Here is a 230,686-nt window from a genome sequence, read left to right as displayed (position 1 = left end):
GTCGTCGGAGCGGATTTTCTTGTCGGCGGTGTAGCGGTTGATCATCGAGTCCATGTTGCCGGCCGCGACGCCGAAGAACAGGTTCGGCTCGCCGAGCTTCATGAAGTCGTCTTTGGACTGCCAGTTCGGCTGCGCAATGATCCCGACACGGAAGCCCTGGGACTCCAGCAGCCGGCCGATGATCGCCATGCCGAACGACGGATGGTCGACGTAGGCATCACCGGTGACGATGATGATGTCGCAGGAATCCCAGCCAAGCTGATCCATCTCCTCCCTGCTCATTGGCAGGAATGGCGCAGGACCGAAACATTCGGCCCAGTACTTGGGATAGTCAAATAACGGCTTGGCTGTTTGCATGACGGTGACCGGTGTTGAGATGAAAAATCGCGGGCGCGGAATATAGCACAAAATTTGACCAATTCCGACCTTTGCAGTCGGAATTGGAGGCGCTCATTTACTCGTCTTCGAAGTTGTAACTGCCTGGCGCAAGGTTTTCGAACCGAGTGTATTTACCAATAAACGCCAGGCGCGTGGTGCCGATCGGGCCGTTACGCTGCTTGCCGATGATGATTTCGGCGATGCCCTTGTGCTCGGTTTCCGGGTGATACACCTCGTCGCGGTACACGAACATGATCACGTCAGCATCCTGCTCGATCGCTCCGGATTCCCGCAAGTCGGAGTTGATCGGGCGCTTGTTGGGCCGTTGTTCCAGGGAGCGGTTGAGCTGCGAAAGCGCCACCACTGGGCAGTTGAACTCCTTGGCCAGGGCTTTCAACGAGCGAGAAATCTCGGAAATCTCGTTGGTTCGGCTGTCACCGCTGGAGCCGGGGATCTGCATCAACTGCAGGTAGTCGATCATGATCAGGGCGATGTCGCCGTGCTCACGCACCAGGCGTCGGGTGCGCGCGCGCATTTCCGACGGGCTGATACCGGCAGTGTCATCGATGAACAGCTTGCGGTCGTTGAGCAGATTGACCGCAGAGGTCAGGCGCGGCCAGTCATCGTCTTCCAGGCGACCGGCACGCACTTTGGTCTGGTCGATACGGCCCAGGGATGAAAGCATCCGCATGATCAGCGATTCACCTGGCATCTCCAGGGAGTAAACCAGCACCGCTTTGTCACTGCGTAGAACGGCGTTTTCCACCAGGTTCATCGCGAACGTGGTCTTACCCATCGACGGACGGCCTGCAACGATGATCAAGTCAGACGGCTGCAGGCCGCTGGTCATGCCATCGAGGTCGGTGTAGCCGGTGGACAGGCCGGTGATCGCGTTGTCGGTGTTGAACAGGGTATCGATACGGTCGATGGCTTTGGTCAACAGGTCGTTGACGCTGACCGGGCCGCCGGTTTTCGGTCGTGCTTCGGCGATCTGGAAGATCTGCCGTTCGGCTTCGTCGAGGATTTCCTCGGCTGTACGCCCTTCCGGGTTGAAGGCACTGTCGGCAATTTCCGTGGCAATGCCGATCAATTGACGCAACGTTGCCCGCGCGCGGACGATCTGCGCATAGGCCTTGATGTTGGCGACCGACGGGGTGTTTTTTGCGAGCTCACCCAGGTAGCCGAGACCGCCCACTTGCGAGGTCTGGCCTTCCTTGTCCAATTGTTCGGCAAGGGTCACGACGTCGATGGGGGAGTTCTGATCGGCCAGCTTAGCGATGGCGCGGAAGATCAGGCGGTGGTCATGGCGATAGAAGTCACCGTCCGAGACTTGATCCAGCACGCGCTCCCAGGCGTTGTTGTCCAGCATCAAACCACCGAGCACGGCTTGTTCGGCCTCGATGGAGTGCGGCGGCACCTTCAGGGCAGCGGTTTGCAGATCGTATTGCTCGGGAGCTGAAATATCGTTCATGGCCACTTGGAATTAGGGGTGTGTAAAAAAACAAAAGGCACGACCTGTAAACAGGATCGTGCCCGATGTTAACCGGCTGTCACGCAAGGTGCCAGCCAGTTGGGTCTTGCTTAAGCTGCTACCACGACAACGCGTACGGTGGCTTCAACTTCGGCGTGCAGGTGCACGGCTACGTCGAATTCGCCTACGTTGCGGATGGTGCCGTTCGGCAGACGAACTTCGCTCTTCTGCACTTCAACGCCGGAGGCGGTCAGTGCATCAGCGATGTCGTGGGTGCCGATCGAACCGAACAGCTTGCCTTCGTCACCGGCGGTGGCAGTGATAGTCACTTCCAGCTCAGCCAGTTGGGCAGCGCGAGTTTCGGCCGAAGCTTTTTTGTCTGCTGCTGCTTTTTCCAGCTCAGCACGACGCTCTTCAAACGCAGCCAGGTTGGCAGCGGTTGCAGCGGTGGCTTTGCCGTATGGCAGCAGGTAGTTACGACCGTAGCCGGCCTTAACGTTCACTTTGTCGCCCAGGTTGCCCAGGTTGGCGACTTTTTCCAGAAGGATCAGTTGCATGTGAAAATCCTCTAACTTTTAACCTTCACCGTTCGCGTTATCGGCGTCTTTCGGCGCCAGACGACCGCGAAAATCAATCAGGCCGTCGACAATGGCCAGAACCACGAGTAACGGATAGATCAGCTGCATGAACAGCAACATCGTTACGTACAACCCCACCAGCCAAAACTTGGCCAGACGCTTCTGCGCGACCAGCCCGTGAATCAGGGCCAGTCCGGCGAACATCAGCGGTACGCTGCAAAACAGCACCATCAAGGCCATCTGCGAACCAAGGTTCGGTCCGATAACCATGAGTGCAAGCAGCAACATCGCCGGGCCCACGGGAATTCTGATACTGCGAAACTCGCGACCAAAACCACCCGGGTTGTACAACAACGCCTGCCAATATCGCCCAAGCATCAGGCTCAACAAGCTGACGATCTGCATCATTACCGCCATCAGGCCGATCAGGGCCGGTGCAATCAGTGTTGCCAGTCGCGCTCGCTCATCTACCGACAGCTGCTGGTAGAGTTCCCCGAGGGCCATCGGCAGGATCTTGACGATCTCTTGCGACAGCGCCTCGATTTGCGGGCGGAAAGCCGCGTCAATCAACACCGAAAACACCAATCCCAATGCCACGCTGACCAGCAGCGTGCGGACCCAGGACTCACTTGCGCGCAAAACCAACGCAAGGCTCGACGACCCCAGCAGTACCAGAAGTACCTTGGGTTCGCCCAGTTGCAGCCACCAGATCAAGGCGGCCAACACTCCCAGGGCCAGGACGCCAACGGCGCCCTGCAAACCGCGCCGCAGGAGCACAAGGCATCCAGCGGCAGCACCCAACCAATACAACAACGGCAATGCTGCACATCCAGCCACTACCAGAGTGGCCTGCACACGACCGCGCATGATGAACTCAGCTAAGGCGCGCATGCATTCAATCCCTTACTACTTGTCGACTGCCCGGTCTCAGCGGCCGTGGCTGTCGGTGTAGGCCAGCAGGGCCAGGAAGCGGGCGCGCTTGATAGCGGTGGCCAGCTGACGCTGATAACGTGCTTTGGTACCGGTGATACGGCTTGGAACGATTTTGCCGGTCTCGGATACGTAGGCTTTCAGAGTGTTGAGATCTTTGTAATCGATCTCTTTCACGTCTTCAGCGGTGAAGCGGCAGAATTTACGACGACGGAAGAAACGTGCCATTTGATAGGCTCCTTAAAAGGTCCGTGGATTACTCGTCAGCGTTATCGCTGTTGTCGCTGTCATCACTATCAGCGCTATCAGCGCCTTCGTGCTCAGGACGGTCGCGACGCTCACGGCGCTCACTGCGGTTTTCTTCAGCCTTGAGCATCTCGGATTGGCCGGTAACGGCTTCTTCGCGACGGATGACCAGGTTACGGATCACTGCATCGTTGTAGCGGAAGTTGTCTTCCAGCTCGGCCAGGGCCTTGCCAGTGCACTCAACGTTCAGCATCACGTAGTGAGCCTTGTGAACATTGTTGATTGCGTAGGCCAGTTGACGACGGCCCCAATCTTCCAGACGGTGGATTTTGCCGCCGTCTTCTTCGATCAGCTTGGTGTAACGCTCTACCATGCCGCCGACTTGCTCGCTTTGATCCGGGTGGACCAAAAAGATGATTTCGTAATGACGCATGAATGCTCCTTACGGGTTGTAGCCTGCCGCTCAAAAACGGTCAGACAAGGAGTGAATGACACTTATGGATCTTGCCAAAGGGAGGCACATCGGTGCCCGCCAGGAAGGCAAGGGGCGCAATTGTAGAGAAGGGGGAGGAAGGGCGCAAGGTGATTGGTGATTATTTGAACAATCCTCCAACCACCACACAGCAAATGGGGGAGCGGGCTTGTGTGGGAGTCGGGCTTGCCCGCGATGCAGGCACCTCGGTGTATCAGTGATACCGAAGTGATGCTATCGCAGGCAAGCCAGCTCCCACATTTTGAACTGCGCCAAGCCGGATTACTTCTTGGGCTTGGTCTTAGCCTTGGCGCCACGCTGGCGCTGGGCTTCAAACAGGCACACGCCGGTCGCGACCGAAACGTTCAGACTGCTGACACTGCCAGCCATCGGCAAATGCACCAGGTAATCGCAGTGCTCGCGGGTCAGGCGACGCATGCCCTTACCTTCGGCGCCCATGATCAAAATGGTCGGGCCGGTGAGGTCTTGGTCATAAATGCTGACCTCAGCCTCGCCTGCCGTACCCACGATCCACAGGCCACGCTGCTGGAGTTTCTCCAGGGTGCGCGCCAGGTTGGTCACAGCCACCAGCGGAATCACTTCCGCCGCGCCGCAGGCCACTTTACGCACGACTGGCGTCAGGGTGGCCGACTTGTCTTTAGGCACAATCACTGCCAGCGCGCCGGCAGCATCCGCCGAACGCAGGCAAGCGCCGAGGTTATGCGGGTCGGTCACGCCGTCCAGCACCAGCAACAGCGGGGCACCGTCGGTACGGTCAAGCAGCTCGTCGAGCATGGCTTCGCCCCAGACCTGGCTCGGACTGACGTCTGCAACCACGCCTTGGTGAACACCCTCAACCCACACGTCCATTTCACGACGCTCAGCCTGACCGATAGCCACCTTGTTTTGGGTGGCCAGCTCGACCAGCGCTTGCACGCGTGGCTCGCTGCGACCTTCTGCCAGCCACACTTGCTTGACGCGCTTAGGATGGTGACGCAGCAGTGCTTCTACGGCGTGCACGCCGTAGATTTTTTCCAGACTCATGACTTGGCCTTAGGTTTGCGCGATCCACCGCTTTTCGCGGGGGCCGAACCCGCTTTGGGCGGGCCTTTACGGTGTTTACTTGGCTTGCTCGACGGGTTTTCGTCCCCGCGAGACTTTCCCCCAGACGCCGCTTTACCACCGCTTTTGGCTTCGTTGAGCAACTGCTGCTTCAACTCGCGACTCTTGCGCAATTCGGCGTTTTTCGCCGCTGCGTCGCTTGGGCGGTAGGCCTCAGGAGCCTTTTCCTTGCTAGACGAGCGACGACCCGCCTTGGCTGACGCAGGCTCGGCGGCTACCGCTTTCGCGGAAGTGCCTCTGCCCTTGCTGGCTGGCGCAGCAGGCTCGCTGCCACGTTTTTTACGGCTGCCCGGCGCCTCGGCAGGCTTTTCGGGCATACCGAAGTCGATCTTGCGCTCGTCGAGGTCGACGCGCATGACCTGCACTTCAACCGTATCACCCAAGCGGAAGCTACGACCGGTGCGCTCGCCCGCCAGGCGGTGATGCACAGGGTCAAAGTGGTAGTAGTCACCCGGCAAGGCGGTGACATGCACCAGACCCTCGACGTAGATATCGGTCAGCTCAACGAACAGACCAAAGCCAGTCACCGCAGTGATCACACCCGGGAACGACTCGCCCACGCGATCCTTCATGAACTCGCACTTGAGCCAGTTCACTACGTCACGGGTGGCTTCGTCGGCACGGCGCTCGCTCATGGAGCATTGCTCGCCCAACTGTTCCAACGCAGCTTCGTCGTACGGATAGATCCGCGCCTTCGGAATGGTCATCGCACCGGCACGCTTGACGTGCGGGGTGTTTTGCTTGGAATGGATCACGCTACGGATCGCACGGTGCGTGAGCAGGTCCGGGTAACGGCGAATGGGTGAAGTGAAGTGGGTATAGGCTTCGTAATTCAGACCGAAGTGGCCTTGGTTATCAGCGCTGTACACCGCTTGGCTCAGGGAACGCAGCATCACGGTCTGGATCACGTGGTAATCCGGACGGTCCTTGATGCTCGCGAGCAGCGCCTGGTAATCCTTCGGCGATGGGCCATCTTTGCCTTTGTGCAGGGACAGGCCCAGCTCACCGAGGAACGCACGCAACTTCTCCAGACGCTCCGGCGGCGGACCGTCGTGCACGCGGTAGAGCGCAGGGATTTCGTGCTTTTTCAGGAATTCAGCAGTGGCCACGTTGGCCGCCAGCATGCATTCCTCGATCAGCTTGTGAGCATCGTTACGCGTGGTCGGGGTGATCGCGGCGATCTTGCGCTCGGAACCGAAGACAATTCGGGTTTCCTGGGTTTCAAAATCGATCGCGCCACGTACGTGACGGGCACCCAGCAGCACCTTGTACAGTGCATAGAGCTGCTTGAGGTGCGGAACCACACCGGCGTATTCGGTACGCAGGGCCTTGGCTTCGCTGGTTTTCGGCGTTTCCAGGATGGTGCTGACCTTGTTGTAGGTCAGGCGCGCCTGGGAGTGGATCACCGCCTCATAGAATTGGTAGTCGGTCATTTCGCCGGTTTTCGAGATGGTCATCTCGCACACCATGGCCAAACGGTCGACTTTCGGGTTCAGGGAGCACAGGCCGTTGGACAGCTGCTCAGGCAGCATCGGGATCACGCGCTCAGGGAAGTACACCGAGTTGCCGCGCACCTGGGCTTCGTTGTCCAGGGCCGAACCGATCTTCACGTAGCTGGACACATCGGCAATGGCGACAAACAGCTTCCAGCCGCCGGAGAACAGGCGCAGCTTGCCAGGCTTGGCTTCGCAGTAAACCGCATCGTCGAAGTCGCGGGCATCTTCGCCGTCGATGGTGACGAACGGCAGATGACGCAGGTCGATGCGTTTTTCTTTGTCTTTTTCTTCAACTACCGGCTTGAGCTTGGCGGCTTCTTTCAGCACCGCGTCAGGCCAAACGTGAGGAATATCGTAGGTGCGCAGCGCAACGTCGATTTCCATGCCCGGCGCCATGTAGTTGCCGACCACTTCAACGATATCGCCCTGTGGCTGGAAGCGCGGGGTTGGCCAGTGGGTGATTTTCACCTCGACGAACTGACCGACCTTGGCGGCGCCATTGCGGCCCGGGGTAATCAGCACTTCCTGCTGGACCTTCGGGTTATCCGGCACAACAAAGCCGATACCGCCTTCTTCGAAGTAACGGCCGACAATGGACTCGTGGGCGCGGGACACCACTTCAACGATCACACCTTCGCGGCGACCACGACGGTCCAGGCCGGAAACGCGGGCCAGGGCACGGTCGCCATCGAACACCAGGCGCATTTGCGCCGGGCTCATGAACAGGTCGTCGCTGCCGTCGTCCGGAATCAGGAAGCCGAAACCGTCACGATGGCCGGCAATGCGGCCCAGTATCAGGTCGAGCTTATCCACAGGCGCGTAGGTGCCACGGCGGGTGTAGATCAGTTGAGCGTCGCGCTCCATGGCACGCAAACGGCGGCGCAGGGCTTCGAGCTGGTCTTCGGTGGTCAGACCGAACTCTTCAACCAGTTGCTCACGGCTAGCAGGCGAACCCCGATCGGCGAGATGCGCCAGGATCAGTTCGCGGCTAGGAATAGGGTTTTCATATTTTTCCGCTTCACGAGCGGCCTCGGGATCGAGGGACTGCCAATCGGCCATTAGAGAGTTTTCACCTTGTCTATATACGGGTTAGTTTGGCATACGCGTATTGAAACGGGAAATTTCAGGCACGAACAAGCCGTTAAAAGCACTTTACAGCTTCCGAAATACAGCTTGCACGCCCGTCGGTGCTATTTTCCAGTTTTTTTTGATAGCGGGGGTTTACAGTGCAAATCCCACTCCGTATAGTGCGCGCCATCGACGACGGCAACGTTGTTGATGCTGCCCAGGTGGTGAAATTGGTAGACACGCCAGCTTCAGGTGCTGGTGATCGCAAGGTCGTGGAAGTTCGAGTCTTCTCCTGGGCACCAAATTCAGATCAAACCCGCGAAAGCGGGTTTTTTCGTTTCAGGTCTTTGATTTTTAAAGCAAAACTCGATTTATTTTTTCGAATCAGGGGTTTACAGATCAAAAACCCCGCCGTATAGTTCGCCCCATCGACAGCGGCAGCGTTGCTTGATAATGCCCAGGTGGTGAAATTGGTAGACACGCCAGCTTCAGGTGCTGGTGATCGCAAGGTCGTGGAAGTTCGAGTCTTCTCCTGGGCACCAAATTCAGATCAAACCCGCGAAAGCGGGTTTTTTCGTTTCCGGGGTTTGAAAACAATCGCGTGGAAACTTCCCCAGCGATTTCCCCCTCGTCCGCACTTGAGAAGTTTTATCGTTTATCCTTGTAAGTATTTGTTGCATACAAGTGAGGAACAACCCGGATGATGATCCGCGATACCCATCTCAAGACATCCCTTCTGCGTGGCCTGACCATCACTCTGCTAGGCCTGACCCTGCTCTCCCCCACCGCCTATTCCGCCGACAAGGTCTCCCTGACCCTGTACAACGGCCAGCACAAAGAAGTCGGCGATGAACTCGCCAAGGCCTTCGAAGCCAAGACCGGCATTCACGTCAACGTGCGCAAAGGCAGCAGCAACCAGCTGGCCAGCCAGGTCGTCGAAGAGGGGGACCGCTCCCCTGCCGACGTGATCTACACCGAAGAATCGCCACCACTGAACAAACTCGGCGAACAAGGCCTGCTGGCCAAGATCGACGCCAGCACCCTCGACGTATTGCCCAAGGATTATGTTGGCGCCAATGGCGACTGGATGGGCGTGACTGCACGCACCCGCGTCGTGGCCTTTAACCCGAAACTGATTGCTGAAAAAGACCTGCCGAAATCGGTATTGGATTTCGCCGGCCCCGAGTGGCAAGGCAAGGTTGGCTTCGTGCCTACCAGTGGCGCATTCCAGGAACAGGCCGTGGCGATCATCAAGCTGCACGGTCGTGAAGCCGCCGAAGAATGGCTGACCGGCCTGCGCGCCTTCGGCAAGGTGTACAGCAATAACATGGTCGCCCTCAAAGCCGTGGAGAACGGCGAAGTGGCCACGGTGCTGGTGAACAACTACTACTGGTTCGCGCTGAAGAAAGAAAAAACCAACCTGGACTCCCAGTTGCACTACTTCACCAATGGTGATGCCGGCGGCCTGATCACCGTGTCTTCGGCTGCAGCGCTGAAATCCAGCAAGCACCCCAAGGAAGCGCAGCAACTGTTGGCATTCATGGCCAGTGAAGAAGGCCAACGCGTGATCACCAACACCTCGGCTGAGTACCCGCTGCGCAAAGGCATGGAATCCAATCGTGGCCTCAAGCCTTTCAATGAGCTGCAACCGCCGAAAGTCACCCCTGCCGACTTGGGCAACGCCGAAGAAGCCCTGGACCTGGAACGTGACGTTGGCTTGAACTGATGAACCCATCGCTATCCGCCCCTGCCACGCGCAGGGGTTTCAGCCCAAGGCGCAAGCGCCCGTCAATCTGGCTGTTGCTGCCCGTGCTGTTGCTGGTTGGCCTGAGCCTGCTGCCGTTGGCGTATGTCGGGCTCAAGGCCTGGCAGGCCGGCTGGGCGGAAGCGGTGCACCTGCTGTGGCGCCCGTACGTGTTCGGGCTGCTGCGCAACACCCTGGCGCTGATGGTCGGCGTGACGCTGGCATGCGGCGTGATCGGCCTGTCCCTGGCCTGGCTGCTGGAGCGCAGCAACCTGCCGGGGCGACGCATCTGGGGCGTGATTTTGTGCCTGCCGTTTGCGGTACCGGCATTTGTCAGCAGCTTTACCTGGGTCTCGCTGAGCGCCAACTTCGAAGGGCTCGGCGGCGCGATCCTGGTGATGAGCTTGTCGAAATACCCGCTGGTGTTTTTGCCAGTGGCGGCGACGCTGCGCAACCTTGATCCCTCGCTGGAAGAGTCGGCCCGCACCCTGGGGCTGAATCGCTGGGGCGTGTTCTTTCGCGTCACATTGCCTTTGCTGTGGCCATCGCTGCTGGCCGGAGCACTGTTGATCGCGCTGCACATGCTGGTGGAGTTCGGCGCGCTGTCGATTATCGGGCTGCAGACTTTTACCACCGCGATCTACCAACAATTCGAACTGGAATTCAGCAATGCCAACGCCGCGATGCTCTCGGCAGTGCTCCTGGTGATGTGCCTGACGCTGTTGTGGTTGGAGTTGCGCGTGCGCGGCAAGGGCCGACATGTGCGCATAGGCCAAGGCGCGGCGCGGCATGCCGAACAGGTTCGATTAGGTAAGTGGGCGCATCTGGGCCAGGCGTATTGCCTGGTACTGGCGATCATCGGCAGCGGCATACCGCTGGGGATGCTCGGTTACTGGTTGGCAGTGGGCTCTTCCGCCGCATTCCCGGTGGCCGAGATCAGTGAAGCGCTGCTGTCTTCGTTGGCACTTTCTCTCGGCGGTGCGGCGCTGTGCTTAGTATTGGCGGTGCCAGTGGGCCTGCTAGTGGTGCGCTACAAAGGCCAACTGGCAACCTGGGCCGAGCGTCTGCCGTATCTGCTGCACGCCCTGCCCGGCCTGGTGATTGCGCTGACGCTGGTGTATTTCGCCCTGCATTACGTGCCGGTGCTGTACCAGACATCGGCACTGTTGTTGATCGCTTATGCGCTGTTGTTTTTGCCGCTGGCCCAGGCGCCGATTCGTACAGCGCTGAACAAGGCTGCACCGCAGCTGGAAGAGGCTGCGCGTACGCTGGGGGCGTCGTCGTTCAGTGCGTTTTGCCGGGTGACGTTGCCGATTATTTTCCCGGCATTGGGTGCGGCGTTTGCCTTGGTGTTTCTGGATGCGATGAAGGAATTGACGGCGACGTTGCTGTTGAGTCCGACGGGGCTGAATACGTTGGCCACAGCAGTATGGGCACATACCTCGAATGTGGAGTTTGCGGCGGCGGCGCCCTATGCGGCGTTGTTGATTCTGGTGTCGGGGTTGCCGGTGTACCTGTTAACGACTCGGATGTATCTGAGCCGCTGAGACCGCTATCGCGGGCAAGCCCGACTCCCACATTTGAATGGGTTCGCAATTCAAAGTGTGGGAGCTGGCTTGCCTGCGATGAGGCCGGACCAGACAACCTCAGGCCCGAAACTGCCCCAGACTCGCCTTCAACTGCGCCGCCAACCCATCCAGCACCTTGCCACTCGCGGTCGTTTCCACCACCGCCTGCGCCGCACGCTCAGCCTGGGCATGGATCACTTCAACGCGACCACGCACCGCATGCGCACCCTGCGCCTGATGCTCGGCCGCGCGGGTGGCTAGACCAATCGCCGCATGCACCTGCTCCACCGAGGCCTGCACCGTCTGCTGCAAGCGCACGCTATCGCGCAGCACCAGCAAACCTTCATTGGCCTGGCGCCCGGCCTTGCCGATAGTTTCCACCGCCTCACGAGCGCCCTGCTGCAACGCCACGATATGCGCCTGGATATCACCGGTGGAGCTTTGGGTTTTACTCGCCAGCGCGCGCACTTCGTCTGCCACCACGGCAAAGCCGCGACCGGTCTCACCCGCGCGGGCCGCTTCGATCGCCGCATTGAGCGCCAGCAGGTTGGTTTGCTCGGCGATGCCGTGAATCACGGTCAGCACCACCTCGATCTGCTCGCTTTGCTGGGCCAGACGCTCAATCACTTGGGAGCCTGCCTGCACCTGGCCCGCCAGCGCCTCAATCAAACTGCCGACCTCCGCCGAAGTCCGCGAGTTCTCATCCGTGGCCTGGCGAATATCCACCACCTGCTGCAACGCCGCCTGCATCGCATGGCTTTCGGCTTGTGCTTCGTCTGCCATCTGCGACAGCGCGCGCAAGCTCTCGGCCACTTCATCACGCTGCAAGCCCGCCGCTGCATCAGCACCGGCATTGCGCAAGGTCATGGCGCCGATTTCCACCCCGGTACGCTGGGCCACATCCCCCGCCTCGCGGACGATGGGCTGCAACTTATCCACAAAGCGATTGACCGCCGAGGCCATGTCGCCGATTTCGTCCTTGCTGCTGATCTGCACACGCTTGGTGAGGTCGCCCTCGCCCGCCGCCAGGTCATCCATGGCTGCGATCAGCAGCTTCAAACGGTTGACGACACGGCGACCCAGCACGATAGCGATCAGCAACAATACGCCAAGACCGACCAGTGCGAGGCCCATGCCGATGCGCCAGCGCAAGGTGCCAGCAGCGTCCTGAACGGCGCTGGTGGTATTGGCGGTCATCTGGGTGGCCGTGGCTTGCGCGGATTGCAAACGGGCGCCCATGGCGGCCGCGCTGTCAGCCGCCGCGCCTTTGAGGCTGTCGCCGACCAGTTGATCGCCGCTGGCAATCAGCGCGGCGAAACGCTTGTCCAATGCCTGCAGGTCGGCTTCAACCGACGCGGTCGAAACGCCCATGCGGACTTTGCCAATTTCTACCCCATTGGGGCTGATAGACGCCTCGACGTAGTACACGGAAGGGTCGGACTTGGCCGCGTCGAGCACCTTATCCAACGCGCGATCACCCGCCCCCTTAGCCAGCAGTGCCTGATTGATCGGATTCTCGCGATTCAGGTAGCGGGTCAAATGCTCACCCGCGGCGTCGTCATAAACTACAAATAGCACGTTGGGATTGCGCTGCGCACGGCGCGCAAACTCCGACAGCGTCGGTACGTCGCTGTCCCACATGGCGCGAGGCGCCACCGAGGCCAGCAGTTGCGCCATATCATTGGCGGAGTCTTGCAGGTCTTTTTCCAGGGTCGCACGCAGTTGCTTCTGCTCTTCCTGCAGGCGGGTCGAAAGCCCTGCTGTCAGACGCTGACGGGTGCTGGTAGACAAGCTATCCAGACTGGACGTGACTTCTTTACCCGCCTGCGCCAATTCGCCAGACAGTTTCTGGCTGTCGATACCCAGGCGATTGCCCAGATCAGCCTCCAGCGCCGTAACCGTGCTGCGTGTGAGAGCAACCGCTACCAGCACTTGCACCAAAAGGGCGATACCTAGGGTAACGAACACCGGCCGCAACAGACGGCTTTGTAACAATGAGAGAACGGCAGACATCGGGAATCCCTCGACCACGGGTGCCATTAATTTGATAGCACCGCGAAAGAGAGAACCGAAGCAAGGGTCGTGCCGCTAAAGCGACAGAAACGACAAAGGGCTCCATGAGGAGCCCTTTGCTTTTTACATCAACGGCTTATTAAGCGAACGGGTGACGCAGAACGATGGTTTCGTTGCGGTCCGGACCTGTCGAAATAATGTCGATCGGTGCGCCGATCAGCTCTTCAACACGCTTGATGTAGGCACGGGCGTTAGCTGGCAGCTCTTCCAGGGTTTTGGCACCCACGGTCGATTCGGTCCAGCCCGGCACTTCTTCGTACACAGGCTGCAGGCCCACGTAGCTGTCAGCGTCAGTCGGGGCAACGTCCTTGCCCTCTGCATCTTTATAGCCGATGCAGATATTGATGGTTTCCAAGCCGTCGAGTACGTCCAGCTTGGTCAGGCAGATGCCCGAGATGCTGTTCACATCGATAGCGCGACGCAGGATAACGGCGTCGAACCAGCCACAACGACGAGCACGGCCGGTGGTTGCGCCGAACTCGTGACCTTGTTTGGCCAAGTGCGCACCGACTTCGTCGAACAGCTCAGTCGGGAATGGACCCGAACCTACACGGGTGGTGTAAGCCTTGGTGATGCCCAGGATGTAGTCCAGGAACATAGGACCAACGCCCGAGCCGGTCGCAACGCCGCCCGCGGTGGTGTTGGAGCTCGTCACGTACGGGTAGGTGCCATGGTCGATGTCAAGCAGGGAGCCTTGGGCGCCTTCGAACATGATGTCCTTGCCAGCGCGACGCAGGTCGTGCAACTCAGCCGTCACGTCCAGCATCAGCGGCTTGAGCAGCTCAGCGTATTCCTTACACTCGGCCAGGGTCTTTTCAAACTCGATGGCCGGCTCTTTGTAGTAACCCACCAGCATGAAGTTGTGGTAATCCACCAGTTCACGCAGCTTGTCTTCGAAGCGCGGCATGTTCAGCAGGTCGCCAACACGCAGGCCACGACGAGCAACCTTGTCTTCATACGCTGGGCCGATACCGCGACCGGTAGTACCGATCTTCAGCTCGCCACGGGCCTTTTCGCGGGCCTGGTCCAGCGCCACGTGGAAGGACAGGATCAGCGGGCAGGACGGGCTGATACGCAGGCGCTCGCGCACCGGTACGCCTTTCTCTTCCAGCTTGGTGATCTCGCGCAACAGTGCGTCAGGTGCAACCACCACGCCGTTGCCGATCAGGCACTGCACGCCTTCGCGCAGTACACCCGAGGGGATCAGGTGCAAGACGGTTTTTTCGCCATCGATGACCAGGGTGTGGCCAGCGTTGTGGCCACCTTGGTAGCGCACTACGGCGGCAGCATGTTCGGTCAGCAGATCAACGATCTTGCCTTTGCCCTCATCACCCCATTGGGTGCCCAGGACTACGACATTCTTACCCATAACACTTGTCCTCATTCGCGCAAACTTGGTGCCGGCGATGGCCGGCAGGAAAACTCAAGAAGCCAGTGGCGATACTTGCCAAAGCCCGTTCTGCAGAATCAATTGCCGGTCGCAGTCCGCTTCACGGGCGGCGGCCAATGGCTGACCAGGCAAGGCCTGGACAACACGCTGACCCTCACTGCGCAACTGGCAAACCTGCTGCCAGAGTGCTGCGTCCGTACTGTCGGGCATCCAGATGCCACCAGACGGCAGCTCGACCTCAGCACGCCCCAGGGTCACCAGGGTTTTCAAATCGGTGGAAAAACCGGTGGCCGGACGCGCACGACCGAAATCGGCGCCGATATCGTCATAACGACCGCCTTGGGCGATGGCTTGGCCAACACCCGGTACAAATACCGCGAACACCACACCGGTGTGGTAGTGGTAGCCGCGCAACTCACCCAGGTCAAAATACAGCGGCAACTGCGGGAAGCGCGCCGACAGTTGCTCGGCAATGGCCAGCACGTCATCCAGTGCAGCCAGTACCGGCGCCGGCGCATTGGCCAGGCGGTCACGCGCAGCTACCAGCACTTCACGGCCACCACACAGGTTCACCAGCGCACGCAGCATGTCGGCCAGATCGGCAGGCACGCCAGCGGTCAGGGCAATCACTTCATCGATGGCCTTGCGTTGCAGGGCATCGAACAACTGTTGTTCCACTTCACCGGACAAACCGGCCGCACGGGCCAGGCCACGGTAGATACCCACGTGGCCCAGGTCCATGTGGACATCCGGTACGTCAGCCAGTTGCAGCATGGCCAGCATCAAGCTGATCACCTCAACGTCGCTGCTCGGGCTGGCATCACCGTACAACTCGGCACCCAATTGGATCGGGCTGCGCGAAGACGACAGTGCACGCGGTTGCGCATGCAGCACGCTGCCGGCGTAGCACAGGCGGCTCGGGCCTTCGCGGCGCAGGGTGTGCGCATCGATGCGCGCCACTTGCGGCGTGATGTCGGCACGAAAGCCCATTTGCCGGCCCGATTGCGGGTCGATGACTTTGAAGGTGCGCAGATCCAGGTCCTGGCCCGCGCCGGTCAGCAGGGATTCCAGGTACTCGATATGGGGGGTCACGACAAACTCGTAACCCCAGCTCTGGAACAGATCCAACACCTGGCGGCGCGCTACTTCAATGCGCGCAGCCTCCGGTGGCAGTACTTCTTCGATGCCATCTGGCAGCAGCCAGCGGTCTACCGTTGCCATTACGCCATTCCCCTATGATCCGGGCGGCCAGCCGTCAGCCGAGCCTTGAGTAGAGCAGAAAATACCCGCCCCCTTGCATAAACCACGCGCAAGAACGACGTGACGAACGACCTATCACCGGCCTCGTCGGGCACTTTCCTCGAAAAACCTGTCACGCCTGCCGAATCAAACATGCAGACGCAAAAAAGCCGGGAATTTCCCGGCTGCCGCATCATACACCCGTTTTCTGAAAGGATCACCCCGCCAGGCGTTTTAGCCGCCCGACGGGAGTGACACCTACAGAATCACAGGCTGGTTACTTGGACTTTTCCAGGTAGCGGAAGAAGTCGCTGCTTGGGTCCAGCACCATGACGTCGGTTTTGTTCGCGAAGCTTTCACGGTAGGCACGCAGGCTACGGTAGAACGCGTAGAACTCCTGATCCTGGCCGTAAGCCTTGGCGTAGATCGCCGCCGCTTGAGCATCGCCATCACCGCGGGCCTCTTCAGACTCACGGTAAGCTTCAGCCAACAGTACGCGGCGCTGACGATCAGCATCCGCACGGATACCTTCCGCCAGCTCGTTACCCTTGGCGCGGTGCTCACGCGCTTCACGCTCACGCTCGGTGCTCATACGCTCGAACACGCTGCGGTTCACTTCTTTTGGCAGATCAATGGCCTTGACCCGAACATCAACCACTTCGATGCCGAGCTCTTTTTCCGCCATCGTGTTCAACGAACGCGTGATGTCAGCCATCAGCGCGTCACGCTCACCGGATACCACCTCGTGCAGCGTGCGCTTACCAAACTGGTCACGCAGGCCCGACTCCAGACGGCGCGACAAACGCTCGTCCGCAATCTGCTTGAGGCCGGAGGTCGCGGTGTAGAAGCGTTCGGCATCCTTGACGCGCCACTTGGCGTAGGCGTCAACCATCACGGCTTTCTTTTCAAGGGTCAGGAAGCGCTGTGTCGGTGCATCCAGCGTCATCAGGCGGGCGTCGAACTTACGCACCTGGTTGACGTAGGGGACTTTCACATGCAAGCCCGGCTGGACATCCGCCTGGACCACGCGACCGAATTGCAGCAGCACCGCACGCTCGGTCTGAGCCACGATGTAGAAGCAGTTCCAGGCAGCGATGACCACGACGACGCCCACAATCAGGGCGGTCAGCGATTTATTGCTCATCAACGACTCTCCCTGGTACGTGTTTGCTGTTGCAGCAAGTCAGCGGCCGCACGGGCGCTCGCTTCATTGGCAGCAGCATTGGAACCGGTGGACGGTGTGCTGGTGCTGCTACGACCACCTTCGATCATCTTGTCCAGCGGCAGGTACAGCAGGTTGTTCTGCCCACCTTTGCTGCCGGTCACGAGAACCTTGCTGGTGTTGCTGAAGACTTCCTGCATGGTGTCCAGGTACAGACGCTCACGGGTAACTTCCGGCGCCTTGCGGTACTCGGCGACCAACTTGGTAAAGCGATCCGCCTCACCCTTGGCACGGGAGACCACTTCGTCGCGGTAACCATTGGCATCCTCAAGGATACGCTGGGCCTGACCACGGGCTTCCGGCACGACGCCGTTGGCGTAGGTTTCAGCCTGGTTGCGCGAACGCTGCTCATCTTCACGAGCGCGGATCACGTCATCGAAGGCTTCCTGCACTTCACGCGGTGCAGCTGCGCTCTGTACGTTCACCTGGGTGACAGTGATGCCGGTGCGATAGGTATCGAGGAACCGTTGCAGGCGCTCCTTGATTTCGCTGGCCATCAATTCACGACCTTCGGTCAGCACCTGGTCCATCGCGGTAGAACCGACGACGTGGCGCAGGGCACTTTCAGTGGCGTGTTGCAGGCTGATTTCCGGCTGGTCGACGTTCAGCACGAAGTCCTGCAGGTTGCTGATCTTGTACTGCACGGTCAGCGGCACTTCGACGATGTTCTCGTCTTCGGTCAGCATCTGGCCCTGCTTGGTGTAGGCACGCTCACGCGTGACGTTCTCCATGTACTTTTTATCGATCGGCGGGAAGTAGATGTTCAGGCCCGGGCCGACGGTTTCGTAGTACTTGCCGAAGCGCAGCACCACGGCTTGCTCCTGCTCGTCCACCACGTAAACGGCGCTGTACAGCCATACGGCCGCCAGCACGACAAGACCCAGGCCCAGCAGGCCATAGCCACCGCCCTTGCTTGTGCGACCGCCGTCGTCACCACCACGTTTTTTCCCACCACCGAACAACCCATTCAGGCTTTCCTGCAGCTTTCGGAAGGCCTCGTCGAGATCTGGTGGCCCCTTGCGGTCGCCATTATTGCGGCGTTTACCACCCCAAGGATCCTGATTATTCGAGTTGCCACCCGGCTCATTCCAAGCCATAGCGCTCTCCATCTGATAAAGCAAAGACGCACCCACGGCGCGCCGACCAATGCTACAGAATGCCTGCCACTGCGGCACAACCGCTTTGGGAGGCTTTTATTGCAAAGTGTGTTGTTCGAGGAACTCTGCCGGTACAACACCTTCACGGCTGACCAGCCGATTCAGCTCCGAGCGCGGCAATCGAACGGCCAGCAAGCTGACACCCTCTTCGTCGTGTTCTTCTTTCTGTACCGCGCCCAATTCGAAAAACTGTGCACGCAGTCGAGCAAAACGCTGCGGCAAGCGCAAGGTGCCAACGAACAAATCGCCGCCGAGCAATTCGGCAATGGCTTGTTCAAGCAACTCAAGACCACTGCCATCACGCGCCGACAGCCAGACCCGCTGGGGCTTGCCGTCCTCGTCGCGCTGGATTTGTGGCTCAACGCCTTCAAGCAAATCGAGTTTGTTATAGACCTCAAGGATCGGCAAGTCCTGGGCACCAATCTCGCCCAGCACCAGCATCACCTGTTCAATCTGCAACATGCGATCCGGTTCAGCCGCATCGATCACGTGCAACAGCAGGTCGGAATTGCTCGACTCTTCGAGCGTAGACCGAAATGCTTCAACCAGCTTGTGCGGCAGGTGACGAATGAAACCCACGGTATCGGCCAGGACAATCGGCCCCAGGTCGTCCAGATCCAGACGGCGCAAGGTGGGGTCGAGGGTCGCGAACAGTTGGTCGGCCGCGTATACGTCCGATTTCGTCACGTTGTTGAAGAGTGTGGATTTGCCTGCGTTGGTATACCCCACCAGCGACACGGTGGGGATATCCGCACGGGAACGGCCACGTCGCGATTGCTCGCGCTGGCTGCGCACCTTCTCGAGGCGACCCTTGATCTGACGCAGGCGAACCCGCAGCAGACGTCGGTCGGTTTCGAGTTGGGTCTCACCCGGGCCACGCATGCCGATACCGCCACCCTGACGCTCAAGGTGAGTCCAGCCGCGAACCAGCCGGGTGCTCATGTGGTCAAGCTGGGCCAGTTCAACCTGGAGCTTGCCTTCATGGGTACGGGCGCGCTGGGCGAAAATATCCAGAATCAGACCGGTACGGTCGATCACGCGACACTCGAAAACACGTTCGAGGTTACGTTCCTGACTGGGCGTGAGGACGTGATTGAAGATCACCAGATCGGCTTCTTCAGCGTGGACCAGGTCGCGAAGTTCCTCGACCTTGCCGCTGCCGATCAAGTATTTGGCGGTTGGCCGATGACGCGGCACGTTAAAAAACGCAACGGTCTCGGCGCCGGCCGAATTTGCCAACTCCTGAAACTCCTGCGGATCTTCGCGCGCCTCAGGGTCCTGTCCATCCAAGTGAACGAGGATTACCCGCTCACCACCACCGTGGCGCTCAAAGAACAAAGGAGACTCCTATCAGGCGTTACCTGGCTCAGCGTCAACTGCATCTTCACCTGCTGCGCTAGGCAGACGGATTGGACGAACAGGGACGACTGTCGAGATAGCGTGCTTGTAGACCATCTGGCTGACGGTGTTTTTCAGCAGGATCACGAACTGGTCGAACGACTCGATCGTGCCTTGCAGCTTGATACCGTTGACCAGATAGATAGAAACCCCCACTTTCTCTTTACGTAAAGTATTCAAGTAAGGGTCTTGTAGCGAATGCCCTTTTGACATGTGCCGCACTCCTTTAAGGATCAATAATAAAAAATCGGAAAATAGATAGCTTATGGCCGTCACACCCCCAAGGATAGACGGCTATTGCAAGGACTCAGCTCAATATGGAGACCGTTCCCAAGTATTTCAAGGCGCGTGACAGATTGTCGCTGTCCAGGCTGTCCAGCCAGTGCAAGTCGCTCCAGCTGCGCAACCAGGTGAACTGGCGTTTCGCCAATTGGCGCGTGGCAATGATGCCGCGCTCCTGCATTTCGGCTGACGTCAGCTTGCCATCCAGATGATCCCAGACTTGGCGATAGCCTACAGCACGTATCGAAGGCAACCCTGGATGCAGGTCACCTCTGGAACGCAGTGCTACGACCTCGTCGACAAACCCCTGTTCCAACATAATTGTGAATCTTTGTGCAATTCGATCATGCAGCACCTGGCGATTTGCCGGAGCGATGGCCAGATTCGCCACAGTATAGGGTAATTGTGGCTGTCCAGATGCGCCTGCGTCAGCACTTTGCGCACTTTGTTTCAGCCGATGTTCAGTCATGGTCTGGCCGCTGACACGCCAGACTTCCAGAGCCCGCGTGAGGCGCTGTGGGTCATTGGGGTGGATGCGTGCAGCAGATACCGGGTCCACAGCCGCCAACTGGTCGTGCAGGGCTTGCCAGCCAAGGCGTACAGCCTCTTCCTCAAGTTCGGCGCGCACCAGGGCGTCCGCCGGCGGCATGTCCGCCAGACCTTCCTGCAAAGCCTTGTAATAGAGCATTGTGCCGCCCACCAGCAGCGGAATATTGCCGCGCGCGGTGATTTCGGCCATGGCCGCCAGGGCGTCGGCACGGAAATCCGCCGCCGAGTAGCTTTCGGAGGGATCAATAATGTCGATCAAACGATGCGGGTACTCAGCCAACAGCGCTTTGGATGGCTTCGCGGTGCCAATGTCCATGTCCCGGTAAACCAGGGCAGAATCGACACTGATCAGCTCGCACGGCAGCACCTTGGTCAGCTCGATGGCCAGGTCGGTCTTGCCGGCGGCCGTTGGGCCCATCAGGAAGATCGCGGGGGGCAAGGCGCTCATCAACGGCCGCGCAAGAATAGTTTGTCCAGATCGTCCAGGCCCATTTGGGTCCAGGTCGGTCGGCCATGGTTGCATTGGCCGCTACGCTCGGTGTTTTCCATGTCGCGCAGCAGGCCGTTCATTTCCGGAAGGGCCAGGCGGCGGTTGGCGCGGATGGCACCGTGGCAGGCCATGGTGCCGAGCAGTTCGTTGATATGCGCCTGGATGCGGTCGCTGGTGCCGTATTCCATCAGGTCCGCCAGTACGTCGGCGACCAAACGGTTGGCCTCAGCCTGCTTGAGCAACGCGGGAATCTGGCGGATGGCCAGGGTTTCCGGCCCCAGGCGTTGCAATTCAAAGCCCAGCTTCTGGAATACAGCATGGTGCTCTTCGGCACAATCAGCCTCACGCTGGCTGACCGCCAGGGATTCCGGCACCAGCAGCGGCTGGCCGCTGAGGCCTTCGCTGGCCATGGCAATCTTGAGGCGCTCGTACATGATCCGCTCATGGGCGGCGTGCATGTCCACCAGCACGAGGCCGTGGGCGTTTTCCGCAAGAATGTAGATGCCCTTGAGCTGCGCCAACGCATAACCCAACGGCGGAATATCACCGCCGCCCTCCGGCAAGGCCACAGCAGCGCCAGGCTCGGCACCGGGCAGCGGCGCGAAAAACTCGCGATATGCCGCCTGGGCTTCGGCCACCGGCACTGCCGACTGCGGGCGTGGCGTGTATTGGTACTGGTAACCCGCACCCGAGCCAGAACCCGGCGTGGTGTACGACGGCTGCGGCTGTGGCGATTGCAGCAGGTTTGCCGCCAGGCTCATTTCGCCCTGAGGGCCGAACTCACCCGCTTCCGGGCCGCTTGGGCGGACCATCGCCGTCACAATCGGTGCCGACAGTTGATCATCCGGGCGCACGTCACCCAAGGTGCGGTGCAAGGTGCCGTAGAGGAAGTCATGCACCATACGCCCATCACGGAAGCGCACTTCGTGTTTGGTCGGGTGCACGTTGACGTCCACCACCGATGGGTCGACCTCGAAGAACAGCACAAACGTCGGGTGCCGCCCGTTGAACAGCACATCGCGATACGCCTGGCGCACGGCGTGGGCCACCAGTTTGTCGCGTACGGCGCGGCCGTTCACAAAGAAGTACTGCAAGTCCGCCTGGCTGCGGGAGAAGGTCGGCAAACCGACCCAGCCCCACAGCCGCAGGCCATTACGCTCGATTTCAATCGGCAGCGCCTGCTCCAGGAAGCCCGCGCCACAAATCGCCGACACCCGGCGCGCGCGTGCGGCGTCATCATGAGCTTCATGCAGGCTGAGGATGGTCTTGCCGTTGTGGCGCAGGTGGAAAGCCACATCAAAACGGGCCAGGGCCAGGCGCTTGATGACTTCTTGCAGGTGATCGAATTCGGTTTTTTCGGCCTTGAGGAATTTGCGCCGCGCTGGGGTATTGAAGAACAGGTCGCGCACCTCTACCGATGTACCGACCGGATGGGCTGCTGGCTGAACCCGAGGCGCCATGTCGCGGCCTTCGGTTTCCACTTGCCAGGCTTGGTCAGCATCACGGGTGCGCGAAGTCAGGGTCAGGCGCGCTACGGAGCTGATAGAGGCCAGGGCCTCGCCGCGAAAACCCAGGCTCATCACGCGCTCAAGGTCTTCCAGGTCGCGAATCTTACTGGTGGCGTGACGGGCCAGGGCCAGCGGCAGGTCATCAGAGGAGATGCCGCTGCCATCGTCACGCACGCGCAACAGCTTGACGCCGCCCTGCTCTACATCGACATCAATGCGCTTGGCACCGGAGTCGATGCTGTTTTCCAGCAGCTCCTTGATCACCGACGCCGGACGCTCAACAACCTCGCCGGCAGCGATCTGGTTAGCAAGGCGTGGGCTCAGTAGCTCAATGCGCGAGCCGCTGTTCAGGGTGGACTCACTCATTACTGTGCCGCCAATTCAGTGCCAGGGATGGTCAACACCTGGCCGACTTTCAACTCATCCGTCTTCAGATTGTTGGCGCTGCGCAAGGTAGCGGCCGACACCTGAAAACGTACTGCCAGCATGGCCAGGGTATCGCCCGGCTGCACGCGATGGTCACGCGGGCCCTGGGCGATTTTCCCCGAATCACGCAGCCAGGCAATGTAAGTGCCCGGCGGTGGATTTTGCTGGAAGAACTGGCGAATACCGGCGCTGATGGAACGCGCCAAGGCCTGCTGGTGGCTGGCACTGGCCAGCTTCGAGGCTTCGTTGGCGTTGGAGATAAACCCGGTTTCTACCAGGATCGACGGGATGTCCGGCGACTTCAACACCATGAACCCTGCTTGCTCGACACGCTGCTTGTGCAGCGAAGTGACTCGACCGATGTTGCTCAGGACCTTCTGGCCGACGTTCAGGCTGGAGGTCAGCGAGGCCGTCATCGACAGGTCGAGCAGCACCCCCGCGAGCATTTTGTCCTTGTCATCGAGGGACACGTTGCCGGCGCCGCCGATCAAGTCCGAACGGTTTTCACTGTCGGCCAACCAACGCGCGGTTTCGGACGTAGCGCCGCGATCCGACAGGGCAAACACCGAAGCACCGAATGCAGCGGTCGAGGGCGCGGCGTCGGCGTGAATAGACACAAACAGGTCGGCGCCTTTCTTACGGGCGATTTCAGTTCGGCCGCGCAACGGAATGAAGTAGTCGCCGGTACGGGTCAGCTCGGCGCGGTAGCCTTTCATGCCATTGACCTGGCGCTGCAGCTCACGAGCGATGGCCAATACCACGTCTTTCTCGTGCTGGCCGCGCGAACCGGAAGCACCTGGGTCCTCACCGCCGTGGCCGGCGTCGATCACTACGATAATGTCGCGCTTGCCAGCCGGAGCCGGTGGCGGCGGTGGCAGCTTGACTTGTGGTTGCGACGGGCTCACCGGGACTGCCGGCACCGTTGCCACGCTTGGCGTTGGAGCAGGCGGCGGCGCGGCATCGGCGGCGTTGTCGAACAGGTCGACCACCAGCCGGTTGCCATATTGGGCGTTTGGCGCCAGCGAGAAGCTTTTCGGCGTTACAACCTTTTTCAGGTCGATCACCACGCGCAGGTCAGTCGGCGTACGCTGGGCCGAGCGCATAGAGGTAATCGGGGTGTTGGCAGTGGAGACCTTCAACGGCGCGGCCAGGGTCGCGCCGTTGATGTCGATCACCAGGCGATCGGGCGACGTCAGGGTAAAGACGCTGTGCTGGACCGGGCCAGACAGGTCGAACACCAGTCGCGTGTTATCCGGCGCTCGCCACAGGCGAACGCTTTTCACCTGTGAAGCAGCCAGAGCATTGACAGTCATTGCCGCAAGCAACACCCCCACGACAGCAACCAACGCGCGAAAGCGCATACCTAACCCCACCAATTATTTGAATTCCAATGCCAAAGCCGCACACCAAGACTGGCCGCGCGCGCTCTGGGGCAACAACTTCAACTGACGTCCGTGCTCATGCGGCGTAATGGTAATGGTCAGGTCCGGCTTTGGCAAAAAGCCTGTGCCTTTATCTGGCCACTCGATCAGGCACAACGCATCTTCATCGAAGTAATCACGGATGCCCATGTACTCCAGCTCTTCGGGGTCAACCAGGCGATAGAGGTCGAAGTGGAAGGCGCGTACCGTACCGATCTCATAGGGTTCGACCAGGGTGAACGTCGGGCTCTTCACCGCCCCCGCATGGCCCAAACCGCGAATGATCCCCCGCGACAACGTGGTCTTGCCCGCCCCCAAATCACCTTCGAGGAAGATCAGCCCGGCCCCGGCCGTGACCTGGGCGATGCGCTGACCGAAGGCAACCATGGCGTCTTCATCGGCCAGGAAAAGAATTACTTCAGGCACGGCGACTGTTCCTCCAACAATTGACGAATGGCGGGTATTAGATCGCTCGCAGCCAACCCTCGTCCAAAAGTACCCTGACGATCCCCCGCCGTGGCGTGCAACCACACGGCCAGGCAGCTTGCTTCATAGGCGTGCATGCCCTGGGCCAGCAGCGCGCCCACCAGGCCGGCCAATACATCACCAAGCCCTGCCGTTGCCATCGCCGGGTGGCCCTGGTCACATCGCGAAACACGTCCGTCCGGGCTGGCGATCAAACTGCCAGCACCCTTGAGGATAGTCACCGCGTTGAATGTCTGGCTCAACGCGCGCGCCACCTTAAGGCGATCGGCCTGAACCTCGGCTGTCGAAATGCCCAACAAGCGCGCGGCCTCCCCTGGATGCGGGGTGATCACGCAGTTGGCCGGCAGGGCCACGCTGCCGTTCGCGAGTTGATTCAAGGCGTCGGCGTCCCAGACCTGCGGCTGTTTAGCGTTGGCGGCAACAGAAAGCAGGCTTTTGCCCCAGGAGGCGTCACCGAGCCCTGGCCCGATCACGATGACCGAGATCTTTTCCAGCAGGCCCATCAATTGATTCGCCGAGCTGACCCCCACGGTCATGACTTCCGGCAAACGCGCCAACGCAGCAGGCACGTGCTCCAGGCGCGTTGCCAGGGACACCATGCCGGCGCCACTGCGCAAGGCACTTTCGGCGCTCAACAGCGCAGCACCGCCAAAGCCGCGGTCACCGCCAATGACCAGCAGGTGGCCGAACTGGCCTTTATGGGCATCCGGGGAACGCGCAGCCAGTTGCGGCAAATGGCCGGGCAACAGGGTCTGTACGTCGGTTATTGTGTGTTTTGTCTGCGGCATGCGTCTTCAAGCTCCGATGTCTGGCAGAATTATACCTATCTAACCTGTGGTTTCCCGTGTCTCATGCCTGCCATTACCTCCGATCTGCCCGCCCTCGCCCAATCGATCAAAGACTGGGGCCGCGAGCTGGGCTTTCAACAAGTCGGCATCAGCGGCCTGGACCTGGCCGAGCATGAGCAGCACCTGCAACGCTGGCTCGACGCGGGCTACCACGGCGAGATGGAATACATGGGCGCCCACGGCAGCAAACGCTCCCACCCCGACGAGTTGGTGCCGGGCACATTGCGCGTCGTCTCGCTGCGCATGGATTACCTGCCAGGCGACACGCAGATGGCTCAACTGCTGGCCCAGCCGGAAAAAGCCTACATCTCGCGCTACGCCCTGGGCCGCGACTACCACAAACTGATCCGCAAGCGCGTGCAGCAATTGGCTGACCGCATCCAGGCGCAGATCGGCCCCTTCGGTTTCCGTGCCTTTGTCGACAGCGCGCCGGTGCTGGAAAAAGCCATCGCCGAGCAAGCTGGGCTGGGCTGGATCGGCAAAAACACCCTCGTGCTCAATCGCAAGGCCGGCAGCTACTTCTTCCTGAGTGAGCTGTTTGTCGACCTGCCGCTACCGGTTGACGCCCCTCACAGCACCGAACACTGCGGGCGCTGCACCGCGTGCCTGGACATCTGCCCCACCAACGCCTTTGTCGGCCCCTACGTGCTGGATGCGCGGCGTTGTATTTCCTACCTGACCATCGAGCTCAAAAGCGCCATTCCTGAAGACTTGCGCCCATTGATAGGCAACCGAGTGTTCGGCTGCGATGACTGTCAGATCGTTTGCCCATGGAATCGTTTCGCCCGCGCCACCGCAGAAAGCGATTTCAAGCCACGCCACAACCTGGATAACGCAGAACTGGCCGAGCTGTTTATGTGGGACGAGGATAAATTCCTCAGCAGCACCGAAGGCTCGCCGCTACGTCGCGCCGGGTATGAGCGCTGGCTGCGCAACCTCGCCGTGGGCCTGGGCAACGCGCCGTCGAGCATTCCGGTACTGGAAGCCCTGAAGGCGCGGCGGGACTACCCGTCGGAGCTGGTGCGCGAACATGTGGAATGGGCGCTGAACCAGCACGCCACCCGCTAGTGCACGTCGTCGTTGTAGACGAACTTGGGCATTTCCCAATGGAAACGGATCGCCAGCAGGCGCAATAGAAAGCCGCTGAACAGGGTCAGGAGTATTGCCTGTTCACTGGGCAGTTCCAGATAAAGGCACAGCAGGTAAAACCAGGCGGCGAGGAACGACACGCTGGCATACAGCTCGCGGCGGAAAATCAACGGAATGTCGTTGCAGAAGATGTCCCGCAGGATGCCGCCGAACACGCCGGTGATCACGCCGCTGACCGAGGCGACCAGCATGCCGTGGCCCATTTCCAGGGCGGTCATACAGCCGATCAGCGTGAAAGCCACCAGGCCCACGGCGTCCAGCGCCAGGAACAGCGAGCGCAGGCGGCGCATCAGCGGCGCAATAAAGATCGTCACCAGTGCTGCGATGGAGGTCAGCACCAAGTATTCCGGGTGCTTGACCCAGGTCAGCGGGTAATGCCCGAGCAGCACGTCACGCACCGAACCGCCACCCAACGCCGTCACACAAGCGATCAGCACCACGCCGAACCAATCCATGCCACGCCGTCCGGCCGACAGCGCCCCGGTCATGGCTTCGGCGGTGATGGCGATGAGGTAGAGCATCAGCAGCATGATGGCGATCCTTGCGATTTTGTAGTGAGCGGGCTTGCCCCGCGCTGGGGTGCGTAGCAGCCCCCAAAAGCCGGCGATGATATCCGTTTGTAGATGCGTGTTGGCTAAATTAGGGCTGCTTCGCAGCCCAGCGCGGGACAAGCCCGCTCACTACAGGGCCAGGTCAGGCTTTGATGAAATGCTTACGGTAATGCTGCAACTCTGCAATCGACTCGCGAATATCATCCAGCGCCAAGTGGGTGCTGCCTTTATGGAAGCTGTCTTTGACTTCCGGCGCCCAGCGCGCAGCCAGCTCTTTAAGCGTCGACACATCCAGGTTGCGGTAGTGGAAGTAACTCTCCAGCCCCTTCATGTGCGTATAGAGGAAGCGACGATCCTGGCAAATGCTGTTACCGCAGATCGGCGACTTGCCCTTGGGCACCCATTTTTCCAGGAAGGCGATGGTTTCGGCTTCGGCTTCGGCCATGCTGATGCGGCTGTCGCGCACGCGCTGGGTCAGGCCGGAGTTACCGTGGGTGCGGGTGTTCCACTCGTCCATGGTGGCCAATACGGCATCGCTGTGGTGGATGGCGATCACCGGACCTTCAGCCAAGGTGTTGAGGTTGCTGTCGGTGACAATCGTGGCCATCTCGATGATGACGTCGGTGTCGGGGTTCAGACCGGTCATTTCCAGATCGATCCAAATCAGGTTCTGTGGGTTTTGCATGGCTTGATTCTCTTGGCACCTTGGCGTAGCTGCGCAGTTTAGCAGGCAGCGCCGTGCTAGACTCGCGACCGTTTCACCTAAACCTTTGCATTATCGACACGGAACACCAATGGCCAAACGCCAGCTCAATCGTCGCCAAAACTGGCGCATCGAAAAGATTCAAGGTGAACGCGCCGCGCGCGCCGCCAAACGTGAATCCTCCGCCGTAGAAGCGCTCGAGGGCGGCGACCTGGGGCCCGAACAGACGGGCCTGGTGATCGCGCACTTCGGTGTGCAGGTCGAAGTCGAGGCGCTGGAAGGCGAACTCGCCGGCTCGGTCTCCCGTTGCCACCTGCGCGCCAACCTGCCGGCGCTGGTCACCGGCGACAAAGTGGTCTGGCGTGCCGGCAACCAGGGCATCGGCGTAATCGTCGCCCAGTTGCCGCGCAACACCGAACTGCGCCGCCCCGACAGCCGTGGTCAACTCAAGCCGGTAGCGGCCAACGTCGACATGATCGTGATCGTATTCGCGCCGTTGCCTGAGCCGCATGCCAACCTGATCGACCGCTATCTGGTAGCAGCCGAACATGCCGGCATTCGCCCATTGTTGCTGCTGAACAAATTCGACCTGATCGACGAGCAGAATGCCCCGGCGCTGAATGCGCTGCTGGCGGTCTACCGCACGCTGGGTTACCCGGTACTGGAAGTCTCGGCGCATCACGGTAACGGCATGGAACAGCTGCAGCAGCAGTTGGACGGGCACATCAGCGTGTTTGTCGGGCAGTCGGGCGTGGGTAAATCCTCGCTGGTCAACAGCCTGCTGCCGGAAGTCGACACCCGCGTGGGCCCGCTGTCGGAACTGTCCGGCCAGGGCACCCACACCACCACCACCGCGCGGTTGTTCCACTTCCCCGGCGGCGGTGAGCTGATCGACTCCCCAGGCATCCGTGAATTCGGCCTCGGCCACGTCAGCCGCAGCGATGTGGAAGCGGGCTTCATCGAATTCAACGACCTAATCGGCACCTGCCGCTTCCGCGACTGCAAACACGACCGCGAGCCTGGCTGTGCATTGCTCAAGGCGCTGGAAGATGGCCGCGTGCAGCAGCAGCGGATGAACAGCTATCGGTCTATTATTGCGAGTTTGCCGGAGAGCAGTTACTAAGTTGCCCTTTTTTGATACAGATAAATGGCACTACGAAGCGCCCTAGTCCATTGATTTAACGGGCGCCGGCATCAAGAATTCGGCTCAACTGGGTAGCTCATCGACGCAAGCCAGCTTGAATCCGAAAATCCTGATGCTCATAATTGCTCCGTCACCAGCGCAAGCTGGCAGGAGTCTGGATCCTTTTCGGGGTTGATCCAGCGGCGCAGAAGGGGCGAAGCAAGCTCCACTGCGCGTCGAATGAAGCCGCCTTCGGGCGGCTTTGCTTTTTGTGGGGCATTAACGATTGGCTCTCTACTATCACCCCAAACAAGGCGATGTGCTCCTCTGCGACTTCACGCGAGGCTTTGTCGCTCCCGAAATGCTCAAAATCCGCAAAGTCGTAGTGATATCCCCTACAGCTACGCACAATCGCAAACTCTGTACCGTGGTGCCGACCTCCTCTACCGCTCCCGAGATACAGCACGACTGGCACCATTTGCTACGCACCAATCCGCTTCAATCCGACGGCTACAAGGAGCTGTGGGTGAAGTGCGACATGATTTACACCGTCAGCTTCGAGCGCCTCGACAAGCTCCATAGAAAAACTCGGTCCAAAGGGCGAGAGTAATTCGTACCACGCTTGTGCACTGACGATATGCGAGGAGTGATCAGCGGCGTCAAAGCCTATCTCCCGCTCTAACCAGAAATGAAAACGCCCCGATGAGTCGGGGCGTTTTCATTGGAGATGTGCCGCTAATTTCCTATGACCCCGCACGAGGCACCGTAGGATCTTTCACCCCACCATCATCAAACAAATTCAGCTTCTGACGCAGCTCATGCGCCGGCAACGGCTCCTGCCCTGGCGGAATGGCGTTCGGGTCGGCCGGTACTTCACCTGGCGCACCTGCGCCTGGGGTGGGTTGCGGCGCCGGCGGCTGATCACCTTCAATCGCACGCTGGGCCTTTTTGGTCAGCACCACGATATCGATACGGCGGTTGGACGGGTTGAACGGGTCTTGATGATCAAACAGCTGCGAGGAGGCAAAACCCACCACGCGCGCCACTTGCGGGTCCGGGTAGCTGCCGGCCACCAGCGCGCGGCGTGCCGCGTTGGCGCGATTGGCCGAGAGTTCCCAGTTGCCGAAGTCGCCCTGGCCCGCGTACGGTTTGGCGTCGGTGTGGCCGCTGATGCTGATTTTGTTCGGCACTGCCTTGATGGTGTCAGCCATGGCCAGCAGGATGTCTTCAAAGTACGGCTTCAAGCGCGCACTGCCGGAGTCGAACATCGGCCGGTTGGCCGCGTCGGTGATCTGGATGCGCAGACCTTCAGGCGTGATTTCGAACGAAATCTGATCCTTGAATTTCAGCAGCTGCGGGTTTTCCTCAACCTTGGTCTGCAACTCTTGCAGCAACAGCTCAAGGCGTTCTTGCTCGACCTGCTCAGCCATGGATTCGACAGTGTCGCGCTCGATCGGGATTTTTTCCTGCGGCGCTTCGGTCTTGACCTCTGGGTTAATAGTGCGCTCAGGCGCCAACTGCGGCGAACCGCCCAGGTCGATCACGAAGGGCGTGCCACTTTCCGAGAAACCAATGGGGTCTTTGAAGTAGCCGGCGATGGCAATCTTCTGTTCCGGCGTGGCGGTAGACATCAGCCACAGCACCAGGAAGAACGCCATCATCGCCGTCGCAAAGTCGGCGAAGGCGATTTTCCAGGCGCCACCATGGTGCCCCGCAGCGAAGCGCTTGACGCGCTTGATGATTATCGGCTGGTTGTTTTCCATGGCTTAGCGACCGCGAACCGCTTGTTCCAGCTCGGCGAAGCTTGGGCGATGTTTCGGGTACAGCACCTTGCGACCGAACTCCACCGCCAGCGAGGGCGGCATGCCGGAAGCGGAGGCTACCAGGCTGGCTTTGATCGATTCGTACAGGTTGATTTCTTCCTTGGCGTCATGGGCCAGCGAGGTGGCCAGCGGACCGAAGAAACCGTAGGCCGCGAGGATACCGAAGAAGGTACCTACCAGCGCCGCACCCACGTGCATACCGATGGCTGCCTGGTCGCCTTCGCCCAGGGAGGCCATGGTCACAACAATACCGAGTACCGCCGCGACGATACCAAAACCCGGCATGCCGTCGGCGATGCCGGTCACGGCGTGGGACGGGTGCTCCAGCTCTTCTTTCAGGCTGAACAATTCCATGTCGAACAGGCCTTCCAACTCATGGGGGGCCATGTTGCCGGAGGACATGATGCGCAGGTAGTCACAGATGTAGGCGGTCATGCGCTCATCTTTGAGCACGGCCGGGTACTTGGCGAAAATCGGACTGGCCGAGGCGTCTTCGATGTCGGCCTCGATGGCCATCATGCCTTCGCGGCGGCTCTTGTTGAGGATCTCGTAGACCAGCCCCAGTACCTCCAGGTAGAAGGTGTGGGTGAAGCGCGAACCAAACATGCCCAGGGATTTCTTGACCACGTGCATGGTCATGTAGCCAGGGTTCGCCTGCAAGAATGCGCCGAACGCCGCACCACCGATGATCAGCACTTCGAAGGGCTGGACCAGCGCAGCAATTTTACCGTGGGACAGGACGTAGCCACCGAGCACACTTGCGATGACGACGATGATGCCGATAATTTTAGCCATAGGAGATGAGTACTTGCGCCGTCGGGTTCATGGACATATTGGGGGGAACTGAAAACTCTTGTTCCTCTTATCGGCAAAACTGCGCCAGACTATAGCCCGTTAAGGCGAAAAGCCAGTTCGGCCCGCTCCGGGCGTGTTGACCGCAAGTGATGATCGCGCCCCAATCATGGCTAATGAAACGACAGTCCCAACTGCAAAACCTACTTCTCTCGCCGCTTGGATCAAGCGCCTGGACGATGTGCTGCTGCCTGTTCCCCAGGCCAGCCACGACCGCGTGTGCAAAGGCATCCGCGACAGCCGCAGCTCATTACGAGATATTGCCGAGCTGATGCAAGACAGCCCGGCCCTCGTGCTCAGCGTGATGCGCGAAGCCAACAGCCACACCCATGGCAGCCTGGCGGAACCGGCGGAAAACCTCGAAGTAGCGCTCAACCGCCTGGGCCTCAAGCGCGCCGAGGAACTGTTGGCGCGCCTGCCTTCGGTGCCCGCCAGCGAGATTCCCGTGGCGCTGCGCCAACTGTTGTTGATAAGTCAGCACGCTTCGCAGCAAGCCAATGGCCTGTTCGGCAGCCGGCTGGCACGACTGTGGCAGGACATTCACTGGGGCAGCCTGCTGTTTCTGTCGCCGCTGTGGCCGATGGCGGTCGCCTACCCCAAGCTTCTGGAAGAATGGGAGCTGCGGGTTATCCATAAAGGCCAATCAGCCCGCCAGGTCGAGCAGGAATTGTTCGGCATACGCCTGCTCGACCTGTGCGTCGGCCTGACCGAAGCCTGGCACCTGCCGATTTGGGTCTCCCAGGGCTACAAGCTGCTGTTGAGCGAACGGCGCTTGCTGGTCAAGGCGCTGCATATCGCCCGCGAAGATGACCCGCTGCGCCATCAGCAATTGCTCGACGCCGAACCCAACCTGCGCCGCTGGCTGAACCAGCCGGCCAATACCGTGTTGCTGGCCAACGGCCTGGCGATGTCGGCGCAAGAGTCCTGGACCTGCCCGCACACCGAACGCTGGCAGCTCCTCACTGCGCTTTACCTGCAGCAGCCCCTGAGCGAGATACAGCAACACGTCCACCAACAAGCCGTGACCAGCGCCCGCACCACGCTGATGCCCGACCTCTGGCACCCGGCGCTGTCACTGATCTGGCCCTGGCACGTGCAGAAGATTCATCGCGGCCTGCTGCCGGCACCGCCGCCTACCGCCGAGTCGCTGGCCGTGTGGCGTAAACGGTGCACAGAACTGCTGGTAGAACCGAGCCGCTTTGCCAACGCGATGCACCTGACCACCTGCGCCAAGGAGGCCCTGGTGGCCAGCGGCATGCAACGGGTCATGCTGCTGATGACCGACCGCGCCCAAAGCACTTTGCGCGTGCATCAGGTTGACGGCCTACCAAAGGACGCCACCAACCTGAGCCTGGACGTGGTTAACAGCACGCTGCTGCAGCGCCTGCTGGAAAAATCCGCCCAGGTGCGTCTCAACCCTGAAAACCACGCCCAGTTCTCGGCCTTGCTGCCACCGATCCTGCGCCGCCTGTTTACCGGTGAACACCTGCTGCTGCGCTCCTTGAGCTGCAATGGCAAGGTGGTGATGCTGATGGTGGCCGACCAGGGCGGCGGACCGTTCTCGGAAACCACCGTGCAGGCCTTCGGCAAAACCGCCCAATGCATCGAGAAAGCCCTGCACTGCTTTACCAACCGCAGCGCCTGATGCTTGCGCTACAATCGCCCTCTTTTATCGCCAACATTTGTGACCAGGAGACCTCACATGCCTGACTTCTCTGGCTTGCCGCTGGTGATCGAACCCAGCGACCTGCTCGGTCAACTGGATGCCGAACACCTGATTCTGGTGGACCTCACCAGTGCCACCCGCTACGCCGAAGGGCATATCCCCGGCGCGCATTTCGTTGACCCCAAGCGCACCCAATTGGGCCAGGCGCCGGCACCCGGCCTGCTGCCCAACAAGGCGGACCTGGAGAAGTTGTTCGGCGAACTGGGCCACACCCCGGACGCGACCTACGTGGTCTACGACGACGAAGGCGGCGGCTGGGCCGGGCGGTTCATCTGGATGCTCGACGTGATCGGCCATCAGAAATACCACTACCTGGATGGTGGCCTGCTGGCCTGGCTGGAAGAGGAACGCCCGGTCTCCACCGACGTACCCGCCCCCGTCGGCGGTCCGGTCAGCCTGACGCTGCACGAAGGCCCCACCGCCACCCGTGAATACCTGCAAAGCCGCCTGGGTGCTGCCGACCTGGGCATCTGGGACGCACGCGGCCCGCTGGAATATTCCGGTGAAAAAGTCCTCGCCGCCAAAGGCGGGCACATTCCCGGTGCCGTGAACTTTGAATGGACCGCTGGCATGGACCCGGCACGCAACCTGCGTATCCGCCGCGACATGCCGCAGATCCTCGAAGGCCTCGGACTGACCAAAGATAAAGAAATCATCACCCACTGCCAGACTCACCACCGCTCTGGCTTCACCTACCTGGTGGCCAAGGCGCTCGGTTATCCGCGAGTCAAAGGTTATGCCGGTTCCTGGGGCGAATGGGGCAACCACCCCGACACCCCCGTCGAGATTTAAGGTTTAAGGACAGTTATGAAAAAGCAGTTGTTTATCCTCAGCCAGTACTTGCTGCCACACCACTTGCTGTCGCGCCTGGCCGGCTGCATCGCCGAGTGCCGCGTGCGCTGGTTCAAGAATGCCTTCACCACCTGGTTCGCCAAGCGCTATCAAGTGGACATGTCCCAGGCGCTGGTTGAAGACGTGACCGCCTACGAGCACTTCAACGCCTTCTTCACCCGCGCGCTGAAAGACGGCGCCCGCCCACTGGATCAAACCCCAGGCGCGGTGTTGAGCCCAGCCGATGGCGCAGTCAGCCAGCTCGGCCCGATCGAACATGGCCGCGTGTTCCAGGCCAAGGGCCACAGCTTCAGCGTGCTGGAATTGCTGGGCGGCGATGCCGCTGTAGCGGCGCCGTTCATGGGCGGCGATTTCGCCACCATCTACCTGTCGCCAAAGGACTACCACCGGGTGCATATGCCACTGGCCGGCACCCTGCGCGAGATGGTCTACGTGCCAGGCCGCATCTTCTCGGTCAACCAGACCACCGCCGAAAACGTGCCGGAACTGTTTGCGCGTAACGAGCGTGTTGTATGCCTGTTCGACACCGAACGCGGCCCGATGGCCGTGGTATTGGTGGGCGCGATGATCGTGGCGTCGATCGAAACCGTATGGGCCGGCTTGGTGACGCCGCCGAAGCGTGAACTGAAAACCGTCCGTTATGACGAAGCGGCGCGCGCGCCGATCTATCTGGAAAAAGGCGCTGAATTGGGTCGCTTCAAGTTGGGTTCTACGGCGATCGTGCTGTTTGGGCCGGATCAGGTGACGTGGGCGCAAGAGCTGGTGGCAGGTACGCCTGTGCAGATGGGCCAAGGCATCGCTTTACCTAAAGCCTGACACAAATCCAAATGTGGGAGCGGGCTTGCTCGCGAAAGCGGTGGTTCAGTCAATGATGTGTCGACTGATACCCCGCATTCGCGAGCAAGCCCGCTCCCACATTTTTTACCGCATTTATTCAGTTACAGCTGACCGTCGCGATCGCGGAAGCCCAGCAGATACAACACCCCATCCAACCCCAAGGTCGAAATCGCCTGCTTCGCCGACTGCTTCACCAACGGCTTGGCGCGAAACGCCACACCCAACCCGGCAATCGCCAGCATCGGCAAGTCATTCGCCCCGTCGCCGACCGCAATGGTCTGCTCCAGACGCAAACCTTCCTTGTGAGCCAGCTCCTTCAGCAGATCTGCCTTGCGCTGTGCATCGACAATCGGCTCCACGGCCACGCCAGTCACCTTGCCATCCACCACTTCAAGCTCGTTGGCGAACACATAGTCGATGCCCAGTTTGGCCTGCAATTGCTTGGCGAAGTAAGTGAAGCCACCCGACAGGATTGCGGTCTTGTAGCCCAGGCGCTTGAGTTCAGCGAACAGGGTTTCTGCGCCTTCGGTCAGGCGCAGGGACGCACCGATGGAGTCCAGCACGCTGACGTCCAGGCCTTTGAGCAGCGCCAAGCGCTCCTTGAAGCTGGCGCGGAAGTCGAGTTCACCGGCCATGGCGCGTTCGGTAATTTCCGACACCTGCTCGCCGACGCCAGCAGCCTTGGCCAACTCGTCGATAACTTCGGCTTCGATCAGCGTGGAATCCATGTCGAACACCGCCAGGCGACGGTTGCGGCGGAACAATGAGTCTTCCTGGAAAGCGATATCCACGTTCAGTTCCTGCGCCACGCTGAGGAACTCGGCGCGCAGAGCTTGAGGGTCGGCTGGCTCACCGCGCACGGAGAACTCGATGCAGCCCTTGCCCTTGTCAGCGGGAGTGTCCAGCGGCATGCGACCCGACAAACGGTCGATATGGTCGATATTCAAACCATACTGCGCGGTGATCGAGCTGACACGCTGCAATTGCTCAGCGGTGACCTTGCGGGTCAACAGGGTCACGATGTGGCGTTTTTTGCCCTGGCCGGCCACCCATTGCTGGTAATCAGCTTCGGACACGGGGGTGAAACGCACCTGTTGATCCAGCTTGTACGCCGTAAACAGGATGTCCTTGAGTACCGATGACGCCTGTTCAGTGCTCGGGATCTCAACCAGAATGCCGAACGACAAGGTGTCGTGGATCACCGCTTGGCCGATGTCGAGAATGTTCACACCACCCTGGGCCAGCACACCGGTAATGGCTGCGGTCAGACCTGGGCGGTCTTCCCCCATGATGTTAATCAGGACAATTTCGCGCAAGGCGCACCCCCAGGCTGGAAAAAAACCGCATTCTACCCACTTTCAGTGACCATCGGGCACAGCCAGCGCTTTGCCGGTCCTAGGGCTGTCGCTATACTGCGCGTCAACTTCACGGACCAAGAGCCGAGCGCAAGTGAACCGGCCCACGCCAGTAAAAACCGATAACTTCTTCCTGCTGATCTTCCGGGCACTGCGCCACCGCCGTGTACCGATCGCATTACGCATCGCCAGCCATAACGTGATCCTGGTCGCCCTGGCCCTGGTGATCTACGCCTGCGTGATGGGTTTGCAGTTCAAACAGGCCATGCACGAGCAAGCCGACGCCCTGGGCGAGAGCCTGACCACCCAGACCGCCACCTCGGCGACTGAGCTGCTGGTGTCCAACGACATCCTCAGCCTCAACGTGCTGCTCAACAACCTGACCAAAAACCCGCTGGTGGCCCATGCGGCCATCTATAGCGTGGACAACCGGATCATGGCCGAAGCCGGGCAGCGCCCGAAAAACGGCCTGCTGGGTGAAGCCGAAGGGCTCTACCAGAGCAATATCACGTTTCAGGATGTAAAGGCCGGCCAACTGCGCATCAGCCTGGACATGCAGCAATTCCAGCAGCCGATGACCATCAGCCTGCAAAGCATGGGCATCCTCAGCGCGATCCTGCTGGCCTTGGCCCTAGCGTTGAGCTTGCGCCTGGGCCGGCACATCTCTACACCGCTGATGCAACTGCGCATCTGGCTGCGGGACATCGATGAAAACACCCCGGCCACTGACCGCCAGGATGAAATCGGCGACCTGGCCCGCCAACTGCACGCCAGCTTTGCCCCGGAACCGGTAGTGCGTGAGGTTGAACCTGAGCCTGAGTTCGACGATACGGACTACGACGACGAGCCCGAATTTGAAGTGCAAGATGCTCCGGTAGCGGGCTTGAAGCCTGCCACACGCCGCGCGTTCAAAGCCGAAGAAGACGAGCTGGACGACGAAGACCCGTTTGCCGACCTGCGCGACACCTCGGCAAGCGCCCCGGCCATCGCGCCAAAACCGGCACCGGTCAAGAGCACCGAACCCCAGTACAGCGCCGTACTGGCTGTGCAACTGGGTGCGCAGGACCAATTGCGTCGCCTGCCCCGTGCGCGCCTGACCGAATTGCTGGAACGCTACCGTGACTGCCTCGACCAGGCCGCTTCGCTGTACCAGAGCGAACTGCACACCCTGAACGATGGCAGCACGCTGATGTTGTTCCACAGCGAAGACAGCGGCGAGGACTACCTGACCAACGCTATCTGCTGCGGTGAACTGTTGCGTGCCCTGGGCCACGCCCTGCAAATCGAAGTGGCTGACAGCGGCATTACCCTGCAATTGCAACTGGGCCTGACCGTAGGCGACGACCTGTTCGGCATGAGCCAGATCGACCTGTTGCTGACGGAGATCGCCCAGGACGCCTTGGCCTTGTCGCAACACAGCCGCAATTTGCTGCTGGTGGAGCGCAAGATCAGCGAAGACACGCTGATCCGCCAACGCGCACGTATCCGCCCGATTGCCAGCCCAGAGGGCGCCAGCTGCGTGGAACGTTTGATGGAGCCGTATCCGTCGATGCTGGAGCGGCAGTTGGCGCGGATGCACGAGACCCGCAAGCCATAAGCAACACGACACAATCCCTGTGGGAGCGGCTTGTGTGGGAGCGGGCTTGCTCGCGAAGGCGGTATTCCAGCTGAAGCATTCGCTGACTGACACACTGCATTCGAGAGCAACCCCGCTCCCACATTTTGAGTCGCGCACAAACAAAAAGGCCCGCTGAGTCAGCGGGCCTTTTTGTTTGTGCGTGATTCAAATCAGAACCTGAACACTTCCATATCTGTACGAATCGGCACCGCCATCGGCATCTTCGGCTTCTGCGGCTCTGCCGGCTTGGCCTGTGTCGGGGCGTTCTGCTTGCGGGGTGCCTCGGCGATCGGCGGCTGATTGGCCAACGGCTTGAGCGCCACCGACAATTGCTGCGCCAGATGCTGCAACAGCACGCCCTGGGCCTGGACCTGGGACGCAGTGGTGCCGGTGTGTTCTTCCTGCAGATGCACGATGCGGTTATCGCGCACCTGGCCACGACGGTCGATCAAGCGCCATTGCGCATCGAGGATCGCCGGTTGCGATGTACCAGAGTCAAGCCGGGTAATGGTCAGCAACACTTGCACATCCGGGCTAAAACCAGTGGGCGCAGGCGCGAGTACAACACGCTGGCTATCCAGATGCCCGGCCACTTGGCGCAGCATCAATTGGTTGATGTCGGAGGACAAACTGCCCGCCCAGCGACCATCGGTAGAACCTTGCAGGCTGCCGTCGTTTTGACGTTGCAGCAGGGTTTCGCGTTGCAGGTAGTCGGCTACGACCACCGGGCCCAACAAAACGGCCAGGCCAGCGCTTTGTGCTGGCTGAGCCGGACTTCCGCTGTCCAGCTGGTACAGCGACACAGGCTGATGTGTGCTGCAACCCGCCAACCCCAAAAGGCCAGCGAGCACGAAAATAAAAGGAAGGCGTGGAGCAGTCATCATCCCATCCAGGTGGCTGCCACAAGGCGAACCACAATGTAATACTAAAAATAACCTAAACACGCTCGGCCACGCCGGCGCTGGAAAGGCCATATCATCCGTGAATATGCGCCATGACTCCAGCGCCAAAGCGTCGATCTACGCTTTAAATCGTAGATCGAGGGCTCTAAACCGCCTTAAACAGGCGTTTCCACCAATAAAGCATCCACTCGCTGGAAGCCACGTGGCAATTTGTTACCACGACGACCGCGCTCGCCCTTGTAATGTTCAAGGTCGTCAGGGCGCAGCGACAGGGTGCGTTTACCGGCTTGCAGCACCAGCGTGGAGCCTTCTGGTATGACAGCAATGTCGGTCACGTACTCTTCGCGGCTGGCAACCCGCTCGCCGGGGATACCAATAATCTTGTTGCCCTTGCCTTTACCCAGCTGCGGCAGGTCGCTGATCTTGAACACCAGCAGACGCCCTTCGGTGGTCACCGACGCCAGCCAGTTGCTCTCGCGGTCGTCCACCGGCCGCGGCAGGATCACCTTGGCGTTGTTCGGCAGGCTCAGCAGCGCCTTGCCTGCCTTGTTCTTGGCCTGCAGGTCTTCACCCTTGACCACAAAACCGTAACCCGCGTCTGACGCAATCACGTACAGCGCATCGTCGTCCGGCAGCAGCACGCACTCGAAATTCGCTCCGGGCGGCGGTGTAAGGCGCCCGGTCAACGGCTCGCCCTGCCCCCGAGCGGATGGCAAGGTGTGGGCCGGCACCGAATAACTGCGCCCGGTAGAATCGATAAACACCGCAAACTGGTTGGAACGCCCGGCGGCAGCGGTCTTGAACCCGTCGCCCGCCTTGTACGACAGGCCAGTGGCATCAATATCATGCCCTTTGGCAGAGCGAACCCAACCCTTTTCCGACAGAACGACGGTAATTTTCTCGTTCGGCAGCAGCTCGGTCTCTGTCAGAGCCTTCGCTTCGGCGCGTTGCACGATAGGCGATCGACGGTCGTCGCCATAGGTTTCGGCGTCTTTGATCAGCTCGCTGCGCACCAGCTTCTTCAGCTTGGCTTCACTGCCCAGCAGCGCTTGCAGCTTGGCTTGTTCCTTGAGCAGCGCGTCTTGTTCGTCGCGCAGCTTCATTTCTTCCAGTCGCGCCAACTGGCGCAAGCGGGTGTCGAGGATGTAGTCAGCCTGGATCTCGCTCAGCTCGAAACGCGCGATCAACTCGGCTTTCGGGTGCTCGGCGGTGCGGATGATGTGGATCACTTCATCCAGGTTGAGGTAGGCGATCAGCAAGCCGTCCAACAGGTGCAAGCGGCGCTCGACCTTATCCAGGCGGAATTGCAAGCGGCGGCGCACAGTGTTGACGCGGAATTCCAGCCACTCCACCAGCAGATTGCGCAGGTTTTTCAGCTGCGGCTTGCCATCCAGGCCAATGATGTTGACGTTGACCCGATAGCTCGACTCCAGGTCCGTGCTGGCGAACAGGTGCTGCATCAGCACTTCGTGGTCGACCCGGCTGTTGGTCGGGATGATCACGATGCGGCATGGGTTTTCGTGGTCAGACTCGTCACGCAGGTCGGCAACCTGCGGCAGTTTCGACGGTTTCGCCTGCATCAACGCGGCGATCTGCTCCAGCACCTTGGCGCCCGACACCTGGTGCGGCAGCGCGGTGACAATAATGTCGCCGTCTTCAATGTGGTACACAGCGCGCATGCGTACCGAGCCTTTGCCGGTTTCGTACATCTTCAGCAGGTCGGCACGCGGCGTGATGATTTCCGCTTCGGTCGGGTAGTCCGGGCCCTGGATATGCTCGCAGAGCTGCTCGACCGTGGCTTTCGGCTCGTCGAGCAAACGCACGCAGGCCGTGGCGACTTCGCGCAGGTTGTGCGGCGGCACGTCGGTCGCCATGCCGACCGCAATACCGGTGGTGCCATTGAGCAGGATATTCGGCAAACGTGCCGGCAACACCAGGGGTTCGTCGAGGGTACCGTCAAAGTTCGGCCCCCAGTCCGCAGTGCCCTGGCCCAGCTCACTGAGCAACACTTCCGAATATCGCGACAGGCGCGCTTCGGTATATCGCATGGCGGCGAAGGACTTGGGATCATCCGGCGCACCCCAGTTACCCTGGCCGTCCACCAGCGTGTAGCGGTAGCTGAACGGCTGGGCCATCAGCACCATGGCTTCGTAGCACGCCGAATCGCCGTGGGGGTGGAACTTACCGAGCACGTCACCGACGGTACGCGCCGACTTCTTGTGCTTGGAATCGGCATCCAGGCCCAACTCACTCATGGCGTAGATGATGCGCCGTTGGACGGGCTTCAGGCCGTCGCCGATATGCGGCAAGGCACGGTCCATGATCACGTACATGGAGTAGTTGAGGTAGGCATTTTCGGTGAAGTCAGCCAGCGACCGGCGTTCTACGCCGTCTAAGCTGTCTGCGAGGATGTCACTCATGCGGGCCTCATCATTGTCGGGTAAGGCGCAGCGGAATTGCCGCTGCGCCGGGTCAATTCAAAAAAACAGCGGTTCATGGCTGGGCGCTCCAACCACCGGCAGGGGCGGCGAAACGATAGACCACGGGGCGCTTTTCACCATCGGCACGCGGGCCGAAATTGTTGTCGATGCCCAGCCAGGCACCTTCCGCGTCCACCACCAGGGCTTCAGCCAGGCCGTAAGGCTGGGGATAACGCCGCTCGGGCGTCAGGGTCTCGTCGGCAAACGACCAGCACAGCTCGACCTTGGCCGTGACCGCATCGCGCCGGCAAATCTGGAACGCATTGCGCTCCAGTGTGAACAGCTTGCCGTTGAACAGCGCCAGGTCGGCGAAATCCTTGGACACCGCCTTGGCGTTAGGGAACTGCGCCGGTTGTACCTCCTGGCCGGCCTCGCTCAACAATACGCAGGGGCCGTCACAGTCCCATAAGCTTTGAGGACGCTTGATCGAAATCAGGCCGCGTCTTTCACGCTCGGCTGCCAGCCAAATCTGATTGCCCTCGGGATTGATCGCCAGCCCCTCGAATAACGCATTAAAGTGCAACAACATGCCGCTGGCCCGCGCTTCACGCACCATGCCCGGCGCGATCTTCAACCACTCAGGCGCGCCCGTCACTGGCACTTGCAGCACCGCCGCATGGGCCTCACTGACAATGTAACGATTACCCACGGCATCGCAGGCAATGCCTTCAAAATCCAGGTCGCCGCCACGAATGAACGAGGCGGCCTTGGTGCGCGAACGCAACCCCCACGGCAGCCCGGATTCCGGCACCGGCGGCACGTCGATCTTCACAACCTCGGCTTGCCAGGTCGGTGCGCTGATATCCAGGCGATAGATCTGGTCGTCATCGCGGTCGGAAACCGTCCACAGCTCGTGACCGCATACGGCCAGGCCCGACAGGTTACCGCCACGCATGCCGTCCACGGGGTGTTCGGAGAGAAGCTTGAGCTCTGCAACGGGCGCGGCGACCACCTCGGTGGCCGCCAACCCGCTCAACATCAGGATCGCCAGGGCGAAACCTGTGCGCATCAGCCCAGCACCTCGGCCAGGTTGCCTTTGGATTCTAGCCAGGACTTGCGGTCCGGCGCGCGCTTCTTCGCCAGCAGCATGTCCATCATTTCCGACGTGGCGGCGTAGTCTTCCAGGGTCAACTGCACCAGGCGCCGAGTGTTCGGGTCCATGGTGGTTTCGCGCAGTTGCGGTGGGTTCATTTCACCCAGGCCTTTGAATCGCGTGACCTGCGGCTTGCCGCGCTTCTTCTCGGCCACTAGGCGGTCGAGGATGCCATCGCGCTCGGCTTCGTCCAGGGCGTAGTAAATTTCCTTGCCCAAGTCGATACGGTACAGCGGCGGCATGGCGACGTAGACGTGGCCGGCATCCACCAATGGGCGGAAGTGCTGGACGAACAGTGCACACAGCAACGTGGCGATGTGCAAGCCGTCGGAGTCGGCGTCGGCGAGGATGCAGATCTTGCCGTAGCGCAGCTGGCTGATATCGGCCGCGCCCGGGTCGACACCGATGGCCACGGCGATGTTATGCACTTCCTGGCTGGCCAGGACTTCGCTGCCATCGACTTCCCAGGTGTTGAGGATCTTGCCGCGCAACGGCAGGATCGCCTGGAACTCCTTGTCCCGCGCTTGCTTGGCGGAACCACCGGCGGAGTCACCTTCCACCAGGAACAGCTCGGAGCGCATCGGGTCCTGCCCCGCGCAATCGGCCAGCTTGCCCGGCAGTGCCGGGCCCGCCGTGATGCGCTTGCGCTCGACCTTTTTACTGGCCTTGAGACGACGGCCGGCGTTGTTGATCGCCAGTTCCGCCAGCGCCAGGCCCAGCTCAGGGTGCTCGTTGAGCCACAGGCTGAACGCATCCTTGACCACACCGGAGACAAACGCTGCCGCTTCACGGGACGACAGGCGCTCTTTGGTCTGGCCGGAGAATTGCGGCTCCTGCATCTTCATCGACAGTACGAACGCAATGCGCTCCCACACGTCTTCCGGCGCCAGCTTCACGCCGCGTGGCAGCAGGCTGCGGTACTCGCAGAATTCACGCATGGCATCCAGCAGGCCCTGGCGCAAACCGTTGACGTGGGTACCGCCCTGGGCCGTCGGGATCAGGTTGACGTAGCTTTCCTGCACGCTGTCGCCACCTTCCGGCAGCCACAGCAGCGCCCAGTCGACGGCTTCTTTATTACCGGCCAGGCTGCCGCAGAACGGCTCGTTAGGCAGGCGCTCAAAATCGCTGACGGAATCTTCCAGGTAGGAGCGCAGGCCGTCTTCGTAGTGCCACTCGACCTTCTCGCCGGTGCCCTTGTCTTCAAAGGTCACCAGCAGGCCTGGGCAAAGAACAGCCTTGGCTTTAAGTACGTGCTTGAGGCGGCTGATGGAAAATTTCGGCGAATCAAAGTATTTCGGGTCCGGCGCGAAGTACACGCTGGTGCCAGTGTTGCGCTTGCCAACGGTGCCGATCACCTGCAGGTCGGTGGCTTTGTAGCCATCGGCGAAGGTCATCTCGTACTCGTTGCCGTCGCGCTTGACCTTGACCCGGACGTGGTTCGACAGGGCGTTGACCACCGAAATACCCACACCGTGCAGGCCACCGGAGAACTGGTAGTTCTTGTTGGAGAACTTGCCGCCAGCGTGCAGCTTGGTGAGGATCAGCTCGACGCCCGACACGCCTTCTTCAGGGTGAATGTCCACTGGCATGCCACGACCATCGTCGGACACTTCCAGGGAGTGGTCAGCGTGGAGAATGACGTGCACCGACTTGGCGTGCCCGGCCAAGGCTTCGTCGACGCTGTTGTCGATGACTTCCTGGGCAAGGTGGTTCGGCCGACTGGTGTCGGTGTACATGCCGGGGCGTTTGCGCACCGGGTCGAGGCCCGAGAGGACTTCGATGGCGTCGGCGTTATAAGAGCTAGCGCTGGGAGTGGCCATGGGGTCTCGTCGTGAGTCGTTCGATTAAAAAATGACCTGCGACTTTACAGTGCTGCAAAGTCGAAGGATTGATACTGATCTGCGCCAATCCCGGCAAAGCTCAGCAGCGCCGGTAATTGCTGGGCGAACCCTTGGTAACCATGGTCGCCACCGGCCTGGATGCGCAAGGCACAGGCCCGGTAATACTGTTGGGCGAGGCGATAGTCCAGGGTTTCGTCCCCGGTCTGCAACCACACCTGATAACGCGCGGCGTCCTGGGGCGCCGGGACTTCCAGCTCGGCCAGTGCCGTCACGTGGTCGTGGGTCAGTTCCCAGGTCTCGTCGGTGTAGAGGTTCTTTTGGGTGCCCAAATAACCGTCGAACATCCGATGGGGGCTGACCGCTGGGTTCACCAGCAGCGCCTTGAGGCCATGGCGTTCGGCAAGATGGGTTGCATAGTAGCCGCCGAGTGAGCTGCCGACCAGCAGTGGCCGCCCCAGTTCAGCGATAGCGGCTTCCAACTGAGGAATCGCCTGACGAGGATGGTGATGCAGCGCCGGCACGCGCAGTTGGTCAGCCAGGCCGAGGGTATCCATCACGGTGATCAACTGGCTGGCCTTGTTGGACGCCGGCGCGCTGTTGAAGCCGTGGATATACAGGATCGAAGCGGACATGCCGGGCTCTCCGTGACGTGGCCAAAGAGGCGCAGTTTACAGGGATCGGGGTGGTGTGTGAGTCCCCTATCGTCCAGCCGCTGCAGAACCAATGTGGGAGCCGACTTGCCCGCGATGGCGGTGGATCAGTCCTGCATGTATTGGCTGGCAAGCAGCTATCGCAGGCAAGCCCGCCCCCACACTTTTGATCAGCGTTTACAGCTTTTAATAGCCGTTGCTGCCGTAGTCCACGGTAAATGCGAAATCCTTGACCCGCTCCACGCCGGTCTCCAACCGTCCGTCGGCATGCAAGCGTAGCCAGCGATACCCCGGCGCCTGCTCGCTGACCTTGAAATCCTCGCTGCCCGGCGCGAACTGAATGCAAGTGGACGGCGACGCCAACAGCCGCACGCCGTTGCGCTCGCGGTCGATCTCCTGGTGCACGTGGCCCCAGAGCACCGCCCGTACCTGTGGAAAACGGTCGAGCACGGCAAATAAAGCATCGGGATTGCGCAGGCCAATGGGCTCCATCCAGGCGCAACCGATGGGCACCGGATGATGGTGAAAGCACACCAGATGATTCCGGCTCGGTGCTTCGCTCAGGGCCTGGGCGAGCAATTGCAGTTGCTGGTCTTGCAGGTAGCCCGGTACTGAACCGGGTACAGCCGAGTCCAGCAAGGTGACGCGCCAGTTGCCGACATCGACCACCGGCTCCAGCAAGTCGCTGTGCATGGCGGCGTCGGCCATGATCTGCGGCTCATCGTGATTACCGGGGATCCAGCGGGCCGGGGCACCGATGGGCGCGGTCATGTCACGAAATTGCTGGTACGACGCCAATGTGCCGTCCTGGGACAAATCCCCCGTGGCCAACACCAAATCAATCCGCGGCTGCTGCGTGTGCACCAGCTCGATCACCCGTTGCAGGCTTTCACGGGTGTTCATGCCCAGCAGCGTGCCATCGGTCTCGGCAAACAAATGGCTGTCGGACAGTTGCACCAGCAAGGCTGGCGCATCAGGACTCACAGTGGATACGCTCGGCAAGGCGCTCTCCCAAGGCAATCACAGGAATGGACGTTTGGCGTGATTATGCTGGGGCAGGACACAAAGAGGAAACCCATGAAGCGGACGCAGTTCACATCTACCGCACAGCTTCGAACTCATGGCCCAGGGCCAGGCAGTGACTCAACCATTCACCGAGGAACACATTGAGCTGTGCTTTCTCATCGGGCTGGTGCATGAACACGTTGGGGTAAGGATAGATGCTGCGAAAGCGTCGCGCATGTTCGGCGCTGATCACTTCGGCCATGCGCGCATCGTGGTACACCTGCACTTCCAGTTGCGGCACCGGCAGCCATGGCAGGCTGTGCTCCTGGCGCACGCGCAGGGTGGTGGTGTACGGGCAGTTGACGATGACTTCCAAGGCCAGCACGCCGAGCATCTGGTCGCCATGGGTCACGCCGATGCGCCGCGCCTCGGGGGCGTGGCGCATGTCGGGGAGCAGGCGCATCAGCCGCGCATAGTTGGCCTCGCAGGCGGCTTGCAGCCCGATCAGGTCGACTCGATAACGTTCCCGTGCCTTTACTGCCATAACCCCCTCACTTCCGCGCGATTAAGCGCAAGCCATTGCAGGGCGATGATGCTGGCTGCGTTGGAAATTTTGCCGTCACGCACCGCTTGCAGGGCATCTTCGAAAGCCCATACGGTGACGCGGATATCTTCAGCTTCTTCTTCCAATCCATGGACGCCACCTACACCGGTGCTGTCGCAACGGCCCAGGTACAAGTGCACATATTCAGTACTGCCGCCGGGCGAAGGGAAATATTTGGTGATCGGCCACAACGCAGAGAACGTCAGCCCAGCTTCCTCTTCGGCTTCGCGGTGTGCAACCTCCTCCGGTTGCTCGTCCTTATCAATCAGGCCGGCGACCATTTCGATCAGCCAGGGGTTGTCGGTACGGCCCATGGCGCCGACGCGAAACTGTTCGTTCAACACCACTTCATCGCGTTGCGGGTCGTAGGGCAATACGCACACGGCATCATGACGCACAAAGACCTCGCGATTGATCACCCGGCTCATGCCGCCATCGAATTTCTCGTGACGCAGCTGCAGGCGGTCGAGCTGGTAGAAGCCCTTGAAAGCATTGTCGCGCTGAACAATTTCAATCTTGCTCGGCGTCGATTTCGCAATGTCCGTCATATCCTTCCTCGTTAGCCTGTGCAATTCGCGCCATCCTAACGCGCTCACGCCGGTTGGTGCAGCCCCTTTCCAGTTGCCGGGATAGACGGCGAGCGTCAAACTCACTCTAATCAGCTTAGTGGCGAACTGACTGCCTTGCCGGTAGTCGAAGCTGCACAATTTCGCTCTTATCGACGGACGAAGACCCTACATGTCGCTTTTAAAAATCGCCTCCGTGGCCTGCATCGCATTGACCCTGGGTGCCTGCCAAAGCCTGTTCCAACCGAGCTATCGCGCGCCGCTGGAAGCCACCCGCGACGCCACCGAGCAAAGCAAGCCGGGCTGCGCCAGCACCGATTGCCCGCTGGTGAATATCGACACCGTGCATTTTGCCAAAGAACCCAAGCTGGATGCCTTGATCGAACAGCGCCTGCTGGAAATGACACAAGCCGACCCACTGCCGACGAGCCTTGCGTCGTATAGCGAGCAGTTCCTGCGCACCGCTGCACCGCGCAATAGCATGTATTTGCAGGCCAAGGTACGGGAGCAGCATGACGGTCTGGTGATCATCGAGCTGTCCAGCTACCTGGACCAAGGTGCTACCCACGGCGAACCAGGCCGTGCGTTCATCAACTATTCGCGCCAGCAGCAAAAGGCGCTGACCCTGACCGACATGCTGCTGCCCGGCAAGGAAGACGCGTTCTGGAAAGCCGCCCAGGTGGCCCACAACAGCTGGCTGATCAGCACCCGCCTGAGCCTGGAGCCGGAGTTTGTGAAAACCTACCCCTTCCAGAAAACCCCGAACGTGGCGCTGACCTATGGTGGTGTGATCCTCAAGTACCCGACCACCACGATCGCCCCCTATGCCTTGGGCCATGTCGAGCTGCAGATCCCCTACTCGCGCCTGGACGGCATCCTCAGGCCTGAGCTGGTGCCCGCGCGCCGCTGAAGATCCGACCCAGGATCCACTGCAACAGCCCTGCCAGCACCAGTGCCGGCAGGGTCGCGCCGATGTCCGGATACAGATTGGCCAGCAGGTGGTAAGTCGCGATGCCACCCAGCCAGGCCAATAACGCCGGCCAGCGCAGGTTGGCGATTGCGCCTTGGCCGCGGCGGCGCAGGATAAAGTGATCCACCAGCACCACGCCAAACAGCGGCGCAAACACCGAGCCGATCAATAGCAGGAAATTCTGGTACTGAGCCAACGGTGCAAAGCAGGCGATCAGGGTGCAGATAACGCCAATGGCCAACGCCAGGTGCTCGATCTTCAAGCGCAACAATATCCCGCTGGAGACTGCCGCCGAGTGAATATCGGCAAAGGCGTTTTCCGATTCATCCAACAGAATCAATAAAAGCGGAATGCCCAGGCCAGCCCCGGCCAACGCCAGCAATAGCGCATTCACTTCACCGCTCGGCGCAAATGCCAGGGTGTACGCCACGCCCAGGCTCATCAGCCAGAAATTACCGATAAAGAACCCAAGTGCAGTGCCGCCGAACACACTTTTTGCGCGTTTGCCGAAGCGTGAGTAATCGGCGATCAGCGGCAGCCACGACAGCGGCATGGCGATAGCAATATCGAATCCCACTGCAAACGGCATAGAGCCGTCTCCAGCCTGGGCCCAGAGTGCGGCGAGGTCGGCTTTGGCGAACAGGTTCCAGGTGAGCCACAGGCAGGCGGCAAGCAACAGCCAGATGCCCCATTTGCGCAGGATTTGCCTTACGAAGGTCAGTGGGCCGCTGACGGCCAGCAGAGTCGCCAAACCGCCGAAAAACAGGGTCCATAACAAAGGACTGGCCAGCAGGCTGCCGTCGCTGAACGCCCGCATGCCCAACAGGCTGGCGGCGTCGCGCATCACGATGATTTCGAACGAGCCCCAGCCGATCAGTTGCAGCAGGTTGAGCAGCGCCGGCAGGCTCGCGCCTTTGGTGCCGAGGCTGAGCTTGAGGGCGGCCATGGCGGACAGGCCGGTGTCACTGCCGATCACGCCAACGGCGGCCAACAACAGCACACCGACCAGGGTGCCGAGGAAGATTGCCAGCAAAGAGCCGGACAAGCCCAGGCCCGGCGCGAGCAGTGCGCCGGTTTGCAGGACCATCAGGCCGATGCCGAGGGAGAACCAGAGGGAGAACAGGTCGCGGGCGCCGAAGACGCGTTTGTCAGCGGGGACCGCGATGTCCGGGGAGTAGGTGCTGGGTTGAATGCTCAAGGGTGTTATCTCTGAAGAACATTTGTTGTTTGGGAGATCGCTATCGCGGGCAAGCCCGACTCCCACAGGGGACCTGCTGTGAACACAAGATATGTGCACCACTCGGTTAATGTGGGAGCCGGGCTTGCCCGCGATGGCGGCGACACAGTCACCGCCGCCTCTGGATCAGACCTTCTTGTACAGCTGACTCCCTTCCTGCTTGAACCGCTCCGCCTGTTCCGCCAAGCCCTTGGCTACATCGACATCCACCGCTTCAATGCGCTGGTTGGCCGCGTACTCACGCACTTCCTGAGTGATTTTCATCGAGCAGAACTTCGGCCCGCACATCGAGCAGAAATGCGCGACCTTGGCCGAATCCTTCGGCAGGGTTTCATCGTGATACGAACGCGCAGTGTCCGGGTCCAGGCCAAGGTTGAACTGGTCTTCCCAGCGGAACTCGAAGCGCGCCTTGCTCAAGGCGTTATCGCGGATTTGCGCGCCTGGATGGCCTTTTGCAAGGTCAGCCGCGTGCGCAGCGATCTTGTAGGTGATGATCCCGGTCTTCACGTCATCCTTGTTTGGCAAACCCAGGTGTTCCTTGGGCGTGACGTAGCAGAGCATCGCGCAACCGAACCAACCGATCATCGCCGCACCGATGCCGGAGGTGATGTGGTCATAACCCGGCGCAATGTCCGTGGTCAGCGGGCCGAGTGTGTAGAACGGTGCTTCGTCGCAGCACTCGAGCTGCTTGTCCATGTTTTCCTTGATCAACTGCATCGGCACGTGGCCGGGGCCTTCGATCATGGTCTGCACGTCGTGCTTCCAGGCGGTCTTGGTCAGTTCGCCGAGGGTTTCCAGCTCGCCGAACTGCGCGGCGTCGTTGGCGTCAGCAATCGAACCGGGCCGCAGGCCATCGCCAAGGGAGAAGCTGACGTCATAGGCCTTCATGATTTCGCAGATTTCGTCGAAATGCGTGTAGGTGAAGTTCTCTTTGTGGTGCGCCAGGCACCACTTGGCCATGATCGAGCCGCCACGGGACACAATGCCGGTGACGCGCTTGGCGGTCAGCGGCACGTAGCGCAGCAACACGCCGGCGTGAATGGTGAAGTAATCGACGCCCTGCTCGGCCTGCTCGATCAGCGTGTCGCGGAACAGCTCCCAGGTCAGGTCTTCGGCGGCGCCGCCGACTTTTTCCAGGGCCTGGTAAATCGGCACGGTACCGATCGGCACCGGCGAGTTGCGGATGATCCACTCGCGGGTTTCGTGGATGTGCTTGCCGGTGGACAAGTCCATCACGGTGTCCGAGCCCCAGCGAATGCCCCAAGTCAGTTTCGCCACTTCTTCTTCGATGGACGAACCCAGGGCGCTGTTGCCGATGTTGCCGTTGATCTTCACCAGGAAGTTACGGCCGATGATCATCGGTTCCAGTTCGGTGTGGTTGATGTTGGCCGGGATGATTGCACGGCCACGGGCGATTTCTTCGCGCACGAATTCCGGGGTGATGATCTTCGGTACGCTGGCGCCAAAGCTGTGGCCGGCGTGTTGCTGGTCCAGCAGGCCACTGGCGCGGGCTTCTTCAAGCTTCATGTTTTCGCGGATGGCAACGTATTCCATCTCGGCAGTGATGATGCCTTTGCGCGCGTAGTGCATCTGCGTGACGTTGGCGCCGGCCTTGGCGCGGCGCGGGTTCTTAACGTGGGCGAAGCGCAGCGCGGTCAACTCGGCATCACTCAAACGCTGTTGGCCGAAGTGCGAGCTCAGGCCGGGCAGGCGCTCGGTATCGCCACGCACTTCGATCCACGGCGAACGTACATCGCCCAGGCCTTTGCGCACATCAATGATCACATTGGGGTCGGTGTAGGGGCCGGAGGTGTCGTAGACGACGACGGGGGCGTTGATTTCACCGCCGAAATCGGTGGGGGTCACGTCCAGGCTGATTTCGCGCATCGGCACGCGGATGTCCGGGCGAGTGCCCTGCACGTAGATTTTTTGCGAGCGGGTAAACGGCTGCACGGAGCCGGAGTCGACCTTGGCCGATTCACTCAGGTGCACGGTGTTTTTCAGTTTTGTACTTTTTATTTCTGTGCTCATCACGGGCTCTCCAACTTATCCAGGCGGTGGATTTTTGTCGGAGCGAACCTGTGACGGATGGACGCACTGAAACCAGTGCTGTGCTTGGCGCACGAGCGCTGTTCGATTGTCGAACAACATCCCGGACGAAGCACAAGAGGACTCGCCGGGTGACGAGAAATCTTGTTCCCTACGCAGGTGCTAACCTGATCAGGTTCAACGGGATCCGGTATTTACCGATCTCAGCCTTCCAACAAGGCACCCCGACAAGAACGCGGCCAGTCTAGACCATGCCGTGGGCAAATTGCCAACACCCGAGCATTCAGCGTGATGAATGGCGCAATTACAGGATTGTTGTGCAATGGCAGCGCCACTACACTCGGCAACTGCCTCAAGGCTTGACGCTATGGATTACTCGTCTTAGCCTTGAGCACCAAATTATAATCGTAATATTCAATCTAGGGATTGCCCATGCTGCGCAAACTTTCACTGGCGCTCGCCGTGTCTTGTGCAACCAACGGAATGGTCTGGGCAGCTGAAGCGCCCCTGTCGACCAAAACCGACTTGGTCAGCGTCTACCAGGAAGCTGTAGACAACAACGCCGACTTGGCCGCCGCCCGCGCTCAATATGGCGCACAGAAGGAAGTGGTGCCCCAGGCCCGCGCCGGGCTGCTGCCTAACCTGTCGGCTGGCGCCGATTCCAATAGTGTGCGCAATGAATTTGATCAGCCCGCCGCCAAGATTGACCGTGACGCTCATTCCTGGCGCGCGACCTTGAGCCAACCGATATTCCGTGCCGACCGCTGGTTTCAATTGCAAGCCGCTGAAGCCGTCAACGAACAGGCAGCGCTGCAACTCTCGGCCACCGAACAGAACCTGATCCTGCAAAGCGCCGAAAGCTACTTCAGCGTGCTGCGAGCCCAGGACAATCTGGCGACGACCAAGGCAGAAGAAGCAGCGTTCAAGCGCCAACTGGATCAATCCAACGAACGTTTCGACGTCGGTTTGTCGGACAAAACTGACGTACTGCAATCCCAGGCCAGCTATGACACGGCGCGCGCCAATCGCATTGTCGCCCAGCGCCAGGTGGATGATGCTTTCGAAGCATTGATTACCCTGACAAACCGTCAGTACAACTCGATCCAGGGCATTGTCCACACGTTGCCAGTGCTGCCGCCGGCACCGAACGACGCCAAAAGCTGGGTCGAAACGGCAGGTCGCCAGAACCTTAACCTCCTCGCCAGCAACTACGCCGTCACCGCCGCCGAAGAGACCCTCAAGCAACGCAAGGCCGGGCATGCTCCAACCCTTGATGCGGTGGCGCAGTACCAAAAGGGTGACAACGATGCCCTCGGCGCCAGCAATCCCAACGCTTTCGGCCCGGACTATCACGGCGACGCCTCGCGCCGGACCATCGGCTTGCAGTTGACCATCCCGATCTACAGCGGCGGCCTGACCAGCTCGCAGGTGCGTGAATCCTACTCGCGCCTGGGCCAGACCGAGCAGCAACGCGAAGGCCTGCGCCGCCAGGTGGTGGAAAACACGCGCAACCTGCACCGTGCGGTAAACACTGATGTGGAACAGGTACAGGCGCGCCGCCAGTCGATCATCTCTAACCAGAGCGCGGTGGAAGCCACGGAAATCGGCTATCAGGTGGGGACGCGCAATATCGTTGACGTACTGGATTCACAGCGCCAGCTCTACGCATCGGTGCGTAACTACAACAACAGCCGCTACGACTACATCCTCGACAACCTGCGTTTGAAGCAGGCAGCGGGCACCTTGAACCCAGGGGATCTGCAGGACCTGGCGCGCTACCTCAAGGTTGACTACAACCCGGATAAAGACTTCCTGCCGCCGGATTTGGCCAAGGCCGCGGCCGAACAGTTGAAGGCTCGCCCCGGCTATTAAACACACCGTATAACTAATTGTGGGAGCGGGCTTGCTCGCGAATGCGGTGTGTCAGCCAGTACATCTGGTACTGATACACCGCATTCGCGAGCAAGCCCGCTCCCACATTTGATTGGTGTTGTCAGCGGGTAAGCAATTTGTCCAAACCATCCAACAAACGCTTGAGCGCGCCCTGATTGGCCTGCATCACCTCAAGGCCAGCCTGGGCCATCTTGCGTGCATCCTGTGGCAGTTCGAACAACTGTCGCACGGCTTCGACCAGTCCTTGGGCATCGTCCACCTCTCGCAACGCACCGGCTTCACGCATCATTGCGGTGATTTCGAGGAAGTTGAACACGTGCGGCCCCATGATCACGGGTTTGGCCAACGCTGCCGGCTCCAAAGGATTGTGCCCGCCGGTCGCCACCAGGCTGCCGCCAACAAACGCGCTGTCGGCCAACGCATAGAGAAACAGCAGCTCACCCATGGTATCGCCGAGCAACACTGACGTTTGCGCGGTAACCGGTTCGCCGCGGGAACGGCGCACGGTAGCAAAGCCTTGCTGCTCGCACAGTTCAAACATCGGACCGAAGCGTTCCTGATGGCGCGGCACCAGAATCAGCAGCGCGTTGGGATAGCTGTCGAGCAATTGGCGATGGGCAGCCAGCACCACGTCATCTTCACCTTCGTGGGTGCTGGCGGCGATCCACACCGGACGCTCGCTGGCGCCCCATTGTTCGCGCAATGCGGCCGCACGCACCGGTAACTGGGGGTCGATAGTCAGGTCGAACTTGATCGAGCCGGTGACTTCGACGGTTTCCGCACGAGCTCCCAGGTTCAGGAAGCGCTGGGCTTCGGTGTGCGTCTGTACGGCGAACAGGCTCAGCTCAGACAGCATCGGCGCCGTCAGCTTGGCGAAACGTGCATACCCCTTGGCCGAGCGCGCCGACAGCCGCGCATTCGCCAACGCCACCGGAATCCCGCGCTGGGCGCAGGCGTGGATATGGTTGGGCCACAGCTCGGTTTCCATGATCACCGCGAGTTTCGGCTGCACACGATCAAGAAAACGCTTGGCCGCGCACGGCAAGTCATACGGCAAGTAGCAGTGCTGAATGCGCGGCTCGTTGGCGAACAGCGCCTGGATGCGCTCGGAACCGGTGGGCGTCATGCAGGTGACGGTGATGGGCAGCTCTGGATAACGCGCAAGCAACCCCCGAACCATCGGCGCAGCAGCGATGCTTTCGCCCACCGACACCGCATGCACCCAGATCCCGCCCGGTCGCATCACCGGCAAGCCATAGGAAAAGCGCTCGCCGACGCGGTTGGCATAGGCCGGCGCCTTGCGCGCACGTAACCACAGACGTAAAGCCACCAACGGCAGCGCCAGGTAAAACAGACAGCTGTAGAGAGTTCTATTCATGGCGCCGGAGTTTATCGGCTTTTTCAGTCGATCGCCTGCAAGCACTCAGCAAAACGTTTGGCCAGGAAGCGCGCGGCGGGCCCCAAGTGCTCGTCGCGGCGCCACACCAATTCCACCACCAGGGCTGGCGGCGTCCATTCGCTGTCCAATTCGACCATTTGTTGCTGATAAGTCGGGTACTGCACGATATGCCGGGGCAGCCAGGCCCAGCCCAGGCCACTCATCAGCCATTCGGCCAGCACGTAGAAACTGTCGGCGCGCCACACCAGCGGGCTGGCGGCTTCACTGCCGGGGTAAACGCTGGTCTGGGTCGACATCAGCAGTTGGCGAAATTGCGCCAGGCGCTGGCAATCCACGTACTTTTCCTTGGCCAGCGGGTGATTGACACCGCATACCGTGACCATCTCCACACTGCCGACTACTCGCCGCTCGAGTGCTTCGGGGATCTGGTCGTGATAGAACAACAGGCCCAGGTCCGCCTTGCGCTCCACCAACTTGCGCGCGACATCACCCTGGGCGGCGCTGGACAGTTGCACTTCCAGCAGCGGGTACTGCCCCGCCAGCGCCTCAAGGCTATCAAGGACAGGCTGGAACAACATGGCTTCATCCTGAGCCAGGCGCAGGCAAGCCTCCTCGCCGCGCGTCAATGACAGCGCCCGGCCATTGAGCCGCTCGCATTGGCGCAGCACTTCGCGTGCTTCTTCCAGCAACACGCTGCCGGCTTCAGTCAGCCGCGGTTGGCGGCCACTGCTGCGCTCGAACAGGCTGACGCCCAGGTCCGCCTCCAGCATGGCAATCGCATTGCTGACGGCCGATTGGGCCTTGCGCTGCTCACGCGCCACCGCCGAAAACGAACGCAGCTCGGCGACGCTGACAAATAGGCGCATCTGCTCCAGATCCCACTGCACGCTCATGGCTCAACCCATCTCTAATTCGGATAGGTAATGACTTTACCCCATCTGATAAAACTCTAAAATGCCAGCCTTATCTGATTGCTTTACCCCGAGGATTGACCCATGAACGCCGCCTACTACTACTTGGCCATTGCCATCTGCTCGGAAGTGATCGCCACCGTTTCGATGAAGGCCATCAAGGGCTGGAGCACGCCAATTCCCCTGCTGCTGGTGATCGTCGGTTACGGCGTGGCGTTCTGGATGCTGACGTTGGTGGTGCGCACGGTACCGGTCGGCGTGGCCTACGCGGTGTGGGCCGGGATGGGCATTGTGATGGTGAGCATCGCGGCGCTGTTTATTTATGGGCAAAAGCTGGATATCCCGGCGATGCTGGGAATGGGCCTGATTGTACTGGGCGTGGTGGTCATTCAATTGTTCTCGAAAACCGCCGGGCACTGATTGTTCACTTAAAACTTAACTGAATCCAGAATTCGCAGCCTCACTGAAGCTCGACAGCGCCTACGGTGCGCATGCCTTGAGAATGTATACTTGGCGCCTTGTTTTGAAGAGAGGTCGCCCATGCCATCCGTTATTTCCACCGACGTTCTGATTGTCGGCGCCGGGGTTGCCGGCCTCTGGCTGAATGCGCGCCTGCGCCGCCAGGGCTTTTCCACGGTGGTCGTGGAAAGCGCCACCCTGGGTGGCGGGCAAAGCGTGAAGTCCCAGGGGATCATTCACGGCGGTGCGAAATACGCCCTGCACGGTGCCCTTACCGGCGCTTCCGAAGCGATTGCCGATATGCCGCGCCGCTGGCGTGAAGCGCTGGCAGGTAACGGTGAACTGGATTTGTCCGGCGTACGCTTGCTGTCCGAGGCCCATTACCTGTGGTCCCCCGGCACGCTCGCTGGCAACCTCACCAGTTTCTTCGCCAGCAAGGCCGTGCGCGGCCGCGTCGACCAGGTCAAGGGCAATGACCTGCCACCCGCCCTGCAAGACCGCCGTTTCAAAGGCAAGGTCTATCGCTTGGCCGAACTGGTGGTGGATGTACCGAGCCTGATCGAACGCCTGGCACAATTGGCCGGCGACGGGTTGCTCGCCGGGCAACAGATTGAACCGTTGCTGGAAGGCGACGCGCTGGTGGGTTTGAAGGTCGACGGTCGCGCGATTCGCGCCCAGCGCATCGTGTTGAGCGCCGGCGCCGGCACGGCAGATTTGCTGACCGCGCTGGGCCTCAGCCAGCCAGCCATGCAAAAGCGTCCATTGCACATGATCATCGCCAAAGGGCCCGGCCTGAAGCCGTTGTACGCCCACTGCCTGGGCGGCGGGACCAAGCCGCGCATCACCGTCACCACTCACCCGGCGGCCGATGGCAATTGGGTATGGTACATGGGCGGCGACATTGCCGAAGCCGATGGCGTGGCGCGCACCCCGCAAGAACAGATCGCCACCGCGCAGAAAGAGCTTGCCCAGCTGTTGCCTTGGATCGACATGAGCCAGACCCAATGGGCCACCCTGCGCGTCGACCGTGCCGAACCATTGCAATCAGGCTTATCCCGCCCCGACAACGCCTTCATCGCCGAGCAAGGCCGCCTGTTAGTGGGCTGGCCGACCAAGCTGGCGTTGGCGCCTGACTTCGCTGATCGGGTGATCGACAGCCTGGAGCGTGATGGCATCCGCCCAAGCGCCAGCGAGCCACTGCCCGTCCTGCCCAAACCCGCCATCGGTGTACCTGCCTGGGAGCAACTGTTGCCATGAGCCTGCCAACCCTGCATGACCTGCATCGCCCCTTGGGCAGCACCGGCCTGCTGGTCTCGCCGCTGGGCCTGGGCACCGTCAAGCTGGGTCGCGATCAAGGGGTGAAATACCCCAGCGGTTTCCAGATTCCCGGTGACGACGAGGCCCGTATGCTGTTGCGTCAGGCCCGTGAACTGGGCATCAACCTGATCGATACCGCACCGGCTTATGGCATGAGTGAAGAACGCCTGGGGCCGCTGCTGCGGGATCAGCGCAAGGACTGGGTGATTGTCAGCAAGGTCGGTGAAGAGTTCGAGAATGGCGCGTCCAGCCACGACTTCAGCGCGGCTCATACCCGGATGTCGATCGAACGCAGCCTGAAACGCCTTGAAACTGATTTTATCGACCTGGTGCTGGTGCATTCCGACGGCAACGACCTGCATATCCTCAACGACTGCGAGGTCTACCAAACCCTGGCCGAGCTGAAAAAGGAAGGCAAGATTCGCGGTTTCGGGTTTTCCGGCAAAACCGTCGAAGGCGGTGTGAAGGCTCTGGAACAGGGCGATTGCGCGATGGTCACCTACAATTTGAACGAACAGGCCGAGAAAGCCGTCATTGAGTATGCGGCGGCACACGGCAAGGGCATCCTGGTGAAAAAAGCCCTGGCCAGTGGTCACGTTTGCCTTGCGTCTGGAGTGGATCCAATTCGCGCCAGTTTCACGTTGTTGTTTGCGCAAACCGGCGTCGCCAGTGCTATTGTCGGGACCATTAATCCGCTGCACCTGGCCCATAACGTGGCGACCGCTGCCCAAGTCATTCGTCAACTCTGATGCCGCCGACGCGGCCGACCCCGTCGCAAGAAGGAGCCGACATGCCGCGTACGCTCATAAGAAAAAACCCCAGCAACTTCAAAACACTGCCGCTGCACGTCGAAGCCACCCCCGAAGGCCTGAGCTACCAGAGCGTCGGCATGCCGCTCAACTTTGCCCAGACCCTGCAACGGCGCAAGCCGGTGGAGGTGGCCGACCCCGAGCGCTTCGCCCTGGAACTGGCCAACCTGGGGGTTTCGGTACGCCTGACCCTGCATTGGCAGAATCGCGATTACTGGGTGCTGGTGCGCCAACGCCGGCAGGACCGTGGCGATGTGGTGCTCAAGCTGATCTCCGGCTACGTGCCCGCCCATGAACTGAACCTGCCGCTGCACACCGCCATCCAGGAAATTGCCGAAGAATGCCTGCTGGAGACCCCGGAAGGCTGGCTCAGCGGGCGCTTCAATGACACCTGGCTGCCGGCGCCCTACTCCGCCGCGCTGCATTACCGCGAAGCCCTGCCCTTTCGCTTGAGCCCCTTGTCCGGTGCAGCCCGCCCGGTACGGTGCGCCACCACCCAGTTGATCGAGCGCCCGCGCGCCTACGTGCACTTGCCCACCGCATCGCTGCAATTGATTTACGACCTGCGCCTGGAAGTGCCCAAGGAAGCCAAATCCCTGAGCCTGTTCCATGTGGACGAGCGCCTGGAAGGTGATCAACTGGTCGCGCGCCTGGACCGCCAGCGGCCAGACCTGTACCTGATGCCCCTCAAAGACGGCCAACCCCTGGCCGAGCTGTACACCGTCAAGAAGGACCAGCTGTATCCAGCGAGCACGCGGGGTTTGTACCTCGCAGAAAGCTTCGCCCAGCAGGAAGGCTGGGTGGTGCGTGAGGAGCGGATTCGCTGGAAGGATTGGCTGCGCCAGCAAGGGCTCGCGGTGCCGGAGAAAGAATCGAAATTGAAGCGCCTGGCAAAGCGGGTGCTGCGCAAAATCGTGCCGAAGAAAAAAGCCAAGGCTTAACGCGAACCCAATGTGGGAGCTGGCAGACCTGTGATGAGTATTGATAGCTACACATCTTGAGCCTGCGTAGCAGCTGTCGAGCCCTGGCGAGGCTGCGTCAGCGGTGTGTCAGACAGGCCGCAAACGCAGCCTCGCCAAGGCTCGACAGCTGCTACGCACTTTCACTTTGAAAATTGCATGGATATCCAATCCAGCTCCCACAATTTATTGCGTTCAGCCTTTGAGCAAGCGCTCCAGGCCAGCCTTCAACGGGGTAGGCTCCGGCAGTGTGAAGCTCGCTAACAACCGCTGGTTGTTCGCCCGCGAATGCCGGATATCCCCGGAACGCGCCGGCCCGTAAGTCACTGTTGGCAACTTGCCGACTATTTCTTCCAGGGCTTGCAGCACTTGCCTGAGGGTGGTGGTGCGGTTCCAGCCCACGTTGATTGCGCCCAAAGGTGCGGCGGGCGCTTCTACGGCCTGGACCAATACGTCCACCAGGTCTTCCACGTACATGAAGTCACGGGTTTGCTCGCCATCGCCAAACACGGCAATCGGCACGCCCTGCTGGACGCGTTCGCTGAAGATACTGATCACGCCCGAATACGGCGATGACGGATCCTGGCGCGGCCCGAAGATATTGAAGAAGCGGAAAATCACCGGCTCCAGGCCATGCTGGCGGCGGTAGAAGTCGAAGTAATACTCACCGGCCAATTTGTCGGACGCATAAGGCGTCAACGGCGCCTTGGTGGTTTCTTCATCAATCGAAGCACCCTCGCCATTGTTGCCATAGACGGCAGCGCTGGAGGCATACACCACACGCTTGACGCCAGCCTTGCGCATGGCTTCGCAGACATTCAAGGTGCCGACGAAGTTGCTCTGGTGCGTGCTGACCGGATCATCCACCGATGCCTGCACCGAGGCCACCGCCGCCAGGTGCACCACCGCTGCCGCGCCGACAGCGGCACGCGCCACCAGCTCGGCATCGGCCACATTACCTTCCAGCAGTTCGACGCGCGGATCGTCCAACGGCAGGTTGCTGCGCTTGCCGGTGGAGAGGTTATCCAGCACCCGCACGCTGTAGCCTTTAGCGAGCAGCCCATCGACCAGGTGCGAGCCGATAAAGCCTGCACCACCGGTGATCAGTACCCGTTTACTCATTGTTGCGGATCTTCTCGACGATAGCCGTAGTCGAGCTGTTCTCAACCAGGCCCAGCACTTTGACCGTGCCGCCGTAGGCGCTGACGATATCCGCCCCCACGACCTGGTCGACGGAGTAGTCGCCACCCTTGACCAGCACGTCCGGCTTGACCTGGGCCAGCAGGTTTTCCGGAGTCGCTTCAGGGAAGCTGATCACCCAGTCCACCGCGCCCAAGCCTGCCAGCACCGCCATGCGACGGTCGACACTGTTGATTGGGCGGCCAGGGCCTTTGAGGCGGCTGACCGACGCATCGTCGTTGACCGCGACGATCAGGCGATCGCCTTGGGCGCTCGCCTGCTCAAGGTACGTCACATGACCGGCGTGCAGGATGTCGAAGCAGCCGTTGGTGAACACAATGCTTTCGCCGTGGGCACGGGCATCGTCGATCGCCAGCAGCAATTGCTCAATCGTCAGCACACCGCGTTCCGAGCCTTCGGAGCGCTGGATCGCGCGACGCAATTCCGGTGCACTGATGGCTGCCGTACCCAACTTGCCGACTACGATACCCGCTGCCAGGTTGGCCAGGGCCACCGCATGGGGCAGTTCTTCACCGGCGGCAATCGAGGCGGCCAGGGTGGAAATAACCGTATCGCCGGCGCCGGTGACGTCGAACACTTCACGCGCTCGCGCCGGCAGGTGCATCGCCGGGTGGCCCGGACGCAGCAAGGTCATGCCGTGCTCGCCACGGGTCACCAGCAAGGCGCCCAGATCGAGATCGGCCATCAGCGTTGCACCCTTGGTCACCAAGTCGTGCTCATCGGCGCAACCGCCGACAATGGCTTCAAACTCGCTGAGGTTCGGCGTGATCAGGCTGGCGCCGCGATAAATCGAGAAGTCCTTGCCCTTGGGATCGGCCAGCACCGGGATGCCTTTGGCCTTGGCGGCCTGGATCAATACCTGGTGGTTCTTCAAGGCGCCTTTGCCGTAGTCCGACAACACCAGCACCTTGATGCCTTCGAGCAGCTCGTCAACCTGGCCACTGAGGGCCAGGGCGTCGGTGGCGAAGGGTTCTTCAAAATCAATACGCAGCAATTGCTGGTGACGGCTCATGACCCGCAGCTTGACGATGGTCGGCTGATGGGCGATGCGCTGGAACAGCGCGCGCACGCCAGCACCGCGCAGGCTGTTGGCCAGGCTGTCGGCGGCTTCGTCGTCACCGGTCACGCCCACCAGGGAGGCCGGGGCGCCGAGGGCGGCAATATTAAGGGCAACGTTGGCAGCGCCGCCTGGGCGGTCTTCGATTTGCTCGACCTTGACTACCGGTACCGGCGCCTCAGGGGAAATCCGTGAGGTACCGCCATGCCAGTAACGGTCGAGCATGACATCGCCGACCACCAAGACAGGGGCTTGATCGAATCGCGGCATGGACAACTTCATGGAGCAACCCACATACAAAATGAACAGGGGCGCGATATTAGCACAGGGTGAGCGCCGCCTAGTTCGAGAGCTTTATCCGGGAGGCATCACAGGCGACATCTGCTCATTTTTTAAACAAAGCGGCCAGGATATGGTCCACCGCGTCGGCCAATTCGACCTCATCGGTGTTGACTTCGCAGTCGGCTGCAAGCGGCGCTTCGTAAGGGCTGTCCAGCCCGGTGAAGGCCTTGATGCGCCCATCCAGCGCCGCACGGTATAACCCCTTGGGATCGCGCCGCGCGCACACGTCAAACGGCGTGCTGATGTAGACCTCGAAAAACTGCCCCGGGCCGAACAGTGCCTTGGCAGTCGCACGATCGGCGCTGAACGGAGAAATCGCCGAGACGATTACGATCAATCCCGCGTCAACCATCAGTCGCGCCACTTCGCCAATGCGCCGGATGTTTTCCTTGCGCGCCGCATCGCTCATGCCCAAGTCGTTGCACAACCCCGTGCGCAAGTTGTCGCCATCGAGCACAAAGGTATGCCGGCCTTGCTCATTGAGCTGCACTTCCAGGGCATTGGCCAGGGTCGACTTGCCGGCCCCGGACAACCCTGTCAGCCACAGGCAGCAAGGCTGCTGGTGCTTGAGCGCGGCGCGCGCGGCGGCCGACAACGACAAGGCAAAGGGGCGAATGGAGGCAGAGCCACGGGAGAGCGACGGACTATTCATAACCCAGGACCTCGTAGTCACGTTGATAGGCACGCCGGACCAGGCGCCGCGTACGCAGGGTGCAGAAGTCCCTGACCGGCTCGCTGCGCCGCCCGAGTGAAACATTGAGATGGGGCAGCGAAGACGTTACGCCGAGGCGCTCGCACAGCTGCTGGAAGTCTTGCTCCAGGGACTCTTGGCGACCCAGGAAATCCATGGCCATTTGCCCGATGTGATCGACCAGGAAGTCGGTCTGGGGAGCAAAGTGCAGCTGGCGGCGCAGGTTTTCCGGGCACAGCCAGTGGGCGACAAATTGGTCAAAGTCGCGGTAGCTGGACACCAGTGCCTGTGCCTGCAGGTCGCGGGGGCCCATGTGGTTGCTGCGCAAGTAGGTGTAGGCCGAGTAGGCGCGCTCCAGCGGATCACGCACAAAGGCAAATTTGAAACTGCGTTGGCAATGTTCGGGGAATTGTTGCTGATACCAGTAATAAGGCAAATGCCCTGGCCAGCGCCCATCGAGCAACGCCGAACAGACGCTGCTGCCGGCGCATTTGGGCACATGGATAAACACGCAGTTGTGTCGTTCGAAAGCAGGCGGAAGTGCCGTCACCCCAGACAACGATTTGTTCACCGCCTGGCGATCCACCACTGACAAACGTCCCAGCAAAAACACCCTTTGGGGTTTGGGAAGCAGTTTCCAGAACAGACGTTGCAACATTCCATTACCCACGCAAGAAGGTTAGCCCTCTCGTTCGTCATTCGAATCGAGAAGGCCAACATAACAAACGACAGGCTGCGAATTATTTGGCTTTGGTCAAGCCGTGTAAGGGCCTTGATACAAACCCCGGGGCGCATTGCGCGCCCCGGCACATCAGGTGATGTTAGCCGTGATGGGCTCATCCAGGCCCATGGCGTGCAGGCGCGAGTAATAGCCGCCCAGGGCCAGCAGTTCCACATGTGTACCCCGCTCGACAATTTCACCGTGGTCCATCACCAGAATCATGTCGGCTTTCTCGATGGTGGACAGTCGGTGCGCGATAACCAGGGTGGTGCGGCCCTTCATGACTTTGTCCAGCGCAGCCTGAATGTGGCGTTCGGACTCGGTGTCGAGCGCCGAAGTCGCTTCGTCCAGGATCAGCAACGGGGCATTTTTCAGCAGGGCGCGGGCGATGGCCAAGCGCTGACGCTGGCCGCCGGAGAGCAGCACGCCGTTTTCACCGACTTCGGTGTCCAGGCCTTTGGGCAGTTCGGCGATGAAGTCCATGGCATAGGCATCGGCGGCGGCTTTTTCGATGTCGGCACGCGGTGCATCCGCCAGGTCGCCGTAGGCGATGTTATTGGCCACGGTATCGTTGAACAGGGTGACGTGCTGGGTCACTTGGGCCACATGCCGGCGCAGGTTGCGCAGGCGGTAGTCTTCGATCTCCACCTCATCCAGCAGGATTTCGCCGGTTTCGTGGTGGTAAAACCGCGGAATCAGGCTGGCCAGCGTGGACTTGCCACTGCCTGAGCGCCCTACCAGCGCAATCATCTGCCCAGGTTCCGCCGTGAAGCTGATGTTCTTCAGCACTTCGCGCTCAGCACCCGGATAGGTGAAGCTCAGGTTGCGCACGTCCAGGCGACCGCTGACGCGATCACGCTCCACGGTGCCGCTGTCGACTTCCGGCTCTTCATCGAGCTGTTCGAAGATGCTTTCGGCACCGGCGACGCCTTTCTGGATCGTCGAGCTGACTTCCGACAACTGACGGATCGGCTTGGGCAGCAGGCCCGCAGCGGTGATGTAGGCCACCAGGTCACCCGCCGTGGCGTCGCCGCGCAGCAACAGCACCAGGAACATCAAGGTGGCCATGGCCGTGTAGATCACTAGTTGCAGCATCGGCGTGTAGACCGCGCCGGTCTTGTTCATGCGCAGCTGTTTGTCGGTGTTGCTTTGGCTGGCGGCGGCAAAACGGCGTTCCTCGTAGCTTTCGCCACCGAAACTGCGCACCACGCGGTAACCCTGGATGGTCTCCGAGGCCACGTGGGTGACATCGCCCATTGCCACTTGGATCTTCTTGCTCTGCTTGCGGAATTTCTTGCTGGTGCTGCCGACCATAATGGCGATCAGCGGCAGGATCGCCAGCATCACCAGGGTCAGCTTCCAGTTCATCCACAGCAGGTAACCGAACAGGAACACCACCGTCAGACCTTCACGGATCACGACCTTGATCGCATCCGTGGCGGCGCCGGTGACCATGGTCACGTTGAAGGTGATGCGGGAAATCAGGTGCCCGGAGTTATGCGTATCAAAATAGCGATTCGGCAGTACCAACAGTTTGTTGAACAGCTGGACGCGCAGGTCATGCACCAGGCCAAGGGAGACCTTGGCCAGGTAGTAGTTGCCGAGGAAAGAGCCAAGGCCTTGCCACGCGGCGATCAGGATGATCAGCAGCGGCACGGCCATCAGCAGCTTGAGGTCCTTGAACAGCGGGATCTTGGGCAGGAACACCACGTCGGGATTGCTCAAGCCATCCACAAAGTACTTGAGGATCCCGGCGAGCATCGGCTGGGTGGAAGCAAAGATCACGAAGCCCAAGATACTCAGCATGAACATGCCGATGTACGGTTTCACATAGCCCAGCAGCCTGAAGTAAATTTTCAGGCTGGATTCCTGGTCCGCTTTGGGCGGTGCGTCACTCATGTGTCGAGCTCACTGATTGGGTAGGACGCGAACTTTATCACATGCATCGGGGTTGGCCCGAGCCCAGACCAAGACACTGGCCAGCGCAATCGGCAGCCACGAGATAAACCACTCGGCCCGCGGGGTGCCCGTTAGGCTGGCCGCATCGAACTGCATCGCCAGGAACGAAAACATCCACATACCGATGATGCCCTTGCCGTAAAGCGTGTCGCGAGCCTTCCAGGCTTGCCAGAGCACGCCGAACCACAGCCCGCACCACAGCAGCAGGCCGGGCAGGCCCAACTCGATGCTCACGTGAGTGAACAGATTGTGGGAATGATCAAAATAGAGGTTATCGGCGAATACCTTGTAATCACCACCCAGGCCCAAACCGGTCCACGGATGCTCGGAGATCATCTGGACGGCCGCCATAAAGATCTGCGGCCGGTAGGAAACGCCACGGGCCAACATCAGCGATTGCATGGCGAAGAACACCGCCAGTGCCGCCACGACTGCCGCGATAGCGATCACGGTGGTGCGTCGGTCTCGGCACCAAGCCGGCATTGCCACCACCGTCAGCAGCAGGGCCAGCGCGGCGCCGCGGCTTTGGCTCAGCACCACAAAAAGCCCGAGGAACCCGACAGAAAGCACCCACGCCACTTGCATCCAGCGGCCACGCGGCACCCAATGCAACAACCAGACGGCAGCCAGACCTATCACATAGGCCCCCAGAATCGGGTGGGATAATTGGCCCAGCCCTTCGAGCCGTGCATACCAGACATTATGCTCAACGCCATAAAACTTGACGATCGCGACCAGCGAAGAAAGGGCCAACCCGAAGCCACCCCACTGCATCACGCGGATGACTCGCTCGGTCTGCCCACAGGCAAACACCGGGAAAAACAGCAGGAACACGCCAATGTACAGCAAGCGCTTGGCCTCCCGCGAAGGGTCTTCGGCATTGGTCCACGACAAACTGACTGCGCCCCAGGCGGCGAGCGCCGCAATCATCAGGCACATCCAGCGCTGTTCACGCCAGACTTCCTTGAGGCGCTCACGCGCCGACCAGGCAAACACCATGGCCGGCAACCAGAGAAACAGCGTCAAGCCTTGTTGATAAATCTTGTTGGTCGGCGCGAAGGCAATCGCCAGCAAAAACCAAAGTAACCCGAAAATCATCCATACCTGCGCCCAACGACCTACCTGCATCACCCGCTCCTGAATACGTACAACCCGCCAACCCGGCATGGTTAAAACCCAAAACTTTCGGCATTATTACCGATCACTGTGCCCGCGACTCCCACAAGGCTTTCCGACGATGCAATGTTCAAGGCTTCCCCAAGCCGATTTAAACGCGATGATTGAAGGTGCCCGAATCCTCGAACAGGACAGCTACGGCCCCAAAGTCTACCTGTTGGCCGACGGGAATATCCTCAAACTGTTTCGCCGCAAGCGTCTGTTTTCGTCAGCGCTGTTGCGCCCCTACTCCAAGCGGTTCATCGACAACGTGGCGCAATTGCAACAGCGTGGCATCCCCACCCTGACCGTACTCGCGTTCTTTCAACTGGCCGCGCCAGGCATGACCGCCGTGCTGTATCGGCCGCTGCCGGGTGAAACGCTGCGTCAGATTTCCAACAAGGAAGGCTTTGACTGGCAATCGAACCTCGATCCGCTGGTGGCGCTCATCCGCCGCTTGCACGGTGCGGGAATTTACTTCCGCTCCCTGCACCTGGGCAATATCGTTGTCACACCTGATAACGAAATGGGGCTGATTGATGTGGCGGATATGCGCTTTTTGCGCGCGCCGCTGAACCCGGAACTCGCACGGCGCAACTTGCAGCACTTTGCACGTTATATTGCACGCGAGAAGCTGAACGAACGCTTTCCAATGCAGGCACTGGAGCAGGCGTTGCTAGCGGCATGAAAACAGGCGCTGGGAGGTTTCACTGAAATCTTTCCAGGCTTGGTCCGGGGCCAGCGCTTGCGCCTGAGCCTCCAGCACATCCTGGGTAGATGTGGCGAACGCACGCTCCATCAGACTGCCCCAGGCCTGCACATCGTCTGACGGCGCGTACCAGCCCGCATCCGCCAGTTGCTCGCGAAACACGGCCAATTCACTGGTCAGAACGGGCACGCCCGCCATCACCGACTCTTGCAGGATCAACCCCAAGCCTTCTTGCGTCGACGGAATGGCGACCCAATCGAAGGCCCGGTAAAGCGTCGCGGCGTCCGGCAGATGGCCCGGCAACGAAACCTTGCCCTGCAAGCCGAGCTGTTCGATACGCGCTTCCAGGGTCTGCCTCGCAGCGCCCTCGCCGATAATCACCAGCCGCGCATCCGGCTGCTGGGCCGACACGCCAGCAAACGCGTCCAGCAAACAGCCAAAACCCTTGCCGTCTACCAGCCGGCCTACCGCCCCCAACACGGGCGAGTCGTCCAAAGTCAGGCCCAGGCGAGACCGCGCCTGCGCCCGAGAAAGCGCAGCCGCACGGAACGCCACCGGATCAAAAGCGCTGCGCAGCACTGTCACGGGTCGCTGCAGGTAACGCTCAAGCGAGTGAGCCAGGGTTTGCGAAACAGCCGCCAGGGTCAGTTGCGTAGCCGGAAACTGTTCGAAGAGCTTCTGGTCTGCCCGGCGCATGCGCGTGACGCCATGGAACACGACGACGGCGCGCACATGTGGCAAGTGCTTGAGCACCGGCAACATCACCCGCGCCACCCCAACCCCGTCCAGCAGCACAACTTCCAGATCGTCAGGCAGCGCCTTCTGAAAACGCGCGCGCATCCAGGGTGCCAGCAACTTCCACAGGTGCCGACCCTTGAGCTGGGCGGAGGAGAAGTTCCATTCCACTGCCGGCTCGCTCTCGTCCGAACCGCCTTGCAGCAACCAGGTAGTGATCGGTGCCCGGCAAACGGCGTGGGAAAGTATCTGTTGGTGAACCTTCTGCACCGAAGCGAATGCAGAACCACCGGCCCACATGATGTTGAGGATACTCATCTGAAAAATGACCTTTTGCGGCGTTGTGGTGGCTTTCTGCGTGTACTTAATGGATCAACCAGCCGATACCGACACCCAGTACCAGCATGACTGCCAGCTTGATCCGCTCTCGCCGCTTGCGCCGCGCCTTGGTCAAGCGCTCTTCTGCCGTCGCCACATGCAAACCGAAACCCGTGTGCAAAACCGCATCGCCTTCCAGTGTCACGGCCGCCAGGTTCAGCTGCGCGTAACGCTTCGATAGCCCCTTCTCACCCTCGAACCCGGCGTAGGGCGCGCACAAGCGATATTCCTTGATACGCCGCAACCCTGGATTCAGCGAAAAACCCTGCCACTCAGGCTTGTCGGACAGCAGGGGATAACACGGCACCCCGCCAATCACCTCACGTGGCCCCAGATGGATATAAGGGCTGTGCACCTGCAAGTCGTAAACGTAGTTGCGCAACCACACCTGCAAAATATCGGGTCGCTGCTCCAGTACCGCCTTGGAGTCTTCGACAAAGCCTGGTCGATAAAACGCCCAATCATCCTCGCAATGGAATATGTAGGGGGTCTTGACCGATTCGTAGGCCAAATCGACGGATGCCAACTGCCCAAGCTTCGGGCGGTTGATCAGGAAAGTGCAATGGCTGTGCCAGTGCGGCGGCACCGCAAGGCGCACGGCTTCATCGCCGGAGTCTTCGGTAATGAAAACTTCGCGGATATCCGCCGTATTGAACAGATCGAAGCTCTCGAGCGTCCGCTTCAATAAATCGAAGCGACCACAACTGGTCACCACGAGCGTTATGTCGCTTTGATCGGAGAACTGCATTCAAGCCTCGATAATATCACATAGCCACTATTCGCAGCCATATCTGACCGGTATTAAACGCCCAGCTTCAGACGTAACCTTTCCAGCAAATTCAACGGCGCACGAGGCCGCAAGGGCGGCTCGAGGGCTTCGACAATACGCTGGCCGATACGGGCGAAACCGAACTGGCCGACGGCCAAGTCCTGCCCACTGCGCGCAATGTCCGCGGCCAGTTGCGGATTGGACCGCAGCACGGCCAGTTTTTCCTGCAACTGCGGGATGTCCTGGTAGAACACCACATTGACCATGTCCTCAAACCCGAGGGCCGCGTTCTCCTCGGCTCCCTGATCGAACGCCAGCAACACGCAACCACAGGCCATGGCTTCGAAGTTCTTGATCATGTACTCGCCCATGCCCACATCGGCACTGACGAAAAAACGAATCCGGTTGAGGGTCGCGCAGTATTCCTCACCCGATTTGGTGCGCGTCACCACCAAAGGTTCAACCCGCGCCAGTTCATCGAGCAGAGCCTTGCGACCACTATAGGCCACGCTGTTGGTGCTGCCGACAAACGCCAGTTCGATATCTCGTTCACGATCCTGGGGCTGCAGCAGTGCCTGGTCATAGCCCTTGGGCACGAACACCGCATCGAAACCTTCGGTGCGCAGGCGCTCGGTCACCATGTAGCCTGAACTGATCACGCGAACCCACGGCAAGCGACGGTAATGGGCACTGAACTTGCCGGTGTACTTGCAGGGAATGTAGTTCTGGTAAGCGTCGTGCTCGAGGATCACCAGGTTTGGGATCGTGCGGATAAACCCGGCCTGGCGGATCTCCTGCTTGAAGCGCAGGAAGAACACAATGCGGTCGTAACGGGTCACGTCGACTTCGCGCCGAAAGTAACCGCGCAGGTTGCGCTGCTCATCGCTGCTCAACCAGCGGATATCACATTCGCAGTGCTCGGCCACACCTTCGTACAAGCGGTCGAGGATGGCGCGCTGCTCTTTCTGCACCAGAAACAAGACTTTCATTACTTATCCTTTCCCAAACGCCAGAACAACTCATGCCGTCGTACGGCCTTACGGAAAAATTCGTTCTCACCGTAAGGCGATTTCGCGCGACCTGCCAACACCCGCTGCAACCAGCGTCGCACACGGCGCTTGAACGGCGGTGCCGGCTGCAAGTCATGCATCATGCCCAGCGCCATAGCCTTATCACGCTGCTGCGCTAACGTCAGTGGCAGGCTGCACGGCAGCAACTCCACGGTCGCGTCGAACAACGGTGGCAACGCAATACCGGCTCCGGCGTTGCCCATGGGCCAGCGGTCGTTGTCATGCAGATGGTTGGCGTAGCCCAGTACTGTCGTTGGCTGCCACTCAAGACCTTGCAAGGCTTCCAAAACGGCTTGCTGTGCACAGACATGGTCTGGATGCGGGTCCAATACCGGATGCGGCAACACGATCACGTCCGGGCGAGCCATCATCAGCACCTCGCGCAGGTCGGCCAACAGGTTGTTCCAGGTGGGCAAGCCGTCGCTGTCCGCGGGCAATGGAAACGGGTTGAATTGCCGGAATGGACGAACGTCCGTCAGCTCTGCTTCACGGGAAGCAAACGGCAGGTCCGGCGCGGCCTGCATCGCCTGCAACTGCAGGCAGAAGTAGCCCAGTTGCACGCAGTGCGCCTGCGGCACACCCGCCCACAGCGGCACAGCGATGCTGTCCCAGGCGCGCAGGCGGCCTTTGATGCGTGCGGCTTCGACCGCGTCCAGGCCCATCTGCTGATAATGCTCAGCTTCAATCTCCCCCGCCGTCAGGGTGACGATCCACGGCTGCTCGGCCTGGCTGTAAAGCCCGAACGCGGCCAGCTCGGCGTCGTCGGCGTGGGGCGCGATCACCAACACGCGCTGTGCCCGATAATCCGGATGGGTCCAGGCCCACAGACGGGGCGTGCCGAGCAATCGGCAATGGCGACCGCGCAACGTTAAGTCGCTCAGCGCCAAACCGCTGAGGTTCAGGTAACGAACACCATTGACCCCACGCTCGAAGGTTTGCCGGTCGTCCGCCAGCTCGACGCTCGGATCAAAAAAACGTCCCAGCCAAGTGCTCTTGACCTTGATCGCCAGCACCACCGTCGCGTCCGCGTCTACCGGCTGATCCAGCAGCAAGCGCCCATGTTCCAAGCGCACGCCCGCCAACTCGGCATCCGCCGCAAAGCGGTATTGGTAATCTTCATTGGGCGCGTAAAAAAGGTGGTCGGCGAACCAGGCTTCATGGGCGACCCAGGCCAGCAGGGCCAACAACAACGGCAACCACCAGGCTACCAGGATGCCAACCAGCACCAGCAGCGACACACCCATGATCAGCGCCGTGCGCTTGTTACGCCGGTGACGCTTGAGCAACTGCTGCTTGCGGGTCATACGCTGAATACCTGCACAGGGTTGCACCAACGGTCCTTGTATTCGCGGTCGGCACGACCAAAGGAAAAGCGCAGTGGCTTGCCGACTTCGCGTGCCTGCTCCCAGGCGCTCTGGGTATTGAGAAAGCTCAGCACGCTGCCGGGGCTGAAGGCGCGGGTTTCAGGATCGACCCCACCGTTGACGTACTCCACACTGATCCACTCCGGCGACTCGACCCGATACACCAACTGGATTGCGATGGGCGCGTCATTCAGAAAAATCACCGAGCCTATCAACCACTCGCGCATCAGTTCGATCACTTCCGCCAAGCGCTCGGCGCCCGTGGCGGTAAAGCCCCAACGGCGCAGGAACAGGTCACAGTAGATGGACGCCAGCTCCGCACTGGAAAACTCACTGACCGACCGCACCACGCCGCCCGCCTCTTCCAGCAAACGCAGTTCGCGGCGCTGGTTGTAGCGAAACTTCTTCGACAGTTCTTCGGGCGTGCGCGCCATGGCCAACTGTTCGGCCTGAAGCTTGAGGCCGCTGAAACGCCCTTCGTTCAGCGCAGAGAGGTAGCGCGCACGCTGCCTCAGCGGCGCCTGCGCGTCGGCGGCGGCCGGCAGGATCAGCTCGGCATTGCCCAGATCGAACAGGCCTTTCTTGCCGCTGCGCTTAAGCACGTCCTTGGACAGCGCCAGGTCGCGCCCCCAGGTGGCAATGCACGCCTTGAGCTCACCCGCCTGCTCCCAGGCCAGGTAACGCACCGGAATCTGCGCCAACCCGGCCAGGCGCTCGACCACTTGCGGATGCGTCGCGACGCTGCCGCCAAAACGCTGCCAGGCCTCGCTGTATACAGGCGCATCGACGACGGACCAGCCGCGCTCGCGCCAGCCTTGGAATCGATTGAGCATCAAGCCCTCGCGGTCAGTTCAATGACATGCGGCAGTTGCCAGAAAGTAGTGCGCACCGCCTGATCCGAGAATCGTGCGTGCAAGCGCTCCAGCATCAAATCAGCGCACTGGCGTTGCTGGTGCTGATCCATCGCGGCCAAGTGTTCCAACCCTTGGGCTAGGTGCTCGGCGTCGCCGAAGGGAAACAGGATACCAACGCCCTCAACCACTTCCCGCGCGCCGCCGCAGGCAGTGGCGAGCAAGGGAACACCGGCCGCCATGGCTTCCAGCAACACCATGCCAAAGGGTTCGTGGTCGGAGCTCAACGCAAACACATCAAACGCACGGAAATAGCGACGCGCCTCCGGCACCTGGCCGAGAAACACAACCTTGTCGGCAATCCCCAGCTCGCGGGCCAGCGCTTTCAGGTCCTGCTCCAGGCGCCCGGTGCCGAGGATCGCCAGACGGCTTTCAGCCGGTAACGTTGGCAATGCCAGGGCAAAACCTTTGAGCAGCGTGGCCTGATCCTTGTCCGGGTGCAGACGGCCGACATTGCCGACCACCCATTCATCCGGCGACAAGCCAAGGGCGTCGCGCGCCTCATCCTTCGAAACCTGCTGGGCCTGCAGGTTTTCGACATCAATGCGGTTGTACAAGGTCTGGATACGCGCCGCCGGCCATTTCGGCAGGCAGCGACGAATGTCATCGCGCACGGCATCGGAAACGCCCAACAAGCTCAGGCGCTTGCGGAAAATATTTGCAAACAGCCGACGCCCCCGGCGCTGATAGTCGCCAAAAGCGTGATGCACGCCAATCACCTGCAAGCGCGTGGCGAGCAGCGCGATGTAGATCGGCTTGGCGCGGTGCGCGATGCAGAAACTGAAGTTGCGCGACGCGGCAATCTTGCGCATCTCGGCGATGGCGCCCAGCTTGAGGCCACGGATGGCCTTCGAGCTGTACTCCATGAACAACACTTCATCACTGGCGCAACCGGCCGCCACCTCAGGGTCGGCGACCCCGGTGAGAAACACCGTGGTCACCTTGTAGCCGGAGCCTGCAAACACACTGGCGTACTGCCGCGCACAGTCTAGGAACGGCCCGTCATAGCCGTGGCAGAACTGCAGGACGTGGCGGTCAGCCGAGCGCGTCATAAGGGTCCACGCCGTCCTTGACGACCAGGATGTCTTCCATGATCAGGTACTGCAGGTCGGAGCCGAAGAACATGTTCAGCGCGTCGGTCGGCGAGCAGATCATCGCTTCGCCACGACGGTTGAGCGAGGTGTTCAGGGACACGCCGTTGCCGGTGAGCACTTCCAGCTCTTTCATCATGTCGTAGTAGCGCGGGTTGTATTCGCGCTTGAGCACCTGGGCGCGGGAGGTACCATCTTCATGGACCACTTCCGGCACGCGAGTCTTCCACTCTTCGGACACTTCAAAGGTGAAGGTCATGAACGGCGCCGGATGATCGACCTTGATCATCTGCGGGGCCACGGTGTCGAGCATCGACGGGCAGAAAGGCCTCCAGCGCTCGCGGAACTTGATCTGGTGGTTGATGCGATCGGCCACACCGGTGGCGCTCGGGCAACCGATGATCGAACGACCGCCCAGGGCGCGCGGACCAAACTCCATGCGGCCCTGGAACCAGGCCACCGGGTTGCCGTCGACCATGATCTTGGCGATACGCTGGGGCATGTTCTCGATCTTGCGCCAGTTCGGCTTGCTCTCGTGCTTGGCGCACGCGGCAATCACGTCTTCGTTGCTGTAGGACGGGCCGAGGTAGACGTGTTCCATCTTCTCGACCGGCACACCACGGGCGTGGGACACATACGCCGCCGCACCGACCGCAGTGCCGGCATCGCCCGACGCCGGCTGCACGAACAGCTCTTTGACGTCGTCACGGGCGATGATCTTCTGGTTCAGCTTGACGTTCAGCGCGCAACCGCCGGCGAAGGCCAGTTTGCCGGTGTCCTTGAGGATGTCGCCCAGGTAGTGGTCGATCATCTGCAGGGCCAGTTTCTCGAACAGCGCTTGCATGCTGGCGGCGTAGTGGATGTACGGCTCGTCGGCGATATCGCCTTCGCGCTTTGGACCCAGCCACTCGATCAGTTTTGGCGAGAAGTAGAAGCCCTTGCCCTTCTCTTTGTAGCGGCGCAGGCCGATGACGTTGGCGTAGTCGGTGTTGATCACCAACTCGCCGTTCTCAAAGGAGGCCAGGCGCGAGAAATCGTATTTGCTGGCATCGCCGTACGGCGCCATGCCCATGACCTTGAACTCACCGTCGAGCATCTCGAAACCGAGGAACTCAGTGATCGCGCCATACAGGCCGCCGAGGGAGTCTGGATCGTAGAATTCCTTGATCTTGTGGATCTTGCCGTTTTCGCCGTAGCCGAAGAACGTGGTGGCGTACTCACCTTTACCGTCGATCCCGAGGATCGCGGTTTTCTCCTGGAAACCAGAGCAGTGGTAGGCGCTGGAAGCGTGGGCCAGGTGGTGTTCAACCGGTTCGATCTTGATTTTCTTAGGATCGAAGCCCAGTTGCTCCAGGCACCAGACGATCTTGTTGCGGTAGCGCTTGTAGCGACGGTTGCCCATCAGGATCGCGTCGAGTGCGCGGTCCGGGGCGTACCAGTAACGCTTGGCGTAGTGCCAGCGCGCCTCGCCGAACAGGCTGATGGGGGCGAACGGGATCGCGACCACGTCAACGTCGGAAGGCTTGATACCGGCCTGTTCCAGGCAGAACTTCGCCGATTCGTAGGGCATGCGGTTCTTTGCATGTTTGTCGCGTACGAAGCGCTCTTCTTCGGCGGCCGCAATCAGCTTGCCGTCGATATACAAGGCTGCGGAAGGATCATGGCTAAGGGCGCCGGACAGGCCAAGAATCGTCAATGCCACAGGGGTCTAGCCTCTTTTAGTCTGCATGCAGGCGGGTTACGCCTGAAAAAAGTGTGCCCCCTGCCTGGGCAGGAAACAGCTAAAGGGCGGGATTATAGCTTAAAAGCAGTGCGCAGCTGTTAGCGGCACGTGGCAAGAGGGATCAGCGGAAGATCTCGATGCTGCCGTCCCTATTCTGGCGGTAAATGGTGTAGGGCAGCACGAGGGTATCCAGCACGCCGGAGGCGACGAACTCCAAGGCGACGATAGGCAACACGCTGCCCCCATGGTCTATCAGGCTCTTGTCCTTAAGGCTCTTGTCAGGCGCTGGCTCGCCATTGAGCGTGCAAAAGCCGTAGATCACCCCGCTGTAGATGCGTGGCACGTTTTCGCAGTGACTGCGCGAGTCCTTGAGGTTCTGGCTGGCTACGGCGTCTGGACGAAAGACGGTATTGATGGTTCCGCAACCGGCCAACGAACACGACACCACAAGCCATGACACTTTCGACCTAATACTCATGACCCCCTCCCTCTGCCCCAACAGACATTGTTATTGCCAAGGCGGGCCACGCTAACATCGCATAGCCTGACGACCCAGGGCGGGAGCACGATTTGCAGCGTAAGACGATTCCTAAATGATAAAAATCGCCTGATTCACTAAACTCGCGCCCCTTTGCGCGTTTACCTCCTACGCGCGCCACGGATTTCGCCTGACTGATGAACACCCTCGCTCGCTTCACCCTGTTGCTGCCAGGCCTGCTCACGCTGAGCAATACGGCACTGGCCGAGGACACGCCTTTGGTTCTCGACCCCAGTGTGGTCAGCGGCTCACGCAGCGCCAGCCCGACCTTCGACCTGCCCTACTCGGTGGACGGCATCAGCCGTGGACAGATCAGTGACGGTCAACTCGGCATCAATGCCTCCGAAGCCCTCTCCCGCGTGCCCGGCCTGGTGGTGCAGAACCGCCAGAACTATGCTCAGGACCTGCAGATTTCCTCCCGAGGCTTTGGTGCCCGCTCGGCATTCGGCGTGCGCGGCATCAAGCTGATCGCCGACGGCATCCCGGCCAGCACGCCGGATGGCCAGGGCCAGGCCGCCACTTTCAACCTCGACACCGCAGAGCGCATCGAAGTACTGCGTGGGCCGGCGGCCACCCTGTATGGCAGCAATGCCGGCGGGGTGATCCAGATGTTCTCCCGCGACGGCGAAGGCCCGCCGCGCATCGGCGCCGAAACCCTGGTGGGCAGCGACGGCCTGAACAAAAACCACCTGACCGCCGAGGGCGCCACCAACGGCGCTGGCTTCGTGCTCGACGCCTCGCGCATGGACACCAACGGCTACCGCGACCACAGCAGCGCGCGACGTGACCAGACCTTCGCCAAGCTCAATTTCCAGCCGGATGACGACAGCAAGCTGGCGCTGATCTACAGCAGCCTGGAGCAGAACGGCACACAGGACCCGCTCGGGCAGACGTGGTCGGCGTACAAGGCCGATCCACGCTCGGTGAGTGCGAATGCGCTGACGTACAACACGCGCAAAAGTATCGATCATCAGCAATTGGGGCTGAATTACGAGCGCTATATCGGCGATGCGACGTTGCAGGTGAATGCGTATACGGGACGGCGGAGTGTGATTCAGTATTTGTCGATTCCCAAAGGCACACCCGCTAATGAACGCGGCGGTGGCGTTGTGCAATTCGACCGCAAGTTCTACGGCGGCAGCGTGCGCTGGATGCAGCCCATCGAACGTGCGCCGGGCGAACTGATGATCATCACCGGCCTGGACTTCGATCAGAGCGAAGACAGTCGCCACGGCTACCAGAACTTCAGCGGCAACACCCTTGGCGTAAAAGGCCAGCTACGCCGAGATGAAATTGACACCGCCCGCAGCCTCGATCCCTATATCCAGGCCAACTGGGCGCTAGACCGCTGGACCCTGCAAGCCGGTGTTCGGCATAGCACCATGGAACTGGACGTTGATGATCAATTCCTGAGCAACGGCGATGCCAGCGGCAACAAGCGTTATCAGAAAAATACGCCATCGATGAGCGTGATGTACGCATTCACGCCCGAGCTGCATGGCTACGTCAGTGCGGGCAAAGGCTTCGAAACGCCGACACAGGCTGAGCTGGCCTATGCACCGGGAAATGTGGAAGGGTTCAACTTCGGATTGAAGCCGTCAGAAAGTACCCAGTACGAAGTGGGATTAAAGGCCCAGGTGAACAACACCCGGATCAATGCCGCCATATTCCAGATCACCACAGAAGATGAGTTAGTGGTGGCTCAATCCAAAGACGGCCGTACCAGCTACCAAAACGCCGGCCGCACCCTGCGCCGCGGTTTCGAACTGGGCCTCGAAAGCCAGCTCAGCGAGCAGTGGAGCAGCAGCCTCGCCTACACCCGCCTGCAGGCCACTGACGACAGCGACTTCGTCAGCGGCGGCAACAACGCCGTCGACAAGGGCAACTACCTGCCCGGCGTGCCGCAAACCACGCTGTTCACCGAACTGAACTGGAAGCCCCGCGGCTGGGTCAGCACCGCCATCGAAGGCATTTACCGCAGCAAGGTCTACGTCGAGGACACCAACAGCCAACACGCCGCACCGGCCTACAGCGTGTTTAACTGGCGTGCGCGCTTCGAGCAGAAGGTCGAACACTGGACCTTCCATCAGACCCTGCGCCTGGATAACTTGCTCGACCGCCAGTACGTCGGTTCGGTGATCGTCGGCGATGGCAACAACCGCTATTACGAAGCGGCGCCAGGGCGCTCCTGGTATGCGGGTGCAGGCGCGGAGTACGAGTTCTGATCAGCCCGCCCCGCACAAAACGCGATGCGGACGGTCGAAAGGCCCTGATCCCCCTTTAGCCTGCAAGGAACGCTCATGAAACACATCGCGGTTATCGTCGCCCTAGGCGTACTCAGTGGTTGCGGCACGCAAGGCATCAAGAGCGGCGACAAGGCCGACGCCCCGTATAAAGACATGCTCAAGAAACCGCTACTGGCCGACTCGATCATGCGCGATGGCGACGACCTCAGTTACCAGGTTCAAGTCACGCTGACCAACAATCTCGCCGTACCCGATATCGCGCAGCTTCAGGCGTCCTGCACCACGCCGAGCGGGAACCTGCTGTATCTGGAAGCGCCCGGAACCCCGAAGCCCGACGGCCAGCCCACGCGCATTACCGTCATGCGCAACCTGACGCCGGCCGTGGTTGGCGAACTGCAACAGAACACCAGCTTTACCGACGCTTGCGCGCGCACGCCACGCCCGGATTGGCGCCTCGTCAGCAGTACAGCCACTCAACGCCAATTGCTGATCGACCGTGCCAGCCTCAAGACCGTGGGTGAGAAAGTAGAGCTCTGGGGCGCCTACGATGAACCGCTCATCCTGACCAACAAACTGAAAAAGATGCCCTACGCCCAGACCCGCATGCACTGGGAGGTCAGTTGCAGCCGCCAGACCTATCGCACTCTGGCCACTTTCAGCCTCACCCCGAAAAACGTCGTGACCTTCGGCAGCGTGGTAGCAGTCCCCATCGACCAGCCTTTCAGCAGCGCCGAGACGGACACCCAGACCCTGCTCAAGGCCGCGTGCTCGCCAACAGTGGCGCAACTCCCGGTAGCCGTTGCGCGTACCAAGCTCGAGCAAACCCTGACACCCGCACCTGTCCCGACAGCGGTGACAGAGGCAATCTCCGCACTGGGAATGCCCCCCGCAGCCAAACCTCTGCGCCACCTTATGGAGAAGCGCGACTTGGGTTCTTCCAGCTTGCGCACTGACGTGTTCATTGAGCCCGGAACCGGAAACGGTCAGCTTAAAATCCGCCGAGCCACCCAATTCTCAAGCACCCACATCACCACATTCCGAGGGTTGTTCAGCCTGACCTTCCAAAGCGATTTCGAACTGCACGGGATGAAAGTCTCGGCCGCCAGCAATGTTGAGCAACTCAGCTTCACCGGCGACTGGAAGCAGATGCCGATCGGTGCAACGCTGGGTTTCAAACTCAAAGAGCTGAATCGCAACACCGCTGAAGAGGATCGCGTGCTGTCCCGCAATACCACCTGTGTAGTGGCGCGCGAACTGCCAGCCAGCAGCATCAACTCGACGCTGAGTGGCAATGCAAAGGAGCTCAATTGCACTGCCGCAGGTGATAACTACCAGGCCACCAGCACCGTCATGTACCTGAAGGACTACGGGTATTTCTTTGCTACCGAGGACGTGATCCAGGGCAAATACAAAACCCATACGACGCTGATCAACGCACAATAACGTCGACTGGCAACGCTGAAGCTCCACCCCCCAAACACTATTGCCCACGCAACACCTGTAGTGAGCGGGCTTGCCCCGCGCTGGGCTGCGAAGCGGCCCTAGCGTTTTTTCAAGTAAAAAGCGGTGTCAGGGATCAGGCGGTCTGCTTGGGGAGGCGCTGATCAATCAGCTGATACAACGCACTGCTCTCAGGCCAATTACGCATGAACCGCGCGCGGTCCCTGGCAAACGCTGGAGCGAAGCTGGCTGGGGTGCTGTGTTGGCGCATGGCATCCAGGTCGATCAACGACCAGCGATCCTTGTCCCAGAACAGGTTATGCCCCTTGAAGTCGCCATGGCTGATGCGCTCGCGGATCAGCTCGGCGAACAGGTGATCCAGGGCGAGCAGTTCGTTTTCCGGCGCGTCACCGTTCTCAACGTAAGGCGCAAAGCGCTCGATGATGTCCGGCCCCGGCAGGAATTCGGTAATCAGGTAAGCGCGACCGCGCAAGCCGAAAAAGCGCTTTTCCAGCACGGCCAGCGGCTTGGGCGTAGCGATACCGAGGAACGCCAGGCGATTGCCTTCACGCCAGGAATGCCAGGCACGACTTGGGCGCCAGAAGCGCTTGAACCAGTGGGCGAAACTCTTGATGTTGTAACGCTTGATCACCAATGGGCGACCCGCCACTTCGGCCTTGGCCACCGTGGCGGTTCCACCGGTCTTGTACAAGTGGCCCTGCTCGAGCAAGGCATCGGCCTGTTCCAGCACCGCCAGCATCGCGACTTCTTCCTCGCGACGGATTGCACGCAGGGCAAACGGCCCGCGCAGCACACTGAACAGCGTGCATTCGCGACCGACCTTGTTGAGAAAGTCCTTCAGCCGCCAGGCGCTGACCTTGCGCACCTGTTTTTCCAGGGCCTCCAAGGGCAAAGCGTGCTCGCCGTTGCCCAGCAGGTAGTACACCAGCAGCTCTTCGGTAAATGGCTCGAGATTCTTCGGCAACTGGGCGAAAAACACCCCAAGGTTCTCCAGTACGCGGTTGCGCGACAGGGGCTTGCCCGCCTCTTCGACGCGAATCCCGGCACCATCGATCAAATACAGCTTGCCGTCCCGACGCAGCAAGTTGTCCAGGTGCAGGTCTTCCTGCCACAGGCCTTTGGTGTGCATCAGGGCAATCGCACCCAATGCCTCGGCAAGCACCGCAGTTTGCTCGTCAGCCAAGGGCGGCAGGCTTTCGACCGCGTGCCAGGCATCCGCCAGGCTCTCGGCGCCTTCGATAAATTCGAACAACAGCCAACCGCCCTCGCCTTCCTGCAAGCCATCGGCCAGCAACAACGGTGTGGTCAGGCCTTGCTCGGCGAGCAGGCGCACGCCATTGAGTTCACGCTGAAAGTGCCGCGCCGCCTTGCTGCCCACCAGCAACTTGGCCAGTACTGGACGCCCGCGCCACACCGCTGCGCCTACGTAGCGCTCGCCCGGCAGCACGCGCAACAGGCTCAGCAGTTGCAACTGGCCTGGGCCCGCCGCATCGGCCAGTTCAATCGTCAGCGGCAGGGTGGGAGTACGGCCGGCGGTTTTCAGCTCGGACAAACGCATCAACGGTTTTCCTTGTGACTACGACGGGCGCCAAGGCGCTGGAACCAAGTGGCGACCAACTCGCTGCTCTCAGGCTGCTCCAGATACGCCGCCAACAGTTGGCGGACCTGCGCATCGGACCATTGTGGTGCGCGACGCAACAACGGCTCCAGATCCTTGACCCGATCACGCCAGCCGAACAGCAGCGGGCGGGTTTTCTCCAGGTCGATCAACTGCGCGGCATAACCGTCACCGGTGGCCCGCAGGAAAATATGCTTGGGGTAGAAACAGCCATGCACCTGGCCGACGCTGTGCAGTCGGCGTGCGAGTTGGCCACAGGCCAGCAGGATCGCGCGGTGCTGGGCATCGCTCAGTGAAGGCCACTGCTCCAGCAACGAATCCAGGTCATTCCAGCCGTCCAGGGCGCGGGTCAGCAGCATCGCGCGGTGTTCGCCAGCGACTTTTCGCTCCCCGTAGAACGCCGCTTGCAAAGCTGGAATACCGAGCTTGCGATAACGGCTGATATTGCGAAATTCGCGGGAGAAACTCGGCTCGCCAAAGGGGCGGTGCAGGCTACGCGTCAGGTAATTGCTCTGGCGCTTGAGGTAGTAACCGTGGCCGTCGAGCTCCAGGCGAAACACGCTGCTCCAGCCGCCGCGACTGGTATTCGGCTCGTCCACCGCATCCAGTTGTTTGGCCCACAGGGCATCGAACGTCGCCAGGCCGTTGCGCTCCAGCAGCGCACGGTCTTCAGCCGCCAGGAAATCACTCATTCGCGTCCCTCGAAAAACTTCACCACGTGGCGAATACGCTGCTTGTCCGACGCACTCAGGTGCCGGCGCTGACGGTACTGCATGTAGAAGCGCAGGCGCTGGGTGGCGGACAGGTGATACTTGGCCACCTTGTCCAGGCAGGCCAGGTCTTTGGTAATACGGTACTTGAGCCAGAAGCCACGCCAGAAATCGCCGTTGGGGCAATCGATCAGGTACAGCGTTGTCTGGTCGTCGATCAGCAGGTTGCGCCACTTCAAATCGTTATGGGTAAACCGATGATCGTGCATGGTGCGCGTGTATTCAGCGAGCTGGCGGCTCACCGCGTCGACCCACTTCGGATCGCGCAGGCGAGCATCCTTACGCTCGGCCAGCACCGACAGGTCTTCCGTCCTCGGCAACTCGCGGGTGATCATCGCACCACGGTCGTAGGCCAGGCCTTTGCGTTCCAGGCCCCAGGCAACCACGTCGGCAGTGGGAATGCCCCACTTGGCGAAGCGCTTGAGGTTCTGCCATTCGGACTTGACCCGGGGCTTGCCCAGGTAACGCCGCAAGCCCTTGCCGGCGCCGACGTAACGCTTGACGTAGTAATTGACCCCGCCGCGCTCCACCCGGATCACCTCCGACAGCGGGTCGCGGGTCAGCCGCTCACCTTGCAGGGCAAAAACCGCTTCGAGGCTTCCAAAATCATCCGCCAGGTGGGCGTAGGCAGGCTCCAGAATCCAACCCGCCATCAGATTGCATCCCCGTAACGTTGCTTGCGCGCATAGAGCTTGTCGGCCTTGCGCTGCATCAGGCTCAACGACGCCGATTGCTCGGCCAGGATCTGGCGCAGCGGTTGGCGGAAGTAGCCCTTGAGAAAGCGCAGCTTGTCGCGGCGGGTCAGGCCGATTTCCAGCGCTGAGTAGTACAGCGCCGACAGGTCCTTGTCGCGCCAGCGCAGCGGCAGATGGGCCCGCAATTGGGCGCGGTGCAGGTCGATCACCGACAGCTTGATAGTGCTGGCATCAATGGGCTTCGAGGTGTCCAGCAGGAAGTGGCACAGGTAGCAGTCGCGGTGATTGACGCCACCTCGGTGCATATCACCGACCATCCGCGCCAGCTCAGCCGTAAGGGCGTGGCGCAATGCAGGTGCAGGCGGATCGGCCACCCAATTGATCGTCAGGTCTTCCAGGCTGATCGTTGGCGCCAGCTCTTCGGTGATGATGAACGAATGCTGGTCCGCCGGGTTGCTGCCCTTTTCTCCGAACGCCACGCCGGTCATGGTCGGCACGCCCAGTGCCTGCAAGCGGTGGATGGCGTCCCACTCCAGGCCGGCGCCGAGCACCGGCAACTTGGCGGTGATCAGGTTCTTGAAGATTTCCGCCCAACCAATGCCGCGATGGATTTTCACGAAATACGGGCGGCCATCGACCTCGGTGCGCAAGGTGCGACGCGCCGCCAGCTCACGGAATACCTGGCCTTGCAGTTTCTCGACTTCGGCAAAGGCATCAAGCCCGGCCCACAACGTCTTGAACGGTTCGGCAAGAATCAACTTCATCGTTTTGGCTCCGCCAGAATCACATCTGCCGCGTGCTGCGGCATGCTGTAGAGGTCGGCCGTCTCGGCGAAGGCCAACCCATTGCGGCTCCAGGCCGCGCGCTGTGCAGTGTCGGTGAGCATCTGGGCCAAATACTGGTTCAGCTGCGTTTGCTCAAACGGCTCATCCAGCACCAGGCCGCTGTCGGCCTCATTGATGTAATGCGCATAACCACACACGGCCGAGACCAGCACCGGCAACCCGGCCACCAGGGCTTCAAGCAATACGGTGCCAGTGTTTTCGTTGTACGCCGGGTGGATCAGCAGGTCGGCGCCCAGCAGGAAACGTGGGATATCACTGCGGCCTTTGAGGAACTGCACGTTATCGCCCAGCCCCAACGTGGCGCTCTGCAACTGGAATACCTTGGGGTCGTCCTGGCCGATTACAAACAGGCGCGTGCGCTTTCTAAGCGCCGATGGCAAAGCGGCCACGGCCTTCAGGCTGCGGTCGACGCCCTTGGTCTTGAAGCCGGAGCCGATCTGCACCAGCAACAGATCGTCTGCGCCCAGGTTGAACTCCTTGCGGAAACCTTCGCGAATCTCGGCGGCATTCGGCGGCGCGCGGCGGTCCTGGGCAATGCCCGGCGGCAGCAAGTGGAAGCGTTCCAGCGGGGTGTCGTAATACTTGATGAACAGCGGCTGCTGCACTTCGGAAATCATCAAGACTTCGGTCTTGGCGTCCTTGGCAAACACCGCGCGCTCGTACTCGGCAAAGTGGCGATACCGGCCAAAGCTTTTGTACAGCGAATGGCGCAGGTTTTGCGCCTTGTCTTCAAAGCAGCCGTCGGCGGCGTAGTACACGTCCAGGCCAGGCATTTTGTTGAAACCAATCAGGCGGTCCACCGGGCGCTGGGCCAGGTCGGCCTCCATCCAGGCGCTGAGTTTCTCGTTGCGCCGATGGTTGAAGAACGCCTTGACCGGCGCCACCAGCACTTCGAAACCGGGCGGGATATCGCCTTCCCAGATCAGCGTGTAGACACGAATCTGGTGGCCGCGCTGCTGGCATTCCAGGGCGATGCGCATGAAGTCACGCTGCAGGCCGCCAAAGGGGAAATATTTGTACAGAACAAAAGCCAGTTGCATCAGTGCAGCTCCTCAGCCAGTAACAACGTGCTCAGTCGGCTTGCCACACGCTCAGGGTTCAGGCGCGTGAAGCACAGGGGCGACTCGCGCGTGATGTCGAACCGACGCAGGTCGTCGGCCGTCGGTTGATAGGTACAGTGTTTTTGCAGGCAGGGCGCGCAGGGGAAGTCGCTCGCCAGGTGAATCTGGCCCTTGCCATAGGCGCCAGTGAGCCCTGGGTTGGTCGGACCGAACAGGGAAATGGTCGGCACGTCCAGCGCAGCAGCCAGGTGACCGAGACCGGTGTCAACCGCCACGCAGGCGCGTGCGCCGGCCAATACGCGGGCGACACCGGCCAGGTTCAGCTTGGGCAGCACTTCGGCATTTGGCAGGCCCTGCGCCAGGCGTTCGGCGCGGGCTTTTTCGGCGGCGTTGCCCCAGGGCAATTTCACGTCCACACCCAGGCGGCCCATGCGTTCGGCCAACTCACGCCAGTAGGTTTCTGGCCAGTGCTTGGTGTCCCAGGTGGTGCCGTGCAGCAGCAGGACGAAGGGTTTTTTCGGCGGCAGGCCGAGCAGCTTATCGACGCCCAGGCCATAGTCGCCCAGGCCTTTGGGTAAGTCATAACCCAGCGCCACGGCGAACAGTTGGCGCAAACGCTCCACCGCATGTTGCCCGCGGGCCACGGCCAGGCGCCGGGAGTAAAAGCGTGCTGCGAACGGTTCACGGGCCGAGTGCTTGTCGAAACCGGCTACCGGGGCACGTACATAGCGGGTCAGCCAGGCGCTTTTAAGCAGGCCTTGGGCGTCGATCACCAAGTCGTACTTGGTCGACTGGACCTGCTGCTTGAAGCGCCGCCATTCGCCACTTTTGAGGGTCTGCCAGATGTTTTTGCGCCAGCGGCGAATCGCCACCGGGATGACCTTGTCGACCGCCGGATGCCAGGTGGGAATTTCGGCAAAGCCCTCTTCCACGACCCAGTCGAATTGAATGCCGGGGATCGCTCGCGCCGCGTCGGTCAGTGCCGGCAACGCGTGGATCACATCGCCCAGGGATGAGGTCTTGATTACCAGTACGCGCAAACTATCGGACCTCGACCACAGAGCCCTGCAACCGCTGCAAGGCTTCGTTCACCGGCTGCGGCAGCAATTGGCGCATGCAGTTGTAGTGACCGAAACGGCAGGTGCGCTCAAAGCACGGACTGCACTCCAGGCCCAGGCGCACGACTTCGACCTTATCGGCCAAAGGCGGGGTGAAACCAGGGGAAGTGGAGCCGTACACCGCCACCAATGGGCGGTTCAGCGCGGCGGCGACGTGCATCAGGCCGGAGTCGTTGGACACCACCGAATCAGCGCAGGACAGCAGGTCGATGGCCTCGGCCAGGGACGTGTCGCCACTGAGGTTGACCGACTCTTCGCGAAGACCGGGAATCAGGCGCTGGCGAATATCTTCACCCACCGGATGATCCTTCTTCGAACCAAACAACCACACCTGCCAACCTTCGCGGATCTTGGCCTCGGCGACCTTGGCGTAGTGTTCCGATGGCCAGCGCTTGGACTCGCCAAACTCGGCCCCTGGGCACAGCGCCAGGACCGGACGGTCGAGTTGCAGGCCGAACTTGGCCAGGGCGGCGTCGCGGCTGACCGGGTCGATCTGCAGGCTCGGGCGCGGATACGGCTTGGGCAACTCGGCACCCGGCTCGTACGCCAGGGCCATGAAACGCTCGATCATCAGCGGGTAGCGGGCTTTGTCCAACCTGCGCACATCATTGAGCAGCACGTAGCGAAACTCGCCGCGCCAGCCGGTGCGTTTGGGGATGCCGGCAAAATACGGCACCAGCGCCGACTTGAGCGAGTTGGGCAACAGGATCGCCTGGTCGTATTCGCCCGCCAAGGATTTACCGATGCGGCGGCGGGTCGCCAACTCCAGGGCACCGTGACCGAGCGGGAAGCTCAAGGCCTTGCGCACCTCGGGCATGCGCTCAAGGATCGGCCGGCTCCACTCAGGGGCGAGCACGTCGATCTGGCAGTCTGGGTAGCGCATGCGCAGGCACTGGAACAGTGTCTGCGCCATCACCATGTCACCGACCCAACTGGGCCCAACGATCAGAATATTCATGTAGTTTCCACAAACGATACGGGGAGGCTTATGCCTCCCCGCCTCGATAATGACTATAAGACCGGGTTTGTGTGAACACCGGTTTGTGTGGGAGCGGGCTTGCTCGCGAAGGCATCACCGCGGTCCGATAGACAGACCGCAGCGCCTGCTTCGCGAGCAAGCCCGCTCCCACATAAAGCCGGTTTCCACATCAGATCGGCGTCGCTCAATTCATCAAGTTTCAGCTTAACCCCCAGTTCTTTCCAGATTCGCATCACCTGGCGCCGTTCGTCGGCGAACTGATCCCCGGCCACCGTACCGGCCTCGTTTTGCAAGGCCTGGCGGTGCGCGGCGGAACGGTAGGCCTTATACACCTCACGCAGCAGATGGGCATCGGTGGCGGGCATCAAGCCCACCTGCTCCAGGCCTTCCAGAATGCGGATATTGTCGGTATAGCGCAGCAACGATGGATGTTGCGCAGACCACGCCAAAGCCGCGTATTGCACCATAAATTCAATATCGACGATACCTCCGGCGTCCTGCTTGAGGTCGAACGCCGCCGTGGCTTCGAAGGCATTGGCGCCGGTGCCGGCCGCCGTGGTCTTGGTACCCAGGTTGTCACGCATCTTCGCGCGCATCTCGCTGACCTCCTGACTCAGCTTCGCCAGGTCCCGCTCCCGGCCCAACACTTTAGCCCGGACGTGTTCAAACGCATGCCCCACATCCTGGCTACCGACCAGCACCCGCGCACGGATCAATGCCTGGTGCTCCCAGGTCCAGGCTTCATTTTGTTGATAGCGATCGAACGCTCCCAGTGAACTGACCAACAGCCCGGAGGCCCCGGAAGGCCGCAGGCGCATGTCCACTTCATACAGCTGGCCGGAGTTGGTCTGGGTGGTCAGCAAGTGAATGATGCGCTGGCCCAGGCGCGTGAAGAACTGCGCGCCATCGATCGGCTTGGCGCCATCGGTTTCAGCCTGCGGGTCGCCGTCGTGGATAAACACCAGGTCCAGGTCCGAACCATGCCCCAGTTCGATCCCGCCGACTTTCCCGTAACCGACAATAATGAACCCAGGATCGCACAACGTACCGTCCAACCGCTGTGGCGAGCCGTGACGCGCGACGGTCTGGCGCCAGGCCAGGGCCAGCACCTGCTCAAGAATGGCCTCGGCAAGCCAGGTCAGGTAGTCGCTGACTTTCATCAGCGGCAGGCTGCCGGCGATTTCCGACGCGGCCACGCGCAGGCGGTGAGCCAACTTGAAGTGCCGCAAGGCTTCCATCTGCTGCTCAAGGTCGTCCTCGGGGATTCGCGTCAGGCGCTCGCGCAGTTCAGCCGCAAGCTCCGGCGCCAATGGCGGCTTGAACAAACGGCCTTCGTTAAGCAATTCATCCAGCAGCAGCGGGAAGCGGGTGATCTGTTCGGCGATCCACGGGCTGGCGGCGCACAGGGTCAACAGGCGACGCAGGGCATCGGGGTTTTCCGTGAGCAGCACCAGGTAGGCAGAACGCCGGGCGACCGCTTCCACCAGCGGCAACACGCGCTCCAGCACCAGGTCCGGGTTGGCGTGTTCGACAGCCTGGGCGAGCAGACGCGGAATAAATGCATCCAGGCGTTCGCGCCCCAGGCGCTGCATGGCACGCAGTTGCGGGCTGTTGCGCAGGCCGGCCAACGCTTTGAGCGCCTTGGTCGCGTCAGTGAACCCGCCTTCGGCCAATTGGCGGCAGGCCGCTTCGTCGTCTTGGGATTCTTCCCACAACGGCAACCACTCACCGCCCACGACCAGCTCGCTTTCTTCACCCTCTTCTTCGTCTGGATCGGCAATCACTTGACGGAAATGCCAGTCCACGCGCCCGCGCCAGTACATCAGGCGCTCGTGGAACGCGGCCCAGTCGGCGAAGCCCAGCATAAAGGCAATGCGCGCCTGATCTTGCGGGTCGTCCGGGAGCATTTGCGTCTGGCGGTCGGCAATCGCCTGGATCGCATGTTCGGTATAACGCAGGAATTCGTAGCCATTGCGCAATTCGGCGATCACCGCCGGCGGCAGGTAGCCCTGGCCTTCCAGGGTGCCGAGCACCTTGAGCAGCGGCCGCTGTTGCAAGCTGAGGTCGCGGCCGCCATGGATCAGTTGGAAGGCCTGGGCGATAAATTCCACTTCGCGGATACCGCCCGAGCCCAGCTTGATATTGTCGGCCATGCCTTTGCGCCGCACTTCCTGCTGGATCAACTGCTTCATGGTGCGCAGCGCTTCGATGGCGGAGAAGTCCAGATAGCGCCGATAAACGAACGGTCGCAGCATATCGAGCAGTTGCGCACCCGCCACCTGGTCGCCCGCCACCACCCGCGCCTTGATCATGGCGTAGCGCTCCCAGTCACGCCCCTGGTCCTGGTAGTACTGCTCCAGCGCATTGAAGCTGAGCACCAACGCGCCCGCTGAACCGTAGGGGCGCAGGCGCATATCGACGCGGAACACAAAGCCGTCAACCGTCATCGGGTCGAGGGCCTTGATCAGTTTTTGACCAAGGCGGATGAAAAATTCCTGGTTGTCCAGCGAGCGTTTAACACCGACGGTTTCGCCGCCTTCGGGATACGCGAAAATCAGGTCGATATCCGACGACAGGTTCAGCTCCACCGCGCCGAGCTTGCCCATGCCGAGGATGACCATGTGCTGCGGCTCGCCGCTGCGCCGGCCGGTAGGCGTGCCGAACTGCGCGCAGTGGCGCTGGTACAGCCACTGGTAGGCCTGGTCGATGCTCGCATCGGCCATATCGGAAAGGTCGCGGCAGGTTTGCACCAGATCCGCCTGGCGGGTCAAATCGCGCCAGATGATGCGTACTTGCTGGCGGGTACGCTGGCGACGCAACACACGGCCCAGCTCGTCTTCTGTTTCGGCTTGTTGCACTGCGCCAGCAATTTGCCCGCACAGCTCGCCAGGGGCGAACCCCCGGTCCAGCTCGCCCCAGGCCACCAATTCGAGCAACATCAAAGGGTCACGAACACTCTGTTCAATCACGAAATCACTGGCGGCGCACACGCGGACGAAGTCGGCCCACCGTTGCGGCGTCCACGCAGAAAGTCCATGATCGTCGTCCAGCGCGGCCACGGCGTCACGAAATGACTGCTCGGCCCGCTGGGCTTTTGGCAAGAGAATGGCCGGCAGTTCGGCCAGCGTTGGAAGGCTCATGGTCTATCCTTGATCAGCGCGTAAATGGCGGGTTGCGGTGGACGTGATACCGGCGCTACATGAAGGACTGTCGAACAAAGGTTATAAATAGCTGAAAATTCATAGTTGTTGGCAGGGAACATTAAACTTCTACCTTTTCTTGTTCGCAAAAGATCAACAATAACGATTATGCTCACCAGCCAGACCGAGCCATACGCTCAGTCTTGTGTAGTTTTACTACTCGTATATACATTCGAAAGGCTGAAATGGCCGACGATTTGTAGTAAAACTACAGGACGCCGAAGCAACCTTCGGCCATCCAAGAATTTATGTCGTCTGCCCACAAGGCCAGTCGCAAACTTCAGGCAACCGATTCTGGTAGCCTTTCCGCCCTGGAGCAAGCCATGCAAGACCTCGATCCCGTCGAAACCCAGGAATGGCTGGACGCCCTGGAATCGGTTCTCGACAAAGAAGGCGAAGACCGTGCTCACTACCTGATGACCCGTATGGGCGAACTCGCGACCCGCAGCGGCTCGCAACTGCCTTACGCCATCACTACGCCATACCGCAACACCATCCCCGTTACCCACGAAGCACGCATGCCTGGCGACCTGTTCATGGAACGCCGCATTCGCTCGCTGGTACGTTGGAACGCCATGGCGATGGTAATGCGCACGAACTTGAAAGATTCTGACCTGGGCGGTCACATCTCCAGCTTCGCCTCCAGCGCAACCCTGTATGACATCGGCTTCAACTATTTCTTCCAGGCGCCGACCGACGAACACGGCGGCGACCTCATCTACTTCCAGGGCCACACCTCGCCAGGCGTCTACGCCCGTGCGTTCATGGAAGGCCGCATCACCGAAGAGCAGATGAACAACTTCCGCCAGGAAGTCGACGGCCAGGGCCTGTCGTCCTACCCGCACCCTTGGCTGATGCCTGATTTCTGGCAGTTCCCGACCGTTTCCATGGGTCTGGGTCCAATTCAAGCGATCTACCAGGCACGCTTCATGAAGTACCTGGAAGCCCGTGGCTTCATCCCTGAAGGCAAGCAGAAAGTCTGGTGCTTCCTGGGCGACGGCGAGTGTGACGAGCCGGAATCCCTGGGCGCCATCTCCCTGGCCGGCCGCGAGAAGCTCGACAACCTGATCTTCGTCATCAACTGCAACCTGCAGCGCCTCGACGGCCCGGTTCGCGGCAACGGCAAGATCATCCAGGAACTCGAAGGCGTATTCCGCGGCGCTCACTGGAACGTGACCAAAGTCATCTGGGGCCGTTTCTGGGACCCACTGCTGGCCAAGGACGTCGACGGCATCCTGCAACGTCGCATGGACGAAGTCATCGACGGCGAGTACCAGAACTACAAAGCCAAAGACGGCGCATTCGTGCGTGAACATTTCTTCAACACGCCAGAACTCAAGGCGATGGTTGCAGACCTGTCCGACGACGAGATCTGGAAACTCAACCGTGGCGGCCACGACCCGTACAAGGTCTACGCGGCGTACCACGAAGCGGTCAACCACAAAGAACAACCCACCGTCATCCTGGCCAAGACCATCAAGGGTTATGGCACCGGTGCTGGCGAAGCGAAAAACACTGCGCACAACACCAAGAAAGTCGATGTCGACAGCCTGAAGTTGTTCCGCGACCGCTTCGACATTCCGGTCAAGGACGAAGAGCTGGAAAACCTGCCGTTCTTCAAGCCTGAGCCAAACAGCGCCGAAGCCCGCTACCTGAGCGAGCGTCGCACTGCACTGGGCGGTTTCGTGCCGCAGCGCCGCGCCAAGAGCGTAAGCATTCCGACCCCGCCACTCGATACCCTGAAGGCTATCCTGGACGGCTCGGGCGACCGTGAAATCTCCACCACCATGGCCTTCGTGCGGATCCTCGCGCAGCTGGTCAAGGACAAGGAAATCGGTTCGCGCATCGTCCCGATCATCCCGGACGAAGCCCGTACCTTCGGTATGGAAGGCATGTTCCGTCAGTTGGGCATCTACTCCTCCGTCGGCCAGCTCTACGAGCCAGTCGATAAAGACCAGGTGATGTTCTACAAGGAAGACAAGAAGGGCCAGATCCTCGAAGAAGGCATCAACGAAGCGGGCGCCATGAGCTCCTTCATCGCTGCCGGTACTTCGTACTCCAGCCACAACCAGCCGATGCTGCCGTTCTACATCTTCTACTCGATGTTCGGCTTCCAGCGTATTGGCGACCTGGCGTGGGCAGCCGGCGACAGCCGTACCCGTGGCTTCCTGATCGGCGGTACCGCCGGCCGGACTACGCTGAACGGCGAAGGCCTGCAACACGAAGACGGTCACAGCCACATCCTGGCTGCCACCATCCCGAACTGCCGCACCTTTGATCCAACCTACGGCTATGAGCTGGCGGTGATCATCCAGGACGGCATGAAGAAGATGACCGAAGAGCAGCAGGACGTTTTCTACTACATCACCGTGATGAACGAGTCCTACCAGCAACCTGCCATGCCGGCCGGTGTTGAGGAAGGCATCATCAAGGGCATGTACCTGCTCGAAGAAGACACCAAGGAAGCAGCGCACCACGTGCAGTTGATGGGCTCCGGCACCATCCTGCGTGAAGTGCGTGAAGCGGCTAAGATCCTGCGTGACGAATTCAACGTCGGCGCTGACGTGTGGAGCGTTACCAGCTTCAACGAACTGCGTCGCGACGGCCTGGCCGTTGAGCGCAACAACCGTCTGCACCCTGGCCAGAAGCCACAACTGAGCTACGTCGAAGAATGCCTGAACGGCCGTAAAGGTCCGGTCATCGCGTCCACCGACTACATGAAGCTGTTTGCTGAACAAATTCGCCAGTGGGTCCCGTCCAAGGAATTCAAAGTCCTGGGCACCGACGGTTTCGGCCGCAGTGACAGCCGCAAGAAGCTGCGTCACTTCTTCGAAGTCGACCGTCACTTCGTGGTGTTGGCAGCCCTGGAAGCCTTGGCTGACCGTGGTGAGATCGAACCCAAGGTGGTGGCTGACGCTATCGTCAAGTTCGGGATCAACCCGGAAAAACGCAACCCACTGGACTGCTGAGGAGATTTTTGTGAGCGAACTCATTCGCGTACCTGACATCGGCAGCGGTGAAGGTGAAGTAATCGAGCTGTTTGTGAAGGTCGGCGACACCGTCGAAGCCGACCAGAGCATCCTGACCCTGGAGTCGGACAAGGCGAGCATGGAAATCCCTGCTCCCAAGGCCGGCGTGGTCAAGAGCCTGAAAGTGAAGCTGGGCGACCGCCTGAAAGAAGGCGACGAACTGCTGGAACTGGAAATCGAAGGGGCTGCTGATGCAGCGCCTGCGGCGGCGCCTGCTGCCGCTGCCGCACCCGCGCCTGCTGCTGAAAAGCCTGCTGCTGCCGAGGCCCCTGCTGCCCCTGCGGCTGCAGAACCTGCCGCCGCCAGCGTTCAGGACATCCACGTCCCGGACATCGGCTCGTCGGGCAAGGCCAAGATCATCGAGCTGCTGGTCAAGGTCGGCGACACCGTCGAAGCCGACCAGTCGCTGATCACCCTGGAGTCCGACAAGGCCTCCATGGAAATCCCTTCGCCGGCTGCCGGCGTGGTGGAAAGCATCGCGGTCAAGCTGGAAGACGAAGTCGGCACCGGTGACTTCATCCTCAAGCTGAAAGTACAAGGCGCTGCGCCTGCAGCCGCTCCAGCACCTGCCGCCGCTCCGGCTGCCAAGGCTGAAGCTGCTCCGGCTGCTGCCGCCCCTGCGCCTGCTGCAAAAGCTGAGGCCGCTCCGGCCCCTGCTGCTGCCGCACCTGCGCCAAGTGGTGCCAAGGTTCACGCCGGTCCTGCCGTGCGTCAATTGGCCCGTGAATTCGGCGTTGAGCTGAATGCTGTGTCGGCAACCGGCCCTCACGGCCGCGTGCTGAAGGAAGACGTTCAGGTCTACGTCAAATCCATGATGCAGAAAGCCAAGGAAGCGCCGGCTGCCGGTGGCGCTACCGGTGGTTCGGGCATTCCGCCAATCCGCACCGTGGACTTCAGCCGCTTCGGCGAAACCGAAGAAGTGCCGATGACCCGTCTGATGCAAATCGGCGCGTCGAGCCTGCACGCGAGCTGGCTGAACATCCCGCACGTAACTCAGTTCGACCAGGCCGACATCACCGACCTGGAAGCTTTCCGCGTTGCGCAGAAAGCCGTGGCCGAGAAGGCCGGCGTGAAACTGACCGTGCTGCCACTGCTGCTCAAGGCGTGTGCGCACCTGCTCAAGGAACTGCCGGACTTCAACAGTTCGCTGGCGCCAAGCGGCAAGGCGATCATTCGCAAGAAATACGTGCACATTGGCTTTGCCGTCGACACCCCGGAAGGCCTGCTGGTACCGGTCATCAAGAACGTCGACCAGAAGAGCCTGCTGCAACTCGCTGCCGAAGCCGCTGCACTGGCTGCCAAGGCCCGCGACAAGAAGCTCACCGCAGACGACATGCAAGGCGCGTGCTTCACCATCTCCAGCCTCGGTCACATTGGCGGCACTGGCTTCACGCCAATCGTCAACGCGCCGGAAGTGGCGATCCTGGGTGTGTCCAAGGCCACTATCCAGCCTGTGTGGGACGGTAAAGCGTTCCAGCCTAAGCTGATGCTGCCGCTGTCGCTGTCCTACGATCACCGCGTGATCAACGGCGCCGCTGCTGCTCGCTTCACGCAGCGCTTGAGCCAACTGCTGAACGACATCCGCACCATCCTGCTGTAAGTCTCAACGGGCCTCCTCCTCACCGAGGAGGCCTGGCTGCACCGATTTCCGAGCGCCACGCTCGTACCTCAACCCCGCCACTTGGCGGGGCTTTTTTTGCCTGTTTTCCAGCAGGAAGCTGGATAAAGAAGACAGGTTTGTACACCTTCCATCATTCCGATTGAAGAAACCCCTCCCGCGGCCGATAACCCCCTTATAGCACTTAGCCTTCATCCTCTCTTGTCAGCCTGCGCCGCATGATGCAACCTTGCCGCAGGCAACAGAAAAGAGGGCGTAAGCCCGGCGCCGTGCGCGTTATTTCAAGTGAGTCTGCCCCATGAAAAGCCAACCCGATGTCGCCCGAATGGCGGCCGAGGTAGTGACGCAGTTACCGGTGCCTTCGCGCCTCGGTATGCTGCGTTTCGAGCGGCTTAATGAGGCAAGCTGGGCCCTCCTTTACCTCGACCCCAATTGCGAGCGCCAATTCGGTCTGTCGGCCGTAGAGTTGTGTGCCCTGCTCGGCACGCCCTACGCCAGCCTGATGGAACCCCAGGCGCGTTATGAACTGCACGACACCATCCAGCAGCAACTGGCCCTGAGCCCTCACTACTTGGTGCGCTATACCCTGCACACCAATGATGGCCCGCTGAGCCTGCTGGAAATGGGCGAAGCCTATAAACAACACAATCGCCACTTGCTGCGCGGCTACCTGATGGTGGTCGACGGCCTGTTCAGTGAACTCCCCGCTGCCGTGCCCACGGCAGACCTGGAAAACCAGAACAGCCGCCTGCAGATCGCGCTGGAGCTCAACCAGCGCGCCCAGCAGGAACAGTTGCAACACTTGGAGCGGGTGCGTGCCCAACAGGAGTTGATCCTGCTGCTGGCCCGGCAGCGCTACACCACCAACAACTCGTTGCAAGAAGCCGCTGAGCTGATCACCCGCAGTGCCTGTGATATCTACCAGATCGACTGCGCCAGCATCTGGAACCTCGAAGGCCAGCGCCTGGTGCCCATCTCGGCCTACCACCGCGACGACCAGCAGCACCACCTGCCCGACCCCATTGACGCAAGCTGCTTCCCGGATTACCTCGAAGCCCTGCACACCAGCCGCGCCATTGACGCCACCAACGCCTTGCGCGACCCGCGTACCCGGGAAATGGCCGAGAACAAAGACATTCACGCCATGCTCGACGCGAGCATCCGCGTCGATGGCCAGGTCGTCGGCGTGTTGTGCCTGGAACAAAGCAGCTGCACGCGCGCCTGGCAGGCCGACGAAATTGCCTTTGCCGGCGAACTGGCCGATCAGTTCGCGCAAGTCATCAACAACCACAACCGCCGCACCGCCACCAGTGCCTTGCATTTGTTCCAGCGTGCCGTGGAACAAAGCGCCAACGCGTTTTTGCTGGTCAACTGCGACGGCGTGGTGGAGTACGTCAACCCAAGCTTTACCGCGATCACCCAGTACAGCGCCGAAGAAGTCCACGGCCACCGCCTGGCCCAATTGCCGGCGCTGGAAAACCTCAGCGAATTACTGTTCGACGCACCGTCGAGCCTGGCCAAGAGCAACAGCTGGCAGGGCGAATTCAAAAGCCGGCGTAAAAACCTCGAACCCTACTGGGGCCAACTGTCGATTTCCAAGGTCTATGGCGATAACCGTGAGCTGACGCACTACATCGGCATCTACGAAGACATCACCCAGACCAAGCTGGCCCAGCAGCGCATCGAGCGCCTGGCCTACACCGACAACTTGACCAACCTGGGCAACCGCCCCTCGTTTATCCGCAACCTGGATGAACGTTTTGCACGTGACAGCGACAGCCCGATCAGCCTGTTGCTGGTGGACATCGATAACTTCAAGCGAATCAACGACAGCCTTGGCCACCAGACCGGTGACAAACTGTTGATCAGCCTGGCGCGCCGCCTGCGCAACAGCCTGAGCGCCAGCGGCAGCCTGGCCCGCTTTGCCAGCAACGAGTTTGCGGTACTGCTCGACGACACCGATCTGGAGACCGGCCAGCAGGTCGCCAGCCAACTGCTCGCGACCCTCGACAAACCGATGTTCGTCGATAATCAGTTGATCAGCGTCACCGGCTCCGTGGGCCTCGCCTGCGCGCCGCTGCATGGCCGCGATCCGCAAACCCTGATGCGCAACGCCGGCCTGGCCCTGCACAAGGCCAAGGCCAACGGTAAACACCAGGTGCAAGTGTTTACCGAAGCCCTGAATGCCGAAGCCAGCTACAAACTGTTCGTGGAAAACAACCTGCGCCGCGCCCTCACCCAGAACGAGTTGGACGTGTTCTACCAGCCCAAGCTGTGCCTGCGCAGCGGCCGCTTGCTGGGCATGGAGGCGCTGCTGCGCTGGAACCACCCGGAAAAGGGCATGATCCGCCCGGACCAGTTCATCAGCGTGGCTGAAGAGACCGGGCTGATCATCCCCATCGGCAAATGGATTGCGCGCCAGGCCTGCCGCATGAGCAAGCAACTGAGTGCCGCCGGCATGGGCAATCTGCAGGTGGCGATCAACCTGTCGCCCAAGCAGTTCTCTGACCCGGACCTGGTCGCGTCGATTGCCACGATCCTCAAGGAAGAACAACTGCCGGCCAATCTGCTGGAACTGGAGTTGACCGAAGGATTGCTGCTCGAAGCCACCGAAGACACGCGCTTGCAACTCGATCAGCTGAAAAGCTTTGGCCTGACATTGGCCATGGATGACTTCGGCACCGGTTACTCGTCGTTGAGCTACTTGAAAAAATTCCCCATCGACATCATCAAGATTGATCGCAGCTTCATTCACGAAATCCCGGACAACCAGGACGACATGGAAATCACCTCAGCGGTGATCGCCATGGCCCACAACCTTAAGCTCAAGGTCGTGGCCGAGGGCATCGAGACGGTCGAGCAACTGGCGTTCCTGCGCCGGCACCGTTGCGATGTCGGCCAGGGTTACCTGTTTGACCGCCCAATCCCCGGCGCAGAGCTGCTTGATAAGCTCAAACGCTATCCGCGCGGGCCAATCGCCTGACAGCGTTGTAACACTCGGGCACACTGGCGGTCTGAATTCGCATCTAACTCAACCTGACTGAGAGGACTGATCATGGTCTTGCGCTCGGAAATTCTGGTGAACAAAAACGTGCTGCCAACTCAAGAACAAGCGTTGCCTGGTCGTGAAACCCCAATGACGCTGCCAGAGACTCATTTCGTCAACGGCAACCCGCTGCTGGGGCCGTTCCTCGATGACGTCGGCTTTGCGATCTTCGGCCTGGGTTGTTTCTGGGGCGCCGAGCGCAAGTTCTGGGAGCGCGATGGCGTGGTCAGTACCGTGGTGGGTTACGCCGGCGGTTACACGCCGAACCCGACCTATGAAGAAGTCTGCTCGGGCCTGACCGGCCACAGTGAAGTGGTGCTGGTGGTGTATGACCAAGCCAAAGTGAAATACGAAGACCTGCTGAAGATGTTCTGGGAACTGCACAACCCAACCCAGGGCATGCGCCAGGGGAATGACATTGGCAGCCAGTACCGCTCGGTGATCTATGCGACCACGCCGGAGCAGTTGGCGGCGGCGCAGGCCAGTGCTGATGCCTATCAGGCTGAATTGACCAAGGCCGGCCTGGGTGAGATCACGACGGAAATCGAAGAAGCGCCGACGGTGTACTTCGCCGAGACGTATCACCAGCAGTATCTGGCGAAAAATCCGCAGGGCTATTGCGGGATCGGCGGTACGGGCGTGAGCTGCCCGATCTGACGCTATATCTAGGGTTATTGTAGTGAGCGGGCTTGCCCCGCGCTGGGCTGCGTAGCAGCCCCACAACCTCACACTGAGGTTTACCTGAAACATCTCAGTGGATTTATTGGGGCCGCTACGCAACCCAGCGCGGGGCAAGCCCGCTCACTGCACCAACGCCCTTCACTGCAGTTATTCAGCGATCAGCCAATCCATCTGCCACCCACCCTGGGTCTGCCCAAGTTTTTTGGACAACCACGGCAGCAGCTCACGCAACTCCTCCTCCAGGCCCCACGGCGGGTTGGCGATTGCCAGGCCCGAGCCGGTCAGGGTGTTGGGCGTGTCCAGCGGATGCACCAGCAACTCCACACGCAGCAACTTCGGCGCACCGGTGCCGGCCAGGTCTTGGTAGAAACGGCGCAACAGGCGCTGGTCCTTCACCGGGTACCAGATGGCCGCGACGGTCTGGCGCATGCGGCTCACGGCTTCTTTGAGGGACGCCGCGCAACGTTGCATCTCGTCGAGTTTCTCGAACGGCGGGTCAATCAGCATCAGCGCACGCTTTTCCGGCACCGGCAGCAAGGCACGTGGCACATGCCAGCCTTCGCCCAAGTGTACCTTGACCCGGCGATCACCTTTCATGTTGTCCTTGAGCAGTAGACCGTCTTCCGGATGCTTTTCATTGAGCAGTACGCGGTCCTGTGGACGCGTGAGGCGCCGCGCCAGCTCCGGCGAGCCCGGGTAGTAGCGCAACTCGCCATCCGGGTTCATTTCGTGCAATACACGCATGTAATCGGCGGTCAGCGGCGGCAGGTCGCTTTCGCCCCACAGGCGCGCGATGCCTTCCAGGTATTCACCGGTGCGGTTGGCCTGGTCGCCTTGCAGGTCGTACAGACCGATGCCGGCGTGGGTGTCGAGGTAGGCGAACGGCTGCTCCTTGCGCGACATCAGGGCGATGAGGCGGGTCAAGGTCAGGTGTTTGAAGACATCGGCGTGGTTGCCGGCGTGAAAGGCGTGACGATAATTCATGGTTGCTCCTGCGCAGGGGGCGAAGTTTACCTTTTACGCAGGCTCAGGTGCAGGGTGGCGTGCCGGGCGGTGCTTATATCGTAAAGACAGGAAGCTGGTTGAAAAAAATCTAAATGTCAGCACTGGAGCAGATTTATTGTGGCCATCCACTATCCAGGGAGGTCAATAACAATCATGAAAGACGCCACCATCGCGCTGCATCACGGCTTCAAGTCCGATCCGACTACCAAGGCCGTCGCCGTGCCGATCTATCAGAATGTCGCTTTCGAATTCGATAACGCCCAGCACGGCGCCGACCTGTTCAACCTGGACGTACCCGGCAATATCTACACACGGATCATGAACCCCACCAACGATGTGCTGGAGCAGCGCATTGCCGCCCTTGAAGGGGGTATTGCCGCCCTGGCGGTGTCGGCCGGCAGCGCGGCGATCCATTATGCGATCCAGACCCTCACCCGTGCCGGCGACAATATCGTCACCACCCCGCAACTCTACGGCGGCACCTACACCTTGTTCGCGCACTTGCTGCCGAGCTTCGGCGTCGATGTACGTTTCGCCCGGGATGACTCTGCAGAAGCCATCGCCGCGCTGATCGACGACAACACCAAGCTGGTGTACTGCGAAAGCATCGGCAACCCAGCCGGCAATATCGTCGACCTGGAAGCCTTGGCCAAGGTGGCCCGCGCCCGTGGCGTGCCGCTGATGGTGGATAACACCGTCGCCACGCCGATCCTGTGCAAGCCGATCCAGTTCGGCGCCGATATCGTGGTGCACTCGGTGACCAAGTATATCGGTGGCCACGGCAATTCCCTGGGCGGTGTGATCGTCGACAGTGGCACCTTCCCCTGGACCGACTACCCAGAAAAATTCCCCGGCCTCAACACCCCCGAGCCGGCCTATCACGGCGTGGTATACACGGAAAAATTCGGCCCCGCCGCCTTTATCGCCCGCGCTCGCACCGTGCCGCTGCGCAACACCGGCGCGGCGCTGGCACCGATGAATGCTTTCCTGCTGTTACAGGGCCTGGAAACCCTGGCCCTGCGCATGGAGCGCCATACCGAAAACGCCCTGAAAGTTGCGCAATTCCTGCAAGACCACGCGGATGTCGAGTGGGTCAGCTACGCCGGCCTGCCAGACCATCCACATCACGTATTGGCGCAGAAATACATGCAGGGTAAACCGTCGGCGATCCTGTCGTTTGGCCTAAAGGGTGGTTACGAGGCCGGTGTGCGCTTCTACGACGCGCTGCAGATCTTCAAGCGATTGGTAAACATCGGCGATGCCAAATCCCTGGCCTGTCACCCCGCCTCTACCACCCATCGGCAGATGAACGAGCAGGAACAAGCCAAGGCCGGCGTGAAGCCGGAGATGATTCGCCTGTCAGTCGGTATCGAGGCGATTGAAGACCTGATCGAAGATCTGCAGCAGGCACTGGGGTCAACTCAGCTCTGAGGCAAGATAGTCGGCCAGCGCCTGATGGCTGACATCCGGACCGCGCGAGAAGTAGGCGACCTTGTGCTGCAAGGTCGTCGGCGGGAAAGCGGTGTAGAGGTCGGGGCGCTGCTCTTCCAGCCACTGCAGCAAGTTGCCGATAAGGGTTTGCGGCGATTGCCCGGCCAGGTGCTCCAATAACGGTGCAGGCACCCGCCACCACGGGCTGGCTTTAGCCGCCGTGACCGGGCCAGTCGCAACGGTCAGCGACTGGCCATTGATCAGGTAACGCTGGAATACCGGCAACACCTCCCCCCCTACTTGCTGGAGGATCGGTAGCATCTGATCGCCATCCCATAAACGCAAAAACACCTCCTGGCCATCGGGCAGGTACACCTTGGTCAAGCCTTGCAGATGTGCCACCACCCTTTCCAACGGGCTCGACGATATGGCCAGCCACCCCCAATCCGTTGCGTCAGTGGAGGCGGCCCAATCGAGGAAAGGGCTGCCCGGTTCGACGATACCCAAGTAGGGCATTACCTCTTCCCATGTCGCATAGGCGGTGCCGGCCCAAACGGGTTGCAGTGGGGCGCCGACGGCAAGCGCCCGCCAAGCCTCCAAAGGCTTGGCGTCGCTGGCAGCGCCCAATACCGCGAAGAGTTGTTCACCAGCAAGCAAGGGTTGATGCATCGACGTAAAGTCCTTTTAAGGTGGAGGTCAGGTGAGATCACACTGGCCGTTTTTACAACGCTCACACTCTTCGCAAAACGGCGCGCTGCGCTTCAGACTCGCGATCTGTACGCGGCTCAGCGGTGCAGGAATCACGGCCAGCAACTTCTCTTTCACGCCAGGAATCAACGGCGCGGACGTCGGAACAGCCGAGCCGCCGAGCTGAATCGGTACGCTGCTGAAAATGCCGCCCGCAGACAGCGTGATCGACTGCCCTCCGGCCTGAATCGTGACGGTCGCGCCTGCATCGATGACAACGCTTTGCCCTGCACCGATCTGGATGGTCTGCCCGGCGCGCACCTGCTGCGAGCCGCCAACCACCAGATGGTCGTCTTGCTTGAGGTCGGTCAAGCGGTTGCCATGGGTTATGCACTGCTCTTCGCCCTGCAGTTCATGGTGCGACTCACCGCCCACCTTCACCCGATGGTCATGCAGCACATGCTGCGTCCAATCACGCTGGGCACGCAGGTAGATTTCCTCGGCCCCCTTGCGATCTTCAATGCGTAGCTCGTTGTAGCCACCCCCGCCTGGGCTGCTTTGGCTGCGGAAAATGCTGCGGGTCTTGTCCGCCGGCAAGTCGAGGGGCACCTGGGTTGCCGCGTTAGCCAAGCAGCCCACCACCAGCGGCATATCCATATCACCATTGACGAAGCCCACCAGCACTTCCATCCCGACTCGCGGGATCACGACCGAGCCATAACGATCATGCGCCCAGGCGCTGGCAACCCGCAGCCAGCAACTGGAATGGTCGTTATGCTCGGCGGCACGATCCCACGCCAACTGCACCTTGACCCGGCCGTATTCATCACAATGAATTTCACTGTCGACGGGGCCGGTCACCGTTGCGTTTTGATAGCCAGCAATGCTCGGGCGAGGCTGCTCTGGCATTGGCGGCCGGAAAATCACATCCCACGGGGCGGCGGCGAATTCGTTGCGATAGCCCTGGCGAAAATCCCCGCCCGACACCTTGGTTACAAGCTCTTCCAGTACCTGGGGTTGCTTGCCCTCATGGGTTACTTTCGTCACCAGCCACAAGGCGTTCCAGTCTTCGCGCGGGTGACCGGCCAGCCTGAGGAACCGCCCGCTGACCAGCGCAGGTTCATCACCACTGCCACAGGCGACACGATAGTCGCTGCGATGACGCTCCAGGCCACGCTGTGCGAGGTATTTGCCATGGGCTCGGTCGCTGAAGTGGCCGGGATAATCCTGCGCTTCTAGCTTGGGTAACTGCTCGCCAGACACCGCGCTTTCCAGCGCCAGGCTGGGTTTGCGAAAGTCATAGTCGCGCAGGTTGATTGCCGTGGCGCGGGTCTGCACCTGCACCGTAAACCGCTTGATCGCCGGGGTGTCCGCGACCATCCCTGAACCGGGAGTGTAAGGAGTAGGCTGATCCGCTTGGGCAAACACCGTCTGGTCATCGCCGAATACCAGCAAATGCCCCTCGGCGGAATGCTGGAAGTGATAGTGAATGCCCAACTCGGCACAAAGCCGCTGAATGAAGGCCAGATCAGTTTCGCCAAACTGCACGCAATACTCGCGCTCGGGGTAGGTGCCGCTGAGCCGGAACTCGAAGCGGTCGCTCTGGATCCCCTGCCCCTCCAGCACCTGCGCAACAATCTGCGGTACGGTCTTGTGCTGGAAAATACGCTGGTGACTGCTGTGCGCCAGATAGGCCAGCTGCGGTACAAGCGTCATTTGATAACGCGTCAGTCGGCGTCCTGAATCACCTTGCGCCACTCGGTGAACCAGACCATGAACACCATGGCCCCGATCATCAAAACCGAGATACACCGGGTGATGCAGCAGGCTTTCCAGGTCGAGATCGGGTTGCTCGGCGACCAGTTCGAGTTCAAAACAGTAGGGTTGGCTGATGGACTCAACACCCCTGAACTCGAACACCTTGAGTTCACTGGGCTCCCCATCGAGGGTCAGGGTGAAGGCACTTTGATTGGCAGGAGCGAACATCCGGTGTTTCTCTGCAAGGGATAGGTGGCAGATTCTGCACCACCGTTTCACCTTGCTGAGCACACCCCAAACAAATCAGTAAAACCCTACACGCACGCGCCAGAACTTTCTTCAGTCCCACGTAAACCACACACAAAAAAAGGCCCGCCATCGGTAGGACGCGGGCCTTTTTTCAGTTCGTAGGGTGCTTCACACCCGGCGAATTACTTATTGAGGTTGTAGTCTTTTTCCGCCGCGTCAAAGCGCTCGACCATACCAGCAGTCGGTGCGCCCATCTTGCTCACGAAATAGATCGCGAGGCTGGCGAAGATGAAGCCTGGGATGATTTCGTACAGGCCCAGCAACTCAAAGTGTTTCCACACGATCACGGTGATCGCGCCGACCAGGATGCCAGCCAGTGCGCCGTCGCGGGTCATGCCTTTCCAGATGACCGAAATCAGCACCACAGGACCGAACGCGGCGCCGAAACCGGCCCATGCATAGCTCACCAGGCCCAGTACGCGGTTTTCCGGGTTGGCGGCCATGGCGATGGCAATCAGGGCAACCAGCAGCACCATCAGGCGACCTACCCACACCAGCTCGAGCTGGGAGGCGTTTTTGCGTAGGAAGGTTTTGTAGAAGTCTTCGGTCAGGGCGCTGGAGCACACCAGCAACTGGCAGCTCAGCGTGCTCATGACGGCAGCGAGAATGGCCGACAGCAAAACACCGGCAACCCATGGGTTGAACAGGATTTTTGCCAGCTCGATAAACACGCGCTCAGGGTTTTCAGTCACTGCGCCGGCCACTTCCGGATGCGCCGAGAAGTAGGCGATACCAAAGAAGCCCACAGCCACAGTGCCACCCAGGCACAGGATCATCCAGGCCATGGAGATGCGACGCGCCTTGGCAATCGACTTCACCGAGTCCGCCGCCATGAAACGCGCGAGGATATGCGGCTGGCCGAAGTAACCCAGGCCCCAACCCATCAGCGAGATGACGCCGATAAAGGTGGTGTTTTTCAGCATATCGAAGTTGGTCGGGTCCTTGGCTTCGATGGCTAGGAAGGTGGTGTCAACACCACCGGTAGCCAGCAGCACGATAATCGGCGTCAGGATCAGCGCGAAGATCATCAGCGTGGCTTGTACGGTATCGGTCCAGCTCACTGCCAGGAAACCACCGACGAAGGTGTAGGCAATGGTCGCTGCAGCACCGGCCCACAGCGCGGTCTCGTAGGACATGCCGAAGGTGCTTTCGAACAGGCGAGCACCGGCTACGATGCCGGAGGCGCAGTAAATGGTGAAGAACACCAGGATCACCACGGCGGAGATGATCCGCAGCAGGCCGCTTTTATCTTCGAAACGGCTGGAGAAGTAATCCGGCAGGGTCAGGGCGTCACCGTTGTGCTCGGTCTGGACCCGCAGGCGACCGGCGACGAACAGCCAGTTGAGGTAGGCACCGACGATCAGGCCGATAGCGATCCAGCTTTCCGACAGGCCGGACATGTAGATCGCGCCCGGCAGGCCCATCAACAACCAGCCGCTCATATCTGAGGCGCCGGCCGACAAGGCAGTCACTACGCTACCAAGGCTACGGCCGCCCAGGATGTAATCGGAAAGGTTATTGGTGGATCGATAGGCCATGAAGCCGATCAGCACCATTGCTGCGATATAGATCACGAACGTGATCAGGGTTGGATTACTAACGCTCATAGGAGTGACGCCCTGGCTTTGTTTTTATGTAGCGACGGTCTGTCAGACGGCCACCCACTGCAAGTAGGTTAGACGTAGCTGCGTGCCGCGCATTTATGACTGACGTTTCCCCAGGAAAGCCGTCAGCCGATGAACCGACTCGCGGGAGTGGTTGCACCTTGGCCGCGAATGCTATTCAACAAAGCAAATAAGGTGCAACCAGTTTCGTGAGAATAAGTTGCACCTTGATGTGAAAAGTGCAAAACACCCCGTTTTTGCTACTTTTCGGAGCAAGAACAGCCGAACTCAGAAGCAAACGCACCAAGGCAGAGCCGATTCCGTTGAGGTCCATTTTATTTCAGGTACCCGTGCGAAAATTTCATGCATAAAAAGGGTTGCACCCGGTTGCACCTATGCATGCGCAAAGCTAATCTTGCCGCCAGCTGATGCCACTCGGTAGTGGCACCCATGAGGATAAGAAAATGGCTACGACCACCCTTGGGGTCAAACTTGACGACCCAACCCGCGAGCGCCTCAAGGCTGCCGCGACCTCCATTGATCGCACGCCGCACTGGCTGATCAAGCAGGCGATTTTCAATTACCTGGAGAAACTGGAGGGTGGTGCAACCCTGACTGAACTCAATGGCTTGAGCAGCAAGGAGGCAGACGACGCAGGCGAGGTCCAGAACGACCACGCCCACCAGTGCTTCCTTGAGTTCGCCGAGAGCATCCTGCCGCAGTCCGTACTGCGCGCCTCGATCACCGCCGCTTACCGCCGCCCTGAGCCGGAAGTGGTGCCGATGCTGATCGAGCAGGCTCGCCTGCCGGCCTCGATGGCCGAAGCCACCAACAAGCTCGCCGCCTCGATCGCCGAAAAACTGCGTAACCAGAAAAGTGCCGGCGGCCGTGCCGGGATTGTTCAGGGCCTGCTGCAGGAATTCTCCCTGTCTTCCCAAGAAGGCGTGGCGCTGATGTGCCTGGCCGAAGCGCTGCTGCGTATCCCGGACAAAGGCACCCGTGACGCATTGATCCGCGACAAGATCAGCACCGGCAACTGGCACCCGCACTTGGGCAACAGCCCATCGCTGTTCGTCAACGCCGCCACCTGGGGCCTGTTGCTGACCGGCAAACTGGTCGCCACGCATAACGAAGCAGGGTTGACCTCGTCCTTGAGCCGCATCATCGGCAAAAGCGGCGAGCCGATGATCCGTAAGGGCGTCGACATGGCCATGCGCCTGATGGGCGAGCAGTTCGTCACCGGCGAAACCATCGCCGAAGCCCTGGCTAACGCGAGCAAGTTCGAAGCCAAGGGTTTCCGCTATTCCTACGACATGCTCGGTGAGGCCGCGCTGACTGAACACGATGCGCAGAAGTACCTGGCCTCGTACGAACAAGCCATTCACTCAATCGGCAAAGCCTCCCACGGCCGTGGGATTTATGAAGGCCCGGGCATCTCCATCAAGCTGTCGGCACTGCACCCGCGTTACAGCCGTGCGCAGTACGAACGCGTGATGGATGAGCTGTACCCGCGCCTGCTGTCCCTGACGCTGCTGGCCAAGCAATACGACATCGGTTTGAACATCGACGCCGAAGAGGCCGACCGCCTGGAGCTGTCGCTGGATCTGCTGGAGCGCCTGTGCTTCGAGCCGCAACTGACCGGCTGGAACGGCATCGGTTTCGTGATCCAGGCCTACCAGAAGCGTTGCCCGTATGTGATCGACTACGTCATCGACCTGGCACGCCGCAGCCGCCATCGCCTGATGATCCGACTGGTAAAAGGCGCGTACTGGGACAGCGAGATCAAGCGCGCCCAGGTTGAAGGCCTGGAAGGCTACCCGGTGTACACCCGCAAGGTTTACACCGACGTTTCCTACATTGCCTGCGCACGCAAGCTGCTGTCGGTGCCGGAAGTCATCTACCCGCAGTTCGCCACGCACAACGCCCACACGCTGTCGGCCATCTACCATATCGCCGGTCAGAACTATTACCCCGGCCAGTACGAGTTCCAATGCCTGCACGGCATGGGCGAACCGCTGTACGAGCAGGTTGTAGGCAAAGTATCCGAAGGCAAGCTGAACCGTCCGTGCCGCGTGTACGCACCAGTCGGCACCCACGAAACATTGCTGGCTTACCTGGTACGTCGCCTGCTGGAAAACGGCGCGAACACCTCGTTCGTCAACCGTATCGCCGACCAGTCCATCTCGATTCAGGAGCTGGTGGCCGATCCAGTGGCCAGCATCGAGCAAATGGCTACGCTGGAAGGCGGCTTCGGCCTGCCGCACCCGCGCATCCCTTTGCCGCGTGACCTGTATGGCAGCGACCGCGCCAACTCGGCCGGTATCGACCTGGCCAACGAACATCGCCTGGCCTCCTTGTCCTGCGCCCTGCTGGCCACCGCTCACAACAACTGGAAAGCGGTGCCGATGCTCGGTTGCGCTTCCAGCAATGAAGCAGCGGCACCGGTACTGAACCCTTCCGACCTGCGTGATGTGGTCGGCCATGTGCAGGAAGCCACTGTCGAAGACGTCGACAACGCTATCCAGTGCGCCATCAACGCGGGTCCGATCTGGCAGGCCACCCCGCCCGCCGAACGCGCCGCGATCCTGGAACGCGCCGCCGACCTGATGGAAGGCGAGATCCAACCGCTGATGGGCCTGCTGGCTCGCGAAGCCGGCAAGACCTTCGCCAACGCCATCGCCGAAGTACGCGAGGCCGTGGACTTCCTGCGTTACTACGCCGTGCAGGCGCGCAACGATTTCACCAATGACGCCCACCGCCCACTGGGCCCGGTGGTGTGCATCAGCCCGTGGAACTTCCCGCTGGCGATTTTCAGCGGCCAAGTCGCCGCGGCCTTGGCCGCCGGTAACCCGGTACTGGCCAAGCCTGCCGAGCAAACGCCGCTGGTGGCCGCCCAAGCCGTGCGCATCCTGCTCGAAGCCGGTATTCCGGAAGGCGTGCTGCAATTGCTGCCGGGTCAGGGGGAGAGCGTGGGTGCGCGCCTGGTCGGTGATGATCGCGTCAAAGGCGTGATGTTCACTGGCTCCACTGAAGTGGCGCGCCTGCTGCAACGCAATGTCGCCGGTCGCCTGGATGCCCAGGGCCGTCCGATCCCGCTGATCGCCGAAACTGGCGGCCAGAACGCGATGATCGTCGACTCCTCGGCGCTGACCGAACAAGTGGTCATCGACGTGGTGTCTTCGGCCTTCGACAGCGCCGGCCAACGTTGCTCGGCCCTGCGCGTGCTGTGCCTGCAGGAAGATTCGGCAGACCGTGTGATCGAAATGCTCAAGGGCGCCATGGCGGAATGCCGCTTGGGTAACCCGGAACGTCTGTCCGTCGACATCGGCCCGGTGATCGACGCCGAAGCCAAGGCCGGCATCGAGAAACACATCCAGGCCATGCGCGACAAAGGCCGCAACGTTTACCAAGTGGCGATTGCCGACGGCGAAGAAATCAAGCGCGGCACCTTCGTGATGCCAACCCTGATCGAGCTGGAAAGCTTCGACGAGCTGCAACGCGAGATCTTCGGCCCGGTACTGCACGTGGTGCGTTACAAGCGCAAAGAGATCGACCAGCTCATCGGCCAGATCAACGCTTCCGGCTATGGCCTGACCCTGGGCGTGCACACGCGTATCGACGAGACCATCGCCAAGGTGATCGACAACGTCAATGCCGGTAACGTCTATGTGAACCGCAACATCGTTGGCGCTGTGGTCGGCGTGCAACCCTTCGGCGGCGAAGGCCTGTCGGGCACTGGCCCGAAAGCCGGCGGCCCACTGTACCTGTACCGCCTGCTGTCAATGCGTCCTACGGATGCCATCGAGCAATCCTTCGTACGTGGCGACGCATTGGCTGCACCGGACGTGCGCCTGCGCGACGCCATGAGCCAGCCGCTGACCGCCCTGAAAACCTGGGCCGACAGCAATAAGTTCAGCGAACTGAGTGCCTTGTGCAGCCAGTTCGCCGCGCAATCGCAAAGCGGTATCACCCGCCAACTGGCCGGGCCGACCGGCGAGCGCAACAGCTACGCCATCCTGCCCCGCGAGCACGTACTGTGCCTGGCGGACGTGGAAGGCGATTTGTTGACTCAACTGGCGGCGGTATTGGCGGTGGGCGGTTCGGCGGTATGGCCGGAAACCGAGCTGACCAAGGCGTTGTTCTCACGCCTGCCTAAAGAAATTCAGGCGAAGATCAAGCGCGTGGCCGACTGGACCAAGGATGAAGTGGTGTTTGACGCGGTTCTGCATCACGGTGATTCCGACCAGCTGCGTGCGGTGTGCCAGCAAGTGGCCCAGCGTGGTGGCGCGATTGTTGGGGTGCATGGTTTGTCGCAAGGCGAAACGGCGATTGCGCTGGAGCGTTTGGTGATTGAGCGTGCGCTGAGTGTCAACACTGCTGCAGCGGGCGGTAACGCCAGTTTGATGACCATCGGCTAAACCCTTCCCCCTGTGGGAGCTGGCTTGCCTGCGATGCAAGCGACGCGGTGCTACTGACAGACCGTAGCGATGCCATCGCAGGCAAGCCAGCTCCCACATGGACTGTGCACGCCTTGCGCTGTTGTTTTGCCCCTCCATCACCCAGATCAATCTTGCTATCCAGCCTCCATTCGCGCACTTAGACTCAGGCCAATTCCTCCAAAGGTAAGCCGCCATGTCCGAGACGCTGCTCAGTTCCCGCAATCTGGCTTTCGAGCTGTACGAAGTCCTCGATGCCGAGGGCCTGACCCAGCGCGAGCGGTTTGCCGAGCACAACCGCGAAACCTTCGATGCGGCCATCAGTACCGCGCGCAACATCGCCGAAAAGTATTTCGCCCCTCACAACCGCAAGAACGACGAGAACGAACCGCGCTACGAGAACGGTGCAGCCATCCTGATTCCGGAAGTCAAACCGGCGGTGGATGCCTTCCTTGAAGCCGGGTTTCTCAACGCAGCCCGAAGCTTCGAAGCGGGCGGCATGCAACTGCCCACCCTGCTCTCTCAAGCGTGTTTTGCGCATTTCCAGTCAGCGAACGCGGCGTCCACTTCCTATCCGTTCCTGACCATGGGCGCCGCCAACCTGATCGAAAGTTTCGGCACCGATGATCAGAAACAACGCTTCCTGCAACCGATGATCGACGGCCGCTTCTTCGGCACCATGGCCCTGACCGAACCCCATGCGGGCTCTTCGCTGTCGGATATTCGTACGCGCGCAGAACCTGCGGCGGACGGCACTTACCGGCTCAAGGGCAACAAGATTTTCATCTCCGGTGGCGATCACCCGCTGTCGGAAAACATCGTGCACATGGTGCTGGCCAAGCTGCCGAATGCGCCCGCCGGGGTGAAGGGCATTTCGCTGTTTATCGTGCCCAAGTTCCTGGTCAACGACGATGGCAGCCTGGGCGAGCGCAACGACGTGCTGCTGGCGGGGCTGTTCCACAAGATGGGCTGGCGCGGGACGACGTCCACCGCGCTCAACTTCGGCGATAACGGTAGTTGCGTCGGCTATCTGGTAGGTAAACCGCACCAGGGCCTGAGCTGCATGTTCCAGATGATGAACGAGGCACGCATCGGCGTCGGCATGGGTGCGGTGATGCTCGGTTATGCCGGCTACCTCTACTCGCTGGAATACGCCCGCGAACGCCCACAAGGTCGCCTGCCCGACAGCAAAGACCCCACAACGGCGCCGGTCTCGATCATTCAGCACGCGGATATAAAGCGCATGCTGCTGACCCAAAAATCCTACGTGGAAGGCGCCTTCGACCTTGGCCTCTACGCTGCACGACTGTTCGACGACACCACCACCCTGGAAACCGAAGCCGAGCGCAAGCACGCCCACGAACTGCTGGACCTGCTCACGCCCATCGTCAAATCCTGGCCTTCGGAGTTCTGCCTCAAGGCCAACGAACTGGCAATCCAGATTCTCGGCGGCCATGGCTACACCCGCGAGTACCCGGTGGAACAGTACTACCGCGACAACCGCCTGAACCCGATCCACGAAGGCACCCACGGCATCCAGTCCCTGGATTTGCTGGGGCGCAAGCTCGCGCAGAACGGCGGCGCGGGGTTGAAGCAACTCATACGACTGATTGCCGAAACCGGTGCACGGGCGCAGGAATACCCAAGCCTGACCGCACTAAGGGAACCGCTGGAACAGTTGGTCAACCGCCTGCAAAGCGTCACCATCGGCCTGCTGACGGATCTCGCCCAAGGCAAGGTCAACAGCAGCCTGGCAAATTCGGCGCTGTACTTGAAGGTGTTCGGGCATACGGTGATTGGCTGGCGCTGGCTGGAGCAGGCGATTCGCGCCGAAGAAGGATTGGCCAGGGGCAATGCGGCGGATGTGGCCTTTTATAAAGGCAAGCTCCAGGCCGCCCGGTACTTCCTGACCTGGGAAGTACCGAGCTGCCATCATGAACTGGCAATTCTGGAGGCACGCGATGACACGTGCCTCGGCATGCAGGATGAGTGGTTCTAAGGCGTTCCGATCGCCTTGGCAATCACATCGACCGTGGCGCTGACTTGCTCTTGGTAACGGTCGAGTTCCTGCTGGTGAGCCTGCTGCATTTCGATCTGCTCGGCGCACAGGTTCAGCGCCGCCAGCACCAGTAATTTGTCACCGATCAGGGTCGGGTACTTTTTCTTGGTGGTGGCAAGGGACGCCTTGAGCAGGGTCACGGCGTGCATCAGGGTTTTGTCTTCCCCGGCCGGTGCCTTGATCGAGTAATCCTCTCCGAGAATCGAAACGACCTTTATCCCTTCACTCATGCGCTGACAGGCCCTGCGCTCACACGCTCAACCAGCGCCTGGATACGGGCGGCGGTAGCGCCGTGCTTTTCTTCCTGCTCCATCAGGTTCAGTTGCAGGCTGTCGTTCTCATCCTTGGCGCGGGCCAATTCCGCCTTGAGGGATTCGTTGGTGCCCAGCAGATCCTGATTTTGTTGTACCAAGTCGCTGACGAGTTGTTCCAATTGGCTGAGGGATGCTTCTAACATTTTGATTTCTCTGGCTTTTCAAAGGGCGGTGACGATAAAGAAAATTCACCTCGGATGCCAGGGTTATCCCTGGCGCGCAGCCCGATTTTTAAGGGCCGGGCCGCACTTTCGAGCCTTAGTGACTGCATTTACCCGATCTGGTTCCTGAATCGACCAAGCCCCTCGTCAGGTGCGACAAAAACGCACACGCCCCTTTAGACTTTAGTCGTACGACCGATAGAGAGGGACACACCGTCTCATGGCCGCACGGATCGCGCTCTCCCCCAGGATTCCCCCATGTCGCTTCGTAATATGAATATCGCTCCGAGGGCCTTCCTCGGCTTCGCGTTTATCGGCGCGTTGATGTTGTTTCTTGGCGTGTTCGCCCTGAACCAGATGAGCAAGATACGAGCCGCTACCGAAGACATCACCCTGGCCAGCGTGCCGAGCATTCGCGCCCTCGATGAGTTCACCCAACTGACGTTGCGCCTACGGGTGCTGTCGTACCGCTTGCTGACTAACCGTGAGCCGGAGGTTCAGCAAAAGACGCTGGAAGCCTTTGAAGTGCGTAATCAGCAGATTCGCACGGCCCAGGGCATCTACGAAAAACTGATCGAGAGCAGCGAAGAGCGTACGGCCTACGACGACTACGTGCGCTTGCTTGGCCAGTACCATCAGATTGAAGAACGCATGAAGAGCCTGTCGCGGGCCAATCAGGTGGAAGAGCTGCGCAGCCTGCTCAATAACGAATTGCTGAGCAACTCCGAACAGGTCAACGCCGTGCTCACGCGCCTGCTGGACATCAATAACAAGATGGCCCTGGCGACTAACAAGGAGGCGGAAGACCAATACACAATGGCCTTCAACATGGTGGTGAGCCTCTTGGTGATCGCCACGCTGCTGACCCTGCTGTTCGCCTGGCTGCTGACCCGCAGCATCACCCTGCCCATTTCCCAGGCACTGGAAGCGGCGGAAGAAGTGGCCGAAGGCAACCTGACTCGCCCGATCAAAGTCGACGGCAACGACGAAGCCGGGCGCCTGCTGGCCGCCATGGCCAAGATGCAGGACAAGCTGCGCGACACCCTGCAACGCATCGCCGGTTCCGCTACCCAGCTCGCGTCAGCTGCCGAAGAGCTGAACGCGGTCACCGACGAAAGCGCCCGTGGCCTGACCCAGCAAAACAACGAAATCGAACAAGCCGCCACTGCGGTGAATGAGATGACCAGCGCTGTCGAAGAAGTCGCACGCAATGCGGTGAGCACCTCCGAAGCTTCGCGCAACGCCACCACCTCCGCCGGTGATGGCCGTGACTTGGTGCAGGAAACCGTCAGCGCCATCGAACGCATGAGCGGCGACGTACAGGCCACCGCCACGCTGATCGGCGACCTGGCCAATGAGTCGCGCGATATCGGCAAGGTGCTCGACGTGATTCGCGGCCTGGCCGACCAGACCAACCTGCTGGCCCTTAACGCCGCGATTGAAGCGGCGCGCGCCGGTGAAGCCGGACGAGGCTTTGCGGTGGTTGCCGACGAAGTACGCGCACTCGCCCATCGTACCCAGCAGTCGACCAGCGAAATCGAGCGGATGATCGGAAGTATCCAGGCGGGTACAGAGCATGCGGTGGATTCGATGCGCAACAGCACCGAACGCGCTGAGTCGACGCTGAACATCGCCAAAGGCGCGGGAATGTCGCTGGATACCATCAATACCGCGATCATCGAGATCAACGAACGCAACCTGGTGATCGCCAGCGCGGCGGAAGAACAGGCGCAAGTGGCGCGTGAAGTGGACCGCAACCTGGTGAACATCCGCGACCTGTCGGTGCAATCAGCGACCGGCGCCAGCCAGACCAGTGCGGCGAGCAATGAGCTGTCACGGTTGGCGGTGGATTTGAATGGGATGGTGGGGCGGTTCCGTCTCTGAAATAAGATTCGCCTGACGACGCCTATCCCTGTGGGAGCTGGCCTGCCTGCGATAGCAACGTGTCAGCCAGCGCCTCTAGCGCCTGACACGCCGCCATCGCAAGCAAGCCAGCTCCCACATTTGGCTTTGCGCAAATCAGAAAAACCTTTTTGACAGCGCAGCAATTCAACAGGTTAGAATCGCTGGCACGCAGACTGCATGGTCAGTTTGCGCCCTGTCTTGTTTGCTCATGGAGTACTGCCTTTGAATGCGACGACCATCAACAGCCTGTTCTTGATCGGCGCGTTGCTGGTGAGTGCGAGCATTCTGGTGAGTTCTCTTTCGTCCCGCCTGGGTATTCCGATCCTGGTGATCATCCTGGCCGTGGGCATGGTCGCCGGCGTGGATGGCGGCGGCATCATCTTCGATAACTACCCGACCGCCTACCTGGTGGGCAACCTCGCCCTGGCCGTAATCCTGCTCGACGGCGGTTTGCGCACCCGGGTCGCGAGTTTCCGCGTGGCACTCTGGCCGGCCTTGTCGCTGGCCACGGTGGGGGTGTTGATTACCACCGGCCTCACCGGTATGGCTGCGGCCTGGCTGTTTGACCTCAATATCATCCAGGGCCTGTTGATTGGCGCCATCGTCGGTTCGACGGACGCCGCCGCGGTGTTTTCGCTGCTCGGCGGCAAGGGCCTGAACGAACGGGTGACCGCCAGCCTGGAAATTGAATCCGGCAGCAACGACCCGATGGCCGTGTTCCTCACGGTCACGTTGATCGACATGATTGCCAGTGGCCAGACCGGCCTGCACTGGAGCCTGCTCACTCACCTGCTCCGCGAGTTCGGCATCGGCGGTATCGTCGGCCTGGGCGGCGGCTGGCTGATGCTGCAGATGGTCAACCGGATCAACCTGGCCAACGGCCTGTACCCGATCCTGGTGATCGCCGGCGGCCTGTTCGTCTTCGCCCTGACCAACGCCCTGCACGGCAGCGGCTTCCTCGCCGTGTACCTGTGCGGCCTGGTCATCGGCAACCGGCCGGTGCGCAGCCGTCACGGCATTTTGCATATGCTCGACGGCATGGCGTGGCTGGCGCAGATCGGTATGTTTTTGGTGTTGGGCCTATTGGTCACGCCCCACGACTTGCTGCCCATTGCCCTGCCGGCGCTGGGCCTTGCACTGTGGATGATCCTGTTTGCGCGACCGCTGTCGGTGATGGTTGGCCTGCTGCCGTTCAAGGCGTTTCACGGCCGCGAAAAAGCCTTTATCGCCTGGGTCGGCCTGCGCGGTGCGGTCCCGATCATTCTGGCGGTGTTCCCGCTGATGGCCGGCCTGCCGCATGCGCAGCTGTACTTCAACCTGGCGTTCTTTATCGTGCTGGTCTCGCTGCTGGTGCAGGGCACAAGCCTGCCGTGGGTGGCCAAGCTGCTCAAGGTCACCGTACCGCCGGACCCGGCGCCGATCTCCCGTGCGGCCTTGGAAGTGCATGTCACCAGCGAGTGGGAGCTGTTCGTCTACCGCCTGGGCGCAGAAAAATGGTGCATCGGCGCCGCCCTGCGTGAGCTGAAAATGCCTGAGGGCACGCGGATCGCCGCCCTGTTCCGTGGCCAGCAACTGCTCCATCCGTCGGGTAGTACGGTGCTGGAGGTGGATGATTTGCTCTGCGTGATCGGTCACGAACACAACCTGCCAGCCCTGGGCAAACTGTTCAGCCAGGCACCGCAACGCGGTTTGGATTTGCGCTTCTTCGGCGACTTCGTACTGGAAGGCGACGCCCAGCTGGGCGCGGTTTCCGCCCTGTACGGCTTGAAGCTGGAGGGCATTGACCCGGACATGCCGCTGAGCCGCTTCATCACCCAGAAAGTCGGCGGTGCGCCAGTCGTAGGCGACCAGGTGGAGTGGAACAACACCATCTGGACCGTCGCGGTCATGGACGGGAACAAGATTGGCAAAGTGGGCGTCAGATTCCCCGAAGGAAGTCGCCCGGGCCCCGGACTCTTCCTCTAAACTGCGGGGCGACAGTTCGCCCCCTTTTTTTCATTTTGCTCGACCGGTCTCTATGCCAACTCTGCGCACATTTCTCGCCACTGCCCTGCTGGGCTTGACCCTCTGTGTCGGCACCGTCCACGCGGCCGACCCGCCCAACGCCGACGCCATCCAGCAAACCCTGGACAAGCTGCCCGACCGTAAGCTGCCCGACGCCGACATGAAGGCGTTGCAGGCGATCCTGCAACAGACCCTGACGTACCTGGGCAACAAGCAGGACTATGAGCAGCGCCTCGTCGACCTGAAGCGCCAACTGGAAGACGCCCCGCGCCAGACCACCGAGAACCAGCGCGAGCTGACCCGGCTCAAGGCCACCAAAGTCATCCCGGTGGCCCAACGCTACGCCACCCTGCCTGTGCCGCAGCTTGAGCAACTATTAGTGCAGCGCAGCACCCAGCAGGGCGACCTGCAAAAAGAACTGGCCGACGCCAACAGCCTGTCCATCGCCGCACAGACCCGGCCCGAGCGCGCCCAGACCGAAATCAGCAGCAGCCAGACGCGCATCCTGCAGATCAATTCGATCCTCAAGGCTGGCAAAGACAACGGCAAAACCCTCAATGCCGACCAGCGCAACCAGCTCAACGCCGAACTGGCCGCCCTGAACGCCCTGATCCCCTTGCGCCGCCAGGAACTGGCGGGCAACAGCCAACTGCAAGACCTGGGCAACAGCCAGCACGACCTGATTCAGGAAAAAACCGCGCGCCTGGAGCAAGAAATCCAGGACCTGCAAACCCTGATCAACCAGAAGCGCCTGGCCCAATCCCAGCAGACCGTCACCCAGCAGTCCATCGAAGCGCAAAAAGCTGGCGGCAGCAGCCTGCTGGCCACGGAAAGCGCGGCCAACCTCAAGCTCTCCGACTACCTGCTTAAAAGCACTGACCGCCTCAACGACCTGACCCAGAAAAACCTGCAAACCAAGCAGCAGCTGGACACCGTGAGCCAGAGCGACTCGGCCCTGGACGAGCAGATCAACGTGCTCAAGGGCAGCCTGCTGCTGTCCAAGATCCTCTACAAACAGAAACAGGCGCTGCCGCGCCTGACGGTAGACCGCGACCTGGCAGACGACATCGCCAACATTCGCCTGTACCAATTTGAGGTCAACCAGCAGCGCGAGCTGATCAGTTCGCCCAGCGCCTATGTGGATAACTTGCTGGCCAACCAGGCGCCGGAGGATGTCACCCCGCAACTGCGCCGCACGTTGCTGGAACTGGCCATCACCCGCAGCGACCTGCTGGAGCGCCTGAGCCGAGAGCTGAGCTCGCTGCTGAATGAATCCATCACGTTGCAACTGAACCAGAAACAACTGCTCAGCACCGCCACCACCCTGCGGGCGACGTTGGATGAGCAGATGTTCTGGATCCCCAGCAACAAGCCGCTGGACACCGAGTGGCTGGAAACGGTCCCGGCGCACCTGAGCAAGCAAGTTGCCACACTGCCGTGGGCCTCCAGCGTCAGCGAACTTTATGACGGCCTGACCCAGCGCCCGCTGCTGTTCCTGCCGCTGCTGCTGGTGATCGGTGCCCTGCTGTGGCGACGTAAAGCCCTGTATCAGCGCCTGAGCAAGGTCCACCTGGATATCGGCCACTTCAAACGCGACAGCCAGTGGCACACGCCGCAGGCCATCCTGATCAACATCCTGCTGGCGATGCCGGTAGCACTGGGCCTGGCGCTGTGCGGCTATGCACTGCAAATCGACGCCCGTGGGCAGAACGCCAACCTCGGCGCTGCGTTGCTGCAAATCGCCCAGGCCTGGCTGGTGTTCTACACCGCTTATCGCATCCTGGCGCCGGGTGGCGTGGCGGAATTGCACTTCCGCTGGGAAAAACCCCAGGTCGAATTCCTGCAAGGCTGGATACGCAAGCTCGGGCTGGTGGTGCTGGCGCTGGTGGCCGTTGTGGCGATCGCCGAGCACCAGCCGGCGGCGCTGGCGGACGATGTGCTGGGCATTGGCGTGGTGCTCACGTGCTACGCGCTGATGGCCTGGTTGCTGGGTCGCCTGCTGCTCAACAGCCCAACCCATGAAAAAGCCTCACTGTTTCGCAAGGCGATCGGCCTGCTGTTTACCGCCCTGCCCGTCGCCCTGTTTATCGCCGTGTGCTTTGGCTATTACTACACCGCGCTCAAGCTCAGCGACCGCCTGATCAACACCCTGTACCTGCTGATGTTCTGGCTGGTGATCGAAGCCACCTTTGTACGCGGCCTGGGTGTTGCGGCACGGCGACTGGCCTATGCGCGGGCACTGGCTAAACGCCAGGCCGCCAAGGAAGCCGGTGATGGCGAAGCGGTGATCGAAGAGCCGACCCTGGACATCGAGCAGGTTAACGAGCAGTCGATGCGCCTGATCCGCCTGGCCTTGCTCGGCGGCTTCATCGCGGCGCTGTACTGGGTGTGGTCGGACCTGATCTCGGTATTTTCCTACCTGGACAACGTCACCCTGTACGAATACACCAGCGGCACCGGAGCGAATATCAGCATGGTGCCGATCAGCATCGGCGATTTCCTCGGCGCGTTGATCATCATCGGCATTACCTTCGCACTGGCGCGCAACCTGCCCGGTTTGCTCGAGGTGCTGGTGCTGTCCAAATTGGAGCTGGCCCAGGGCAGCGCCTACGCGACGACCACGCTGTTGTCGTATGTGATTGCCGGCATCGGTTTTGTCTCCACCCTCTCCACCCTCGGCGTGAGCTGGGACAAGTTGCAATGGCTGGTGGCGGCGCTGTCGGTGGGGTTGGGCTTTGGTATGCAGGAGATCTTCGCCAACTTTATCTCCGGCATCATGATCCTGTTCGAACGCCCGGTGCGCATCGGTGACACCATCACCATCGGCAACCTGTCGGGCACGGTGAGCAAGATCCGCATCCGCGCCACGACGATCACCGACTTTGACCGCAAGGACATCATTGTCCCGAACAAAACCTTCATTACCGGGCAACTGATCAACTGGTCGCTGACCGATACCATCACCCGGGTCACCCTGAAGCTGGGCGTGGACTACGGCTCCGATCTGGACCTGGTGAAGGAATTGTTGCTCAAGGCTGCCAGGGAAAACCCACGCGTGTTGAAGGAACCGGAACCGCTGGTGTACTTCCTCAACTTCGGCGAAAGCACCCTCGACCACGAGCTGCGCATGCACGTGCGCGACCTGGGCGACCGCAACCCCGTGCTGGATGAGGTCAACCGCTACATCAACCGTGAGTTCAAGAAGCAGCACATCAACATCTCGTTCCGGCAGATGGAGGTGTACCTCAAGAACATGCACGGCCAGGAGTACAAGCTGGTGCCGGTCGAAGACGAGCGCAAGACCATCGTCGGGCCGGCCCCTGAGCAGGACACCCCCGAGCCGCCAGCCGCCAAAGTCGAAGATGCGCCGGAGCCTCCGCCGAGCAAACTCGACTAACGCCGCTATCCCCAGCAGAATGCTCGGACATTCTGCTGGAGATGGCCGGTGAAAGCCCTCGACGAACTGACCTTCGACAACCGCTTCGCACGCCTGGGCGACGCGTTCTCAACCCACGTACTGCCCGAACCCCTCGACGCACCGCGCCTGGTAGTGGCGAGTAACGCTGCCATGGCGTTGCTCGACCTCGACCCGGCCGTGGCCGAAACGCCGGTGTTTGCCGAGCTGTTTGGCGGGCACAAGCTGTGGGCCGAAGCGGAGCCACGGGCGATGGTCTATTCCGGGCATCAGTTCGGCGGCTACACCCCGCAACTGGGCGATGGCCGTGGGTTGTTGCTGGGCGAGGTGTATAACGAGGCCGGCGAGCACTGGGACCTGCACCTCAAGGGTGCCGGTATGACCCCTTACTCACGCATGGGTGATGGGCGCGCCGTGTTGCGTTCTTCGATCCGTGAGTTTTTGGCCTCCGAAGCGCTGCATGCGCTGAGTATCCCCAGCAGTCGCGCACTGTGCGTGATCGGTTCCGACACCCCGGTGTGGCGTGAGAAGCAGGAACGCGGGGCGATGGTGCTGCGCATGGCGCCGAGCCATATCCGCTTCGGGCATTTCGAGTATTTCTATTACACCAAAAAGCCCGAACAGCAGGCACTTTTGGCTGAACACGTATTGAACCTGCATTACCCCGAGTGCCGCGAACAACCAGAGCCTTACTTGGCCATGTTCCGCGAAATCGTCGAGCGCAACGCCGAATTGATCGCCAAGTGGCAGGCGTATGGCTTCTGCCACGGCGTGATGAACACCGACAACATGTCGATCTTGGGCATCACCTTCGACTTCGGGCCGTTTTCGTTTCTGGATGACTTTGACGCGCACTTCATCTGCAACCACTCCGACCATGAAGGACGTTACTCCTTCAGCAACCAAGTGCCGATTGGGCAGTGGAACCTCAGTGCATTGGCACAGGCGTTGACGCCGTTTATCCGCGTCGATGCGTTGAAAGAAGCGCTGGGCTTGTACCTGCCGCTGTATCAGGCGAACTACCTGGATTTGATGCGCCGCCGTCTCGGGCTGACCACCGCCGAAGATGATGACCAGAAGCTGGTGGAGCGCTTGTTGCAACTGATGCAGAACAGTGGCGTTGACTACACGCTGTTCTTCCGCCGCCTGGGAGATGAGTCGGCGGCGCTGGCCGTGGCACGACTGCGCGACGACTTTGTCGACCTGGCCGGGTTTGATGCCTGGGCTGAGTTGTACAAGGCTCGTGTTGAACGGGACGGGGATTACAGCGAGGAACAGCGCCGTGAGCGGATGCACGCGGTGAACCCGCTGTACATCCTGCGCAACTACCTCGCGCAGAACGCCATCACCGCCGCCGAGTCAGGCGATTACAGCGAAGTCCGGCGGCTGCATGAGGTGCTGTCCAAGCCGTTCGAGGAGCAAGCGGGGATGGAGCAATACGCGCAGCGGCCGCCGGATTGGGGCAAACACCTGGAAATCAGCTGTTCCTCATAAGCACTGTAGTGAGCGGGCTTGTCCCGCGCTGGGTGGCGAAGCCGCCCCAATAGAGCCGCCACGGTGTTTCATGAAGATCGCGGTGCTTGGGTTTAGGGCTGCTTCGCAGCCCAGCGCGGGGCAAGCCCGCTCACTACAGGCCTGCGCTTACCTTGATAAACGTCAGCGCCGGCTCCAGATTGAACCCATTGGCCACACCCTAGGAGCCCCTGATGTCCGAATCGCTTGTAATCCCCTGCCCACATTGCAACGGCCTCAACCGCATCCCCGGCGAACGCCTGAGTGACGCGCCCAAATGCGGGCGTTGCAAGCAGCCGGTGTTGTTGAGCAAGCCTTTCGAGCTGAAGCAGGGCGACTACGCCAGCCAGATCAAGGGCGACCTGCCGTTGCTGGTGGATGTGTGGGCCGACTGGTGCGGGCCGTGCAAGTCGTTCGCGCCGGTGTTTGAGCAGGCGGCTGGGCAGCTGGAGGGCAAGTGCCGGCTGGCCAAGCTCGACAGTGAGGCCAATCAGCAGCTGTCGGCGCAGTTGGGGATTCGCTCGATTCCCAGTTTGATCCTGTTCAAGAATGGCCGCGAAGTGGCGCGTCAGAGCGGGGCGTTTCCGTTGCCGCAGTTGATGAGTTGGTTGCGTAGCCAGGGCGTCTAAACACGGTCGAATGTGGGAGCTGGCTTGCCTGCGATGGCAATGTTGAATTCACTACAGCTATCGCAGGCAAGCCAGCTCCCACACTGACCGCATTCCAGATTTAGGCCAACGGCGCTTCTCGGTCGATCATCTGGCCGACGAGCATTACGCCGAGTTCGCTCAATTGGTGGATCGCCAGGGCCACGTCGCGGTGTTCGCCGCTGAGGTCGTTGGACAGGTTGAGTAGTAGGGTGCGGACGGAGGAGAAGGTTTTGTAGCTGTTGAGGACGAGGGTTTCGGTGGGGAGATTGGGGGTGACGGTGAAAAGATTGATAGACATGCATTTGTTCTCTGGTTGGCCTCCCCCTTTTCGCTACTAAACGAAGGGTGGCGGCTGTACGCAGGTTAGTAGACCGGAGAACAAAGCAAAGACCGGCGCACCCGGAGGTGCCCTGCGCACAGCCACCATCAGATAGGCGATAAAACGCCATGCTGTTGGAGCGGTGTACATGCTTTGGTCGGTTGGGCTACTAAACCCGATCACTGAACATTCAGCGACCCAGGAACCTTAGAGACGCCCATCCAGACGCACAAGCCGGGCGATTCTGGCTTACCTGTAGGCAACGTTACAAGGCACCCCCCCTATTGCCAGACCCTTCCTACAGCCTCTGTGGGACAAATCCAAATCCCCCTGCAGGAATGCAATGCAAATGTGGGAGCGGGCTTGCTCGCGAAAGCGGTGTGTCAGTCGCTGCATTAGCTGACTGAACCACCGCTTTCGCGAGCAAGCCCGCTCCCACAGGGGTTTTGTGTTGTCTTTCAGGTCACGCGTTTTCCAGCAGGTTATGCAATTCCACAAACTGCTGCGTCAGCTTATGCCGTGGGTCCAGATGGATCAGCGGCTTGTTCTCCTGATGCGACTCACGCATGCGCACGGAGCTGGTCAGGTACACCGGCAGCACCGGCAACCCTTCTGCAATCAACTCATCGAGCATCTGCTGCGGCAAGCTCGCTCGCGCCTGGAACTGGTTGACCACGATACCTTCCACTTCCAGGCCTTCGTTGTGGTCTTCCTTCAATTCTTCGATTTCAGCCAGCAGGCCGTACAGTGCCTGACGGGAGAAGCTGTCGCAATCAAACGGGATCAGCACGCGATCGGCAGCAATCAGCGCCGAAACCGCATAAAAATTCAGCGCCGGCGGCGTATCCAGGTAAATCCGGTCGTAGTCTTCGCTCAGTTCGTCCAACAGCTTTCGCAGCTTGTTGATCTTGTGCTTGGCTTCAAGCTTGGGCTGCAGGTCTGCCAGTTCCGCAGTGGCGGTGATCACATGCAGGTTGTCGAAGGGGGTTTCGTAGATATCGACTTTGTTTTTCTTGGAAAACGGCCCGGAAGACAGGGTTTGCTTGAAAAAATCCGCGATACCCATGGGGATGTCGTCGCCGGTCAGCCCGGTGAGGTATTGGGTTGAGTTGGCTTGTGCATCGAGGTCCACCAACAGGGTTCGATAGCCTTCACTGGCGCTGACCGCCGCCAGGTTGCAGGCAATGCTGGACTTGCCAACGCCGCCTTTTTGATTGAACACCACGCGCCGCATGGAAAAACCTCCGTGTATCAATGAATGCCCGAGTGTAGAGGGCTTAAGCGAATGTTCGCTACCTCGTTCATCCATCCCCGACAAACGAACAGGACCGGTCCGACAACCCAACCCAGCGCCCGGTGAAGGACAATCTGTAAATCTTTCCCGCCCAACTGTAATCAGCCGTGAACAATTTTTTACCAATATTTGCTAGAACCCCACGGCACCCGGATAATGCGCGCCATTCGGCTATTGCTCCCTGTCCCGGTATTCGGGGCCAAAAGTCGCACATGGAAGCCCGCAGGGGCGGGATACCTTCTCAGTGATCACTTTCAACATCGCCCAATGGCGCGCTTGGGCCCCTGGCCTGGAAAGCGCGGATGAATGGCGTGCCTGGTGCCAGGCACCGGTGTCTCTGCCTGCCAGCGAAGCCTGCCCCGACGTCTCGTTCCTGCCAGCCATGCAACGTCGCCGCCTGAGCCGCCTGGCGCGCATGGCGTTCAGCGTAGGCTGGCCGCTGGCCGAGGGCCTGCAGGACTTGCCACTGGTGTTTGTTTCCCGGCATGGCGAGACGCCGCGCACCCTCGATATTCTCAGCGACCTGGCCAACGACCAGCCACTGTCGCCAACCCAGTTCAGCCTGTCGGTGCATAACGCGGTGATTGGCCTGTGGTCGATCCTGCGCAATGAAACCAGCGAAATGACCGCCCTCGCGGCCGCGGGCGATGGCCTGGAACACGGCATGCTCGAGGCCGCCGCGCTGCTCAACGAAGGCGCGCCGGCCGTTTTGCTGGTGATTACCGAAGAACAGCCGCCCGAGGCCTACGCCAGCTGGATCGTTGACGTACCCTTTCCTTACGCCCTCGGCCTGTTGCTGACACCGGGCGACGAGTGGCAGTTGGAACTCAGCACCAGCACTGTCCAACTCACTCAAACCCAGTGGCCCCACGCCCTGAACCTGCTGCGCACCCTGCTCAACGAACAGGTCGCCTGCCAACATGCCTGGAAGAACCGCGTATGGAACTGGCAACGCAAACCCTGAACGATAAACCGCGGGACGCCTACTATTGGCGCCTGTTCGCCACCGCCGCCAGCTTCGCGCTGTTTGGCTTCGGTGGGCTGTGCCTGCGGTTGCTGGTGTTTCCCCTGCTCAGTTGCCTGCCGGGCAGCGCGGCAAGCCACCGACGCCGCGCCCGCCACACCATCAGCTGGCTGTTCTGGTTCTTTATTCGCTTGATGCAACGCGCCGGCGTGCTCACCTATAGCGTCGACGGCGCGGAAAAACTTGGGCGCCCGGGCCAGATGATCATCGCCAACCACCCGTCGCTGATCGATGTGGTGTTTCTGATCGGCCTGGTGCGCCAGGCCAATTGCGTGGTCAAGCAGAGCCTGTGGCAGAACCCCTTTACCCGCGGGCCGGTGCGCGACGCGGGCTACATCAGCAACGACGGCAGCGCTGAAATGCTCGATGCCGCCGCCGATGCCCTGCGCGCAGGCCAGACCCTGATCATTTTCCCCGAGGGCACCCGCACCACACCCGGCGCGGCGCCTGCCTTTCATCGCGGCGGCGCCGCCATTGCGCTGCGGGGTGCGACAATCATCACCCCCGTGGTGATCAAGGTCAGCCCCACGACGCTGACCAAGGCCGAACCCTGGTATCGCATCCCAAAATGCCGCGTGCACTTCAGTTTGCGGGTGGGTGCCGATATAGAACCACAGGCGTTCGCATCACTGGGCCCCGCGCCCCAAGCCTCACGCAAGCTCAACGATTACCTGCACCACTATTTTTTTAAGGAGCTCGCCGAAGATGAGCGACAGACACCGCCTTGAGCACGACATAAAGATGCTGATCATCGAGGCACTGGGCCTGGAAGACATCAGCGTCGACGACATCGGTAGCGAGCAAACCCTGTTCGGCGAAGGCCTCGGCCTGGATTCGGTAGACGCCCTGGAATTGGGCCTGGCGATCCAGAAAAAGTACGGCATCAAGATCGATGCCGACGCCAAGGACACCCGTAATCACTTCACCAACGTGGCCAGCCTTGCGGCGTACGTCACGGACAGACAGGCAGCTTGAGACCGGACCATGCAGACTCGTGACGATATCTTCAACACCTTGCGCGATGCCTTGGTGGAACTGTTTGAACTGCCGCCGGAACGCGTCACCCTGGACGCCAACCTGTACCAGGACCTGGAAATCGACAGCATCGACGCCGTCGACTTGATCGACCATATCAAGCGCCAGACCGGCAAGAAGATCGCCGCCGAAGAATTCAAGGCGGTGCGGACTGTGAACGACGTGGTTGAGGCGGTGTACCGTCTGGTCCAGCCGGCCGCATGAGCCGGCTGATCGGCCTTGGCCTGTTGCTGGCGGGGCTGCTGTACCCATTTGCGGTGTATTACGGCACCGAGCACTTTGCACCGTGGCAATTCGGCCTGCTGCTCGGCAGCCTGTGGCTGTTGCGTGGGCTGACCGGTGCCCGACGCCCCGGCAGCCGCTGGATGGCGTTGGCGATCATCGTGTTTTGTTTAGCGTTGGCCTGGTTCGATAACCCGCAACTGTTGCGCTGGTACCCGAGCCTGGTCAGCGCGTTCATGTTGTCGCTGTTCGGTTTGAGCCTGAAATACGGCCCACCGATGGTCGAGCGCCTGGCGCGCATGACCGATCCGGTGTTGCCGCCCCACGCCATTGTGTATACCCGCCAGGTTACCGTGGTGTGGAGCGTGTTTTTTCTGTGTAATGGCCTGCTCGCCGCCGCCCTCACCCTGTGGGCGCCGCTGAGCTGGTGGACGTTGTACAACGGCTTGATCGCCTACGGGCTGATGGGGCTGTTGTTTGCCGTGGAATGGCTGGTACGACAAAGGGTTCGAGGCCGCGTATGAATGGGTTGAAACTTGAGCACTTGCTGCTTGAGCCGCTGCAACAGCGTTTGGTCACCACCGAACCTGAGATGAATCATGCACAGCTGTGGGAGCAGTCCCTGAGCCTGGCGGCGGGCCTGCAAGCGCGGGGTACCCAGCGCCTGGCCGTGTACCTGGAAGATGCCGGCCTGCTGGCAATTGCCCTGCTGGGCGCCTGGCGGGCCGGGGTCAGCGTGCTGCTGCCCGCCGACCTGCAACCTCAGACCCGCCAACGCTGGGACAAGGCCGTTGATGCCTGGCTGACCGACGCGGCTGACCTGGACGCGCTGTTTCAAACACCGCTGAACCCAGCCGCCCTCGATCTGGACACCTGCCAACTGAGCCTGTGCACCTCCGGCTCCAGCGGCGAACCCAAGCGCATCGACAAGACGCTGCGCCAGCTGGCTAACGAAGTTGAGGCGCTGGAAACCCTATGGGGCCCGGACCTTAAAGACGCCTGCATCATCGGCAGCGTGGCCACTCAACATATCTACGGTTTGCTGTTCCGCGTGCTCTGGCCGCTGTGCGCCGGGCGCACCTTTGTGCGCAAGCAGTTGGCTTTCCCTGAAGACATGCAGCGCGCCAGCCGCGAGCACGGACAATTTGCCTGGGTCGCCAGCCCGGCGCTGCTCAAGCGCATGGGCGATAACCTCGACTGGCCGGCACTGAGCCAGGTGTCGCGGGTGTTTTCCTCCGGCGGCGCGCTGCCCGTGGACGCTGCCGGCAGCCTTTACGACCGCTTGCAGCAGTGGCCCACGGAAATCCTCGGCAGCTCGGAAACCGGCGGCATCGCCTGGCGCCAGGGTGCGCAGCCTTGGCAGCCGTTTGCCGACGTGCAACTGAGCCAGGATGCAGACGGCGCGCTGCGCATCGCCTCGAAGTACCTGCCTGACGGGCATATCGAACAGACCGCCGACGCCGCGCGCATTCACGCCGATGGCCGTTTCGAACTGCTGGGCCGCTTGGATCGCATCGTCAAACTGGAAGAAAAACGTATTTCCCTGCCCATGCTGGAACACGCACTGATGGCCCATCCGTGGGTCGCCGAAACCCGCCTGGGCGTGGTGCAGGAAAACCGCGCCTCCCTCGGCGCCCTGGTGGTGCTGAGCGACGAGGGCCTGCATGCCCTGCGCAATCAGGGGCGGCGTACGCTCACCCAAACCCTGCGCCAACACTTGAGCCAACATTGCGAAGCGCTGGCTCTGCCGCGTCGCTGGCGTTTGCTGAGGCAGTTACCGCTGAACAGCCAAGGCAAACTGCCCCAGGCCGACGTCGAGGCGCTGCTGTTGGCGCCGCGCCCAAAGGCGCCAGAAGTACTGGAGACAGTCGAAGCCAACGGCGAATGGACCGCACAACTGAGCGTCCCGCCGGACCTGGCCTATTTCAGCGGGCACTTCCCGGTCACGCCGGTGTTGCCGGGCGTGGTGCAGGTGGAATGGGCGTTCAACCTGGGCCAGCAACTGCTCGATTTGCCGCCGACCTTTGCCGGAATGGAAGTGCTCAAGTTCCAGCAACTGGTACGCCCCGGCGACGCAATCGAGCTGCACCTGCGCTTCGACCGGGAGCGCGGCAAGTTGTACTTCGCCTACCGCAACGGCGTCGCCGCCTGCTCCAGCGGCCGAATAATGCTGGAGATGCCAAGTGAGTAGGCTTCTGTGGCGAGGGAGCAAAGTCATGCATAACCCCTGCGCCCTGATCCCGGTCTACAACCACGAAGCCGCCGTACCCGCCGTGGTCCACAGCCTGTTGAACAGCGGCCTGCCTTGCCTGCTGGTCGACGACGGCAGCAGCGCGGCCTGCGCGGCCGTGCTGGCGCAGCTTGCCACCCTGGATAACGTCACCCTGCTCACCCTGCCCCACAACCAGGGCAAAGGCGGCGCGGTGATGGCCGGCTTTCGCGAAGCCGCACGCCTGGGCTTCAGCCACGCGCTGCAAGTGGACGCCGACGGGCAGCACGACCTGCGCGAAGTCGAGACGTTTATCGACACCTCGCGCAGGCACCCCGATGCGATTATCTGCGGCTACCCCGAATACGACGACAGCGTGCCCAAGGGCCGTTTGTACGCGCGCTACCTGACCCACGTGTGGGTGTGGATCAACACCTTGTCGCTGCAGATTCGCGACTCGATGTGCGGCTTTCGCGTGTACCCACTGGCGCCGGTGCTGACGCTGATGGACTCGGCCTACATCGGCACACGCATGGACTTCGACTCCGACATCCTGGTGCGCCTGGCCTGGCGCAACCAGCCAATGCGCTGGCTGCCCACCCAGGTGCACTACCCCGCCGACGGCTTGTCGCACTTTCGTTTGTTCCGCGACAACGTCCGTATCTCGGCCATGCACACCCGGCTGTTCTTCGGCATGCTGATCCGTGCACCGATGATCCTGTGGCGACGGTGGCAGGCATGAGCGACAGCAATAAACACTGGGCTGACCGTGAGGAACGCGGCAGCTATTGGCTGATGAAGCTCACGGCCTTCGCCGCCAAAGTACTCGGCCGTCGGGTGTTGAGCCCGCTGCTGTACGGGATCGTCCTGTACTTCTTCCTGTTCGGCCGCACGGCGCGCCAGAGTGCCTGGCAATACCAGCAACGCCTGGCCGACTGGAGCGGGCGTGATGACCTGCGCCCCACCCACAGGAAAGTCTTCGGTCAGTTCATGGCGTTTGCGGACTCAATGCTCGATAAGCTCGACGTGTGGAACGGCAAATTGCGCCTGGAGCAGATCGACATCAACGACCCGGCGCAATTGCGCGGGCAACTGCGCGGTGAACGTGGGCAGATGCTGGTGGGCGCGCACCTGGGCAACCTCGAAGTGTGCCGCGCCCTCGCGGAGATCGGTGAAAAAGTCACCATGAACGTGCTGGTGCACACCAAGCACGCCGAACAATTCAACCGCCTGCTGGGCGAAGCCGGCGCGAGCCACTTGCGCCTGATCCAGGTCAGCGAGCTGGACCCGGCCACCATGCTGCTGCTCAGCCAGCGCCTGGACGACGGCGAGTGGCTGGCGATTGCCGGCGACCGCGTGCCGCTGCACGGTGGGCGCACGGTGCGCGTGGATTTCCTCGGCCATGACGCCGCCTTCCCCCAAGGCCCCTGGCTGCTGGCCGGCCTGCTCAAGTGCCCGGTGAACCTGCTGATGTGCCTCAAGCACAACAACCGCTATCGCCTGAGCATTGAACCTTTCACCGAACGGGTCGAATGGAAACGCAACACCCGCGAGCAGGTCATAGCCCTGTGGACCGCACGCTACGCTGCACGCCTGGGCCAGTTTTGCCTGGAAGCGCCCCAACAATGGTTCAACTTTTACCCTTTCTGGAAGACTGATGACGACGCATCTTGAGCCAGTAACCTTTGGCGAACGCGCTTTGCGCATCGAAGACGTGCTGGCCCTGGCCAATCGTCAGGCGCCCACCCAATTGCAAGACGATGCCGCGTATCGCCAGCGCATTGCCAAGGGCGCGCAGTTCCTCGACTCGCTGCTGGACAAGGAAGGCGTGATCTACGGCGTGACCACCGGCTACGGCGATTCCTGCGTGGTAGCGGTGCCGTTGCAGCACGTCGAGGCGCTGCCGCGTCACCTGTACACCTTTCACGGTTGTGGCCTGGGCAAGTTGCTCGACGCCCAAGCGACCCGCGCCGTGCTGGCCGCGCGTTTGCAGTCGCTGTGCCACGGCGTGTCCGGTGTGCGCGTGGAACTGCTCGAGCGCCTGCATGCCTTCCTTGAACACGACGTGCTGCCGCTGATCCCGGAAGAGGGCTCGGTGGGCGCCAGCGGTGACCTGACACCGCTGTCCTACGTGGCCGCGACCCTGTCCGGCGAGCGCGAAGTGATGTTCCGTGGCGAACGCCGCCAGGCTGCCGACGTGCACCGTGAGCTGGGCTGGGAACCGCTGGTACTGCGGCCCAAGGAAGCGCTGGCGCTGATGAACGGCACCGCTGTGATGACCGGCCTGGCTTGCCTGGCCTTCGCCCGCGCCGACTACCTGCTGCAACTGGCCACGCGCATCACGGCGCTGAACGTGGTGGCGCTGCAAGGCAACCCGGAACACTTCGACGAGCGCCTGTTCGCCGCCAAGCCGCATCCAGGCCAGATGCAAGTCGCCGCCTGGCTGCGCAAAGACCTGGCGATTGATGCGCCTACCGCCCCCCTGCATCGCCTGCAAGACCGTTATTCGCTGCGCTGCGCGCCCCACGTGCTTGGCGTGCTGGCCGACAGCCTGAACTGGCTGCGTTCGTTTATCGAGATCGAGCTGAACAGCGCCAACGACAACCCGATCATCGACGCTGAAGAAGAACGCGTGTTGCACGGCGGGCACTTCTACGGCGGACATATCGCCTTCGCCATGGACAGCCTCAAGACCCTGGTGGCCAACGTTGCCGACCTGCTCGACCGCCAACTCGCGCTGCTGGTGGACGTGCGTTACAACCACGGCCTGCCGAGCAACCTGTCAGGCGCCCCGGCTGACCGCGCGATGATCAACCATGGCTTCAAGGCCGTGCAGATCGGCACCAGCGCCTGGACCGCCGAAGCGCTGAAAAACACCATGCCGGCCAGCGTGTTCTCGCGCTCCACCGAGTGCCATAACCAAGACAAGGTGAGCATGGGCACCATCGCCGCACGCGATGCGATCCGCGTGCTGGAGCTGACCGAACAGGTCGCCGCCGCTACCTTGCTCGCCGCCAACCAAGGCGTTTGGCTGCGTGCCCAGGCTGAGGATGCGCGCGCGCTGCCACCGGCATTGGCGGCGATGCACGAAGCACTCGCCAAAGACTTCCCGCCGGTCATCGAAGACCGTGCCCTGGAAGGTGAACTGCGCCTGTGCCTGCAACGCATCGCCGAGCAACACTGGAGGCTGCATGCGTAGCCCCGGTGTGCTGCATTGCGACACTGAAATCCTCGTGCCGTTTTTTGACGTCGACACCATGAATGTCGTGTGGCACGGGCATTACGTGAAGTACCTGGAAGTGGCGCGCTGCGCGCTGCTGGACCAGATCGGCCATAACTACACGGCGATGCTCGAGTCCGGCTACGCCTGGCCGGTGATCGACATGCAACTGCGTTACGTGCGCGGTGCTGTGTTCGGCCAGACCATTAACGTGCGCGCCAGCCTGGTGGAGTGGGAGAACCGCTTGAAGGTCAATTACCTGATCACCGACCTCGCCAGCGGCGAGCGTTTGACCCGTGCCAGTACTGTGCAAGTGGCGGTGGAAGTTACCAGCCGTGAGATGCAATTGGCCTCGCCCAAAATATTCACCGACGCCGTAGAAAGGGCCCTGAAATGCTGACCCCGTTCTTTGTAGGAGCGAGCTTGCTCGCGAAGATCGTCAACGATAACGCGGGTTTCCTGATACCACGCGGCGCTCTCGGGTTTTTCGCGAGCAAGCTCGCTCCTACAGTGTTTGTGTTGTTTGGTTTTTCGGGGGCGGCACACGCCTTCGACCTGCAACAACTCAGCGACCAGCTTGCAAAACCCTCAGTGATCCACGGCAGCTTCACCCAGGAAAAACACCTGCGTGCGCTGCCCCAACCGCTGGTCAGCAAAGGCACCTTCGTCCTCGCCAAGGACCACGGCCTGCTGTGGCTGCTGAAAACCCCGCTGCAACAGGACTACCGCATCAGCGCCCAAGGCATTGACCGCCGCGACGCCAATGGCTGGCAACTGCTGCCAAACAAGAGTGCCGGCGCCGAGCAGAACCGCTTGTTCCTCGCTGTGCTCCAGGGCGACAGCAGCGGCTTGCAGCGTGACTTTGAGCTGCAACTGCAAGGTGAAGCCAAGCAATGGAAGCTCACGCTGATCCCGCGTTCACTGCTGCTCAAACAGGTATTCACCCAGATCAATATCGACGGTAGTGAGCTGGTACACACCATCGAACTGCTGGAAACCCAAGGCGACAGCACCGTGCTGCGCATGCAGGACAGCACTGCCAACCAGCCGTTGAGCGACGCGGAGCAACACGACTTTGCCCAGTGAGCGCCTGCTGCCGCGCCTTTTCCTGATCCTGCTGGTGGCGGTGCTTGCGCTGGCCGGCTGGCAGTGGCGCCACGGCGCGCCGTTGTCCGCCAACCTGATGGAGCTGGTGCCGGGCAACACGCCGGACGCCCTGGAGCAACAAGCCGAACAGCGCATGCAGGAACCGCTTAACCGCCAAATACTCGTGCTGGTGGGCCATGCCGACCGCCAACAAGCGGTCGCCGTGGCGCAACAATTGGGCGAGCGCTGGCAGGCCAGCGGGTTGTTTGAAAAGGTGCAGTGGAACCTGCAAGCCGACTTGCCGGCGCTACGCGAGCAATTGCTGCGCGGTCGCCTGGCGATGCTCTCGGCCAAGGACCGCGAGCAACTGATCAACCAGCCCGACGCGTTTATCCAGCAACGCGTGCAAGCCCTGTTCGACCCCTTTACCGGGTTCAGCCTGGTGCCGAGCCAGGATGACTGGCTGGGGCTGACCGGGCGTATCCAAAACAGCCAGCCGCAACAAGGCGCCGTGCAATTGGATATCGGCAGCGGCGCGTTGGTCGCCGACGCCGACGGCAAGCGTTGGGTGCTGCTGCGTGCGAGCACCACCGGCAACGCCTTTGACATGAACCTGCCGCTGCAAGTGGCGGACTTGCTCCAGGCCAGCCGCGAGCAGGCCAGTCAGCAAGGCGCGCAACTGCTCGCCGCCAGTGGCTTGCTGTATGCGGCCAATGGTCAGCAGCAAGCCACGCGGGAAATCACCTGGGTCGGCGGCGGCGCTACCGTCGGCATCCTTTTACTGCTGTTGCTGGCGTTCCGACGCTGGCGCGTGTTGCTGGCTTTTGTACCGGTGCTGGTGGGCATGTTGTTTGGCGCGGTGGCCTGTGTGGCGCTGTTCGGGCACATGCATGTGATGACCTTGGTGCTCGGCTCCAGCCTGATCGGCGTGGCGGTGGATTACCCGCTGCACTACCTGTCGAAAAGCTGGAGCATGCGCCCATGGCGCAGCTGGCCGGCGTTGCGCCTGACCTTGCCCGGCCTGAGCCTGAGCCTGGCGACCAGTTGCATCGGTTACCTGGCGCTGGCGTGGACGCCGTTCCCGGCGTTGACACAGATCGCGGTGTTCTCCGCCGCCGGCCTGGTGGGCGCTTATTTGTCCGCCGTATGCCTGTTGCCGGCACTGCTCAAGGGCGTCGAGCTGCGCCCGGCGCAATGGCCGCTGCGGATAGCCGAAGGCCTGTGGCGGCTGCGCGCCTCGCTGCTCAAGCGTGTGCCGAGCCCGGTCTTGCTGGCACTGCTGGTGCTGTTTTGCGCCGGTGGCTTGTGGCAGTTGAACAGCAAAAACGATATCCGCCAGTGGATCGGCGCGCCGCCGCAATTGCTGGAAGAAGCACAGGCCGTCGCGCGGATTACCGGGTTCCAACCCACCAGCCAGTTTTTCCTGGTGCGGGCGCAGGATCAGCAGCAGTTGCTGGAGCGCCAGCGCGCACTGGCGCAGCGCCTGGATCAATTGGTGAACATGGATAAGCTCAAGGGCTATCTGGCGCTCAATCAACTGGTCAGCCTGCCCGCCGAGCAGCAACAAGTGCGCGACGCATTGAATAAACTGCCGCAGCACTGGCAGCCATTGCTGGACCTTGGCGTACCGGCCAGCGCCCTGCAAGCCGAGGTGACGCAACTGCAAGCGTTGCCTACGCAGGATATCGACGCCGCACTGGCAGGCCCATTGGCCGAGCCTTGGCGCACCCTGTGGCTGGGCCCGGTGGACGGCGGCGTGGCGGCAATGGTTAGCCTGCAAGGTTTGAACAACCCGGCGCTGCTGCGGGTGCAAGCAGTGGATTTACCCGGCGTGCAACTGGTGGACCGCCTGGGCGACTTGAACCGGGTGTTCGCCGACACGCAAATCAGCGCCGCCGAATTGAAATTGATGTCCTGCGTGCTGATCGTGCTCTTGCTGATCCTGCCGTTCGGTTTTGGCGGTGCCTTGCGCATTGTCGCCCTGCCGCTGCTGGCGGCGCTGTGCAGCCTGGCCAGCCTCGGTTGGCTGGGCCAGCCGCTGACGCTGTTCAGCCTGTTCGGCTTGCTGCTGGTCACGGCGATCAGCGTCGACTACGCGATCCTGATGCGCGAGCAGATCGGCGGGCCGGCGGTCAGCCTGCTAGGCACACTGCTGGCGGCGCTGACGACCTGGTTGTCGTTTGGCCTGCTGGCCGTGTCCAGTACACCGGCAGTGAGTAATTTCGGCTTATCGGTCAGCCTGGGCCTGGCATTCAGCTTTATGCTGGCACCCTGGGCCGGGCAACAGAAGCACGCCTTATGAATGTGATTAATGCCAATGTGGCAAGGAGCCCTCGTGCCCACAGTTGAAATGGAACGTCGCCAGGTGGTGGTGATCGGTGCCGGTCCGTCCGGGGCCATCGCCGCCGCGCTGTTAAAGCGCAAAGGGCATGATGTATTGATCATCGAGCGCCAGCATTTTCCACGCTTCTCGATTGGCGAAAGCCTGCTGTCCCACTGCATCGACTTTATCGAAGAAGCCGGCATGCTCGACGCCGTACAGGCGGCGGGTTTCCAGGTGAAAACAGGTGCCGCATTCGCCTGGGGCGAGCGCTACAGCGCGTTTGATTTCAGCGATACGTTCAGCAACGGCAAGCCCACCACCTTTCAGGTGCAGCGCGGCGAGTTCGACAAGTTGCTGGCGGATCAGGCAGCCGTGCAGGGCGTAGAGATCCGCTACGGCGAAACCATCGTCGGTGTGGATTTCAGCGGCGAGTGCCGCTACCTGCACGTACGTCGCGAAAACGGCAGCGAGTACCACCTCAAGGCCAAGTTCGTGCTCGACGCCAGCGGCTATGGCCGTGTGTTGCCGCGCCTGCTGGACCTGGACGTACCGTCGACTTTTCCGGTGCGCCAGGCCGTATTCACGCATGTTGCAGACCACATCGAACACCCAGGCTTCGACCGCACCAAGATCCTCGTGACCACCCACCCGACCCAGCGCGATATCTGGTTCTGGACCATCCCGTTCAGCAACGGCCGCTGCTCGGTGGGCGTGGTTGCGGCCAAGGAGCATTTCGACGGCCGCGACGGCGACCTCGATGCCTGTCTGCGCGGCTTTATCGATGAAACCCCAAGCCTGTCCGGCGTGCTGCAAAACGCTGTGTGGGATACGCCGGCGCGCACCATCGGCGGCTATTCGGCCAACGTCAAAACCCTGCACGGCCCGGGCTTTGCGCTGCTGGGCAACGCGGCGGAGTTCCTCGACCCGGTGTTCTCCTCGGGTGTGACCATCGCCATGCGTTCGGCGAGCATGGCCGCCGGTGTGCTGCACCGTCAGCTCAAAGGCGAAACCGTCGACTGGCAAACCGAGTTCGCCGCCCCGTTGAAACGGGGTGTCGACACGTTTCGCTGCTACGTCGAAGGCTGGTACGCCGGGACCTTCCAGGATGTGATTTTCCATCCGAGCAGCTCGCCGGAGATTCGTCGGATGATCAGTGCGATCCTCGCCGGTTACGCGTGGGATGAGCGCAACCCGTTTGTGAGTGAGCCCAAACGGCGGCTGCGGATGTTGTCGGAGATTTGTGCGAGTGAACCGGTATGAGCAGCCAGTATTTAAGTAAGCACTACGTCGAAGAAACCAAATTCGGCCTCTGGTTCCTGCGCAGTCACACCTGGCAGCATCGCGTGTTACGCGTGGCGATCAACGACTTGCGCAGCCTGTTCACGGAGCCATTGCCTGAGGCGCCGGTATTGCTGGATGCCGGTTGCGGGCAGGGCAAATCCTTCACGCTGTTGCAGCAGGTATTTGCGCCTTCACGGTTGATCGGCCTGGACGCTGACCCCCACAGCCTGGAGTTGAGCCAGGTTGAGGCCACGCGCCAAGGCTTGAGCGTCGAACTGATCGGCAGCGACTGCGCCACCCTCGACGTGCCGGACGCCAGCGTCGACATCCTGTTCTGCCACCAGACCTTCCACCATTTGGTTGAACAGCACCGCGCCCTCAAAGAGTTCTACCGTGTACTCAAGCCCGGCGGCTATCTGCTGTTTGCCGAGTCCACCGAAGCCTATATCGATACCTGGGTCATCCGTTGGCTGTTTCGCCACCCCATGCACGTGCAGAAAAGCGCCGAAGCGTACCTGCAGATGCTCCGCGAGCAGGGCTTCGAGTTTGGCCCGCAGAACGTCTCGTACCCGTATTTGTGGTGGAGCCGCTCCAGCGACTTCGGCCTGCTCGAGCGCTGGGGCCTGCGCAAGGCGCCGCCAGTGGGCCAGCGCGAAGAAACCCTGGTCAACTGCGTGGCCCGCAAACCCCTGGCGAGTACTGCCCCATGATGCGCATGCTCTTGATCGGCTGTCTGTTGCTGCTGAGCGCCTGCGCCAGCCAGCCACCGCTGCCCGAGAAAACGCCGGCCCTGGCCCTGCCGCTGCAACTGCATGTGCAGCGCCTGGCCGACGGCCAGAGCCAGGACTGGCTGCTGGTGATCCAGCACGAAGGCGCGGCGATTCGGTGGTCGATGATGGACCCGCTGGGCATCCCACAGGCCCGCCAAAAGCTGATCAATGGCGAGTGGCAGGCCGATGGCTTGCTGCCGCCCAATCCGCAGGCCAGAGAGCTGTTTGCCGCATTGCTGTTTGCGCTGACATCGGCAAATGACGTGCGCGCGCTCTACCCCAGCGCGCAGGCGATGGACCTGACGCGCACCCTGCCGGGGCATTGGCAGATCGTGTATCAATCGTCCGAGGTCTTCAGCGTGAACATGACCGGGCAGCCCTTGAGCTACCGCATTACGCCGCTCGGGGCTGCCCGATGACCGCCTACCTCAACGCCCTGGGCATCATCTGCGCCCTCGGCCGTGGCCAGGCCGAAGTCAGCCGCAGCCTGTTTGCCGGTGACTGCTCGGGCATGCGCGCCGAAAGCGGCTGGGTGCCGGAGCGCGTGCTGCCGGTGGCCGGGGTACGCGGCGAACTGGCGAGCATCCCGTTAGAACTGGGCCAGCAGAGCAGCCGCAATAACCAGTTGTTGCTGGAAGCAGCGCTGCAGATCGAGGGCGAGATCCGCCAGGCGATCCACACCTATGGTGCATCGCGCGTCGGCATTGTGCTCGGCACCAGCACCTCGGGTATCGACGAAGCCAGTCGCGGCATCGCCCAGTACCTGCGGGAACATCAATTCCCTGGTGACTACGACTACCAGCAGCAGGAACTCAGCGCCCCGGCGAACTTCCTCGCCGACTGGCTGCAACTCAGTGGGCCGGCCTACGTGATCTCTACCGCCTGCACCTCCAGCGCCCGTGCATTGATGAGTGCCCAGCGCCTGCTGGACCTGGGCGTGTGCGATGCGGTGATCTGCGGCGGTGTCGACAGTCTGTGCAAGCTGACCCTCAACGGTTTCAGCGCGTTGGAAGCGGTGTCGAACGAGCGTTGCAACCCGTTTTCAGTGAACCGCAGCGGCATCAACATCGGCGAAGCGGCGGTGCTGTTTGTGATGAGCAAGGCACCGGCGCCCATCGCTCTGTTGGGCAGCGGCGCGAGTTGCGATGCGCACCATATTTCCGCGCCCGAACCCACCGGCAAAGGTGCGCTGCAATCCATGCGCAAGGCGCTCGCCAGCGCAACATTGCAGCCCGAGCAGATCGGTTACCTGAACCTGCACGGCACCGCCACCCAGCATAACGACGCCATGGAAAGCCTGGCCGTCGCCAGCCTATTCCCTGAGGGCGTGGCCTGCTCGTCGACCAAACCCATGAGCGGGCATACCCTGGGCGCGGCCGGCGCGCTGGAAGCGGCGTTCTGCTGGTTGAGCCTGGTCCATAAGCGGGTGCCGCCGCACGTGTGGGACGGCCAGGCCGACCCGGCACTGCCCGCCTTGCAGTGGGCGCAGGCCGCAGAAGCCCTGGAAAAACGCTGCCTGATGAGCAATTCATTTGCCTTCGGCGGCAACAATGTCAGCCTGATTATCGGAGAGGCCCCATGATCGATTGGCCACTCGCCGAACTGCTGCCCCATGCCGGCGACATGATCCTGATCGATCAGGTGCTGTCGTTCGATGAAGAGCAGATTCACACCCGTGCCACTATCAAGCCCGGCGGCCTGTTCAACCGCCCGGACGGCAGCCTGCCGGCCTGGGTCGGCATCGAGCTGATGGCGCAAAGCGTTGCCGCCTACGCCGGTTGCCACGCGCGCCGCAAAGGTGAAGCCGTGGAACTGGGCTTCCTGCTCGGCACACGTAAGTTCGAGTGCAATGTGGAACACTTCCCGGCAGGTGCCGAGCTGAGCATTCACGGCCTGCGCTCCCTGGAAGACGACAACGGCATGGGTGTGTTCGAATGCCACCTTACCGGCAGCGGTATCCAGGCCAGTGCGCGCTTGAATGTATTTCGACCGCCCCAGGCGGCCACCTATTTAGATGAATCGAAGGACGTATCGCCATGACTGAATCCGTACTGGTCACCGGCTCCAGCCGTGGCATCGGCCGCGCCATCGCGCTGCGCCTGGCACAGGCCGGGCATGACATCGTGCTGCATTGCCGCAGTGGCCGTAGCGACGCCGAGGCGGTACAGGCCGAGGTTGAAGCCCTGGGCCGCCAGGCGCGGGTGCTGCAATTCGATGTGGCGGATCGCGCGACGTGCAAGGAAATCCTTGAAGCCGACGTAGAGCAACACGGCGCCTATTACGGCGTGGTGCTCAACGCAGGTCTGACCCGTGACGGTGCGTTTCCGGCGCTGTCGGAAGACGATTGGGACGTGGTGATGCGCACCAACCTCGACGGTTTCTACAACGTCCTGCACCCGGTGATGATGCCGATGATTCGTCGTCGCGCCGCCGGGCGCATTGTGTGCATCACCTCGGTTTCCGGATTGATCGGCAACCGTGGCCAGGTTAATTACAGTGCCTCCAAAGCCGGGTTGATCGGCGCGGCAAAGGCCCTGGCCATCGAGCTGGGCAAGCGCAAGATCACCGTCAACTGCGTCGCACCCGGCTTGATCGACACCGCGATGCTGGATGAAAACGTACCGGTGGAAGAGCTGATGAAGATGATCCCGGCGCAGCGCATGGGCACGCCTGAAGAGGTGGCCGGCGCAGTGAACTTCCTGATGTCGGCCGAAGCCGGCTATATCACGCGCCAGGTCCTGGCGGTGAATGGAGGCCTGTGCTGATGAAACGCGTCGTCGTCACCGGCATGGCCGGCATGACCTCCCTGGGCGGGGATTGGGCGACCATTTCCGCCAACTTCCGCGCCAACCGCAGCGGCATCCGGCGCATGGACGAGTGGGACCGCTTTACTGAATTGAACACGCGCCTGGCCGGACCGATCGACGATTTTGTCGTGCCCGCGCACTGGACGCGCAAGCAACTGCGCAGCATGGGCCGGGTGTCGCGCCTGGCGGTGTGGGCGGCGGAACAGGCGTTGCAAGACGCCGGTTTACTCGGCGACGAGTCGATCAAGGACGGGCGCATGGGTGTGGCGTGTGGCTCGTCCACCGGCAGCACCGACGAGATCAAGGCGTTCGGCAATATGCTGTTGAACTCGGTCGCCGAGGGGCTGAATGCCAACTCCTACGTGCGCATGATGCCGCACACCACGGCGGCGAATATCAGCATCTTCTTTGGCCTCACCGGGCGGCTGATCCCTACGTCGAGCGCCTGCACCAGCGGCAGCCAGGGCATCGGCTATGCCTATGAAGCGATCAAGTTCGGCCGCCTGCCATTGATGCTCGCCGGCGGCGCCGAGGAACTGTGCCCCACCGAAGCCATGGTGTTCGACGCGCTCTACGCCACCAGCCTGAAAAACGACGCGCCGCAAACCAGCCCACGCCCCTATGACAGCGGCCGCGATGGCCTGGTGATCGGCGAAGGTGGCGGCATGCTGGTGCTCGAAGAACTGGAACACGCCTTGGCGCGGGGTGCGCATATCCACGCCGAGATTGTCGGCTTTGGCAGTAACGCCGACGGCCAGCACACCACCCGTCCGGAGCAGAAAACCATGCGCCGCGCGATGGAACTGGCTCTTGAAGATGCCGGGCTTGAGCCTTCCGCTATCGGCTACGTGAACGGCCATGGTACTGCCACCGACCAGGGCGACATTGCCGAGACGCAGGCCACCAGCAGCCTGTTCGGCGCCCGCATGCCCATCAGTTCGCAGAAGAGCTTTCTCGGTCACACCTTGGGTGCGTGCGGCGCACTGGAGTCGTGGTTTAGCATCGAGATGATGAACCGCAACCAATACGTGCACACCTTCAACCTGGATTCAGTCGACCCGCAATGCGGCGAGCTGGATTACCTGCAAGGTGAATTCCGCGAGATGCACAACGATTACGTGATGAACAACAACTTTGCCTTTGGCGGCGTCAACACCTCGCTGATCTTCCGCCGCTGGTCCTGACTTTTTAATCGATTGGAGAATACGGAATGTCTTCCTTGCTACGCGCGACCCTGATCACCCTGGCCTTGCTGACCACCGCTGGCTGCACCAGCAAACCGGTGCTCAACACCCAGCACGACCTGCCGGCCACTGCCCAGGTCAGCGAAGAGAAAATGAAAACGGTGATCGTCAACGCCCTGCAAAAGCGCGAATGGACGGTACAACGCCTGAGCCCACAACTGGTGCAGGCCGAGATCACCGTGCGCAACCAGTACTACGCCGCCATCGACATCCGCTACACCCGCAACAGCTACGCCATCACCTACCGCGACAGCCGCGAACTGGGCTACAAGGATGGCAAGATCCATCGCAACTACAACCGCTGGGTGAGCATGCTGGACCGCGACATCATGGCGGCGTTGCGCAACACTGGCGTGAATGAGTCTGGGACTGCGGCGCAGTTGTTTGAGCAGACGGGCACTTCGAAATAAAACTGGAGCTCGCTGCGCTCCAGAAACGACAAAGGGCGCCTTTCGGCGCCCTCTTCACAAACAGGTTGGCTTGTCATCGCCGCTTCCTGCCCGGCTCTGCGATGGCTGGTTGCCCAGGATCCTCAGAGTCTCACAAGCCCCTTTCGGGAACTTGTGCAGTATGCCTGAAAACAGTTTCCCAGCAACCCGTGGCAGAGTGCCGCTCATCCCTCAGCGCAACCCCAGCGCACTGCGCACCGCCGCTTTTATCGCTAGAAACTGATCAGAGGTGAGTTCAGCGATTTTGTAAGTTCGTTTGCCATGACGGTCTTTGCTTTTGATTCGGTCGAGCCTGCCCAGGCTGACGGTCGCCACAATGTCACATTTTGCCCAGCAGATAGGGCTCGCTCCTTGAAGATGACTATCGAGTTGCAAATGGTGATCCAGAATCGTCTGCGGGGCAGTGGTACTCAAGGGTACAACCGTCACCAGCAACTTATTGGTTCGGTGCTTGCGTATCACAATGACCGGGCGGATCTTGATGATTTCCGGTACTTCGTAACCTCGGAAATCACAGATCAACACGCTGCCCTCCTTGGGCTGATAGAGAAGTGCCATCCATATCACTCGCTTGAGAAAAAGCGATTCTGCGTAACTTTCCGGCGAATAACTAAGCCGGTTGCGTTACCTGATATGTGACGGTGCCTACACTACCGCCTTGCGCGTCAACAACTCCACAAACGCCGCAGCCATCGGCGTCTGCGCGCCTTTTCGCTGCACCAGCCACACCGCCGTCACCGCCTCCTGATCCAGCAGCGTGCGATACACCACCCCGTCGATCCGTATGCGCTGATAAGAGGCCGGCAACACCGACACGCCCAGCCCCGCCGCAACCAGGCCAATGATGGTCATCGCCTCCCCCGCTTCCTGGGCAAAGTGCGGGCTAAACCCGGCGTCACGGCACAGGCTGAGCAACTGCGCGTAGAGCCCACTGCCGTAGCTGCGCGGGAAAAACACAAACGGCTCTTCCGCCAACTGCGCCAGGTGCAGGCCACGCTCACTGCCTGCTACCAACGGGTGGCCAGCGTTCATTACGGCCACCAGCGGTTCGCGCATCAGTTCGACCACACTCAGCGAATCCGGCAACGGCAGGGGGCGCATCAGCCCAACCTGGATCGACTCATCCACCAGCGAGTCAGCCACTTCGGTGCTGCTCATCTCCTGCAGATTCAGATGCACCGCCGGGAATGCCTGGCGAAACGCAAAGATCGCTTGGGGAATGCTGGAGTTAAACGGTGCCGATGACGTGAAGCCGATCTTCAATTCGCCCAGCTCACCCAACTGCGCCCGGCGCGCCACGTCCGCCGCTTTGTCGACCTGAGCCAGCACCAATCGCGCCTCATTCAGGAACAACCGCCCCGCCTCGCTCAGCTCGACCCGACGATTGGTACGCTCAAACAAGCGTGCCCCTACTTCCTGTTCCAGCGCCTGTATCTGCTGGCTCAGCGGCGGCTGCGAGATGCCCAGCACCTGCGCAGCCCGGCCAAAGTGCAGTTCTTCGGCCACGGCAATGAAGTACCGCAAGTGACGCAATTCCATACAAGCCTCATTAGGTCGCAAAAGCTATCAAACAGGTCGAACAATATATTGGAAAGAATCATTAGCCAGCTATATTCTTTTTTGCATGGCCGGTCCTGGCACGTTCTTCCTCCACGAGGTACCCGTGAATTCTGCTGTCGCTCCACTCGCTCAAGAGGTCCCGCCCACTGCCCTGGATGAGGTGGTGGCCCAGCTCAATGACGCGTACATCGAAAAGGGCACGCCGATGTTCATGCGCACGGTACTGGCGCTGTTCTCCGGTGGTTTCGCCACCTTTGCCCTGCTGTATTGCGTGCAACCGATGATGCCGGCGCTGTCCCACGAGTTTTCCATCAATGCAGCGCAAAGCAGCCTGATCCTGTCCGTGTCCACCGCGATGCTCGCGCTGGGCCTGCTGATTACCGGGCCGATTTCCGACACCCTGGGACGTAAACCGGTGATGGTCGCCGCGTTGTTCTGCGCAGCGCTCGCGACGATTGCCAGTGGTTTGATGCCGTCCTGGGAAGGGATTTTATTCATGCGTGCACTGGTGGGCCTGTCGCTGAGCGGCCTGGCCGCCGTGGCCATGACCTACCTGAGCGAAGAGATCCACCCGCAGCACATCGGCCTGGCCATGGGCCTGTACATTGGTGGCAACGCGATTGGCGGCATGAGCGGGCGCCTGATCATCGGCGTGTTGATCGACTTCGTCAGTTGGCACACCGCAATGCTGATCATTGGCGCCCTGGCGCTGATCGCCGCCACGGTGTTCTGGAAAATCCTCCCCGAATCGCGCAACTTCCGCGCCAGCAGCCTCAAGCCGCGCAGCCTGGTGGACGGTTTTGTCATGCACTTCAAGGACGCGGGCCTGCCGTGGCTGTTCCTTGAAGCGTTCCTGCTGATGGGTGCGTTCGTGACGATGTTCAACTACATCGGCTACCGCCTGCTGGCCGATCCCTACGACCTCAGCCAAGCCGTGGTCGGCCTGCTGTCGCTGGTATACCTCTCGGGGATCTACAGCTCGGCGAAGATCGGTTCCCTGGCCGACCGCCTCGGGCGCCGTCGCGTGCTCTGGGCGACTATCGTGCTGATGCTCGCGGGCATGACGCTGACCTTGCTCACACCGCTATGGCTGATCGTGCCGGGCATGCTGATCTTCACCTTCGGCTTCTTCGGCGCCCACTCAGTGGCCAGCAGCTGGATCGGCCGACGCGCGGTGAAGGCCAAGGGGCAGGCGTCGTCGCTGTACCTGTTCTGCTACTACGTGGGGTCGAGTATTGCCGGGACGGCAGGCGGGTTCTTCTGGCATTTTGCCGGGTGGAATGGGATTGGAGCGTTCATCATCGCGCTGCTGATCGGCGCGTTGCTGGTGGCGTTGAAGTTGGCGAAGTTGCCGCCGTTGGGGAATGTGCGGGCCTGACGCGATCTTGCTTTTAATGTGGGAGGGGGCTTGCCCCCGATTGCAGTGTGTCAGCCAATGAATCTGGTGACTGACACACCGCTATCGGGAGCAAGCCCCCTCCCACATTGGTTTTGCGTTTATTCGTGATACTGCGCCGACAGCTCGTGCACCGCACGCAGGAACGCACCGGCATGTTCCGGGTTCACTTCCGGAGTGATGCCATGGCCCAGGTTGAACACGTGCCCGGTGCCCTTGCCGTAGCTGGCCAGGATTCGGCCGACTTCGGTGCGGATCGCTTCCGGCTTGGCGTACAGCACGGTCGGGTCCATGTTGCCTTGCAGCGCGACTTGGTTGCCGACACGACGGCGTGCTTCGCCAATGTCGCAGGTCCAGTCCAGGCCCAGGGCATCGGCACCTGCGTCGGCGATGCTTTCCAGCCACAGGCCGCCGCCCTTGGTGAACAGAATGACCGGAACCTTGCGGCCTTCGTGTTCGCGGATCAGGCCGCTGACGATTTTGCGCATGTAGGCCAGGGAGAACTCCTGGTAGGCCGCCGCCGACAGGTTGCCGCCCCAGGTGTCGAAGATCTGCACCGCTTGCGCGCCGGCCATGATCTGGCCGTTAAGGTAGGAAGTGACCGACTGAGCGAGCTTGTCCAGCAGCAGGTGCATGGCGTGCGGGTTGTCGTAGAGCATGGCCTTGGTCTTGCGGAAGTCTTTCGACGAACCGCCTTCGACCATGTAGGTGGCCAGGGTCCATGGGCTGCCGGAGAAGCCGATCAGCGGCACGCGGCCGTTGAGTTCACGGCGGATGGTGCTGACGGCGTCCATCACGTAGCCCAGGTCCTTGTGCGGGTCCGGGATCGGCAGGGCTTCGATGTCGGCCAACGTGCTGACGACTTTCTTGAAACGCGGGCCTTCGCCGGTTTCGAAGTACAGGCCTTGGCCCATGGCGTCAGGGATGGTGAGGATGTCGGAGAAAAGGATGGCCGCATCCAGTTGCGGATAGCGGTCCAGCGGCTGCATCGTGACTTCGCAGGCGAACTCCGGGTTCATGCACAGGCTCATGAAGTCGCCGGCGTGGGCGCGACTGGCGCGGTATTCCGGCAGGTAGCGACCGGCCTGGCGCATCATCCACACGGGGGTGACGTCCACGGGTTGCTTGAGCAGGGCACGAAGGAAACGGTCGTTCTTGAGGGCAGTCATGTCGGCATCCGCAAAAAAAGTGCGGGCATTTTCTCAGAGCCGGACGCAAAAGGCACGGAGTGAGCCGTGCCTTTTGTCTATCGGGTCAATTTGTCGCAATCTCTTGAACACGCTGGAAACCAATGTGGGAGCTGGCTTGCCTGCGATAGCGGTGGATCAGTCGATACATCCTGTGACTGTTACACCGCTATCGCAGGCAAGCCAGCTCCCACATTTGAGCGTATTTCAGATCAGACCTGCAGGTAATCCAGGATCCCTTCGGCGGCGTTGCGGCCTTCGAAGATCGCGGTCACCACCAAGTCAGAACCGCGCACCATATCGCCACCGGCAAAAATCTTCGGGTTGCTGGTCTGGTGCTTGTACTGGCCTTGTTCCGGGGCTACAACGCGGCCCTGGCTGTCGGTCTGAATCTCGAACTGCTCGAACCACGGCGCCGGGCTTGGGCGGAAGCCGAAGGCGATGACCACGGCGTCAGCCGGGATGATCTCTTCGGAGCCCGGGATCGGCTCAGGGCTGCGACGGCCACGGGCGTCCGGCTCGCCGAGACGGGTCTCGACCACCTTCACGCCTTCAACGCGGTCTTCACCGACGATGGCAATCGGCTGGCGGTTATAGAGGAATTTCACGCCTTCTTCCTTGGCGTTCTTCACCTCTTTGCGCGAGCCGGGCATGTTGGCTTCGTCACGACGGTACGCACAGGTCACCGACTTGGCGCCCTGGCGGATCGACGTGCGGTTGCAGTCCATCGCGGTGTCACCACCGCCGAGTACCACGACCTTCTTGCCTTTCATGTCGACGAAATCTTCCGGCGACTTTTCAAAGCCCAGGTTGCGGTTGACGTTGGCGATCAGGAAGTCCAACGCGTCATACACGCCTGGCAGGTCCTCACCGGCGAAGCCGCCCTTCATGTAGGTGTAGGTGCCCATGCCCATGAATACGGCATCGTATTCTTCGAGCAGTTGCTCCATGGTCACGTCTTTGCCGATCTCGGTGTTCAGGCGGAACTCGATGCCCATGCCGGTGAACACTTCGCGACGGTTGCTCAGTACGGTTTTTTCCAGCTTGAACTCGGGGATGCCGAAGGTCAGCAGGCCGCCGATTTCCGGGTTCTTGTCGAACACCACCGGGGTCACGCCACCCCGTACCAGCACGTCGGCGCAGCCCAGGCCGGCAGGCCCGGCACCGATGATCGCGACGCGCTTGCCGGTCGGCTTGACCTTGGACATATCCGGGCGCCAGCCCATGGCGAACGCGGTGTCGGTGATGTACTTCTCCACCGAACCGATAGTCACCGCGCCGAAGCCGTCGTTGAGGGTGCAGGCACCCTCGCACAGACGGTCCTGCGGGCACACCCGGCCGCAGACTTCCGGCAGGGTGTTGGTCTGGTGCGACAGCTCGGCGGCGGCGAGGATGTTGCCCTCGGCCACCAACTTGAGCCAGTTGGGAATGAAGTTGTGCACCGGGCACTTCCATTCGCAATACGGGTTACCGCAACCCAGGCAGCGGTGGGCCTGGTCGGCCGAGTGCTGGGGTTTGAAGGGTTCGTAGATTTCCACGAACTCTTTCTTGCGTTGACGCAACAGTTTCTTCTTCGGATCTTTGCGCCCGACATCGATGAACTGGAAGTCGTTATTCAGACGTTCAGCCATGTTAAAACCTCATCAAACTCTTCAGGCGCATATCACTGCGGGTTGGCACGGATGCTGGAAAGCAACGATTTCAGGTTGGCAGCCTTGGGCTTGACCAGCCAGAAACGACGCAGGTAATCATCGAGGTTTTCGGCGAGGTTACGACCCCATTCGCTGCCGGTCTCCTCAACGTACTCGTCCAGCACGTGCTGCAAGTGGTTCCGATAGGATTCCATGGCTTCGCCGCTGATCCGCTGGATCTCGACCAATTCGTGGTTGACCTTGTCGACGAAGGTGTTGTCCTGGTCGAGCACGTAGGCAAAACCGCCGGTCATGCCTGAACCGAAGTTGTAACCGGTCTTGCCCAGTACCGCGACAAAGCCCCCGGTCATGTACTCGCAGCAGTGATCGCCAGTGCCTTCCACCACGGTGTGAGCACCGGAGTTACGCACGGCGAAACGCTCACCGGCGGTACCGGCGGCGAACAGCTTGCCACCGGTGGCGCCGTACAAGCAGGTGTTGCCGATGATGGCACTGTCCTGGGTCTTGTAAACGCTACCTTTAGGCGGAACGATCACCAGCTTACCGCCGGTCATGCCCTTGCCCACGTAGTCGTTGGCGTCGCCTTCCAGGTACATGTGCAAGCCGCCGGCGTTCCACACGCCAAAGCTCTGGCCCGCAGTGCCCTTGAAGCGGAAGGTGATTGGCGACTTCGCCATGCCTTGGTTGCCGTGCTTGCGCGCGATTTCGCCGGAGACGCGTGCGCCGATGGAGCGGTCGCAGTTGCAGATATCCAGGGCAAATTCGCCACCGCTGGCGTCGTTGATCGAGCCGCCGGCCATTTCGACCATCTTTTCAGCCAGCAGGCCTTTGTCGAACGGCGGGTTGCGGTCCACTTGGCAGAACTGTGGCTTGTCTGCCGGGATGTGGTCGCTGCCCAACAACGGCGTCAGGTCCAGGTGGTTTTGCTTGGCGGTCTGGCCTTCGAGAATGTCCAGCAGATCGGTGCGGCCGATCAGCTCTTCGAGGGAGCGCACGCCCAGCTTGGCCAGCCACTCACGGGTTTCTTCGGCGACGTAGGTGAAGAAATTCACCACCATGTCGACGGTGCCGATGTAGTGGTCCTTGCGCAGCTTCTCGTTCTGCGTCGCCACACCGGTGGCGCAGTTGTTCAGGTGGCAGATGCGCAGGTATTTGCAGCCCAGCGCGATCATTGGCGCGGTGCCGAAGCCGAAGCTTTCAGCACCGAGGATTGCAGCCTTGATCACGTCGAGGCCGGTTTTCAGGCCGCCGTCAGTCTGCACACGGACTTTACCGCGCAGGTCGTTGCCGCGCAGGGTCTGGTGGGTTTCAGCCAGGCCGAGTTCCCACGGTGCGCCGGCGTACTTGATCGAGGTCAGCGGCGATGCGCCGGTGCCGCCGTCGTAGCCGGAGATTGTGATCAGGTCGGCATAGGCCTTCGCCACACCAGCGGCGATGGTGCCCACGCCGGCTTCTGCTACCAGCTTCACCGAGACCAGGGCCTGTGGGTTGACTTGTTTCAGGTCGAAAATCAGCTGCGACAAATCTTCAATCGAGTAGATGTCGTGGTGCGGCGGAGGCGAGATCAGCGTCACGCCCGGCACTGCGTAACGCAGCTTGGCGATCAAACCGTTGACCTTGCCACCGGGCAGTTGGCCGCCCTCACCGGGCTTGGCGCCCTGGGCAACCTTGATCTGCAGCACTTCGGCGTTGACCAGGTATTCCGGGGTTACACCGAAACGGCCGGTCGCCACCTGTTTGATTTTCGAGCTCTTGAGGGTGCCGTAGCGCGCCGGGTCTTCGCCGCCTTCGCCGGAGTTGGAACGCGCGCCCAGGCGGTTCATGGCTTCGGCCAGGGCTTCGTGAGCCTCAGGCGACAAGGCGCCCAGGGAAATACCAGCGGAGTCGAAGCGTTTGAGGATCGACTCCAGCGGCTCGATTTCACTGATGGCCAGCGGCGTGTCCAGGGTTTTCACCTTGAACAGGTCACGGATCATCGACACCGGGCGGTTATCCACCAACGCGGTGTATTCCTTGAACTTGGCGTAGTCGCCCTGCTGCACGGCGGCTTGCAGGGTGCTGACCACGTCCGGGTTGTAGGCGTGGTATTCGCCACCGTGTACGAATTTGAGCAGGCCGCCTTGCTGGATCGGCTTGCGCGCGCTCCAGGCTTCGGCTGCCAAGGCTTTTTGCTCGGCTTCGATGTCGACGAAACGCGCGCCCTTGATGCGGCTTGGCACGCCACGGAAGCTCAAATCGCACACTTCTTCGGACAGGCCGATGGCTTCGAACAATTGAGCGCCACGGTACGAGGTGACGGTGGAAATGCCCATCTTCGACAGGATCTTCAACAGGCCCTTGGTGATGCCCTTACGGTAGTTCTTGAACACCTCATAGAGGTCGCCCAGCACTTCACCGGTGCGGATCAGGTCACCCAGCACTTCGTACGCGAGGAACGGGTACACCGCCGAGGCGCCGAAACCGATCAGCACCGCGAAGTGGTGCGGGTCGCGGGCGGTGGCAGTTTCCACGAGAATATTGGAGTCGCAACGCAGGCCTTTTTCGGTCAGGCGGTGGTGTACCGCACCGGTCGCCAGGGAGGCGTGGATCGGCAGCTTGCCCGGCGCGATGTGACGGTCGGTCAGCACGATTTGGGTACGACCGGCGCGCACGGCTTCTTCGGCCTGGTCGGCGACGTTGCGCACAGCAGCTTCAAGGCCGAGGCTTTCGTCGTAGTTCAGGTCGATGATCTGGCGGTCGAAGCCTGGGCGATCCAGGGTCATCAACGAGCGCCACTTGGCCGGGGAAATCACAGGCGAGCTGAGGATGACGCGGGAGGCGTGCTCAGGCGATTCCTGGAAGATATTGCGCTCGGCACCGAGGCACACTTCCAGGGACATCACGATGGCTTCGCGCAGCGGGTCGATCGGTGGGTTGGTCACCTGGGCGAACTGCTGGCGGAAATAGTCGTACGGCGTACGCACGCGCTGGGACAGCACGGCCATTGGCGTGTCATCGCCCATGGAGCCGACCGCCTCGTAGCCTTGTTCACCGAGCGGACGCAGCACCTGGTCGCGCTCTTCAAACGTGACCTGGTACATCTTCATGTACTGCTTGAGCTGGTCGACGTCGTAGAAAGCCGAACCGTGGTCGTTGTCTTCCATGGTCGCCTGGATGCGCAGGGCGTTCTTGCGCAGCCATTGCTTGTAGGGGTGACGGGACTTCAAACGGTTGTCGATGGCGTCGGTGTCGAGGATCTGCCCGGTTTCGGTGTCCACGGCGAGTATCTGGCCAGGGCCTACGCGGCCTTTAGCAATGACGTCTTCCGGTTTGTAGTTCCACACGCCGATTTCCGACGCCAGGGTAATGAAACCGTTGGTGGTGGTGACCCAACGCGCCGGGCGCAGACCGTTACGGTCGAGCAGGCACACCGCATAGCGGCCGTCGGTCATTACCACACCAGCCGGGCCGTCCCACGGTTCCATGTGCATCGAGTTGTACTCATAGAATGCCCGCAGATCGGGGTCCATGGTCTCGACGTTCTGCCACGCTGGCGGAATGATCATGCGCACGCCACGGAACAGGTCGATGCCGCCGGTGACCATCAGCTCGAGCATGTTGTCCATGCTGGAAGAGTCGGAACCTACGCGGTTGACCAGCGGGCCGAGCTCTTCCAAATCCATCAAATCGTTGGCGAACTTGGTGCGACGGGCCACGGCCCAGTTGCGGTTGCCGGTGATGGTGTTGATCTCGCCGTTGTGGGCGAGGAAGCGGAATGGCTGGGCCAGCGGCCATTTCGGCAGAGTGTTGGTGGAGAAACGCTGGTGAAACACGCAGATTGCGGTTTGCAGGCGTTCATCGCTCAGGTCTGGATAAAAGGCGGTGAGGTCCGCCGGCATCATCAGGCCTTTATAAATGATGGTTTTGTGCGAAAAGCTGCAGATGTAGTGCTCAGTATCAGCGGCGTTGGACACGGACGAACGACGACGCGAGGTGAACAGTTTGATCGCCATGTCCTGGTCGCTCAGGCCGTCGCCGGCGATGAACACTTGTTCGATCTGCGGTAGGCGCTCAAGGGCCAGGCGGCCGAGCACGCTGGTGTCGATCGGCACTTTGCGCCAGCCAACGAGTTGCAGGCCGGCAGCGAGGATCTCGCGGTTCATGTTCTCGCGAGCGGCCTCGGCTTTGACCGGGTCCTGGTTGAAAAACACCATGCCCACGGCGTACTGCTTGGGCAAGTCGACCGCGAAATGCTGTTGGGCGATGGCGCGCAGGAACTGGTCGGGCTTTTGAATGAGCAAGCCACAACCGTCACCGGTCTTGCCGTCGGCGTTGATCCCACCGCGGTGGGTCATGCAGGTCAGGGCCTCGATGGCCGTTTGCAGAAGGGTATGACTGGGCTCGCCCTGCATATGGGCTATCAGGCCGAAACCACAGTTATCCTTGAATTCATCGGGTTGATACAGACCTGCTTTCATAGACACTTTCTCACCAGGCTGCCTCTTATACCGAGGCAAATTTCTTTTCAATTCAACCGGTTACCTTCCACGCCGGACGTACGCCGGCTTAGCGGGGGCAAAAGGGAGGTCATTGTACACACCGACACAGACGCTCACAAATTTAGCGACGAAATGTCGCAAATCTATGTCGCATTTATGAAAGGTTTAAAGCGATATGCTGTGCTAGTCAAAACTTTTTTAATTCTGACCGCTACGACTCAAAAGCTACGTGACGCAGACACCACAAAGCGCGCGGCCTTCAGGGCTGCACGCTGTTGTCGTTTTTTTGAGGTGCCGGGAGGGCGGCCTGGGTAAGGCCGCCGGACCTTCAGCGAGTTGTTGCGAGTTCTTGTTGAACGCTGGCAACAGTGCGAGGCCAAGGTTTACCAGCCTGAACCTTCGCTGGCAAGGATTTGATCGCGGAATCTGCGGCTGCACGGCTGGAGAAGTTGCCGTAGGTGATCACGTAGAGAGGCTTGCCGTTGAGCACTTTCTTGAAGTAACGGTACTCGCCGCCCTGCTCTTTCACGAACGCCTGGGCATTGGCTTCGGAGCTGGTGCCAAGGATCTGCACCACGAAATTGCCGGTAGGCTGGCTGGCGTACCAGCTGCTGCCAGCGGCGCCGGCTTTGGCGACGGTGGCGGCTGGTTTTTCAGCAGGCTTGGCAGCCGGAGCTGGCTTGGCGGCAGGTGCTGGCGTGACCGGCTTGGTCACTGGCGCAGGCTTGGCAGTGGCGACCGCCGTAGGCGCAGGTGTTGGCTTGGCAGCCGGCTGGCCCGCTGGCACGCCCGCAGGTGGTGCGGTGGTGGTCACGGTCGGCGGCGTAGCGCTGGAACCTTCCACCGGTACACCGTCGTCACCTTCGGAAATGCCACCCGCTTCTTCAGCGAGCGGGCCACGCATTACCGGTTGGCCGACCATCGGCAGGTTGGTCGGTTGGCCGGAGTTGGCAAATTCAACGTTTGGCGTGGGCTTGCCCAGTGGCAACTGCGCCTGTTCGGTTGGCGCGCCGGCAGTGGTCGGTGCTTTGCTGCGGCCCGGGATCAACCAGGCAGCCGCTACAGCGACCACGACAACGGCGGAAATCGCCAATACGTGCTTCTTAGGCATAGTGAACCCCATCTTTGGACGCTTGACCGCGGTGCGGCTGGCAATCATGGCTTCGATCATGGCATCGCGGGCAACCTGATTGATGTTGCCAGGCCAGCCGTCGGAGCTTTCGTGAATATCAGAGATCTGCGCAGCGGAGAAAAGTTCGATACCCGCCCCGGCGCCTTCCAGGCGTTGAGCCAGGTATTCGCGGGTTTCTTCCTCTTCGTACGGCTGCAGCTCGATGACGTGGAACAGCTCCTGATCACCGCTGATCTGCTCGAGGTCGGCGATCAACGACGATTCACCAAACAGGAACACGTGCGGGCGACCTTCCGGCGTGCCCGCCGCCAGCGCCAACAGCGCTTCCAGCGCCGATTCGTCAAGCTGCTCGGCGTCATCCACCAGCAGGTAGACTTCCTGGCCGGTCAGACCGAGTTGCACAACCTGCTTGAGGATCGCGTTCGGCTCGGCTGTGGCCACGTCCAGCGCCTGGGCAACCTGGCGCAACACGCCCGCCGCATCACCGGCACCACGGGCTGACACCACCACGCTCTGTACCGATTGCTTGTTGGTGCTGGCCACCAGGGCCTGGCGCAGCAGCGTCTTGCCGCTGCCCAACGGGCCGGTCACGACCAGCAGCAGTTGGCTGTAGCGCGCGAGGTGATGCAACTGACCAAGCACCGGCTTGCGCTGGGCCGGGAAAAATTTGAAACCAGGCACCCGTGGAGCAAAGGGGTCGTGGCTTAACTGGTAGTGGCCGAGGAACGCCTCGTCGGCATGCAAACTAGTCATCGGGATCTGATTAACCTTTCAGCTGAGCCAGGGCACGGTAATCCGCTCCCAGCGTGGCTTGTAAAATCTCTTTTGGATAATCGTCGGTCACTACCGCTTCGCCCATGTGGCGCAGCAGCACCAGTCGCAGTCGACCGTCGATCACTTTCTTGTCTATCGCCATATGTTCGAGGAAGTCCGCCTCAGTCATCTCCTCAGGCGGAATGACCGGCAAACCGGCGCGCTGGAACAGGTGGATACCGCGATCACGCTCCTGGGCGCTGATCCAGCCCAAGCGTTGCGACATCTCCAACGCCATCACCGTGCCAGCAGCCACGGCCTCGCCATGTAGCCACACACCATAGCCCATGTGCGTTTCGATCGCATGGCCGAAGGTGTGGCCCAGATTTAACGTGGCCCGCACACCGGACTCCCGTTCGTCGGCATTCACCACCAGCGCCTTGGCGGCGCAGGAACGGGAAATCGCTTCGGTCAGTGCCACCTGGTCGAGGTTGCGCAATGCGTCTACATGTTCTTCCAGCCAGGTCAGGAACGGCTCGTCGCAGATCAACCCATACTTGATGACTTCCGCCAGGCCCGCCGACAACTCGCGCGGCGGCAGGGTGTTGAGGGTCGCGGTGTCGATCAGCACGGCTTGAGGCTGATAGAACGCGCCCACCATGTTCTTGCCCAGCGGGTGGTTGATCCCGGTCTTGCCGCCCACCGACGAATCGACTTGGGACAACAGAGTGGTCGGCACCTGGATAAAGTCCACGCCACGCTGGTAACAGGCGGCTGCGAAGCCGGCCATATCACCGATCACGCCGCCGCCCAAAGCAATCACAGTGGTGCGGCGGTCATGGCGTGCGGTCAGCAAGCCATCAAAGATCAGTTGCAGGGTTTCCCAGTTCTTGTGGGCTTCGCCGTCGGGCAAGATCACAGAGATAACCGAGTACGCCGACAGGCTTCGGCTCAAACGCTCAAGATACAGCGGCGCGACCGTTTCGTTGGAGATGATCGCCACTTGCCGCCCGGCAATGTGCGGTGCGAGCAACTCGGGCTGGTCCAGCAGACCTTCGCCAATATGGATCGGGTAGCTGCGCTCGCCTAGATCGACCTTAAGTGTCTGCATGTGTCCCCGCGTTAGAGATGTATTGACGACCGGCAACGCCAAGATCTGACATCACCTGATGGCTCTACGCCACACCCCGCAGGGTGATAGCGCGCCGCCGAGAATAGCGCATTTCGGGCCCGGCTTTAACGGGGTGGCAGCCGTTGCAGACGCTCGAGAATGTCGAGGACCACCATCCGTGGGGGCCGCTCATCGGTTTCCACCACCAGATCGGCGATCTCCCGGTACAGCGGATCGCGCAGCGTGAGCAGGTCCCGCAGGGTTTTCTCCGGGTTGGCCGTACGCAGCAATGGGCGATTGCGATCGCGGGCGGTGCGGCCCACCTGCTGCTCGACTGACGCATGCAGATAGACCACCCGACCACCGGCATGCAGCGCGCGGCGGTTTTCGTCGCGCATCACCGCGCCACCGCCAGTCGCCAATACCACGCCATCGCAGCCACACAGCTCGGCGATCATCGCCTGCTCGCGGTCACGAAAGCCCAGCTCGCCTTCCTTATCGAAGATCCATGGGATATTGGCACCCGTGCGCAATTCAATTTCCTTGTCGGAATCTTTGAATGGCAGGCGCAGCTCTTTGGCCAGCAAACGGCCGATGGTGCTTTTTCCAGCCCCCATCGGTCCTACAAGAATCAAATTTCGCACAGAATCAACGACTCACAGCAATCGCCTGGTTATTCATAATACGCGGAGTCAGGAATACCAGCAGCTCGGATTTTTTCTCCGCCAGCACATCGCGCCGGAAAAGGCGGCCAAGATACGGCACATCGCCCAAAAATGGCACTTTATCTACCACTTTGCTTTGGGTATTGGAGAAAACCCCGCCGATAACAATGGTCTCGCCATCCTTCACCAACACCTTGGCATTGACCTCGTTTTTCTTGATCGGCGGCACGTCGTTGAGTTTGTTCAGGTAATCGGGCTCATCCTTGGTGACCTTGACCTCCATGATCACGCGGTCGTCGGGGGTGATTTGCGGGGTGACCTCCAGCGACAGCGACGCTTCCTTGAACGACACCGAAGTGGCGCCACTGGAACTGGATTCCTGATAAGGAATCTCGGTGCCCTTGAGGATGCGCGCGGTTTCCTTGTCGGAGGTGACCACTTTGGGTTGCGAGACGATTTCGCCGTTGCCGGTTTTCTCCATGGCGGTGAGTTCCAGGTCCAGCAGCAAGTTATCGGTGATAAAGGCGATGCCCAGGCCCGAGGTGCCGGTCAGCGAACCCAAATCCACAAAGGGTGAGCTGGGTGGGTTCTCTGGTGGTTCCGCGCCCTCAGACTGAGGCTTGGGGATACCCCCCGCGCCCCAGTTTCCGCGATTCAGCCGGCCACCCCAGCGCGCGCCCAGGCTTTTGTCGTAATCGACATTGGCCTCGACAATCCGCGCCTCGATCATGACCTGGCGCACCGGAATATCCAGCTGAGCCACGATCCGCCGCAGCTCCTCGAGCCGCTCCCCGGTCTGGTAGGCAATGATGTTGTTGGTGCGATCATCGACCGCCACCGAGCCTCGCTCATCGGTGACGCCCTCGAGGCCCGTGACCGATTGGAACAGCTTGGCCAGGTCCGCCGCCTTGGCGTAATTGACTTGCAACAGCTCACGGCGCAACGGCGCCAGTTCGGCCATTTGCTTGCGCGACTCAAGGGTCAGCAGCTCACGCGCGGCCAACTCCTCGGCAGGCGCCACCAGCAATACGCCGGCCTTTACCCGCTTATCCAATCCCTTGGCTTGCAATACCAGGTCCAGCGCCTGGTCCCAGGGCACATCCTTGAGGCGCAGCGTGATCGAGCCCTGCACGTCGTCGCTCGCTACCAGGTTGAGGCCTGCCACATCGGCAATTTGCTGCAACGCGGTACGCAACTCGATGCTCTGGAAGTTAAGGTTCAGCTTGTCGCCTGTGTAGGCGCTTGACGTGGCGCTGCCGGGAGGCGGCAACTGGATCAGATCCACACGATTGGGCACAGCAGTAGCCATCGGTGCCGTGAACGCTATCCATAGCGCCACACCGACGGACGAAAAAGTCCTTTTCATTGCTTGATTCCATTATCAATTGAGGTTTAACACCAGCGTTCGTGGGCGCTCGAGCCAGGCGCCCTGACCATCAGGAAACAGCTCGACCAGTTCTATGTAACGTTCATGGATGGCAGTGATCCGCCCATGGTCCGGCCCCAGGTAGTCACCGACCGCCAGGCGGTGCACCTTGGATGCCGCACGCAGCAGGGCGAAAGCTCGCACCCCACGGGACAGCGTGCCGACCATTTCAAACTGCTCCATCGGGAGGCTTTCCAGTACACCACGTGGCCGGCCGAGGTCTGGCGCGCGGGCTGGCCGACCAGACACGTGGTCAACCTGAACGGCAAGCAATTGAAAAGGATCGCGCAGCCCCAATGAGTCGTAGACAAACGGCAGCCCTTGCCCGCCTCGCCCACCGCCCTGGGCATGCCAGTAAGTCTTGGCCAGCAGGTCAAGGCGTAAAAGCTTGCCATCACGTCTAAAGGCCACATCGTGCACCGTGGCGATGCGCGACAGGTTACCCAGGCCACTCAGGAACATCGCCAGGTCGTGATAAGTGCCCGCGACGCCGATCTGCACAGGTTGTTCGTGATAGAACGGCCGAGACAACGCATCCAACGGGGTGACGCTCTCAACCAACAAACCATTGGCCAGTGCCAGACGCGCAACGTCTTCCAGCAAGCCGGGCATTTCTGACTCGCTCGGCAACGCCTGCAAAAGCTCATCGACCTTCGCCTGCATCAACTGAAGCTGTTGCGTGCGCGCCTCAAGGCTGGCAGCCAGGACAGTTTTTTGTGCGACTTGCTGCTGCAGGGCCACTTCCCGCGCCTCGACCTGATGTAACCGCGCCCGCGAAGGACTCAGGTACGCAAGGTCGCCCACCACAAACACCAGACCCGCCAGCGCACAGCCCAACAGGGCCTTGCCGGGTAAGGGCCATTTTGCAGCGTTGTGAGTGAGTGCAGAAAGATTGAGCCTCAGCAGGCTCAAGGTTGAGCCTCGGTGGACTCTCCCTGACGGACCATCAGCTGGAACTCATTGTTGCCGCGCGCGCCATCCGTCCGCACATGTTGCAGCCGCGTCGAATGGGCGCCTTCCGCGGCCTCCAGGCGGCGCATCAACTGGGCGATGTCCTGGCTGGATTCAGCGCTGCCGCTGATACTCACCGTATCGCCCTTCGCCACCACTTCATGCAGGTGCACACCGTCAGGGACCGCACGCGCCAACTGATCCAACAGCTGAGCACCATTCGAGCGGGCATCGTGCAGGTCTTGCACGACTTTCATGCGCTGCGCCAGTTGCTGGCTTTGCTCCTGCAGGTCATCGATGGTCTTGATGCGTGAATCCAGGCCGGTGATTTCCTTGCCCAGGTGGTCATTGCGAGTCACCTGACGATCAATGGCTTGGTCGATCACCTGATCCGCCAGCCACACCGTCGCCAGCGCCGCACAAGCGAACACCAGCAAACACGCCAGCAAATTCTTGCGACGCCGCTCTGCCAGCGCCTGGCGCCAAGGCAGTAGGTTGATTCGTGTCTTCAAGCGAAACTCCTCAGGGCCAACCCGCAAGCAATTCCCATCCCTTGGGCATCCACGGCCCATTGTGCACTATCCACTCGATGGCTCGGCGTGAAGCTGGCGAAATCGTGACTGCAAGCGCGCGCCAATGCAAACGCTTCGACATCGACCACCTTCGGCACCAGCCCCGCCAGGGCCAAAACTGCCTCGCGGGCTTCCACCTGATCCTTGAGGCATGCAGCGAGCAGTACCTCGACACGGCCTGGGTCAAGTGCCGTCGGCCCGCGCACCTGAAAGTCGATGGCCACGTCATCCAATGGATAAGGAATGTACTGGTCTGCCTCCATCTGGATCATCCAGGTCATCTCATCGTCTGTGAGCCCCGCTTCCATTTCGATCATCCGCGTGATCACCGAAGGCCCGGCCACAGAGGCGGCGGCACCACGGGCCGACGTCGATAACCGCGACAACGCACTGCGCAAGGTGCGCCCTACACCCTCAAGATCGAGGAATGTGCCGTCGACCACCGTGTGCGCAGGCAACGCCTGTGTAACATAGCCTTGAACGTTGAACCCCGAAACTGAGCGACCCAGCTCGATCAGCCGGATGGTCGTGTCATTGATGTCGACACCTAGCAAGGTGTCGGCTTTTCGCGTGAAAAATCCCTTTCTCATAAAACTCCCTAAAACTTTGTCTGTCATACCGCCTGATTGCCGTTGTGCACCATGCATTCGGTCGACTTGTTGAACCGGCGCGAATGACGCCCCAAGTCGAAAAATGCTTTAATGCCCAGCGTTTTTTCCCGCTTTTTATCTGCAGCTCGGGTCGATCCATCGTTTGCCATGCATGCCCCGACGCCTAACTCATTCTTTTCTCTGGAAATCCAAAAGCCTTGATTCGTCTGCTGAAGTTTTTCGGGTACTCCATTGTCGCCATCGTTTGCGGGCTGCTGCTCGTGCTCAGCGGGGCCTACCTCTACCTTAGTCCGGGTTTACCCTCCGTAGAGGCTCTTAGAAGTATCCAGTTGCAGATTCCTTTGCGGGTCTACAGCAGCGATGAAAAATTAATCGCGGAGTTCGGCGAAATGCGCCGCACACCGATTCGTTTTGCCGATATTCCACCCAATTTCATCAGCGCCTTGCTGTCGGCCGAAGATGATAATTTTGCCAACCACTATGGCGTCGACCCCAGCAGCTTGGTGCGTGCGGCGACACAATTGGTAAAAAGCGGACACATTCAATCCGGCGGCAGCACCATCACCATGCAGGTGGCGAAGAACTTCTTCCTCACCAGCGAGCGCAGCTTTTCGCGCAAGGCCACGGAGATCCTCTTGGCACTGCAGATTGAGCGCCAGTTGACCAAGGACGAGATCCTCGAGCTGTACGTGAACAAGATTTACCTGGGCAACCGCGCCTACGGAATCGAGGCGGCTTCGCAGGTCTACTACGGCAAGTCAATTCGTGATGCCAGCCTGGCGCAGATGGCCATGATTGCCGGCCTGCCAAAGGCCCCATCACGCTTCAACCCCCTGGCCAACCCGGCGCGCAGCAAAGAACGCCGCGACTGGATCCTGGGGCGCATGTACAAGCTGGGCAAGATCGACCAGGCCGCTTACGAAAGCGCCATCGCCGAACCACTGAACGCCAGCTACCACGTGCCGACGCCGGAAGTGAACGCACCCTATATCGCCGAAATGGCGCGCGCCGAGATGGTCGGCCGTTACGGCAGCGAGGCCTACACCGAAGGTTTCCGCGTGACCACCACCGTGCCGAGCAACCTGCAGGACATCGCCAATGAGGCGGTGCATTCCGGCCTGATCACCTACGACCAGCGCCATGGCTACCGCGGCCCTGAATCGCGCCTGCCGGGCAAAACGCTGAGCGCCTGGACCACAGAGCTTGGCAAACAACGCCCGATCAGCGGCCTGGAGCCGGCCATCGTCACCCAGGTGAAGAAAGATGGCGTGCAGGTGCTGACCCGTACCGGCGAAGCCCATGTGGCGTGGGACAGCATGAAATGGGCGCGCCCTTTCCTGAATACCAACAGCATGGGCGCGATGCCTAAGCAGCCTTCGGACGTGGCGCAAGTGGGCGATCTGATCCGCGTGCAACGCCAGAAGGACGACAGCCTCAAATTCAGCCAGGTGCCACTGGCCCAAGGCGCGCTGGTTTCGCTGGACCCACAGAACGGTGCAATCCGCGCCCTGGTCGGCGGCTTCGCGTTCGAGCAGAGCAACTACAACCGTGCGACCCAGGCTAAGCGCCAGCCCGGTTCGAGCTTCAAGCCGTTCATCTACAGCGCCGCACTGGACAACGGCTACACCGCCGCCAGCCTGGTCAACGATGCGCCTATCGTGTTTGTCGACGAGTACCTGGACAAGGTCTGGCGCCCGAAGAACGACACCAACACGTTCCTCGGTCCGATCCGCATCCGCGAGGCGCTGTACAAGTCGCGTAACCTGGTGTCGATCCGCCTGCTGCAGGCGATGGGCGTGGGCAAGACCATCGATTACATGACGCGCTTTGGCTTTGCCAAGTCGGACCTGCCGCCGAACCTGTCCCTGGCCTTGGGTACGGCGACCCTTACACCGATGGAAATCGCCACCGGCTGGAGCACGTTTGCCAACGGCGGCTACAAGATCGCGCCGTACCTGATCGACAAGATCGAAAGCCGCAATGGTGACACCCTGTTCACGGCCAACCCACCGCGCGTGCCTGGGGATGTGGTCAACGGCGTGGCGGCGACTGATGGCCTGGCAGCCCCGAGCAACGGAGGCATCACCATCGAGCCGACCCCAGGCACAACGCCTGCGGCCAACGGCACTCCGGCTGAGCCCCAGACGCCTGCAGTCGCCGAGCGCATCGTCGACGGCCGTACCACTTATATCCTCAACAGCATCTTGGAAGACGTCATCAAGAAAGGTACCGGCCGCCGCGCACTGGCGCTGAACCGTCCGGACATCGCCGGCAAGACCGGTACCACCAACGAGTCCAAGGACGCCTGGTTCTCCGGCTACAACGCCGACTACGTGACCACCGTATGGACCGGTTATGACCAGCCGGAAAGCCTGGGCCGCCGCGAGTTCGGGGGCACCGTCGCACTGCCGATCTGGATGAGCTACATGGGCGCGGCCTTGAAGGACAAGCCGCCGCACACGCAGCCTGAGCCGGAAGGCATCCTCAGCCTGCGCATCGATCCGGTCAGCGGCCGCGCGGCATCGCCAAGCACGCCGAATGCGTACTTCGAACTGTTCAAGAGCGAAGACACGCCGCCGTCGGTCAATGAGCTGGGCAATGGCGTTGTACCGGGCAGCCCGCTGCCGGCGGATGAGGCAGCGCCGATCGACCTGTTCTAGTGAGATTTATGGCCTGAAACAGATCCAATGTGGGAGCGGGCTTGCCCGCGATTGCAGTGTGTCAGGCGCCACATGAGCTGATTGACCCATCGCTATCGCGGGCAAGCCCGCTCCCACACTTGGATCTCCACAGGGCTCAAGTGAATCGCCACAAAAAAGCCCCGACTCGCGAGAGCCGGGGCTTTTTGTTGGTGCGCTACAACGGCTTAGCCGTTGAACACATCATCCACGCTTTGCAGCGGGTAGTTCTTCGGATACGGCAGGGTAGCCACACCGGTCTCGATGGCGGCTTTGGCCACGGCATCGGAGATCAGGGTGATCAGGCGCTTATCCATTGGTTTCGGGATGATGTACTCGCGACCGAATTCCAGCTTGGCGCCACCGTAGGCATCGCACACGTCCTGAGGCACCGGCAGTTTGGCCAGTTCACGCAGGGCGTTGGCAGCAGCCACTTTCATCTCTTCGTTGATGCGCTTGGCGCGAACGTCGAGGGCGCCACGGAAGATGAACGGGAAGCCCAGAACGTTGTTGACCTGGTTCGGGTAGTCCGAACGGCCAGTGGCCATGATCACGTCGTTGCGAGTGGCATGCGCCAGTTCCGGCGAGATCTCCGGGTCCGGGTTGGAGCAGGCGAACACGATCGGGTTGGCCGCCATGGACTTCAAGCCTTCGGCGCTCAGCAGGTTCGGGCCGGACAGGCCGACGAACACGTCTGCACCGTCGAGCGCGTCAGCCAGGGTGCGCTTGGACGAAGGATGGGCAAACATCGCCTTGTACTGGTTCAGGTCGGTACGCTCGGACTGGATCACGCCCTTGCTGTCAACCATGTAGATGTTTTCCAGCTTGGCACCCATGCTCACGATCAACTTCATGCACGAGATGGCCGCAGCGCCGGCACCCAGGCAGACGATCTTGGCATCAGCCAGGGTTTTGCCAGCGATTTCCAGGGCGTTGATCATGCCGGCTGCGGTAACGATCGCGGTGCCGTGCTGGTCATCGTGGAATACCGGAATGTCGCACTGTTCGATCAGGGCCTTTTCAATCTCGAAGCACTCAGGTGCCTTGATGTCTTCCAGGTTGATGCCACCAAAGGTGATGGAAATGCGCTTGACCGTGTCGATGAACGCCTGCGGGCTTTCGGAGTCGACTTCGATGTCGAAAACGTCGATGCCGGCGAAGCGCTTGAACAGCACGCCCTTACCTTCCATGACTGGCTTGGACGCCAATGGGCCAAGGTTGCCCAGGCCGAGAATCGCGGTGCCATCGGAAATCACTGCAACCAGGTTGCCTTTGCCGGTGTACTTGTACGCCAGTTCAGGGTCGCGGGCGATTTCACGTACGGGCTCGGCAACACCAGGGCTGTAGGCCAACGACAGGTCGCGGGCGGTGGCAGTGGCTTTGGTGAGCTCTACACTCAGCTTTCCTGGACGAGGATGGGCATGGTATTCGAGAGCGGCAGTTTTCAAATCAGACATATCGGCATTCCGCTTTTACTGTTGGTCGACGGACCGCCGAGGATACGCGTGTCGCAAAGTCCCTACAAGACTGGGCAGTCACAGGTGTCAAGGCCCCAAAGTGCCGTACTTTGGTCTAAGGCCACGGGATACAAGGGCTCAAGTGTTCACAATCGCTTAAAAAAATGTCTACAATTTTTTATTAATAAATCGATTTGAGCATACCGGGATCGGTCACTGGCAGCAGCCAACGTGCCTGGCCGTTTTTCAGGGCGCCCCGCTTGGCGCGGTCCTGCACCCAGCCGCGCGCCTCGATTGTCTTGCCTTGCAGACCACTTAGCCATGCGGTGTCGAATTGTCGGATGAGGTCGGGTGCAATGCGTAATACCAGTGAACCCTGCAATTCGATCCAGATTCCACCACGATTGCGTTCGATCTTGCGCACGTTACCGCTGACAAGCACGAAGCCGGATTGCTTGAGCTGCGCCACCTGTTGCACTGGCGACTGGCGCCAAAGACCCAGTCGCGCCTTGCGGGCAGTGTTTTCGGCCGCCTGCTGGCAAGTGACAAGATCGACATTGGGCGCGACACCCACTTGAAACGCCAGGCCCTCGGCCAGCAACTGCGCTTCCAGATTCTCGCCATCGGCACCGTAGAAATGAGCCAGCGTACGGCCGTAGTGGTCTTTGCCCTCGCGCCCAGGCACCAGGCCGAGGCGACTGTCGCTGGCGTCAACCAATGCCTGCAAGCGCTGACGGGCAGCGACGGCGAAGGGCTCGTCGGAACGGCCTCGCTTGCCGGTCTCCGGCGCATTGAGGCCAATCATCCGTACGCTGCGACCATCCTTGAGGCGCACCGTGTCGCCATCCACCACGCGCTGCACCTCCACCTGGGCAAGGCCTGGCGGCGCGGGGCAGAACACGTTCGCCTGGGCGGCTGATTGCCAAAACCCAGGCACAAAAAAGGCGCCCACAAGGGACGCCTTTTTCAACAGCTGGCAAAAGCCCATAAGGCCTTTGAGCCTTACTCTGCTGGAGTAGCAGGCTTCTTGCCGAAAGCACCAAAGCGATCAGCGAAGCGCTGTACACGGCCGCCGGTGTCCAGAGTTTTCTGCTTACCGGTGTAGAACGGGTGGCACTCGTTGCATACGTCAGTACCCAGTGGCTTGCACAGGTTCGAACGCGTTTCGAACTTGTTGCCGCAGCTGCAGGTTACTTCGATGGTTTCGTACGCTGGATGGATATCGGCTTTCATGGCACTTCCTCGGGCTAGCGTGCCGCCACTCGACACTATTGTCGAATACCGCACGTAATTAGGCCGCGGATTCTACCAGACCTTTTTAATCGCGCAAGCGGCGCATCTGGCTGAATCCCCGCCTTTCATCAGAAAGTGCGGCATACCCAAGCCTGCGCCTGTCTGCTAGGCTCCCGCCCCTGCGCCACCGCCTGCCTTTATATGAGCCCCCCGCGTGCCCGACGCCATTTTGCGCCTAGCCCTGCCCTCGCCCCTGCGCCGCCTGTTCGATTACCGGGCTCCGTCTGGCGTGCTGCGAGCGCAGTTGCAGCCGGGCATGCGCGTACGTGTACCCTTTGGCCGGCGGGAAATGATCGGCATCCTGGTGGAAGTCGCCGACCATAGCGAAGTGCCTGCGGAAAAGCTCAAGCCCGCGCTGGCTATGCTGGACGCCACCCCACCGCTGCCACCTGCGCTGTTCAAGCTGTGCCTGTGGACGGCCCAGTATTACCAGCACAGCCTGGGCGACACTTTAAGCTGGGCATTGCCGGTACTGTTGCGCCAAGGCGAACTGGCCGAAGCACGCCAGGAACGCTTCTGGTCGACGGTGCCCGGCGCGCGCCTCGACGACCCGCGTATCGCCCGCGCCCCGCGCCAGCGTGAAGCCTTGGCGACACTGGCACAGCATCCCCACGGCGTGGCTCATCAACTGTTAAGCAAGCTGATGCTGAGCAAGGACAGCCTCGACCTGCTGCTGGCTAAAGGCTTGGTGCAGGTGGAGATCCGCAAGCACACCCCCAACGCCCGCCACGAACACTGGCTGGCCCAGCCGGAATTGCCGCTGAACCCAGAGCAACGCGCTGCGTATGAAGCCATTCGTGCAGGCTTCGACAGTTTCCACGCCTTCCTGTTGGCCGGGGTCACCGGCAGCGGCAAGACCGAAGTCTATTTGCAGTTGATCCGCGAAACCCTGCAAGCCGGTAAACAGGCACTGGTGTTGATTCCCGAGATCAACCTGGGCCCGCAAACCCTGGCGCGCTTCGAACAGCGTTTCAACGCACGTATCGCCCTGGTGCACTCGGCGGTTAACGACCGTGAGCGACTGGAGTCGTGGCTGGCCGCGCGAGATGGCGAAGCCGACATTATTATCGGTACCCGTTCGGCGCTGTTCACCCCGATGAAAAACCCCGGGCTGATCATCATCGACGAGGAGCACGACGGCTCCTATAAACAGCAGGAAGGCCTGCGCTACCATGCCCGCGACCTGGCGCTGGTGCGCGCACGCCAGGAAGACATCCCGATTGTGCTGGGCTCGGCCACGCCGTCCCTGGAAAGCCTGCACAACGCCTACACCGGCCGTTACGGCCTGCTACGCCTGAACGAGCGCGCGGGCGGCGCCAAGCAGCCACGTTTCCTGCGCCTCGACGTTAAAAGTCGCCCATTGGACAGCGGTATTTCCGGGCCCATGCAACAAGCCATCGGCCAGACCCTCGCCGCCGGCCAGCAGGTATTGGTGTTTCTCAATCGCCGGGGCTTTGCGCCGACCCTGCTGTGCCACGACTGCGGCTGGATGTCCGAGTGCGAGCGCTGCGATGCGCGCATGACCGTGCACCAGCGCCACGGCGAATTACGCTGCCATCACTGCGGCCATGTGGAGCGGGTGCCACGCCACTGCCCGCAATGCGGCAAAGTCGACCTGCGACCGGTAGGCGCGGGCACCGAACGTGCGGAAGAGCGCCTGGGCATTCTGTTCCCCGATTACCCGGTGCTGCGCGTCGACCGTGACAGCACCTCGCGCAAAGACGCAATGAGCCAACTGTTCGCGACCATCCAGAAGGGCCAACCGTGCATCTTGATCGGCACGCAGATGCTTGCCAAAGGGCACCATTTTCCACGGGTGACCCTAGTGTCGATCCTGGACGCCGACGGCGGGCTGTTCTCCGGGGATTTCCGCGCCAGCGAACGCATGGCGCAGTTGATCGTGCAGGTCGCTGGCCGCGCGGGTCGCGCCGAAGAGCCAGGCCGAGTGATTATCCAGACGCACCTGGCCGAACATCCGCTGCTGATCCAACTGACTGAACAAGGTTACTTTGCATTCGCCGAACAGGCGCTGAGCGAACGCCGCGCCGCCGGCCTGCCGCCTTTTTCCCATTTAGCGTTGTTACGCGCCGAAGCCCACAAACCAGGGCAGGCCGAGAGCTTTCTGGATGAAGCGTGCAGCGCCGCCGAACGTTTGCTCGGCGAGCTGGGCCTGAGCGGCATCGAACTGCTCGGCCCAGTGCCTGCGCCCATGGAACGCCGCGCCGGGCGTTATCGTGCTCAGCTACTCTTGCAAGCAACCTCCCGTGCGCCACTGCATCGGCTATTAAGTAGCTGGTTGCTTGCCCTGGAGCAAATGCCCAGCGGCCGACAAGTGCGATGGTCGTTGGATGTGGACCCGGTGGATTTGTACTGACCGTTAAATTGCCATCGCAGGCAAGCCAGCTCCCATAATTTGAAATGTGAACAGCCTTAAATGTGGGAGCGGGCTTGCCCGCGATGAGGCCCGCAGGTCCGCCAACCCGTCTGAATGGTTGGCAAGCCCGCCCTCGCCACGGATAATGCCCAGTTTTTCCACCTGCGCATCGCGCGCCGCCGCTTGCGGTCGAAAGAGAACACCATGAAAGACACCATTCGCCAGCTGATCCAACAAGCCCTCACCCAACTCGTCAACGAAGGTGTGTTGCCTGAAGGCCTGACGCCGGCGATCCAGGTGGAAAACACCCGCGACAAGACCCACGGCGACTTCGCCAGCAACATTGCGATGATGCTGTCCAAGCCTGCCGGCATGAAACCACGCGACCTGGCTGAAAAAATCATTGCCGCGCTGCCTGCCGATGAAAGCGTCACCAAGGCCGAAATCGCCGGCCCTGGCTTCATCAACTTCTTCCAGAACACCCAGGCCTTGGCCAATCGCCTCGACGCGGCCTTGGTCGATGCCCATGTGGGCGCGCGCAAAGCCGGCCCGGCCCAGCGCACCGTGGTCGACCTGTCGGCCCCCAACCTGGCCAAAGAGATGCACGTCGGCCACTTGCGCTCGACCATCATCGGCGACGGCGTAGCACGGGTCCTGGAGTTCCTCGGTGACGAAGTCATCCGTCAGAACCACGTCGGCGACTGGGGCACCCAGTTCGGCATGCTGATGGCCTACCTGCAGGAAAACCCGATCACCAGCGACGAATTGTCAGACCTGGAAAATTTCTATCGCGCGGCCAAGAAGCGCTTTGATGAATCAGAAGAGTTCGCCGACCGCGCCCGGGGCTTGGTAGTGAAGCTGCAGGCCGGCGATGCCGAATGCCTGGCGTTGTGGACCAAGTTCAAGGACATCTCACTGTCCCACTGCCAGAAGATCTACGAACTGCTCAACGTCAAGTTGACCATGGCCGATGTGATGGGCGAAAGCGCCTACAACGACGACTTGATCAATGTGGTCAACGACTTGAAGGCTGCTGGCATGCTGGTCGAGAGCAACGGCGCCCAGTGCGTGTTCCTCGACGAATTCAAGAACGCCGACGGCGAGCCGCTGCCGGTGATCATCGTCAAGGCCGATGGCGGCTACCTCTACGCCACTACTGACCTGGCGGCTGTACGCTACCGCAGCGGCACGCTCAAGGCTGACCGCGCGCTGTACTTCGTCGACCAGCGCCAGGCCCTGCACTTCCAGCAAGTGTTCGCCGTAGCGCGCAAAGCCGGTTTCGTCACCCACCCGATGCACATGGAACACATGGGCTTTGGCACCATGAACGGCGCCGATGGCCGCCCGTTCAAGACCCGCGATGGCGGCACGGTAAAGCTGATCGACCTGCTGACCGAAGCTCAGGAGCGCGCCTACACCCTGGTGAAGGAAAAGAACCCGGAGCTCGCCGAAGCCGACCTGCGCAACATCGCCCGCGTGGTGGGCATTGGCGCGGTCAAATACGCCGACCTGTCCAAGCACCGTACCAGCGACTACAGCTTCAACTTCGACCTGATGCTCAATTTCGAAGGCAACACCGCGCCTTACCTGCTGTACGCCTACACCCGTGTGGCCGGTGTGTTCCGCAAGTTGGGCAAGGACTTCAGCGAAGTTGACGGCCGGATCGTGCTGGACGCTCCGCACGAGCAAGAACTGGCCGCCAAGCTCGCGCAATTCGGCGAAGTGCTGAACAGCGTCGGCGAGAAAGGCACCCCGCACATTCTGTGCACCTACCTGTACGAAGTCGCGGGCCTGTTCTCCAGCTTCTACGAGAACTGCCCGATCCTGACCGCCGACGACGAAGCCCAGAAGCAAAGCCGCCTGCGCCTCGCCGCACTGGCTGGACGGACCCTCAAGCAAGGCCTGGAACTGTTAGGCCTGGAAACTCTGGAGCGTATGTAAGTTGGCTGCCAAGAAAAAACCTGCACCCAAGCGCGGCGCCAGCCGTTACCAGGCCCCGGCAAAGAAGCCTATTCCAGGCTGGCTGTGGATGGCCATCGGCCTCACCGTTGGCGCGTTTATCGTGTTCCTGATGAAACTGGACCCAGGCCAGGGCGACGACGTCAAACGGGTCAAACAGGAGCAGCAGAAAGCCACCAAAATGGCCGAAGCCAATAAGACCGCACCAAGCCCGACAGCACCGGTGAAGCCAAAGTACGACTTCTACACACTGCTGCCGGAATCGGAAGTGATCGTGCCGCCTGACGCCGTACCGGAGAAAACCCTGCCGACGCCGCAAGTGCCGACCACGCCGGTCACCCCGGCAGAAGCGGCGAAAATCGACACCGCGCGCGCCCAGGCCGCATTGGCCGGGATCACCCCGCCGCCAGCACCACCGGTCGCCGAGACCAAGGCAGCGCCGGTGACCAAGTTCTTCCTGCAAGCGGGCTCGTTCCCGAAACAGGCGGATGCGGATCGCGTGCGTGCGCAGATCATTCTGCTGGGCCAGGCGGTGACGGTAGAGTCGGGTACGGTGAAGGATGCGACCTGGTACCGCGTGCTGGTGGGGCCATTCAGCAACCGTGAACAGCTGACCGTCGCGCAGAAACAATTGGCCGGCGCGGGCTTTAGCAACCTGTTGTTACAACAACGCCAAAGCCGCTAGCTCGCAGCCAACACAGTAAAAATGTGGGAGCTGGCTTGCCTGCGATGGCGGTGTAACAGTCAATATTTTCAGTGACTGACACACCGCCATCGCAGGCAAGCCAGCTCCCACATTTGATTTTCAGCGGTCGCAGGACCGAGTCCGACACATAAACACCACTCGTCCGCCCTCCCGTCCTACAGTTGAAATCCCCCTCGCCACCCCCATATCAGTTTCCATCAGGGCATTTTCGCCCCGCTGCGTGGAGACTCTCCCCTTGACCACCATCGTTTCAGTACGTCGCCACGGCAAAGTCGTCATGGGCGGCGACGGCCAGGTTTCCCTTGGCAATACCGTGATGAAAGGCAACGCCAAGAAAGTGCGTCGCCTGTACCACGGCCAGGTTCTCGCGGGCTTTGCCGGCGCTACCGCCGACGCCTTCACCCTCTTCGAGCGCTTCGAAGGCCAGCTGGAAAAACACCAGGGCCACCTCGTACGCGCCGCCGTCGAGCTCGCCAAAGAATGGCGCACCGACCGCACGCTCAGCCGCCTGGAAGCCATGTTGGCCGTCGCCAACAAAGATGCCTCCCTGATCATCACCGGTAACGGCGATGTGGTTGAGCCTGAACATGGCCTGATCGCCATGGGTTCCGGCGGTGGCTACGCCCAAGCGGCAGCCAGCGCACTGTTGAAGAAAACCGACCTGTCGGCCCGCGAAATCGTCGAGACGTCCTTGGGCATTGCAGGCGATATCTGCGTGTTCACCAACCACAATCAGACCATTGAGGAGCAGGACCTCGCCGAATAAGCCTTAGGCTTATTCTCGCTTGAGGCCGCCAAACACTATGTCCATGACTCCCCGCGAAATCGTCCATGAACTCAACCGCCATATCATCGGCCAGGACGATGCCAAACGCGCCGTTGCCATCGCGCTGCGTAACCGCTGGCGCCGTATGCAACTGCCCGAAGAGCTGCGTGTTGAAGTAACGCCGAAAAACATCCTGATGATCGGCCCTACCGGCGTCGGTAAAACCGAAATCGCCCGTCGCTTGGCCAAACTGGCCAATGCACCGTTCATCAAGGTCGAAGCCACCAAGTTCACCGAAGTGGGCTACGTGGGCCGCGACGTCGAGTCGATCATTCGTGACTTGGCCGATGCCGCGCTGAAGCTGCTGCGCGAACAGGAAATGACCAAGGTCAGCCACCGCGCCGAAGACGCCGCAGAAGAACGCATCCTTGATGCCCTGCTGCCACCGGCACGCATGGGTTTCAACGAAGACGCCGCACCGGCCTCGGATTCCAACACCCGCCAGCTGTTCCGCAAGCGCCTGCGTGAAGGCCAGTTGGACGACAAGGAAATCGAGATCGAAGTCGCCGAAGTCTCCGGTGTCGACATCTCCGCCCCGCCTGGCATGGAAGAAATGACCAGCCAGTTGCAGAACCTGTTCGCCAACATGGGCAAGGGCAAGAAGAAAAGCCGCAAGCTCAAGGTGAAGGAAGCGCTGAAACTGGTGCGCGACGAAGAAGCCGGGCGCCTGGTGAATGAGGAAGAACTCAAGGCCAAGGCCCTGGAGGCAGTCGAGCAGCACGGCATCGTGTTTATCGACGAGATCGACAAGGTCGCCAAGCGCGGTAACTCGGGCGGCGTGGATGTGTCCCGTGAAGGCGTGCAGCGCGACCTGTTGCCGCTGATCGAAGGCTGCACCGTGAACACCAAGCTGGGCATGGTCAAGACCGACCATATCCTGTTTATCGCCTCCGGCGCCTTCCACCTGAGCAAACCAAGCGATCTGGTGCCGGAGCTGCAAGGCCGCCTGCCGATTCGCGTCGAGCTCAAGGCGCTGACCCCGGGCGACTTCGAGCGCATCCTCAGCGAACCGCATGCCTCTCTCACCGAGCAATACCGTGAGCTGCTGAAAACCGAAGGCTTGGGCATCGAGTTCCAAACCGATGGCATCAAGCGCCTGGCGGAGATCGCCTGGCAGGTCAACGAGAAGACCGAGAACATCGGTGCGCGTCGCCTGCATACCCTGCTTGAGCGTTTGCTGGAGGAAGTGTCCTTCAGCGCAGGCGACTTGGCCGGTGCGCAAAATGGCGAAGTGATCAAGATTGATGCGGATTACGTCAACAGCCATCTGGGCGAATTGGCGCAGAACGAAGATCTGTCTCGTTATATCCTGTAAGCCTCACGCAGAACCGCTTTGCTTTAATGTGGGAGCGGGCTTGCTCGCGAATGCGGTGAATCAGTCACATATGTACTGACTGACACTGCGCATTCGCGAGCAAGCCCGCTCCCACATTTTTGAGCCGGTTCCTTCAGGATCATCTTCCATGTCCAAATTTCCTACAGCTGTAAACCTGCACAAAACCTCCAATACCCTCGGCCTCACCTACGGCCCCGACGAGGTTTACCAACTCCCCGCCGAACTGCTGCGCACCCACTCGCCTTCCGCCGAGGTCCAGGGCCACGGCAAACCCATCCTGCAATTCGGCAAGCTCAACGTTCGGTTAGTCAAAATAGAACCCGCCGGTCAGTACGCACTGAAATTGACCTTTGACGACGGGCATGACAGCGGACTGTTCACCTGGGACTACCTCTACCAGCTGGCCGTGCGTCAGGATGCGCTGTGGGCCGACTACCTTGCCGAACTTAAAGCGGCCGGCAAAACCCGCGATCCGAATCAGTCGGTCGTGCGGCTGATGCTCTAGCCCAGGCGTCTTGCTCTTTAGAGGGCATTTTCTAATTTCATCTGCTTGAATGCCCTGTCGCGTGACCAACGATTGGTCCGCTTGCGAAAAAAATTAAACTCGGGTAACCAATGGAGCTGGCAAGTTCCCTGCATTTGACGATGCGGTATCAACGGTCACCCGAGTCGCAGTACCTGGCTTGTGTTGTGTATCGAAACTGGGTGCACAGCGGCAGTAACGGGTACTCGTCTTTCGGACAATGGAGCGTCGTAGATGAGTAACAAGAATAACGATGACTTGAAACGCCAGGCCTCGGAAAACACCCTGGGGCTGAACCCGATCATCGCGTTACGTAAAAAGGATTTACTCGCCTCGGCGAAGATGGTGCTGACCCAAGCCATCAAGCAACCGTTGCACAGCGTCAAACACGTCGCGCATTTTGGCGTGGAATTGAAGAATGTGATGTTCGGCAAATCGCAGCTGGTACCCGAAAGCGACGACCGTCGTTTCCATGACCCTGCCTGGAGCCAGAACCCGCTCTACAAACGTTATTTGCAGACCTACCTGGCGTGGCGCAAGGAGCTGCACGACTGGATCGGCGACAGCAACCTGTCGGAACAGGACATCAGTCGCGGCCACTTCGTGATCAACCTGATGACCGAAGCCATGGCCCCGACTAACAGCGCGGCCAACCCGGCGGCGGTCAAACGCTTTTTTGAAACCGGCGGCAAAAGCCTGCTCGACGGCCTGTCACACTTGGCCAAGGACATGGTGCACAACGGCGGCATGCCGAGCCAGGTCAACATGGGCGCCTTTGAAGTGGGCAAGAGCCTGGGCACCACCGAAGGTGCCGTAGTGTTTCGCAACGACGTGCTGGAGTTGATCCAGTACAAGCCGATCACCGAACAGGTGCACGAGCGCCCGCTGTTGGTGGTGCCGCCGCAGATCAACAAATTCTATGTGTTCGACTTGAGCCCGGATAAGAGCCTGGCGCGCTTTTGCCTGCGCAATGGCCAGCAGACGTTTATCGTCAGCTGGCGCAACCCGACCAAGGCCCAGCGTGAATGGGGCCTGTCGACCTATATCGAAGCGCTCAAGGAAGCGGTCGATGTGGTCACCGCGATCACCGGCAGCAAAGATATCAACATGCTCGGCGCCTGCTCCGGTGGCATTACCTGCACCGCGCTGCTGGGCCACTACGCGGCGCTGGGCGAGAAGAAGGTCAACGCCCTGACCCTGCTGGTGAGCGTGCTGGACACCACGTTGGACACCCAGGTGGCGCTGTTTGTCGACGAACAGACCCTGGAAGCGGCCAAGCGCCATTCCTATCAGGCCGGCGTGCTGGAAGGCCGCGACATGGCCAAGGTGTTCGCCTGGATGCGCCCCAACGACCTGATCTGGAACTACTGGGTCAACAATTACCTGCTCGGCAACGAGCCGCCGGTGTTCGACATCTTGTTCTGGAACAACGACACCACGCGCTTGCCTGCCGCCTTCCACGGCGACCTGATCGAACTGTTCAAAAATAATCCACTGGTCCGCGCCAACGCCCTGGAAGTGTGCGGTACGCCGATTGACCTCAAGCAGGTCACCGCCGATATCTATTCACTGGCCGGCACCAACGACCACATCACGCCGTGGCAGTCTTGCTACAAGTCGGCGCAGCTGTTTGGTGGAAAGGTTGAATTCGTGTTGTCCAGCAGCGGTCACATCCAGAGCATTCTTAATCCACCGGGTAATCCCAAGGCGCGTTACCAGACCAGTGACAGCCTCACGGCGAAACCGCTGGAATGGCAGGAGAATGCAACCAAGCACACCGATTCCTGGTGGCTGCATTGGCAGGTATGGCAGGCGGAGCGGGCGGGGAAGTTGAAGAAAGCACCGACGGCATTAGGTAATAAAACGTACGCCGCAGCCGAAGCGGCGCCCGGAACATACGTGCATGAACGCTAACCCAACCTTGTGGTTGAAATGAGATCGATGTGGGAGCTGGCTTGCCTGCGAAAGCGGTATGGGATTCACCACCGCCATCGCAGGCAAGCCAGCTCCCACAAGGTCCGCATCACCCATTAGAACTATGCACCACCTCACAGGGCTTGAGCATGCCGCAACCGTTCATCTTCCGTACCATCGACTTGGATGGCCAAGCCATCCGCACGGCGGTGCGTCCGGGCAAGCCTCACTTGACGCCTTTGCTGATCTTCAATGGCATCGGCGCCAACCTCGAGCTGGTGTTTCCGTTCGTCCAGGCGCTGGACCCGGACCTGGAAGTGATCGCCTTCGATGTGCCCGGCGTGGGCGGTTCGTCGACGCCCAACCGGCCCTACCGTTTTCCCGGCCTGGCCAAACTTACCGCGCGCATGCTCGATTACCTGGACTACGGCCAGGTCAGCGCAGTGGGTGTGTCGTGGGGTGGCGCGCTAGCGCAGCAATTCGCCTACGACTACCCGGAGCGTTGTAAAAAGCTGATCCTCGCGGCCACGGCAGCGGGTGCGGTGATGGTGCCGGGCAAGCCCAAAGTGCTGTGGCTGATGGCCAGCCCACGCCGTTACATCCAACCGTCCCACGTGGTGCGCATTGCGCCGATGATTTACGGCGGCTCGTTCCGCCGCGATTCGAAACTGGCCGCCGAACACGCGAGCAAAGTGCGCTCGGCCGGCAAGCTGGGTTACTACTGGCAGTTGTTTGCCGGGCTGGGTTGGACCAGCATCCATTGGCTGCACAAAATCCGCCAGCCCACCCTGGTGCTGGCCGGGGACGACGACCCGCTGATCCCGCTGATCAACATGCGCATGCTCGCCTGGCGCATTCCCAATGCGCAGTTGCACATCATTGATGATGGCCACCTATTCCTGATCACCCGGGCCGAAGCCGTGGCACCGATCATCATGAAGTTTCTCGAAGAGGAGCGCATGCGCGCGGTGATTCATCCGCGACCGGCGGTGTAAGGACCTCATCGCCGCGCAACTTGCCAGGAACCAACTATGGTTCTGAATTGGCGTGCCTGTTGATGGCTTGACGAAGGAGTGTTGGCTCATGCGAGAAAGACCCGTGACGAACCCGGCGCCCACCCCTGCCGCGTTCATCAATGCGCAAACTGCGATCACCGGCCTGCGTGGCCGGGATTTACTGTCAACCCTGCGCAGCGTCGCCGCCCACGGCTTGCGCAACCCGGTGCATACCGCGCGCCACGCCGTGGCGCTGGGCGGGCAATTGGGCCGTGTATTGCTGGGCGAAACCGTGCATGCGCCCAATCCCAATGACAGCCGCTTCACCGACCCCACCTGGAAACTCAACCCCCTGTACCGGCGCAGCCTGCAAGCCTATTTGAGCTGGCAGAAGCAATCCCGCCAGTGGATTGACGACAGCACCCTGAGCGCCGATGACCGGGCACGGGCGCATTTTGCGTTCGCCCTGTTCAACGATGCCGTCTCGCCTTCCAACACCCTGCTCAACCCGCTGGCCATCAAGGAGCTGCTCAACTCCGGTGGCAACAGTGTGGTGCGCGGCGTGAGCAACCTGTTCGAGGACCTGCTGCACAACAATGGCCTGCCACGCCAGGTGAGCAAGCACGCGTTCGAGGTCGGCAAGACAGTGGCGACCACACCCGGCTCAGTGGTGTTTCGCAATGAGCTACTGGAGCTGATCCAGTACAAGCCCATGAGCGAAAAACAATATGCCAAGCCCCTGCTGGTGGTGCCGCCGCAAATCAATAAGTACTACATTTTCGACCTGAGCCCGGCCAACAGCTTTGTGCAATACGCCCTGAAAAACGGCCTGCAGACCTTCATGATCAGTTGGCGAAACCCCGACGTGCGGCACCGCGAATGGGGCCTTTCGACCTACGTCGCCGCTGCGGAAGAAGCGCTCAACGTGTGCCGGGCGATCACCGGCGCGCGCGAGGTCAACCTGATGGGCGCCTGCGCCGGCGGCCTGACCATCGCCGCGCTGCAAGGCCACCTGCAGGCCAAGCGCCAGCTGCGGCGCATCTCCAGCGCCAGCTACCTGGTCAGCCTGCTGGACAGCCAGATCGAAAGCCCCGCCACGCTGTTCGCCGACGAACAAACCCTGGAAGCCGCCAAGCGCCGCTCTTACCAGCAAGGCGTGCTGGATGGCCGCGACATGGCCAAGGTCTTTGCCTGGATGCGCCCCAATGATCTGATCTGGAACTATTGGATCAATAACTACCTGCTGGGCAAGGAACCGCCCGCCTTCGACATCCTGTACTGGAACAACGACAACACGCGCCTGCCCGCCGCGCTGCACGGCGACCTGCTGGACTTCTTCAAGCACAACCCACTCAGCCATCCCGGCGGCCTGGAGGTATGCGGCACGCCTATCGATCTGCAAAAGGTCACGGTGGACAGTTTCAGTGTGGCCGGGATCAACGACCACATCACGCCGTGGGACGCGGTGTACCGCTCGACCCAACTGCTGGGCGGCGACCGGCGCTTCGTGCTGTCCAACAGCGGGCACATCCAGAGCATCCTCAACCCGCCGGGCAACCCAAAGGCCAATTACGTCGAAAACCCTAAGATGAGCAGCGACCCGCGCGCCTGGTACTACGACGCCAACCACGTCGAGGGTAGCTGGTGGCCGCAATGGCTGGAGTGGGTCCAGCAACGCTCAGGCGTGCAACGCGAAACCCTCACCGCCCTGGGCAACCAGAATTACCCACCGATGGAAGCAGCGCCTGGCACCTATGTTCGGGTGCGTTGAGCTCAACAATCACATTAAGAAGACTGGATGAAGACGCGCGACCGTATCCTTGAATGTGCCCTGCAGTTGTTCAACCAGAAGGGCGAACCGAACGTGTCGACCATGGAGGTGGCCAATGAAATGGGGATCAGCCCCGGCAACCTTTACTACCACTTCCATGGCAAGGAGCCGCTGGTCCTCGGGCTGTTCGAGCGCTTTCAGAATGAGCTGGCGCCGCTGCTCGACCCACCCGCCGACGCACAGCTGGAAGCCGAGGATTACTGGCTGTTCCTGCACCTGATCGTCGAGCGCATGGCCCATTACCGGTTCCTGTTCCAGGACCTGTCGAACCTGGCCGGGCGCCTGCCGAAGCTGGCCAAAGGTATTCGCAACCTGCTCACGGCGCTCAAGCGCACCCTGGCTTCGTTGCTGGCGCGGCTGAAGGCGGCGGGGCAGTTGGTGAGTGGCACTCAAGCCTTGGGGCAACTGGTGGAGCAGATCACCATGACCTTGTTGTTTTCCCTGGATTACCAACGGATTCTCGACCGTGAAGGCGAGGTGCAGGTGGTGGTGTACCAGATCATGATGTTGGTGGCGCCGCATCTGTTGCTGCCGGCGCGGCTGGCAACCGAGAAATTCGCGCTGAAATACCTGGATGACCCCGTCTGAAAATGTAGGAGCTGGCTTGCCTGCGGTAGCGCTGGATCAGTCAGCTCATGTGGGGCCTGACACCCCTCAATTGCAGGCAAGCCAGCTACCACCCATAAAAAATGCCCGACCTTTGCAGGCCGGGCATTTTTGTGTCCTGGGGAAAATCAGGACTGACTGGATGGCGTCGGGGTTGCCGGCGTTGCAGTCGGGGTCACAGCAGCAGGGGTCGGTGCGGACACTGAGTTGGCTGTGGAAGCGGTGGGTGCCGTAGCAGCAGGCTTGGCCGCAACAGCAGGCTTGGATGCTGCTGGTTTTTTCGCTACTGCTGGTTTCTTCGCGGCGGCTGGTTTGGCCGCAGGCTTGGCTGCAGCAGGTTTCGCGGCCGGCTTCGCGGCGGCGGACTTGGTTGCTGGTTTCGCTGCGGCTGGTTTGGCAGCAGGCTTTGCCGCCGCGGTTTTAGCCGCAGGTTTGGCGGCTGGTTTTGCTGCTGCCTTGGCGGCGGGCTTAGCAGCAGCTTTAGCGGCTACCGGTTTAGCGGCAGGCTTGGCAGCTGCCGTTTTTGCCGCAGGCTTGGCGGCTGGTTTAGCAACAGCTTTGGCTGGCGCCTTGGCCGCAGCTTTGGCAGCCGGTTTGGCGGCAGCTTTTACCAGGGGCTTGGCGGCCGCTTTCACGGCAGGTTTGGCCGCAGCAGTTTTAGCAGCCGGCTTGGCAGCGGGTTTAGCGGCGGCAGTTTTCGCCGGAGCTACTTTGGCACCCGTGAGCTTTTCAATTTGCTTGGTCAGGGTATCGACCTTGCTGTGCAGCGTCTTCAGTTCTGCTTTGCTAGGCACGCCCAGTCGCGAAATGGCACTGTTAAGGCGCTTGTCGAAAGTTTCTTCCAACTTGCCCCACGTGTCAGAAATGCTCGACTTGGCGGAACCGGCAGTTGCCTTGGCCGCTTCAACTTTTTTACCAACCGTGGTTTTGGTCAACTTCTCGGCCTTCTCGCCGTCCTTGACCAAAGTCTCGAAGTACTTGCCACCGTCACTGCTAACCTTCGAGTACACGCCTAAACCAGCAAGCCAGATCTTACGGGAATATTTTTCAACTTCCCCGACCCACGAGCTGCCTTCTTTCTGAGTAGTCTTTTTAACAGCCATCCCGATGTCTCCTTAGTGTTTACGCGCGATACGTTCTAGCAATGTCGTCAGCTCTTCGAGCTTAGCAGAGAGTGTCTCAACGTCATGTTTAGACGCAATGCCGATTCGATTCAAGGCACTTGCAACACGAGTATCAAAAGCTTTTTCAACTTTATCCAGCTGAACTTCTACCAGGCCTTTGACGGAGGAGACGTTACTCTTTACTTGATCAATCTGACTGTTGGCGGCCTCAAGTTGTTCAACTGCAACTTTTTTGCCTTTACTTTCAACATGTTGACCAGTTTTAACCAGCTCTTTGAAATACTCGCCGCCCTCACTTCCAACCTTGGCATAGGCACCAAGTCCTGCCAGCCAGATCTTGCGGGCGTAGGATTTAACGTCGCTCAGCGTAGTGGTCTCGACGTCGATTTTTTTCTTCAGGATAACTTTGGCCATGGTGCACCTCACGCAGAATAGGGTGGAGGAACGGCCCACAGGAGTTGAGGGCTTGGGCACAAAGTAGGGTGAAAAATTAGAATCGGCACCCTAAGAACGAGCGGATCACGCCAGCGCCTTATCCAGCGCCTTTTCAATTTCAGACTTGATGGTGCCGCTCATGGCCGACATCAACAGGCCCAGCTCCACATCAATGCGTAAAGAATCATCGGCCACTACTACCGTGCCTTTCACCCCAGAACGCTTGAGGTTCAAGGTGTCCCCGGACCATGACGGCTCGAGGCCATATTGCTCCTTGAGTTTTTGCGCCAACTTGTCGGCCTTTGCCCGTGCGCCTTCTTTACCCAGGGAATGTGCACGCTCAACGGTTATACGGGCCATTGCAATGACTCCTCTTTATAGCGACGTTGTAAACCTTCCATGCGGCAAAAGGTCTCTGTGATGACCTATCTTACCTGCAGCCTTGCCAAGACAAAGCAGGCCTTGGGGATTATCATGTCCCGCATTCTCTTTTGGTGACAGCGATATGACTGATCAGCGCAAAGGCAGCGATGCCGAACCCACCACTCACTTCGGCTTCAAGAACGTCCCGGAAAGCCAAAAAGCGGAAAAAGTCGCTGAGGTGTTCCACTCTGTAGCCGCCAAGTACGACCTGATGAACGACGTGCTGTCGGGCGGTATGCACCGCCTGTGGAAGCGCTTCACCATCGAGTTGTCGGGTGTACGCACCGGCAATCGCGTGTTGGATATCGCCGGCGGCACGGGCGACCTGGCAGCGAAGTTCTCCAAGCTCGTTGGCCCGACCGGCCAGGTGGTGTTGGCGGACATCAACGGTTCGATGCTCAAGGTCGGTCGCGACCGCCTGCTCGACAAAGGCGTGGCCGGCAATATCGAGTTCGTCCAGGCCGACGCTGAAAAGCTGCCGTTCCCCGACAACCATTTCGACTGCGTGACCATCGCTTTCGGCCTGCGCAACGTGACCCACAAGGAAGACGCAATCCGCTCGATGCTGCGCGTGCTCAAGCCGGGCGGCCGCCTGTTGGTACTGGAGTTCTCCAAGCCGACCAACGCGCTGATGTCCAAGGTCTACGACACCTACTCGTTCGCCTTCATGCCGTTGATGGGCAAGCTGATCACCAATGACGCCGAGAGCTACCGCTACCTGGCTGAATCGATCCGCATGCACCCTGACCAGGAAACCCTCAAGTCGATGATGGTAGAGGCCGGCTTCGACCGCGTGACTTACCACAACATGACCTCGGGTATCGTCGCGCTGCACCGTGGCATCAAGCCCTGATGTTGTTCGCCGGTCTTCTCGCCAGCGTCGAACACGGCCTCAACCGTGTACTGCGCCTGGACAGCACCGCGCTGGCGCGGCTTGCGCACCTCAACGGCAAAGTCATTGCCGTCGATTGCCGCAGCCCCGCCCTGCAGCTATTTATCCTGCCCAGCGATGAAGGCCTGATGCTTGCGAGCCAATGGGCCGCCGAGGCCGATTGCACCTTGCGTGCGCCGGCATCGAGCCTGTTGCACCTGGCCCTGAGTCGCAACAAGACCGCCATCCTGCACAGTGCCGAAGTGGAGCTGGAAGGCGACAGCGCGGCGCTGATGGACCTGGCCGCCGTGTTGCAAGACCTGGAACTGGACTGGGAATACGAGCTCTCCCGCTGGATCGGCCCCGTGGCCACCCAGTTGATCAGCGGACACCTGCGCAGCAGGTCGCGTTGGTACCAGCAAGGGTTCGCCAGCCTGAACCAGAACCTCGCCGAATACCTGAGCGAAGAATCGCGCACCCTGGTCGGAGAACGGGAAGCGCAAGCGCGCTTTCGTGAACTCGACAAGGCCAAAATCGACCTGGAACGCCTTGAGGCACGCTTCGAGCGCCTGAGCCGTTCCCTTGATCCAAGCGATAACGCATGAAGCTGCTTGCCGTCCGCCGTTTGTTTCGTATCCAGCGCGTTGTAATCCGCTACCGCCTTGATGACCTGCTGTTCGCCCTGCCCCTGCCGTGGTTCCTGCTTGCCGTGCGCTATGTGCTGCCATGGCGTTGGTTCCCGCGTAAACAGCTGGAGCTCAGCCGGGGCGCACGCCTGCGCCTGGCCTTGCAGGACCTGGGGCCGATCTTTATCAAGTTCGGGCAGATCCTCTCGACCCGTCGCGACTTGTTGCCGGAAGACATCGCCGACGAGCTGATGCTGCTGCAGGACCGCGTGCCACCCTTCGATTCCCAGCAATCAATGAAGCTGATCGAAGAGCAGCTTGGCAAGAAGATCAGCGAAGTCTTCAGCCGCTTCGACGTCGAGCCACTGGCCTCGGCCTCGGTCGCGCAAGTGCACGCAGCGCAGCTCAAAACCGGCGAGGAAGTGGTGGTGAAGGTGATCCGCCCAGGCCTCAAGCCGATCATCGGGCAAGACTTGGCGTGGTTGTTCATCCTCGCCCGCGCCGCCGAGCGTTTCAGCGCCGATGCGCGACTGCTGCACCCGGTGGACGTGGTCGCCGACTACGAAAAAACCATCTACGACGAACTCGACCTGCTGCGCGAAGCGGCCAACGCCAGCCAGCTCAAGCGCAACTTCGAAGGCTCGCCGTTGCTGTACGTGCCGCAAGTGTATTGGGACTGGTGCCGGCCCAAAGTCCTGGTGATGGAGCGCATCTATGGTGTACAGGTCACCGACCTTGCGACCCTGGCCGACCAGCGCACCGATATGAAGATGCTCGCCGAGCGCGGCGTGGAAATTTTCTTCACCCAGGTGTTCCGTGACAGTTTCTTCCACGCCGACATGCACCCGGGCAACATCTTCGTCAGCACCGTCAACCCGTGGAGCCCGCAGTACATTGCGATCGACTGCGGTATCGTCGGCAGCCTGACCCCGGAGGACCAGGACTACTTGGCGCGTAACCTGTTTGCCTTCTTCAAGCGTGACTATCGCCGCGTGGCGCAGTTGCACATCGACTCGGGCTGGGTACCGGCAGAAACCAAACTCAACGAATTCGAGGCGGCGATCCGCACCGTGTGCGAGCCGATCTTTGAAAAACCGTTAAAAGATATTTCATTCGGCCAGGTGCTGATGCGCCTGTTCCAGACCGCGCGGCGCTTCAATATGGAAGTGCAGCCGCAGCTGGTGCTGTTGCAAAAAACCCTGCTGAACATCGAAGGCCTGGGCCGCCAGCTGTACCCGGACCTCGACCTATGGAACACCGCCCAACCGTTCCTGGAGCGCTGGATGCGCGAGCGGATGAGCCCGAAAACCGTGCTGGGCAACCTGCACAGCCAGATGGAACAACTGCCGCACCTGGCCAACATGACCCGCGACTTGTTGGAGCGCATGTCCCAGCCCCACGCCAAGGACCCGGCGCCGCCATGGCAGAAACGCAAGGACGACTGGTTCCTGCGCCTGCTGGGTGCAGCCCATCTGGTCGGCGGCGTAATGCTGGCGATTGGGGGGCCACTGAACCAACTGGGGCACTGGCCGGCTGGCATCATGGTCGCCGTGGGTGTTTATCTGATCGTGCGTCGATAGCCAATCCGGTTATACACTGTCGCAAATTGCCGGAGCCGAACATGAAAGACTGGCTGGACGAGATCAAGTGGGACAGTGACGGCCTGGTGCCGGCCATTGCCCAGGACTACAAGACCGGGCGCGTGCTGATGATGGCCTGGATGAACCGCGAGGCCCTGAGCCTCACTGCCGCTGAGCAGCGCGCCATCTACTGGTCACGCTCGCGTGGCAAACTGTGGCGCAAGGGCGAAGAGTCCGGGCACGTGCAAACCTTGCACGAGCTACGCCTGGACTGCGACGCCGACGTGGTGATCCTCAAGGTCGAGCAGATCGGCGGCATCGCTTGCCATACCGGCCGTCACAGCTGCTTCTATCGCGTGTTCGAGAATGGCGAATGGAAGATCGTCGAGCCGGTACTCAAAGACCCGCACGCCATCTACCCGGCAGGACACTAGACATGAGCGATACCCTGAACCGTGTGGCCCAGGTGCTGGAGGACCGCAAAGGTGCGGACGCCGACAGCTCCTACGTCGCCAGCCTGTATCACAAGGGCCTGAACAAGATTCTGGAAAAACTCGGCGAAGAATCCGTCGAGACCATCATCGCGGCCAAAGACGCGCAAATCAGCGGCGACTGCAGCGATGTGATCTACGAAACCGCCGACCTTTGGTTCCACAGCCTGGTCATGCTCGCCCAACTGGGCCAGCATCCGCAGGCTGTACTGGATGAACTGGACCGTCGCTTTGGCTTGTCCGGGCATGCCGAAAAGGCTTCGCGTCCGTCCACTTGAATAACGTTGACTGAGGATTTGCAGCATGGGCATTTTTGACTGGAAACACTGGATCGTCATTCTGGTGGTCGTGGTACTGGTGTTCGGCACCAAGAAACTCAAAAACCTCGGCACCGACGTGGGCGAGTCGATCAAGGGCTTTCGCAAAGCCATGAACGACGATGAAAAACCGGCAGACCCGGTCGCCAACCCGGTACCACCGGCCCAGCCTGTGCACCCGCAGGCCACCCAGCCGATCACCGAGCGTCGTACCTTCGACGTGCAGGCTGAGAAAGTCGAAGAGCCGACCCGCAAAGACTCGTGAGCACTGACTAATGTTTGGTATCAGCTTCTCTGAACTGCTGCTTGTCGGCCTCGTGGCCTTGCTGGTATTGGGGCCGGAACGCCTGCCCGGAGCAGCGCGCACGGCCGGCCTGTGGATCGGGCGCCTGAAACGCAGTTTCAACGCCATCAAACAGGAAGTTGAACGGGAAATCGGCGCGGACGAGATTCGTCGGCAACTGCACAACGAGCACATTCTGTCGTTGGAACAGGAGGCGCGGAAGATTCTGTCGCCCGTGCAGGAGCCCGCCAAACCGGCGCAGCCTGTGGCCGAACACAGCATCGCGCCCGCCGCTGAAACCGCCCCCGTGGCAACGACCGCGCCAACCGAGCCTGCGCCGACGCCCGTTGCGTCGCCCGCGCCCCATGACCCTACATTGCCGCCGCGAGCCCCATGAGCGCTGATAAACCGGAAAACGACCAGCATATGCCGCTGGTCTCGCACCTCACTGAGCTGCGTACCCGCCTGCTGCGTTGCGTAGCGGCCATCTTCATCATATTTGCCGGGTTGTTCGCCTTTACCCAGCAGATCTACACCTTTGTCTCGACGCCACTGCGCCAGTACCTGCCGGCCGGCGCGACGATGATCGCCACCGATGTGTCGTCGCCGTTCCTTACGCCGTTGAAGCTGACCATGATGGTCTCGCTGTTCCTGGCGATCCCGGTGATCCTGCACCAGATCTGGGGCTTTATCGCACCGGGCCTGTACAAGCATGAGAAGCGCATCGCCGTGCCGTTGCTGGTGTCGAGCATCCTGCTGTTTTACACCGGCATGGCGTTCGCCTACTTCCTGGTGTTCCCGCTGATCTTCAAGTTCTTCGCCGCTGCCACCCCGGCCGGCGTGGAGATGATGACCGACATCACCAGCTACCTCGACTTCGTGATGACGTTGTTCTTCGCCTTTGGCGTGGCCTTCGAAATCCCGGTGGCCGTGGTGCTGCTGGTGTGGATCGGCGTGGTCAACGTGGCGTACCTGAAGAAGATCCGCCCCTACGTGATCATCGGCTGCTTCGTGGTCGGCATGATCCTCACGCCGCCGGATATCTTCTCCCAGACCCTGCTGGCCGTGCCGATGTGGATGCTGTTCGAAATTGGCATCCTGTTCAGCGGCTTGATCAGCAAGCGCGGCGAACACCCGGATGATCAACCCGCCGACGACGACCAGCCGCCAGCGACCCAGCCGTGAACCTGCTGCTGCTGGAAGAGGCCGATTTTATTACGGCTGACCGCGTGGTGCTGCGCGATCGACGCCTGGTGCATATGCAGGAAGTCCACCGCGCCGCCGTCGGCGACAGCCTGCGCGTCGGCCGTATCGGCGGACTGATGGGCAATGCGCAGTTGCTGCGCCTGGACGCCGGTGAAGCCGAGCTGCAAGTGAGCGTCGACCAGCCGCCACCGGCCAAACTGCCGCTGACCCTGTTGCTGGCCCTGCCGCGCCCGAAAATGCTGCGCCGGGTGCTGCAGACCGTGGCCGCCATGGGCGTGCCCAAGGTGGTGTTGGTCAACAGCTACCGGGTCGAAAAGAGCTTCTGGCAAACCCCATTCCTGGAGCCCGAGGCGATTCGCGAGCAACTGATCCTGGGCCTGGAACAGGCGCGGGACACGGTGCTGCCCGAGATCGTGATCGAAAAGCGCTTCAAACCGTTCGTCGAAGACCGCCTGCCGGCCATGACCGAAGGCACCCTGGGCCTGATCGGCCACCCCGGCGATTACCCGGCCTGCCCGCGTGGGCTGGCTGAGCCGGTGACCCTGGCGATTGGCCCGGAAGGCGGTTGGATCCCCTACGAAGTGGACTTGCTGGCCAAGGCCGGCATGCAGCCCGTGCAACTCGGCGCGCGCATCCTGCGCGTCGAAACCGCCGTCACAGCCTTGCTCGCTCGCCTCTTCTAACACCAAGCCCGCTCACTACAAAATCCTCATTTCCTACAGATATCTCCCCGACAGCCGATAGCCTTCGAATAAGTCCAAGCCTTGTTCCAGGGGAGTTTGCAGCATGTATCGATGGTTAGCCGAAAAGCTGGGGAATGTCAGTGTCAAAACCAAGCTGGGCGTGGGCTTCGGGCTGGTATTGCTGCTGACGCTGATGATCACGCTCACCGGCTGGACCGGGCTCTCCGGCGTGATCAGTCGCGGTGACAAACTGGGGTACATCGCCAGCCTCAACGACCTGAGCAAGGACTTGCGCATAGCGCGCCTGGATTTTGAAATGCGCCGTGGCGAACAGGGGCCGACGGCGGTCAATGGTTTTCTCGGCCAACTGGAAAGCGGTCTGAAAACCGCACGGGCACTCATTGAGCAGCCCGCTGACATTGCCTTGATCGATGATCAACTCGCGGCGGTCGACCAGTACAAGCGCGCATTCGACGCCATGGTGCAGGCCGGTGCCAACCGGGAAAACGCCCGTAGCAAATTGGGCGATACGGCCGACAACGCAGTGGCCAAGGTGGGTGAGGTTGAAAAAGCCCTGCTGCAAGGTGACAGCGTCAGCCTGTTCAACAGCCTTGTCGATTTGAGCAAGTTGATCCAGCAAGCCCGCTTCCAGGTGCGTGGCTACACCTACAGCGGCAAGGTCGAGGCCGAGCAGCCAGCGCTGGACGCCATCGACAACGCCTTGAAGAAAATCACCACCCTCAATGGCCAGCTACCCGAGCAATATACAAACAACCTGCAACAGGCCAGCGTATCGCTGCAAGCCTACCGCGCCGCGGTGAGCCAATACCGTGACTCTCAGGTCGCCAGCGCCGGCGCCTTGAAAATCATGGCCAGCCAAGGCGATATACTGCTGGACCGCAGTAACAAACTGACTGCCTCGCAAACGGTCGTGCGCGATACCGATGCCGCACACGCCAAACAACTGTTGCTATTGGCCACCACACTCGCGCTGATCTTCGGCCTGGTCGCCGCGTGGGCCATCACCCGCCAGATCATCATCCCGCTGAACCAGACTCTCCAGGTGGCCGAGCGCGTGGCCTCGGGCGACCTGAGCCACAACCTGATCTCCCTGCGCCAGGACGAACTGGGCCAACTGCAACGGGCCATGCAAAGCATGACGGTCGGCCTGCGTGAACTGATTGGTGGTATCAGCGACGGCGTCACCCAAATTGCCAGCGCCGCCGAACAGCTGTCCGCCGTGACTGAGCAAACCAGCGCCGGGGTCAACAGCCAGAAGGTCGAGACCGACCAGGTCGCCACTGCCATGAACGAAATGGCCGCCACCGTGCAGGAAGTGGCGCGCAACGCCGAGGAAGCCTCCGAAGCCGCCGTGGCCGCAGACCAGCAAGCCCGTGAAGGCGACAAAGTGGTCGGCGAAGCCATCTCTCAGATCGAACGCCTGGCCACGGAAGTCGGCAACTCCACCGTCGCCATGGGCGACCTGAAGCGCGAAAGCGACAAGATCGGCAGCGTGCTCGACGTGATCAAGTCGGTGGCCCAGCAAACCAACCTGCTGGCCCTCAACGCCGCGATTGAAGCCGCGCGCGCCGGTGAAGCCGGGCGTGGCTTTGCGGTGGTGGCCGATGAAGTGCGCAGCCTGGCCCAACGTACGCAGAAGTCCACCGAAGAGATCGAAGAGCTGATTGTCGGCCTGCAAAACGGTACCCAACAGGTGGCGACCATCATGGATAACAGCCGTGGCCTGACCGACAGCAGCGTTGAACTGACCCGCCGTGCCGGCAGCGCCTTGGCGAACATCACCCGCACGGTCTCGACCATCCAGGCAATGAACTCGCAGATCGCCACCGCCGCCGAGCAACAAAGCGCCGTGGCTGAAGAGATCAATCGCAGCGTACTGAACGTGCGCGATGTGTCGGAACAAACCTCTTCGGCCAGTGAAGAAACCGCCGCGTCCAGTGCTGAACTGGCACGCCTGGGCATCTACTTGCAGACGCTGGTCGGACGTTTCCGTATCTGATCGGTCCTACGCGGCGGCCAGTCGAGGCCGCCGCAACTTGTGAAACTTCCTACGCAGTTATCAGCCCGCCATCACCCCGAATCGATTTAGCGTTGGTCTACGCGCTTTTTCAGATTTGGAGGTTCACCATGTTTCCTCGGCTGACTCGCTTGCTGGTCAACGCCAGCGTCCGTCTCAAACTCGCCCTGGGCTTTGGCCAGGTGCTGGTCCTCAGCCTCGTCATCGCCATGACCGGCTGGCAGGCCCTGAATGACGTACTTCTGCGCTCAAGCAACTTGTCGACACTGGGCCAACTGGCGGCTGTCGCGGAGGCCATGCGCGCCGACCGTATCGTGTACCGCACCCTCACGGACACCGCCAGCCTGAGCAAGATGGCGCAACAGATTGAAACCATCGACCAGCATCTGCGCGATCTGGCAAACCACCTGGAGGACCCGGCCGAACTGCGGCGCGTCCAGGAAGCGGAACGCCTGGTGGCCAGTTTCAAAGCCGCGCTCGTCGAACTGCCGCCCTTGATCGAACGGCGCAACAACACCCGCCCCCCGCTCCACGCGATCGCGCTGCAGGCCAGCGACACCCTCGCGCAGCTGGCCAGCGAACTGCCTGACCAGCAAGACCAGCAAGCACTGGATGCGATTGAAAACCTGCGCCAAGTCATGGAGCAGGCCGAGGATCGCGCCCAGAGTCCCGCCTGGGCGGCCGAAACGTTGCAAGCCTACGCCGACGCCGTCAACAACACCCTCGACGCCCTGGACGTTGCTCAGGCCGCCGTGACCCGCCTGCCCGTGGATTCGGCCCTGCTCAAAACCGACCTGGCGAACTATCGCACGCGCCTCCTCACACTCAAGGAAGCCCAGCTCACCACGGAGACCGTACAGAACCGATTTGAACAACAACTCAACCAGTTGCTGGAACACAATGAGTGGCTGAGCCAAAGCCAAACCGCCAAGCGCGACAGTGAGGCTGGGCAAACCCGCAGATTGCTCGCGGGGGTCACGGCGGCCGCGTTGTTACTGGGTGCCTTCGCCGCTTGGTGGATCGCCCGGCAGATCGCTGTTCCGCTGCGAGAAATCCTCACCGCCGCCCACCGTGTCGCCGACGGCGACTTGAGCCACGACATCCCGGTGGAACGGCGCGACGAACTGGGCCAATTGCAGCAAAGCATCGGGCAAATGACCCGCAACCTGCGCAGCCTGATCAGCAGTATTAGCGACAGCGCCCGGCAGATCGCCAGCGCCGCCACGCAGCTCTCAGCCGTCACCGAGCAGACCCGCGCCGGGATCAATGATCAGAAAGACGAAACAGACCAGATGGCCACAGCGATGAATGAAATGCTCGCCACCGCCCAAGAAGTCGCACGACATGCCGAACACGCGTCGGCGGCGGCCAATGAGGCCGATCAACAAGCCACCGCCGGGGACAAGGTGGTCGGGCAGGCGGTGGAGCAGATAGGCCATCTGGCCCATGAAATGGCGCGCTCCAGCCAGGCGATGATTGCATTGCAACGCGAGAGCCAAAAAATCGGAGGTGTGCTGGACGTCATCAAGTCGGTGTCTCAGCAGACCAATCTGCTGGCCCTGAACGCGGCCATTGAAGCAGCACGTGCGGGTACGGCTGGCGAAGGGTTTGCCGTAGTCGCCGATGAAGTCCGCAGCCTCGCCTTGCGCACGCAGGCGTCCGCTGAAGAAATCGAGGGCCTGATCTGCGGCCTGCACACCGGCACCCAACAGGTGGCAGACATTATGGACGGCAGCCGCGCGTTGACCGACAACAGTGTCGACCTGAGCCGCGATGCAGGCGGTGCATTGGCAGCCATTATCCGTACGGTCTCGATCATCCAGGAAATGAACCCGCAGATCGCCGCTGCCGCCGAGCAACAAAGTGCCGTGGCCGAGGAAATAAATCGCAGCGTGATGAAAGTGCGGGACGTGTCGGAGCAAACCGCGGCCGCCAGCGAGGAAACGGCGGTGGCCAGTGTTCAGTTGAAGCGGTTGAGCCTGGACCTGCAGACACTGGTCGACAGGTTCCGGCTCTGACCTGTGGCGTGCGACATCAGAGGACTTGGCGCAGGAACGCCTGGGCCCTAGGGTCTTTGGGCGCAGCGAAGAACTCGGCCGGGGCCGCGTCTTCCAACAACTTGCCATGGTCGAAAAACAGCACGCGGTCGGCCACTTCACGGGCAAAGCCCATTTCGTGGGTGACGCAGACCATGGTCATGCCTTCCAGGGCCAGGGTCTTCATCACGTCCAGCACCTCGCCGACCATTTCCGGGTCGAGCGCGGAAGTGGGCTCATCAAAGAGCATCACCTTGGGCTCCATCGCCAGGGCTCGGGCAATCGCGACCCGCTGTTGCTGGCCCCCGGACAAGCGGGATGGAAATTCATTGGCCTTTTGCGCGATACCGACCTTCTCCAGCAGCGCCAGGGCCTTGGTCTCACGCTCCTGCTTGCCGCGCTTGCGCACGACTTTCTGCGCCAGGCACAGGTTTTCCAGCACAGTCATGTGAGGGAACAGGTTGAAGTGCTGGAACACCATGCCAACTTCACGGCGGTAGGCGTTGACGTCGGTTTTCGGATCAGCCAGTTGCAGGCCGTCGATGCTGACCGAGCCGGAGTCGAACTCCTCAAGGCCATTAAGGCAACGCAGGAAGGTCGACTTGCCGGAGCCCGACGGGCCGATCACCACCAGCACTTCGCCCTTGGCCACCTGGGTGGTGACGTGGTCCACCGCGCGCACCACTTGGCCGCGGGTGTCGAAGATTTTTACCAGATCGCGGACTTCAATCACTTTGCGCGAGCCTCCGCTCAAGCCGACTGGCGATTTTCGACAGCGGCAGGTTGATCAGCAGGTACAGGCCTGCGACGCAGAACAGGATTTCAAACGGCGAGAACGAAGTGGTGATCACTTCGCGGCCGCTCTTGAGCAGTTCGGTAATCGCGATCACCGACACCAGGGAAGTGTCCTTTACCAGGCTGATAAATTGCCCGGCCAACGGCGGCAGCACGCGCTTGAACGCCTGCGGCAATACCACATGGCGCATCGACTGGCTGGCGCTCAGGCCCAGGGAGCGAGCGGCTTCGTTCTGGCCACGGGTGATGGACTGCACGCCAGCGCGCACGATTTCCGCCACATACGCGCCAGTGAACAGCGACAGCGCGGCGATCCCGGCGAATTCCCGGGACAGGTTGAGTACCGTGCCGATAAAGAAATAGAAAATGAAGATTTGCACCAACAGCGGCGTGCCGCGCACCAGTTCGACGTAGATCGTCGACAGATCGCGCAGGGTCGGGTTATTGGAGAGCCGGCACAAGCCGGTCGCCAGCCCGATCGCCAGCCCGAGGATGCCGGATACCACCGACAGCCACAGCGTGGTCCACAACCCCCACATCAACGGGCCCAACGCCCAATGCCGAGTCACGCCCACCACGTCGCCTTCGGCCACATCGTCGCCACGCGCCACTTGCAGGCTGTTGTCGGCAACGGTCAGCTTTTGCTCGGCACCCGCGTCGCTGCGCAGGGTCACTTCAGCCACATCGCCTTTGCGCACCAACTCGACAACCGTGGAGATGTCGGCGGCACGCTGGGACGTCTCAGCCTGGTAGACGAAGTATTGCGGCACGCGGTTCCAACGCCACTCGTAGGACATCAGCGAGGTGGCGTAGTACAAGGCGCCAGCCAGGCCGACCAGCACGACCACGGTCAGCAGGTGCCAGGGCCATTGGGCTTTTTTCTGTTTCATTTCACTTTCCGGGGGTGTGTATCGCCTGGCAGGCCGTCATCGCGGGCAAGCCCGCTCCCACATTTTGATTTGTGAACACCGTTAAATGTGGGAGCTGGCTTGCCTGCGATGCAGGCAACTCGGTCTTGAGACCTTATTCCATATCCTTGAGCCAGTCGGAGCTCTTGAACCACTTGTCATGGATACGATCGTAGGTGCCGTCGTTGCGGATCTGGTGCAGGAAGTTGTTGATGAAGTTGATGCTGTCGTAGTCGCCTTTTTTCAGGCCAAACGCCAGGGGTTCGAAGGTGAACGGGTCTTCGAGGAACACCAGCTTGCCGTTACCGACTTTCTTCTCGGCAACCACGTTGTACGGTGCGTCATACACAAAGGCATCGGCCTTGCCGTTGACCACGTCCAGCACGCCTTCCTGCTCGTTGTCGTAGCCGTGGTACTTGGCCTTGGAGATCAGCTTCTTGGCGACCATCTCGCCCGTGGTACCCAGCTTGGAGGTCAGGCGGTATTTCTCGTCGTTCAGGTCTTTGTAGGACTTGATGGTGCCTTCCAGCTCCTTGCGAATCAGCAGGGTCTGGCCGACCACGATGAAGGGGTCGCTGAAGTTCAGGCGCAGGTTGCGTTCCTGGGTCAGGGTCATGCCGCTGCCGATCATGTCGAACTTGCCGGTCAGGAAGGCCGGGATGATGCCGTCATAGCCAGTGGATACCAGCTCCAGCTTGACGCCCATGGACTTGGCCATGGCCTTGAGGATGTCGACTTCGAAGCCGATGATTTCACCGCGCTTGTCGGTCATTTCGAACGGCATGTAGGTCGGGTCCATGCCGACTTTCAGCGTACCGCGCTTGACCGCATCATCGATTGCGCCGGCCTGGGCCGCGTTGGCCGCGACCAGCGCGGTGACGCCAAGCAGCAGCATCGAAAGATACTTCTTCATCATCAAGTCCCCTGAACGAATCTTGTAAGGTCGGCGCGCAAAAGGGCTGCACCATTTCGGGGTGCGATCCTAACCCACTCGCCTCCCGCCACAAAGGTTTCACGGCTATTTGTTATCGGCGTATGTCGGAAAAACCCCGCAACGCTACGGCAAAGTGCACGCATAGACACTTGGGCAGAGCGCAGCAGTAACGGATTGATGTGTAAAGAGTTATGACTTTCAGTCGATTTCCGCCATCCAGGCCGTTTCCTTAAACCACTTGTCGTGCAAGCGATCGTAGGTCCCATCCTGGGCAACCTGGTTGAGGAAGTGGTTGATCCAGTTGAGGCTATCGAAATCGCCTTTCTTCAAGCCGAATGCCAGGGGCTCAAAGGTGAAGGGTTGCTCAAGCGCCAGCAGCGCGCTGTTTTCCGGGCGACTCAAGGCGAGGAGGTTGTAGGGTGCGTCATGAATAAAGGCATCGGCCTTGCCTTGCACCACTTGGCGCACGCCCTCTTCCGGCGTTACAAAACTGCTGAGCCGGGCCGCCCCCAGAAACCGTCGCGCCGCTGACTCGCCGGTGGTGCCTTCGGCGGTAGCGATTCGGTAGCTGGCGTCGTCCAGGTCTTCGACACTGGCGACCTTGCCCATGAGACGTGGATGCAACAACACTGACTGCCCGACCACGATGAACGAATCGCTGAAGTTCAGCTTAATGTTGCGTTCCTGGGTGACGGTCATACCGCTGCCGATCAGGTCGAATTTTTTCGCCTGCAACCCCTCCACCAACTCGTTGTAAGGCACTGCAACCAATTCAAGATCAACCCCCAAGGCTTGGCTCATGACCTTGAGCAGGTCGATTTCAAAACCGACGATGCGCCCTTGTTTGTCGGTCATTTCAAAGGGCATGTAAGTGGGCGTGGTGCCGACTTTCAGCACACCGCGTCGAACCGCGTCGTCAATCGCGCCTGCCTGTGCCAGGCCTATGTGAATCAATGCGACAGCGCCTATCAGCAGCGCCGAACAATAGCCTTTGCTCATGAATACCCCAGTGGCCGAGTCAAATCCGGGGGGCGATGCTAACTCAGCCACGGGCACGGCAATACGCCTCGGACGAGGGTCTTTTGTTTCGAAATAACAGGAGGTTAACGAGAGAGGGAAAAGCTTGGAAACGCTGTAGGAGCAGCGCTTCGAACGCCCCCGAGGTGAGCCCTCGGGGGCGTCTGAATCAGGCCGGTTGGGCCTGGGACGACAGCGGTTGCAGGGGTAGCAACGGCGCGTGCGGATCGGCCTTGATCGAGTCCCGCCAGGCGGCGAGCCACTCGGCATGGCCTTCGCTCCACACCTGCTCGTGCAGGCGAGCCAGGGCTACCGGGTCGCTGAGCAATGCCACGCGTTCGCCGTTGTTAAGGCCGGCTGGGCCGACTTTCAACGCATGACGCACACGCTCGGTACGCAGGTACTCAATCGGCTCGGCCTCACGGTGACGCGAGGTCGCCAGGGCACACGCCAGGGCGTTTTGCTGTGGATCAACCACCGAGCGCACAAAGCCGTCGTTCAGCGCGTGCCAACGGTTTTCGTGGGTGTACTGCTCGGTCGACAGCAACGCCTGCGGCGGATTGTATTCCTCAGGGATCAGGAACAGGCTCTCGTCGCGGGACTTGAGGCCCAGGTTGACCCGACTGGAAATCACCGACACCGGAATCGACAGCATCAACGAGCCGACGATCGGCACCAGCCACCACAGGAAGCTTGGATTCAACCACACCACCAGCAGGGCCCAGAGGAAGCCGAGCAAGGTCTGCGTACCGTGGCGTTTGAATGCTTCACCCCAGGTGGTCGAGTCGTCATCACGCTTGGGCGAGTTCCATGTCGCGGCCCAGCCGAGGAACGCGGCAAGCACGAAACGGGTGTGAAAAATCATCCGCACCGGCGCCAGCAGCATGGAGAACAGCATCTCCAGCAGCATCGACATCGTCACCTTGAACTTGCCACCGAACTCTTTCGCGCCCTTGGCCCAGATCAAAATGATGCTCAGCAGCTTGGGCAGGAACAGCAGCACGATGGTGGTGGAGAACAACGCCACCGCCTTGTCCGGATGCCATTGCGGCCACAGCGGGTACAACTGGCGTGGCGCCATGAAGTACTGCGGCTCCATCAGCGTGTTCACCGCCAGCAGCGCCGTGGACAACACCAGGAACAGGAACCACAACGGCGCCGACAGGTAGGACATCACGCCGGTCAGGAACACCGCGCGGTGCACCGGGTGCATGCCTTTAACCAGGAACAGGCGGAAGTTCATCAGGTTACCGTGGCACCAGCGACGGTCACGTTTGAGTTCGTCCAGCAGGTTCGGCGGCAGTTCTTCGTAGCTGCCCGGCAGGTCGTAGGCAATCCACACGCCCCAGCCGGCACGGCGCATCAGCGCTGCTTCAACGAAGTCATGGGACAGAATCGAACCGGCGAACGCGCCCTTACCTGGCAATGGCGCCAAGGCGCAGTGCTCGATAAACGGCTTCATGCGGATGATCGCGTTGTGACCCCAGTAGTGGGATTCACCCAACTGCCAGAAGTGCAGGCCGGCGGTGAACAGCGGGCCATAAACACGGGTAGCGAACTGCTGCATGCGCGCATACAGGGTGTCCATGCCCGACGCACGTGGCGCGGTCTGGATAATCCCGGCATCCGGCGTGGCTTCCATCAAGCGCACCAGGCTGGTCAGGCATTCGCCGCTCATCACGCTATCAGCGTCAAGCACGACCATGTATTTGTAGTCACCGCCCCAACGACGGCAGAAGTCGTCGAGGTTGCCGCTCTTGCGCTTTACGCGACGGCGGCGACGGCGATAGAAGATCTTGCCGAAACCACCGGCTTCGCGGCACACGTCGAGCCAGGCTTGCTGTTCGGCGATGCAGATGTCGGCGTCATTACTGTCGCTGAGCACGAAGAAGTCGAAGCGATCCAGGTCACCGGTGGCGGCGACCGACTCGAACGTAGCGCGCAGACCGGCAAATACCCGGGGCACGTCTTCGTTGCAGATCGGCATCACCAGCGCGGTGCGGGCGTCTTTCGGAATCGGCTCATCACCGGCACTTTTACCGGAGATGCGGTATTTATCGTGGCCAGTGAGCAGTTCCAGGAAGCCCATCAACGCGGTCCAGAAACCGGCCGACACCCAGCAGAACAAGATCCCGAACATGATCAGGATGCTGGTTTGCAGGGCGTAAGGCAGCACCTGGGTAGCGGTTTGCAGCAGGGTCTGGTTGCGGATCTCGTCGAAGTCAACGAGCGACCAGCCCTGGTAAGGCATGATGCCTTTCATGTACCAGCCGGCCACGATGGTTTGGCCGAGCATCAGCACCAGCAGGATGTAACGGCGGATCGAACCGACGGTACGCCAGCGGGCGGCCGGCAGTACGCGTTCATCCTTCGGCGGTGTCGGAGGATTGCTGCGGCCGGTGATACGGCGCCAGCCGCGCACCAGGATATTGGTGCGCCACGGCTCCGGCACCACACGGGTACGACGGATCGGCGGCGTGGCCTTGAGGCACACGCGACCGCTGGCGTCGAGCGCCAGCATTTCGGCGTCTTGCAGCTCTTCGGCAGTGTTGAGGGTCAACCGGCGGCCAACCGACGCCTGGGCGGCGTCGATGGGCGCGTCGAACGTCGACGATGACAAGCGCTCGTGCAACTCGGTGAAGGATGTGCAGCCCGCCAGTTCGGCGCGCTGCTCAGCGGTCATCGGTAGATGCGCCAGGTACTCGGACAGAGTCTCGGGCGTGGCTTGAGAATTACTCATCGGCAGGCAACTGATAGCTCCAGGTTTCGGTCAGGACTTGTTCTGTCTTGATCGGCTCCGGTGTGGCTGGGGCAGCTTCTGGCTGCTTGGCTTCCTTGTCTTTCGCGTCTTTCTTGGCCTGTTTCTCGTGTTGCTTGGCCAGGACCTTGTCGGCCTTGAGCACGTGGCTCGAGTCCTGCTCAGGGGCAGGCGGGGCAACATCCTGCACCAGCGCTGCACGCATTTCGGTCGGCTTGCCTGCGTCCTTGATCTTCATGCGCAGGGTCAGACGCCAGCCTTTGGTGTGTTCGTTGTAGCGCACGCTGTTTTCAACCAGTTCGGCGTTGTCGCTGACACTGACTTGGCTGCGAACCGCGGCATCCGACGGCAAAGCCTTGAGGGACGGGCCCTCGAAGTCCACCAGGTACGCCACGCTGCCATCCGGCTGGCGGATCAGGTTGGATTGCTTCACGTCACCGGTGGAACGCAGGGTCTGCTTGACCCAGGCGCTGTCGGCCGGGTGCAAGGCTTTTTCGTCCATGGTCCAGTGCAGGCGGTAGGAAACGTCCAGCGGCTTGCCGACTTCCGGCAGTTCCGCAGGGCTCCAGAACGCAACGATGTTGTCGTTGGTTTCATCGGCAGTCGGAATCTCTACCAGGTTGACGGTGCCTTTGCCCCAGTCGCCCTCAGGCTCGATCCAGGCGCTTGGGCGCTTGTCGTAGTTATCGTCAAGGTCTTCGTAGTGGCTGAAGTCGCGACCACGTTGCAGCAGGCCGAAACCTTTCGGGTTCTCGACGGTGAAGTTGCTGACCGACAGGTGTTTAGGGTTGTTCAGTGGGCGCCAGATCCACTCGCCGTTACCGGCATGGATCGACAGGCCGCTGGAATCGTGGAGCTCACGACGGTAGTTGAGCACTTTGGACGGCTGGTTCGCGCCGAACAGGTACATGCTGGTCAACGGGGCAACGCCCAGCTTGCTGACCTTGTCGCGCAGGAACATCTGGGATTTCACATCGACAATGGTGTCGGTGCCCGGACGCAGGATCAGGCGATAAGCGCCGGTTGCCCGTGGCGAGTCCAGCAGGGCAAAGATCACCAGCTGTTTTTCACCCGGCTTTGGACGCTCGATCCAGAACTCGGTGAAACGCGGGAATTCTTCGCCGGAAGGCAATGCAGTGTCGATCGCCATGCCGCGGGCAGACAGGCCATAGGCCTGACCTTTGCCGACCACGCGGAAGTAGCTGGCGCCCAGCATGGTCATGATTTCGTCTTGCTTGTCGCCCTTGTTGATCGGGTACAGCACACGGAAGCCGGCATAACCCAGCTGTTCAGTGGCTTTAGGATCAAACTTCACGTCGCCGAAATCGAAACGCGTCGGGTCGTATTTGATTTCCTGGACGCTGTCGGCGGTGACTTCATTGATTTTCACCGGTGTATCGAAGTGCATACCCTGGTGATAGAAGGACAGCTTGAACGGGGTGTTCTGATCGGCCCACTCGGCTTTTTCGTTGCGGAAACGAATTTTCTGGTAGTCCGCGAATTTCATTTCGCGGAATTCGTTCGGCAGATTGCTGCGCGGAGCTTCGTATTTCTGCCCGGCCAGCTCTTTCGCCTTGGCCGACACATCATCCAGACTGAATGCCCACAGTTGACCCGCGCCGAACAGGCAAAACAGGGCAGAGCCCGTTACCAGTGCGTTTCGTAACCGTTTGGCAGACAATTTTGGTGCATTACAGGGACTAACAATCACGAGCAACCCTCGCCGAAAACAGATCAAAAAACCAACGGCCAGCTATCTATATGCCAGGTTGGCGAGCATTGTTCCGACTCCCTCAGGGCAAAATGATTCCCCATGGGTTGTCGGACAAGTCTCTACCTAAGTCAAAATGGACCAAACAACGCTGATCCCCGTAGCGCGCGATTATCTAGTAGGCCGCGAAACAACGCATCAGGGATAACGAAGTATTTGTAGCGAAACACTGCGTTTTTAGGCATTAAAAGTCGTTTTTAATACATTCACGTCTGCAAGAGGAAGGTGACAGGCCCGTCATTGACCAAATGCACCTGCATATCGGCGCCAAAACGCCCCGACGCCACCTTGCCATGCAATTGTTGCGCTTGTAACAGCAAGTGATCAAAAAGCGCCGCTCCCAGGGCCGGCGGGGCCGCTGTGGAGAAGCTCGGCCGCAGCCCGCTCTTGGTATCCGCCGCCAGGGTGAACTGCGACACCAGCAGCAACCCACCGCCGATGTCCTTCAATGACAGGTTCATCTTGCCTTCATGGTCGCTGAACACCCGGTAGTTCAGCAGCTTATGCAGCAATTTATCGGCGCTCTCGGGGGTATCTGAAGGTTCGACGGCCACCAGCACCAGCAAACCCTGATCGATTGCGCCGACGACTTCGCCCGCCACCTCTACGCGGGCGCTACGCACCCGTTGCAACAGGCCCTTCATGCTTCTTCTGGCGGCAGGTCGAGCAAGCGCCGTGCCATTTCGCTGGTCGCACGCACCAACGCATCGGTGATCCCGGGTTCGGACGCCGCATGACCGGCCTCGCGAATCACCTGCAGTTCACTGTTGGGCCAGGCCTGGTGCAGCTCCCAGGCATTATCCAATGGGCAAATCATATCGTAGCGCCCATGAATGATGACGCCAGGCAGATGAGCGATCTTGTGCATATCACGGATCAGCTGATTAGGCTCCAGGAAGGAGTTGTTGGTGAAGTAGTGGCACTCGATCCGCGCAATGGACAGGGCGCGCTGCGGCTCGGAAAACCGCTCGACGTGCTGCGGGCTCGGGCACAGGCCGAGCATGCGCCCTTCCCAGCCGGACCAGGCTTTGGCCGCGTGCATCTGGGCGATCTGGTCGTTGCCGGTGAGGCGCTTATGGTAGGCCGCGATCATGTCGTGGCGCTCTTCCGGTGGGATCGGCGCGATGTAATCCTGCCAGTAATCCGGGAACAGCCGGCTCGCACCGGCCTGGTAGAACCATTCGATATCCTGCGGGCGGGCCAGGAATATGCCACGCACGATCAGGCCAAGCACGCGCTCCGGGTGGGTTTGCGCGTAGGCCAGGGCCAGGGTCGAGCCCCAGGAACCACCGAACAGCACCCATTTGTCGATGCCCAAATGCTCACGGATGCGCTCTAGGTCGGCGACCAGGTCCCAGGTCGTGTTGTTTTCCAGGCTGGCGCGCGGGGTGGAGCGCCCGCAGCCACGCTGGTCGAAGGTGACAATGCGGTACAGGTTCGGGTCGAAATAGCAGCGGCTCTGGGCATCACAGCCGGCACCTGGGCCACCATGGATGAAGACGACGGGCAAGCCTTCGGGGGAGCCACTTTCATCGACGTACAGCGTGTGGGTGTCATCGACTGCCAGATCGTGCCGGGCGTAGGGTTTGATCTGCGGGTACCAAGTCTGCATTGCGCGCTCCGTAAGGGGTCGGGTTCATCCCTGGGGGGACGTCTTTTATTCTGCCGTCTGGCACTATAAACCCGAATTGTGCAATGAGCATGTCCTTGCGCGCTTAGACCTGTGTCAGCCCTTCTCTCTCCAGGTACTGCAACAGACAATCGTAGAGCTGATCCACCTCCGGCGCCTGCCGCCGCGCCCGCAGGCAGCCGTGGACCAGGCCTTTTCCTGGATAAAGTACGCTGGCCACGCCCGCCGCTTGCAGGCGTTCGGCGTAGAGCAGGCCGTCGTCACGCAGTGGGTCGAACTGGGCCACGGCAATGAATGCCTTGGGCAAACCGCTGAGATCTTCGGCCAACAGCGGCATGGCGTAGGCCGACGGCTTGCCACTGCCCCGCAGGTACAGCGCCAGATAGCCCTCGGCGTCGGCGATGCTGAGCAGCGGGGCGTCCATGCAGTCGCGGCGCGACGGCAGGTCGGATGGGCCACCCAGGCCCGGATAGATCAACACTTGGGCGAGAGGCAACGGTTGCCGATCATCGCGCAGCCCCAGGCATAACGCCGCTGCCAGATTGCCGCCTGCGCTGTCACCGATCACCACCAGCTGTTGCAGATTGATAACGTGCGGGCCCTGCCCCGCCTGGATCGCCTGCCACACCGCACGGCAATCTTCGTAAGCTGCCGGAAAAGGGTGCTCAGGCGCCAACCGGTAATCGATGGCGATCACCAACACCTGCAGAGCGCTGGCGAGTTCGAAGCAGATGAAATCGTGGGAATCCAGGCCGCCGACGACCCAGCCGCCACCGTGTATATATAGAAGGCACGGCCAGCCCTCAGCCGGTGCAGGTGACGCGGGGAGATAACTGCGAACGCCTACACCGGCCAATGCATAGGCCGAGACTTGCAGCCCTTCAGGCTTTGGCGGGGTGAAGGCTTGGCACATGCGATGGTAACTCTGGCGCAAGCCCGCCAGCGATGAGTCGTTGCTGGTGAAGGACTCGGTCTTGGCGACGAACGCAGCAAGCGGCGGAGAAATCGGATACATGCGCAAATATCCCTAAACGGTGGGAGCGGTGCAGGTTCTCAAAGCTCCAGGCTGGCTTGTACAGCTGCCACTGCGTCCGAACCATCAAACGCCGTGACCCCGACCAGCCAACGCTGCAGGTCCTCGGGATGATCGCGCAACCATTGCCGGGCCACGTCCTGGGGCGATTCGCGCTCCATGATCGGCACCATCAACTGGCTTTCCTGAGCGGCCGTGAAGGTGAGGTTTGCCAACAAACGGTTGGCGTTGGGGCAACGTTCGGCAAAGTCTGGCGCAGTGACGGTAGAGACGGTGGCGCGGCCTTCGTCGGGGCCGAACACATCTTCACTGCCAGTGAGGTAAGCCATTTTCATGTTGATGTTCATCGGGTGCGGCGTCCAACCGACAAAGACCACGAACTCCTTGCGATTCACCGCCCGCTGTACCGCCGCCAGCATCCCCGCTTCGCCAGAGGCAATCAGCTTGAAGCCGCCCAGGCCAAAGCGGTTGGTGTCGATCATTTTCTGGATATCGGTATTCGCACCACTGCCGGGCTCGATGCCATAGAGCTTGCCGCCCAGTTTGTCCTTGAAGCGAGCAATGTCGGCAAAGGTCTTCAGGCCGGCATCCGCTACGTATTGCGGCACGGCCAGGGTGGCCTGGGCGTCGGTGAGGCTGGGTTTGTCGAAGACTTTGACCTGCTTGGCCGCCAGGAACGGCGCGATGTTGTTGTCCATCGCCGGTTTCCAGTAGCCGAGGAAGATATCCAGGCGCTTGTCGCGGATGCCGGCAAAGATGATCTGCTGCACGGCGCTGGTTTGTTTGCTGTCGTAGCCCAGGCCGCTGAGCAGCACGTCCGCCATGCCGGAAGTGGCGACCACGTCAGTCCAACTGACCACGCCCATGCGGATGTTTTTGCAGGACGCCGGTTCGGCGGCCATGGCGTTGGCACTGATCAATAGGGCGCTGGTGACGGTCAACAACAGTCTTTTCATGGATAAGGGCTCACTCGGCTGTTTTTGATGCACAACCCTACCCAGTGAAGCCTTGGTTGACGCGACCTGTGGCGACCGGCAATTGCACTGCGGCGACTGTAAGGCTATTGCTGCAACACCGAAAATTTACCGGTAATGCGCTTGCCCCCAAGCCAGGAGCCCTTCCAGCAGTTGCTTCAACACCACCCGCGTCGGCTCGGCCAAATCCGGGCGATAGCGGAACGGTTCGAACTCCTCCATATAGGTGCTTTGGCACAACTCCAACTGCACGGCGTGAATATCCTGCGCCGGATCACCGTAATGCCGAGTGATATGCCCGCCCTTGAAACGGCCATTGAGTACATGGGTGTATTGCGGATGTTGGGCGCAGATGGCTTCCAACTGGCTGGCCAGATCGGGATCACAGGCCGCACCGTTGAACGTGCCGAGGTTGAAGTCCGGCAGCTTGCCTTCGAACAGGTGCGGGATGACCGAGCGAATCGAGTGCGCATCAAACAGCAAGGCGTAGCCGAACTCGGCCTTGAGTCGCGCCAGCTCCTCTTGCAGCGTGCGGTGATACGGGCCCCAGACCTTTTGCAGGTAACTGGCGCGCTCCGCCTCGCTCGGTTCCAATCCTTCGCGGAACAATGGCACGCCATCAAACAACGTCGCCGGGTACAGGCCGGTGGTGGCGCCTGCGTACAACGGTTTGTCGTCGGACGGCCGGTTCAAATCGATGACAAACCGCGAGTACTCCGCCGCCAGGGTGCTGGCGCCCAGCTCTTCGGCAAAGTCATAAAGCGTGGGGATGTGCCAATCGGTATCCGGCAGGCTTTGCGCCTCGGGGATCAACCCGGCCTCGACGGCGGGCGTCAGGCGCAGGCCGGCGTGGGGCATGCTGATCAGCAGCGGCACGCGGCCTTGTTTGAAGTTCAGAACCTTATCCACAGTAGCAGTACTCCTTATACGGTGACATCGACGCCGTGGCGCACGACGCGTTTATCCAGCTCGCCGCCCAGCCAGTAAGCCAGGTCGGCGGGACGATCAATCTGCCAGGCAACAAAATCCGCGACCTTGCCCGCTTCCAGGGAACCATGGGTGTCGCCCATGCCCAATGCGGTGGCCGCGTGTTGCGTGGCGCCGGCCAATGCTTCTTCAGGAGTCATGCGAAACAGCGTGCAGGCCATATTCAGCATCAAGCGCACCGACAGCGCCGGCGAAGTGCCGGGGTTGAGGTCGCTGGCGATGGCAATTTTCACGCCGTGCTTGCGAAGGGCCTCCATGGGCGGCAATTGGGTTTCACGCAGGAAGTAGAACGCGCCTGGCAGCAATACCGCGACGGTGCCGGAGGCGGCCATGGCGATGGCGTCGTCTTCGGTCATGAACTCCAGGTGGTCCGCCGACAACGCGTGGTAACGCGCAGCCAGGCTGGAGCCGTGCAGCGACGAGAGTTGCTCGGCGTGCAGCTTCACCGGCAGGCCAAGTTGCTGGGCGACTTTGAACACGCGCTCCACCTGCTCGGTGGAAAACGCCAGGTATTCGCAGAACGCATCCACCGCATCTACCAGCCCTTCTGCCGCCAAGGCCGGCAGCATCTCGGCGCAGATGTGGTCGATGTAGTCGTCGGCGCGGTCCTTGTACTCCGGCGGCAACGCATGAGCCGCCAGGCACGTGGCACGCACGCTGACCGGCAGCGCTTCGCCGAGGCGACGGGCGACCCGCAGCATTTTGCGTTCGTTGACCAAGTCCAGGCCATAGCCGGACTTGATCTCTACCGTAGTGACGCCGTCGCGCAGCAAACTGCGCAAGCGCTTGTGGGCGCTGGCGAACAGTTCATCCTCGGTCGCGGCACGAGTGGCACGCACGGTGCTGGCAATGCCACCGCCCTTGGCCGCGATCTCGGCGTAGCTCACGCCTTCGAGGCGCTGCTCGAATTCGCCGCTGCGGTTACCGCCAAACACCGTGTGGGTATGGCAGTCGATCAGGCCGGGGGTGACCCACGCGCCTTGCAGGTCATGCACCTGGGCGTAATCCGCCGTGGGTACTTGGCTGCGGGGGCCGATCCACTGGATGAGCGAGCCGGCAGTCACCATGGCGGCATCCTCGATGATCGAGTACTTGCCCTGGGCCATGGTTGCGACGTGGCAGTGTTGCCAAAGCGTTTTCATCAACGCCTCCCTAAGTTATCGATGAGACAAAGCCGCGTCGTAGTGGACCTTGGCCGCTTGCCCTGCCGAAGGTTTGACCCACAGCAGGTACGCGACGACCAGCAACACGATCCACACGGCACCGACCAGCAAGGCGGCCTGGGTGTCCGGGAAGTAACCCAGCACGCCAAACACGAACAGCATGAAGACGATGGCGGCCGCTGGCGCGTAGGGCCAGAACGGCACCGGGAATTTCAGCTCGGCGACCTGTTCTTTCGTCATCGAGCGGCGCATGGCGACTTGGGTGAACAGGATCATCAGCCACACCCAAACAGTGGCGAAGGTAGCAATCGAGGCAATCACCAGAAACACGTTTTCCGGGATCAGGTAGTTGAGCACCACGCCGCCCAGCAGTGCCGCGCCCATCACCAGCACGGTCATCCACGGCACGCCGTGCTTGGACAATTGTGCAAAACCCTTGGGCGCCTGCCCTTGCTGGGCCAGGCCGTACATCATGCGGCCGGCGCCAAAAATGTCACTGTTGATGGCCGAGACTGCCGCCGAAATCACCACAATATTGAGGATGGTCGCCGCCGAGCCGATCCCCAGGTTGCTGAAGATCTGCACGAACGGGCTGCCCTGACTGCCAATCTGCGGCCACGGGTAGATGGCCATCAGCACAAACAGGGTGAGCACGTAGAACAACAGGATGCGCAGCGGTACCGCGTTGATCGCCTTGGGGATCACACGTTGCGGATCCTTGGCTTCGCCGGCGGTGATGCCGATGATTTCGATGCCGCCAAAGGCGAACATCACCACTGCGAACGAGGCGATCAGGCCGCCGATGCCATTAGGCATGAAGCCGCCGTGGGCCCACAGGTTGCTGAGGCCGCTGGCCTGGGTTTCACCGGAAGAATGGATGCCGAACAGCATGATGCCGAAGCCGCCGAGGATCATCGCGACAATCGCGCCGACCTTGAGCAGCGACAGCCAGAACTCCATTTCGCCAAACACTTTGACGTTGCACAGGTTCAGGCCGCCGATCAGAAACACGATGCCGAGCACCCAGACCCAGCGCGCAACCTCGGGAAACCAGAAGCCCATGTAGATGCCGAACGCGGTCACATCGGCCAGGCACACGATGATCATTTCAAAGGCATAGGTCCAGCCCAGGATAAACCCGGCCATGGGGCCCAGGTAGGTGCTGGCGTACTGGCCGAAGGAGCCAGACACTGGGTTGTGCACGGCCATCTCGCCGAGGGCGCGCATCACCATGAACACGGCGGCGCCGCCGATCAAGTAGGCCAGCAGCACGGCGGGGCCCGCCATCTGGATCGCAGAGGCAGAGCCATAGAACAGCCCGGTACCAATCGCGGAACCGAGTGCCATGAAGCGAATATGTCGGGCGCTGAGCCCGCGTTTCAAACCCTTTTCTTGCTGGTGCATTTCTCGTCCTTAATTATTTTTATCCTGAGAAAAATCCGAACCTGGCGCCTGACAACTGTAGTGAGCGGGCTTGCCCCGCGCTGGGCTGCGAAGCAGCCCCAAAACCTGCCTCGCGTTCTGTCTGAAGACATGCGGTGGCCACTTCAGGGCTGCTGCGCAGCCCAGCGCGGGGCAAGCCCGCTCACTACAAGGTGTTGCGGTTACAGGCTCGGCAGGAGATTGGCCGGCACCAGCTCATTCAGGCAGCGAGTGGCGAGCAATTCGCTGGCGGCGTTGATGTCCGGGGCGAAGAATCGGTCCTTGTCATAGAACGCCACTTTGTCGCGCAGAATTCCGCGCGCCTTTTCCAACTTCGGCGAGGTTTTCAGGCCTTCGCGCAGGTCCAGGCCCTGGCAGGCTGCCAGCCATTCCACGGCGAGAACGCCACGCGTATTCTCAGCCATCTCCCACAGACGCTTGCCGGCAGCCGGTGCCATGGACACATGGTCTTCCTGGTTGGCAGAAGTCGGCAGGCTGTCGACACTGTGCGGGTGAGCCAGCGCCTTGTTCTCGCTGGCGAGTGCGGCGGCAGTCACCTGGGCGATCATGAAGCCGGAGTTGACCCCACCATTGCCCACCAGGAACGGCGGCAATTGCGACATGTGCTTGTCCATCATCAACGAGATACGGCGCTCGCTCAGCGAACCGATTTCAGCGATGGCCAGCGCCATATTATCGGCAGCCATAGCAACAGGTTCGGCGTGGAAGTTGCCGCCCGAGATCACGTCGCCTTCGGCTGCAAACACCAGCGGGTTATCCGACACGGCGTTGGCTTCCACCACCAGCACTTCAGCTGCCTGGCGGAACTGGGTCAGGCAAGCGCCCATGACTTGGGGCTGGCAGCGCAGGGAGTACGGGTCCTGCACCTTGTCGCAGTTCTGGTGCGACTGCGAAACCTGGCTGCTTTCGCCCAGCAGGTCACGGTAGGCCGCTGCTGAATCGATCTGCCCACGCTGGCCACGTGCGGCATGAATACGTGCGTCGAACGGCGAGCGCGAACCGAGTACCGCTTCCACGGTGAGGGCGCCGCACGCCAGGGCGCCGGCGAACAGGTCTTCGCCTTCAAACAACCCACGCAAGGCATAGGCGGTGGACACCTGAGTGCCGTTGAGCAAAGCCAGGCCTTCCTTGGCGGCGAGGGTCAACGGCGTGAGGCCGGCGACTTTCAGCGCGTCGGTGGCTTCCAGCCATTCGCCCTTGTAGCGCGCCTTGCCTTCGCCCAGTAGCACCAGGGACATGTGCGCCAACGGCGCCAGGTCGCCGGACGCACCGACCGAACCTTTCAACGGAATATGCGGATACACCTCGGCGTTGATCAGCGCGATCAGCGCGTCGATCACTTGGCGGCGGATCCCGGAGAACCCACGGCTCAGGCTGTTGACCTTGAGCACCATGACCAGCCGCACCAGCGCATCGCTGATCGGCTCACCCACACCGGCGGCGTGGGACAGCACGAGGGAGCGCTGGAGGTTTTCCAAGTCTTCGCTGGCGATGCGGGTCGAGGCGAGCAGGCCGAAGCCGGTGTTGATGCCATAGGCGGTGCGGTTCTCGGCAAGAATCTGCTCCACGCAGGCAACGCTGGCTTCGATCTGCGCCGTGGCGCTTTCATCCAGGCTGAGGGTTACCGGCTGCTGGTAGATGGCCCGCAGTTGGGCAAGGCTCAGTTGGCCTGGAATCAGGTTTAGCGCAGTCACATTCATACTCCTTGTGAATTGTTCTTTTGAATAAAGTGTTCAGTGCAAATTAGGGAAAGCGGTGTCGTTGATCAGTTGGGCAGCGCTCGCAATGTCCGGCGCCAGCCAACGGTCCTGCTCATAAGCAGGTACAACTTCACGCAGCAGGCGCCAGGCGCGGTCAGTGCCTGCACCGAAACGCTGGTCTTTGAGGAACTCATACGCCTGGGCCGCCAGCAAGTACTCGATGGCAAGGATCTGCGTCACGTTGGCCAACACTTGGTGCAGCTTGAGCGCGGCGTTGGTGCCCATGCTCAGGTGGTCTTCCTGCAGGCCCGAGGTGACGAAGTTGTCGAGCACCGCCGGTTGCGCCAGTTGGCGGTTTTGCCCGCACAGCGAGGCGGCGACGTACTGCACGATCATCATCCCGGAGTTGACCCCGGGGTTGCTGACCAGGAACGCCGGCAAGCCACTGACATGCGGGTTGATCAGGCGGTCAAGGCGGCGTTCGGCCACCGAGCCGATTTCGGCCATGGCAATGGCGAGCATGTCTGCCGCCAATGCGACGGATTGGCCGTGGGGATTGGCCTGGGACACCACGCGGTAGTGGTCCGGCGTGCCGAGCAGCAGTGGGTTGTCGGTGGCGCTGTTGAGTTCAGTCTCAATCTGCCGCGTGGCGTGCTCCACCTGGTCACGCGCCGCGCCGTGGATTTGCGGGATTGAGCGGATGCTCAGTGCGTCCTGGGTGCGAATACCACGGCTGCTGGCGATCACTTCGCTGCCATCAAGCAAGGCGCGCAGGTTGCTGCCCACGTGTTGCATGCCGGGGTGCGGCTTGAGCGCGATGATTTCTTCATCAAACGCATCGATCTGACCGCGTTGGGCCTCAAAACTCATGGCGCCGATCACGTCTGCCCATTGCAGCAAGTGATGCGCGTCGGCCAGGGCCAGGCAGCTCAGCCCGGTCATGCATGGCGTGCCGTTGACCAGGCACAGGCCGTCCTTGGCGCCAAGCACCACCGACTGCAAACCTTCAGCAGCCAGGGCTTTTTGCGCCGACACTATCTGGCCGCGATAGCTCACCGTGCCAACACCCAGCAAGGCCACGCCGACGTGGGCCATATGGGTCAGGTAACCCACCGAACCCTGGGACGGCACTTGCGGTGTGATGCCGTGGTTGAGCAACGCCAGCAGCGAATGCACCACCTGCGGATGCAGGCCGGACTTGCCGTGGCTGTAGTTGATGATGGCGGCGCAGATGATCGCGCGCGTTTGTTCATCGCTGAGCACCGGGCCGACGCCACAGGCATGGCTGAGCAGGGTATTGCGCGACAGCTGGCTGAGTTGCTCGCCCTTGAGCGACACATTGCACAGCGCGCCCAGGCCGGTGTTCACCCCATAGGCGCGCTCGCCGCTGGTAACGATGCGCTGCACGATGGCCTGGGCATTGTCGATGCGCGCCCAGGCTTGGCCCGAGAGTTCGAGCACGGCGCCGTGGCGGGCCACGGCGACCACGTCCTGCCAGCGCAGGGGGGCGTCGGCGATGATGATTTTTGCTGCCTGGGACATCTTCATACCTTCTTTAATTCTTGTGCAGCTTTGCCGGCCTCTTCGCGAGCAAGCCCGCTCCCACATTTGAACTGCGTGAACCCAGTCAAATGTGGGAGCTGGCTTGTCGAATCGTCGCACCGCTGCGATAGCGCCAGCCGGTTCACCACAAAACCTGGCTCACACCACCGCCGCCCGCCGCTGGACAAACCGATCCACATACTCATCCGCCGGCGAATGCAAAATCTCGCGCGGGGTGCCGACCTGGATCAGCTTGCCGTCCTTGAGGATCGCAATGCGGTTGCCTATGCGTACGGCTTCGTCGAGGTCGTGGGTGATGAACACGATGGTCTTGTGCAAGGTCTTTTGCAGTTCCAGCAACTGGTCTTGCATCTCGGCGCGGATAAGCGGGTCGAGGGCGCTGAAGGCTTCATCCATCAAGATGATGTCGGTGTCAGCCGCCAATGCACGGGCCAGGCCGACACGCTGGCGCATGCCGCCGGAAAGCTGGTGCGGGTATTTATTTTCGTAGCCTTTGAGGCCCACGGTTTCGATCCAGTGCAAGGCGCGCTCGGCGCACACCTGCTTGGTTTCGCCACGCACTTTCAGGCCGTAGGCGACGTTGTCGAGCACGCTCTTGTGCGGCAGCAGGCCGAAGCTCTGGAACACCATGCTGATCTTGTGCCGACGGAATTGGCGCAGGGCTTCCATGTCCAGTTGCAGAATGTCTTCGCCGTCCACCAGGATCGCGCCGCTGGTAGGGTCGATCAGGCGGTTGAAGTGGCGCACCAACGTGGATTTTCCGGAACCCGACAGGCCCATGATCACGAAGATCTCGCCGGTGCCGATGCTCAGCGACAGGTCATTCACGCCGACCACGCAGCCGGTCTCAGCCAGGACCTGATCCTTGGTCTTGCCCTGGCCAACCATCGCCAAGGCCTCCTTGGCTCGGTTGCCGAAGATCTTGAAGACGTTTTTAACTTCGATTTTGCTGACAGTAGTCATTTGCTCGCCTCATGCCGTGGACGACCATAGGCCTGGGTAATGCGGTCAATGACCACTGCGAGAATCACGATCGCCAGCCCGGCCTCAAGGCCACGGCCAACGTTGAGGGTCTGGATGCCGACGAGCACGTCCTCACCCAAGCCACGGGCGCCGATCATCGAGGCGATGACCACCATCGACAACGCCATCATCGTGGTCTGGTTGATCCCGGCCATGATGCTGGGCAATGCCAGCGGCAGTTGCACGCCGAACAGTTGCTGCCAGCGGTTGGCACCAAAGGCGTTGATGGCTTCCATGACTTCGCCGTCAACCTGGCGAATGCCCAGGTCGGTGAGGCGAATCAACGGCGGCGCGGCGTAGATCACCGTGGCGAAAATCGCCGGGACCTTGCCCAGGCCGAACAGCATCAACACCGGGATCAGGTACACGAAGCTCGGCATGGTTTGCATGATGTCGAGCAGCGGCATCAGCACCGAACGCAGGCGATTGCTGCGCGCCGACAGGATGCCCAGCGGAATGCCGATCAACACCGAGATCACGGTGGCGACCATCATCAATGCGAGGGTCTGCATCAGCTTGTCCCACAGGCCAACCGCGCCCACCAGGAACAGCAACCCGACGATCACCGCCGTGGTTACGACCTTGCGCGTGGCGTGCCAGGCAACCGCGCCGACGATCGCCAGCATCAACCACCAGGGCGCCGCACGCAGCATCCCTTCCAGATTGACGATGGCCCACAGCAGGGTGTCGGAAATGTGCCGGAACACATCACCGTAGTTGGTGACCAGTGAATCCACCCAACCGTTGACCCAGTCGGCGATGGAAAACGTAAAACTCTCAGGAAACATAGCGTGCTCTCGATCCAGTGGGTTGTGGCCGGCTGTCCGACTAGCCCCTCAGGGTAGCCGGACAGGCTTGACCTACAAGGCCGCGTCGATTTTCTTGGCTGCGTCTTCGCTCACCCAGGCGTGCCAGACTTCAGGATGTTCCTTGAGGAATATTTTCGCCAGTTTCGGCGACTCAATTCGTTCCTTGGCCATACGCCCCAGGTTCTGGTTCAGCAGGTCGATCGGCAGGTTGACCTTTTCCAGCACGGCCACCAGTTCCGGGGCCTGCTCGTGGAAGGTCTTGGACAGGCCGACCTTGATGCTCACGCTTTTATCCACGCCGGGTTTTTCTTCCAGCTTGACCAGGTCGACCTGGCCCATCAGCGGGGTCGGCGACCAGTAATAGAACAGGATCGGCTCGCCACGCTTGTAGCTCGACAGCACCGCCGCATCCAGCGCCGGGCCGGTGCCAGGGCGGAAGTTGGTGTAGGTACTTTCCAGGCCGTAGCTCTTAAGCATTTCGCTGTTGTCCAGCTCGCAAGTCCAGCCGGCCGGGCAGTTATAGAACCGGCCCTTGGACGGTTCTTCCTGGTCCTTGAACACCGAGGCGTACTTGGCCAGGTCGGCGATGTTTTTCAGGTCCGGGGCCTTGGCTTCCAGCTTGCGCTTGGCGTCGCCTTCGATCACGTAGCGCGGCACGTACCAGCCTTCAATTGCGCCGACGATCGGAGCGCCGACACCGACGACTTTGCCGGCCTTCTCGGCCTTGTTCCAGACCTCGCTGCGGCCGACCCATTCTTCGGCAAACACTTGGATATCGTTGCTGCTCAGGGCGTTTTCCATGGTGATGGAGTTGCCCGGCAGGCTATCGGTTTTGCAGTCGTAGCCTTTTTCCAGCACGGTTTGCAGGATGTCGGTAAGCAACATGCCGCTTTCCCAGTTCAGGCCGGCGAACTTCACCGGTTTGCCGGATTCGCACCAGCCCGCCGCCTGGGCGCCAACGCTCGCCAGCACGCCCGCAGAGAACAGTGTGGCCAACAGGGTCTTATGCATTTTCATTGTTGTGACGCTCCCAATCTTGAAATGGATTACGGCAGTCAGTAGGCGTCCTGCCCTGTCCACGTCCCATCAGGCTTGTGCAGCCAGCCCGTTTGTTGTTGGTATAGCGCCCTGCTCTATCGGCAGGATCAATTGATCGGGCACCGTGCCGTGCCATTTTTTCGCACACACGTAATACAGGGCTGCGGGAAGCACCAGCCCGATGATCCAGGAAATATCCACATCGCCCAGCGCGGCCACCAAGGGACCGGTGTAGAACTTGGTGGAGATGAAGGGCAATTGCACCAGCACGCCAAAGACATACACGCTGATACCCAGCAGGTTCCAACGGCCGTAGCGACCGTTCGGGTCGGCCAGCGCCGGGACGTCATAGCGTTCGCGGGTGATGCAGTAGTAGTCGACCAGGTTGATCGCACTCCATGGCGTAAAGAACGCCAGCAGGAACAGGATGAAAGACTTGAACGCGCCGAGGAATGAGTGCTGACCGAGCAACGCGATCAGGGTCGCAGTGCCGACAATCACCAGCACAAACACCAGGCGCTGCAGGCGCGTAACCTCCAGGCGACCACGGAAGCCGCTGATGATGGTCGCGATGCACATGAAGCTGCCGTAGGAGTTGAGCGTGGAGATGGTGACCTTGCCGAACGCGATGCTGAAATACAGCAGCGCAGCGGTGGCACCGGTACCGCTCAAACCCACGATATAGGCCACTTCGTGACCGGCAAATTGCCCGTTGGACATGGCCGCGGCAAACACGCCAAGGGTCATCGCCACCTGCGCCCCAATCACCGACCCTGCGCCAGCCGCGAAAAAGGTCTTCACCGAAGACGTCTTGCTCGGCAGATAGCGTGAATAGTCAGCCACATAAGGGCCGAAGGCTATCTGCCAGGAGGCCGCGAGCGACACCGCCAGCAGGAAGCTGCTCCAGCTGAAGTGGCGGATTTGCAGGAGCGCGCCAACGTCGGTCTGGCCGATCAGACGGCTGAACAGGTAGACAAAGGCAATCACCCCAATGACGCTGGCGACACGCCCAATGAAATGGATCACCCGGTAACCCAGCACCGTGACCAGCACAATGACACTGGCAAAGATCAGGATCCCGACGCTGTCGCTGACACCGAACAACTGGCCCAGCGCCTGACCGGACAGCACGGTGCCGGTGGCGGTAAAACCGAGGTACATCAAACAGACCAGCACGATCGGAATAGCCGCGCCATACACACCGAACTGCACCCGGCTGGAGATCATCTGCGGCAGGCCCAGCTTGGGCCCTTGCGCCGCATGCAGCGCCATCACGCCGCCGCCAATCAGTTGGCCAATCAGCAAACCGATCAACGACCAGAACACATCACCGCCCAGCACCACGGCCAAAGCCCCGGTGACAATCGCAGTGATCTGCAGATTGGCGCCCATCCACAGGGTGAACTGGCTCAATAGACGACCGTGTCTTTCCGCTTCCGGGATGTAGTCGATCGAACGCCTTTCGATCAACGGGGTGGTGTCATTTGCAGCCATGTGTGTTCAACCTCTGATGGATTGTTTTCTGGTTCACTGCAGATCAAATGTGGGAGCGGGCTTGCTCGCGAAAGCGGTGGGTCAGCTAACGATTCCGGTGACTGATACACCGCATTCGCGAGCAAGCCCGCTCCCACATTTAGTTATTTGATCATCGGGAGATTGAGGCCCTGCTCCTTGGCGCAGTCGATCGCGATCTGGTAACCCGCATCCGCATGACGCATCACCCCGGTAGCCGGGTCGTTGTGCAGCACGCGGGCGATCCGCTCAGCCGCTTCGTCGGTACCGTCGCAGACGATGACCATGCCGGAGTGCTGGGAGAAGCCCATGCCCACGCCGCCGCCGTGGTGCAGCGAGACCCAGGTCGCGCCGCTGGCGGTGTTGAGCAAGGCGTTGAGCAGCGGCCAGTCGGACACGGCGTCGGAACCGTCCTGCATGGCTTCGGTTTCGCGGTTCGGGCTGGCGACCGAGCCGGAATCGAGGTGGTCGCGACCGATCACCACCGGAGCCGACAGCTCGCCGCTGCGTACCATTTCGTTGAACGCCAGGCCGAGCTTGGCGCGCTGGCCCAGGCCAACCCAGCAGATACGCGCCGGCAGGCCCTGGAAGCTGATGCGCTCGCGGGCCATGTCCAGCCAGTTGTGCAGGTGCGCGTCGTCGGGGATCAGCTCTTTGACTTTGGCGTCGGTCTTGTAGATGTCTTGCGGGTCGCCGGACAGTGCAGCCCAACGGAACGGGCCGATGCCACGGCAGAACAGTGGGCGGATGTACGCCGGTACAAAGCCTGGGAAATCGAAGGCATTTTCCACGCCTTCTTCCTGGGCCATCTGGCGGATGTTGTTGCCGTAGTCGAAGGTCGGGATGCCTTGTTTCTGGAATTCCAGCATGGCTTTGACGTGCACGGCCATCGACTGCTTGGCGGCCTTGATTACGGCAGCCGGTTCGGTCTTGGCGCGGGCGCGGTATTCGTCCCAGGTCCAGCCGGCCGGCAGGTAGCCGTTGAGTGGGTCGTGGGCGCTGGTCTGGTCGGTGACCATGTCCGGGCGCACGCCGCGCTTGACCAGTTCCGGCAGGATTTCCGCCGCGTTACCCAACAGGGCGATGGAGATGGCCTTGCCTTCCTGTGTGTATTTGGCGATGCGCGCCAGGGCGTCGTCGAGGTCCGTGGCTTGCTCGTCGACATAGCGGCTGCTGAGGCGGAAATCGATGCTGACCTGCTGGCACTCGATGTTCAGCGAGCACGCGCCGGCCAGGGTTGCAGCCAGTGGTTGGGCGCCGCCCATGCCGCCGAGGCCGGCGGTGAGGACCCAACGGCCGGTCAGGTCGCTGTTGTAATGCTGGCGACCGGCTTCGACGAAGGTTTCGTAGGTGCCTTGGACGATGCCCTGGCTGCCGATGTAGATCCAGCTGCCGGCGGTCATCTGGCCGTACATGGCCAGGCCCTTGGCATCCAGCTCGTTGAAGTGTTCCCAACTGGCCCAGTGCGGCACCAGGTTGGAGTTGGCGATCAGTACGCGCGGAGCGTTGCTGTGGGTCTTGAACACGCCAACCGGCTTGCCGGATTGCACCAGCAGGGTTTCGTCATCATTGAGGTGGGTGAGGCTCTCGACGATCTGGTCGTAGCACTCCCAGTTACGCGCCGCACGGCCGATACCGCCGTATACCACCAGTTCTTTCGGGTTCTCGGCCACTTGTGGGTCGAGGTTGTTCATCAGCATGCGCAGCGGCGCTTCAGTCAGCCAGCTTTTGGCGGTGAGCTTGTTACCGTGGGCGGCGCGGATTTCTACGTCACGGTACTTGGTTGGCTTAGTCACAAAAAACTCCTCGGCGATTGATGCGCATACTGTGTTGGTGCGAAGTGGACTCTTACGCACACATCTTTACTTGTACATACAAGCATATGCAATCAAGCGGCCAACTTTCTAAGAGAGCTGCCGAGAATTTTTGGGGATGCCTGCGCGAGCCTTGGAAATTAAGGCTTCGAGGCTTGATGAAATTTCTTACGGGAGGCTTTTGCTGCGAGGGAGGTTTGTCACGACAACGTCGTTTTGCGCCACGCTGGGGCATTCGGTAACAAACTGGTGCAGAGACTGGAAACAGATTTAATGTTCCCCACAAAACAATTGTGGGAGCTGGCTTGCCTGCGATGGCGGCGTGTCAGTCAGCACATTTAGCACTGAAACGCCGTTGTCGCAGGCAAGCCAGCTCCCACATTTTTAACCGCGTGCGGTCAGTTCGATGATGCAGCTACGGCCGGCGACGGAAATGTCCAACAGACCAGTGTTACCGTCGATTTGCAGGCAATCGTGATGCCCCAATTTCTCGTCCAGCACCTTCACCTCATCGACAACGCTGAACACCAACACCGTCTGCGCCGTACTGAAGAAACGCTGCACACCGTCGATCCATTGCAGACGCGCGTGGTAACGCTGCGGCGAATAGATCAGGTTGAAGTCGCGGATGGGCCCAGTGATCAATCGGCACTCCACCTGGCTGTCACCTTTGAACGCAAAAGGTTGCAGCGGTAACAACCCACGCTGTTCTTCGCCATCCACGGTCAGCACCATGCCGGCGCCTTTGATCACGGTGATCACCCGTTGGTAGCCGGCGAAGATGGAAAAACCGCCCGATTCCGCAATATCCGCAATCGACAGGCGCCAGCCAAAGCCATCCAGGCCTGCGCCGGCATCACGGGTGATTTCTTCGGTACTGCCGCCGCCGTTTTTCCAGGGCATGCGCACGTAATCGGCAGCGCGCCAGACTTTTACGGAACTCATTTACTGAAACGTCCTTCCAGGCTGTGACGGGAACCGGGGTGAATCAAACGCGCGGCCGTCACCGGCTGGCGGCCCGACCAGGTGCGTCGACGGATCAACAGGCACGGTTCGCTGGGCTCGATCTGCAGCAGCTTGCACTCGGCGGCGTCAGCGAGGATGGCTTCGACCACGTGCTCGCCTTCGGTCAACGGTGCAACCTGGTTCAAGTAGGCGTAGGGCGTTTGTTGGGTGAAATCCTGTTGCAGGTATTCCGGGGCGACCAGTGCATTGACGAAACGGTCTTCGATTTGCACGGGAATATCGTTTTCGAAGTGCACGATCAACGAGTGGAAGACCCGCCCGCCTTCGCGCATTTCCAGGGCGACGGCGCGCTCGGAACCGGCAGCTTCTTCGCCCAAGGTGATGACTTGGCAGGTGTGTCGATGACCGCGAGAAGCGATCTCATCGGCAATGTTGTGCACTTCAAACAGCGCGGACTGGCTCTTGGGCTCAGCGACGAAGGTGCCGACGCCCTGCATGCGCACCAACAAGCCTTCGGCGGTGAGCTCGCGCAGGGCGCGGTTGATGGTCATGCGGCTGAAACCCAACTGGCTGACCAGTTCGCTCTCCGACGGCACACGGTAATGAGGCGGCCAGTTGCCGTTGAGGATCTGCTGGCTGATCATTTGTTTGACGCGGGCATACAAGGGCGCCGGACTTTCGTCCATGTGGGCAGCCAGCGAAGACTTGGCAGGCGGAGTCGGCACAGGGAATCCTTGCAGGGGAAAAAGATGCATAGATTGCCGGAGTTTACCGAGCAGGCAAACGTCTGTATATGTATATACAAATAAACACACGACCGGGGTGCCTTGATCATGTCCGCTTTCTTTGCCGAACGCGCGCTGCTGCCTAATGGATGGGCCAACGATGTACGTCTTGAAGTCAGCGCAGATGGGGTGCTGACAAAGGTTGAGGCCAATGCCAGCGCAGACGCTGCCGAACGGCTGAGAGGCCCGGTGTTGGCGGGTATGCCGAACCTGCACTCCCACGCTTTCCAGCGTGCAATGGCAGGTTTGGCAGAAGTGGCCGGCAACCCGAATGACAGTTTCTGGACCTGGCGCGACCTGATGTACCGCATGGTCGGCAAGATCAGTCCGGAGCAATTGCACGTCATCGCGCGTCAGCTGTATATCGAGATGCTCAAGGCCGGTTATACCTCGGTGGCCGAATTTCACTATGTGCACCACGATGTCAGCGGCCAGCCGTATGCCGACCGCACGGAGTTGTCGCGGCAGATCAGCCAGGCAGCGACCAGCAGTGGCATTGGCCTGACGTTGGTGCCTGTGCTTTACACCCACTCCGGGTTTGGCGGCCAGGCACCGAATGAAGGCCAGCGGCGGTTTATCAACAGCACTGAACACTATCTGGACCTGCAGGCGCGGCTGAAACCGATCCTGGCAGCACAGCCGGCGCAGCAGTTGGGGTTGTGTTTCCACTCGCTGCGCGCCGTCACGCCCGAGCAAATCCATGCAGTGCTGGCCGCCAGCGACAAGGCGTGCCCGGTGCATATCCACATTGCCGAACAGCAGAAAGAAGTCGACGACTGCCTGGCCTGGAGCGGAAAGCGCCCGCTGCAATGGCTGTATGACAATGTCGAGGTGGATGAACGCTGGTGCCTGGTGCATGCCACGCATGCAGATCCTGAAGAGGTCACGCGCATGGCCAAGAGCCGCGCAATTGCCGGTTTGTGCCTGACCACCGAGGCTAACCTGGGTGACGGGATTTTCCCGGCCGTGGATTTTCTCGCCCAGGGCGGGCGCATGGGCATCGGTTCCGACAGCCATGTGTCACTGAGCGTGGTGGAAGAACTGCGCTGGTTGGAATATGGCCAACGCCTGCGCGATCAACGGCGTAACCGCTTGTATCGCAATGATCAGCCGATGGTGGGCCGCACGCTGTTTGATGCTGCGCTGGACGGCGGCGCCCAGGCGTTGGGGCAGCCGATTGGCCGGTTGGAAGTGGGTAAACGTGCGGATTGGCTGGTACTGGATGGCAATGATCCGTACCTGGCGACGGCAAGCGAAGACGGGATTTTGAATCGCTGGTTGTTTGCCGGTGGGGATCGGCAGGTGCGTGATGTGCTGGTGAACGGGAAGTGGGTGGTGCGGGATGGGCGGCATGCAGGCGAAGAGGAAAGCAGCCGGGCGTTCACACAAGTCTTGAGAGATTTGCTGAGTTAATAACACCCTAAAACACATGTGGGAGGTGGCTTGCCTGCGATGCAAGCACCTCGGTATGTCAGGCATATCGAGGTGATGCTATCGCAGGCAAGCCAGCTCCCACATTTGATCGGCAGTGTTTCCGTTTACTGCGAAGTCTTCGCCATCTGCTTGTCCGACGTGCGCCAGATCAACCGCGTGGTGTCATAACCCTGCTGCCGCGCCCTGCTCAGCAGGTCTTCGCGAGTGTCGGCGCTCACCGTAGGCGTGCGCGACAAAATCCACATGTACCGCCGGCTCGGGCTGCCAACAATCGCGGTCTTGTAGTCATCGCTGACATACAACACCCAGTAATCGCCCTTGGCAACGCCCGGCAACAGTGCGCTAAACCAGTTATTGAATTCCACCCAAAGCTTGTCAGTCTTGCCCGGCACTTGCGGCGTAGCCGTGCCCTTGGCTTCTTCCCACTTCCACTCGGTCGTCAGGCAGCGGTTGAACACCGACATGTCGCCATCAGGCAGCAATGTGTAGCGGGCTTCGGACTGCGCGCAGTTGCGCTGGAAGTACATCGGCAATCGGGCCAACTCATACCAAGTGCCCTGGTAACGCTTGAGGTTGACGTTGCTCGCAGTCTTGGGTTGCAGATCATCGCCAGAATGGCTGGCGCAGCCCGCCAAAAACAGGCTGGCACAAAGAAACAAAACAAAACGGATCATTCTTCTTCTCCCGCAGGCTTTCGCCCCGGTTTACTTCAGGCCTTGCCCGGAAAACATCAGAACCTTGTCACCGGCATATTGCACGCTGATAAAGCTGTTTTTATCGCCCCAGGTGCAGCTGGACATGCCCAGTGCGCCGGAACAGTCAGTCGGCTGACCCAGCAGTGATTCCACTTCAGCCTTAGGCATGCCAGCGGAAAGCTTCGCGTAATTTTCTTGGTTGACCTTGCTGCAAGCGGCCAACAGCACGCAAAAGGTCAGCAAGGCGAGACGACGTAACGACATGGAAAAACTCCTGGAGGGACTAAGCAGCATGGGGGTCTGCCAGAAGCTTAGAAGGGAAAAGAGGTTTCTGGTTCCCGACGAACGAAAACAAAAAAGCCCCGAAAACGCTGAAACGTTTCGGGGCTTCTTTAAGGGTGAACCGGCTCCCAATAACGCCGATCACTTATCGCCGCAACTTACTTCTTGTGATAGGCCGTCACACGCTCAACTTCTTCTTTCGAACCCAGGAATACCGCCACACGCTGGTGCAGGCCTTCAGGCTGGATGTCGAGGATACGCTGGTGACCGTCGGTGGACGCGCCGCCTGCCTGCTCAACCAGGAACGACATCGGATTGGCTTCATACATCAGGCGCAATTTGCCCGGCTTGGACGGCTCGCGGCTGTCGCGAGGGTACATGAACAAGCCACCACGGGTCAGGATGCGGTGCACGTCGGCCACCATGGCGGCGACCCAGCGCATGTTGAAGTTTTTCTTCAACGGGCCTTCTTCGCCAGCCATCAACTCGCCTACGTAGCGGGTCACAGGTTCTTCCCAGTGGCGCTGGTTGGACATGTTGATCGCGAATTCCTGGGTAGACGCAGGAATGGTGATGTCTTCGTGGGTCAGTACGAAACTGCCCATTTCGCGGTCCAGGGTGAAGCCTTTGACGCCGTCGCCCAGGGTCAATACCAGCATGGTCTGCGGGCCGTAGATCGCGTAACCAGCCGCGACCTGTTCGGTGCCTGGCTGCAGGAAGGCCTTTTCGTTCAGGGCTTCGTTCTGGCTCAAGTACTCGTTAGGGCAACGCAATACCGAGAAGATGGTGCCGACGGGAGCGTTGATGTCGATGTTGGACGAGCCGTCCAGTGGGTCGAACACCAGCAGGTACGCGCCTTTCGGGTACTTGCCCGGGATCTGGTAGGCATTGTCCATTTCTTCGGACGCCATGCCGGCCAGGTGACCGCCCCATTCGTTGGCTTCGAGCAGGATCTCGTTGGAGATGACGTCGAGCTTCTTCTGCACTTCGCCCTGCACGTTTTCAGTGCCCATGCTGCCCAGGACACCACCCAGTGCGCCTTTGGACACGGCGTGGCTGATTTCCTTGCAAGCACGCGCCACCACTTCGATAAGGAAGCGCAGATCGGCAGGCGTGTTGTTGCTGCGGGTCTGCTCGATCAAATAGCGACTCAAGGTAACGCGGGACATGTATGGCTCCGGAGAATGGGGGGCTTGAAAACCCGCGCAGTTTAGCGCGAGTCGGGGCGTATTTCCTCCTATCAGAGGATTTAAACCCAATAGAGTTCATGGACTTTATTTAACGTGCCACCGGCGGCTTGCGCAGCAAACTGTAGGCCATGGCGCCCAGTGCCGCCACGCCGAGCAGTAACACGGCCCAGAGCCCGAGTTTTTTCCAGTTCGTGCCGGCATCGGCAGCCGCTACGATCGGCGGCGACGTCACCGCGACTTCCCCGGCGACTTTCGCTTGCCCCAATGCCTTGAGACGCTCGGCGCTGTAGTCAGGGATCAAGGTCGAAAGCGGAAGGTTCGCCGCCTTGACCGATGCATTCCCCAGCGCCAGTGTAAATGGCGGCTCGCCCCGGGCCAGGAACACCAACTGCGTGGCGCGCACCGCAAAACGCAGCGCTGGCGCCTCAATGCCCAGGCCGCCGCCGCGTTCATCCACTGCCAACTTGAGTTCGGCGACCGTTTGGCCCGGCAGCTGCAATTCATCCTGCACCACGTCCTGGCCATTCTGGGTGAGGCGATACAGCACGCCATTGCTCAGTGGCTGCCACGCCTGTTTGCTGTCCCTGCGCCCCGCCAGCGTAACGGGCGCCAGCGTGTTGGGTTGCTTCAATTCGATGCGCAGTCGCTCGATGCTCAGCCCCGTGGGCAACTGCCAACTGTATTCCCCGGCGTTGAGCCGCGTGCCCGCCAAGGGTTGCGACCACACCAACGGCATCGGCAGGCTACTGCTCGTCGCGCTCACCAGCTTTGCCGAGGTCAGCAGCGGCGCCGCCTGGCCTTGCCAGACAAGGCGCAGGTAACGTGCCGATTGCCCAGGCAAGTTCACGTCATGCTGCTCGACCCGCTCGTCGGCGAATGACAAGCGCGCCACCTGCCCATCGCCCCAGGCTTGCCAGTGCTGCAAGTCATCACTGGCCTCAATGCTGAAACGCTGGAAGCCCTCTTGCTCGCGGCTCCAATCCAGGCTCAATTGCTGCAACGGCGCCTTGATCGCACTGGCGTCCAATACCCAGCCGCGCAGCACTTGCTTGCCGGGCTTTGGCGCGGTAGACGGTTTTATTTCCACCAGGGTGCCTGTGCTGGTGGCTTTCATCACCACGTCGGGCAGGGCTTGCTGGGTGTCGGCGGCGTACAGCGGGAACCACTTCACGTCGGTGACGTTGCGGCTTTCGGTGCGTTGCGAAGATTGACGCGACAACGCATAAGCCTGCGGCTCGCCGGCGGCGTTGAACACACGCACATCGCTGAGATCAGCCTGGCGCGCGCTCAATTGCACCGCCAGTGGCAGTTCCAGGCGATACCAGGGCCCGCTACCGCTCACGGCCAGCGGTACCTGGGTGGTGAAGTCGGACGGAACTTCCTGTGCAAAGGCTGCCGAACACGCCAGCCATACCGCCAAACCACTCAGTTTCAGCTTGCCCATCAAGAAGACGCCCCCCTCGGTTTCAGTCACAGGTTCAACGCGTTTTGGCGGCAGCGGCGCAAAGTAGCCCACCACCAGCAACAACCCGCCTACACCGATAAACGACACAATCCGCGCCAGGCCGCCACGGTTGCTCAGTTCGACAAAGAACAGTTTGGCCACCACCACCGCAATCAGCGCCGCGCCGATCAGCCACACTTCGCGACGATGGCGCAGGTGACCGCCGATCATCAGGCCAAGGGCAATCAAGGTCCAGACGATCGATAGGCCGGCCTGCACCAGCATCGACTCCAGCAACGCATCCAATTGAAACGGCACGCCGCCCCAATGATGAGCGGTACGCATCACCAACGCCGTAAAGAAGGCGAACAGCGAGACACCCGCCACGCCCTGGACGATCAATTCAATACGCGGCCCACGCTCAGGCGCCGCACTGCGCGACCACAGGTAAATGCCCAGCAGCGCGAACAACAAGCCCAGATCCAACGGGTTGAGCAGCGGAACATAAGGCAACGGCTCGGCCGTGCCGTCGCTGAAGCTGTTCGCCAGCCAGAACCACCCCAACATCAGCACCGCCAGCGGTAGCGCGGCCAGCACGCGGTATTCCCTTGGGTACGCCGATACCGGCCATGGCCAGCGGCGCGGCGCGGCGGCCAGCACCAGGTACAGGCTTGGCAGAAGCGCCCAGCCCAGCCAACGCCAGGCGTTGTACTCGCTCGACAGCACCAGCAGGCCGTAACGCACCTCCAGCGCCAGCACGCCGATCAGCATCCAGCAGCCCACTACGTGCGCCGCGCTCAGCACCTTGGCCGGAACCACCGCCGCCAAACGCCGCAGCGAGATGAAATGCACCACAAACACCGCCAACCAAGCCAGCCAACCGTACTGCGCCGCCGGGTGGTAATAGTTATGCGCAGACACCAGCAACACCACACCGGCCGCCGGCATCAACAGGGTGCAGAACATGCCCAGCGACGCCCAGCGCAGCCGCTCGGACAGAAACGCCCAGATCGCCACGCTGACTGCTGCGGTGCCGAGCAGGAACGGACCCTGCAGCTCTTGCGGGATAAACCGCAACACTTCGCCGACCAATGCCAGCGTCCACCAAGCCGTGCCCCACACCAGCAGCAAGTCGGACAGGCGTTGCAATTTCAACACGGCAAACACCGGCGCGTGGGGTTCGCGCTGCAAGCGCCAGGCGCCGACCAGTGCCGCCAGGCCCAGCACCATCGGCGTCCAGAAACCGCTATGGGCCAACGGACGCAGCCCCTCACGGGTCAACGGGCCGAGCAACTCCGGCACCGCCAGCAGGAACGAGCCGCCGCCGATCAGTTGCAGCAACAAGCCGAACACAAAGCTGACGCGCTGTTGCAGGTACAGGCTCAGCCAGATGATCAACAAACCGCTGGCCGCCCATACGCCGCTCGCGCTCTCCCAAGGCAAGACGAACAGCACCGCGAGATTAATCAGGATAAGACCCGCCAGCAGAACCACCGACAAGCCACGTAACAGCCGTACATCGCCGCGCACCATCTCATCGCGCGCCGCCAGAAGCATGCCACCAATCAACGCTAGGCCGATCAGCGAAGCCGTGAGCAAGCCACTCCAGCCCGCATTGAATACCGCCGCCCCGTCACCGCCCTGCAAGCGCAGCAGGAACAACGCGCCGCCCAGCAACTGCACGGCGAATGCAGTGAACAGGAAGGTCCGCGAACCAATGCGCAGGCCGACAAACAGCGTCGCCAGACCGGCGATTGCCCAACTGACAGCCGTGCCTTGAGTATTCAGCAGCAAGGGTGCGAGCAGGTACAAAAAGCTCAAGCCAAGGCTCGCCAGCACGGGCAGGCCTTTGCGCTCCCAATCCGTCGCTTGTTCGGTAGAGGCCTTGCGCAACTGATCAAAGCTGAACAGCAACGCCGCGCCCAGCAGCAGCGCACCCAATGGCGCTCCGTCCAGCAAGGTGTGCTCGCCAACGCTCAACTCACTGATGAATGCCACCGCTGAGCCCAGTTGCAGCAGCAAGCCGAACGCTCGCGCCAGTGGTCGCTGTTGACGCAAGCCCAGCCAGAAGATTCCGGCGCCTTCCACCGCCCAGGCCGCAGCCGTCCAGCGTGCATCCAGCCCGAGGGGAATCGCCAGGCTGGCGAAAATCACACCCAGGGCCAGGCAGGTCTCCGCCAACAGCAAGGCGCGCCCGCCGCTCAGCAGCCGGGCCAACCCCATGTAGATGACGCCCAAGCCCAACGCGCTGAACGCGGCGGCGAATTCCACGTGCTGCACCAGCGCGAACTGCAAGCCAAAACCTACCAGCGGCGGACCGAACAACATGCTGCCGTCGACATAATCACCCTTGGCCGCCGACCAGCGCAGCAGCGCGCCACGGCTGTCATCCTCGGGCGCGTCGCTCATCTCCAGCAGTTTGCGCCGGGCGAACAATAGGCCGATGATCAGGTACATCAGGAAAAACAGAATCAGGAACGGCTCGGTGCTCCACAGCAATTCCGGCGTGTAGGAGCGCAGACCCCAGGCGAAGCCGATACCAAAGGTGCCGACAAAGCCGATCAGGTTGAGCAAACGCCAGGCCTTGAACCAGGCGATGGCGAGGATGCCGGCATTCAGCAGGGCAAAATAGCTGAACAGCGCCACATGGTTGCCGGCACCGGTAGACGTGAGGATAGGCGCCGCAAAGCCGCCGAGCGCCGCCGCACAGGCCAGCCCCAAGGCATCCTGGGTGATTGCCAGGATCGCCGAAAACACCGTGACGGCCACCAGCAAGCCCAGCGCCGCACTCGGGTCTATCAACGGATGCAAACGCATCGCAGCAAACACCGTCAGGTACAACACCGCGATCCCGGTGCCTTGCAACATCAAGCCGTAGTTGCTGTTACGCAGCCGCAGCCACCAGCCCAGGCCCAGTAAGCCTAACGCCGCAGCGGCAACCCCGGCGTAACGCACCTCGATCGGCACCACCATGCCTTCGGTGGCGTAACGCAGCAGGAAGGCCAGGCCGAGAAACAGCAACACCACGCCAACCCGCAGCACGGTATTGCCGCCAAACAGCCAATTGCGTGCGCCGCTGATGGCGCGTTCGATCAAGTTGGGGCCACGAGGAATCGCAGGTGCTTGAGGGCGCGGAGTTGGGGCAGGCGTCCAAACGTCGGCCGGCAGCGGCTGGCTCGGTTCGGTGACCATGGCAACAGGTGCGATGTCGGCAGGCAGCTCCCAAACAAGCTCGGGCGCTTTAGTGACAGTTATCGGCTCAGGGACGGGTGTTTCGACGATGACACTGCTCGTCGGCGCGGGCACTTCCAACTGCCGCAGGCGCTCACCCAGCGCTATCAGCGACTTTTGCGTGGTTTCCAACTGACGCGCCTGCTGGTCCGCTTGGGCCGACAGCTTCGCCAGGCGAATCGCCTGGCCAATGCCGAGCCCCAACAGCGCACCGATGCCCGCGTCACTGAACGACTCGTCGAGCGTCCAGCCGAGCGCAAGGCCAATCAGCATGAAAATCCATTGCATGGTCGATATTCCCTAGGCAAACCGGCGCTCAGTATATCGACGCGGGCCCAATGTGGGAGGGGGCTTGCCCCCGATAGCGGTGCACCAGTCGACATATCTGCAAACTGACACTCTGCTATCGGGGGCAAGCCCCCTCCCACACCTTGGGATCAGCCGTGTTTAGTCGAGCGCTTTCCAGATCTCAGTGGCGTATTCGCGGATCGTCCGGTCCGAAGAGAACCACCCCATCCGCGCGGTATTGAGCACCGCCGAACGCCACCACGCCTTGGAATCATGCCAATGCGCCTCGACCCGCGCCTGGGCCTCCCAGTACGAATCGAAGTCGGCACACACCAGGAAGCGGTCGTAGTCGATCAGCCCGTCGATCAACCCCACATACCGGCCCGGATCATCCGGCGAGAACACCCCGCCGCGAATCGCTTGCAGCACATCGCTGAGGCGATGGGACGCTGCAATGTCCTGCCCGGCGTTGAATTCACCGGCGTGTTTTCGCGCTTCCACCTGCTGCGCGCTGAGGCCGAAGATAAACATGTGATCGGCGCCGACGCGCTCGTGCATCTCCACGTTCGCGCCGTCCATGGTGCCGATGGTCAACGCACCGTTGAGACCGAACTTCATGTTGCTGGTGCCCGAGGCTTCAAAGCCGGCCGTGGAGATCTGCTCCGACAAGTCCGCCGCCGGGATGATGCTTTCCGCCAGGCTGACGTTGTAGTTGGGCAGGAACACCACCTTGAGCAGACCGCGCACGGTCGGGTCGTTGTTAACGGTGCGCGCGATGTCGTTGGTCAACTTGATGATCAACTTGGCCTGGTGATAACTCGCCGCCGCTTTACCCGCGAAGATCTTCACACGCGGCACCCAGTCGGTGCCCGGTTCGGCACGGATGGCCTGGTACAACGCCACCGTGTGCAGCAGGTTCAGCAATTGGCGCTTGTATTCGTGAATCCGCTTGACCTGCACATCGAACATCGCCGCCGGGTTGATCGCGATCCCCAGCCGTTCGTGAATGATGTCCGCCAATGCGCGCTTACTGTGCAGGCGCTGATCGGCGAAGGCTTTGCGGAAGGTCTGCTTCTCGGCGAAGGTTTCCAGCTCGCCCAGGCGCGTTTCCATGTTGTCGAGAATGTCCGGGCCCAATGCGTCCACGAGCATCGACGTGAGTTTCGGGTTGGCCTGGTACAGCCAGCGGCGGAAGGTGATGCCGTTGGTTTTGTTGTTGATGCGCTCCGGGTACAGCTTGTGCAGCTCAGAGAACACCGTGTTGCGCATCAACTGGGTGTGCAAGCCCGACACACCGTTGACGCTGTGGGAGCCGAGGAATGCCAGGTTGCCCATGCGCACACGGCGGCCGTTGTCTTCTTCAATCAGCGATACGGCGCGCAATACGTCGAAATCGTGGACGCCCTTGGCGCGCAGCGAGTCGATGTGCTGGGCGTTGATCAGGTAGATGATCTGCATGTGCCGCGGCAGCATGCGCTCCATCAAGCCAACCGGCCAGGTTTCCAGCGCTTCGGGCAACAGGGTGTGGTTGGTGTAGGAAAGGGTTTCGACGGTGACGTCCCACGCCGCTTCCCACGGAATGTCGTGCAAGTCGACCAATTGGCGCATCAACTCGGCCACGGCGATGGACGGGTGAGTGTCGTTGAGCTGGATCGCAGCGTGTTCGCCCAGGCTCAGCACCGAGCCATGCATGTTCTTGTGGCGACGCAGCAAATCCTGCAGCGAGGCCGAGACGAAGAAGTATTCCTGGCGCAGGCGCAATTCCTGCCCCGCTTCGGTGCTGTCCGCGGGGTAAAGCACCCGGGAGATGCTTTCGGCGCGGGCCACTTCGGCGACGGCGCCCAGGTGGTCGCCGGCGTTGAAACGCTCCAGGTGCAGGTCTTCCACTGCGCGAGCACGCCACAGGCGCAAGGTATTGACACTCGCGCCGCGCCAGCCGACCACCGGGGTGTCGTAGGCAACCGCGCGTACGGTTTCGCTCGGCGTCCACACTTGGATCAGCTTGCCAGAAGCATCCGGCAGGGTTTCGACGCTGCCGCCAAACCCGATCGGGTAAATCACTTCGGCCCGTTCGAATTCCCATGGGTTGCCGAAATCCAGCCAGCGTTCGGTTTGCTCCTGTTGCCAGCCATCGACAATCGCCTGGCGGAACAGGCCGTGCTCATAACGAATGCCATAACCGTGACCCGCAATGCCCAACGTCGACATGCTTTCCATAAAGCACGCGGCCAGGCGACCCAGGCCACCGTTGCCTAGCGCCGCATCGGGCTCCAGCAGGCGGATGCGCTCCAAGTCGACGCCCAGCTCCGAGAGTGCCTCGCGCGCGATCTCCAACACACCAAGGTTGCTCAGGCTGTCGTACAGCAAACGACCGATGAGGAATTCCAGGGAAAGGTAATAAACGCGCTTTTGACCTTTGCGGTAAATACGCCGCGTATGGTCCATCCAGTGGTCGACCATCTGGTCGCGTGCGGCCAGGGCAATGGCTTCGAACCAGTCGTGGTCGAAGGCGTGATCCGGGTCCTTGCCCACCGCGTAGGTGAGTTTGGTCAAGACGGCATCGCGAAACGCGGCTACCTCTGCTTCTCGTGCAAGTGGTTCCTGAGACATCAATTGCGACCTCGGGCGAGATAGAAGGAGTTGCTAGAGCCTAGACGGTCTGACAGACGGCGGCCGCTCTGGTTCGGCAGTTTTTTAACGCATTCACCTATACAGGATTTAGATGCAGGGGCCGTGCCTGCTTTGACGTTCCAAAAGCCTTCCAGCAGAAACCCGGAAAATATTGTTCAAAAAATCACCAATCCCGGTATCATCGCGCGCCCGGATACAGCCCCACCTTTTGGAACCCTGATGAAGCCTCAACTGATCGCCGCCGCGGAACTCGACCGTCTTGAAACGTGGCAGAAATATTCCGCGCACATGTGCGGTGGTTGCGTGTCCAGCTGCTGCACGCTGCCGGTCGAAGTGAAGATCAAGGACCTGATCCGCATCGGCATCGTCGATGAGTTCGAGCGCGGCGACCCGCCAAAGAACATCGCCAAGCGCTTGCAGAAGGAAGGCATCGTCGAGCGTTTCAATTCCAAGTCAGAAATTTTTACTCTGCAGCGCATGAGCAACAACGATTGCCTGTACCTGGATCGTAAGACGCGCTTCTGCACTATTTATGACAAGCGCCCGGATACTTGCCGCAATCACCCGAAGATCGGGCCACGGCCTGGGTATTGCGCGTATAAGCCGAAGGAAGTGGTGCGCGAGACTAAGTTCAAGACCCTCGATAAGTTCTGATCTGGATTTTGGGGTGTTCTGACTGGCCTCTTCGCGAGCAAGCCCGCTCCCACACTTGACCGCGCTCATCCTGAAACAACGCGGTCGAATGTGGGAGCGGGCTTGCTCGCGAAAGGGTCGGCACAAACACCACACAAACTGCAGGCATAAAAAAACGCCCCCGGCCTTTCGACCGGGGGCGTTTTTCATTCAGCCTGAGTTAACTCAGTTCTTGGCTTTCTTGGCAGCGCGGGTACGCTCGCCTTCGTCCAGGATCTTCTTACGCAGGCGGATCGACTTAGGCGTCACTTCGCACAGCTCGTCGTCCTGGATGAATTCCAGGGCCTGTTCCAGGGTGAAGCGAACAGGTGGAACCAGGGCGATGGTTTCGTCTTTACCCGAAGCACGCATGTTGTCGAGCTTCTTGCCTTTGGTTGGGTTGACGCCCATGTCGTTGTCACGGCTGTTCAGACCAACGATCTGACCGTTGTAGATCTCTTGACCGTGTTCAACGAACAGCTTGCCACGCGCCTGGAGGGTTTCCAGGGAGTAGGTCAGTGCCTTGCCGGTTTCAACCGATACCAGAACACCGTTCTGACGGCCGGACATGTCGCCGGACTTCATGGTGTCATAGCGATCGAAGATCGAGGTCAGGATGCCAGCACCGTTGGTCAGGGTCAGGAACTGGTTACGGAAACCGATCAGACCACGAGCAGGGATGTTGTATTCCAGACGTACACGGCCTTTGCCATCCGGCACCATGTTGGTCAGGTCGCCCTTACGCAGGCCCATCTCTTCCATGACCTTGCCCTGGGATTCTTCAGGGGTGTCGATGGTGACGTTTTCGAACGGTTCCTGCTTCACGCCGTCAACGGTACGGATGATCACTTCCGGACGACCAACGCCCATTTCGAAGCCTTCGCGACGCATGGTTTCGATCAGTACCGAGAGGTGCAGCTCACCACGGCCCGACACCTTGAACTTGTCAGCCGAGTCGCCTTCTTCAACGCGCAGAGCAACGTTGTACAGCAGCTCTTTGTCCAGACGCTCCTTGATGTTACGGGAGGTCACGAACTTGCCTTCTTTACCGCAGAAAGGCGAGTCGTTTACCTGGAAGGTCATGGAAACGGTTGGCTCGTCAACGGTCAGAGGCTTCATCGCCTCGACGGTGTCCGGCTGGCACAGGGTGTCAGAGATGAACAGCGAATCCATGCCGCTGACGCATACGATGTCGCCAGCAAAGGCTTCTTCAACGTCGATGCGGTGCAGGCCGTGGTGACCCATCAGCTTCAGGATACGACCGTTACGCTTCTTGCCGTCGGCGCCGATAGCCACAACCGGGGTGTTCGGCTTGACGCTACCACGCGCGATACGGCCAACGCCGATAACACCCAGGAAGCTGTTGTAGTCCAGTGCCGAGATTTGCATCTGGAACGGGCCTTCACGGTCAACCTTCGGTGGTGGAACGTGGTCAACGATCGCCTGGTACAGCGGGGTCATGTCTTCCGCCATGGCGGTGTGTTCCAGACCGGCAATACCGTTCAGGGCCGAGGCGTAGATAACCTGGAAGTCCAGTTGCTCTTCGGTAGCACCCAGGTTGTCGAACAGGTCGAAGATCTGGTCCAGAACCCAGTCCGGACGCGCGCCTGGACGGTCAACCTTGTTGATGCACACGATCGGACGCAGGCCGGCTTCGAAAGCCTTCTTGGTCACGAAACGGGTTTGCGGCATAGGGCCGTCTTGAGCGTCAACCAGCAGCAGAACGGAGTCAACCATCGACATTACGCGTTCTACTTCGCCGCCGAAGTCGGCGTGGCCCGGGGTATCCACGATGTTGATGTGGTAGCCGTTCCAGTTGATAGCGGTGTTTTTAGCCAGGATGGTAATACCGCGCTCTTTTTCCTGGTCGTTGGAGTCCATCACGCGCTCGTCGTTGAGCTCGTTGCGCTCCAGGGTGCCGGATTGACGCAAGAGTTTGTCTACCAGGGTGGTTTTACCGTGGTCAACGTGAGCAATGATGGCGATGTTACGTAGATTTTCGATCACTTGTGTATCTCGATCAGAGGATTCGGTGTGCTGACAGGTCGTGGCAGCGATTTACAGTAGAGTCAGGCCTTGCCGTTACAGCTTGACGGCAGAGTCGGGGGGCCGGTGACGCAGGCCACAGGCAAACAGCCCCGGGCTCTTAGCTCGGTCGATAAACGCGCACATTGGCATGCCCCTCACTGAGCAAATGGTGGGCATGCAGGCGACTCATCACGCCTTTGTCGCAATACAACAGGTACTGACGGCTGTTATCCAGTTCCTTGAAACGCGCGTTCAATGCATAAAACGGCAGCGTTTGTACGTCGATGCCGGCGATTTCCAGCGGCTCATCTTCGGCGGCATCCGGGTGACGGATGTCGACGACGATCTGGCCGGCCAGGGCTTCGCTGACTTCTTCGATCTTTACGTCCTGGCCCAGTTCGTCGATGACGCGATCGATCGGGACCATTTTGGCGTTCTCAAGCGCACGCTCAAGAATCGCCATGTCGAACTGTTGTTCTTCGTACTCCACGCGGTTGCGCTTGGCGTGGGTCTTGGGGTTCACCGAGATGACCCCGCAATATTCAGGCATATGCTTGGCGAAATCAGCGGTACCGATTTCTTCGGCCAGGTCGATGATGTCCTGCTTGTGACTGGCGATCAGCGGGCGCAGCACCAGCTTTTCGGTCACGCAGTCAATCAGTGACAGGTTCGGCAGCGTCTGGCTGGACACCTGGGAGATCGCCTCACCGGTCACCAGCGCGTCGATCTGCAACTGGTCGGCGATCCGCGACGCAGCGCGCAACATCATACGCTTCAAAACTACGCCCATATGACTGTTATCGACTTTGCCGAGAATTTCGCCCAACACTTCCTCGAACGGTACGCTTACAAATAGCACGCGTTGGGAGCTGCCGTATTTCTTCCAGATAAAGTGCGCAACTTCCATCACGCCCAATTCGTGTGCACGCCCGCCCAGGTTAAAGAAGCAGAAGTGGCTCATCAGGCCGCGGCGCATGATCTGGTAAGCCGCCACCGTGGAATCGAAACCGCCGGACATCAATACCAGGGTCTGTTCCAGGGCGCCCAGCGGGTAGCCGCCGATACTGTTGTGCTGGCTGTGGATCACAAACAACCGTTGGTCGCGAATTTCCATGCGCACTTCAATTTGCGGCGCTTTCAGGGAAATTCCGGCGGCGCCGCACTCGCGACGCAGCTTGCTGCCGACGTATTTTTCGACATCCATGGAGCTAAAGGTGTGCTTGCCGGCACGCTTGCAACGCACCGAAAAGATCTTCCCTTCCAGCTCATTACCGAAGTGCTGTTTGCACTTCTCGGTGATGTCGTCGAAGTCGCCAAGCGGGTACTCATCCACCTGCAGGAAATGCGCGATGCCCGGCATGCAGCTCAGGCGCTCGGTCATGTCCTTCAAGGCTTTGGGCTCGGTGACACGGGTTTCCAGCTCGAGGTTGTCCCACACGCCATTCACCACCACAG

At 60.9% G+C, this 230,686-nt stretch carries 187 protein-coding genes, 2 tRNA genes, 6 pseudogenes and 1 riboswitch (2 of these 196 cut by a window edge); of the genes and pseudogenes, 79 read left to right on the top strand and 116 right to left on the bottom strand.

All coding sequences use genetic code 11. The features are described from left to right. From AB4O35_RS08670 to rnr, 8 genes are all read right to left on the bottom strand, one after another. Positions 1-357: the start of a YgiQ family radical SAM protein gene (locus AB4O35_RS08670; protein WP_065874352.1), read on the bottom strand. It extends 1,944 nt beyond the left edge of the window; 357 of the gene's 2,301 nt are visible here — the first part of the coding sequence; the start codon lies at positions 355-357; its stop codon lies off the left edge, out of view. A 97-nt stretch (positions 358-454) separates the two neighbouring features. Continuing rightward, positions 455-1,849, bottom strand: coding sequence for a replicative DNA helicase (gene dnaB, locus AB4O35_RS08665; RefSeq protein ID WP_049710289.1), 1,395 nt, complete (start codon positions 1,847-1,849; stop codon positions 455-457). A 110-nt stretch (positions 1,850-1,959) separates the two neighbouring features. Next, positions 1,960-2,406: a 50S ribosomal protein L9 gene (rplI, locus tag AB4O35_RS08660; protein WP_003171376.1), complete on the bottom strand. Its 447-nt coding sequence runs from the start codon at positions 2,404-2,406 to the stop codon at positions 1,960-1,962. 18 nt (positions 2,407-2,424) lie between these two features. Then, complete coding sequence (locus tag AB4O35_RS08655) at positions 2,425-3,318, bottom strand: YybS family protein (RefSeq protein ID WP_065889095.1); 894 nt, start codon at positions 3,316-3,318, stop codon at positions 2,425-2,427. Positions 3,319-3,354: 36 nt separating this feature from the next. Then, positions 3,355-3,585 (bottom strand): 30S ribosomal protein S18, encoded by a 231-nt coding sequence (gene rpsR / locus AB4O35_RS08650; RefSeq protein ID WP_002551829.1) that lies wholly within the window; start codon positions 3,583-3,585, stop codon positions 3,355-3,357. Between the two features lie 28 nt (positions 3,586-3,613). Continuing rightward, a complete protein-coding gene (gene rpsF / locus AB4O35_RS08645) occupies positions 3,614-4,036 on the bottom strand; it encodes a 30S ribosomal protein S6 (protein WP_003236224.1) in 423 nt (140 codons plus the stop codon). A 321-nt stretch (positions 4,037-4,357) separates the two neighbouring features. Further along, positions 4,358-5,119, bottom strand: a complete 762-nt coding sequence (gene rlmB / locus AB4O35_RS08640; RefSeq protein ID WP_065874354.1) for a 23S rRNA (guanosine(2251)-2'-O)-methyltransferase RlmB — start codon at positions 5,117-5,119, stop codon at positions 4,358-4,360. Further along, complete coding sequence (rnr, locus tag AB4O35_RS08635; protein WP_065874355.1) at positions 5,116-7,752, bottom strand: ribonuclease R; 2,637 nt, start codon at positions 7,750-7,752, stop codon at positions 5,116-5,118. The genes rlmB and rnr overlap by 4 nt, the downstream gene beginning before the upstream one ends. 224 nt (positions 7,753-7,976) lie before the next feature. Here rnr and AB4O35_RS08630 point away from each other — a divergent pair. The 4 genes from AB4O35_RS08630 to AB4O35_RS08615 all read left to right on the top strand — a co-directional run bounded on the left by AB4O35_RS08630 (position 7,977) and on the right by AB4O35_RS08615 (position 11,052). Beyond that, positions 7,977-8,063 (top strand) — tRNA-Leu (locus tag AB4O35_RS08630). Positions 8,064-8,216: 153 nt separating this feature from the next. Beyond that, positions 8,217-8,303 (top strand) — tRNA-Leu (locus AB4O35_RS08625). 158 nt (positions 8,304-8,461) lie between these two features. Further along, positions 8,462-9,487 (top strand): iron ABC transporter substrate-binding protein, encoded by a 1,026-nt coding sequence (locus AB4O35_RS08620; RefSeq protein WP_065879906.1) that lies wholly within the window; start codon positions 8,462-8,464, stop codon positions 9,485-9,487. Further along, positions 9,487-11,052, top strand: a complete 1,566-nt coding sequence (locus AB4O35_RS08615) for an ABC transporter permease (protein WP_065945542.1) — start codon at positions 9,487-9,489, stop codon at positions 11,050-11,052. The genes AB4O35_RS08620 and AB4O35_RS08615 overlap by 1 nt, the downstream gene beginning before the upstream one ends. Positions 11,053-11,151: 99 nt before the next feature. On the opposite strand, the gene AB4O35_RS08610 is transcribed toward AB4O35_RS08615, so the two are convergent. The 12 genes from AB4O35_RS08610 to AB4O35_RS08555 all read right to left on the bottom strand — a co-directional run bounded on the left by AB4O35_RS08610 (position 11,152) and on the right by AB4O35_RS08555 (position 25,502). Further along, a complete protein-coding gene (locus AB4O35_RS08610; RefSeq protein ID WP_065874358.1) occupies positions 11,152-13,086 on the bottom strand; it encodes a methyl-accepting chemotaxis protein in 1,935 nt (644 codons plus the stop codon). Positions 13,087-13,225: 139 nt separating this feature from the next. Further along, the gene (locus tag AB4O35_RS08605) at positions 13,226-14,515 is read right to left on the bottom strand and encodes an adenylosuccinate synthase (RefSeq protein WP_010213605.1); all 1,290 of its coding nucleotides are present in this window, start codon (positions 14,513-14,515) and stop codon (positions 13,226-13,228) included. Positions 14,516-14,569: 54 nt separating this feature from the next. Continuing rightward, a complete protein-coding gene (locus AB4O35_RS08600) occupies positions 14,570-15,757 on the bottom strand; it encodes an ATP phosphoribosyltransferase regulatory subunit (RefSeq protein ID WP_065874359.1) in 1,188 nt (395 codons plus the stop codon). 295 nt (positions 15,758-16,052) lie between these two features. Beyond that, on the bottom strand, positions 16,053-16,919 hold the full coding sequence (hflC, locus tag AB4O35_RS08595; RefSeq protein WP_010213607.1) for a protease modulator HflC: 867 nt from the start codon (positions 16,917-16,919) through the stop codon (positions 16,053-16,055). Further along, positions 16,919-18,094, bottom strand: a complete 1,176-nt coding sequence (gene hflK / locus AB4O35_RS08590; protein ID WP_065874360.1) for an FtsH protease activity modulator HflK — start codon at positions 18,092-18,094, stop codon at positions 16,919-16,921. Before hflK ends, hflC begins: the two co-directional genes overlap by 1 nt. Positions 18,095-18,190: 96 nt before the next feature. Continuing rightward, complete coding sequence (hflX, locus tag AB4O35_RS08585; protein WP_065874361.1) at positions 18,191-19,492, bottom strand: ribosome rescue GTPase HflX; 1,302 nt, start codon at positions 19,490-19,492, stop codon at positions 18,191-18,193. A 12-nt stretch (positions 19,493-19,504) separates the two neighbouring features. Then, positions 19,505-19,765, bottom strand: coding sequence for an RNA chaperone Hfq (gene hfq, locus AB4O35_RS08580; protein WP_049710299.1), 261 nt, complete (start codon positions 19,763-19,765; stop codon positions 19,505-19,507). A 94-nt stretch (positions 19,766-19,859) separates the two neighbouring features. Next, on the bottom strand, positions 19,860-20,831 hold the full coding sequence (gene miaA, locus AB4O35_RS08575; RefSeq protein WP_065874362.1) for a tRNA (adenosine(37)-N6)-dimethylallyltransferase MiaA: 972 nt from the start codon (positions 20,829-20,831) through the stop codon (positions 19,860-19,862). Then, on the bottom strand, positions 20,831-22,747 hold the full coding sequence (mutL, locus tag AB4O35_RS08570; RefSeq protein WP_065874363.1) for a DNA mismatch repair endonuclease MutL: 1,917 nt from the start codon (positions 22,745-22,747) through the stop codon (positions 20,831-20,833). Before mutL ends, miaA begins: the two co-directional genes overlap by 1 nt. After that, a complete protein-coding gene (locus AB4O35_RS08565; protein WP_065874364.1) occupies positions 22,747-24,168 on the bottom strand; it encodes an N-acetylmuramoyl-L-alanine amidase in 1,422 nt (473 codons plus the stop codon). Before AB4O35_RS08565 ends, mutL begins: the two co-directional genes overlap by 1 nt. A 15-nt stretch (positions 24,169-24,183) precedes the next feature. Continuing rightward, a complete protein-coding gene (tsaE, locus tag AB4O35_RS08560; RefSeq protein WP_065874365.1) occupies positions 24,184-24,654 on the bottom strand; it encodes a tRNA (adenosine(37)-N6)-threonylcarbamoyltransferase complex ATPase subunit type 1 TsaE in 471 nt (156 codons plus the stop codon). Then, positions 24,642-25,502, bottom strand: a complete 861-nt coding sequence (locus tag AB4O35_RS08555) for an NAD(P)H-hydrate dehydratase (RefSeq protein ID WP_065909685.1) — start codon at positions 25,500-25,502, stop codon at positions 24,642-24,644. The genes tsaE and AB4O35_RS08555 overlap by 13 nt, the downstream gene beginning before the upstream one ends. 63 nt (positions 25,503-25,565) lie before the next feature. On the opposite strand from AB4O35_RS08555, the gene queG reads away from it, so the two are divergent. Beyond that, positions 25,566-26,630, top strand: coding sequence for a tRNA epoxyqueuosine(34) reductase QueG (gene queG / locus AB4O35_RS08550; RefSeq protein ID WP_065909687.1), 1,065 nt, complete (start codon positions 25,566-25,568; stop codon positions 26,628-26,630). On the opposite strand, the gene AB4O35_RS08545 is transcribed toward queG, so the two are convergent. Then, the gene (locus AB4O35_RS08545; RefSeq protein ID WP_175403002.1) at positions 26,627-27,244 is read right to left on the bottom strand and encodes a trimeric intracellular cation channel family protein; all 618 of its coding nucleotides are present in this window, start codon (positions 27,242-27,244) and stop codon (positions 26,627-26,629) included. The two genes, queG and AB4O35_RS08545, sit on opposite strands and share 4 nt — an antisense overlap. Before the next feature lie 160 nt (positions 27,245-27,404). After that, on the bottom strand, positions 27,405-27,947 hold the full coding sequence (orn, locus tag AB4O35_RS08540; protein ID WP_003171343.1) for an oligoribonuclease: 543 nt from the start codon (positions 27,945-27,947) through the stop codon (positions 27,405-27,407). A 109-nt stretch (positions 27,948-28,056) separates the two neighbouring features. On the opposite strand from orn, the gene rsgA reads away from it, so the two are divergent. Next, positions 28,057-29,088 (top strand): small ribosomal subunit biogenesis GTPase RsgA, encoded by a 1,032-nt coding sequence (gene rsgA / locus AB4O35_RS08535; RefSeq protein WP_049710308.1) that lies wholly within the window; start codon positions 28,057-28,059, stop codon positions 29,086-29,088. A 319-nt stretch (positions 29,089-29,407) separates the two neighbouring features. Next, positions 29,408-29,698, top strand: coding sequence for a type II toxin-antitoxin system PemK/MazF family toxin (locus tag AB4O35_RS08530; protein ID WP_225930691.1), 291 nt, complete (start codon positions 29,408-29,410; stop codon positions 29,696-29,698). Positions 29,699-29,831: 133 nt separating this feature from the next. On the opposite strand, the gene motB is transcribed toward AB4O35_RS08530, so the two are convergent. Both motB and motA read right to left on the bottom strand, forming a co-directional pair. Continuing rightward, the gene (motB, locus tag AB4O35_RS08525; protein ID WP_065945543.1) at positions 29,832-30,851 is read right to left on the bottom strand and encodes a flagellar motor protein MotB; all 1,020 of its coding nucleotides are present in this window, start codon (positions 30,849-30,851) and stop codon (positions 29,832-29,834) included. A 3-nt stretch (positions 30,852-30,854) separates the two neighbouring features. Next, on the bottom strand, positions 30,855-31,706 hold the full coding sequence (gene motA / locus AB4O35_RS08520) for a flagellar motor stator protein MotA (RefSeq protein ID WP_049710310.1): 852 nt from the start codon (positions 31,704-31,706) through the stop codon (positions 30,855-30,857). Between the two features lie 166 nt (positions 31,707-31,872). Between motA and AB4O35_RS08515 the strand changes: the two genes are divergently transcribed. Genes AB4O35_RS08515 through asd form a run of 3 tightly spaced genes read left to right on the top strand, consistent with a single transcriptional unit; the run spans position 31,873 to position 35,157 of the window. Then, on the top strand, positions 31,873-33,408 hold the full coding sequence (locus AB4O35_RS08515; RefSeq protein WP_065874381.1) for an HDOD domain-containing protein: 1,536 nt from the start codon (positions 31,873-31,875) through the stop codon (positions 33,406-33,408). 57 nt (positions 33,409-33,465) lie between these two features. Continuing rightward, entirely contained in the window at positions 33,466-34,281 is an 816-nt protein-coding gene (locus tag AB4O35_RS08510) for a rhodanese-like domain-containing protein (RefSeq protein WP_065945544.1), read from the top strand. A 15-nt stretch (positions 34,282-34,296) separates the two neighbouring features. Continuing rightward, positions 34,297-35,157, top strand: coding sequence for an archaetidylserine decarboxylase (asd, locus tag AB4O35_RS08505; protein ID WP_065889104.1), 861 nt, complete (start codon positions 34,297-34,299; stop codon positions 35,155-35,157). A 122-nt stretch (positions 35,158-35,279) separates the two neighbouring features. On the opposite strand, the gene serB is transcribed toward asd, so the two are convergent. After that, positions 35,280-36,494 (bottom strand): phosphoserine phosphatase SerB, encoded by a 1,215-nt coding sequence (gene serB, locus AB4O35_RS08500; protein ID WP_065945545.1) that lies wholly within the window; start codon positions 36,492-36,494, stop codon positions 35,280-35,282. Between the two features lie 133 nt (positions 36,495-36,627). Here serB and AB4O35_RS08495 point away from each other — a divergent pair, with 133 nt between their 5' ends. After that, positions 36,628-38,130 carry an AhpA/YtjB family protein gene (locus AB4O35_RS08495; RefSeq protein WP_049710314.1) on the top strand — a complete coding sequence of 501 codons (1,503 nt, stop codon included), beginning with the start codon at positions 36,628-36,630 and terminating at the stop codon, positions 38,128-38,130. Between the two features lie 191 nt (positions 38,131-38,321). On the opposite strand, the gene AB4O35_RS08490 is transcribed toward AB4O35_RS08495, so the two are convergent. The 8 genes from AB4O35_RS08490 to AB4O35_RS08455 all read right to left on the bottom strand — a co-directional run bounded on the left by AB4O35_RS08490 (position 38,322) and on the right by AB4O35_RS08455 (position 47,274). After that, positions 38,322-39,032 (bottom strand): PqiC family protein, encoded by a 711-nt coding sequence (locus AB4O35_RS08490; RefSeq protein WP_065874371.1) that lies wholly within the window; start codon positions 39,030-39,032, stop codon positions 38,322-38,324. Positions 39,033-39,208: 176 nt separating this feature from the next. Next, positions 39,209-41,473 (bottom strand): DNA topoisomerase IV subunit A, encoded by a 2,265-nt coding sequence (gene parC / locus AB4O35_RS08485; protein ID WP_065879901.1) that lies wholly within the window; start codon positions 41,471-41,473, stop codon positions 39,209-39,211. Positions 41,474-41,546: 73 nt separating this feature from the next. Then, complete coding sequence (locus tag AB4O35_RS08480) at positions 41,547-42,542, bottom strand: esterase-like activity of phytase family protein (protein ID WP_065874373.1); 996 nt, start codon at positions 42,540-42,542, stop codon at positions 41,547-41,549. Next, positions 42,542-44,446, bottom strand: a complete 1,905-nt coding sequence (parE, locus tag AB4O35_RS08475; protein WP_049710318.1) for a DNA topoisomerase IV subunit B — start codon at positions 44,444-44,446, stop codon at positions 42,542-42,544. Before parE ends, AB4O35_RS08480 begins: the two co-directional genes overlap by 1 nt. A gap of 44 nt (positions 44,447-44,490) precedes the next feature. After that, positions 44,491-45,099, bottom strand: coding sequence for a YqiA/YcfP family alpha/beta fold hydrolase (locus AB4O35_RS08470; protein WP_065879899.1), 609 nt, complete (start codon positions 45,097-45,099; stop codon positions 44,491-44,493). Between the two features lie 204 nt (positions 45,100-45,303). Next, complete coding sequence (gene cpdA, locus AB4O35_RS08465) at positions 45,304-46,119, bottom strand: 3',5'-cyclic-AMP phosphodiesterase (protein ID WP_460149581.1); 816 nt, start codon at positions 46,117-46,119, stop codon at positions 45,304-45,306. Positions 46,120-46,216: 97 nt separating this feature from the next. Next, positions 46,217-46,666, bottom strand: a complete 450-nt coding sequence (locus AB4O35_RS08460; RefSeq protein WP_012721893.1) for a DUF1249 domain-containing protein — start codon at positions 46,664-46,666, stop codon at positions 46,217-46,219. Next, a complete protein-coding gene (locus AB4O35_RS08455) occupies positions 46,657-47,274 on the bottom strand; it encodes an NUDIX domain-containing protein (protein WP_049710321.1) in 618 nt (205 codons plus the stop codon). The genes AB4O35_RS08460 and AB4O35_RS08455 overlap by 10 nt, the downstream gene beginning before the upstream one ends. Before the next feature lie 190 nt (positions 47,275-47,464). On the opposite strand from AB4O35_RS08455, the gene AB4O35_RS08450 reads away from it, so the two are divergent. After that, positions 47,465-48,202 carry an RsiV family protein gene (locus AB4O35_RS08450; protein WP_065889111.1) on the top strand — a complete coding sequence of 246 codons (738 nt, stop codon included), beginning with the start codon at positions 47,465-47,467 and terminating at the stop codon, positions 48,200-48,202. Here the strand turns inward: AB4O35_RS08450 and cytX are convergent. Both cytX and thiC read right to left on the bottom strand, forming a co-directional pair. Continuing rightward, positions 48,171-49,460 (bottom strand): putative hydroxymethylpyrimidine transporter CytX, encoded by a 1,290-nt coding sequence (gene cytX, locus AB4O35_RS08445; protein WP_065945546.1) that lies wholly within the window; start codon positions 49,458-49,460, stop codon positions 48,171-48,173. The genes AB4O35_RS08450 and cytX overlap by 32 nt on opposite strands. A gap of 165 nt (positions 49,461-49,625) precedes the next feature. After that, positions 49,626-51,530: a phosphomethylpyrimidine synthase ThiC gene (thiC, locus tag AB4O35_RS08440; protein WP_065874378.1), complete on the bottom strand. Its 1,905-nt coding sequence runs from the start codon at positions 51,528-51,530 to the stop codon at positions 49,626-49,628. Positions 51,531-51,679: 149 nt separating this feature from the next. Then, positions 51,680-51,785, bottom strand: a riboswitch (TPP riboswitch). Between the two features lie 195 nt (positions 51,786-51,980). Here thiC and AB4O35_RS08435 point away from each other — a divergent pair. Continuing rightward, a complete protein-coding gene (locus AB4O35_RS08435) occupies positions 51,981-53,420 on the top strand; it encodes a TolC family outer membrane protein (protein ID WP_049710325.1) in 1,440 nt (479 codons plus the stop codon). Positions 53,421-53,541: 121 nt separating this feature from the next. On the opposite strand, the gene waaA is transcribed toward AB4O35_RS08435, so the two are convergent. Continuing rightward, positions 53,542-54,819, bottom strand: coding sequence for a lipid IV(A) 3-deoxy-D-manno-octulosonic acid transferase (gene waaA / locus AB4O35_RS08430; protein WP_065945547.1), 1,278 nt, complete (start codon positions 54,817-54,819; stop codon positions 53,542-53,544). Positions 54,820-54,842: 23 nt separating this feature from the next. After that, entirely contained in the window at positions 54,843-55,733 is an 891-nt protein-coding gene (locus AB4O35_RS08425; protein WP_065875242.1) for a LysR family transcriptional regulator, read from the bottom strand. 102 nt (positions 55,734-55,835) lie between these two features. Here AB4O35_RS08425 and AB4O35_RS08420 point away from each other — a divergent pair, with 102 nt between their 5' ends. The 4 genes from AB4O35_RS08420 (at position 55,836) to AB4O35_RS08405 (ending at position 59,277) form a co-directional block, all read left to right on the top strand. Next, a complete protein-coding gene (locus AB4O35_RS08420) occupies positions 55,836-56,171 on the top strand; it encodes a DMT family transporter (RefSeq protein WP_049710328.1) in 336 nt (111 codons plus the stop codon). Between the two features lie 120 nt (positions 56,172-56,291). Next, complete coding sequence (locus AB4O35_RS08415) at positions 56,292-57,467, top strand: NAD(P)/FAD-dependent oxidoreductase (RefSeq protein WP_065875243.1); 1,176 nt, start codon at positions 56,292-56,294, stop codon at positions 57,465-57,467. Next, positions 57,464-58,276, top strand: a complete 813-nt coding sequence (locus tag AB4O35_RS08410) for an aldo/keto reductase (protein ID WP_065945548.1) — start codon at positions 57,464-57,466, stop codon at positions 58,274-58,276. The genes AB4O35_RS08415 and AB4O35_RS08410 overlap by 4 nt, the downstream gene beginning before the upstream one ends. Before the next feature lie 41 nt (positions 58,277-58,317). After that, positions 58,318-59,277 (top strand): metal ABC transporter ATPase, encoded by a 960-nt coding sequence (locus AB4O35_RS08405; protein ID WP_065875245.1) that lies wholly within the window; start codon positions 58,318-58,320, stop codon positions 59,275-59,277. A 213-nt stretch (positions 59,278-59,490) separates the two neighbouring features. On the opposite strand, the gene AB4O35_RS08400 is transcribed toward AB4O35_RS08405, so the two are convergent. The 6 genes from AB4O35_RS08400 to AB4O35_RS08375 form a co-directional block, all read right to left on the bottom strand. Then, the gene (locus AB4O35_RS08400; protein ID WP_065945549.1) at positions 59,491-60,417 is read right to left on the bottom strand and encodes an NAD-dependent epimerase/dehydratase family protein; all 927 of its coding nucleotides are present in this window, start codon (positions 60,415-60,417) and stop codon (positions 59,491-59,493) included. Then, positions 60,410-61,834 carry a bifunctional D-glycero-beta-D-manno-heptose-7-phosphate kinase/D-glycero-beta-D-manno-heptose 1-phosphate adenylyltransferase HldE gene (hldE, locus tag AB4O35_RS08395; RefSeq protein ID WP_065945550.1) on the bottom strand — a complete coding sequence of 475 codons (1,425 nt, stop codon included), beginning with the start codon at positions 61,832-61,834 and terminating at the stop codon, positions 60,410-60,412. Before hldE ends, AB4O35_RS08400 begins: the two co-directional genes overlap by 8 nt. Before the next feature lie 103 nt (positions 61,835-61,937). Then, positions 61,938-62,546 carry an adenylyl-sulfate kinase gene (gene cysC, locus AB4O35_RS08390; RefSeq protein ID WP_065889117.1) on the bottom strand — a complete coding sequence of 203 codons (609 nt, stop codon included), beginning with the start codon at positions 62,544-62,546 and terminating at the stop codon, positions 61,938-61,940. After that, positions 62,539-63,243 carry a sulfotransferase family 2 domain-containing protein gene (locus AB4O35_RS08385; RefSeq protein WP_065945551.1) on the bottom strand — a complete coding sequence of 235 codons (705 nt, stop codon included), beginning with the start codon at positions 63,241-63,243 and terminating at the stop codon, positions 62,539-62,541. Before AB4O35_RS08385 ends, cysC begins: the two co-directional genes overlap by 8 nt. A gap of 153 nt (positions 63,244-63,396) precedes the next feature. Continuing rightward, the gene (msbA, locus tag AB4O35_RS08380) at positions 63,397-65,205 is read right to left on the bottom strand and encodes a lipid A export permease/ATP-binding protein MsbA (protein ID WP_065875250.1); all 1,809 of its coding nucleotides are present in this window, start codon (positions 65,203-65,205) and stop codon (positions 63,397-63,399) included. A gap of 9 nt (positions 65,206-65,214) precedes the next feature. After that, positions 65,215-66,393, bottom strand: a complete 1,179-nt coding sequence (locus tag AB4O35_RS08375) for an O-antigen ligase family protein (RefSeq protein ID WP_065889119.1) — start codon at positions 66,391-66,393, stop codon at positions 65,215-65,217. A gap of 148 nt (positions 66,394-66,541) precedes the next feature. On the opposite strand from AB4O35_RS08375, the gene AB4O35_RS08370 reads away from it, so the two are divergent. Beyond that, positions 66,542-67,108 (top strand): BUD32 family EKC/KEOPS complex subunit, encoded by a 567-nt coding sequence (locus tag AB4O35_RS08370; protein ID WP_175402998.1) that lies wholly within the window; start codon positions 66,542-66,544, stop codon positions 67,106-67,108. Here the strand turns inward: AB4O35_RS08370 and AB4O35_RS08365 are convergent. The 8 genes from AB4O35_RS08365 to AB4O35_RS08330 all read right to left on the bottom strand — a co-directional run bounded on the left by AB4O35_RS08365 (position 67,097) and on the right by AB4O35_RS08330 (position 75,648). Further along, on the bottom strand, positions 67,097-68,182 hold the full coding sequence (locus AB4O35_RS08365; RefSeq protein WP_065879879.1) for a glycosyltransferase: 1,086 nt from the start codon (positions 68,180-68,182) through the stop codon (positions 67,097-67,099). The genes AB4O35_RS08370 and AB4O35_RS08365 overlap by 12 nt on opposite strands. Before the next feature lie 46 nt (positions 68,183-68,228). Continuing rightward, positions 68,229-68,990, bottom strand: a complete 762-nt coding sequence (locus AB4O35_RS08360; protein ID WP_065875254.1) for a glycosyltransferase family 2 protein — start codon at positions 68,988-68,990, stop codon at positions 68,229-68,231. Positions 68,991-69,043: 53 nt separating this feature from the next. Continuing rightward, the gene (locus AB4O35_RS08355; protein WP_065945552.1) at positions 69,044-70,000 is read right to left on the bottom strand and encodes a glycosyltransferase family protein; all 957 of its coding nucleotides are present in this window, start codon (positions 69,998-70,000) and stop codon (positions 69,044-69,046) included. After that, on the bottom strand, positions 70,000-71,385 hold the full coding sequence (locus AB4O35_RS08350; RefSeq protein ID WP_065945553.1) for a PIG-L deacetylase family protein: 1,386 nt from the start codon (positions 71,383-71,385) through the stop codon (positions 70,000-70,002). Before AB4O35_RS08350 ends, AB4O35_RS08355 begins: the two co-directional genes overlap by 1 nt. Further along, entirely contained in the window at positions 71,382-72,278 is an 897-nt protein-coding gene (locus AB4O35_RS08345; RefSeq protein ID WP_065945554.1) for an antimicrobial resistance protein Mig-14, read from the bottom strand. The genes AB4O35_RS08350 and AB4O35_RS08345 overlap by 4 nt, the downstream gene beginning before the upstream one ends. Continuing rightward, the gene (locus AB4O35_RS08340; protein ID WP_065945555.1) at positions 72,278-73,408 is read right to left on the bottom strand and encodes a glycosyltransferase; all 1,131 of its coding nucleotides are present in this window, start codon (positions 73,406-73,408) and stop codon (positions 72,278-72,280) included. Before AB4O35_RS08340 ends, AB4O35_RS08345 begins: the two co-directional genes overlap by 1 nt. Further along, positions 73,392-75,149 (bottom strand): carbamoyltransferase family protein, encoded by a 1,758-nt coding sequence (locus AB4O35_RS08335; RefSeq protein ID WP_065875259.1) that lies wholly within the window; start codon positions 75,147-75,149, stop codon positions 73,392-73,394. The genes AB4O35_RS08340 and AB4O35_RS08335 overlap by 17 nt, the downstream gene beginning before the upstream one ends. Before the next feature lie 142 nt (positions 75,150-75,291). Beyond that, positions 75,292-75,648: a YceK/YidQ family lipoprotein gene (locus AB4O35_RS08330; RefSeq protein WP_065945556.1), complete on the bottom strand. Its 357-nt coding sequence runs from the start codon at positions 75,646-75,648 to the stop codon at positions 75,292-75,294. Positions 75,649-75,845: 197 nt separating this feature from the next. On the opposite strand from AB4O35_RS08330, the gene AB4O35_RS08325 reads away from it, so the two are divergent. Together AB4O35_RS08325 and AB4O35_RS08320 are read left to right on the top strand one after the other, a co-directional pair. After that, positions 75,846-77,933 carry a TonB-dependent receptor family protein gene (locus AB4O35_RS08325; protein WP_065945557.1) on the top strand — a complete coding sequence of 696 codons (2,088 nt, stop codon included), beginning with the start codon at positions 75,846-75,848 and terminating at the stop codon, positions 77,931-77,933. A 75-nt stretch (positions 77,934-78,008) separates the two neighbouring features. Continuing rightward, a complete protein-coding gene (locus AB4O35_RS08320; RefSeq protein ID WP_065879872.1) occupies positions 78,009-79,397 on the top strand; it encodes a hypothetical protein in 1,389 nt (462 codons plus the stop codon). Positions 79,398-79,530: 133 nt separating this feature from the next. Here the strand turns inward: AB4O35_RS08320 and AB4O35_RS08315 are convergent, their stop codons facing one another. The 8 genes and pseudogenes from AB4O35_RS08315 to glnE all read right to left on the bottom strand — a co-directional run. Beyond that, a complete protein-coding gene (locus AB4O35_RS08315; RefSeq protein WP_065909709.1) occupies positions 79,531-80,973 on the bottom strand; it encodes a lipopolysaccharide kinase InaA family protein in 1,443 nt (480 codons plus the stop codon). Next, the gene (locus AB4O35_RS08310; RefSeq protein ID WP_065875264.1) at positions 80,973-81,725 is read right to left on the bottom strand and encodes a lipopolysaccharide kinase InaA family protein; all 753 of its coding nucleotides are present in this window, start codon (positions 81,723-81,725) and stop codon (positions 80,973-80,975) included. Before AB4O35_RS08310 ends, AB4O35_RS08315 begins: the two co-directional genes overlap by 1 nt. Next, a complete protein-coding gene (locus AB4O35_RS08305; RefSeq protein ID WP_049710351.1) occupies positions 81,722-82,456 on the bottom strand; it encodes a lipopolysaccharide kinase InaA family protein in 735 nt (244 codons plus the stop codon). The genes AB4O35_RS08310 and AB4O35_RS08305 overlap by 4 nt, the downstream gene beginning before the upstream one ends. Next, positions 82,456-83,262 (bottom strand): lipopolysaccharide core heptose(I) kinase RfaP, encoded by an 807-nt coding sequence (rfaP, locus tag AB4O35_RS08300; RefSeq protein WP_065909710.1) that lies wholly within the window; start codon positions 83,260-83,262, stop codon positions 82,456-82,458. Before rfaP ends, AB4O35_RS08305 begins: the two co-directional genes overlap by 1 nt. Next, on the bottom strand, positions 83,259-84,383 hold the full coding sequence (locus tag AB4O35_RS08295; RefSeq protein ID WP_065879866.1) for a glycosyltransferase family 4 protein: 1,125 nt from the start codon (positions 84,381-84,383) through the stop codon (positions 83,259-83,261). Before AB4O35_RS08295 ends, rfaP begins: the two co-directional genes overlap by 4 nt. After that, on the bottom strand, positions 84,383-85,444 hold the full coding sequence (gene waaC, locus AB4O35_RS08290; RefSeq protein ID WP_065879864.1) for a lipopolysaccharide heptosyltransferase I: 1,062 nt from the start codon (positions 85,442-85,444) through the stop codon (positions 84,383-84,385). The genes AB4O35_RS08295 and waaC overlap by 1 nt, the downstream gene beginning before the upstream one ends. 1 nt (position 85,445) lies before the next feature. Further along, a complete protein-coding gene (gene waaF / locus AB4O35_RS08285) occupies positions 85,446-86,480 on the bottom strand; it encodes a lipopolysaccharide heptosyltransferase II (protein WP_065879862.1) in 1,035 nt (344 codons plus the stop codon). 233 nt (positions 86,481-86,713) lie between these two features. Continuing rightward, a pseudogene (gene glnE, locus AB4O35_RS08280) lies at positions 86,714-89,641 on the bottom strand (bifunctional [glutamate--ammonia ligase]-adenylyl-L-tyrosine phosphorylase/[glutamate--ammonia-ligase] adenylyltransferase); the annotation flags it as partial. Positions 89,642-90,024: 383 nt separating this feature from the next. Between glnE and aceE the strand changes: the two are divergent. The 4 genes from aceE (at position 90,025) to msrA (ending at position 98,051) form a co-directional block, all read left to right on the top strand. After that, on the top strand, positions 90,025-92,670 hold the full coding sequence (aceE, locus tag AB4O35_RS08275) for a pyruvate dehydrogenase (acetyl-transferring), homodimeric type (protein WP_065879860.1): 2,646 nt from the start codon (positions 90,025-90,027) through the stop codon (positions 92,668-92,670). A gap of 10 nt (positions 92,671-92,680) precedes the next feature. Then, the gene (gene aceF, locus AB4O35_RS08270; protein ID WP_065945559.1) at positions 92,681-94,330 is read left to right on the top strand and encodes a dihydrolipoyllysine-residue acetyltransferase; all 1,650 of its coding nucleotides are present in this window, start codon (positions 92,681-92,683) and stop codon (positions 94,328-94,330) included. A gap of 316 nt (positions 94,331-94,646) precedes the next feature. Further along, complete coding sequence (locus AB4O35_RS08265; RefSeq protein ID WP_065875273.1) at positions 94,647-97,331, top strand: putative bifunctional diguanylate cyclase/phosphodiesterase; 2,685 nt, start codon at positions 94,647-94,649, stop codon at positions 97,329-97,331. 72 nt (positions 97,332-97,403) lie between these two features. After that, positions 97,404-98,051, top strand: a complete 648-nt coding sequence (gene msrA / locus AB4O35_RS08260) for a peptide-methionine (S)-S-oxide reductase MsrA (protein WP_065875274.1) — start codon at positions 97,404-97,406, stop codon at positions 98,049-98,051. A gap of 171 nt (positions 98,052-98,222) precedes the next feature. Here msrA and AB4O35_RS08255 read toward each other — a convergent pair whose 3' ends face one another. After that, positions 98,223-99,059, bottom strand: coding sequence for a 23S rRNA (adenine(2030)-N(6))-methyltransferase RlmJ (locus tag AB4O35_RS08255; RefSeq protein WP_049710361.1), 837 nt, complete (start codon positions 99,057-99,059; stop codon positions 98,223-98,225). A 174-nt stretch (positions 99,060-99,233) separates the two neighbouring features. Here AB4O35_RS08255 and AB4O35_RS08250 point away from each other — a divergent pair, with 174 nt between their 5' ends. Further along, positions 99,234-100,511, top strand: a complete 1,278-nt coding sequence (locus AB4O35_RS08250; protein WP_065875275.1) for an O-acetylhomoserine aminocarboxypropyltransferase/cysteine synthase family protein — start codon at positions 99,234-99,236, stop codon at positions 100,509-100,511. Here AB4O35_RS08250 and AB4O35_RS08245 read toward each other — a convergent pair. From AB4O35_RS08245 to putP, 3 genes are all read right to left on the bottom strand, one after another. Then, on the bottom strand, positions 100,497-101,180 hold the full coding sequence (locus AB4O35_RS08245) for a DUF4123 domain-containing protein (protein ID WP_065889133.1): 684 nt from the start codon (positions 101,178-101,180) through the stop codon (positions 100,497-100,499). The genes AB4O35_RS08250 and AB4O35_RS08245 overlap by 15 nt on opposite strands. Before the next feature lie 27 nt (positions 101,181-101,207). Continuing rightward, entirely contained in the window at positions 101,208-103,184 is a 1,977-nt protein-coding gene (locus AB4O35_RS08240) for a type VI secretion system Vgr family protein (RefSeq protein WP_065945560.1), read from the bottom strand. A 203-nt stretch (positions 103,185-103,387) separates the two neighbouring features. Continuing rightward, the gene (gene putP, locus AB4O35_RS08235; protein WP_065875278.1) at positions 103,388-104,872 is read right to left on the bottom strand and encodes a sodium/proline symporter PutP; all 1,485 of its coding nucleotides are present in this window, start codon (positions 104,870-104,872) and stop codon (positions 103,388-103,390) included. Positions 104,873-105,333: 461 nt separating this feature from the next. Here putP and putA point away from each other — a divergent pair, with 461 nt between their 5' ends. Both putA and AB4O35_RS08225 read left to right on the top strand, forming a co-directional pair. After that, positions 105,334-109,287 (top strand): trifunctional transcriptional regulator/proline dehydrogenase/L-glutamate gamma-semialdehyde dehydrogenase, encoded by a 3,954-nt coding sequence (gene putA / locus AB4O35_RS08230; protein ID WP_065875279.1) that lies wholly within the window; start codon positions 105,334-105,336, stop codon positions 109,285-109,287. 214 nt (positions 109,288-109,501) lie between these two features. Then, positions 109,502-111,304, top strand: a complete 1,803-nt coding sequence (locus AB4O35_RS08225) for an acyl-CoA dehydrogenase (RefSeq protein ID WP_065889136.1) — start codon at positions 109,502-109,504, stop codon at positions 111,302-111,304. On the opposite strand, the gene AB4O35_RS08220 is transcribed toward AB4O35_RS08225, so the two are convergent. Together AB4O35_RS08220 and AB4O35_RS08215 are read right to left on the bottom strand one after the other, a co-directional pair. Continuing rightward, positions 111,301-111,594, bottom strand: a complete 294-nt coding sequence (locus AB4O35_RS08220) for a cell division protein ZapA (protein ID WP_065875281.1) — start codon at positions 111,592-111,594, stop codon at positions 111,301-111,303. The genes AB4O35_RS08225 and AB4O35_RS08220 overlap by 4 nt on opposite strands. Then, positions 111,591-111,821: a hypothetical protein gene (locus AB4O35_RS08215; RefSeq protein ID WP_049710369.1), complete on the bottom strand. Its 231-nt coding sequence runs from the start codon at positions 111,819-111,821 to the stop codon at positions 111,591-111,593. Before AB4O35_RS08215 ends, AB4O35_RS08220 begins: the two co-directional genes overlap by 4 nt. 276 nt (positions 111,822-112,097) lie before the next feature. Here AB4O35_RS08215 and AB4O35_RS08210 point away from each other — a divergent pair. The 6 genes and pseudogenes from AB4O35_RS08210 to trxC all read left to right on the top strand — a co-directional run. Next, positions 112,098-112,820: pseudogene (locus AB4O35_RS08210) on the top strand (MCP four helix bundle domain-containing protein); the annotation flags it as partial. A gap of 30 nt (positions 112,821-112,850) precedes the next feature. Next, complete coding sequence (locus AB4O35_RS08205) at positions 112,851-113,723, top strand: methyl-accepting chemotaxis protein (RefSeq protein WP_371905323.1); 873 nt, start codon at positions 112,851-112,853, stop codon at positions 113,721-113,723. Between the two features lie 243 nt (positions 113,724-113,966). Next, positions 113,967-115,709, top strand: coding sequence for a potassium/proton antiporter (locus AB4O35_RS08200; RefSeq protein WP_065875283.1), 1,743 nt, complete (start codon positions 113,967-113,969; stop codon positions 115,707-115,709). 52 nt (positions 115,710-115,761) lie between these two features. Next, positions 115,762-119,145 (top strand): mechanosensitive channel MscK, encoded by a 3,384-nt coding sequence (gene mscK, locus AB4O35_RS08195; protein ID WP_065875284.1) that lies wholly within the window; start codon positions 115,762-115,764, stop codon positions 119,143-119,145. 48 nt (positions 119,146-119,193) lie between these two features. Next, positions 119,194-120,657 (top strand): protein adenylyltransferase SelO, encoded by a 1,464-nt coding sequence (gene selO / locus AB4O35_RS08190; protein ID WP_065945561.1) that lies wholly within the window; start codon positions 119,194-119,196, stop codon positions 120,655-120,657. A 212-nt stretch (positions 120,658-120,869) separates the two neighbouring features. Continuing rightward, positions 120,870-121,304: a thioredoxin TrxC gene (gene trxC / locus AB4O35_RS08185; protein ID WP_065875286.1), complete on the top strand. Its 435-nt coding sequence runs from the start codon at positions 120,870-120,872 to the stop codon at positions 121,302-121,304. Between the two features lie 100 nt (positions 121,305-121,404). Here the strand turns inward: trxC and AB4O35_RS08180 are convergent, their stop codons facing one another. Both AB4O35_RS08180 and AB4O35_RS08175 read right to left on the bottom strand, forming a co-directional pair. Then, complete coding sequence (locus tag AB4O35_RS08180) at positions 121,405-121,623, bottom strand: DUF6124 family protein (RefSeq protein ID WP_065945562.1); 219 nt, start codon at positions 121,621-121,623, stop codon at positions 121,405-121,407. Positions 121,624-122,107: 484 nt separating this feature from the next. Next, positions 122,108-122,878, bottom strand: coding sequence for a ParA family protein (locus AB4O35_RS08175; protein WP_049710378.1), 771 nt, complete (start codon positions 122,876-122,878; stop codon positions 122,108-122,110). 304 nt (positions 122,879-123,182) lie between these two features. On the opposite strand from AB4O35_RS08175, the gene AB4O35_RS08170 reads away from it, so the two are divergent. The 20 genes from AB4O35_RS08170 to AB4O35_RS08075 are packed head-to-tail and all read left to right on the top strand — an operon-like array spanning position 123,183 to position 140,569. After that, positions 123,183-123,902 carry a beta-ketoacyl synthase chain length factor gene (locus AB4O35_RS08170; RefSeq protein WP_065879844.1) on the top strand — a complete coding sequence of 240 codons (720 nt, stop codon included), beginning with the start codon at positions 123,183-123,185 and terminating at the stop codon, positions 123,900-123,902. Then, the gene (locus AB4O35_RS08165) at positions 123,878-124,690 is read left to right on the top strand and encodes a lysophospholipid acyltransferase family protein (RefSeq protein ID WP_065875703.1); all 813 of its coding nucleotides are present in this window, start codon (positions 123,878-123,880) and stop codon (positions 124,688-124,690) included. The genes AB4O35_RS08170 and AB4O35_RS08165 overlap by 25 nt, the downstream gene beginning before the upstream one ends. Beyond that, positions 124,668-124,937: a phosphopantetheine-binding protein gene (locus tag AB4O35_RS08160; RefSeq protein WP_065875704.1), complete on the top strand. Its 270-nt coding sequence runs from the start codon at positions 124,668-124,670 to the stop codon at positions 124,935-124,937. Before AB4O35_RS08165 ends, AB4O35_RS08160 begins: the two co-directional genes overlap by 23 nt. Positions 124,938-124,946: 9 nt before the next feature. Next, on the top strand, positions 124,947-125,201 hold the full coding sequence (locus AB4O35_RS08155) for an acyl carrier protein (protein WP_003187949.1): 255 nt from the start codon (positions 124,947-124,949) through the stop codon (positions 125,199-125,201). Next, positions 125,198-125,743, top strand: a complete 546-nt coding sequence (locus AB4O35_RS08150) for a COG4648 family protein (RefSeq protein ID WP_065875705.1) — start codon at positions 125,198-125,200, stop codon at positions 125,741-125,743. Before AB4O35_RS08155 ends, AB4O35_RS08150 begins: the two co-directional genes overlap by 4 nt. Beyond that, positions 125,740-127,410: an acyl-CoA synthetase family protein gene (locus AB4O35_RS08145; protein ID WP_065875706.1), complete on the top strand. Its 1,671-nt coding sequence runs from the start codon at positions 125,740-125,742 to the stop codon at positions 127,408-127,410. Before AB4O35_RS08150 ends, AB4O35_RS08145 begins: the two co-directional genes overlap by 4 nt. A gap of 25 nt (positions 127,411-127,435) precedes the next feature. Continuing rightward, positions 127,436-128,170 (top strand): glycosyltransferase family 2 protein, encoded by a 735-nt coding sequence (locus AB4O35_RS08140; RefSeq protein ID WP_065875707.1) that lies wholly within the window; start codon positions 127,436-127,438, stop codon positions 128,168-128,170. Next, the gene (locus AB4O35_RS08135; RefSeq protein ID WP_065875708.1) at positions 128,167-129,102 is read left to right on the top strand and encodes an LpxL/LpxP family acyltransferase; all 936 of its coding nucleotides are present in this window, start codon (positions 128,167-128,169) and stop codon (positions 129,100-129,102) included. The genes AB4O35_RS08140 and AB4O35_RS08135 overlap by 4 nt, the downstream gene beginning before the upstream one ends. Continuing rightward, the gene (locus AB4O35_RS08130; RefSeq protein WP_175402999.1) at positions 129,086-130,627 is read left to right on the top strand and encodes an HAL/PAL/TAL family ammonia-lyase; all 1,542 of its coding nucleotides are present in this window, start codon (positions 129,086-129,088) and stop codon (positions 130,625-130,627) included. The genes AB4O35_RS08135 and AB4O35_RS08130 overlap by 17 nt, the downstream gene beginning before the upstream one ends. Continuing rightward, positions 130,620-131,048, top strand: coding sequence for an acyl-CoA thioesterase (locus AB4O35_RS08125; RefSeq protein WP_065875710.1), 429 nt, complete (start codon positions 130,620-130,622; stop codon positions 131,046-131,048). Before AB4O35_RS08130 ends, AB4O35_RS08125 begins: the two co-directional genes overlap by 8 nt. Beyond that, on the top strand, positions 131,042-131,734 hold the full coding sequence (locus AB4O35_RS08120; RefSeq protein WP_065945563.1) for an outer membrane lipoprotein carrier protein LolA: 693 nt from the start codon (positions 131,042-131,044) through the stop codon (positions 131,732-131,734). Before AB4O35_RS08125 ends, AB4O35_RS08120 begins: the two co-directional genes overlap by 7 nt. Continuing rightward, positions 131,724-134,036 carry an MMPL family transporter gene (locus AB4O35_RS08115; protein ID WP_065945564.1) on the top strand — a complete coding sequence of 771 codons (2,313 nt, stop codon included), beginning with the start codon at positions 131,724-131,726 and terminating at the stop codon, positions 134,034-134,036. The genes AB4O35_RS08120 and AB4O35_RS08115 overlap by 11 nt, the downstream gene beginning before the upstream one ends. 33 nt (positions 134,037-134,069) lie before the next feature. Then, positions 134,070-135,317, top strand: a complete 1,248-nt coding sequence (locus tag AB4O35_RS08110) for an NAD(P)/FAD-dependent oxidoreductase (RefSeq protein ID WP_225930673.1) — start codon at positions 134,070-134,072, stop codon at positions 135,315-135,317. Further along, a complete protein-coding gene (locus tag AB4O35_RS08105) occupies positions 135,314-136,048 on the top strand; it encodes a class I SAM-dependent methyltransferase (RefSeq protein WP_065875714.1) in 735 nt (244 codons plus the stop codon). The genes AB4O35_RS08110 and AB4O35_RS08105 overlap by 4 nt, the downstream gene beginning before the upstream one ends. Then, positions 136,045-136,527 (top strand): hypothetical protein, encoded by a 483-nt coding sequence (locus AB4O35_RS08100; RefSeq protein WP_065875715.1) that lies wholly within the window; start codon positions 136,045-136,047, stop codon positions 136,525-136,527. The genes AB4O35_RS08105 and AB4O35_RS08100 overlap by 4 nt, the downstream gene beginning before the upstream one ends. Beyond that, on the top strand, positions 136,524-137,690 hold the full coding sequence (locus AB4O35_RS08095; RefSeq protein WP_065945565.1) for a beta-ketoacyl-[acyl-carrier-protein] synthase family protein: 1,167 nt from the start codon (positions 136,524-136,526) through the stop codon (positions 137,688-137,690). Before AB4O35_RS08100 ends, AB4O35_RS08095 begins: the two co-directional genes overlap by 4 nt. Beyond that, positions 137,687-138,148, top strand: a complete 462-nt coding sequence (locus AB4O35_RS08090; protein WP_065945566.1) for a hotdog family protein — start codon at positions 137,687-137,689, stop codon at positions 138,146-138,148. Before AB4O35_RS08095 ends, AB4O35_RS08090 begins: the two co-directional genes overlap by 4 nt. Further along, on the top strand, positions 138,145-138,873 hold the full coding sequence (gene fabG, locus AB4O35_RS08085) for a 3-oxoacyl-ACP reductase FabG (RefSeq protein ID WP_065875718.1): 729 nt from the start codon (positions 138,145-138,147) through the stop codon (positions 138,871-138,873). Before AB4O35_RS08090 ends, fabG begins: the two co-directional genes overlap by 4 nt. Beyond that, positions 138,873-140,099 carry a beta-ketoacyl-ACP synthase gene (locus AB4O35_RS08080; RefSeq protein WP_065875719.1) on the top strand — a complete coding sequence of 409 codons (1,227 nt, stop codon included), beginning with the start codon at positions 138,873-138,875 and terminating at the stop codon, positions 140,097-140,099. The genes fabG and AB4O35_RS08080 overlap by 1 nt, the downstream gene beginning before the upstream one ends. A gap of 26 nt (positions 140,100-140,125) precedes the next feature. Further along, positions 140,126-140,569, top strand: a complete 444-nt coding sequence (locus AB4O35_RS08075) for a hypothetical protein (protein WP_065875720.1) — start codon at positions 140,126-140,128, stop codon at positions 140,567-140,569. 210 nt (positions 140,570-140,779) lie between these two features. Here AB4O35_RS08075 and AB4O35_RS08070 read toward each other — a convergent pair whose 3' ends face one another. Together AB4O35_RS08070 and AB4O35_RS08065 are read right to left on the bottom strand one after the other, a co-directional pair. Continuing rightward, a complete protein-coding gene (locus AB4O35_RS08070; RefSeq protein ID WP_065889141.1) occupies positions 140,780-141,166 on the bottom strand; it encodes a type II toxin-antitoxin system PemK/MazF family toxin in 387 nt (128 codons plus the stop codon). An 87-nt stretch (positions 141,167-141,253) separates the two neighbouring features. Then, positions 141,254-142,147, bottom strand: coding sequence for a LysR family transcriptional regulator (locus AB4O35_RS08065; RefSeq protein ID WP_065945567.1), 894 nt, complete (start codon positions 142,145-142,147; stop codon positions 141,254-141,256). A 124-nt stretch (positions 142,148-142,271) separates the two neighbouring features. Between AB4O35_RS08065 and AB4O35_RS08060 the strand changes: the two genes are divergently transcribed. Beyond that, a complete protein-coding gene (locus tag AB4O35_RS08060; protein ID WP_065875907.1) occupies positions 142,272-143,546 on the top strand; it encodes an MFS transporter in 1,275 nt (424 codons plus the stop codon). 119 nt (positions 143,547-143,665) lie between these two features. Here the strand turns inward: AB4O35_RS08060 and hemE are convergent, their stop codons facing one another. The 11 genes and pseudogenes from hemE to AB4O35_RS08005 form a co-directional block, all read right to left on the bottom strand. Beyond that, positions 143,666-144,733 carry a uroporphyrinogen decarboxylase gene (gene hemE, locus AB4O35_RS08055; protein WP_065875723.1) on the bottom strand — a complete coding sequence of 356 codons (1,068 nt, stop codon included), beginning with the start codon at positions 144,731-144,733 and terminating at the stop codon, positions 143,666-143,668. Positions 144,734-144,963: 230 nt separating this feature from the next. Further along, the gene (locus tag AB4O35_RS08050; protein WP_053140574.1) at positions 144,964-146,382 is read right to left on the bottom strand and encodes an FAD-dependent oxidoreductase; all 1,419 of its coding nucleotides are present in this window, start codon (positions 146,380-146,382) and stop codon (positions 144,964-144,966) included. Between the two features lie 32 nt (positions 146,383-146,414). Further along, positions 146,415-150,860: a glutamate synthase large subunit gene (gene gltB / locus AB4O35_RS08045; protein WP_065875724.1), complete on the bottom strand. Its 4,446-nt coding sequence runs from the start codon at positions 150,858-150,860 to the stop codon at positions 146,415-146,417. Between the two features lie 349 nt (positions 150,861-151,209). Beyond that, a complete protein-coding gene (locus tag AB4O35_RS08040; protein ID WP_065875725.1) occupies positions 151,210-152,766 on the bottom strand; it encodes an SPOR domain-containing protein in 1,557 nt (518 codons plus the stop codon). A gap of 10 nt (positions 152,767-152,776) precedes the next feature. After that, complete coding sequence (gene aroB, locus AB4O35_RS08035; protein ID WP_065875726.1) at positions 152,777-153,877, bottom strand: 3-dehydroquinate synthase; 1,101 nt, start codon at positions 153,875-153,877, stop codon at positions 152,777-152,779. Positions 153,878-154,002: 125 nt separating this feature from the next. After that, entirely contained in the window at positions 154,003-154,521 is a 519-nt protein-coding gene (aroK, locus tag AB4O35_RS08030; RefSeq protein WP_010213757.1) for a shikimate kinase AroK, read from the bottom strand. Between the two features lie 4 nt (positions 154,522-154,525). Beyond that, positions 154,526-155,782: pseudogene (locus AB4O35_RS08025) on the bottom strand (type IV pilus secretin PilQ); the annotation flags it as partial. Between the two features lie 141 nt (positions 155,783-155,923). After that, positions 155,924-156,880, bottom strand: coding sequence for a pilus assembly protein PilP (locus tag AB4O35_RS08020; protein ID WP_065945569.1), 957 nt, complete (start codon positions 156,878-156,880; stop codon positions 155,924-155,926). Then, positions 156,877-157,431: a PilN domain-containing protein gene (locus AB4O35_RS08015; protein WP_065875729.1), complete on the bottom strand. Its 555-nt coding sequence runs from the start codon at positions 157,429-157,431 to the stop codon at positions 156,877-156,879. The genes AB4O35_RS08020 and AB4O35_RS08015 overlap by 4 nt, the downstream gene beginning before the upstream one ends. Then, complete coding sequence (pilM, locus tag AB4O35_RS08010; RefSeq protein WP_065875730.1) at positions 157,428-158,081, bottom strand: type IV pilus biogenesis protein PilM; 654 nt, start codon at positions 158,079-158,081, stop codon at positions 157,428-157,430. The genes AB4O35_RS08015 and pilM overlap by 4 nt, the downstream gene beginning before the upstream one ends. Before the next feature lie 23 nt (positions 158,082-158,104). Next, positions 158,105-158,251, bottom strand: a complete 147-nt coding sequence (locus AB4O35_RS08005) for a hypothetical protein (protein ID WP_175403000.1) — start codon at positions 158,249-158,251, stop codon at positions 158,105-158,107. A 51-nt stretch (positions 158,252-158,302) separates the two neighbouring features. Between AB4O35_RS08005 and AB4O35_RS08000 the strand changes: the two genes are divergently transcribed. Next, positions 158,303-160,762, top strand: a complete 2,460-nt coding sequence (locus AB4O35_RS08000; RefSeq protein ID WP_371915017.1) for a penicillin-binding protein 1A — start codon at positions 158,303-158,305, stop codon at positions 160,760-160,762. 206 nt (positions 160,763-160,968) lie between these two features. Here the strand turns inward: AB4O35_RS08000 and AB4O35_RS07995 are convergent, their stop codons facing one another. The 3 genes from AB4O35_RS07995 to rpmE all read right to left on the bottom strand — a co-directional run bounded on the left by AB4O35_RS07995 (position 160,969) and on the right by rpmE (position 163,470). Next, entirely contained in the window at positions 160,969-162,237 is a 1,269-nt protein-coding gene (locus AB4O35_RS07995; protein ID WP_049710409.1) for a malic enzyme-like NAD(P)-binding protein, read from the bottom strand. A gap of 181 nt (positions 162,238-162,418) precedes the next feature. Continuing rightward, positions 162,419-163,225: a thermonuclease family protein gene (locus AB4O35_RS07990; RefSeq protein ID WP_065875732.1), complete on the bottom strand. Its 807-nt coding sequence runs from the start codon at positions 163,223-163,225 to the stop codon at positions 162,419-162,421. Positions 163,226-163,239: 14 nt separating this feature from the next. Further along, complete coding sequence (rpmE, locus tag AB4O35_RS07985) at positions 163,240-163,470, bottom strand: 50S ribosomal protein L31 (RefSeq protein WP_049710411.1); 231 nt, start codon at positions 163,468-163,470, stop codon at positions 163,240-163,242. A gap of 214 nt (positions 163,471-163,684) precedes the next feature. Between rpmE and AB4O35_RS07980 the strand changes: the two genes are divergently transcribed. The 10 genes from AB4O35_RS07980 (at position 163,685) to AB4O35_RS07935 (ending at position 176,582) form a co-directional block, all read left to right on the top strand. Beyond that, positions 163,685-165,904, top strand: coding sequence for a primosomal protein N' (locus AB4O35_RS07980; protein ID WP_065875733.1), 2,220 nt, complete (start codon positions 163,685-163,687; stop codon positions 165,902-165,904). A 204-nt stretch (positions 165,905-166,108) separates the two neighbouring features. Continuing rightward, positions 166,109-167,845, top strand: coding sequence for an arginine--tRNA ligase (argS, locus tag AB4O35_RS07975; RefSeq protein ID WP_065910825.1), 1,737 nt, complete (start codon positions 166,109-166,111; stop codon positions 167,843-167,845). Position 167,846: 1 nt separating this feature from the next. After that, positions 167,847-168,548 carry an SPOR domain-containing protein gene (locus AB4O35_RS07970; protein ID WP_049710413.1) on the top strand — a complete coding sequence of 234 codons (702 nt, stop codon included), beginning with the start codon at positions 167,847-167,849 and terminating at the stop codon, positions 168,546-168,548. Between the two features lie 256 nt (positions 168,549-168,804). After that, on the top strand, positions 168,805-169,335 hold the full coding sequence (gene hslV, locus AB4O35_RS07965) for an ATP-dependent protease subunit HslV (protein WP_065910810.1): 531 nt from the start codon (positions 168,805-168,807) through the stop codon (positions 169,333-169,335). Positions 169,336-169,372: 37 nt separating this feature from the next. Beyond that, positions 169,373-170,710, top strand: coding sequence for an ATP-dependent protease ATPase subunit HslU (hslU, locus tag AB4O35_RS07960; RefSeq protein WP_065875734.1), 1,338 nt, complete (start codon positions 169,373-169,375; stop codon positions 170,708-170,710). 148 nt (positions 170,711-170,858) lie between these two features. Continuing rightward, the gene (locus AB4O35_RS07955; protein ID WP_065875735.1) at positions 170,859-171,236 is read left to right on the top strand and encodes a gamma-butyrobetaine hydroxylase family protein; all 378 of its coding nucleotides are present in this window, start codon (positions 170,859-170,861) and stop codon (positions 171,234-171,236) included. A gap of 252 nt (positions 171,237-171,488) precedes the next feature. Continuing rightward, positions 171,489-173,168 carry a class II poly(R)-hydroxyalkanoic acid synthase gene (gene phaC / locus AB4O35_RS07950; RefSeq protein WP_065875736.1) on the top strand — a complete coding sequence of 560 codons (1,680 nt, stop codon included), beginning with the start codon at positions 171,489-171,491 and terminating at the stop codon, positions 173,166-173,168. Positions 173,169-173,317: 149 nt separating this feature from the next. Then, on the top strand, positions 173,318-174,163 hold the full coding sequence (gene phaZ / locus AB4O35_RS07945; protein ID WP_065875737.1) for a poly(3-hydroxyalkanoate) depolymerase: 846 nt from the start codon (positions 173,318-173,320) through the stop codon (positions 174,161-174,163). 88 nt (positions 174,164-174,251) lie between these two features. Next, positions 174,252-175,934: a class II poly(R)-hydroxyalkanoic acid synthase gene (gene phaC, locus AB4O35_RS07940; RefSeq protein WP_065945571.1), complete on the top strand. Its 1,683-nt coding sequence runs from the start codon at positions 174,252-174,254 to the stop codon at positions 175,932-175,934. A gap of 27 nt (positions 175,935-175,961) precedes the next feature. Beyond that, the gene (locus tag AB4O35_RS07935; RefSeq protein WP_065875739.1) at positions 175,962-176,582 is read left to right on the top strand and encodes a TetR/AcrR family transcriptional regulator; all 621 of its coding nucleotides are present in this window, start codon (positions 175,962-175,964) and stop codon (positions 176,580-176,582) included. 146 nt (positions 176,583-176,728) lie between these two features. Here AB4O35_RS07935 and AB4O35_RS07930 read toward each other — a convergent pair whose 3' ends face one another. From AB4O35_RS07930 to AB4O35_RS07920, 3 genes are all read right to left on the bottom strand, one after another. Further along, positions 176,729-177,703, bottom strand: coding sequence for a phasin family protein (locus AB4O35_RS07930; protein WP_065945572.1), 975 nt, complete (start codon positions 177,701-177,703; stop codon positions 176,729-176,731). 12 nt (positions 177,704-177,715) lie between these two features. Then, complete coding sequence (locus AB4O35_RS07925) at positions 177,716-178,138, bottom strand: phasin family protein (RefSeq protein ID WP_065945573.1); 423 nt, start codon at positions 178,136-178,138, stop codon at positions 177,716-177,718. Positions 178,139-178,243: 105 nt separating this feature from the next. Beyond that, positions 178,244-178,519 carry a polyhydroxyalkanoic acid system family protein gene (locus tag AB4O35_RS07920; RefSeq protein ID WP_049710422.1) on the bottom strand — a complete coding sequence of 92 codons (276 nt, stop codon included), beginning with the start codon at positions 178,517-178,519 and terminating at the stop codon, positions 178,244-178,246. Positions 178,520-178,664: 145 nt separating this feature from the next. Between AB4O35_RS07920 and ubiE the strand changes: the two genes are divergently transcribed. The 12 genes and pseudogenes from ubiE (at position 178,665) to AB4O35_RS07860 (ending at position 188,695) form a co-directional block, all read left to right on the top strand. Next, positions 178,665-179,435 (top strand): bifunctional demethylmenaquinone methyltransferase/2-methoxy-6-polyprenyl-1,4-benzoquinol methylase UbiE, encoded by a 771-nt coding sequence (gene ubiE, locus AB4O35_RS07915; RefSeq protein ID WP_003171186.1) that lies wholly within the window; start codon positions 178,665-178,667, stop codon positions 179,433-179,435. Beyond that, positions 179,435-180,058: a ubiquinone biosynthesis accessory factor UbiJ gene (locus AB4O35_RS07910; protein WP_065875742.1), complete on the top strand. Its 624-nt coding sequence runs from the start codon at positions 179,435-179,437 to the stop codon at positions 180,056-180,058. The genes ubiE and AB4O35_RS07910 overlap by 1 nt, the downstream gene beginning before the upstream one ends. Beyond that, complete coding sequence (gene ubiB / locus AB4O35_RS07905; RefSeq protein WP_049710424.1) at positions 180,055-181,659, top strand: ubiquinone biosynthesis regulatory protein kinase UbiB; 1,605 nt, start codon at positions 180,055-180,057, stop codon at positions 181,657-181,659. Before AB4O35_RS07910 ends, ubiB begins: the two co-directional genes overlap by 4 nt. 41 nt (positions 181,660-181,700) lie before the next feature. Then, positions 181,701-182,093, top strand: coding sequence for a phosphoribosyl-AMP cyclohydrolase (gene hisI / locus AB4O35_RS07900; protein ID WP_032893977.1), 393 nt, complete (start codon positions 181,701-181,703; stop codon positions 182,091-182,093). Between the two features lie 2 nt (positions 182,094-182,095). After that, a complete protein-coding gene (locus tag AB4O35_RS07895; RefSeq protein ID WP_049710425.1) occupies positions 182,096-182,428 on the top strand; it encodes a phosphoribosyl-ATP diphosphatase in 333 nt (110 codons plus the stop codon). Positions 182,429-182,453: 25 nt separating this feature from the next. Beyond that, entirely contained in the window at positions 182,454-182,732 is a 279-nt protein-coding gene (locus AB4O35_RS07890) for a twin-arginine translocase TatA/TatE family subunit (protein WP_065875744.1), read from the top strand. Between the two features lie 10 nt (positions 182,733-182,742). Further along, positions 182,743-183,147 carry a Sec-independent protein translocase protein TatB gene (gene tatB / locus AB4O35_RS07885; protein ID WP_065875745.1) on the top strand — a complete coding sequence of 135 codons (405 nt, stop codon included), beginning with the start codon at positions 182,743-182,745 and terminating at the stop codon, positions 183,145-183,147. Then, positions 183,144-183,935, top strand: coding sequence for a twin-arginine translocase subunit TatC (gene tatC / locus AB4O35_RS07880; protein WP_049710428.1), 792 nt, complete (start codon positions 183,144-183,146; stop codon positions 183,933-183,935). Before tatB ends, tatC begins: the two co-directional genes overlap by 4 nt. Continuing rightward, on the top strand, positions 183,932-184,639 hold the full coding sequence (locus AB4O35_RS07875) for a 16S rRNA (uracil(1498)-N(3))-methyltransferase (protein WP_065879819.1): 708 nt from the start codon (positions 183,932-183,934) through the stop codon (positions 184,637-184,639). The genes tatC and AB4O35_RS07875 overlap by 4 nt, the downstream gene beginning before the upstream one ends. Before the next feature lie 103 nt (positions 184,640-184,742). Continuing rightward, positions 184,743-185,801: pseudogene (locus AB4O35_RS07870) on the top strand (methyl-accepting chemotaxis protein); the annotation flags it as partial. Then, entirely contained in the window at positions 185,787-186,659 is an 873-nt protein-coding gene (locus AB4O35_RS07865; RefSeq protein ID WP_460149649.1) for a methyl-accepting chemotaxis protein, read from the top strand. The pseudogene AB4O35_RS07870 and the gene AB4O35_RS07865, both read left to right, overlap by 15 nt. A 128-nt stretch (positions 186,660-186,787) precedes the next feature. Next, a complete protein-coding gene (locus AB4O35_RS07860; RefSeq protein WP_065875748.1) occupies positions 186,788-188,695 on the top strand; it encodes a methyl-accepting chemotaxis protein in 1,908 nt (635 codons plus the stop codon). 16 nt (positions 188,696-188,711) lie between these two features. On the opposite strand, the gene AB4O35_RS07855 is transcribed toward AB4O35_RS07860, so the two are convergent. The 22 genes from AB4O35_RS07855 to hutC form a co-directional block, all read right to left on the bottom strand. Next, positions 188,712-189,446 carry an amino acid ABC transporter ATP-binding protein gene (locus tag AB4O35_RS07855; protein ID WP_065945574.1) on the bottom strand — a complete coding sequence of 245 codons (735 nt, stop codon included), beginning with the start codon at positions 189,444-189,446 and terminating at the stop codon, positions 188,712-188,714. Continuing rightward, the gene (locus AB4O35_RS07850; protein ID WP_065879817.1) at positions 189,439-190,398 is read right to left on the bottom strand and encodes an amino acid ABC transporter permease; all 960 of its coding nucleotides are present in this window, start codon (positions 190,396-190,398) and stop codon (positions 189,439-189,441) included. The genes AB4O35_RS07855 and AB4O35_RS07850 overlap by 8 nt, the downstream gene beginning before the upstream one ends. A 133-nt stretch (positions 190,399-190,531) precedes the next feature. Then, entirely contained in the window at positions 190,532-191,329 is a 798-nt protein-coding gene (locus AB4O35_RS07845) for a transporter substrate-binding domain-containing protein (protein WP_065945575.1), read from the bottom strand. Between the two features lie 219 nt (positions 191,330-191,548). Continuing rightward, positions 191,549-192,349 carry a transporter substrate-binding domain-containing protein gene (locus AB4O35_RS07840; RefSeq protein ID WP_065889154.1) on the bottom strand — a complete coding sequence of 267 codons (801 nt, stop codon included), beginning with the start codon at positions 192,347-192,349 and terminating at the stop codon, positions 191,549-191,551. 187 nt (positions 192,350-192,536) lie between these two features. Beyond that, complete coding sequence (gene mdoH, locus AB4O35_RS07835) at positions 192,537-195,107, bottom strand: glucans biosynthesis glucosyltransferase MdoH (protein WP_065945576.1); 2,571 nt, start codon at positions 195,105-195,107, stop codon at positions 192,537-192,539. Further along, complete coding sequence (locus AB4O35_RS07830) at positions 195,100-196,836, bottom strand: glucan biosynthesis protein G (protein WP_065875909.1); 1,737 nt, start codon at positions 196,834-196,836, stop codon at positions 195,100-195,102. The genes mdoH and AB4O35_RS07830 overlap by 8 nt, the downstream gene beginning before the upstream one ends. A 266-nt stretch (positions 196,837-197,102) precedes the next feature. Further along, on the bottom strand, positions 197,103-197,540 hold the full coding sequence (gene dtd / locus AB4O35_RS07825; RefSeq protein WP_065875754.1) for a D-aminoacyl-tRNA deacylase: 438 nt from the start codon (positions 197,538-197,540) through the stop codon (positions 197,103-197,105). Then, positions 197,537-198,508: a prolyl aminopeptidase gene (gene pip / locus AB4O35_RS07820; protein WP_049710438.1), complete on the bottom strand. Its 972-nt coding sequence runs from the start codon at positions 198,506-198,508 to the stop codon at positions 197,537-197,539. Before pip ends, dtd begins: the two co-directional genes overlap by 4 nt. Before the next feature lie 103 nt (positions 198,509-198,611). Then, entirely contained in the window at positions 198,612-199,541 is a 930-nt protein-coding gene (locus tag AB4O35_RS07815) for an alpha/beta hydrolase (RefSeq protein ID WP_065945577.1), read from the bottom strand. A 38-nt stretch (positions 199,542-199,579) separates the two neighbouring features. Next, positions 199,580-200,515, bottom strand: coding sequence for a choline ABC transporter substrate-binding protein (locus tag AB4O35_RS07810; protein WP_065875756.1), 936 nt, complete (start codon positions 200,513-200,515; stop codon positions 199,580-199,582). Positions 200,516-200,641: 126 nt separating this feature from the next. Next, positions 200,642-201,442 carry an N-formylglutamate deformylase gene (gene hutG, locus AB4O35_RS07805; RefSeq protein ID WP_065875757.1) on the bottom strand — a complete coding sequence of 267 codons (801 nt, stop codon included), beginning with the start codon at positions 201,440-201,442 and terminating at the stop codon, positions 200,642-200,644. 14 nt (positions 201,443-201,456) lie between these two features. Beyond that, on the bottom strand, positions 201,457-202,662 hold the full coding sequence (gene hutI, locus AB4O35_RS07800; RefSeq protein WP_065875758.1) for an imidazolonepropionase: 1,206 nt from the start codon (positions 202,660-202,662) through the stop codon (positions 201,457-201,459). A gap of 15 nt (positions 202,663-202,677) precedes the next feature. Continuing rightward, positions 202,678-204,087 (bottom strand): amino acid permease, encoded by a 1,410-nt coding sequence (locus AB4O35_RS07795; protein ID WP_065910800.1) that lies wholly within the window; start codon positions 204,085-204,087, stop codon positions 202,678-202,680. 200 nt (positions 204,088-204,287) lie between these two features. Then, positions 204,288-205,826, bottom strand: coding sequence for a histidine ammonia-lyase (gene hutH, locus AB4O35_RS07790; protein WP_139113254.1), 1,539 nt, complete (start codon positions 205,824-205,826; stop codon positions 204,288-204,290). A 33-nt stretch (positions 205,827-205,859) separates the two neighbouring features. Beyond that, a complete protein-coding gene (locus AB4O35_RS07785; protein ID WP_065945629.1) occupies positions 205,860-207,368 on the bottom strand; it encodes an HAL/PAL/TAL family ammonia-lyase in 1,509 nt (502 codons plus the stop codon). 159 nt (positions 207,369-207,527) lie between these two features. Further along, positions 207,528-208,352: a quaternary amine ABC transporter ATP-binding protein gene (locus tag AB4O35_RS07780; RefSeq protein WP_065945578.1), complete on the bottom strand. Its 825-nt coding sequence runs from the start codon at positions 208,350-208,352 to the stop codon at positions 207,528-207,530. Then, the gene (locus AB4O35_RS07775) at positions 208,349-209,200 is read right to left on the bottom strand and encodes an ABC transporter permease (protein ID WP_049710445.1); all 852 of its coding nucleotides are present in this window, start codon (positions 209,198-209,200) and stop codon (positions 208,349-208,351) included. The genes AB4O35_RS07780 and AB4O35_RS07775 overlap by 4 nt, the downstream gene beginning before the upstream one ends. A gap of 72 nt (positions 209,201-209,272) precedes the next feature. Further along, positions 209,273-210,238, bottom strand: coding sequence for an ABC transporter substrate-binding protein (locus AB4O35_RS07770; protein ID WP_065875760.1), 966 nt, complete (start codon positions 210,236-210,238; stop codon positions 209,273-209,275). Between the two features lie 69 nt (positions 210,239-210,307). Then, positions 210,308-211,753, bottom strand: coding sequence for a purine-cytosine permease family protein (locus AB4O35_RS07765; protein WP_460149580.1), 1,446 nt, complete (start codon positions 211,751-211,753; stop codon positions 210,308-210,310). 143 nt (positions 211,754-211,896) lie between these two features. Next, positions 211,897-213,567, bottom strand: coding sequence for a urocanate hydratase (gene hutU, locus AB4O35_RS07760; protein ID WP_065875762.1), 1,671 nt, complete (start codon positions 213,565-213,567; stop codon positions 211,897-211,899). A gap of 402 nt (positions 213,568-213,969) precedes the next feature. Beyond that, positions 213,970-214,530: a HutD/Ves family protein gene (locus AB4O35_RS07755; protein ID WP_065945580.1), complete on the bottom strand. Its 561-nt coding sequence runs from the start codon at positions 214,528-214,530 to the stop codon at positions 213,970-213,972. Continuing rightward, positions 214,527-215,237, bottom strand: a complete 711-nt coding sequence (gene hutC / locus AB4O35_RS07750; protein WP_173668614.1) for a histidine utilization repressor — start codon at positions 215,235-215,237, stop codon at positions 214,527-214,529. The genes AB4O35_RS07755 and hutC overlap by 4 nt, the downstream gene beginning before the upstream one ends. A gap of 147 nt (positions 215,238-215,384) precedes the next feature. Between hutC and AB4O35_RS07745 the strand changes: the two genes are divergently transcribed. Beyond that, positions 215,385-216,749, top strand: a complete 1,365-nt coding sequence (locus AB4O35_RS07745; protein WP_065945581.1) for a formimidoylglutamate deiminase — start codon at positions 215,385-215,387, stop codon at positions 216,747-216,749. Between the two features lie 125 nt (positions 216,750-216,874). Here the strand turns inward: AB4O35_RS07745 and AB4O35_RS07740 are convergent, their stop codons facing one another. The 6 genes and pseudogenes from AB4O35_RS07740 to AB4O35_RS07715 form a co-directional block, all read right to left on the bottom strand. Further along, on the bottom strand, positions 216,875-217,444 hold the full coding sequence (locus AB4O35_RS07740) for a lipocalin family protein (RefSeq protein ID WP_065945582.1): 570 nt from the start codon (positions 217,442-217,444) through the stop codon (positions 216,875-216,877). Positions 217,445-217,474: 30 nt separating this feature from the next. After that, positions 217,475-217,729, bottom strand: a complete 255-nt coding sequence (locus AB4O35_RS07735; protein WP_049710452.1) for a lipoprotein — start codon at positions 217,727-217,729, stop codon at positions 217,475-217,477. Positions 217,730-217,905: 176 nt separating this feature from the next. Next, the gene (locus AB4O35_RS07730) at positions 217,906-218,916 is read right to left on the bottom strand and encodes a class 1 fructose-bisphosphatase (protein ID WP_003237460.1); all 1,011 of its coding nucleotides are present in this window, start codon (positions 218,914-218,916) and stop codon (positions 217,906-217,908) included. Between the two features lie 109 nt (positions 218,917-219,025). Beyond that, a pseudogene (locus tag AB4O35_RS07725) lies at positions 219,026-220,294 on the bottom strand (DUF3999 domain-containing protein); the annotation flags it as partial. Positions 220,295-220,393: 99 nt separating this feature from the next. Then, positions 220,394-223,900, bottom strand: a pseudogene (locus AB4O35_RS07720) (DUF2339 domain-containing protein); the annotation flags it as partial. 159 nt (positions 223,901-224,059) lie between these two features. Further along, the gene (locus AB4O35_RS07715; protein WP_065875768.1) at positions 224,060-226,510 is read right to left on the bottom strand and encodes a glycogen/starch/alpha-glucan phosphorylase; all 2,451 of its coding nucleotides are present in this window, start codon (positions 226,508-226,510) and stop codon (positions 224,060-224,062) included. Between the two features lie 240 nt (positions 226,511-226,750). Here AB4O35_RS07715 and AB4O35_RS07710 point away from each other — a divergent pair, with 240 nt between their 5' ends. Then, positions 226,751-227,185 carry a YkgJ family cysteine cluster protein gene (locus tag AB4O35_RS07710; RefSeq protein ID WP_017529542.1) on the top strand — a complete coding sequence of 145 codons (435 nt, stop codon included), beginning with the start codon at positions 226,751-226,753 and terminating at the stop codon, positions 227,183-227,185. A gap of 204 nt (positions 227,186-227,389) precedes the next feature. Here the strand turns inward: AB4O35_RS07710 and typA are convergent, their stop codons facing one another. After that, a complete protein-coding gene (typA, locus tag AB4O35_RS07705) occupies positions 227,390-229,210 on the bottom strand; it encodes a translational GTPase TypA (protein WP_053140412.1) in 1,821 nt (606 codons plus the stop codon). Between the two features lie 139 nt (positions 229,211-229,349). Further along, positions 229,350-230,686, bottom strand: the 3' portion of a protein-coding gene (gene thiI, locus AB4O35_RS07700; RefSeq protein ID WP_065879802.1) for a tRNA uracil 4-sulfurtransferase ThiI. 118 nt of this gene lie beyond the right edge of the window; 1,337 of the gene's 1,455 nt are visible here — the last part of the coding sequence; its start codon lies beyond the right edge, outside the window; its stop codon occupies positions 229,350-229,352.

The organism is Pseudomonas sp. H1_A03 (assembly GCF_054685145.1).
This window is presented reverse-complemented; position numbering and strand designations above follow the sequence as displayed.

Coding starts and splice junctions, on each gene's coding strand:
- dnaB (WP_049710289.1), bottom strand. CDS start 1,849: ATGAACGATATTTCAGCTCCCGAGCAATACGATCTGCAAACCGCTGCC.
- rplI (WP_003171376.1), bottom strand. CDS start 2,406: ATGCAACTGATCCTTCTGGAAAAAGTCGCCAACCTGGGCAACCTGGGC.
- AB4O35_RS08655 (WP_065889095.1), bottom strand. CDS start 3,318: ATGCGCGCCTTAGCTGAGTTCATCATGCGCGGTCGTGTGCAGGCCACT.
- rpsR (WP_002551829.1), bottom strand. CDS start 3,585: ATGGCACGTTTCTTCCGTCGTCGTAAATTCTGCCGCTTCACCGCTGAA.
- rpsF (WP_003236224.1), bottom strand. CDS start 4,036: ATGCGTCATTACGAAATCATCTTTTTGGTCCACCCGGATCAAAGCGAG.
- rlmB (WP_065874354.1), bottom strand. CDS start 5,119: ATGAGTCTGGAAAAAATCTACGGCGTGCACGCCGTAGAAGCACTGCTG.
- rnr (WP_065874355.1), bottom strand. CDS start 7,752: ATGGCCGATTGGCAGTCCCTCGATCCCGAGGCCGCTCGTGAAGCGGAA.
- AB4O35_RS08620 (WP_065879906.1), top strand. CDS start 8,462: ATGATGATCCGCGATACCCATCTCAAGACATCCCTTCTGCGTGGCCTG.
- AB4O35_RS08615 (WP_065945542.1), top strand. CDS start 9,487: ATGAACCCATCGCTATCCGCCCCTGCCACGCGCAGGGGTTTCAGCCCA.
- AB4O35_RS08610 (WP_065874358.1), bottom strand. CDS start 13,086: ATGTCTGCCGTTCTCTCATTGTTACAAAGCCGTCTGTTGCGGCCGGTG.
- AB4O35_RS08605 (WP_010213605.1), bottom strand. CDS start 14,515: ATGGGTAAGAATGTCGTAGTCCTGGGCACCCAATGGGGTGATGAGGGC.
- AB4O35_RS08600 (WP_065874359.1), bottom strand. CDS start 15,757: ATGGCAACGGTAGACCGCTGGCTGCTGCCAGATGGCATCGAAGAAGTA.
- hflC (WP_010213607.1), bottom strand. CDS start 16,919: ATGAGCAATAAATCGCTGACCGCCCTGATTGTGGGCGTCGTCGTGGTC.
- hflK (WP_065874360.1), bottom strand. CDS start 18,094: ATGGCTTGGAATGAGCCGGGTGGCAACTCGAATAATCAGGATCCTTGG.
- hfq (WP_049710299.1), bottom strand. CDS start 19,765: ATGTCAAAAGGGCATTCGCTACAAGACCCTTACTTGAATACTTTACGT.
- miaA (WP_065874362.1), bottom strand. CDS start 20,831: ATGAGCGCCTTGCCCCCCGCGATCTTCCTGATGGGCCCAACGGCCGCC.
- mutL (WP_065874363.1), bottom strand. CDS start 22,747: ATGAGTGAGTCCACCCTGAACAGCGGCTCGCGCATTGAGCTACTGAGC.
- AB4O35_RS08565 (WP_065874364.1), bottom strand. CDS start 24,168: ATGCGCTTTCGCGCGTTGGTTGCTGTCGTGGGGGTGTTGCTTGCGGCA.
- AB4O35_RS08555 (WP_065909685.1), bottom strand. CDS start 25,502: ATGCCGCAGACAAAACACACAATAACCGACGTACAGACCCTGTTGCCC.
- queG (WP_065909687.1), top strand. CDS start 25,566: ATGCCTGCCATTACCTCCGATCTGCCCGCCCTCGCCCAATCGATCAAA.
- orn (WP_003171343.1), bottom strand. CDS start 27,947: ATGCAAAACCCACAGAACCTGATTTGGATCGATCTGGAAATGACCGGT.
- rsgA (WP_049710308.1), top strand. CDS start 28,057: ATGGCCAAACGCCAGCTCAATCGTCGCCAAAACTGGCGCATCGAAAAG.
- motB (WP_065945543.1), bottom strand. CDS start 30,851: ATGGAAAACAACCAGCCGATAATCATCAAGCGCGTCAAGCGCTTCGCT.
- motA (WP_049710310.1), bottom strand. CDS start 31,706: ATGGCTAAAATTATCGGCATCATCGTCGTCATCGCAAGTGTGCTCGGT.
- AB4O35_RS08515 (WP_065874381.1), top strand. CDS start 31,873: ATGGCTAATGAAACGACAGTCCCAACTGCAAAACCTACTTCTCTCGCC.
- AB4O35_RS08510 (WP_065945544.1), top strand. CDS start 33,466: ATGCCTGACTTCTCTGGCTTGCCGCTGGTGATCGAACCCAGCGACCTG.
- asd (WP_065889104.1), top strand. CDS start 34,297: ATGAAAAAGCAGTTGTTTATCCTCAGCCAGTACTTGCTGCCACACCAC.
- AB4O35_RS08490 (WP_065874371.1), bottom strand. CDS start 39,032: ATGACTGCTCCACGCCTTCCTTTTATTTTCGTGCTCGCTGGCCTTTTG.
- parC (WP_065879901.1), bottom strand. CDS start 41,473: ATGAGTGACATCCTCGCAGACAGCTTAGACGGCGTAGAACGCCGGTCG.
- AB4O35_RS08480 (WP_065874373.1), bottom strand. CDS start 42,542: ATGCGCACAGGTTTCGCCCTGGCGATCCTGATGTTGAGCGGGTTGGCG.
- parE (WP_049710318.1), bottom strand. CDS start 44,446: ATGGCCACTCCCAGCGCTAGCTCTTATAACGCCGACGCCATCGAAGTC.
- AB4O35_RS08470 (WP_065879899.1), bottom strand. CDS start 45,099: ATGTCCGCTTCGATCCTGTATATCCACGGCTTCAACAGCGCGCCGGCG.
- AB4O35_RS08460 (WP_012721893.1), bottom strand. CDS start 46,666: ATGGCAGTAAAGGCACGGGAACGTTATCGAGTCGACCTGATCGGGCTG.
- AB4O35_RS08455 (WP_049710321.1), bottom strand. CDS start 47,274: ATGACGGACATTGCGAAATCGACGCCGAGCAAGATTGAAATTGTTCAG.
- AB4O35_RS08450 (WP_065889111.1), top strand. CDS start 47,465: ATGTCGCTTTTAAAAATCGCCTCCGTGGCCTGCATCGCATTGACCCTG.
- thiC (WP_065874378.1), bottom strand. CDS start 51,530: ATGAGCACAGAAATAAAAAGTACAAAACTGAAAAACACCGTGCACCTG.
- AB4O35_RS08435 (WP_049710325.1), top strand. CDS start 51,981: ATGCTGCGCAAACTTTCACTGGCGCTCGCCGTGTCTTGTGCAACCAAC.
- waaA (WP_065945547.1), bottom strand. CDS start 54,819: ATGAATAGAACTCTCTACAGCTGTCTGTTTTACCTGGCGCTGCCGTTG.
- AB4O35_RS08425 (WP_065875242.1), bottom strand. CDS start 55,733: ATGAGCGTGCAGTGGGATCTGGAGCAGATGCGCCTATTTGTCAGCGTC.
- AB4O35_RS08420 (WP_049710328.1), top strand. CDS start 55,836: ATGAACGCCGCCTACTACTACTTGGCCATTGCCATCTGCTCGGAAGTG.
- AB4O35_RS08415 (WP_065875243.1), top strand. CDS start 56,292: ATGCCATCCGTTATTTCCACCGACGTTCTGATTGTCGGCGCCGGGGTT.
- AB4O35_RS08410 (WP_065945548.1), top strand. CDS start 57,464: ATGAGCCTGCCAACCCTGCATGACCTGCATCGCCCCTTGGGCAGCACC.
- AB4O35_RS08405 (WP_065875245.1), top strand. CDS start 58,318: ATGCCGCGTACGCTCATAAGAAAAAACCCCAGCAACTTCAAAACACTG.
- AB4O35_RS08400 (WP_065945549.1), bottom strand. CDS start 60,417: ATGAGTAAACGGGTACTGATCACCGGTGGTGCAGGCTTTATCGGCTCG.
- hldE (WP_065945550.1), bottom strand. CDS start 61,834: ATGAAGTTGTCCATGCCGCGATTCGATCAAGCCCCTGTCTTGGTGGTC.
- cysC (WP_065889117.1), bottom strand. CDS start 62,546: ATGAATAGTCCGTCGCTCTCCCGTGGCTCTGCCTCCATTCGCCCCTTT.
- AB4O35_RS08385 (WP_065945551.1), bottom strand. CDS start 63,243: ATGTTGCAACGTCTGTTCTGGAAACTGCTTCCCAAACCCCAAAGGGTG.
- msbA (WP_065875250.1), bottom strand. CDS start 65,205: ATGAGTGACGCACCGCCCAAAGCGGACCAGGAATCCAGCCTGAAAATT.
- AB4O35_RS08375 (WP_065889119.1), bottom strand. CDS start 66,393: ATGCAGGTAGGTCGTTGGGCGCAGGTATGGATGATTTTCGGGTTACTT.
- AB4O35_RS08370 (WP_175402998.1), top strand. CDS start 66,542: ATGATTGAAGGTGCCCGAATCCTCGAACAGGACAGCTACGGCCCCAAA.
- AB4O35_RS08365 (WP_065879879.1), bottom strand. CDS start 68,182: ATGAGTATCCTCAACATCATGTGGGCCGGTGGTTCTGCATTCGCTTCG.
- AB4O35_RS08360 (WP_065875254.1), bottom strand. CDS start 68,990: ATGCAGTTCTCCGATCAAAGCGACATAACGCTCGTGGTGACCAGTTGT.
- AB4O35_RS08355 (WP_065945552.1), bottom strand. CDS start 70,000: ATGAAAGTCTTGTTTCTGGTGCAGAAAGAGCAGCGCGCCATCCTCGAC.
- AB4O35_RS08350 (WP_065945553.1), bottom strand. CDS start 71,385: ATGACCCGCAAGCAGCAGTTGCTCAAGCGTCACCGGCGTAACAAGCGC.
- AB4O35_RS08345 (WP_065945554.1), bottom strand. CDS start 72,278: ATGCTCAATCGATTCCAAGGCTGGCGCGAGCGCGGCTGGTCCGTCGTC.
- AB4O35_RS08340 (WP_065945555.1), bottom strand. CDS start 73,408: ATGACGCGCTCGGCTGACCGCCACGTCCTGCAGTTCTGCCACGGCTAT.
- AB4O35_RS08330 (WP_065945556.1), bottom strand. CDS start 75,648: ATGAGTATTAGGTCGAAAGTGTCATGGCTTGTGGTGTCGTGTTCGTTG.
- AB4O35_RS08325 (WP_065945557.1), top strand. CDS start 75,846: ATGAACACCCTCGCTCGCTTCACCCTGTTGCTGCCAGGCCTGCTCACG.
- AB4O35_RS08320 (WP_065879872.1), top strand. CDS start 78,009: ATGAAACACATCGCGGTTATCGTCGCCCTAGGCGTACTCAGTGGTTGC.
- AB4O35_RS08315 (WP_065909709.1), bottom strand. CDS start 80,973: ATGCGTTTGTCCGAGCTGAAAACCGCCGGCCGTACTCCCACCCTGCCG.
- AB4O35_RS08310 (WP_065875264.1), bottom strand. CDS start 81,725: ATGAGTGATTTCCTGGCGGCTGAAGACCGTGCGCTGCTGGAGCGCAAC.
- AB4O35_RS08305 (WP_049710351.1), bottom strand. CDS start 82,456: ATGGCGGGTTGGATTCTGGAGCCTGCCTACGCCCACCTGGCGGATGAT.
- rfaP (WP_065909710.1), bottom strand. CDS start 83,262: ATGAAGTTGATTCTTGCCGAACCGTTCAAGACGTTGTGGGCCGGGCTT.
- AB4O35_RS08295 (WP_065879866.1), bottom strand. CDS start 84,383: ATGCAACTGGCTTTTGTTCTGTACAAATATTTCCCCTTTGGCGGCCTG.
- waaF (WP_065879862.1), bottom strand. CDS start 86,480: ATGAATATTCTGATCGTTGGGCCCAGTTGGGTCGGTGACATGGTGATG.
- aceE (WP_065879860.1), top strand. CDS start 90,025: ATGCAAGACCTCGATCCCGTCGAAACCCAGGAATGGCTGGACGCCCTG.
- AB4O35_RS08265 (WP_065875273.1), top strand. CDS start 94,647: ATGAAAAGCCAACCCGATGTCGCCCGAATGGCGGCCGAGGTAGTGACG.
- msrA (WP_065875274.1), top strand. CDS start 97,404: ATGGTCTTGCGCTCGGAAATTCTGGTGAACAAAAACGTGCTGCCAACT.
- AB4O35_RS08255 (WP_049710361.1), bottom strand. CDS start 99,059: ATGAATTATCGTCACGCCTTTCACGCCGGCAACCACGCCGATGTCTTC.
- AB4O35_RS08250 (WP_065875275.1), top strand. CDS start 99,234: ATGAAAGACGCCACCATCGCGCTGCATCACGGCTTCAAGTCCGATCCG.
- AB4O35_RS08245 (WP_065889133.1), bottom strand. CDS start 101,180: ATGCATCAACCCTTGCTTGCTGGTGAACAACTCTTCGCGGTATTGGGC.
- AB4O35_RS08240 (WP_065945560.1), bottom strand. CDS start 103,184: ATGTTCGCTCCTGCCAATCAAAGTGCCTTCACCCTGACCCTCGATGGG.
- putP (WP_065875278.1), bottom strand. CDS start 104,872: ATGAGCGTTAGTAATCCAACCCTGATCACGTTCGTGATCTATATCGCA.
- putA (WP_065875279.1), top strand. CDS start 105,334: ATGGCTACGACCACCCTTGGGGTCAAACTTGACGACCCAACCCGCGAG.
- AB4O35_RS08225 (WP_065889136.1), top strand. CDS start 109,502: ATGTCCGAGACGCTGCTCAGTTCCCGCAATCTGGCTTTCGAGCTGTAC.
- AB4O35_RS08220 (WP_065875281.1), bottom strand. CDS start 111,594: ATGAGTGAAGGGATAAAGGTCGTTTCGATTCTCGGAGAGGATTACTCG.
- AB4O35_RS08215 (WP_049710369.1), bottom strand. CDS start 111,821: ATGTTAGAAGCATCCCTCAGCCAATTGGAACAACTCGTCAGCGACTTG.
- AB4O35_RS08205 (WP_371905323.1), top strand. CDS start 112,851: ATGGCCAAGATGCAGGACAAGCTGCGCGACACCCTGCAACGCATCGCC.
- mscK (WP_065875284.1), top strand. CDS start 115,762: ATGCCAACTCTGCGCACATTTCTCGCCACTGCCCTGCTGGGCTTGACC.
- trxC (WP_065875286.1), top strand. CDS start 120,870: ATGTCCGAATCGCTTGTAATCCCCTGCCCACATTGCAACGGCCTCAAC.
- AB4O35_RS08180 (WP_065945562.1), bottom strand. CDS start 121,623: ATGTCTATCAATCTTTTCACCGTCACCCCCAATCTCCCCACCGAAACC.
- AB4O35_RS08175 (WP_049710378.1), bottom strand. CDS start 122,878: ATGCGGCGCGTGGTGTTCAATCAAAAAGGCGGCGTTGGCAAGTCCAGC.
- AB4O35_RS08165 (WP_065875703.1), top strand. CDS start 123,878: ATGGAACTGGCAACGCAAACCCTGAACGATAAACCGCGGGACGCCTAC.
- AB4O35_RS08160 (WP_065875704.1), top strand. CDS start 124,668: ATGAGCGACAGACACCGCCTTGAGCACGACATAAAGATGCTGATCATC.
- AB4O35_RS08155 (WP_003187949.1), top strand. CDS start 124,947: ATGCAGACTCGTGACGATATCTTCAACACCTTGCGCGATGCCTTGGTG.
- AB4O35_RS08150 (WP_065875705.1), top strand. CDS start 125,198: ATGAGCCGGCTGATCGGCCTTGGCCTGTTGCTGGCGGGGCTGCTGTAC.
- AB4O35_RS08145 (WP_065875706.1), top strand. CDS start 125,740: ATGAATGGGTTGAAACTTGAGCACTTGCTGCTTGAGCCGCTGCAACAG.
- AB4O35_RS08140 (WP_065875707.1), top strand. CDS start 127,436: ATGCATAACCCCTGCGCCCTGATCCCGGTCTACAACCACGAAGCCGCC.
- AB4O35_RS08135 (WP_065875708.1), top strand. CDS start 128,167: ATGAGCGACAGCAATAAACACTGGGCTGACCGTGAGGAACGCGGCAGC.
- AB4O35_RS08130 (WP_175402999.1), top strand. CDS start 129,086: ATGACGACGCATCTTGAGCCAGTAACCTTTGGCGAACGCGCTTTGCGC.
- AB4O35_RS08125 (WP_065875710.1), top strand. CDS start 130,620: ATGCGTAGCCCCGGTGTGCTGCATTGCGACACTGAAATCCTCGTGCCG.
- AB4O35_RS08120 (WP_065945563.1), top strand. CDS start 131,042: ATGCTGACCCCGTTCTTTGTAGGAGCGAGCTTGCTCGCGAAGATCGTC.
- AB4O35_RS08105 (WP_065875714.1), top strand. CDS start 135,314: ATGAGCAGCCAGTATTTAAGTAAGCACTACGTCGAAGAAACCAAATTC.
- AB4O35_RS08100 (WP_065875715.1), top strand. CDS start 136,045: ATGATGCGCATGCTCTTGATCGGCTGTCTGTTGCTGCTGAGCGCCTGC.
- AB4O35_RS08095 (WP_065945565.1), top strand. CDS start 136,524: ATGACCGCCTACCTCAACGCCCTGGGCATCATCTGCGCCCTCGGCCGT.
- AB4O35_RS08090 (WP_065945566.1), top strand. CDS start 137,687: ATGATCGATTGGCCACTCGCCGAACTGCTGCCCCATGCCGGCGACATG.
- fabG (WP_065875718.1), top strand. CDS start 138,145: ATGACTGAATCCGTACTGGTCACCGGCTCCAGCCGTGGCATCGGCCGC.
- AB4O35_RS08080 (WP_065875719.1), top strand. CDS start 138,873: ATGAAACGCGTCGTCGTCACCGGCATGGCCGGCATGACCTCCCTGGGC.
- AB4O35_RS08075 (WP_065875720.1), top strand. CDS start 140,126: ATGTCTTCCTTGCTACGCGCGACCCTGATCACCCTGGCCTTGCTGACC.
- AB4O35_RS08070 (WP_065889141.1), bottom strand. CDS start 141,166: ATGGCACTTCTCTATCAGCCCAAGGAGGGCAGCGTGTTGATCTGTGAT.
- AB4O35_RS08065 (WP_065945567.1), bottom strand. CDS start 142,147: ATGGAATTGCGTCACTTGCGGTACTTCATTGCCGTGGCCGAAGAACTG.
- hemE (WP_065875723.1), bottom strand. CDS start 144,733: ATGACTGCCCTCAAGAACGACCGTTTCCTTCGTGCCCTGCTCAAGCAA.
- AB4O35_RS08050 (WP_053140574.1), bottom strand. CDS start 146,382: ATGGCTGAACGTCTGAATAACGACTTCCAGTTCATCGATGTCGGGCGC.
- gltB (WP_065875724.1), bottom strand. CDS start 150,860: ATGAAAGCAGGTCTGTATCAACCCGATGAATTCAAGGATAACTGTGGT.
- AB4O35_RS08040 (WP_065875725.1), bottom strand. CDS start 152,766: ATGACTAGTTTGCATGCCGACGAGGCGTTCCTCGGCCACTACCAGTTA.
- aroB (WP_065875726.1), bottom strand. CDS start 153,877: ATGCAGACACTTAAGGTCGATCTAGGCGAGCGCAGCTACCCGATCCAT.
- pilM (WP_065875730.1), bottom strand. CDS start 158,081: ATGAGAAAGGGATTTTTCACGCGAAAAGCCGACACCTTGCTAGGTGTC.
- AB4O35_RS08005 (WP_175403000.1), bottom strand. CDS start 158,251: ATGGCAAACGATGGATCGACCCGAGCTGCAGATAAAAAGCGGGAAAAA.
- AB4O35_RS07995 (WP_049710409.1), bottom strand. CDS start 162,237: ATGTCTGATTTGAAAACTGCCGCTCTCGAATACCATGCCCATCCTCGT.
- AB4O35_RS07990 (WP_065875732.1), bottom strand. CDS start 163,225: ATGGGCTTTTGCCAGCTGTTGAAAAAGGCGTCCCTTGTGGGCGCCTTT.
- rpmE (WP_049710411.1), bottom strand. CDS start 163,470: ATGAAAGCCGATATCCATCCAGCGTACGAAACCATCGAAGTAACCTGC.
- argS (WP_065910825.1), top strand. CDS start 166,109: ATGAAAGACACCATTCGCCAGCTGATCCAACAAGCCCTCACCCAACTC.
- hslU (WP_065875734.1), top strand. CDS start 169,373: ATGTCCATGACTCCCCGCGAAATCGTCCATGAACTCAACCGCCATATC.
- AB4O35_RS07955 (WP_065875735.1), top strand. CDS start 170,859: ATGTCCAAATTTCCTACAGCTGTAAACCTGCACAAAACCTCCAATACC.
- phaC (WP_065875736.1), top strand. CDS start 171,489: ATGAGTAACAAGAATAACGATGACTTGAAACGCCAGGCCTCGGAAAAC.
- phaZ (WP_065875737.1), top strand. CDS start 173,318: ATGCCGCAACCGTTCATCTTCCGTACCATCGACTTGGATGGCCAAGCC.
- phaC (WP_065945571.1), top strand. CDS start 174,252: ATGCGAGAAAGACCCGTGACGAACCCGGCGCCCACCCCTGCCGCGTTC.
- AB4O35_RS07935 (WP_065875739.1), top strand. CDS start 175,962: ATGAAGACGCGCGACCGTATCCTTGAATGTGCCCTGCAGTTGTTCAAC.
- AB4O35_RS07930 (WP_065945572.1), bottom strand. CDS start 177,703: ATGGCTGTTAAAAAGACTACTCAGAAAGAAGGCAGCTCGTGGGTCGGG.
- AB4O35_RS07925 (WP_065945573.1), bottom strand. CDS start 178,138: ATGGCCAAAGTTATCCTGAAGAAAAAAATCGACGTCGAGACCACTACG.
- AB4O35_RS07920 (WP_049710422.1), bottom strand. CDS start 178,519: ATGGCCCGTATAACCGTTGAGCGTGCACATTCCCTGGGTAAAGAAGGC.
- ubiE (WP_003171186.1), top strand. CDS start 178,665: ATGACTGATCAGCGCAAAGGCAGCGATGCCGAACCCACCACTCACTTC.
- AB4O35_RS07910 (WP_065875742.1), top strand. CDS start 179,435: ATGTTGTTCGCCGGTCTTCTCGCCAGCGTCGAACACGGCCTCAACCGT.
- ubiB (WP_049710424.1), top strand. CDS start 180,055: ATGAAGCTGCTTGCCGTCCGCCGTTTGTTTCGTATCCAGCGCGTTGTA.
- hisI (WP_032893977.1), top strand. CDS start 181,701: ATGAAAGACTGGCTGGACGAGATCAAGTGGGACAGTGACGGCCTGGTG.
- AB4O35_RS07895 (WP_049710425.1), top strand. CDS start 182,096: ATGAGCGATACCCTGAACCGTGTGGCCCAGGTGCTGGAGGACCGCAAA.
- AB4O35_RS07890 (WP_065875744.1), top strand. CDS start 182,454: ATGGGCATTTTTGACTGGAAACACTGGATCGTCATTCTGGTGGTCGTG.
- tatB (WP_065875745.1), top strand. CDS start 182,743: ATGTTTGGTATCAGCTTCTCTGAACTGCTGCTTGTCGGCCTCGTGGCC.
- tatC (WP_049710428.1), top strand. CDS start 183,144: ATGAGCGCTGATAAACCGGAAAACGACCAGCATATGCCGCTGGTCTCG.
- AB4O35_RS07865 (WP_460149649.1), top strand. CDS start 185,787: ATGCAAAGCATGACGGTCGGCCTGCGTGAACTGATTGGTGGTATCAGC.
- AB4O35_RS07860 (WP_065875748.1), top strand. CDS start 186,788: ATGTTTCCTCGGCTGACTCGCTTGCTGGTCAACGCCAGCGTCCGTCTC.
- AB4O35_RS07850 (WP_065879817.1), bottom strand. CDS start 190,398: ATGAAACAGAAAAAAGCCCAATGGCCCTGGCACCTGCTGACCGTGGTC.
- AB4O35_RS07845 (WP_065945575.1), bottom strand. CDS start 191,329: ATGAAGAAGTATCTTTCGATGCTGCTGCTTGGCGTCACCGCGCTGGTC.
- AB4O35_RS07840 (WP_065889154.1), bottom strand. CDS start 192,349: ATGAGCAAAGGCTATTGTTCGGCGCTGCTGATAGGCGCTGTCGCATTG.
- mdoH (WP_065945576.1), bottom strand. CDS start 195,107: ATGAGTAATTCTCAAGCCACGCCCGAGACTCTGTCCGAGTACCTGGCG.
- dtd (WP_065875754.1), bottom strand. CDS start 197,540: ATGAAGGGCCTGTTGCAACGGGTGCGTAGCGCCCGCGTAGAGGTGGCG.
- pip (WP_049710438.1), bottom strand. CDS start 198,508: ATGCAGACTTGGTACCCGCAGATCAAACCCTACGCCCGGCACGATCTG.
- AB4O35_RS07815 (WP_065945577.1), bottom strand. CDS start 199,541: ATGTATCCGATTTCTCCGCCGCTTGCTGCGTTCGTCGCCAAGACCGAG.
- AB4O35_RS07810 (WP_065875756.1), bottom strand. CDS start 200,515: ATGAAAAGACTGTTGTTGACCGTCACCAGCGCCCTATTGATCAGTGCC.
- hutI (WP_065875758.1), bottom strand. CDS start 202,662: ATGAAAACGCTTTGGCAACACTGCCACGTCGCAACCATGGCCCAGGGC.
- AB4O35_RS07795 (WP_065910800.1), bottom strand. CDS start 204,087: ATGCACCAGCAAGAAAAGGGTTTGAAACGCGGGCTCAGCGCCCGACAT.
- hutH (WP_139113254.1), bottom strand. CDS start 205,826: ATGAATGTGACTGCGCTAAACCTGATTCCAGGCCAACTGAGCCTTGCC.
- AB4O35_RS07785 (WP_065945629.1), bottom strand. CDS start 207,368: ATGTCCCAGGCAGCAAAAATCATCATCGCCGACGCCCCCCTGCGCTGG.
- AB4O35_RS07780 (WP_065945578.1), bottom strand. CDS start 208,352: ATGACTACTGTCAGCAAAATCGAAGTTAAAAACGTCTTCAAGATCTTC.
- AB4O35_RS07775 (WP_049710445.1), bottom strand. CDS start 209,200: ATGTTTCCTGAGAGTTTTACGTTTTCCATCGCCGACTGGGTCAACGGT.
- AB4O35_RS07770 (WP_065875760.1), bottom strand. CDS start 210,238: ATGAAAATGCATAAGACCCTGTTGGCCACACTGTTCTCTGCGGGCGTG.
- AB4O35_RS07765 (WP_460149580.1), bottom strand. CDS start 211,753: ATGGCTGCAAATGACACCACCCCGTTGATCGAAAGGCGTTCGATCGAC.
- AB4O35_RS07755 (WP_065945580.1), bottom strand. CDS start 214,530: ATGAGTTCCGTAAAAGTCTGGCGCGCTGCCGATTACGTGCGCATGCCC.
- hutC (WP_173668614.1), bottom strand. CDS start 215,237: ATGGACGAAAGTCCGGCGCCCTTGTATGCCCGCGTCAAACAAATGATC.
- AB4O35_RS07745 (WP_065945581.1), top strand. CDS start 215,385: ATGTCCGCTTTCTTTGCCGAACGCGCGCTGCTGCCTAATGGATGGGCC.
- AB4O35_RS07740 (WP_065945582.1), bottom strand. CDS start 217,444: ATGATCCGTTTTGTTTTGTTTCTTTGTGCCAGCCTGTTTTTGGCGGGC.
- AB4O35_RS07735 (WP_049710452.1), bottom strand. CDS start 217,729: ATGTCGTTACGTCGTCTCGCCTTGCTGACCTTTTGCGTGCTGTTGGCC.
- AB4O35_RS07730 (WP_003237460.1), bottom strand. CDS start 218,916: ATGTCCCGCGTTACCTTGAGTCGCTATTTGATCGAGCAGACCCGCAGC.
- AB4O35_RS07715 (WP_065875768.1), bottom strand. CDS start 226,510: ATGTCTCAGGAACCACTTGCACGAGAAGCAGAGGTAGCCGCGTTTCGC.
- AB4O35_RS07710 (WP_017529542.1), top strand. CDS start 226,751: ATGAAGCCTCAACTGATCGCCGCCGCGGAACTCGACCGTCTTGAAACG.